The sequence below is a fragment of the Neobacillus paridis genome (assembly GCF_016765675.1).
GTDB lineage: Bacteria > Bacillota > Bacilli > Bacillales > Cytobacillaceae > Neobacillus > Neobacillus paridis.
The window spans coordinates 576715-777391 of sequence record NZ_JAESWB010000168.1 but is presented as its reverse complement, the minus strand read 5'-3'; the positions used below and the strand labels follow the sequence as shown (position 1 = coordinate 777391).

The 200677-nt window shown below is 41.0% G+C and carries 194 protein-coding genes, 7 pseudogenes, 2 riboswitches and 1 other annotated feature (1 of these 204 cut by a window edge); of the genes and pseudogenes, 40 read left to right on the top strand and 161 right to left on the bottom strand.

Annotated features, from left to right (window positions below):
• Positions 1 to 210: 210 nt before the first annotated feature.
• Positions 211 to 615, top strand: coding sequence for a hypothetical protein (locus JK635_RS12785; RefSeq protein ID WP_308078582.1), 405 nt, complete (start codon positions 211 to 213; stop codon positions 613 to 615).
• 143 nt (positions 616 to 758) lie between these two features.
• Here JK635_RS12785 and JK635_RS12780 read toward each other — a convergent pair whose 3' ends face one another.
• Together JK635_RS12780 and JK635_RS12775 are read right to left on the bottom strand one after the other, a co-directional pair.
• Positions 759 to 1214: a hypothetical protein gene (locus JK635_RS12780; protein ID WP_202654302.1), complete on the bottom strand. Its 456-nt coding sequence runs from the start codon at positions 1212 to 1214 to the stop codon at positions 759 to 761.
• 249 nt (positions 1215 to 1463) lie between these two features.
• The gene (locus JK635_RS12775; RefSeq protein ID WP_202654301.1) at positions 1464 to 1979 is read right to left on the bottom strand and encodes a YbaK/EbsC family protein; all 516 of its coding nucleotides are present in this window, start codon (positions 1977 to 1979) and stop codon (positions 1464 to 1466) included.
• 259 nt (positions 1980 to 2238) lie between these two features.
• On the opposite strand from JK635_RS12775, the gene JK635_RS12770 reads away from it, so the two are divergent.
• On the top strand, positions 2239 to 3150 hold the full coding sequence (locus tag JK635_RS12770) for a DMT family transporter (RefSeq protein ID WP_235888041.1): 912 nt from the start codon (positions 2239 to 2241) through the stop codon (positions 3148 to 3150).
• Between the two features lie 27 nt (positions 3151 to 3177).
• On the opposite strand, the gene JK635_RS12765 is transcribed toward JK635_RS12770, so the two are convergent.
• The 4 genes from JK635_RS12765 to JK635_RS12750 all read right to left on the bottom strand — a co-directional run bounded on the left by JK635_RS12765 (position 3178) and on the right by JK635_RS12750 (position 8739).
• Positions 3178 to 3897, bottom strand: a complete 720-nt coding sequence (locus JK635_RS12765; protein WP_202654300.1) for a YebC/PmpR family DNA-binding transcriptional regulator — start codon at positions 3895 to 3897, stop codon at positions 3178 to 3180.
• 336 nt (positions 3898 to 4233) lie between these two features.
• Positions 4234 to 5499 (bottom strand): threonine ammonia-lyase IlvA, encoded by a 1266-nt coding sequence (gene ilvA / locus JK635_RS12760; RefSeq protein WP_202654299.1) that lies wholly within the window; start codon positions 5497 to 5499, stop codon positions 4234 to 4236.
• 62 nt (positions 5500 to 5561) lie between these two features.
• Positions 5562 to 5811, bottom strand: a binding site (T-box leader).
• Positions 5812 to 6454: 643 nt separating this feature from the next.
• Entirely contained in the window at positions 6455 to 6931 is a 477-nt protein-coding gene (locus tag JK635_RS12755) for a GNAT family N-acetyltransferase (RefSeq protein WP_202654298.1), read from the bottom strand.
• Positions 6932 to 7419: 488 nt separating this feature from the next.
• Positions 7420 to 8739 (bottom strand): MDR family MFS transporter, encoded by a 1320-nt coding sequence (locus JK635_RS12750; protein ID WP_202654297.1) that lies wholly within the window; start codon positions 8737 to 8739, stop codon positions 7420 to 7422.
• 170 nt (positions 8740 to 8909) lie between these two features.
• Here JK635_RS12750 and JK635_RS12745 point away from each other — a divergent pair, with 170 nt between their 5' ends.
• The gene (locus JK635_RS12745; protein WP_202654296.1) at positions 8910 to 9053 is read left to right on the top strand and encodes a hypothetical protein; all 144 of its coding nucleotides are present in this window, start codon (positions 8910 to 8912) and stop codon (positions 9051 to 9053) included.
• A 94-nt stretch (positions 9054 to 9147) separates the two neighbouring features.
• Here the strand turns inward: JK635_RS12745 and JK635_RS12740 are convergent, their stop codons facing one another.
• Positions 9148 to 10023 (bottom strand): proline iminopeptidase-family hydrolase, encoded by an 876-nt coding sequence (locus tag JK635_RS12740; RefSeq protein ID WP_202654295.1) that lies wholly within the window; start codon positions 10021 to 10023, stop codon positions 9148 to 9150.
• A 146-nt stretch (positions 10024 to 10169) separates the two neighbouring features.
• Here JK635_RS12740 and JK635_RS12735 point away from each other — a divergent pair, with 146 nt between their 5' ends.
• Positions 10170 to 10562 (top strand): C40 family peptidase, encoded by a 393-nt coding sequence (locus JK635_RS12735; protein WP_202654294.1) that lies wholly within the window; start codon positions 10170 to 10172, stop codon positions 10560 to 10562.
• 114 nt (positions 10563 to 10676) lie between these two features.
• Here JK635_RS12735 and JK635_RS12730 read toward each other — a convergent pair whose 3' ends face one another.
• Positions 10677 to 10973: a HesB/YadR/YfhF family protein gene (locus JK635_RS12730; RefSeq protein ID WP_202654293.1), complete on the bottom strand. Its 297-nt coding sequence runs from the start codon at positions 10971 to 10973 to the stop codon at positions 10677 to 10679.
• Positions 10974 to 11216: 243 nt separating this feature from the next.
• Here JK635_RS12730 and JK635_RS12725 point away from each other — a divergent pair, with 243 nt between their 5' ends.
• On the top strand, positions 11217 to 11861 hold the full coding sequence (locus tag JK635_RS12725) for a GGDEF domain-containing protein (RefSeq protein WP_202654292.1): 645 nt from the start codon (positions 11217 to 11219) through the stop codon (positions 11859 to 11861).
• A gap of 83 nt (positions 11862 to 11944) precedes the next feature.
• Here JK635_RS12725 and JK635_RS12720 read toward each other — a convergent pair whose 3' ends face one another.
• Entirely contained in the window at positions 11945 to 12364 is a 420-nt protein-coding gene (locus JK635_RS12720; RefSeq protein WP_202654291.1) for a hypothetical protein, read from the bottom strand.
• A gap of 441 nt (positions 12365 to 12805) precedes the next feature.
• Between JK635_RS12720 and JK635_RS12715 the strand changes: the two genes are divergently transcribed.
• A complete protein-coding gene (locus JK635_RS12715; protein ID WP_202654290.1) occupies positions 12806 to 12982 on the top strand; it encodes a hypothetical protein in 177 nt (58 codons plus the stop codon).
• A gap of 52 nt (positions 12983 to 13034) precedes the next feature.
• Here JK635_RS12715 and sstT read toward each other — a convergent pair whose 3' ends face one another.
• From sstT to JK635_RS12685, 6 genes are all read right to left on the bottom strand, one after another.
• On the bottom strand, positions 13035 to 14273 hold the full coding sequence (gene sstT, locus JK635_RS12710) for a serine/threonine transporter SstT (RefSeq protein ID WP_202654289.1): 1239 nt from the start codon (positions 14271 to 14273) through the stop codon (positions 13035 to 13037).
• A gap of 241 nt (positions 14274 to 14514) precedes the next feature.
• Positions 14515 to 15243: a TerC family protein gene (locus JK635_RS12705; RefSeq protein ID WP_202654288.1), complete on the bottom strand. Its 729-nt coding sequence runs from the start codon at positions 15241 to 15243 to the stop codon at positions 14515 to 14517.
• 246 nt (positions 15244 to 15489) lie between these two features.
• On the bottom strand, positions 15490 to 15948 hold the full coding sequence (locus tag JK635_RS12700; RefSeq protein WP_202654359.1) for a hypothetical protein: 459 nt from the start codon (positions 15946 to 15948) through the stop codon (positions 15490 to 15492).
• A gap of 5 nt (positions 15949 to 15953) precedes the next feature.
• On the bottom strand, positions 15954 to 16742 hold the full coding sequence (locus JK635_RS12695; RefSeq protein WP_202654287.1) for a hypothetical protein: 789 nt from the start codon (positions 16740 to 16742) through the stop codon (positions 15954 to 15956).
• Between the two features lie 330 nt (positions 16743 to 17072).
• Complete coding sequence (locus tag JK635_RS12690) at positions 17073 to 17537, bottom strand: hypothetical protein (protein ID WP_202654286.1); 465 nt, start codon at positions 17535 to 17537, stop codon at positions 17073 to 17075.
• Between the two features lie 605 nt (positions 17538 to 18142).
• Positions 18143 to 18301 (bottom strand): YjcZ family sporulation protein, encoded by a 159-nt coding sequence (locus JK635_RS12685; RefSeq protein ID WP_202654285.1) that lies wholly within the window; start codon positions 18299 to 18301, stop codon positions 18143 to 18145.
• Between the two features lie 216 nt (positions 18302 to 18517).
• Here JK635_RS12685 and JK635_RS12680 point away from each other — a divergent pair, with 216 nt between their 5' ends.
• Together JK635_RS12680 and JK635_RS12675 are read left to right on the top strand one after the other, a co-directional pair.
• Complete coding sequence (locus tag JK635_RS12680; protein WP_202654284.1) at positions 18518 to 19513, top strand: NADPH:quinone oxidoreductase family protein; 996 nt, start codon at positions 18518 to 18520, stop codon at positions 19511 to 19513.
• 74 nt (positions 19514 to 19587) lie between these two features.
• The gene (locus JK635_RS12675; protein WP_202654283.1) at positions 19588 to 20415 is read left to right on the top strand and encodes a GNAT family N-acetyltransferase; all 828 of its coding nucleotides are present in this window, start codon (positions 19588 to 19590) and stop codon (positions 20413 to 20415) included.
• 90 nt (positions 20416 to 20505) lie between these two features.
• Here JK635_RS12675 and JK635_RS12670 read toward each other — a convergent pair whose 3' ends face one another.
• The 5 genes and pseudogenes from JK635_RS12670 to JK635_RS12650 all read right to left on the bottom strand — a co-directional run bounded on the left by JK635_RS12670 (position 20506) and on the right by JK635_RS12650 (position 22879).
• Positions 20506 to 21000, bottom strand: coding sequence for a DUF4871 domain-containing protein (locus JK635_RS12670; RefSeq protein WP_306792939.1), 495 nt, complete (start codon positions 20998 to 21000; stop codon positions 20506 to 20508).
• 234 nt (positions 21001 to 21234) lie between these two features.
• A pseudogene (locus JK635_RS12665) lies at positions 21235 to 21570 on the bottom strand (DNA alkylation repair protein); the annotation flags it as partial.
• A gap of 220 nt (positions 21571 to 21790) precedes the next feature.
• Positions 21791 to 22072, bottom strand: coding sequence for a hypothetical protein (locus JK635_RS12660; protein WP_202654282.1), 282 nt, complete (start codon positions 22070 to 22072; stop codon positions 21791 to 21793).
• Between the two features lie 9 nt (positions 22073 to 22081).
• The gene (locus JK635_RS12655) at positions 22082 to 22501 is read right to left on the bottom strand and encodes an SHOCT-like domain-containing protein (protein WP_202654281.1); all 420 of its coding nucleotides are present in this window, start codon (positions 22499 to 22501) and stop codon (positions 22082 to 22084) included.
• Positions 22502 to 22513: 12 nt separating this feature from the next.
• Positions 22514 to 22879 carry a DUF2089 domain-containing protein gene (locus tag JK635_RS12650; RefSeq protein ID WP_202654280.1) on the bottom strand — a complete coding sequence of 122 codons (366 nt, stop codon included), beginning with the start codon at positions 22877 to 22879 and terminating at the stop codon, positions 22514 to 22516.
• Positions 22880 to 23318: 439 nt separating this feature from the next.
• Here JK635_RS12650 and JK635_RS12645 point away from each other — a divergent pair, with 439 nt between their 5' ends.
• The 3 genes from JK635_RS12645 to JK635_RS12635 are packed head-to-tail and all read left to right on the top strand — an operon-like array spanning position 23319 to position 27130.
• A complete protein-coding gene (locus JK635_RS12645; RefSeq protein WP_202654279.1) occupies positions 23319 to 24407 on the top strand; it encodes a GerAB/ArcD/ProY family transporter in 1089 nt (362 codons plus the stop codon).
• Positions 24404 to 25960 carry a spore germination protein gene (locus tag JK635_RS12640; protein ID WP_202654278.1) on the top strand — a complete coding sequence of 519 codons (1557 nt, stop codon included), beginning with the start codon at positions 24404 to 24406 and terminating at the stop codon, positions 25958 to 25960. The genes JK635_RS12645 and JK635_RS12640 overlap by 4 nt, the downstream gene beginning before the upstream one ends.
• A complete protein-coding gene (locus JK635_RS12635; RefSeq protein ID WP_202654277.1) occupies positions 25961 to 27130 on the top strand; it encodes a Ger(x)C family spore germination protein in 1170 nt (389 codons plus the stop codon). It begins immediately after the preceding gene.
• A gap of 375 nt (positions 27131 to 27505) precedes the next feature.
• Here JK635_RS12635 and JK635_RS12630 read toward each other — a convergent pair whose 3' ends face one another.
• The gene (locus JK635_RS12630; protein ID WP_202654276.1) at positions 27506 to 29332 is read right to left on the bottom strand and encodes a potassium transporter KimA; all 1827 of its coding nucleotides are present in this window, start codon (positions 29330 to 29332) and stop codon (positions 27506 to 27508) included.
• 150 nt (positions 29333 to 29482) lie between these two features.
• A riboswitch (cyclic di-AMP (ydaO/yuaA leader) is annotated at positions 29483 to 29625 on the bottom strand.
• Positions 29626 to 29756: 131 nt separating this feature from the next.
• Here JK635_RS12630 and JK635_RS12625 point away from each other — a divergent pair.
• Positions 29757 to 29885, top strand: coding sequence for a hypothetical protein (locus tag JK635_RS12625; protein WP_202654275.1), 129 nt, complete (start codon positions 29757 to 29759; stop codon positions 29883 to 29885).
• Positions 29886 to 30010: 125 nt separating this feature from the next.
• Here the strand turns inward: JK635_RS12625 and JK635_RS12620 are convergent, their stop codons facing one another.
• The 5 genes from JK635_RS12620 to JK635_RS12600 all read right to left on the bottom strand — a co-directional run bounded on the left by JK635_RS12620 (position 30011) and on the right by JK635_RS12600 (position 35238).
• On the bottom strand, positions 30011 to 30211 hold the full coding sequence (locus tag JK635_RS12620) for a cold-shock protein (protein WP_202654274.1): 201 nt from the start codon (positions 30209 to 30211) through the stop codon (positions 30011 to 30013).
• Between the two features lie 219 nt (positions 30212 to 30430).
• Complete coding sequence (cshA, locus tag JK635_RS12615; protein ID WP_202654273.1) at positions 30431 to 31906, bottom strand: degradosome RNA helicase CshA; 1476 nt, start codon at positions 31904 to 31906, stop codon at positions 30431 to 30433.
• A 275-nt stretch (positions 31907 to 32181) separates the two neighbouring features.
• Positions 32182 to 32658 (bottom strand): CarD family transcriptional regulator, encoded by a 477-nt coding sequence (locus JK635_RS12610; protein ID WP_202654272.1) that lies wholly within the window; start codon positions 32656 to 32658, stop codon positions 32182 to 32184.
• Between the two features lie 295 nt (positions 32659 to 32953).
• Positions 32954 to 33709 carry an IclR family transcriptional regulator gene (locus tag JK635_RS12605; RefSeq protein ID WP_202654271.1) on the bottom strand — a complete coding sequence of 252 codons (756 nt, stop codon included), beginning with the start codon at positions 33707 to 33709 and terminating at the stop codon, positions 32954 to 32956.
• A gap of 95 nt (positions 33710 to 33804) precedes the next feature.
• A complete protein-coding gene (locus tag JK635_RS12600; RefSeq protein WP_202654270.1) occupies positions 33805 to 35238 on the bottom strand; it encodes an aspartate ammonia-lyase in 1434 nt (477 codons plus the stop codon).
• 490 nt (positions 35239 to 35728) lie between these two features.
• Between JK635_RS12600 and JK635_RS12595 the strand changes: the two are divergent.
• Positions 35729 to 36280 (top strand): annotated as a pseudogene (locus tag JK635_RS12595) (recombinase family protein); the annotation flags it as partial.
• A gap of 43 nt (positions 36281 to 36323) precedes the next feature.
• The gene (locus JK635_RS12590; RefSeq protein ID WP_202654268.1) at positions 36324 to 36695 is read left to right on the top strand and encodes a DUF4158 domain-containing protein; all 372 of its coding nucleotides are present in this window, start codon (positions 36324 to 36326) and stop codon (positions 36693 to 36695) included.
• Between the two features lie 416 nt (positions 36696 to 37111).
• Here the strand turns inward: JK635_RS12590 and JK635_RS12585 are convergent, their stop codons facing one another.
• The 16 genes and pseudogenes from JK635_RS12585 to JK635_RS12505 form a co-directional block, all read right to left on the bottom strand.
• Positions 37112 to 37456, bottom strand: coding sequence for a YolD-like family protein (locus JK635_RS12585; RefSeq protein ID WP_202654267.1), 345 nt, complete (start codon positions 37454 to 37456; stop codon positions 37112 to 37114).
• A gap of 12 nt (positions 37457 to 37468) precedes the next feature.
• Entirely contained in the window at positions 37469 to 38698 is a 1230-nt protein-coding gene (locus JK635_RS12580; RefSeq protein ID WP_202654266.1) for a DNA polymerase IV, read from the bottom strand.
• Between the two features lie 603 nt (positions 38699 to 39301).
• Positions 39302 to 39367 (bottom strand): annotated as a pseudogene (locus JK635_RS12575) (histidine phosphatase family protein); the annotation flags it as partial.
• Between the two features lie 172 nt (positions 39368 to 39539).
• Positions 39540 to 39866 carry a nucleoside triphosphate pyrophosphohydrolase gene (locus tag JK635_RS12570; RefSeq protein WP_202654265.1) on the bottom strand — a complete coding sequence of 109 codons (327 nt, stop codon included), beginning with the start codon at positions 39864 to 39866 and terminating at the stop codon, positions 39540 to 39542.
• Positions 39867 to 40033: 167 nt separating this feature from the next.
• On the bottom strand, positions 40034 to 40954 hold the full coding sequence (locus tag JK635_RS12565) for a restriction endonuclease (protein WP_202654264.1): 921 nt from the start codon (positions 40952 to 40954) through the stop codon (positions 40034 to 40036).
• A 362-nt stretch (positions 40955 to 41316) separates the two neighbouring features.
• Positions 41317 to 41532 (bottom strand): annotated as a pseudogene (locus tag JK635_RS24270) (YdbC family protein); the annotation flags it as partial.
• Positions 41533 to 41541: 9 nt separating this feature from the next.
• Entirely contained in the window at positions 41542 to 43209 is a 1668-nt protein-coding gene (locus JK635_RS12555; RefSeq protein ID WP_202654262.1) for a UvrD-helicase domain-containing protein, read from the bottom strand.
• Positions 43193 to 45697: a PD-(D/E)XK nuclease family protein gene (locus JK635_RS12550; protein WP_202654261.1), complete on the bottom strand. Its 2505-nt coding sequence runs from the start codon at positions 45695 to 45697 to the stop codon at positions 43193 to 43195. The genes JK635_RS12555 and JK635_RS12550 overlap by 17 nt, the downstream gene beginning before the upstream one ends.
• Positions 45690 to 48098 carry a UvrD-helicase domain-containing protein gene (locus tag JK635_RS12545; RefSeq protein WP_202654260.1) on the bottom strand — a complete coding sequence of 803 codons (2409 nt, stop codon included), beginning with the start codon at positions 48096 to 48098 and terminating at the stop codon, positions 45690 to 45692. The genes JK635_RS12550 and JK635_RS12545 overlap by 8 nt, the downstream gene beginning before the upstream one ends.
• A gap of 218 nt (positions 48099 to 48316) precedes the next feature.
• Positions 48317 to 48427, bottom strand: coding sequence for a hypothetical protein (locus JK635_RS25500; RefSeq protein WP_368857092.1), 111 nt, complete (start codon positions 48425 to 48427; stop codon positions 48317 to 48319).
• A 41-nt stretch (positions 48428 to 48468) separates the two neighbouring features.
• Complete coding sequence (locus JK635_RS12535) at positions 48469 to 49053, bottom strand: YgjP family zinc-dependent metalloprotease (RefSeq protein WP_368857091.1); 585 nt, start codon at positions 49051 to 49053, stop codon at positions 48469 to 48471.
• Positions 49054 to 49202: 149 nt separating this feature from the next.
• On the bottom strand, positions 49203 to 49505 hold the full coding sequence (locus tag JK635_RS12530) for a hypothetical protein (RefSeq protein ID WP_235888040.1): 303 nt from the start codon (positions 49503 to 49505) through the stop codon (positions 49203 to 49205).
• Complete coding sequence (locus tag JK635_RS12525; protein WP_235888039.1) at positions 49469 to 50131, bottom strand: type I restriction-modification system subunit M N-terminal domain-containing protein; 663 nt, start codon at positions 50129 to 50131, stop codon at positions 49469 to 49471. The genes JK635_RS12530 and JK635_RS12525 overlap by 37 nt, the downstream gene beginning before the upstream one ends.
• 426 nt (positions 50132 to 50557) lie before the next feature.
• On the bottom strand, positions 50558 to 51586 hold the full coding sequence (locus JK635_RS12515; protein ID WP_202654258.1) for a uroporphyrinogen decarboxylase family protein: 1029 nt from the start codon (positions 51584 to 51586) through the stop codon (positions 50558 to 50560).
• Entirely contained in the window at positions 51586 to 53106 is a 1521-nt protein-coding gene (locus JK635_RS12510; RefSeq protein ID WP_202654257.1) for a cobalamin-dependent protein, read from the bottom strand. Before JK635_RS12510 ends, JK635_RS12515 begins: the two co-directional genes overlap by 1 nt.
• 140 nt (positions 53107 to 53246) lie before the next feature.
• Positions 53247 to 53705 carry a hypothetical protein gene (locus JK635_RS12505; RefSeq protein ID WP_202654256.1) on the bottom strand — a complete coding sequence of 153 codons (459 nt, stop codon included), beginning with the start codon at positions 53703 to 53705 and terminating at the stop codon, positions 53247 to 53249.
• 333 nt (positions 53706 to 54038) lie between these two features.
• Here JK635_RS12505 and JK635_RS12500 point away from each other — a divergent pair, with 333 nt between their 5' ends.
• Positions 54039 to 55382 (top strand): RNA-guided endonuclease TnpB family protein, encoded by a 1344-nt coding sequence (locus JK635_RS12500; protein ID WP_202654255.1) that lies wholly within the window; start codon positions 54039 to 54041, stop codon positions 55380 to 55382.
• An 817-nt stretch (positions 55383 to 56199) separates the two neighbouring features.
• Positions 56200 to 56970, top strand: a complete 771-nt coding sequence (locus JK635_RS12495) for a sporulation protein (RefSeq protein ID WP_202654254.1) — start codon at positions 56200 to 56202, stop codon at positions 56968 to 56970.
• A 117-nt stretch (positions 56971 to 57087) separates the two neighbouring features.
• On the opposite strand, the gene JK635_RS12490 is transcribed toward JK635_RS12495, so the two are convergent.
• The 3 genes from JK635_RS12490 to JK635_RS12480 all read right to left on the bottom strand — a co-directional run bounded on the left by JK635_RS12490 (position 57088) and on the right by JK635_RS12480 (position 58817).
• Entirely contained in the window at positions 57088 to 57630 is a 543-nt protein-coding gene (locus JK635_RS12490; protein WP_202654253.1) for a transposase, read from the bottom strand.
• Positions 57631 to 57908: 278 nt separating this feature from the next.
• A complete protein-coding gene (locus tag JK635_RS12485; RefSeq protein ID WP_202654252.1) occupies positions 57909 to 58220 on the bottom strand; it encodes a hypothetical protein in 312 nt (103 codons plus the stop codon).
• 81 nt (positions 58221 to 58301) lie between these two features.
• Entirely contained in the window at positions 58302 to 58817 is a 516-nt protein-coding gene (locus JK635_RS12480; protein ID WP_202654251.1) for a DUF1572 family protein, read from the bottom strand.
• A gap of 210 nt (positions 58818 to 59027) precedes the next feature.
• Here JK635_RS12480 and JK635_RS12475 point away from each other — a divergent pair, with 210 nt between their 5' ends.
• Complete coding sequence (locus JK635_RS12475) at positions 59028 to 59573, top strand: phosphatase PAP2 family protein (protein WP_202654250.1); 546 nt, start codon at positions 59028 to 59030, stop codon at positions 59571 to 59573.
• Between the two features lie 77 nt (positions 59574 to 59650).
• Here JK635_RS12475 and JK635_RS12470 read toward each other — a convergent pair whose 3' ends face one another.
• The 14 genes from JK635_RS12470 to JK635_RS12405 form a co-directional block, all read right to left on the bottom strand.
• Positions 59651 to 60421 carry an alpha/beta fold hydrolase gene (locus JK635_RS12470; protein WP_202654249.1) on the bottom strand — a complete coding sequence of 257 codons (771 nt, stop codon included), beginning with the start codon at positions 60419 to 60421 and terminating at the stop codon, positions 59651 to 59653.
• A gap of 399 nt (positions 60422 to 60820) precedes the next feature.
• On the bottom strand, positions 60821 to 61276 hold the full coding sequence (locus tag JK635_RS12465) for a DNA phosphorothioation-associated 4-like protein (RefSeq protein WP_202654248.1): 456 nt from the start codon (positions 61274 to 61276) through the stop codon (positions 60821 to 60823).
• 3 nt (positions 61277 to 61279) lie between these two features.
• Positions 61280 to 63307, bottom strand: a complete 2028-nt coding sequence (locus tag JK635_RS12460) for an AAA family ATPase (RefSeq protein ID WP_202654247.1) — start codon at positions 63305 to 63307, stop codon at positions 61280 to 61282.
• Complete coding sequence (locus JK635_RS12455) at positions 63304 to 63477, bottom strand: hypothetical protein (protein WP_202654246.1); 174 nt, start codon at positions 63475 to 63477, stop codon at positions 63304 to 63306. Before JK635_RS12455 ends, JK635_RS12460 begins: the two co-directional genes overlap by 4 nt.
• Positions 63477 to 64838 (bottom strand): DEAD/DEAH box helicase family protein, encoded by a 1362-nt coding sequence (locus tag JK635_RS12450; RefSeq protein ID WP_202654245.1) that lies wholly within the window; start codon positions 64836 to 64838, stop codon positions 63477 to 63479. Before JK635_RS12450 ends, JK635_RS12455 begins: the two co-directional genes overlap by 1 nt.
• Complete coding sequence (locus JK635_RS12445; protein WP_202654244.1) at positions 64816 to 68526, bottom strand: sigma factor-like helix-turn-helix DNA-binding protein; 3711 nt, start codon at positions 68524 to 68526, stop codon at positions 64816 to 64818. Before JK635_RS12445 ends, JK635_RS12450 begins: the two co-directional genes overlap by 23 nt.
• A 177-nt stretch (positions 68527 to 68703) precedes the next feature.
• Positions 68704 to 68844, bottom strand: coding sequence for a YrzI family small protein (locus JK635_RS12440; protein WP_202654243.1), 141 nt, complete (start codon positions 68842 to 68844; stop codon positions 68704 to 68706).
• A 149-nt stretch (positions 68845 to 68993) separates the two neighbouring features.
• Complete coding sequence (locus JK635_RS12435) at positions 68994 to 69179, bottom strand: hypothetical protein (RefSeq protein ID WP_202654242.1); 186 nt, start codon at positions 69177 to 69179, stop codon at positions 68994 to 68996.
• Between the two features lie 35 nt (positions 69180 to 69214).
• A complete protein-coding gene (gene abc-f, locus JK635_RS12430) occupies positions 69215 to 70843 on the bottom strand; it encodes a ribosomal protection-like ABC-F family protein (RefSeq protein WP_202654241.1) in 1629 nt (542 codons plus the stop codon).
• A gap of 323 nt (positions 70844 to 71166) precedes the next feature.
• Positions 71167 to 71868 (bottom strand): ABC transporter ATP-binding protein, encoded by a 702-nt coding sequence (locus JK635_RS12425; RefSeq protein WP_202654240.1) that lies wholly within the window; start codon positions 71866 to 71868, stop codon positions 71167 to 71169.
• A gap of 106 nt (positions 71869 to 71974) precedes the next feature.
• Positions 71975 to 72751, bottom strand: coding sequence for an ABC transporter ATP-binding protein (locus JK635_RS12420; RefSeq protein ID WP_202654239.1), 777 nt, complete (start codon positions 72749 to 72751; stop codon positions 71975 to 71977).
• Between the two features lie 2 nt (positions 72752 to 72753).
• Positions 72754 to 74049, bottom strand: coding sequence for a branched-chain amino acid ABC transporter permease (locus JK635_RS12415; protein ID WP_202654238.1), 1296 nt, complete (start codon positions 74047 to 74049; stop codon positions 72754 to 72756).
• Between the two features lie 9 nt (positions 74050 to 74058).
• Positions 74059 to 75045, bottom strand: a complete 987-nt coding sequence (locus JK635_RS12410; RefSeq protein WP_202654237.1) for a branched-chain amino acid ABC transporter permease — start codon at positions 75043 to 75045, stop codon at positions 74059 to 74061.
• A 77-nt stretch (positions 75046 to 75122) separates the two neighbouring features.
• Positions 75123 to 76319, bottom strand: coding sequence for a branched-chain amino acid ABC transporter substrate-binding protein (locus tag JK635_RS12405; RefSeq protein ID WP_202654236.1), 1197 nt, complete (start codon positions 76317 to 76319; stop codon positions 75123 to 75125).
• Between the two features lie 241 nt (positions 76320 to 76560).
• On the opposite strand from JK635_RS12405, the gene JK635_RS12400 reads away from it, so the two are divergent.
• Complete coding sequence (locus tag JK635_RS12400) at positions 76561 to 77376, top strand: EcsC family protein (protein WP_202654235.1); 816 nt, start codon at positions 76561 to 76563, stop codon at positions 77374 to 77376.
• A gap of 106 nt (positions 77377 to 77482) precedes the next feature.
• Here JK635_RS12400 and cysI read toward each other — a convergent pair whose 3' ends face one another.
• From cysI to JK635_RS12350, 10 genes are all read right to left on the bottom strand, one after another.
• Entirely contained in the window at positions 77483 to 79204 is a 1722-nt protein-coding gene (gene cysI, locus JK635_RS12395) for an assimilatory sulfite reductase (NADPH) hemoprotein subunit (protein WP_202654234.1), read from the bottom strand.
• 50 nt (positions 79205 to 79254) lie between these two features.
• Entirely contained in the window at positions 79255 to 81075 is a 1821-nt protein-coding gene (locus tag JK635_RS12390; protein ID WP_235888038.1) for an assimilatory sulfite reductase (NADPH) flavoprotein subunit, read from the bottom strand.
• Positions 81076 to 81097: 22 nt separating this feature from the next.
• Complete coding sequence (locus JK635_RS12385; protein ID WP_202654233.1) at positions 81098 to 81859, bottom strand: sirohydrochlorin chelatase; 762 nt, start codon at positions 81857 to 81859, stop codon at positions 81098 to 81100.
• Between the two features lie 128 nt (positions 81860 to 81987).
• Entirely contained in the window at positions 81988 to 82758 is a 771-nt protein-coding gene (gene cobA, locus JK635_RS12380) for a uroporphyrinogen-III C-methyltransferase (protein ID WP_202654232.1), read from the bottom strand.
• 30 nt (positions 82759 to 82788) lie between these two features.
• The gene (gene cysC, locus JK635_RS12375) at positions 82789 to 83388 is read right to left on the bottom strand and encodes an adenylyl-sulfate kinase (RefSeq protein ID WP_202654231.1); all 600 of its coding nucleotides are present in this window, start codon (positions 83386 to 83388) and stop codon (positions 82789 to 82791) included.
• A 12-nt stretch (positions 83389 to 83400) separates the two neighbouring features.
• Positions 83401 to 84549 carry a sulfate adenylyltransferase gene (gene sat, locus JK635_RS12370; protein WP_202654230.1) on the bottom strand — a complete coding sequence of 383 codons (1149 nt, stop codon included), beginning with the start codon at positions 84547 to 84549 and terminating at the stop codon, positions 83401 to 83403.
• 115 nt (positions 84550 to 84664) lie between these two features.
• Positions 84665 to 85717, bottom strand: a complete 1053-nt coding sequence (gene cysP, locus JK635_RS12365; protein WP_202654229.1) for a sulfate permease — start codon at positions 85715 to 85717, stop codon at positions 84665 to 84667.
• A 13-nt stretch (positions 85718 to 85730) separates the two neighbouring features.
• Positions 85731 to 86447: a phosphoadenylyl-sulfate reductase gene (locus JK635_RS12360; protein ID WP_202654228.1), complete on the bottom strand. Its 717-nt coding sequence runs from the start codon at positions 86445 to 86447 to the stop codon at positions 85731 to 85733.
• Positions 86448 to 86546: 99 nt separating this feature from the next.
• The gene (locus JK635_RS12355) at positions 86547 to 86729 is read right to left on the bottom strand and encodes a YezD family protein (RefSeq protein ID WP_202654356.1); all 183 of its coding nucleotides are present in this window, start codon (positions 86727 to 86729) and stop codon (positions 86547 to 86549) included.
• Positions 86730 to 87062: 333 nt separating this feature from the next.
• Positions 87063 to 87680, bottom strand: coding sequence for a precorrin-2 dehydrogenase/sirohydrochlorin ferrochelatase family protein (locus JK635_RS12350; protein ID WP_202654227.1), 618 nt, complete (start codon positions 87678 to 87680; stop codon positions 87063 to 87065).
• Between the two features lie 173 nt (positions 87681 to 87853).
• On the opposite strand from JK635_RS12350, the gene JK635_RS12345 reads away from it, so the two are divergent.
• The 5 genes from JK635_RS12345 to JK635_RS12325 all read left to right on the top strand — a co-directional run bounded on the left by JK635_RS12345 (position 87854) and on the right by JK635_RS12325 (position 93461).
• A complete protein-coding gene (locus tag JK635_RS12345; protein WP_202654226.1) occupies positions 87854 to 88777 on the top strand; it encodes an MBL fold metallo-hydrolase in 924 nt (307 codons plus the stop codon).
• Between the two features lie 186 nt (positions 88778 to 88963).
• Complete coding sequence (locus JK635_RS12340) at positions 88964 to 89656, top strand: response regulator transcription factor (RefSeq protein WP_202654225.1); 693 nt, start codon at positions 88964 to 88966, stop codon at positions 89654 to 89656.
• Positions 89653 to 90657, top strand: coding sequence for a sensor histidine kinase (locus JK635_RS12335; RefSeq protein WP_202654224.1), 1005 nt, complete (start codon positions 89653 to 89655; stop codon positions 90655 to 90657). The genes JK635_RS12340 and JK635_RS12335 overlap by 4 nt, the downstream gene beginning before the upstream one ends.
• Positions 90658 to 90763: 106 nt before the next feature.
• Positions 90764 to 91525: an ABC transporter ATP-binding protein gene (locus tag JK635_RS12330; RefSeq protein ID WP_202654223.1), complete on the top strand. Its 762-nt coding sequence runs from the start codon at positions 90764 to 90766 to the stop codon at positions 91523 to 91525.
• On the top strand, positions 91515 to 93461 hold the full coding sequence (locus JK635_RS12325; RefSeq protein WP_202654222.1) for an FtsX-like permease family protein: 1947 nt from the start codon (positions 91515 to 91517) through the stop codon (positions 93459 to 93461). The genes JK635_RS12330 and JK635_RS12325 overlap by 11 nt, the downstream gene beginning before the upstream one ends.
• A 237-nt stretch (positions 93462 to 93698) precedes the next feature.
• Here JK635_RS12325 and JK635_RS12320 read toward each other — a convergent pair whose 3' ends face one another.
• The gene (locus tag JK635_RS12320) at positions 93699 to 95678 is read right to left on the bottom strand and encodes an acetoacetate--CoA ligase (RefSeq protein ID WP_202654221.1); all 1980 of its coding nucleotides are present in this window, start codon (positions 95676 to 95678) and stop codon (positions 93699 to 93701) included.
• A gap of 501 nt (positions 95679 to 96179) precedes the next feature.
• Between JK635_RS12320 and JK635_RS12315 the strand changes: the two genes are divergently transcribed.
• The 3 genes from JK635_RS12315 (at position 96180) to JK635_RS12305 (ending at position 97400) form a co-directional block, all read left to right on the top strand.
• On the top strand, positions 96180 to 96530 hold the full coding sequence (locus JK635_RS12315) for an alpha-helical endospore appendage domain-containing protein (protein WP_202654220.1): 351 nt from the start codon (positions 96180 to 96182) through the stop codon (positions 96528 to 96530).
• A gap of 24 nt (positions 96531 to 96554) precedes the next feature.
• Entirely contained in the window at positions 96555 to 97019 is a 465-nt protein-coding gene (locus JK635_RS12310) for a hypothetical protein (protein WP_202654219.1), read from the top strand.
• Between the two features lie 183 nt (positions 97020 to 97202).
• Positions 97203 to 97400 carry a hypothetical protein gene (locus tag JK635_RS12305; RefSeq protein WP_202654218.1) on the top strand — a complete coding sequence of 66 codons (198 nt, stop codon included), beginning with the start codon at positions 97203 to 97205 and terminating at the stop codon, positions 97398 to 97400.
• An 84-nt stretch (positions 97401 to 97484) separates the two neighbouring features.
• On the opposite strand, the gene JK635_RS12300 is transcribed toward JK635_RS12305, so the two are convergent.
• From JK635_RS12300 to JK635_RS12290, 3 genes are all read right to left on the bottom strand, one after another.
• A complete protein-coding gene (locus JK635_RS12300) occupies positions 97485 to 98846 on the bottom strand; it encodes an MATE family efflux transporter (RefSeq protein WP_202654217.1) in 1362 nt (453 codons plus the stop codon).
• 148 nt (positions 98847 to 98994) lie between these two features.
• Positions 98995 to 99312 carry a hypothetical protein gene (locus JK635_RS12295; protein WP_368857087.1) on the bottom strand — a complete coding sequence of 106 codons (318 nt, stop codon included), beginning with the start codon at positions 99310 to 99312 and terminating at the stop codon, positions 98995 to 98997.
• 130 nt (positions 99313 to 99442) lie between these two features.
• Entirely contained in the window at positions 99443 to 100237 is a 795-nt protein-coding gene (locus tag JK635_RS12290) for a hypothetical protein (protein ID WP_202654216.1), read from the bottom strand.
• Positions 100238 to 100440: 203 nt separating this feature from the next.
• Here JK635_RS12290 and tgl point away from each other — a divergent pair, with 203 nt between their 5' ends.
• The gene (tgl, locus tag JK635_RS12285) at positions 100441 to 101169 is read left to right on the top strand and encodes a spore coat transglutaminase TGL (protein WP_202654215.1); all 729 of its coding nucleotides are present in this window, start codon (positions 100441 to 100443) and stop codon (positions 101167 to 101169) included.
• Positions 101170 to 101193: 24 nt separating this feature from the next.
• On the opposite strand, the gene dcuS is transcribed toward tgl, so the two are convergent.
• Both dcuS and JK635_RS12275 read right to left on the bottom strand, forming a co-directional pair.
• Positions 101194 to 102816 carry a DcuS/MalK family sensor histidine kinase gene (gene dcuS / locus JK635_RS12280; protein WP_368857086.1) on the bottom strand — a complete coding sequence of 541 codons (1623 nt, stop codon included), beginning with the start codon at positions 102814 to 102816 and terminating at the stop codon, positions 101194 to 101196.
• Between the two features lie 27 nt (positions 102817 to 102843).
• Complete coding sequence (locus tag JK635_RS12275; RefSeq protein WP_368857085.1) at positions 102844 to 103524, bottom strand: response regulator; 681 nt, start codon at positions 103522 to 103524, stop codon at positions 102844 to 102846.
• Positions 103525 to 103755: 231 nt separating this feature from the next.
• Between JK635_RS12275 and JK635_RS12270 the strand changes: the two genes are divergently transcribed.
• A complete protein-coding gene (locus JK635_RS12270) occupies positions 103756 to 105021 on the top strand; it encodes a dicarboxylate/amino acid:cation symporter (RefSeq protein ID WP_202654213.1) in 1266 nt (421 codons plus the stop codon).
• On the opposite strand, the gene JK635_RS24265 is transcribed toward JK635_RS12270, so the two are convergent.
• The 11 genes from JK635_RS24265 to JK635_RS12215 all read right to left on the bottom strand — a co-directional run bounded on the left by JK635_RS24265 (position 105018) and on the right by JK635_RS12215 (position 117038).
• On the bottom strand, positions 105018 to 105179 hold the full coding sequence (locus JK635_RS24265) for a hypothetical protein (protein ID WP_235888037.1): 162 nt from the start codon (positions 105177 to 105179) through the stop codon (positions 105018 to 105020). The genes JK635_RS12270 and JK635_RS24265 overlap by 4 nt on opposite strands.
• On the bottom strand, positions 105163 to 105819 hold the full coding sequence (gene thiE, locus JK635_RS12260; RefSeq protein ID WP_202654212.1) for a thiamine phosphate synthase: 657 nt from the start codon (positions 105817 to 105819) through the stop codon (positions 105163 to 105165). Before thiE ends, JK635_RS24265 begins: the two co-directional genes overlap by 17 nt.
• Entirely contained in the window at positions 105816 to 106628 is an 813-nt protein-coding gene (gene thiD, locus JK635_RS12255) for a bifunctional hydroxymethylpyrimidine kinase/phosphomethylpyrimidine kinase (RefSeq protein WP_202654211.1), read from the bottom strand. The genes thiE and thiD overlap by 4 nt, the downstream gene beginning before the upstream one ends.
• A gap of 22 nt (positions 106629 to 106650) precedes the next feature.
• Positions 106651 to 107457, bottom strand: coding sequence for a hydroxyethylthiazole kinase (gene thiM, locus JK635_RS12250; protein ID WP_202654210.1), 807 nt, complete (start codon positions 107455 to 107457; stop codon positions 106651 to 106653).
• Positions 107458 to 107535: 78 nt separating this feature from the next.
• Positions 107536 to 107645, bottom strand: a riboswitch (TPP riboswitch).
• 302 nt (positions 107646 to 107947) lie between these two features.
• On the bottom strand, positions 107948 to 108739 hold the full coding sequence (locus JK635_RS12245) for a HipA family kinase (protein ID WP_202654209.1): 792 nt from the start codon (positions 108737 to 108739) through the stop codon (positions 107948 to 107950).
• On the bottom strand, positions 108736 to 109851 hold the full coding sequence (locus tag JK635_RS12240; RefSeq protein WP_202654353.1) for a glycosyltransferase family 4 protein: 1116 nt from the start codon (positions 109849 to 109851) through the stop codon (positions 108736 to 108738). Before JK635_RS12240 ends, JK635_RS12245 begins: the two co-directional genes overlap by 4 nt.
• 53 nt (positions 109852 to 109904) lie before the next feature.
• Positions 109905 to 111020, bottom strand: a complete 1116-nt coding sequence (locus JK635_RS12235; protein ID WP_202654208.1) for a serine/threonine-protein kinase — start codon at positions 111018 to 111020, stop codon at positions 109905 to 109907.
• A 326-nt stretch (positions 111021 to 111346) separates the two neighbouring features.
• On the bottom strand, positions 111347 to 112342 hold the full coding sequence (locus tag JK635_RS12230) for an agmatinase family protein (protein WP_235888036.1): 996 nt from the start codon (positions 112340 to 112342) through the stop codon (positions 111347 to 111349).
• Positions 112320 to 113621 carry an imidazolonepropionase gene (gene hutI / locus JK635_RS12225; RefSeq protein WP_202654206.1) on the bottom strand — a complete coding sequence of 434 codons (1302 nt, stop codon included), beginning with the start codon at positions 113619 to 113621 and terminating at the stop codon, positions 112320 to 112322. Before hutI ends, JK635_RS12230 begins: the two co-directional genes overlap by 23 nt.
• A gap of 43 nt (positions 113622 to 113664) precedes the next feature.
• A complete protein-coding gene (gene hutU, locus JK635_RS12220) occupies positions 113665 to 115338 on the bottom strand; it encodes a urocanate hydratase (RefSeq protein ID WP_202654205.1) in 1674 nt (557 codons plus the stop codon).
• A gap of 188 nt (positions 115339 to 115526) precedes the next feature.
• On the bottom strand, positions 115527 to 117038 hold the full coding sequence (locus JK635_RS12215) for a helix-turn-helix domain-containing protein (protein WP_202654204.1): 1512 nt from the start codon (positions 117036 to 117038) through the stop codon (positions 115527 to 115529).
• A 212-nt stretch (positions 117039 to 117250) separates the two neighbouring features.
• On the opposite strand from JK635_RS12215, the gene JK635_RS12210 reads away from it, so the two are divergent.
• Positions 117251 to 118321: a putative glycoside hydrolase gene (locus tag JK635_RS12210; protein ID WP_235888035.1), complete on the top strand. Its 1071-nt coding sequence runs from the start codon at positions 117251 to 117253 to the stop codon at positions 118319 to 118321.
• 233 nt (positions 118322 to 118554) lie between these two features.
• On the opposite strand, the gene JK635_RS12205 is transcribed toward JK635_RS12210, so the two are convergent.
• Together JK635_RS12205 and JK635_RS12200 are read right to left on the bottom strand one after the other, a co-directional pair.
• Positions 118555 to 119601 (bottom strand): ATP-grasp domain-containing protein, encoded by a 1047-nt coding sequence (locus JK635_RS12205; RefSeq protein WP_202654202.1) that lies wholly within the window; start codon positions 119599 to 119601, stop codon positions 118555 to 118557.
• 186 nt (positions 119602 to 119787) lie between these two features.
• Positions 119788 to 120285: a flavodoxin domain-containing protein gene (locus tag JK635_RS12200; protein ID WP_235888034.1), complete on the bottom strand. Its 498-nt coding sequence runs from the start codon at positions 120283 to 120285 to the stop codon at positions 119788 to 119790.
• A 264-nt stretch (positions 120286 to 120549) separates the two neighbouring features.
• Here JK635_RS12200 and JK635_RS12195 point away from each other — a divergent pair, with 264 nt between their 5' ends.
• From JK635_RS12195 to JK635_RS12185, 4 genes are all read left to right on the top strand, one after another.
• Positions 120550 to 121857: an alkaline phosphatase family protein gene (locus JK635_RS12195; RefSeq protein WP_202654201.1), complete on the top strand. Its 1308-nt coding sequence runs from the start codon at positions 120550 to 120552 to the stop codon at positions 121855 to 121857.
• 150 nt (positions 121858 to 122007) lie between these two features.
• Positions 122008 to 123273: an MFS transporter gene (locus tag JK635_RS12190; protein WP_438803833.1), complete on the top strand. Its 1266-nt coding sequence runs from the start codon at positions 122008 to 122010 to the stop codon at positions 123271 to 123273.
• Between the two features lie 291 nt (positions 123274 to 123564).
• Complete coding sequence (locus JK635_RS28370) at positions 123565 to 123717, top strand: YuzK family famiily protein (RefSeq protein ID WP_498043863.1); 153 nt, start codon at positions 123565 to 123567, stop codon at positions 123715 to 123717.
• A gap of 186 nt (positions 123718 to 123903) precedes the next feature.
• Positions 123904 to 124068, top strand: coding sequence for a hypothetical protein (locus JK635_RS12185; RefSeq protein WP_202654199.1), 165 nt, complete (start codon positions 123904 to 123906; stop codon positions 124066 to 124068).
• 57 nt (positions 124069 to 124125) lie between these two features.
• Here JK635_RS12185 and JK635_RS12180 read toward each other — a convergent pair whose 3' ends face one another.
• Together JK635_RS12180 and JK635_RS12175 are read right to left on the bottom strand one after the other, a co-directional pair.
• On the bottom strand, positions 124126 to 124869 hold the full coding sequence (locus JK635_RS12180) for a GTP pyrophosphokinase (protein WP_374049130.1): 744 nt from the start codon (positions 124867 to 124869) through the stop codon (positions 124126 to 124128).
• A 24-nt stretch (positions 124870 to 124893) separates the two neighbouring features.
• On the bottom strand, positions 124894 to 125538 hold the full coding sequence (locus tag JK635_RS12175; RefSeq protein WP_202654198.1) for a TetR/AcrR family transcriptional regulator: 645 nt from the start codon (positions 125536 to 125538) through the stop codon (positions 124894 to 124896).
• Positions 125539 to 125817: 279 nt separating this feature from the next.
• On the opposite strand from JK635_RS12175, the gene JK635_RS12170 reads away from it, so the two are divergent.
• Positions 125818 to 125973, top strand: coding sequence for a hypothetical protein (locus JK635_RS12170; RefSeq protein WP_202654197.1), 156 nt, complete (start codon positions 125818 to 125820; stop codon positions 125971 to 125973).
• A gap of 135 nt (positions 125974 to 126108) precedes the next feature.
• Here the strand turns inward: JK635_RS12170 and JK635_RS12165 are convergent, their stop codons facing one another.
• The 42 genes from JK635_RS12165 to flaG all read right to left on the bottom strand — a co-directional run bounded on the left by JK635_RS12165 (position 126109) and on the right by flaG (position 165118).
• Positions 126109 to 126930, bottom strand: a complete 822-nt coding sequence (locus JK635_RS12165) for a carbohydrate ABC transporter permease (RefSeq protein WP_202654196.1) — start codon at positions 126928 to 126930, stop codon at positions 126109 to 126111.
• Positions 126930 to 127904 carry a carbohydrate ABC transporter permease gene (locus JK635_RS12160; protein WP_202654195.1) on the bottom strand — a complete coding sequence of 325 codons (975 nt, stop codon included), beginning with the start codon at positions 127902 to 127904 and terminating at the stop codon, positions 126930 to 126932. Before JK635_RS12160 ends, JK635_RS12165 begins: the two co-directional genes overlap by 1 nt.
• Positions 127905 to 127980: 76 nt before the next feature.
• Entirely contained in the window at positions 127981 to 129279 is a 1299-nt protein-coding gene (locus JK635_RS12155) for an ABC transporter substrate-binding protein (RefSeq protein WP_202654194.1), read from the bottom strand.
• Positions 129280 to 129416: 137 nt separating this feature from the next.
• Positions 129417 to 130244, bottom strand: coding sequence for a response regulator transcription factor (locus tag JK635_RS25490; protein WP_202654193.1), 828 nt, complete (start codon positions 130242 to 130244; stop codon positions 129417 to 129419).
• Between the two features lie 11 nt (positions 130245 to 130255).
• On the bottom strand, positions 130256 to 131701 hold the full coding sequence (locus JK635_RS12145) for a sensor histidine kinase (protein ID WP_202654192.1): 1446 nt from the start codon (positions 131699 to 131701) through the stop codon (positions 130256 to 130258).
• Positions 131698 to 132693, bottom strand: coding sequence for a sugar-binding protein (locus JK635_RS12140; protein ID WP_202654191.1), 996 nt, complete (start codon positions 132691 to 132693; stop codon positions 131698 to 131700). The genes JK635_RS12145 and JK635_RS12140 overlap by 4 nt, the downstream gene beginning before the upstream one ends.
• Before the next feature lie 237 nt (positions 132694 to 132930).
• On the bottom strand, positions 132931 to 133635 hold the full coding sequence (locus tag JK635_RS12135; protein ID WP_202654190.1) for a pirin family protein: 705 nt from the start codon (positions 133633 to 133635) through the stop codon (positions 132931 to 132933).
• A 197-nt stretch (positions 133636 to 133832) separates the two neighbouring features.
• On the bottom strand, positions 133833 to 134771 hold the full coding sequence (locus JK635_RS12130) for a manganese-dependent inorganic pyrophosphatase (RefSeq protein ID WP_202654189.1): 939 nt from the start codon (positions 134769 to 134771) through the stop codon (positions 133833 to 133835).
• 129 nt (positions 134772 to 134900) lie between these two features.
• On the bottom strand, positions 134901 to 135215 hold the full coding sequence (locus tag JK635_RS12125; protein WP_202654188.1) for a hypothetical protein: 315 nt from the start codon (positions 135213 to 135215) through the stop codon (positions 134901 to 134903).
• 26 nt (positions 135216 to 135241) lie between these two features.
• On the bottom strand, positions 135242 to 136045 hold the full coding sequence (locus tag JK635_RS12120) for a sigma-70 family RNA polymerase sigma factor (protein ID WP_202654187.1): 804 nt from the start codon (positions 136043 to 136045) through the stop codon (positions 135242 to 135244).
• 47 nt (positions 136046 to 136092) lie between these two features.
• The gene (locus tag JK635_RS12115) at positions 136093 to 136482 is read right to left on the bottom strand and encodes a hypothetical protein (protein ID WP_202654186.1); all 390 of its coding nucleotides are present in this window, start codon (positions 136480 to 136482) and stop codon (positions 136093 to 136095) included.
• A 21-nt stretch (positions 136483 to 136503) separates the two neighbouring features.
• The gene (locus JK635_RS12110; protein WP_202654185.1) at positions 136504 to 137385 is read right to left on the bottom strand and encodes a MinD/ParA family protein; all 882 of its coding nucleotides are present in this window, start codon (positions 137383 to 137385) and stop codon (positions 136504 to 136506) included.
• A gap of 1 nt (position 137386) precedes the next feature.
• Positions 137387 to 138814: a flagellar biosynthesis GTPase FlhF gene (gene flhF / locus JK635_RS12105; protein WP_202654184.1), complete on the bottom strand. Its 1428-nt coding sequence runs from the start codon at positions 138812 to 138814 to the stop codon at positions 137387 to 137389.
• Complete coding sequence (flhA, locus tag JK635_RS12100; RefSeq protein ID WP_202654183.1) at positions 138811 to 140844, bottom strand: flagellar biosynthesis protein FlhA; 2034 nt, start codon at positions 140842 to 140844, stop codon at positions 138811 to 138813. The genes flhF and flhA overlap by 4 nt, the downstream gene beginning before the upstream one ends.
• The gene (gene flhB, locus JK635_RS12095) at positions 140841 to 141935 is read right to left on the bottom strand and encodes a flagellar biosynthesis protein FlhB (RefSeq protein WP_202654182.1); all 1095 of its coding nucleotides are present in this window, start codon (positions 141933 to 141935) and stop codon (positions 140841 to 140843) included. Before flhB ends, flhA begins: the two co-directional genes overlap by 4 nt.
• A 2-nt stretch (positions 141936 to 141937) precedes the next feature.
• Entirely contained in the window at positions 141938 to 142708 is a 771-nt protein-coding gene (fliR, locus tag JK635_RS12090; RefSeq protein WP_202654181.1) for a flagellar biosynthetic protein FliR, read from the bottom strand.
• 9 nt (positions 142709 to 142717) lie between these two features.
• The gene (gene fliQ / locus JK635_RS12085; protein WP_202654180.1) at positions 142718 to 142987 is read right to left on the bottom strand and encodes a flagellar biosynthesis protein FliQ; all 270 of its coding nucleotides are present in this window, start codon (positions 142985 to 142987) and stop codon (positions 142718 to 142720) included.
• 15 nt (positions 142988 to 143002) lie between these two features.
• Positions 143003 to 143749: a flagellar type III secretion system pore protein FliP gene (gene fliP, locus JK635_RS12080; RefSeq protein ID WP_202654179.1), complete on the bottom strand. Its 747-nt coding sequence runs from the start codon at positions 143747 to 143749 to the stop codon at positions 143003 to 143005.
• Positions 143750 to 143753: 4 nt separating this feature from the next.
• Complete coding sequence (locus JK635_RS12075) at positions 143754 to 144314, bottom strand: flagellar biosynthetic protein FliO (RefSeq protein WP_202654178.1); 561 nt, start codon at positions 144312 to 144314, stop codon at positions 143754 to 143756.
• Positions 144315 to 144340: 26 nt separating this feature from the next.
• Positions 144341 to 145204 (bottom strand): MotE family protein, encoded by an 864-nt coding sequence (locus tag JK635_RS12070; protein ID WP_202654177.1) that lies wholly within the window; start codon positions 145202 to 145204, stop codon positions 144341 to 144343.
• Positions 145205 to 145218: 14 nt separating this feature from the next.
• Positions 145219 to 145653, bottom strand: a complete 435-nt coding sequence (locus tag JK635_RS12065) for a flagellar export protein FliJ (protein ID WP_202654176.1) — start codon at positions 145651 to 145653, stop codon at positions 145219 to 145221.
• On the bottom strand, positions 145653 to 146972 hold the full coding sequence (fliI, locus tag JK635_RS12060; protein ID WP_202654175.1) for a flagellar protein export ATPase FliI: 1320 nt from the start codon (positions 146970 to 146972) through the stop codon (positions 145653 to 145655). The genes JK635_RS12065 and fliI overlap by 1 nt, the downstream gene beginning before the upstream one ends.
• Positions 146956 to 147783: a flagellar assembly protein FliH gene (gene fliH, locus JK635_RS12055; protein ID WP_202654174.1), complete on the bottom strand. Its 828-nt coding sequence runs from the start codon at positions 147781 to 147783 to the stop codon at positions 146956 to 146958. The genes fliI and fliH overlap by 17 nt, the downstream gene beginning before the upstream one ends.
• Positions 147764 to 148774 (bottom strand): flagellar motor switch protein FliG, encoded by a 1011-nt coding sequence (fliG, locus tag JK635_RS12050; RefSeq protein WP_202654173.1) that lies wholly within the window; start codon positions 148772 to 148774, stop codon positions 147764 to 147766. The genes fliH and fliG overlap by 20 nt, the downstream gene beginning before the upstream one ends.
• A 6-nt stretch (positions 148775 to 148780) precedes the next feature.
• Positions 148781 to 150364, bottom strand: a complete 1584-nt coding sequence (gene fliF / locus JK635_RS12045) for a flagellar basal-body MS-ring/collar protein FliF (RefSeq protein WP_202654172.1) — start codon at positions 150362 to 150364, stop codon at positions 148781 to 148783.
• Positions 150365 to 150554: 190 nt separating this feature from the next.
• Complete coding sequence (fliE, locus tag JK635_RS12040; protein WP_202654171.1) at positions 150555 to 150854, bottom strand: flagellar hook-basal body complex protein FliE; 300 nt, start codon at positions 150852 to 150854, stop codon at positions 150555 to 150557.
• Between the two features lie 11 nt (positions 150855 to 150865).
• Entirely contained in the window at positions 150866 to 151321 is a 456-nt protein-coding gene (flgC, locus tag JK635_RS12035; protein WP_202654170.1) for a flagellar basal body rod protein FlgC, read from the bottom strand.
• Positions 151322 to 151326: 5 nt separating this feature from the next.
• Positions 151327 to 151728: a flagellar basal body rod protein FlgB gene (gene flgB / locus JK635_RS12030; protein ID WP_202654169.1), complete on the bottom strand. Its 402-nt coding sequence runs from the start codon at positions 151726 to 151728 to the stop codon at positions 151327 to 151329.
• 158 nt (positions 151729 to 151886) lie between these two features.
• Positions 151887 to 152570: a glucosaminidase domain-containing protein gene (locus JK635_RS12025; RefSeq protein WP_202654168.1), complete on the bottom strand. Its 684-nt coding sequence runs from the start codon at positions 152568 to 152570 to the stop codon at positions 151887 to 151889.
• Positions 152571 to 152596: 26 nt separating this feature from the next.
• Entirely contained in the window at positions 152597 to 152932 is a 336-nt protein-coding gene (locus JK635_RS12020; protein ID WP_235888033.1) for a hypothetical protein, read from the bottom strand.
• 202 nt (positions 152933 to 153134) lie between these two features.
• Positions 153135 to 153485 carry a flagellar protein FliT gene (locus JK635_RS12015; RefSeq protein ID WP_202654166.1) on the bottom strand — a complete coding sequence of 117 codons (351 nt, stop codon included), beginning with the start codon at positions 153483 to 153485 and terminating at the stop codon, positions 153135 to 153137.
• A gap of 15 nt (positions 153486 to 153500) precedes the next feature.
• Positions 153501 to 153869 (bottom strand): flagellar export chaperone FliS, encoded by a 369-nt coding sequence (gene fliS, locus JK635_RS12010; protein ID WP_202654165.1) that lies wholly within the window; start codon positions 153867 to 153869, stop codon positions 153501 to 153503.
• A 285-nt stretch (positions 153870 to 154154) separates the two neighbouring features.
• Positions 154155 to 155054 carry a hypothetical protein gene (locus JK635_RS12005; protein ID WP_202654164.1) on the bottom strand — a complete coding sequence of 300 codons (900 nt, stop codon included), beginning with the start codon at positions 155052 to 155054 and terminating at the stop codon, positions 154155 to 154157.
• Between the two features lie 281 nt (positions 155055 to 155335).
• Positions 155336 to 155941, bottom strand: coding sequence for a flagellar brake protein (locus JK635_RS12000; protein ID WP_202654163.1), 606 nt, complete (start codon positions 155939 to 155941; stop codon positions 155336 to 155338).
• Between the two features lie 253 nt (positions 155942 to 156194).
• The gene (flgL, locus tag JK635_RS11995; protein ID WP_202654162.1) at positions 156195 to 157085 is read right to left on the bottom strand and encodes a flagellar hook-associated protein FlgL; all 891 of its coding nucleotides are present in this window, start codon (positions 157083 to 157085) and stop codon (positions 156195 to 156197) included.
• Between the two features lie 10 nt (positions 157086 to 157095).
• Positions 157096 to 158607 carry a flagellar hook-associated protein FlgK gene (gene flgK / locus JK635_RS11990; protein WP_202654161.1) on the bottom strand — a complete coding sequence of 504 codons (1512 nt, stop codon included), beginning with the start codon at positions 158605 to 158607 and terminating at the stop codon, positions 157096 to 157098.
• An 18-nt stretch (positions 158608 to 158625) separates the two neighbouring features.
• Entirely contained in the window at positions 158626 to 159111 is a 486-nt protein-coding gene (locus tag JK635_RS11985) for a flagellar protein FlgN (protein WP_202654160.1), read from the bottom strand.
• An 11-nt stretch (positions 159112 to 159122) separates the two neighbouring features.
• A complete protein-coding gene (gene flgM / locus JK635_RS11980; RefSeq protein WP_202654159.1) occupies positions 159123 to 159404 on the bottom strand; it encodes a flagellar biosynthesis anti-sigma factor FlgM in 282 nt (93 codons plus the stop codon).
• Between the two features lie 264 nt (positions 159405 to 159668).
• Positions 159669 to 161684 (bottom strand): methyl-accepting chemotaxis protein, encoded by a 2016-nt coding sequence (locus tag JK635_RS11975; protein WP_202654158.1) that lies wholly within the window; start codon positions 161682 to 161684, stop codon positions 159669 to 159671.
• A gap of 274 nt (positions 161685 to 161958) precedes the next feature.
• Positions 161959 to 163983 (bottom strand): methyl-accepting chemotaxis protein, encoded by a 2025-nt coding sequence (locus JK635_RS11970; RefSeq protein ID WP_202654157.1) that lies wholly within the window; start codon positions 163981 to 163983, stop codon positions 161959 to 161961.
• A gap of 182 nt (positions 163984 to 164165) precedes the next feature.
• Positions 164166 to 164741: a DUF6470 family protein gene (locus JK635_RS11965; RefSeq protein WP_202654156.1), complete on the bottom strand. Its 576-nt coding sequence runs from the start codon at positions 164739 to 164741 to the stop codon at positions 164166 to 164168.
• Between the two features lie 29 nt (positions 164742 to 164770).
• Positions 164771 to 165118, bottom strand: coding sequence for a flagellar protein FlaG (flaG, locus tag JK635_RS11960; RefSeq protein WP_202654155.1), 348 nt, complete (start codon positions 165116 to 165118; stop codon positions 164771 to 164773).
• A gap of 251 nt (positions 165119 to 165369) precedes the next feature.
• Here flaG and JK635_RS11955 point away from each other — a divergent pair, with 251 nt between their 5' ends.
• Complete coding sequence (locus JK635_RS11955; protein ID WP_235888032.1) at positions 165370 to 165819, top strand: V4R domain-containing protein; 450 nt, start codon at positions 165370 to 165372, stop codon at positions 165817 to 165819.
• 316 nt (positions 165820 to 166135) lie between these two features.
• On the opposite strand, the pseudogene JK635_RS26900 reads toward JK635_RS11955, so the two are convergent.
• The 22 genes and pseudogenes from JK635_RS26900 to JK635_RS11850 all read right to left on the bottom strand — a co-directional run.
• A pseudogene (locus JK635_RS26900) lies at positions 166136 to 166489 on the bottom strand (acyltransferase); the annotation flags it as partial.
• Positions 166490 to 166798: 309 nt separating this feature from the next.
• Positions 166799 to 169705: pseudogene (locus JK635_RS11950) on the bottom strand (polysaccharide pyruvyl transferase family protein); the annotation flags it as partial.
• Between the two features lie 132 nt (positions 169706 to 169837).
• Positions 169838 to 170665 carry a flagellin Hag gene (gene hag / locus JK635_RS11945; protein ID WP_202654153.1) on the bottom strand — a complete coding sequence of 276 codons (828 nt, stop codon included), beginning with the start codon at positions 170663 to 170665 and terminating at the stop codon, positions 169838 to 169840.
• A gap of 94 nt (positions 170666 to 170759) precedes the next feature.
• Positions 170760 to 171092 (bottom strand): carbon storage regulator, encoded by a 333-nt coding sequence (locus JK635_RS11940; protein WP_202654152.1) that lies wholly within the window; start codon positions 171090 to 171092, stop codon positions 170760 to 170762.
• Between the two features lie 274 nt (positions 171093 to 171366).
• Positions 171367 to 172935, bottom strand: coding sequence for a flagellar filament capping protein FliD (gene fliD / locus JK635_RS11935; protein ID WP_202654151.1), 1569 nt, complete (start codon positions 172933 to 172935; stop codon positions 171367 to 171369).
• 170 nt (positions 172936 to 173105) lie between these two features.
• Positions 173106 to 173939, bottom strand: coding sequence for a flagellar hook-basal body protein (locus JK635_RS25485; RefSeq protein WP_202654150.1), 834 nt, complete (start codon positions 173937 to 173939; stop codon positions 173106 to 173108).
• Positions 173940 to 173962: 23 nt separating this feature from the next.
• Positions 173963 to 174847, bottom strand: coding sequence for a flagellar hook-basal body protein (locus tag JK635_RS11925; RefSeq protein WP_202654149.1), 885 nt, complete (start codon positions 174845 to 174847; stop codon positions 173963 to 173965).
• Positions 174848 to 175032: 185 nt separating this feature from the next.
• Positions 175033 to 175476, bottom strand: a complete 444-nt coding sequence (locus JK635_RS11920) for a YaaR family protein (RefSeq protein ID WP_235888031.1) — start codon at positions 175474 to 175476, stop codon at positions 175033 to 175035.
• A 281-nt stretch (positions 175477 to 175757) separates the two neighbouring features.
• Positions 175758 to 177041 (bottom strand): diguanylate cyclase domain-containing protein, encoded by a 1284-nt coding sequence (locus JK635_RS11915; RefSeq protein WP_202654148.1) that lies wholly within the window; start codon positions 177039 to 177041, stop codon positions 175758 to 175760.
• Positions 177042 to 177103: 62 nt separating this feature from the next.
• Positions 177104 to 178144: a putative bifunctional diguanylate cyclase/phosphodiesterase gene (locus tag JK635_RS11910; RefSeq protein ID WP_202654147.1), complete on the bottom strand. Its 1041-nt coding sequence runs from the start codon at positions 178142 to 178144 to the stop codon at positions 177104 to 177106.
• A gap of 134 nt (positions 178145 to 178278) precedes the next feature.
• Positions 178279 to 180444, bottom strand: coding sequence for a methyl-accepting chemotaxis protein (locus JK635_RS11905; protein ID WP_202654146.1), 2166 nt, complete (start codon positions 180442 to 180444; stop codon positions 178279 to 178281).
• Between the two features lie 23 nt (positions 180445 to 180467).
• Entirely contained in the window at positions 180468 to 180932 is a 465-nt protein-coding gene (locus JK635_RS11900) for a chemotaxis protein CheW (RefSeq protein WP_202654145.1), read from the bottom strand.
• 56 nt (positions 180933 to 180988) lie between these two features.
• Positions 180989 to 181411 (bottom strand): chemotaxis protein CheW, encoded by a 423-nt coding sequence (locus tag JK635_RS11895; RefSeq protein ID WP_202654144.1) that lies wholly within the window; start codon positions 181409 to 181411, stop codon positions 180989 to 180991.
• A 21-nt stretch (positions 181412 to 181432) separates the two neighbouring features.
• Complete coding sequence (locus JK635_RS11890) at positions 181433 to 183442, bottom strand: chemotaxis protein CheA (protein ID WP_202654143.1); 2010 nt, start codon at positions 183440 to 183442, stop codon at positions 181433 to 181435.
• 350 nt (positions 183443 to 183792) lie between these two features.
• The gene (locus JK635_RS11885) at positions 183793 to 184152 is read right to left on the bottom strand and encodes a response regulator (RefSeq protein WP_202654142.1); all 360 of its coding nucleotides are present in this window, start codon (positions 184150 to 184152) and stop codon (positions 183793 to 183795) included.
• Between the two features lie 24 nt (positions 184153 to 184176).
• The gene (fliY, locus tag JK635_RS11880) at positions 184177 to 185343 is read right to left on the bottom strand and encodes a flagellar motor switch phosphatase FliY (RefSeq protein ID WP_202654141.1); all 1167 of its coding nucleotides are present in this window, start codon (positions 185341 to 185343) and stop codon (positions 184177 to 184179) included.
• Position 185344: 1 nt separating this feature from the next.
• Positions 185345 to 186325, bottom strand: a complete 981-nt coding sequence (fliM, locus tag JK635_RS11875) for a flagellar motor switch protein FliM (protein WP_202654140.1) — start codon at positions 186323 to 186325, stop codon at positions 185345 to 185347.
• Between the two features lie 151 nt (positions 186326 to 186476).
• Positions 186477 to 187373 (bottom strand): flagellar hook-basal body complex protein, encoded by an 897-nt coding sequence (locus tag JK635_RS11870; protein WP_202654139.1) that lies wholly within the window; start codon positions 187371 to 187373, stop codon positions 186477 to 186479.
• Between the two features lie 38 nt (positions 187374 to 187411).
• A complete protein-coding gene (flgD, locus tag JK635_RS11865; protein WP_202654138.1) occupies positions 187412 to 187849 on the bottom strand; it encodes a flagellar hook assembly protein FlgD in 438 nt (145 codons plus the stop codon).
• 16 nt (positions 187850 to 187865) lie between these two features.
• The gene (locus JK635_RS11860) at positions 187866 to 189422 is read right to left on the bottom strand and encodes a flagellar hook-length control protein FliK (protein WP_202654137.1); all 1557 of its coding nucleotides are present in this window, start codon (positions 189420 to 189422) and stop codon (positions 187866 to 187868) included.
• 177 nt (positions 189423 to 189599) lie between these two features.
• Positions 189600 to 190640 carry a protein-glutamate methylesterase/protein-glutamine glutaminase gene (locus JK635_RS11855; protein WP_202654136.1) on the bottom strand — a complete coding sequence of 347 codons (1041 nt, stop codon included), beginning with the start codon at positions 190638 to 190640 and terminating at the stop codon, positions 189600 to 189602.
• Positions 190612 to 191451, bottom strand: coding sequence for a CheR family methyltransferase (locus JK635_RS11850; RefSeq protein WP_202654135.1), 840 nt, complete (start codon positions 191449 to 191451; stop codon positions 190612 to 190614). Before JK635_RS11850 ends, JK635_RS11855 begins: the two co-directional genes overlap by 29 nt.
• A gap of 262 nt (positions 191452 to 191713) precedes the next feature.
• Here JK635_RS11850 and motA point away from each other — a divergent pair, with 262 nt between their 5' ends.
• Together motA and JK635_RS11840 are read left to right on the top strand one after the other, a co-directional pair.
• The gene (motA, locus tag JK635_RS11845) at positions 191714 to 192511 is read left to right on the top strand and encodes a flagellar motor stator protein MotA (RefSeq protein ID WP_202654134.1); all 798 of its coding nucleotides are present in this window, start codon (positions 191714 to 191716) and stop codon (positions 192509 to 192511) included.
• Positions 192495 to 193247, top strand: a complete 753-nt coding sequence (locus JK635_RS11840) for an OmpA family protein (RefSeq protein ID WP_202654133.1) — start codon at positions 192495 to 192497, stop codon at positions 193245 to 193247. The genes motA and JK635_RS11840 overlap by 17 nt, the downstream gene beginning before the upstream one ends.
• 47 nt (positions 193248 to 193294) lie before the next feature.
• Here JK635_RS11840 and JK635_RS24715 read toward each other — a convergent pair.
• Positions 193295 to 193487 (bottom strand): annotated as a pseudogene (locus tag JK635_RS24715) (hypothetical protein); the annotation flags it as partial.
• 162 nt (positions 193488 to 193649) lie between these two features.
• On the opposite strand from JK635_RS24715, the gene JK635_RS11835 reads away from it, so the two are divergent.
• Positions 193650 to 193802: a YpzG family protein gene (locus JK635_RS11835; RefSeq protein WP_202654132.1), complete on the top strand. Its 153-nt coding sequence runs from the start codon at positions 193650 to 193652 to the stop codon at positions 193800 to 193802.
• 133 nt (positions 193803 to 193935) lie between these two features.
• Positions 193936 to 194475, top strand: a complete 540-nt coding sequence (locus JK635_RS11830; RefSeq protein WP_235888030.1) for a GNAT family N-acetyltransferase — start codon at positions 193936 to 193938, stop codon at positions 194473 to 194475.
• Here the strand turns inward: JK635_RS11830 and JK635_RS11825 are convergent.
• From JK635_RS11825 to JK635_RS11815, 3 genes are read right to left on the bottom strand one after another with little or no spacing between them, the layout of a single operon-like run.
• On the bottom strand, positions 194472 to 195581 hold the full coding sequence (locus tag JK635_RS11825; protein WP_368857089.1) for a GerAB/ArcD/ProY family transporter: 1110 nt from the start codon (positions 195579 to 195581) through the stop codon (positions 194472 to 194474). The two genes, JK635_RS11830 and JK635_RS11825, sit on opposite strands and share 4 nt — an antisense overlap.
• A 31-nt stretch (positions 195582 to 195612) precedes the next feature.
• On the bottom strand, positions 195613 to 196830 hold the full coding sequence (locus JK635_RS11820; RefSeq protein WP_202654131.1) for a Ger(x)C family spore germination protein: 1218 nt from the start codon (positions 196828 to 196830) through the stop codon (positions 195613 to 195615).
• On the bottom strand, positions 196827 to 198443 hold the full coding sequence (locus JK635_RS11815; RefSeq protein ID WP_202654130.1) for a spore germination protein: 1617 nt from the start codon (positions 198441 to 198443) through the stop codon (positions 196827 to 196829). Before JK635_RS11815 ends, JK635_RS11820 begins: the two co-directional genes overlap by 4 nt.
• 149 nt (positions 198444 to 198592) lie before the next feature.
• Between JK635_RS11815 and JK635_RS11810 the strand changes: the two genes are divergently transcribed.
• A complete protein-coding gene (locus tag JK635_RS11810) occupies positions 198593 to 198814 on the top strand; it encodes a YczF family membrane protein (protein WP_202654129.1) in 222 nt (73 codons plus the stop codon).
• A gap of 10 nt (positions 198815 to 198824) precedes the next feature.
• On the opposite strand, the gene JK635_RS11805 is transcribed toward JK635_RS11810, so the two are convergent.
• The 3 genes from JK635_RS11805 to JK635_RS11795 all read right to left on the bottom strand — a co-directional run.
• Complete coding sequence (locus JK635_RS11805; RefSeq protein ID WP_202654128.1) at positions 198825 to 199040, bottom strand: hypothetical protein; 216 nt, start codon at positions 199038 to 199040, stop codon at positions 198825 to 198827.
• 139 nt (positions 199041 to 199179) lie between these two features.
• Positions 199180 to 200526, bottom strand: coding sequence for an ABC transporter permease (locus tag JK635_RS11800; protein WP_202654127.1), 1347 nt, complete (start codon positions 200524 to 200526; stop codon positions 199180 to 199182).
• Positions 200523 to 200677: the 3' end of an ABC transporter ATP-binding protein gene (locus JK635_RS11795; RefSeq protein WP_202654126.1), read on the bottom strand. Its footprint extends 538 nt past the window's final position; 155 of the gene's 693 nt are visible here — the last part of the coding sequence; its start codon lies off the right edge, out of view — the gene reads right to left on this strand; it ends in the stop codon at positions 200523 to 200525. The genes JK635_RS11800 and JK635_RS11795 overlap by 4 nt, the downstream gene beginning before the upstream one ends.

Below are 200677 nucleotides of genomic sequence, written 5' to 3'. Positions count from 1 at the left end.
TACTGAAAGTAGCAGGCATCCGCCAGCTACTTTCAGATAAAAGTCGAAAAAATACAAAAGCAAGTGGAGAAAAACGTGTCGTTTTTCTCCACTTGCTTTATTTTAGGGACTTATCGGACAGCCCCTTTTTTGTCCTTTGCTTCCAATAACAGTACTAAAATCCAAAAAGTTTCATAGAATGGAATATACGTTCGTAAGGAGGCGAGGACTGTGCTCAAAAGTAGTGATTCCCAGATCACTGGAGAAATGTTAGTCAAATATTATGAGTTGAATAAACAAAAAAAGGAAATTGAACTGGAAATGAGCGAATTAAAAGAAGTGTTTCAGCAATATTTTAACCAATTATTCGGTGCCGACCAAAAAGCTGAAATCACCATGAATGGCTACAAACTGCAACGGCAAGTAAGAAAAACGGAAAAATATAATGAGGAAGAAACCATCAGAAAACTGGAAGGCTTACAACTGCATGATCTGATTCAGGTCGTTAAAAAGCCGGATGACAAAAAAATTAAGGCAGCGATCAATTTAGGTTTATTAAACCCGGAACAATTAGAAGGCTGCCTGACAACGACCTGTTCTGCAGCGATCACAGTCAAACCGATAACACCAAGGTAAGTTTTAAATTTGCAATTCACCACTTTAATAACCACAAAGATTTTGCGAGGAAGCCACTGTTTCCTTCGAGCAGCCGAATATTAAATTCCTAATGATTCATTTCTTGAAAACACAAACGACTGCCGTTCTTCAAGCAGTCGTTTTTATCTGGCAATTCTTTTTTGCAGGACTTTCTGTATCAATAAACCGACTGCAACGCCAGGAATCACAAACAGTATCGGTAGCCAAACCGGACCTAACAAGATGCCAAAGATCTTTAGTTCCGTCGAATAAATCAAACCAACTGTCACAAAATAGGCTGCAAAGACAAACGGAAGAAAAGCATAAGGTTGTTTTTCCCCACCTACATCCTTAAACGCATCCCACATCGCAAAAAAATATAAACATGGATAAAACATTAGCCATTGAAAATCAGTCAGCTGAATTGCCAAATCAATGTTACCACGGAAACTGGCGATAATCGCCTCATTAAACTTGGCTTGAATATTGATTAAGTATTCCAATACAACAAACAAAATTCCTTTAACCCATTTTCCATTTAGTAATTGACCAAAGCCTGGAAGGGCAATACTCCAAAACAAGGCCTCTTTTTCATTCATAGATTTATCCATTGTTTGAGACAAAATGTTGATGATGGTTTTTCAACGGATACAAACGTTTCACTGCTTCCACCTTTAACACCAGAACCAAAAAATGACAATCACCCATGATTGTTCCTCCTGAGAATATTCCTTTATCGTTAATATCTCCGCTTTCTAAAAATTCTATCGTGCTTATATTCAGAAGCGGCAAAAAATATAAAAAAGCAATCGTCGTTGTGACAATTGCTTCATATGTATAAATGGAGGTTACTTACTGATATTTGTCAGTCCCTCTTCCTCACCAACATCTGCGTGTTCCCAGCCTTTGCAGACATCAACCCAGCCTTCAGCCCCCGAGTATTCCAAAATTTCCTCACAGGATAGCTCAATTGCCGAGTTCGTACTGCCGCATGCAGGAAAAAGGGTTGCAAATCTTTTCATCGATATATCAAGATAAATATCCAGCGTGTTTCTCAAGCCAAACGGACAAACACCGCCAATTGCATGCCCCGTTTGCTCTAGTACCTCTTCCGAAGAAAGCATCCGAGCCTTAAAGCCAAATGTGTGGCGGAATTTCTTGTTATCAATCTTGGCATCACCTGCTGCTACCACTAAGATGGCATTTTCTTCACCCCGAAAGGACAGTGTCTTAGCAATCCGAGCCGGCTCCACTCCAATCGCTTCAGCTGCAAGTTCTACCGTCGCGCTCGAGGTATTGAATTCCATAATATCATTTTCCCGATTCCATTGCTTAAAATGCGCTTTGACGCTTTCTAATGACATATTTTTCATCCTTTCCATACCGTATATGTTGTATAATAATACACAATTTCCCACAATTATACAACAATAATGCTTTAATACTTTTTAGAATTAAAGTATATTAGGTTGATATTACGTTTGTGCAGTGCCGATATTTCCCGATTTCTGGTAAAGGGCAATCATTATAATTTAGAAAATTATATATTTTACTACAATTACGATGAAAAAAATATTATAATCTTTGTTATATGTAATCATTGCTTCTTAGGGGGGATACAGATTGCAATCACAAGGGGCTGTTTTACCTTATCCACGAACAAAAGGGATTGTGTTAGTGTTAATTGCCGCAATCCTATGGGGCGTTTCCGGTACGGTTGCCCAATTTTTATTTCACCAGCAAGGCTTTAGCACAAGCTGGCTGGTGGTTATTCGCTTGCTTTTTTCCGGTTTAGGCTTACTGTTTTTCGCCCAAACCGTTGGAAAACAAAACATTTGGGCGGTTTGGAAAAATAAACAGGACGCCCTGCATTTGGTACTCTTCGGCATCATCGGGATGTTAGGGGTTCAATATACGTATTTTGCGGCAATTGAGGAAGGAAATGCGGCAACGGCAACCGTTCTCCAATACTTGGCACCGGTGATTATCGCTTGTTATCTATGTATGAGAGCGAACTCACTGCCGGTCAAGCACGAAACAATGGCGATCTTTTTAGCGTTAACCGGGACGTTTTTGCTGGTGACCAAAGGGAATATTCAGGCCCTTTCAATTTCGCTTCCGGCCTTTGTCTGGGGAATTTTATCAGCGTTTGCCCTTGCCTTCTATACCTTATACCCAAGCGGACTGCTGGCTAAATGGGGTTCACTAGTAACCGTTGGCTGGGGGATGTTGATTGGGGGAATCGGTTTTAGTTTTATTCAACCGCCGTGGAAGTTTCAAGGAACTTGGTCCTTCTCCGCTTTTATTGCTGTCGTTTTCGTCGTTATATTTGGGACCTTAATCGCCTTTTTCTGTTATATGGAGAGTATGAAATATATTCGGGCATCGGAAGCAAGCCTGCTTGCCTGTGCCGAGCCATTATCGGCCACGTTGTTAGCCGTTTCCTGGCTTCATGTTTCATTTGGTCTAGCTGAATGGATCGGAACGTTGGCGATTATTGCAACCATTTTCATCCTATCAGCGGTAAAAAAATAGGGTGTCCAAATGGGCACCCTTAAATCTTTATTCACCTAAATCCACGTTATGGTAGACATGTTGCACATCTTCCAAGTCTTCCAAAACATCAATCAGTTTTTCAAATTTAGGAACAACATCCTCTGGGAGCGTGACTTCATTTTGTGGAATCATCGACAGTTCAGCGACGGTAAATTCTGTGATTCCGGCATTTTTGAATGCTTCTTGAACGGCATGAAATTGATCAGGCTCAGCATAAACGATGACCTGATCATCTTCGGCGATGATATCGCGCACGTCAACATCCGCTTCCATCAAGAGCTCAAGTACTTCTTCCTCGTTCTTCCCTTCGACACCGATAACCGCTGTTTCGTCAAACATATAAGAAACAGAACCGCTGACTCCCATATTGCCACCATTCTTACCAAAGGCAGCGCGTACTTCTGAAGCCGTCCGATTAACGTTATTGGTTAAAGCATCGACAATAATCATCGAACCATTGGGACCAAAACCTTCATAACGAAGCTCATCATAGCTTTCATCGGAACCGCCTTTAGCTTTGTCAATGGCCCGGTCAATAATATGACGCGGAACATTATAGGTCTTTGCCCGCTCAAGAACAAATTTCAACCCTTGATTGGCGTCCGGATCCGGCACACCGCGTCTCGCGGCCACATAAATTTCGCGGCCAAATTTGGCATAAATTCGACTCGTGTTTGCGTCCTTTGCCGCCTTTTTATCCTTAATATTATTCCATTTACGTCCCATATTAACACTCGCTTTCTAAATTGAATCGCTACAAAAAACCCACCCTCGATTCGGTGGGATGAGACCATTTAATATTATACATGAAAACAACCATTTGTTAAGTCCCTATCGAAAAAATGAACATTCGTTCGACTTAACACACCTTATGACAAGCTAATTCCTACAGGGAATTTTTCAAACCAAAACCTCACCTGCCACCGCAAAAAAGTCAAAAGCGGACTTTTTGGAGAGAAGAACATTTGCTTGTTGGGGCTGATCACTAAAGAAAGCTACTGAGAGAATAAGCTTCGCAGGAACAAGCTGTGCTTGTTTCGAAGGCGCTTCCGCCTTTCAAGGTTATACAAGCATTTGAAACAAGGTGCTGTCCTTATTGACTTCCCGATATAAAAACCCTTTTGCTTTGATCCGGTCTACTAACGGGCCGTAATCAGCTTTATCTTTCAATTCAACCCCAACCAAGGCCGGGCCGGTTTCCCGATTATTCTTTTTCGTGTATTCAAAATGGCTGATATCATCATTTGGACCAAGAACGTCCATTAAAAATTCCCGCAATGCCCCGGGCCGCTGTGGAAATTGGACGATAAAATAATGCTGCAGCCCTTCATAAATCATCGAGCGCTCTTTAATTTCTTGCATCCGGCCGATGTCATTATTTCCGCCGCTGACGATACAAACGACCGTTTTGCCCTTTATTTCCTCGGCGTATGTATCGAGAGCGGCAATCGACAGGGCCCCGGTCGGCTCAACGACAATCGCATTTTCATTGTAAAGGGATAACAGTGTGGTGCAAACTTTTCCTTCCGGGACCACAATAATATCGTCAACAATCTGTTTACAAATTTCAAATGTCTTGGTTCCCACCGTTTTGACTGCGGCACCATCGACAAATGGGTCAATTTTTTCGAGACAAGTGACCTCGCCTTTTAACATCGATGTCTTCATCCCGGGAGCCCCTTCTGGCTCAACGCCGATTAACTTCGTTTCCGGTGAGAAATGCCGTAAATACGTTCCGGTTCCCGCCATCAGGCCGCCGCCGCCAATCGCCGCAAACAAATAATCGATTTTTTCCGGACAATCATTGAGCAATTCCACCCCGACCGTTCCTTGACCGGCAATCACCTCATAATCATCGAAGGGATGGATAAACGTTCGCTTTTCAGCCATACTGCATTCCATGGCTTTTTCGTACGCATCATCAAACGTGTCGCCGACCAGGACAATTTCGACATCCTCCCTGCCCCAAAATTTCACTTGGTTGACCTTTTGTTTTGGGGTTGTGTTCGGCATAAAGATTTTTCCATGAATCTTTAATAAATGGCAGGAATAGGCCACCCCTTGGGCATGATTTCCGGCGCTGGCACAAATAATCCCGTGCTTCATTTCTTCCACACTTAATTTTTTTATCCGGTTATAGGCACCGCGAATTTTAAAGGAGCGGACACTTTGCAGATCCTCTCGTTTTAAATAAACATGACAGTTGTAACGTTCTGATAATAAGTGATTGTATTGCAGCGGTGTTGGCGTAATCACATCCTTTATCGTGTGGCTGGCAATGATGATATCCTCCACATTAAACGTTTTGTTATCCACCTTTTGACTCATCGTCAGGGTACCTCCTTTATTTTACACTGTCTTTTAGAACAACAAAAAACCCGTCCCCTTTGTATAGGGACGAGTTAGCTCGCGTTACCACCCTACTTCCGCAATAAGTCTTTTGACCCGTGCGGCTCTCGATCGTCGTACATTTATTCAGTACGAGTTCCATTAACGGCGGACTCACCCGGCGCAGCTTACTGATTATGTTCAGCTGGGCATCTCAGAGATGATCTTCAGATAGTCCCGCCATCGACTCGCACCAACCGTCGACTCTCTTTTGACCAAAACCTATCCTACTCTTCTCATCATCGATTGATGATTAATTTTTAATTAGGGTACCACTGAAAAAAATCTCTGTCAATATTTTTTGAACATTTACTATATTTAAAAAATATGTGAAGCGCTTTCATTTTCACTTTAAAAAAGGTCGGGACACATAAGAATTTAGGAAAATGAGCAGTCTGACAGGATAGCTGTTTTTTTATGTTTCAATATTTGTTTTTAAAGTCTTTTATCTAGGGGAACGTCTATACACAAATCCCCATGGACACATACACTATCTTGTATTTGAATCATGAGGAGAGATGAACATGGAAAATAATCTGTACCCAAGTGCCAATGCCCTGTTAAATCAGCCGTATATGGGAGCCAATGTGATGCCAAACCAACCAATGATGCCAGCAAATTTGATACCGGACAACGTGATGCCGTCTAATGTGATGCCTTCAAACGTGATGCCCATGCCTATGCCTACTGCAGCCCCGCAGCCTTGTTATCCAATGTATGACCCTTGTTGTTACCCAATGTATGATCCATGTTGTTGCCCGCCAATGCACAATCCCTGCTGTTATCCAATGCAGAACCCCTGTTGTTTCCCAATGATGCACCCATGTTGTTAAAGCTCATTAAATGATCCATGTATCTATCTGGTAACGAATCCAAGCAGCCAAAAAAACCACCGTCATGGTGGTTTTCGCCTTATATTTTTCTCATATTCAATTAAAGTCAAACGATTATTAACTTTAAACTCTCCAGTTTGTTGATAGCCAAACTTTTCGTAGAAGCGGCGGTTGCGTGCATGATCCTTCGGTGTATCCAAGCTCCATTTAGTCACTTCTGGATACTGTTTTTCCAGCATTTTCAGGATTCTTGTGCCCAGGCCCTTGTTTTGAAACTCAGGGCTGAGAAAGACACGAAACAGACGAAAATGGTCATCCGATATCTTCACCAGACATATTCCTCCAGCCATTTTCCCATCTAGGTAAACAGTGTAATGAAGGGAATGGCCCATTCGATAGATGAAAAAATCTAAAGATTCTGCGGCAGGGCTTGAATCATAATCCCTATACTTTTTCAAATCCGCTTGAAATGCCTGCTTTTGGATTTTTAACAACGGTGCGGCTTCCTTCATTTTCGTTCTGGCAATCTTAATATCCATCCACTCACCTCGGAGAATGTTTGAAATAGTATATGAATGGAAATTGATGAATGCCCGCCCTTTTTAATCACTCTACGTCAATCACAATCGAACCATAAAAATGCTCCTGGACATAGCAATCCAATTTCCAAACTCCCTTTTTCGGCAAAATTAAATAACCTACCGACTCGGCATATTCAAAAGGTGGTTTCTCCTGTCCTGCCACTCATGCCCAGTTTCTAAATATAAATTTACCCAAAAAAACCATGCGGGACTTCCAACATTTTTTGCTACATTAATATTAATGACCAAGCCTTACCCCATTTTTGGGGTAATTTTAGGATATGGAGTAGTCACGAGCTTTTATAAATCTAAAGAATATTAAATGCAAAAAATCCCGGCTCCTAACAAAAAATGTCAGGCACTATGTGAAGTTTCACATGTTGCCTGACATTTTTTTGTTCACATAATAATGTTATGATCAATTGTAAATATAACAGCTGTGATGATTAGCTCACGGCTGTTGTTTTGGCTGGAATGAGAAAGCTTAAGAAGATCGCTACAAAACTAAAAATTAAAGCAAACAGGAATACGTTTTGCATCCCGACCACGATGTTGGCTGCATGGTTGATCAACACACCCATGATCGTAACCCCAATGGAAGCGCCAATATTTCTTAAAAACATTTGCAACGAAGTCGAGATTCCCTTAATTTCAGCCTCGGCAAACTCTTGCGAGGCGATCGTCGCAACCGCAAACAATAAACCAAAGGCAAAGCCTTGCACGGTCAGAACGAGAAACAAGGCAGCATAAGAAATATTCTCTACAAAAAGATAGAGAAGCAGACCCGAAAGTGCGGTAACGAAGCTGCCTAAAATAAATAAATTCTTGTAGCCAAAACGGATGATCCAGTTCCCCGCAGGTGTACTGCCAAACATCCAGCCAACCGCAATACTTAACAAAATCAATCCGCTCTTATAGATACTCATATGGTTGCCTTCTTGCAGGAATAAGGGAATAAAGTTCGATGTACCATAAAAAGAAAGGCAATACACTAACATAAAAAGATTCGTCCGAAAAATCCCCTTATTTTTAAACAGAGCAACAGGCAGAAATGGGTATGTTTCCTTCCTTTCAACCATGACAAAAATAAGGAACACAACGATTCCGGCGATCACATACCAAAGCGGATGACTTACATTGGTTGCCAACAGCAGCAGCGTAATGGCGATACCAAATAAGAAAAATCCTTTATAATCAATGTAACTCTTTTTAAAATCAACCTGTTCCTTATAAGGAATTAAACAAAGTACAGTAAGAATCCCGATAGGAATATTGATAAAAAAGATCCATCTCCAGGTTAATGTTTTAACAAAAAAAGAACCTAAAACCGGTCCAACAATCGATGATAAGGCCCAAATGGAGCTGAAGACTGCCTGAATTCGGCCGCGTTTTTCAATTGTAAATAAATCCCCAACAATAATCATCGACAGAGGGATCATCCCGCCAGCACCAAGCCCCTGGATTCCACGATAAATCACCAATGTAACCATCGAATTAGCAATCCCGCAAAGAATCGAACCAATCGTAAAAATACCGACAGCAATCATTAGCAGCTTTTTTCGGCCATATCGATCGGCCAATTTTCCGTACAACGGAACCGTCACCGTGCTAGCTAACATATAAACGACAAAGATCCAAGCAAACAGTTCCATTCCCCCAAGCTGCTTGACAATCGTCGGGCTTGCCGTTTGCATGATATTGGCGTCAAGTGCAGAAATCAGTGTGGTAATCACTAACCCCCAAAATACATATCTATTCTTCCCCATAAATTCCTCCTACGTATAGATCTTGATGTGAGGTTCCTTTTTTTAGAAGCCATCAAACTATCTTTCCTATTATAGCAAAGAATTTCCTAACAGCTAAAACATTTTATCCGCTTTTGGGTAATAAAAGATTCAAACTAAACAAACGCTAAGGACAAGCGGAGGTGAAATATATGGAAAGGGAACCAAACCAACAAAGCGGTGTCAATAACGAAGACATCATGAATCGAGTCAATCAAACCTTTGATAAAATTTCTCAAGATGTGAAAGAAATGATTCAACAAAATGATCAGCAAGACGATAACCAATTCTCCTAACGCCTTTATGGCGTTATTTTTTCATAAAAAGGATAAAGGCTGTCCATAAAGAAAGACCAGGTCAAAGCCAACAGGACAGCCTCTGTGCAAAAAATTATTGAATGGATGTTAAGAAGTCGCCAACTACTTGTAAGTATTCTTTTTCCTCTTCAATATAGGCCATATGGGCGCTGTTTTCATACACATGGAATTTTGCATTTGGGGTCAAGCTGCTGTAGTACTCGGTTGTTTCCGGAGTCGCCTCATCATAGCGTCCGCAAGTAAACAGTGTTGGACAGGATATTTCCTTTAACTGTGCGGTACAATCGAAGCTTTTCAAGTTCCCCTTTACAGTAAATTCCGAAGGTCCCCACATGATGTTGTATACCTCCGGATTACGGTAGTGTTTCGGTCTTTGTTCGATCCATTCCGGATTACACTCCAATCGGTTCACAAAATGTTTATCAAACACCTCGATTGCTGCGGCAAATTCAGGCGAATCCGTGGTCCCTTTTTTTTCACAGCGTTCGATCGTTTCCTGGACGTCTAACGGCAGCTTTTTCAAATTTCGTCTTTGATCCTGTTCCCACATCGGTGCGCTTAAGCACGGGCTGGAAAAAATCACGCTCTTCACGCCGTGCGGCTTTGGTTCCGTTAAGCAATAGGCTGCGGCCAGAGTGGTCCCCCAGGAATGACCAAGAATATGTACTTCATCAAGGTGTAGTGCTTCTCGAATCTGACCAAGTTCCTCCACAAATCGTTCAACTCGCCAAAGTGATGGATCCGTTGGCCGGTCTGAGCGCCCGCAGCCAAGTTGATCATATAAAATGACCGGCCGATCCTTTGCCAACGCCTTTAACACCTGCAACGAATAGCACGAGGATCCCGGGCCACCGTGTAAAACAATCAACGGGGTTCCGCCCGCTCCTTCATCAAACCGCTGGTACCAAACTCTTCCACCGGTTACCTCTACAAAACCCTCATCATACATTAAAATTTCTCCTTTCACCTTTGGTGCCAGGCACCAGTGTCTGTGATTCTCTCTAAAAATTGTACGCTCTCCGGTAAAGTTTGTACAAGCATTTCACACATAGAGTTCATATGCTAGAATATTATGAATGTATGGTGAGGAGAAAAATGTTAGCACATCATGTGATCCAAACCGGGTTACAACAGCTGGGAAAGCCCTATGTTTTTAATGCCTCTCCATTTCAAACCGATTCCTTTGATTGCAGCTCGTTTATCCAATATATCTTCAGAGTCAATGGCCGAATCCTTCCAAGGAATTCCCGGCAGCAATTTCTTATAGGCAAACCAATTCCGTTTCAAAAAATTAAAAAGGGGGATTTGTTGTTTTTTACGACAAAAAGCCGAAAACATAAGCGTGGAATAGCCCGAATTGGACATGTTGCCCTATACCTCGGGAACGGGAAAATGCTTCACACCTATCCTAAAGGAAGGAAAGTAACAATCTCGCCATTATCACCCTATTGGAGAAAAGTTTGGATGGGTGCTAAAAGAATTCATTAACAAATCCCCCCTTTAGCTATTTCCATATCGGGTTCGCCCAAGCTCCTTCCTTAAACTGTAACAAGGCCCAAATGCCTTCATAAAGATGACAAAAATAATTGACGGCAATACTTTTTAGGATTTTGTATAGCTATACTCCAATTCCTCTTTTTTTTCATTATAATCGACATGTAAATCATGACCATTGAAGAACCATAAATCAGAACTTTCTATGTAAAAGGTAACTCCATCGATTTCTGTTTTGACTGCCATATCGATCGGCTCATTATCAACCGTAAAAGCAAGTGCATAGTTTTTCTGCACCGGGCTTGTCCCATAAATTTGGGAGTAAAACTTAATTTTTCCCCCATCGTCTAAGCCAACTTCCTCCTTGAACCATTTTACTGCTGCCTCACTAATGCTTATTTTCATCACTTTTCTCACCTTTTTGGTAAAATAATAGTAGAGTTATACACTATATTATTTCCCATCAATCGGCAACAAATGAATGATTTTGGTTTCCATTTTTCTAAAAAATGGAATATTAAATAATAAGGCAATTTTGTCAACTTTTTGACGTTTTTATTGGAATTCGTCAGTTCACAAATCCTATAGTAGAATAATGATAATCAGTATTTTTAGATTGATTATTAGCTTCCAGTCGGAGGAATGAATATGAAGAGAACAGGCAGGTTTGTCACCTTCACTCTTGTTTTATGTATTAATTCAATTTATATGTATTTTTACTATTTGCGGGATGGTTTTTTGAGCAAGATGGAGATTTTTGGTTTACCCATTATGCTCCTGACTGCCTGGTATTTTGGCAAACAATATGATAAAGCCAAATACTATTCGGAAAAGGATCCTTTGACCGGAGTGTACAATCGAAGAATTATTGAGCCGTTTTTCTTAAGAATAACCTCGCTTGCGGAACGGAATAGGCAGACAGTGGGGTTTTTTCTCATCGATGTCGATAATTTTAAACAAATTAACGATAATTTTGGCCATCAAAAGGGAGATGAATTGTTAAAGCTCCTTGCCAATCTTTTAGTAAATTGCTTGCGAAAATCCGATATTGTGGCCCGCTGGGGCGGGGATGAGTTTATCCTGATTTGCCCTAATTTGAAAAACTACGAAGGGATTGATGAAATCATCAACAGAATTCACGCCAATCTTAAAACGATTTCTTTATCCGAGGTAGAAGTCAGCATTTCCATCGGTGCTGCGATTTATCCGACTGAAGGAAAAACCATTGATAAATTATTATCAATGGCTGATAAAAAAATGTATAACATGAAAATTCAACACTTGGCTGAATAAAAAAGATGGGACTGGCTTTTATTGAATAGCTTAAATTATCATGGAAGCAATGCAGAGGGTGCATTGCTTCATTTGTTAATATTCTATTTTTCCCTAATTACAAATTCTTCCTTTTTTCCTCCCCATTGAATTTGAATTGGAATACTGTCAGGAAGGTCATCGCATGCCCCGCTACAAGTTTCATCAATTTCAAATTTATTATCGTTTTTTAATTCACCATCTCCAGAATTAGGGTTAGATGAAAATGCCTTTATATTATATTTAAAATTTAATGGTTGATTTCCTTTTCCGATATAAGAGATAGTGTAATGCCTGTAACTATCCGTTTTGCTTTCAATTTTCACAGACCAATTATCACTTTTTCCTTCAAAATATTGTTTTTTAAATTCTGGCCCACTTGAGCTTTTTGCACCTGTACAAGCACCTAGTATCATCAATACTATTAGAAATCCATTCAGTAATAAAATATTCTTAATGTTATTTTTAAGAGGATAATGATTCATAATCGGCCTCCATTTATAAAATAAAAGATTTGAGTAAACATAAAGTTATCTGAATAATGTATTTTCATTCATAACAATATATTACCATAAAAATTACAAATGTTGGTTGATTTTTTCAAATATAGGTAAATTAGACCAATTTTATTAATGTAAATTACCAAAATACTAACTAGTAAGCATGTAATTATTGTTTTCCATCCTCTTGTACAAGTAATGAGTAAAAATACAAAATATAGTCTCGTTAATATAGTCTCATTGATGACCCATTAGTCCACCTTTTCGGGAGGATGGGCAAAACACCCGATTAGCGCCTGACTTTGTCTACTGCCGCCTCTTTCTTCTCATCAAGAAAAATTGGCCATGTTCGTTACTCAAATTGTAATTTTTATCACAGCAAAAACAATGCCAATTTTCTATAGTTAACAGTGGAGGTGTATTTCAATGAAAGTATTTTATCCGGTAAAAGAAAATGTTGATGTAAAAGAAATCAAAGAAGCTTTAAAACCATTTGGTGGGCGCTGTGCTAAAATTGTCGAGGGACAGCTGGAATATCAAATTAAAGAGGAAAAAGAAAGCGAAGCCCATGCTTGTTTAAAGGAAAAAGGTTACATTGATTAATGTTAAAAAGGCACAACCAGCGCCGTGTGAGCGATGGTTGTGCCTTTTTGCATTAAGCCGATTTTTTCACTGCGAAAGCTTTTCTTTCCTTTCGTCTTTGGCGGTATTCAGCTGTAGCAGTGAAAAGCACATCTGTTGATGAATTCAATGCGGTTTCACAGGAGTCCTGCAGCACTCCGACAATAAAGCCGACACCGACCACCTGCATTGCCACATCACTGGAAATTCCAAACAGACTGCATGCCAGCGGAATTAATAATAACGAACCGCCGGCGACCCCGGAAGCCCCACAGGCACAAACTGCAGACAAGACGCTAAGGATAATGGCTGTCGGGATATCCACGTGAATCCCGAGTGTATGAACCGCTGCCAGGGTCAAGACAGAAATCGTCACCGCGGCACCCGCCATATTGATCGTAGCACCTAACGGAATCGAGACAGAATAGGTATCCCGATTCAGGCCCAGTTTTTCACATAATTTCATATTCACCGGAATGTTGGCGGCTGAGCTGCGCGTAAAAAAGGCCGTAATCCCGCTTTCTCTTAAGCACTGGAAGACCAATGGGAATGGGTTTTTCCGGATTCCCGCATAGACAATGATTGGATTGATAACCAGTGCGACGAAAACCATGCAGCCAATCAACACAGTCAGTAATCTTCCATAGCCTAATAGTGCTTCAAGTCCGTTAGTCGTGATCGATTCAAAAACCAACCCCATGATGCCGAGCGGCGCAAATTTGATCACCCAGGTTACCACTTTGGAAATGGCATCGGAGAAATTGACAAGTACCGTTTTTGTCGTATCCGGCACATTTCTTAACGCGAAGCCAAGAACGACAGCCCATGCTAAAATACCGATATAGTTGGCATTATAAATTGCTTTTACCGGGTTATCGACAAGGTTCATCAGCAATGTTTTGAGAACCTCGGCAACTCCGCCCGGAGCGGTTACATCTCCAGCACCTGCCCCCAGTTTTAAGCTTACTGGGAAAATAAAGCTGGCAATAACGGCAAACAGTCCAGCTAAAAAAGTGCCTAATAAATAAAGAACAATGATCGATTTCATATTCGTTTGGTGACCGCTTTTATGCTGGGCGATCGCCGACATCACTAAAAACAGGACCAAAATTGGCGCCACAGCTTTCAATGCACCGACAAATAAAGAACCAAATATGACAATCGGTTGTGCTGTTTTCGGAATCGTTAAAGCCAAGGTAATTCCAATTATCAAACCGACGATAATCTGTTTCACAAGACTGATTTGATTCCATTTTTTCAAAAGATTTTTCACGAAGTTTCTCCCCCACTAGTAAAATATCACTGCCAATCATGATCTGATTCAAAACTAATAAATAGTATTATAATGAATATTTAGATATCTTACAATAATATTTTTTGAATTTCAAACGTTTGAATAGTTTCAAGATTCAGAATACAAGTGGGTATGATGATTATCTTTTTATCATGAGTTTCCAAATAATTATTATTCTAAAATAAAAATGACGGAAATACCTTTCCGCCACATTGATATTTTATGTCGGTTCATTCCCTGATTTTCCTCCAAGTGCATGAACAATGAATGTCCCCAAGAAAATCGCGATTAAAATACTAAAGAACAGCACTTGACTCATGTGGAACCCAAATGCCGCGACAATCATTTTTACGCCAATAATCGCAATCAAGATAAAGCCGGTGATTTCAAATTCTGGGACTTTTTCAATCAATTTCAAGAAAATCTGGGCGACGCCGCGCATCATTAAAATGCCCAGCACACCGCCAAGGAACAACACCCAAACCTGATTGGAAACTCCAAAAGCGGCAATCACGCTGTCAATACTAAAGGCAATATCCATCAGCTCGACCGTTAGAACCGTTCGCCAGAAGCCAATTTTCTTTTTGGCAATGACATCATCCTCATCACTTTTCAGGAACAGGTTTTGGAGGACAATCAGCAGCAAATAGTGGCCGCAGACAATTTTGATCCACGGGATATTGATCAGAGTAACCCCCAGCCCAATCGCGACGATGCGAAAGAAATAGGCACCGAAAATTCCATAGAAAAGGGCCTTCTTGCGCTGCTCGCGCGGCAGATGCTTGACCATCACAGCTAAAACGAGAGCATTATCTGCGGACAATAACCCTTCGAGGATAATCAGCGTCCCAATAACTCCCCAGCTGGCTGGATTGGTGACGACTTGTTCGAATGTTTCTAATGAAAAAAAAGTACTATACGTTCTGATCATTTCAGATAAGATTTCCATCCGCTCATCTTAAATCCCTTCATTTAGTTTTATCGTGACAGGAACAATTGGCGCAGCTTGTCCGCTTTCGTTTCGTTTTCATTTTCCATACTTATTCTAAATGTATGTAAAGCTTGTAAATATATGAATGGAAACAAGTACAAATACCACCAACCTATCAAACAAATACAATTAAACCTATATTTTTATAATTTTGTCATATTCAATACAATCTTTGTTATATACGCTTCAACTAATGTGGGTTCATCATTTTACTTTTGCTACTCCTAAGGCCAAATGACTCCAAAGTATATCCTCAATTAATCCAGCTTGTGATTCTTCGCACTCAACTATTAGAATGATTTCAGAAATTTTACCTTTAAACACTCTCTTGTTTTTCTTTACAACTAATTCGATAAAAAGGCGAATCGCAAAGCCAATCATAAACCCAACAAATGCCCCTATCAATCCCCAATAAATGGGACCCCAGGATAGTTTAAATCCGATACTTGCTCCAATAACCGATAAAGCCGTAGCAAGACCCATACCTATATCAATAAGGGATGTACCATCTGAGAGATGCAGCGTATCAAAAATTTTTCGGCCCTCTTTTCTGTTATCCAAAGGAACAGCAAATATACTTTCCTTTGGAATTCCTTGCTTTTCTATGGTTGAAATGGCCATTTCTAAAAGCTCGGTTGTTTCAAATGTTGAAAAAAGCTGCAAATGTATCACTTCACTTTTTGTCCTTTTAGGATTTGGAACCCTTTTGTTTGATAATTTTCCATCAAATAACTTCGTAATTCTTCCTCGAAAAGCTTGTTATTCTCGACCGTATTCATGTAAGAGTCATAAGTAGCAAAACCGTAATGTGAAGGGATAAAAAGGAGCCATTCCGGCTTTAAAACGGAGGTAGCCTCTTTGATTTTACCCAAAAACAGGAGTCCGATCGCCTCTTGAACATGTGAATAATAAAAAAATACAACTAACCAAATGATCACAAATATAGCTGTTAAAATCCTATGAATATACAGCTGCCCCAGCCCCGGGATAAACAATGACCACATAACTGAAAGGACGGGATTTCGCTTATCCAGGTAGTTAATCTCTAACGCTCCTAATGAAAATAAATTAAAACGGTGTGCCTCTCGATCGGCTAAAAGATAAACCTTATTCATATCAACAGTTGTCCGATAACTGTCCCAAATACCAAAAAGATAAACAGGAATATACATTAGAAGCCAATTTGTATCTAACACTTCCTTTGCCATGTCTATATTCCCTTGAAAGGAATAAATCATTGCAGAATTAACATGGGCATTCACATTAACGACCACTTCCCAAATAAACAATGCATACCCCCTAAGGTATTTAGATAGCAACATATGCCCAAATCCCGGAAACGCTGCTGACCACCAAGCAATAATATAGGGATTTCTCAAATGCAGTTGTGTTGTTCCAAAAATACTAACATGGGCCTTATATCTTCTGGAGGTGTTATCATTTGTGTAATTGTTCATTTCATCCACCTTCAGGAATTATTTATAGTATTTTTCCAAAGTTGGATATATTTATTCTTGGGATACCGTCAGGAAAATGCAGATTTACAACGTTAAGGAAATCTAAATACAAAAAACCTAATTTCTCGATGTTTTAAGTGAAAAATTAGGCTTGAGTTAGTTCATTAAAGCGCCAGATTGTGAAGAACGCCCTTGTAATATTTCACAATCTTGATTTTGAAAAATGAAATAGCACTCTTCATCTTGAAGAATGTTCTCGTAGTTGTTTTGTTTTTATTAGTTACGTTTAATACCATGATTACAAACAATAGTAAAATGGATTAAAAAGCTTTAAATATATAGCATACTTGTTTTCAGCTTCCTCTTAATAAATTCAAATGCATATAAAAGGAGTGTTCTCGAAAAGTGATAACCCAGATATTGAATTTTAGATAATTTAACATTTAGTATTCTATACCGCTTCATATATTTTAATCCTAAGAAAATGTACACTATATGAAGAAGAGCATTATAAATTAAAAAACGAGAAAACTTTCCATAAGACCATTTTAACATCCATAAACTGGTGATAAAATAAGGACCTAACATAAAAAAATCCATACTATTTAAAGGCGGTATTCCTTCATAAAGCCCCCACCATTTTTTTCTTTTACCAATTACAGACACAACTTTTGAAAAAATATACATAAATAATGAGGCTGGAAAAAATGTCCTGAAAGACCTTCGACCTAATAATGGTATGGTTAACCAAGGAATAACCGCTATAGCTATTAACAATAATTTCGAGTTTTTCATTCACACACCTCCAATACTTATAGAGTGTGTAATTTTTTTGCAAATTATCCAAATATGATCGTTATGCCGGAGCAAAGCGAGTATTAAAAGAATAGACTTTATAACCAAAAGGGCCCACAGGGGGCCCTTTTGACTTGTATGCACAAAAATATTACTCATATGCCCATACTTCAAAACAGAATATGTACGGGCTATTCCTTCATCATTTTACTAAACATGACCGAAGACGCGACCATGGCGGCTAAAAACAAACCTAAAAGAACGAAAAGTCCGTAATCCATTTCCTTCACTCCCTAAAGAATTCTACAACTTTGATTATATCATTATTTTATTATAATGTTCCATTAACATATTGGTAAACTTATTTTTATAGTCTTGTGAAAAAAATAAGTTTAGTACTAAAAACAAGCAAATCTGCAAAAAGCGGCTCCCTATATCCAATTTGAAATCGTTTTCTGTATTTAGGCGCGAAGTTACTATAAGGCCATTTTTCGCTAAAAATTTTATAGCTGGTTAACGTATGTATTGCTGGCGAACCCAAACAATGTCGGGCCACCACCAGAAACGAGTTTTTAAGAGATTGACATTTTTGTCTACCGATACGACTACCAAAAGAAGAACGGGAAGAATGGAAAGAAACCAATGAATACTGGATCTCCTCCTCCACCGCCTTGGTTTACATAGGCTGCCCCAACAATAATTAATAAGATGAACAGAACGACAATTAAAGCAAAGCTATTTCCTGTACCTTCTGTCTTGCTCATTCTGTTACCCCCCTTCAACCTGCCGTATATATAGACAAAATATGTCCATTTAATAATTTTGCTTGGACATGCACCTGTTAATGGTGGAAAAATTTCAAGTCATTAAATTGTCGCAGGTTTGACTATTTTTTCGTACCACCAATACGATATAATGAACAAAGGAAATTTTTTATCTAGAGGAGAGAACTTTCTTCTAGGATTCAAGGAGGAATAACCATGGCGCAGCCTTTTAAAGCATTGATCGTCAATAAACAGGACGATCTATTTTCAGTAGAGATCCAAAACCACCTTACATTGAATGACTTACCGGAAGGAGACGTTGTCATCCGTGTCCACTATTCCGGGGTGAATTATAAAGACAGTCTTGCAGCGATCCCTGATGGTAACATTGTCAGAACCTATCCGATGATTCCGGGAATTGACTTGGCCGGTGCTGTTGTTTCGTCAACCGACCCCCGTTTTAAGGAAGGCGACGAAGTCATTGCAACGAGCTATGAAATCGGGGTTTCCCATTTCGGCGGTTACAGTGAATATGCACGAATCCCGGCAGAATGGGTTGTCCCCCTTCCTAAGGAGCTATCCCTGAAAGAAGCGATGACGATCGGAACTGCCGGATTTACGGCCGCCTTATCCGTGCAGCGATTGATCGAAAATCATGTTTCGCCAGAAAAAGGACCGGTCCTCGTTACCGGAGCAACTGGCGGCGTCGGCAGTTTTGCCGTTTCGATACTTGCAAAACTCGGATACAAGGTCGTCGCCAGTACTGGCAAAAGCTCGCAGCATGACTTTTTGAAAAAACTAGGAGCCAACACGATCGTTCCTCGCGAAGATGTTTTTGATGGAAAAATAAGATCATTAGGGAAACAAAAATGGGCAGCTGCTGTCGACCCTGTTGGCGGTGAGCAGTTAGCAGCCATGTTAAGCCAAATCCAATATGGCGGGTCGGTAGCGGTAAGCGGCTTGACCGGGGGAACAAAGGTTCCGACGACTGTCTTTCCATTCATCCTAAGAGGCGTCAATTTACTTGGGATTGACTCCGTCTATTGTCCAATGGAGACGCGGCTAAAAATCTGGGAGCGCCTGGCAACTGATTTTAAACCAATCCATTTAGAAGCGCTGATCCAGCAGGAAATCAGATTGGAACAACTCCCAGAGGTCCTCCCTACTCTTCTAAAAGGCGAAGCAATTGGCAGAACCATCGTACAAGTTTAATTTTCGAAAAGACTGTCTTAGATTTTCCTGATTTAAGACAGTCCCGTGCTCTAATTGACAAAGGGGTGAAGTGATTGCTGACAAAGAAAGAGTTAGCAGATATTAAAGCACTGCAACAGGTTTGTGAACAGGACGGTGGATTTCAGTTAAAGCTGAATTTCGACATGCTCGAAAACCGAACCGGGAACCGCCAAGAGGATTTCTTCCATTTTGAAAACGGCCAGCTTGTCGGCTTTCTAGGAAGCTATGGTTTTGGTAAAAAAATTGAGCTTTGCGGCATGGTCCATCCGAACTACCGCCGAAGGGGCATCTTTTCACGTCTGCTGAAAATGGGAATTGACGAGGCGAAGAAACATCAGGCTGAAACCATTTTATTAAATGCTCCAAAAAGTTCATCTTCTGCCCAAGAGTTTTTAAAGACCATTCCCTGCTCTTTTTCGTTTGCCGAATATCAAATGAAATGGCATCCGACAAAGTTAGTCGAGGATGAGGGCATTACCGTAAGACCAGCGGTAACAAAGGAAGATGAGGAAGCCGAAATCCAACTCGATATCCACAGCTTTGGCTTTAGCGAGCAACAAGCTCGGGATTTTGCCGACATGATCAGGGAATACAGCAGTGACCAAAGGCTGATCATTGAAGCAAATGGAAAAACAGCCGGTAAAATGCGCGTCTCCGAATTGATTGGGGAAGCATGGATCTATGGATTTGCTGTTTATCCCGAACTCCAAGGAAAAGGTATCGGCAGAAAGGCCCTATCTAAAGTGGTAAAAATGGAACAGCAAAAAGGACTGTCAATTTTCCTCGAAGTCGAAGCCAAGAACGCCCACGCCCTAAGACTCTATGGTTCTTGCGGGTTTAAGAGCTACCAGGCCCAGGATTATTATCTATACACGAAATAGTTAACCTGGACCTTACTAAAGGCCAACCGTATTATCTTAATTAAAAAATTGTCCCCTAAACTATATAAGTCTAGGGGGTATTTTAGTCATTTATTCATTGATTTCGTAAACTAATATATCAAAAAGTTTTTTATCCGTATAAAGCAGGATCGCCCATTCTCCTGGCTTTGGAATCTTGACATTGGATGGTGCGTGGGCATCTGCTCCATTATTTGGACCGCCGAGTTCAATTGTCCAACCTGTTGTTAATATTTGATGGACGGTTTTTGTTTCTTTATGATATCCTACAACCGTTAAATTTTTAGGACTTTCAATGCCCCACAAATGCCACATCCATTTTTGAGGGCTTAAACTTGGCATATCCGCGCCAATGACACCTGATTTATTTTTATTCCCGATTATGTTGTTTTTTAAAGTGACGGCCTTTTTGTCCCAATCAATCCCCTTAACATCACTTTCTTGAACAAAATCAGGAATCCCTTCTGGTAACTTCATATCCTTTTCTGTTTCTTTTGATGTGCAGCCCATTAACAGTGAAATCCCAATCAGAAATAAAAATACTGAAAATCTTTTTATAACAATCAATTTGTAAATAACCTCCTTTTCATTTCTAGACGAAAAAAAAGAGGTTAGGTTTCGTAATATTCTGATTTACCTGAGAATAATCCAAATCAAACTCCTTTTATTTTGGTCATTTTATAGATGTGAGTTTGCGTCGTCTGTGGATTAGTGAGCAGATATGAATAGCTCCAAACCAAATCGATCGTCAGATTATGTTTATTGAACTCGCTGATGCCCAGCTGATTTTAACATCTAACATATTTCTTGTGCAATATCTGACTCCGATAACGTGACGGCCACTACATAATCAGACAACATATAAAAATACGCTCCATCCATCCAACGATCAAAATCCGACTCAGACATGGCTTTAGGGTCTGCAATAATGCCTGCAAAGTACATGGCATCATAGTTACCTGTGGCATAAAGCTCTTCCGCTAAAGGTTGATTTATTTTTATTTTCTTTGCGATTGGTTTCATAGCACCTGTAGCCACACCAAAAAGCGGCTCATGTACACCATTGGATATGTACATTCTTTTCGTTCGTTCCTTGCCGAGGGCTTTAAGCTCCTGCATCACTGTTTCGAAATCCATCGTTGTGTACTTCCTTCCTTCATATTAATAACTATTCATTTCCTTGGCTTCAAAGGATTTTTTTACCTTTTTACAGAAATCGCCAGAATCACTCATACTTCTTCCTCTCTCTATAAATATTGATTTACCAGCGTTTTGATCCGTTGGTTAGGTGCCAAAGGATTTTTCGACATGTTTGCTAAAAAATTTTAAATAATAGGACAAGTTTTGAAAATTAGAATTAAAGTCTGATCTTGACTTCAGTTCCATCCTTTGCTTTAATATCGACCAGCACAATCCCTTTATGATTTTTAAGTTCATCGACGATCCGTTTTAAAGCCGATTTATCGAGTGGGGGGATGACAAAAGGAATTTTACTTTTTTCGATATATGCCTTTGACCATTCGTTCACATGCTGCTGCAGCATTTTTGAACAAAGAATGGAAATGCCTAAATTCAAAATCATGGATGGAATGGGAACTGAGAAACTTACATCTTTTGATTTTACTCTAACATGAAGCATCTGCGTCCTCTACTCGATGATGACTGAAACGGTATCGCCATTTGCTGCTTTAATATCAACAATTTGACCATCCAGTTCGTTTTCAATCGCTTCAAGAATCATGTTAATATCAATATCCTTCAAATATTTCTCTGACTCGGGTATGCTTGAGGCAATGCTGTGTCCGGCCATGAGAACAACCTTGACAAGTTTGATTGGCAAATTGATCTTAACATTGTCATTTTCTGATGACTCAACACGGATCTTTAGCATTTTGTCCAAATATTTCGATGTCCGCGGCCCGTCATCCCTTGAAGAATTCGTTTTTTTTGTAAGTATATTGCTGCTTTCTTCCTTTTCCTTCAAGACTTCAATTAGCTCTGAGCCCTTTTCTGCATCGATTTTACCTTCTTGTACCATTGCCAAAACCTTTGCAATTTCTTCTTTCATGTCATTCTCCTCCTATTCGTCTTTTAGAAGCTTAATCGCTTCTTCCGGAGTGATCTCTCCATTTTCCAGCATAGCAACGATCTTTTTCTCATCCACTTCATTTTTCTTTTTTGGCTCATAGCCTAATGATGTGATAATATCTGTTAGCTTGCCACGAACCGTTGGATATGAGATCCCAAGTTCTTTTTCAACTTCTTTGATGTTTCCTCTGCATACTAAGAATACTTCGACAAAGTCCAGCTGTTCCTTGGACAGCGATGCTAATTTCGACATTTCAAACTCATTTTCAATTGTTGTGCTACAGTGTTCGCAGCGCAGCTTCGTAACCTTCAACTTATGACTGCATACCGGACAATTTGTAATCACTGGATAGGTCATAATCAAATCCTTTCTGTAGTTTAATTTAATTTGATTATAATTCAATAAAATTAATATGTAAATAAATAATTTTAATTTTATTTATTCTTACCTTAATATTTTTGATGGTTTTATTTATTTTTTTAATTTTAAGCAGGTGATATTGGTCTGTTCTCCGGTGGCATGATGGAATCATGTTCTCCGGCCCTGATTTAACGGATTGCATTCATTATTCAAACTAAACCGTCTTAAGTTAAGGTGTTCTTAAAAAGTAGAAAATGCCCATTTCCTCCCAGGTTAAACTTAACCGAAGGGTATTTTTGTTCATAATCAAGCGTTATCGGTAGTTAAAGCAAATATATCTGATTGATTCAGCATGAAAGGGAAAGTGTATAAAAAACAATATTTGGTAAAAAATACAAACACAAAAAATTTCCTGTTTTTTAAGGGAGTTCGTGGTATGAAAAAGACTGAAACGATTAGTATCCTTCAAGCCTCTATGATCATAATTACCGCCATAGGAATACTAGATCACGTAATCGTCATTCCAATATTGCTTCAAACAGCAGGACGGGATTCGTGGATTTCTGTGTTGTTCTCAGGGATTTTGTTGCTAGCTTGGATTCCACTCATTTTTTTCATCATGAAGGGAAGCGGACAGCAGCACCTTTTCCTTTGGCTAAAGCAACTTTTAGGGCCTATATTTGCCTATTTAATTATCCTGATTATCCTTATGGAAATGTTTCTCATGTGTGCCACGACTATTCGGGATGTTACCTACTGGACTAATATTACATACCTGCCGAACACACCAAATTTGGTCCTTGTTTTCTGTTTTTCACTGGTCTCCTTTTATATTGTTCATTCTGGATTGCGTTCCATTGCGATTGTGAATGGGATACTGCTTCCCCTTGTAATCGTGTTTGGCTTCATTGTTATGGCTTCAAATTTTCCCCATAAAGATTATTCCATGCTGTTTCCTCTTTTTGAGCACGGATCTGAATCTGTCCTAAAAGGAATGATGTACGCAGGATCAGGGTTTGTTGGAATATTCTATTTTGTTTTTATGCAGCATCGAATTCAGTCAAAAATAAGGTTTTTTCCCCTTCTAATAACAGGAATGATGTTGGTGGAATTGACACTTGGTCCTCTAACAGGGGCGATTGCGATTTTTGGGCCGTATGAAGCTGCAAGAATGCGTTTCCCAGCATTTGAACAATGGAGGTTGGTCACGTTCAAACATTTTATTGAACATGTCGACTTTTTATCTATTTATCAATGGATCGTCGGATCTTTTATAAGGGTATCGTTCGGAATGTTTTTAATCCCGGAACTTTTGAACATACCGAAGAGTAAAAAACGAACCGGTTACTTGATTGTGTTGTTTGTTCTTCTGATTGCGATATCCCAAGTCCCCATTAGCGATAAAACGTTCATGATATTGTTATCGAAGGTATACCTGCCTTATATACTGCTATTAATTTTACTCTTATCTGCTTTACTTACCTCAACAGCATGGATACAAACAAAAAAGAAGGTGGAGTCATGAAAACTTGGCAGTTTATCACTAACCTTTTTCAAAAGGAACAACAAGCAAAAAGTAATCAGGAATCGTCTGCCGGAGCGAAACCCCAATATGTGGATTCCTCTTTGGTGAAAAATGAGACATGGGCTAAGGAAACTTTCAAAGATTGCCAAGATGTTAAAGTTGAGAAAATAAGCTTTCACGAGGGACCGGTGGTTTGCGTCCTGATGGTCTATTGTGAAGGGTTATCCGATACGAAACGGGTTAATGAAACTATCATTCCAAGCTTAAGCAAATGTCTTGATGAGATTGGGTCCCAGTTTTTAAATGAAGATGTGCTGCTCTCTCAGTGGCCCATATCCTCGTTACAAAAGGAAGTGCTACTGAATAACCTTGAACAGAAAGTCTTTAACGGGGAAATGATCTTGTTTTTTGATGGGCTGGCATCCGCTTTTACCCTCAACATTTCAAACCCCCCCAACAGAAAACCTGAGGAGACTAATACGGAGGTTTCCATACGTGGGCCAAGAGACGGGTTTATTGAAGATCTTTCCGCAAACGTTGCGTTGGTTCGGAAAAGATTGCGGACCCATTCTATGTCTTATGAACAATATACATTAGGGAAGCGCAGCCAAACGAAGGCAGGGCTCCTATACATAAAGGATGTCGTTCGTTCAGAAGTAGTGGAAGAAGTTAAATATCGGCTTTCTGAAATTGACATGGATGCTATATATAGCTGCAATGAACTAGAGGAATGGCTGGCCGAATCAAAATGGAGTTTGTTTCCGCTTTTCGATTACACAGGCCGGCCGGATTATTTGGTCTCCACCTTACTGAGAGGTCGCTTTGCCATTCTTCTTGACGGTGTTCCAACAGCAATCATTGCTCCGGTCAATTTAACGCTCCTATTTAAGTCTGCTGAGGATCTTCATAATCCATATTCAGGTGTTGCATTCAGTAGATTTTTAAGAGCACTAGGCTTGTGCATCGCCTTATTCCTGCCGAGTTTTTTTATCGGTATCGCTACATATCATCAGGATCAACTTCCCTTGACACTGCTGGCCACCATTGTAATGTCAAGAAAAGGGGTGCCACTCCCCACTCCTATAGAAGGCATTTTCATGTTACTTGCCTTCGAACTGTTTAAGGAAGCGGGGGTTCGCCTTCCAAGTGTTATCGGGCAAACGCTTGCTGTAGTGGGCGGTTTGATCATTGGAGACGCCGCCATTCGCGCAGGGCTCACGAGCCCAACGTTATTGGTAGTAATTGCGACAACTGCAGTGGCCACAGATACTCTTGTGAATCAGTCTTTGATCGGAGCCGTAAGTATTCTCAGGATTTTAATCCTAATCGTCACTTCTTTTTTAGGGATATTCGGACTTCTCCTTGCCGTTATCGTAATTCTGATTAGCCTTGCCAATCTCCGTTCTTTCGGGGTTCCTTACCTTGCCCCCATTTCCCCCATTTCCTTTCGTGATATTGTTCAAGCAGTGTTTCGTGCTCCGGCTGTCTATATGAAAAAGCGTCCGAAAATGCTGAACACCGTCGATGCAACAAGGAGAAGGGATCAGAAATAAATGAAAAGAAATGATTGGAGAAAAGCAATATTTGCTATTTTGTTTCTTCCCCTTCTATCGGGTTGTTGGAATGCCAAGGAAGTGGAACATATGTTTTATGCACATGCAGTGGGAATCGACTATTTGGATGGAAAATATAATGTTTATGTGCAAATTTTGGATTTTTCTACATTGGGTAAACAGGAAAGCAGCGGAGGGAAAAGTGAGACCACAGAAGGAGCTTGGGTAGGAAAAGGGCAAGGAAATACGATCGAGACAGCTCTTCATAATTTGTACAAAACTTCACAACGAAGAATTTATTGGGGCCATCTTAATACCGTGATCCTAAGTGAATCAGTATTGAAGCTTGGCATCCATGAAGGCATAGACCTATTAACCCGCTTTAACGAATTCCGGTATACGCTGTGGATATTCGGAACTCGGGCACCGGTCAAAGATATACTTCTTGCCTCGCCCATTTTGGAAGCTTCGCCTGTCTATTCACAACTTGGTGACCCGGGTGACGCATATGAACAAAGTTCTTTTATACTCCCCAAACAGTTATACCGGCTCATTGCCGAGATGAAGGAACATGCTAAAACCCCGTTGCTACCCATAATCAACACAGTTAAGGGATATTGGGTTGACAAAAAGCAAGAGTATAGTGCTCTTGAAGTAGAAGGTTATGGACTCATTAAAAATGGAAAGTGGAACGGTTGGCTACCTAGAACAAAAGCGAAGGGGCTCCGCTGGATCGAACGGAGAACGGCCCGTGCCCCGCTTGTAATAGGTTCGGAAAAACAGCCTGTTGCCAGTATAATATTCGAGCATCCAAAACATGAGATTGTTCCGGTAGTTCGTAACGGTAAGATTTATTTCAACCTTACTATTAGAGTAAAAGGCAACATTATTGAAATAGGAAAGGGGGCCTCCGAGTCATTATTAAAAAGCAAATCTGAAAAGTTGATCCGTGAAGAGATTAGGCAGACATATAGGGAAGGGCTCAAGCAGAACACGGATGTTCTTAATCTGCTGGATTCCCTTTATCGAAAACAACTGCCGGAATGGCAAAGACTTAGACAATCTGGCAAGGTTCCTTTAGATGGTTCATCGCTTCAGAAAATCAATGTAAAGGTGAATATTACGAACAGTGGAAGGACGGTAGATAGGTTTTCCGATAACAGTAACTAATAAGGGTATCCTCAACAAAGTTATTTTCGCACGTTAAAATCCACGAGCGATGCTGCGTATGTAAGTTCAAAGAATTGGGGGAAGCCACTAATGTATCTTAAATTCTTTACACCATAATTCTCTTATCGAATAAAATAAAGCCGATGAATCCTTAGCGTAGGAAAAATCGGCTTTCTGCATGTCGAATTTTGCTTAGCGTATGTTTTCCGCGTTTTGTTGGTGGAACCCCAAATATGAATCATTACAACCGGTTATTTCTCCCATAGTTCAACCAGTCTGCCTTCTGGATCTTTAATCCATATAAAAACAAATTCCTTCTTCAATCAGCCTGCTCTTTTGTTAACATAATGCATAAACATATGCAGTCCTTGTTTCTTATTTTTTCAAGTGGTACGGGACCGTTGTAACGACTACATTTCTCCGATACAGTAGGAATGTTCGAATCAGTAAGCTTGATTGGTTATGAAGAATATTATGCCAGCCTTTTTTAGGGATAAATTGTGGGATGACCACCGTTACCCGGTAATTCCCTTCCCGAGCTTTATGCTCTACAATATCGACAAATTTCGTCAATGGGTTGATAATACTTCGGTAATACGAGTACAGTGTCACCAGTCTTACGTCAGGCTGCCATTTCTTCCATCTCTCTTCAAACTGTTTCTCATCGTCTCTGTCAAATGATACATAGACCGCAATAATTTGGTCAGGAGAAAGGGATTTAACATAATTTAAGGTATTCTCGACAACATGCGTCATCCCAGCAACAGGTACGATCATCACATTACCCTCAATAGGGAAAGATGGTTCGCACGTTTTAAGGCTAAGCTGGTCTCCAACCGCTTCATAATGCTTTCTAATTCGATGAAAGTGGTAAACAATGGCAGGTAAGAAAATTAAGATGGGCCATACCTGCGTGAATTTTGTTACCAAGAAAATAATCGTGACGGTAAAGCTAATCAAGGCACCAGTTGTGTTGATGAAAAATTTTGGAACCCACCCTTGCGGCTTTTCTCTCAACCATTTCACCATCATGCCGGACTGGGATAAAGTGAAAGGCAAAAAGACACCAATGGCATAAAGCGGGATCAGATGCTCTGTTTTTGCATGAAAAGCTATGATTAAAAGGATAGAGGAAATTCCTAGTATGATAATGCCGTTTGAATATCCTAATCGATCCCCTCTAATCAGAAACATTCTTGGGATAAACTTATCCTTCGCCAGATTAACAGCCAACAGCGGGAAAGCAGAAAATCCAGTGTTCGCAGCAAGAATTAAGATCAACGCGGTCGTTCCTTGAATAAAGAAATAGACAAAATTCCGCCCAAAGGTATCTTCCGCAATTTGCGAAACAACGGTCACCTTTTCACTTGGGGCAATTCCATAGTAATAGGCTAAAAACACAATTCCAGAAAACAGGATAGCTAGCAGCGCTCCCATTGCCATTAATGTTTTCGCAGCATTTTTTGGAGCAGGGGCTTTAAAGTTCGGGATGGCATTCGATATCGCTTCCACCCCTGTTAAGGCAGAACTTCCTGATGCAAACGCCCTTAAAAGGATAAACAAACTGATCCCTGCCACTGGTGTGCCAATGGGCGTGTGTAAATGCGGAGGAACCCCTCCCGATGCAATCTTATAAATCCCTACACCAATTAAGATAAACAAGGCAAAAACAAATAAGTAAACAGGATAGGCTAATACGGAAGCCGACTCCGTTACTCCTCTTAAGTTTAAAATAGTGATAAACAGGACAAATACAATGGCAATTTCCACATTATAGCCATGTAAAGCAGGAAAAGCAGATGTGATTGCATCCGTCCCGGAAGACACACTTACCGCAACAGTTAAGATATAGTCCACCAATAAGGAACCTCCAGCAACCAAACCTGCATTGATACCTAAATTGCTCTTTGAAACGACGTAAGCCCCACCGCCATGAGGATAAGCAAAGATAATTTGCCGATAAGACAATATCAGGGCTGTTAAAAGAATGAGTACACCCACTGCGATCGGAATGGAGTACCAAAATGCTGCTGAACTGATCGTAAATAAGACGATCAAAATTTGCTCAGGGCCATAGGCCACAGATGATAGGGCATCTGATGAAAGAATGGCTAAAGCCTTCGTTTTGTTTAGTTTCTGTTCCCCTAATTCATAGGATTTTAATGGCCGTCCAATTAAAAGCCTTTTTATAGATGTAAACATTCAATCCTCACCACCATAAAATGTGTATCAATAAGATATTTGCCCTTGTTAAGGATAGACTCTTAACAGGAGAGAAATAAAAAAGTGCCTACAAGTCAGATGAAATAGACCTGTAGACACATCAATTTACGATTGTCACAAGCTCCACCTTCCTTCTCAATATAACGCTTACGAGGTTAGCTGTCGGATTCGGACCTTTGAGTAGCCCTACCATGAAAGGATTCACCCCTAGGGTCAGTCACAACCCACAAAAATGGTTCCCCCGTACCTAATGGTTTCAGCGATTTAAGAAAATTGAAACTGTGATTATCTTACTCCCATGTTCAGAAAATGTAAATATTTTTTTAAAATGATTAAAACCGAGAATGAACGGAAAGGTTAGATACGTGGATAGATCATTTCACTCGTGCCAAAGGAGGATAGCATGTTCAAAGAAAAGAATCCCATTTTATCTGATGAATTTTTAGATCACTTAGTGAAAGAAATCAACCAGCTATATGGTGAGCCAACCAAAGAACAAATGACGGAACCCATAGACCATGATGAAGAGTAAGTTGACAAAAAGGTTTTCGCATTACTGACTTCAAACCGCATAATGCGGTTTTTTGTATTCCTCTTCATCTTTTAGCTCAATAAAAAAAAGACTCTAAAAGAGTCTTTTAATATTTGTTCTTATCATTAAGCTTTGTGAACGTTTGAAGCTTGGGGACCACGTTGGCCTTGCTCTACGTCAAAAGTCACTGCTTGACCTTCTTCAAGAGTTTTATACCCTTCGCCTTGGATCGCTGAGAAATGAACAAATACATCGTCTCCACCTTCACGTTCGATGAATCCGAAGCCTTTTTCGCTGTTGAACCATTTTACTTTACCTTTTTCCATTTGTGTTGCCTCCTAATGTGTAAATAAACACAATTTAATACTATCCTTGCTCTCAGTGATGATCAAGACGAAAAGCTTAACTGATACTATCCCTTACACCGAACAAAAATAATTCTTCTAAAGAATAGCATTTTTTGAATGTTTTTGCAAGGATGTTTACTATTAACTGTTGAATTTGGGGTACGAGTACAAAAAAAGAGCGATGAGATACAGAATATCCTACTTATTTTTTCCAGATAAAGGTATTCTTTCTTTTTTTCGTGAGGACTTGGAAGTTTTTTTACGTTTACCATTGCCTCCTTTTACGCCAAATTCCCTATTCCCCTTATAGTTTCTCCTTTGTTTTTCTTGTCCTTTTCCTTTAGACTTATTGGCATATCTCGGTGCCTCGGAAGTTAGCTCCACAGGAATATCCTTCTGTTCCTTCGACAACAATTTCAAGGCAATGGAAACTAACGCGATCGAGTCGTATTGTTCGAGCAATTCACTTGCTGCTTGTTTAAACTGTTTGTAATCCGCCTCTTCAACCAATTGAATCATCTTTTCGATTGCGGCTCTCTGTATTGACTCCCTTGCCTCTGCTATAGTCGGTATGGATTTGCGCTGGATATGCCCTTTTGACGCTTTTTCAATACTGTGAATCTGTCCGATTTCCCTCGGTGTAGCAAATGTAATGGCTAACCCTGTCTTACCTGCCCGCCCCGTTCTGCCAATTCGGTGAACATAACTTTCCGGGTCTTGGGGGATGTCAAAATTGTAAACGTGGGTAACCCCCGATACATCAATTCCTCTTGCAGCCACATCGGTTGCCACTAAAATATCAATGTTTCCCTCACGAAATTTATTCATCACCACATCTCGCTGTCGTTGATTTAAATCTCCGTGCAACCCATCGGCAAGATACCCTCTTTTATTCAATGCATCACTTAATTCATCCACGCGTCTTTTTGTTCTTCCAAAAATTACGGCTAATTCTGGATTATCCACGTCTAGTAGACGGCAAAGGACTTCAAATTTATCCCGTTCTTTAACCTCATAATAAATTTGCTTAACTGTTGGAGAGGTAACTTCCTTCGCTTTAATCTTTATTAACTCCGGATTGTTCATAAACCTTTCAGCAAGATTTTGAATCAGTTTGGGCATGGTTGCAGAGAATAGCAAAGTTTGTTTTTCATCAGGGGTCTCTTTGAGGATTCGTTCGATATCCTCCAGAAAACCCATATCTAACATTTCATCAGCTTCATCCAATACCACCGCTGAGATGCGATCTAACTTCAATGTTTTACGTTGAATGTGATCCAAAAGTCTCCCAGGTGTTCCCGTAATAATGTGTGGGACCTTTTTTAATGCTTTAATTTGGCGATCTATAGACTGTCCTCCATAAATAGGAAGTGAGGATATGCCCATGTATTTCGCAAGCCGATTGATCTCTTCTGAAACCTGAATCGCTAATTCTCTTGTCGGGGCGATGGCAATCGCTTGAACAAATTTTTTACTCGTATCCACTTTCTCCAAGATAGGTATGGCGAAGGCAGCTGTCTTACCTGTACCTGTTTGTGCCTGACCAATAATGTCCTTCCCTGCCAAAGCAATGGGGATGGCTTTTTCTTGAATAGGAGATGCTTCTTCAAACCCCATATCCGTAATCGCTCGTTGAATGGGTTCACTAATGCCCATTTCCTGAAATGTAGTCATACCTCAATCCCCTTTTATTTGTTTACTCTTTTTTATATTGGACTTAACCTCTTGTTAGAATGCACATATTTATTAATTTTTACAAGCTAATTAGGAAAGACCCTGTTTACACGATTATCATAAACAAAGTTCATAATATGATGATTTATTTTTAAATATGTTTCTCTCCTAATAAAAAAGCACCCATTTATTCGGATGCATACTGACATATTGATTGTTGATGTTACCAAAAATTTTTTAACAATAAAGCATTTTAGGATATTTTAAAAAGGCACTCATCCAACCTTTTTATTTAATAAATCTATTGCCTGATTTTCAGTGATCCCTCTAATGATGCTTAGTTCACTAATGAAAATCTTCCGTGCACTCTCAAGCATTTGCTTTTCGCTTGAATTGAGAGTTTTCTTTTTGTTTAAGCGCATTAAATCACGGACAACTTCCGCACCCTCCTGAATATTGCCTGTTCTCAACTTTTCTGTATTAATCTTGTATCTTTCTTTCATTGAGAGTGTTGTATCTGTTTGCCCGTATTGAAAAATGTCCAATACGTGTTCAAGTGTAGGTATATCGGCAACTAAGCGAATTCGTGATTTTTTTACTTTGTCAGTAGGAATCATTACTTGCATGTCCCTGATTGGCATTTTTATCAAATAATACCGATGTTTCTCACCTAGAATTTCTTTTTCTTCTATTGCTTCAATCACACCGGCCCCCTGCATTGGATAAACAATGGAATCACCAACATGAAACATTTGAACACCTCCAAATTTGAAACCTTATTAAGCATAACACATAGGACATTTTTAAGCAAATAAATTATTATACCACCATTTATCATTCTATATCAACACTTTTATTTTAGAATTTCTTTTTCGGCTAATGAAAAGTCAAAAAAATACAAAGGAATAAAGCAACCTTTGTATTTTTTAGTTCTTGAAATTCTTCATTTGACATTGCCATACCATCATCCCTAAGGAAAATATAATTACTGAATAACATTTCATTAATTTTAATTATATCAATAATTCAAAAGATATTTAAAGGGTATCAACTCCCGCCGATTAAAGCTCCAATCGATTTCGCCTTACATTTTAGCAATTCTGCGTACTCGGCAATTTTTTCATCGTTAAGCCGAACTTCCGGAGTGGCTATTCCGAGGGAGCCTTCTACACCCCGTGGCCCCAAAATAGGGACTGCCACGCCTGCTGTACCTAAGGTTGTTTCCCCAAAGCTAACGGCATAACCTCGCTCACGGATCAGACTTAACTCTTCAACCAAAGCCTCTTTGCTGTGTATCGTTTTGGGGGTTCTTAATTCAATTTTGAAGTGACTAAGATACGCTTCCTGCTCACCCGGCTCCATAAAAGCAAGAATCGCTCTCCTGGTGGCAGCGATATGAAGCGGAAGCCGCAGGCCAATGGGTTCATATACTCTCAACTGATGGTCGCTGTCAACAGAATCAATCAGCATAGCTTCGTATGAATGAACCAAAATATTCAAATAGACCGATTCCCCTGTCTTATTTTGTATCTCCTCCATGAAGGGGCGCGCCACATCTTTGATGGAATAAAGCGATTGGGCATGAAACCCCAATTCGATCAAAAAAGGGCCGAGAAAAAACTTTTTGTTTTCTTGATTTTGACTGACAAAACCATACTGCTGCAAGTCCTGCAAAATACGGTGGGTGGTTGCCGGATTAAAGCCTGCCAGACGGGCTAATTCCGCTGCTCCCCATTCTTTTTTTCCCTCACGCGGCTTTAATAGGGATAATAACGTAAAGGCCTTATTTAACAGTTCTGACATTACATTGGTCCTTTCCTTAAACACTATTTGGATTCAATTCATTGTATCGTTTACTGAGACCATGCTCCCCCCTCTTTCAAGGGGCAGGCGGAAGACTATTTTTCCATCCTATGCTCTACTAAATAATCGGTAAATAACGGGCTGCTTTTTTCCGGCTCCGTTAAGACGAACGGGTCAAGCAGCAAATGGGCCTCCTGCTCTGAAAGAATTCCTTTTTCTACAGCGATTTCTTTAATGGTGCTTCCTTTTATATAGGCTTCTTTTGCCAAACCAGATGCTTTTTCATAGCCGAATAGAGCGGCAATGACGGTTGATAGAGCTAATGATGAACGGGCATTTTCTTCACAAATTTTTTCATTGGCTTTAATGTCCTTGATACATTTTTCAATAAAGATGCGAATTCCGTTGGTTAACCATTCAAACGACTCGGAAAGATTCTTAATGATTAACGGTTCCCATACATTTAAATCTAATTCACCGCGGTCCGCAGCCAGCATGATAGCCGTATCATTTCCGTATACTTGGAAACAGATCTGCATCACCATCTCCGGGATGACGGGATTGATTTTTCCCGGCATGATCGATGAACCCGGCTGGACGGCCGGAAGAGAAATTTCGGAAAGACCCGCGCGCGGTCCCGATGATAGCAGACGAAGATCAGAGGCCATTTTTGATAATCCCGAGGCTAACCCTCTCAAGGCAGCTGACACTTTTAAGTAAAAATCACCATTTTGCATCCCGTCAAAAAGGTTTCTGTCTTGATGAAAAGGAACGCCCGTGATTGATGATAAATGCTCATAAACTGCTTCTACATAACCCGGATAAACGCCAATCCCCGTTCCAATGGCTGTTCCTCCCAGTGGCAGAGACAAACAATGTTTTTGAACCTCTCTTAACTCAAGGATATTCCTTTCAACAAATCCTTTATAACCGCTGAATTCCTGTCCTAATGTGATCGGTACAGCATCCTGCAAGCAGGTTCTGCCAATTTTGACCACATGCTCAAACTCTTTTATTTTCCTTTCCAATATTCGTTCTAACTGCTCCAAGATTGGAATTAAATCCTCTATATAATCATAACAAGCTATATGTATCGCACTTGGTATAACGTCATTTGTTGATTGAGCCATGTTTGCATGGGTATTCGGATGGACGCTGGTGTAGCCTTTTTCTCCGGTTAACCATTCATTGGCCCTGTTGGCGATGACTTCATTTACATTCATATTTAATGAAGTCCCGCCCCCTCCTTGAAAAATATCAACCGGAAATTGGTCATCCATTTTCCCTTCCAAAATTTCTTCTGCCGCTCTCCCAATTGCCTTGGCTGTTTCAGCGTCTAACCGTCCAATTTGATGATTAGCCATTGCAGCTGCCTTTTTAATGCAAGCAACGGCATGAATGACTTTTGGATAAGCACTTTCATTGATGCCCGAAACAGGAAAGTTGGTACGAGCCCTCTCCGTCTGGATTCCGTAATACCTTTCATCTTCCAGAACCATTTCGCCAAGAGAATCTTTTTCTTTTCTCATTTTCTGGCCCTCCATTTTTAACCGTCCAACACTGAGGTAGGAAAAATTAATTTTAGTATATCTCATATCATGAGATTAAATTATAAATAATGAGATCACTATCATTATATTCCTTGTCTAAATTGTTCTCAAGTTAATTTGGAAGGTTTTTTCAAGAAAATTTGGGAAAACCGAACCGTTTAATTGAAGTTTTTGTGGAATTTTATGTTAAACTAAACGTAATGGATTTGCGAAATTTTACATATAAAACTTACGGTTAAATGTTAGTGGATTAAATGTTTTAAGATAGCAGGGCCTATTAATTAATGGAAATTTAAATTTTAGATGTGACAATAATAAAATCTCAAAAACGATTGTTTTTGAGATTTTTTATTTTGAACAAATTTTGTTCGATTTAATAACCTTTCGATGTTTCAAAACATTACTTAAAATCTATATATCTATTACCACCGTTTATGATACTATTTTACATAGAGGTGAATGATTTTAAATGAGTTCATATGTTTATGGTTACGCTCGGGTAAGTACCCGGCAACAAGAATTAGCTCGACAACTTGATTTATTGGAAAAACATAATTGCAATGAAATATTGACTGAAAAAATGACAGGAACAAAGGCTGATCGCCCTGAACTAGGCCGGCTGAAGGATAAATTAAGACCGGGTGATATTGTAGTAGTTGAGAGTTTTTCACGTTTAGGTAGAAGTACGAAAGATTTAATTGATTTAGTCAATTATTTTGAGGAACACGATGTAAAATTAATCAGTTTAAAAGAAAACTTCGACACATCAACACCACAAGGAAGATTAATGATGACAGTGTTCCAAGCATTTAGTCAATTTGAACGTGACTTAATTGTTGAACGGACCAAAGAGGGATTAAAAAGTGCCAGAGCGCGTGGTAGGCAAGGAGGACGACCAAAAGTTAATTCAAGAGAGATTACAAAAGCAATCAAACTTTATAATACCGAGCAATATAGTGTGAAGGAAATTGTTGAAATGACTGGAATTAGTAGGGCCACTCTTTACCGATATTTACAAAAATAAACGTTCAAAATATCTTAGAAAAAATCAAGGGAGTTATGTTATGGCATCGATTGAGAGAACAGCGTATCCTCGATTTAAACGAAACCTAACGAAAAAAGAACTACATCAAATCTATACTCCAACAATAGAGGAAATCCAATTTGTTTATTCCTTTGCGCGGGGATCAGAATTTTTGCTGAAGGCTATGGTGCTGCTGAAAGCGTTTCAGAAATTGGGGTACTTCCCAAAGGGGAGCTCCATCCCGAAAGGGATCATTGAACATATTCGAGATTGCTTAAGCTTATCACAGGATACTCCACTTGATATCCAACCATCTCGAGTTACCCGTAAATATCAACAAAAGATCCGAAATCGGCGAAAATGCTGTTATTGGTATGGGAGCTGTTGTGTTAAAAAGTGTTGGGGATGGTGAGACAGTTGTGGGGAATCCAGCCAGACTTCTTACCTAAGAAATTCCCCTTTGATTCAATTAGAAAAAAGCAGCGGAGCAATACTTATTGTTTCAAGAAGAAACCTTAATGCTCTGTCTATTTAATATCTATCATTAAGTTCCACAAATTTGTTTTCTACCTTTTAATTTTTAATATGCTATATTGGGGTAATTCACTTTGGAGTAATGTGAGGTCAGACCCCTTAATAGACAGCCCCTTCCTCCGACAAATAACCGTATTTTACTCATGCATTAAATAAATCATAGGGTGAAGGAGCGCTATCAACAATTGTTCCTTCATAACCTTCGTATACTTCGAAAACTTCACCTTCATGGTATAGATATAGTTGATCTCAGCTTAGAAGGCACCGATTAGAAATTGGTGTCTTCTTACACTATTAGCAGATTTCAGCTTGTAAAATGCGCTCAAAGGAAAGCCTTAGAATATCTTTATCGTTGATAATTTTTAACCATCCTTCAATTATATTTACTTTTTGAATCCATCCCCAAAATTTTGCGGTTCCATATTTTTCTGCATAGGTTATCGTAACTGCTCGCTCTTGTTCAATTGATTTAGCAATCACACGGTTAATTTCTTGAAGCTGGTCATCGTCTAATATAGGCGGGTTAAATTTTTGTTCTTTACGCTTCTCCTCTAATAGTTGCTCTCTATGTTCAGGTAGCATCATCCGACTCGATTCCCACCGTAAATTATAACCTTTGCTTAACTTATTCACTACCATTTAGAATCACCTCTATTTATAATGTCCACCTATTTTTCTTGCACGTTCAGAAGCTTGACCTGCTTTAGTTAATGAAGAAGCCCTATATATTGCTGTACGTCCATATTTATCCCAAATAGCATCAAATACTGAATTTAGCTTTTCTTTTCGTAAATAATTTTCAAATAAATCAATTTGATAATTATCAGATGGTTGCAAATTAGATAATGAAACACCTAGACTCCTGATCGGCTGTTTATCCCAAAATTGTTTTAGTAATTGATAAGCAGCATTAAAAATATCTAAATCGTAATTAGAAGCCACTGGTAAAGTTGTTTGACGATGAAATCCTGTTGGGAAATCAAAACTAGCACCACGTACTCCACATGACACTGTAACACCCATGTATCCTTTTTTTCTACATCTCCTTGCTACTTCAGTACATAATTCAAGAAGAACTATTTTTATCTCATCCAAATTAGTGTAATCTCTGGGCAACGTCATATGGTGCCCTATTGCCTTTTGTTGATTATGTGTTTTAACTGTGACAGGTGAGTAATCAATACCGTTAGCAGTCTGCCATAGTACTTCTCCATTAATTCCCCAACGCTTTTTAAGTAAACCAACTGGAAATTTAGCTAACTGTCCGATCGTAAAGATGCCCATACCTTGCAAATGCTTCTCCATTTTTTGTCCAACGCCAAACATCTTTCCAATAGGCAGTTTCCAAAGTTGCTCCATATTTGTCTCATTCAGCTTAAATATTCCCGTCTCATTTTTTTTCGCAAAATTATCGCATGCCATTTTTGCAAGAATCTTATTTTTACCAATACCTACCCTTGCATATACCCCTGTATCATTCATTATCTTCTGTTGAACCTTTTTAGCAATTTCAAATTCATTCCCAAATAACTTTTGACTACCCGTGACATCCATAAACTGTTCATCAATTGAAAATGGTTCGACTAAATCAGTAAATTGCTCCATGATCTTGCTAATTGCTAACGAGACATTTATATAAGTTTGCATATGTGGTCTAACTACAACTAGATCTGGACATTTATTTTGAGCTTCCCATAATGTCTCTGCGGTTTTAATACCATACTTTTTCGCAAGTGGACATGCAGCAAGTATAATACCTGATCTGCGTTCAGGATCACCGGCTACAACTAGAGGTTTATCTTTGTATTCACTATTTCTAACTTTTTCAACTGATGCATAAAATGATTGGATATCTGCAAGGAAAATCACTTTATCACCCATCACATTATCTCCTTTCATAAAAAAGAACATACTTTCGTATTTATTATATGCGAAAGTATGTTCGTTTAATACTGGTAAATAGTTCAAACTTATAAAATATAAGAAATTACTAATTTATATAATAAAATCCTGATTTTAACAACTTCGTCCAAAATGCTTTTTTGAACATGGTCAAATTTCTTCTTAACAATTTGTTTCGAAAGAGTATAAAGTAAAATTCATTCAGTTTAAACCAAATCTGAATGGTCATGTTTGAATTGGAAAGAAAGCACATGCTAAAATTACTCTTTATCACAAAGCTCTCTTTGAATTGCTGTTTTTTTACCATGTGCTACATACAAATTCACAAATCAGTTTAATAAGAAAATGGCTTTACCCTATGTTGAAGAAATGCACTTTTTGAGGAGAACACACTAACTTTTATCTAAAACCAAATCGCTGATTTTGATCCTCCAAATCATATGATCGTGCCCTTTGCCCCAATAATCCTTTAACAAATAATTAGGGTCTCTTCCATCAAATTCAAGATTACTTAAAGATTCATATAGCCCATTGGGCCTGTAAGACCCCTAATTCCGTTAATGGGGAATCCTTATGTCCTTACATCCTCTTCTGGACATTCCATTCTGTTTGTCCATGCCTTACTATGTACAATGTAGTTTTTGACAATCTCAAATTCTTCCTTCAGCTAATATGTAAGCGTAAAATAATCCCCACCTGGTTCACAGGTGGGGATTATTTTACGCTTACAAACCTCTAAGGTTTCATTATTCAAATGGTGGATGCATTTTCGATTTTCTCGATTAATTGTTCTCCTAATTCCTTGGTAAATAGTTGGACATTAGTCATCTTCAACCTCAATTAAGAAAATTTTTTCTTTAAAGCCTCCCCGCTTTACAGCTTTTTGGCGGCGGACTTCCTCAACATTTTCAATTGATCCTCCGTGACATTCTGCCAGGGCATGGATGATCTCTAGTAGATCGGCCAGCTCTTCGATAGCATCTTTGTCATTATCAGCATTTACATATTCATCCAGTTCTTCGAAGCTTTTCTTTTTCAGTTCTTTTATATATTCTTGGTCATCTAATATTCTCGTAGAAAACTTTTTTCCTGTGTTTTCGATGATTTCCGGTATGCGGTCTCGGACAAGTTTATTGTGAATTGGCATGATTGATTCCTCCGAATATAATAATATGTCATTTTATCTACTCCAAAAATATGATTATTAGGAGAGTTAGGATAGGGTTGGTTTGTCATCTCATCCTCCGTTTTTAGTATTTTTAACGTAGATGTGAAAATTTACTTACAACAGCTAATTAAATAAAATAGGATTCATTACTCCTCAAAATAATCTAAGTCAATTCTTTTGATAGTATACTGAATGACATCGGAAACGCCAACATTGAATTTCATCATAAACTTTGCTAAATCAGAACCATTCATAAGGATAATCTTCTTTTCAATTTTCCCTACATACTCCCTTGCCTCTTTTGTAAAATCAGATGTAGTAATAAAAACTCCTTTTCGAGCACGCATGCCTTCTAAGCTACCAGCAAATTTTTGAATTTCCGGTCGACCAACTATATTTTCCCATCTTTTTGCTTGTACATAAATCATATCTAACCCAAGGACATCCTCTTTAATTATTCCATCTATACCTTCGTCTCCACTTCTTCCAATGGCTCTACCAGCATCTTCAATGGAACCTCCATATCCCATGGAGACTAAAAGTTCGACTACTAATCGCTCAAAAAAATCAGGTGAACAACTCTTCACCTTATCCAACAATTCCTCACTTACTTGTTTTTCTAGTACCTTAAAGCTTTCCTCCAATTTTTCTTGAGGGGTTAATTGTTCTTCTTGAATTCCATGTGTATTGAATTCAAGATTATCCTCGTCCAAAGAGTCATTTATTTTTTTAAACTTCCGAAACTCTTCATACTTTAGTAAATTTTGTTGCGTTAATTCATTGATTTCTGGGTTATTAAGAATTTCCAACCCTCGCTCGGTGATTATAAACGTACCTCTACGTACGTTTTTTAGCAATCCTGCATTTTTCAAATAAGTTCTCGCCCAACCTATCCTATTTTGGAACACTAATTGTTTGCCGCTAGGTAGTAACTCTGCTCGTTCTTCTTTGCTTAAATTAAAATAGTCAGCTAAGTATCTATAAGCTTCCTGTAATGTATGCTCTTCTTGATCACGTAATAATTCTAAAAAGGGGTACATAAATCTTTGATAATTAGGGATAGACATAAATGATAACTCCTTACCTTGGTATCGGTCATAATCTAATTTGCCAATAGAGCATATACTTGAGGTAAATGCTCTTCATCCAAATCCAATAGAAAACTACGAAATTCATCATAAAACACACGATAAATACTGCTTAAACTCTCAACCTCATTAATTAAAGCTAGTTCTGCTTCGGCAGGTGCTTGTCCAAGAAGAATATTCCTTTTTAGCTCTGAAGAGTGGCCTTTTTCTGTCATGTAAATTATTAAGTTCTTCACTTCCTGCATAAACAATGGTGCTTTATTTACAAAATTCGTAACCTCTTCTTCAACATTTCTTTTCTGAGTCGTGGATGTTGTTTGTCCATTTCTGTCATCCTCGAACATTCCCTTTAAAACGGCATAAAGCTCTTTTAATTCATTTTCTGTTAGCGTCACGCCTTTTCCCATTTTGATATGGGTACTGTCCCAGTCACGGATATCGTATTTAGGCTCAAAGCCATTCCAGCTTATCAAGTTCAATTCTTTCTTCCAGCCCTTTCCTGACTGGGAGGAAAGGACTCCAAGTTGTTTCTTAATTTCATACGTGATTTTTGCCATACTATCCCTCTATTGACAATAAATTGTGGGATCAAAACCGTATGCATCAAAAGCATCTCGGTTAAAATCGCGAATAGATTGTGATATCGTCCTAAAGTTTGCGCCTGTATACAGCAGCTGAACCTCTTTTCTGGCTCTTGTAATTGCTACATACAGTATCTTCTTTTCATCATTTAGTATGCTATCCAAATCATTCTGATAGTTAACGCTAAACTTATCTCCAGCCCGTTTGTTTAGTTCCTCGATACGTTTTATACTAGGGTAATGATCCTTATCGAAGTGAATAACAAACACATAATCGAATTCAAGTCCCTTGACACTAAAGGCATCTGTAAAGAATACAGGTTTCCGTTGGCGATCAAAATCGAAACGCTTAGCATACTCTGCTGTTGTAATGACATCGAAATTGCGACTTAACTCGAAAAATATCGTGGATTGCCTTGCATTTTGACTCTCTACATCAAAGCGATGAACAACGGCGATCGTTGCTTCCGGATCCTGTTTTTGAATACTATTTATCTCTTTAATAATATGATTAATAAGCGCTGTGTTTTGCTTAAAGTAATGAATGGACGGTTTATCCCCTTCGCGGACAAACTTCTGATCGTCCATCCTATCATTTTCTTCATCTAAAAATTTTATCGAACTAGCGAGCTCCATAATTTGCTTTGTGGAGCGGTAATTTGTTTTTAAGTTACGGTTTTTTCTTCCTTCAATATTTAAACCTAGTTCTTTATAAGAAAATGGGCTGCGCTTATAAATTCTTTGTTTAGGGTCACCTGATACAACGATTGATTTTTTTTGAAGGGCAACTAGAGCCTTTAATTGCATGGCTTGCAAGTCTTGAACCTCATCTACAAAAATATAATCATATTTTAATGATTCAGGGATCGCCTCTAAATACCTTAATAGAAGCAAGGCATAGTCTTCTAAATCTAAATGATCATGGAATTGTGTTTTTAGTATCTTTTGATATTCTTTATAAAGGTAAAAGATGGTTCGTCGCTGCTCCTTCGTTAACCGCGGATTGCTTCCCCTTCCGGCTCGCTCACATTGAAAATACTGCTCTTCTGTTATAAAGCCATTTGCTTTCATCCATAAGATTTCTTCCATTAAAAAAGTTCCATCATGCGTTTTATACAGCCGTTGTTCGCTAGGAAGCTGCTTATGCGCTTCACTATCTATAAAGTTTTTAGTTAAAACAATAGTCCGATACTTTATCCGATCCTCGTATTTATGTAAATTCTCAAGGGTAACCTTTAAGAATTGACTATTTTTAAAGCCAATCTCCTTCAAAATCCCAGCTGCCACATTATGAAACGTCATCATGTGCAGAGTATGTTTATCTTTGATTTGGTGGTATTTGTTCGACTGCCGGATCCGCTTTCTGGCATCCTCAATTAATGTGGTATTAAAAGAACAATACAAAATTCGCTTTGGCTCATTTTCCTGATCCATCACTTTCAACAGCTTGTATAATAATGTTAAGCTTTTACCACTGCCGGCAGATCCGTTAATCAGCATATGATCTTCTTCCTGCTGAACAACGGAGATTTGTTCAGGGCTTAACGTAATATTTGGCAGTAAACCATGAGCATCAAAATAGTTCTGCCATGCTCGGGCAGATTTTCTAGCAAAGCTCAAGCGAAGTTCATGAAGACTAGTTGTCATTTGCATCGATGACATACTCTCCTTCCTTACATACATGTAAATATGGACACATCCGGCAATGGTTTCCACTTCGAGCAGTTACCTTTTTATCATCAATATTATCCATTAATTCATTTACGTGGTCCCTTAATTTAAATGTATCATGATCATACTGATGTTTCGCCTTCCAATTCTTTGTGACTTCATAACGGCTATACAGACGTTGGAGGCGATTCATCGCCTTTGGATAATAGATATTCTCATATGATTTATAGGAACGTAATCCCCTAGTGAAAGCCGTATCTAGCAAGTTTTGCTTATGTGTATGGGTCCATTGAGGAAATAATGGGAACACAGCTTGACGAAACTCCTCCTCATCTCCCTGTTCCATCAGCAATTTTCCGATCGTTGCAAAAACTTGCTGCTGGTGGAAGTCTTTTTCATAAATCGGATGCTGCTCAATAAAGGCATTGAGGAAAAACTTTTTATGGCAAAAGTCACTGTCTAGCCAAAGCAAATCTGGAATCTTCTCGAAGCCATCGGAAGGGATATCCTGAAGCTCTTGCTGCTCCTCCTGATCCCACTCAAATTCTTCACTTATCTCTTCATTGTCGAATTCATAATCATCGTACAGCTCTTTTAAAACAGTATAGTAAATACTTGGTCCATCATGTTCTTGAAGTTCCTCAATAAAACTTAATGTAATCCGGCCTTTGGCATAGGCAATTAAATGGAATAAAGCATAAAGTGCTGTATATCTAGTAACCTGCCGTGAGTAGTAATCAACTAACAATGCATTGATCCTACTATCCCGATTAGCCGAGATATAAGAATGATAAACACAGTTTTTTAACCATGTGTGATTTAACAGATTCGGCAGCGATGGACTTTTCCACGGGAATGTTTTTAACGATAGTCCCGTCACATGGATATGCTCAGTGGACAATGTTTTTCCGACTAACTGGTCAAAATTCTGAATTTTGTTTTGATTTCGTTCTTCCTGTGATGCGAGATAATAGGTTAATAGTTGAAATAGCTCTGCCTGCTCAAATTCCCATGTTGCTGGAATATCAGTCCGAAAGAGATTCTCTAATTTCCCTGCAGCTTTCTCATTCCAGCTGTCTTTTACACTAGAGTAGATTCTCTGAATTTCGAGCAGGTAGGATTGCACATTGCGCTTCTCCTGGTCTTTTGGTAATAACCGATTTACCTTTCTCGCTAAATCTTTTGTACATTCGATTAATTGCTTTACAGTGAGATCGTATCGGGAATCATGTACATACGGAAAAGCACGAAACGGGTTACTTAAGTATCGTTTCAACCGGTTCCGTCCTGTTTGCTCTTTGGAAAGATCATCAAAGACACGTCCAAATTCCTGGAACTCCACAAGTGCTTGCAGTCGTTCCATGATATCCTGAAAGTTGCTAATGCCATCCATATAATCATGCAGGTCCACCAATAAGGTTAAAGCTTGTATCCCATTTATATCTCCAGCCCGAATCCAACCTGATGTAATCATATTTACATAATCATCATAGGAAAGGGTAATACCCGCCTCGGTCTTTTTACAGTTTTGTAAAGCGAGAAAGAATTGACCATAGGAAGAGGCATAAAAATGCTCCTTGTGCGAATAATCAGTAAATATATTCAAGTTTTCCTCGAATACAGCAATCACTTCGTGGACATTTTTTTGAATTGGATTTTGTTTTAAATAATCTTTAAAGCTAGTTGGGTGTTCAAAGGACAAGAACGTTATATCGTTCCTATCCGCTTCCTGGTGTTCCATATGTTGATCTAGATAATGAGCAAATTTTGCCCCGCTTGTCCACTTTGTAAACTCTACACACTCCCAATCTTGCCAATTAACACCACTAAGCGATTGATAAATTTCAAGCCAAGGCTTATACAGCTCAGGCAGCTCGGGCTGAAATGGGATATAAAATACAAGCTCATAGCCTACCTGTTTCAAAAGCTGAAACAACATCATTCTTGTGCCATCGATATAATCAAAATGATGCAAATAAATTGTTTGGATATCCGAATGAAGCCCTAGCTTATCACGAATTTTTTCCTTAGATAAACTTGCTCTTTCTGTGATATATTGTGAAACAAGTGGGTCTTGGTACATCTGCTTCATCAACTTAACCAGCAATTTTTGCTCGTCCCTTAAGCTGGGGCCTTCATAAAGCGTCAGTCCACCCATCTCCATTAAGAATCGTAAGCTTACATAGAAGTCTTGGACTCGCTTTTGGTAATAGGTTTGTTCACGTTCCGGTGCGTTCTCATGCAGGAATTGTCTGATAATCGAGTGCAAATACACTTCCGTATGCGGATGATTCCATTCCTGAAAAAGCTTCTTAACAAATGCTTTATATCCGTAGACGTGTGCATGAGGATTCTTATCTCGTAAGAAATCAGCAAAAGCCGCACTTTGTGTGATGTGAAGTTCCTCATCACGTAATCGAAAATTTTCGTAAAACTTTTTTGTGTGCTGGTAGTATTTAATGCTAAACATGTAAGTTCTCCCCACTTTCCAGCAAGTTACTCCAACATTGTATGGAATACGGATTCATGGTAGCGGTACTCTGCGCAATAATTCCTTTTTTTGCTCTTGTTAAGGCAACATAGAGCAGCCTAGCCTCCTCTGCAATCGTTTCCGCTTGTTCGTTTTTAACATGATCTCGATAAAAAGTGTTTTCGACAATTTGGTCTTGCCAATTAATATGATAGCCAATCTTCCAATTTCCAGCTTCCGGAATCAATAATATTTCCGTCATTCCATCCTTAATAAATGGACTATTCGTGTAAGGAAGTAAAACATAATTGAATTCCAATCCCTTAGCCTTGTGTACGGTCATAACCTTGATTCGATGGGAGACTTCATCATGAAGCTTCCATTCATTCTCGATAGTATCCGTGGCCATTTTAATGGTGAGAAATTGTTCTAAATCATACAATGAAGCTTCAAAATTTCCGAATTCTTTTTTTAACAGATAAATCAGTCGGTCTAAATTGACCTTGTATTCTTTCATTTTGGCGACGGCTTCTTGTTTCTGCATTCCCATATCCTCACCTGGAAATTGCTTTCGCAAATGTTGGTAAAACCTGCGGCGAAAAACTTCATGTGGTTTAACTTGCTCAATTACTTGTTGCAGTACAGGCAAAGCTGATTGCGATTTGAATGATTCACCACCAAATATCCAATTTTCCCGTTCTTCTAATAAATCTAGTACATATGGCTTCTCCTGTGTAAAAGACTGAAAGACCTCGGATATTGACAGCTCATTATTCCCATAAGAAGATTGATGGAACAAATAGCGATCTTTCGCGACTTTTGGATGGGTAAATCTTCTAAGCAGCAAATAAAATTCACGAACAGGCAAGCAGCGGTAAAAGGAACCTGAAATCTCGGCATCGCAGAAAAAACCTTGGCTTTCAATTTCTTCAACCATTTTAAGGACCTGACGATTAGAACGGACAAGTACAGCCACATCTTCTTTATATAAACGCTGGAGAACATGTCTTAAGTTGGTGGTTTCAAGTGGCAGTGTGACCAATCCTTCTTCTACCGTATCCTCCAAAACCGCTAGCAAATGGTCCGTTTCATCATAATGAAAGTGTTCAATGACCCCATCCCACTTTCGGAATAATTGATTAAACTGGTGAATTAACATTTCTTCTGAGCGATAGTTTTTGCGCAGAGAATATTCAAAATAGCGCTGATTGGCAGTTTCCAAGTAACCCTTAAGCTGATTAAACGCAGTATAGTCTGCCCCGCGAAAACGATAAATACTTTGTTTAATGTCCCCGACAGCAAACAACTGGCTTTGATACTGACTTACTAACCACGCTACAAAGGATACTTGTGCCTCATCGGTATCTTGAAATTCGTCGACAAACAGATATTGAATCTGGAGATGTAATTGTTCTTGTGGAATCGAACGCACGACTCCGAGGCGGCTGATCAAATCACTAATCTCTAAAGACTCTTCATCATTCTTCTTTTTCACTAAGTCTTTTGTCACGTTTTCAATTACATAGGCGGCCATCTGATGAAAACCTCGGTTATCATAACCATACTCAAGCATAAGCACAGATTCATAGGAAATTGATTTATTATTAATTCTCTCCATGATCCCCATAAACGCTTTAACGAGCTTATAATGCGGTAAATAACGGAAAGATTCGTAGATTATCGGATTTGCTGTGGCAAATTGGTCAATATAGTATTCAATCAGCTTTCTTTGCTCATGTTTAAAGCTTCGAATTTCCATTGATTTAGAAAAACCAAGCCGCTGACCTTCATTACTCAAGAACTCTTTGGCAAACGAGTGAAACGTCCCGATAAACATATTGCCGATCTCTTCCATCCATTCAAGATAGGTTTTGTCTTTAGTCAAATCGTAATAACCTTTTAACTTCTCCAATAATTTTTTCCGCATATTTGCGGCAGCTTCATTGGTAAATGTAATCATAACGACAGATCCCATGTTGAGCTGTGGGATCATATGCTTTAAAAATAAAATTCGGTTAATCATGGTCGTGGTTTTTCCGGTTCCAGCGCCTGCTTTAACGATATAATGTTGCTCTTCTTGCTGGTGCTCCAACAGATACTGTTCTTTATTGAAAGAACTGTTGGCATCGAGATAATCTAACAGCGCTGAATCTATTTGTTTACCATCAAAGCTACGGAATTCTCTATCATCCCATTCTTGGGCATAGCGAACCACACTTAGCATCAAAAGCCCGTTCTTATTAGCTTCTTTAAGAAAAGGATTCACTAAGATCAATTCACTATCATCAAATGATAAAAAGAATACCTTGATTCCGTTTTTTAAGTAGTTTTCTATTACCTTATATGTATTATCAGTAATTTCCGATCTAAACCATAGAACCGAATAGTTGGCGTCAATCATCTAAAAGCACCTCATAGACACAAATTCATATAGTTCTATTGTAGTATAAATCGATCCATTTGTTCTAGAATTTGTAAAGGAAATATATGCAAATAATAAAAAAGTGGCAGGTTATTATTACACCTGTCACTTTTGAAACTTTATAAGGAAATATTTATATCGATAAAGGTGCATCACCGAAATAGATAGCTTTTTTGTCACAAATATTTCTTCACCTGTTACCCCGGTATATATTTAAACATTAAGTCAGTAAATTGTTGATCGTCAATTAGTATAACTCGCTTGTCTATCGAACTGGCATAATCATAAGAATTTTTGGGAAAATTCATTGTAGTAAGGTAAATCCATTTAGAAGCTCTTTCTTCCTTCATTACAAGTCCTTTACAATTTCTTCATCCAAAATAGCCTTTCTCTTTTCCCAATCCGGCATTAATGAATAAAGCATTTGATAAAAGCTCTCGCTGTGATCGTTGTACTTAAAATGGATGAGTTCATGGAGAACCACATAGTCGATACAGTATTTTGGTGCCTTTATGAGTTCTGTATTCAACATAATTGTGTTTTTATCTGTTAAAGCGGACCCCCATCGAGCCTTCATTAACCGTACATCAACAATTGGCTTTTGCACTCCATACTTTTGTACCAATGGATACATTTTTTCAAGCGATTCTTTGTATGTCTTCTGAGCTTTCTCTCGATACCATTCGTCCAGCAGCTTTGCCTTTCTGATAGCATTATCAGTAACTTTCACATATAAATAGATGAATCCACGAAAGTATTTCACCGTTTCTTCTTCGGTTGTCTGCTCAACTCGTAAGCGATATTGTTTTCCTAAATATCTAAACGATTCTCCACTTACATATTCACGTTCGCTTTGTTTTAATGGTTGGACATCATTGAAATGCCCTATGTTCCTTAGAATCCACGAACCTTTTGATTTTACAAAATCTGAAATAAAGTCTAACGGAACTCGGTCATTTGCTGTAACCTCAATGGTCTGGTTTCACATTAAGATTGACATTTTTTACTTTTTTCCGTTTCACAATAAAATTAATGACTTTATTAGCGAACTCGATTTGATGTTTTTCCATGCTGCTCCCTGCCTTAGTAACGTCGTAGAGCAACCGTTTTGATTTGCTCAATGATCTTATCAATCGTATCAAAATCAATATCTATATTGTGCTTTTCTTTAAAATCAAAGAGAAGATCGTCCAGTTCCTGTGCAATCCGATTATGAATTTCTATATTGTCATGCCAATCGACTTTTTGATGTGTCTTTATAATTTCATCCATCTTTGCTGCTAGCTCACCTAGCGTATTCGTGTCATAACTTGCAGCAGGTTCTTTTGTTTCGCTCAAAATATCTTTTGTTACGCCATAAAAGGCTTGTGCATTGCGATTCTCCATGTTGGGTCATAGATACGGTCATTTTCTTGCGGTTTAACTAATCGTGCCAGTAATTCTGATACCTCAGCAGGCGTATAGAATTCCCCACCCTTTTTCCCTGCATCAGAAGCGAATAATCCAATCATATATTGATACGCATTACCAACAATATCTTCATTTCCTAATTGGGATGGTCTCAAAGATAGCTGGTTAAAATCCTCTAATAAAGATCGAAGCATGGCATTCCGTTCTTTTGCTTTTCCAAGAATGGCCTCACTATTAAAGTCTATGTTCCGGAATACCCCACGAAGTTTTCCAGTATTCTCGTTTTCAATTCGTTCCAATGCTTTGTTGATGATTTCGCCAATTTCCGGGTCATTTCTTTTACTATATAAATAGTCAAATGTAGATGCTTCATCTAACACAAACCGTTCTCGTGACAAAGCACGTTGGATTCGTTGCTCATCACCATTGTACCGTTTACTGTAATCCTCTAATTTCTCCTTATATGAATCACTGAGGTACTTCATAAATAACATGGTGAGGATGTAATCCTTATATGTAGATGAATCAATTTTCCCTCTAAATGTATCGGCTGCCTGCCATAACACACTGTTGACTTTTTCTTGTGATGTTTGTTCAATCATTCTTTTTTCCTCCTAGTAATTGCTGAGCAACCCCTTCAAAGAGCAACTCCTTTTCTTCTATTAATTTCTTGTAAAGCATTTTCTCTCTTTGATACGTATACATCCTTCTGCTGCCCTATCCAATATGCTCGGTCAGGTAACTGTTGATAGCATTATAATGGATGTCCAAGGAAAATAGAAGATGGCTTTATTAATTGTGAATGATTTCACTTAAACTAATTTACAGGAATGAAATGAAATTATTAAAACAACCGAGAGGAGCATCCCAGACAATAAATGCTTAGTACCTGCCCCCTAGTACGTGAGGTGAAAACACGGCATAATCTAAACGATGATGCTCCCCTACCCCAAACACATCATTTTTACAATCACTTTTTAAGTTGACTATTCATACAATTATTTCTCCGTGAAAACAATGTTTAAAAGCTATTTATATTTTCCAAACTCTTTCGTAGCGTTAACCATTGTTTCAATCACTTCAAATGGCACATTGTAAGGGATTTCGGGACCTTGAGATGAAACAACATATCCATATCCATTGGCAGCTTTATTGATTGCTTTTTTTACCTCTAATTGCGTTTTGATTGCATTCCAATTGAGCATCTCGATATTATTAAAATTCCCCATAATAGCAATTTTACCATTTGCTATCTTTTTGCATTCCTTTAAATCATCATTATAATCAAGAATCGTCACAACCGCACCTGTTATTGCAATTAAATCTATGATTCCTTGAGCACTTCCAACTGCTTCATAAACCACTGGCACCGGGATTTCTTTAATGGTTTCTTTGACTAATGAGAGTACATGATTCTCGAATAATCTCCTGCTAATAACCGTCTGAGACGCAATACCATCTGCCATGACAATAATGTCTGCCCCAGCCTCCACCATTTTTTTTGCCCATGAAATGACAAATTGTTTACATTTATGCAATAACAGCTTTAGATATTGATCTCCGTTTCTATCTTCCTCTAAGAGCAACCTCATAAACGCACCGGTTCCCATCAGCATACTCGGTAAACTAAAAGGAGCAATTAGTCCACCAATGACCGCTGTATGTTGACCCACTTTTTTGGCTAAGATGCTAATCGCTTTTAGTGTTTCTTTCGTTTCCATCGAATTAGTAGGATCCGGTACCTTTAAGTCTAGAATATCTTCAACATTTCTGATAATCATTTTTCCAACGGTAGGCGAGCCGTTTTGATGATAGGTTAACGGAACCCCCCAAGGAGTCAAATCCTCAACCACATGCGGCATACCAAAAACCGCATCAGGTTCTAGCAGTTCCAGTAATTTTAATTGTCCATTCGCTATGTATTCCCCATTTTTTTGATAGGTCGGTAAATCAAGGTTCAAAAGTTTCGCCCCTTGTGTTAAAGCAACAGGTACAACAGGAACCCTGTCTACTGCCTGAAACGTTACCGCTTTTACTAAACGCTCTTTTGAATTCATTATTTAACCACCCTCTTATGTAGTAAACCTAGCAATTCTTTTGCTGTTTTAATCGCTTCAATCCCGTTTTGAGCCATGGCATCTGCCTTTACACGTTGAACGAGACGAGGATCAAAGTTAAAAGGTGCACCCCCGACCAGTATTTTGACATGTCTTAATCCTTTTTTATCGAGAAGTTCTCTTAAATGTATGACTTCCTCTGCGGTATGCAGGATTAATGCCGAAACACAGATTAAGTTTGCTTTTTCTTTTCTTACAACTTCAACGAATGTTTCATTCGATACTGACAGTCCCAAATCGACTACATCGAATCCAGCCATCCTTAAAAACGTTGAGATAATTTGTCTTCCTAGTGCATGATAATCTCCGAAAGCATTCCCGATAATAATTTTTCCTAATTTTTTTCCCTTCTGGTCTTTCTCTAATAAAGGAAGTAACACATCTAAACAAGCTTCGATAATTCTCCCGTTCACATAAATCTCACTTAAAGGAACAAGTCGATCAATTTGTTCCCTTCCTATTGATTCAACGGTTCGTTCCAATATTTGCGTTGTAATAAATTCAGCATCTTCACCATTATCAAGGGCATGGTGAATAATGGTCAGGCAATGTTCCAAGTTTTCATTTTTAAAATTTTTATAGAATTCCTGGTACAAATCGATTGCACCTTTATAACTCGTAAAGTTTGCTGAAACCCCTAATTCTTGATTGATATCGTCTATCATTTCCTTCGTTAACTCTACTTGTTGCAGAAGGATTCTTTTCACATTGCCATAACTCATTTTGTTATACTCCACCATGGTATAAACCTTTTGAATTAGATCATAAATAGTTTTTAGCGTGTCATCCAAAACCATAGACTCCGTGACAATGTTTTCACTATCTGTATACATAGAAATAAAGCTTTCTTTTCCTTTTTCTAATTCCTGTACCACTTGAAATAAAGTTTGATTGTTCTCATTTAAGATTTGTGTCATTTCAGAGGTTTGCTTTGTTAATTTGCTTGTGGTGTTGGTCATATTCACGGAAGCATTACTAGTGATATCTGATAGTTTTCTTACTTCCGTTGCAATAATTTTAAAAACATCTCCTTTTGGGCCCAGGCGGTACGCCTCAATATTAGCATTTATGGCTAGAATATTCGTTTGTGCAGACACTTCTCGCAGTAATTTAAGGGTTTGTTCCATATTTTTGTCTACTTCTTCATTTTCTTTATTCAATTCAAGAACAGTAGAATTTATTTCACCATATTTTTCTCTTAGTTGAATCATTTTATTTAAGCCATCCAAAAACAAGTTCAACTGTTCATCAATATGTTGTTTTGTTTTTTCCGCCATCAGCGTTATGTAATGATCATTCCCTGTATATTCCGTATAAACCGCTTTCATTTTTATCAAATAATCTTCCAACGCTTCTGAGGAAGATTCTATATCTTCACAGTAATTGACTTGTGACCACAGGATCGTAAGCTGTTTTTCCAACTTCACTTTTTGCTTTTCTAAAAACGTTTGACTAGACAAATATACTCCTCCCTTATGAGTAGGATTAATCTATTGTTAAAACAATTATATATCATTTTCAAACCTATTTTTATAACAATCCATGAAAAAAAAGACCGAACATGCACGTACTATGTTCGGTCCTGCAATAGACGGCCCCTTTAAGGGGTCCAGCCTTTCTTATATTCGACCAATTCCACTGTGATTCCCTTAATTTTATCACTGGCAAATTGACTGTCCTCTCCCACAATGTATGGAGCATCAATTTTTAAGACGGCTCTGTCGATTTTGGGTTGTTTCTTTATATCACCAACAAGGATCAACACGTCTATTTGAAACCAAATGCCCCCTTCTCCATTGCTTTGGTCTGCCAACGGATGATAAACCATTCCTGCTTCCATTACCTTCAATGGCTTCACTTTGGAAAATTTCCTCTTATATTGGTCCTGAACAATTTTTTCTATCTTTGGCTCGATTAATGCCAAAAGAATATCTTCGGAAGTCATATACTTCGCATCTGATCCGGATATCGGTACATATGGTACAGATGTGGCCTGAGCAAAAGAGTTAGTTACGAGTAAAGATAAAGACAGAAAAACAAGCTGAATTAGTTTTTTCAATTTATCACCCAATTTATTTATTCATTTCCTATGTTATTATTTTCCAAATTAGAGAAAAATATAAATTTATCCTTTTCGGCAAGAAGACTCCATCTGATTTGTATTACGGGCGAAGCCCAACCATTCAGGTGGAGATGAATTTCCGTCAGCCGATAGGCTGAAATCTTTTGTTTGGTTTGCATCATGATCCTACTATATTAGAGAACAAACGTTTGCTTATTCTTTGTGCAAGTGATACAATTAGACATAGATGGAAAGTGTATGGATATCATTACAAAATTAGATAGTAATCATCATTCAGTGTTAACTCTCTCTAGAAAGGTGGTGAACAACATGACCAGGAAAAAGGCAGTTAAAGTATTGCGTAAACAAAAGAAAACCGAAAACATTCAACGGTTCACTCAAAAACAAAATATTGGACGAGCTAGTCTCACAGCAAAAGAATATCGTCTACTTCAACGCATGACTCATAGTTCAAAAGCACTGCGGAATGTTGGATTATATACCATAAAACAATGTTACTTACACAACAATAGGATGGCGACGGTGAAGGAAGTGGACGCTGCCATGCAAGCGGATGTGAACTATTGGGGCCTTCAATCCAACTCCGTTCAAGCGATTCGTAGAACGCTATTTTCGGAAGCAACGAGCTTTTTTAAAGCACTGGAACAATGGAAGAAAACTCCTGAAACATTCACGGGTCGTCCCAAGTTTCCGAAGTATTCTGGCTCCACTAAAAAACGGATGATTGAAATCTATCAAGTTCCGAAAGTAGATCAAGATGGATTTTGGACGATTCCCATGAACGTGGAATTCAGAAAGCGTTTTGGTTCAATCAAAATTCGAATGCCGAAGAACTTATTAAACCGGAAAATCTCCTATATTGAAATCAAACCTAAGCAAAAAGGTCGGTTCTTTGAGGTGCATTACACGTATGAAGTGTATGTGGCTCAAATGAAAAAACAACCTACGACCACGATGAACGCTTTGGGTTGTGATTTAGGTGTAGACCGATTATTGAGTTGTGCAACGAATCAAGGCGATACCTTCTTAATTGACGGCAAAAAACTCAAATCGATCAACCGATACTTTCATAAAGCCATCAGCCATCTCCAACAGAAAAACATGGAAAACGGCCTTTCTAAACGGATTGTAACCAATAAAATAGCAGAACTTTGGAACAATCGCGAAGCTCAAATGAACGGATATTTCTCACAAGCTGTCGGCTTATTGTTCAAAAAAGTGAAGGAATTTAACATTGATACGATTGTGATAGGTTATAACGCTGGTTGGAAACAAGAAGGCGGCATGGGAAAAAAGAATAATCAACAGTTTGTCCCAATTCCATTTCAGAAACTCCTATCTGCCATTGAAAATAAATGCTTAAAAAAAGGCATTCTTTTCAAAAGACAAGAAGAAAGCTATACCTCCAAAGCTAGTTTCCTGGATAGAGACAATATCCCTGTTTGGTCAAAAGACGATCAAACTCCCCACCACTTCAGTGGTAAACGAGTAACACGTGGTTTGTATCAAAGTCAAGCAGGGCGTTGTATTCATGCCGACATCAACGGCGCATTGAATACGCTACGGAAATCAGAGGTTGTAGAATTTGATGAAAATTTCAGAGTGAAAACGCCATTCTTATTGGCAGTACAAAAACGTAAGGCTGTTGCCTAGCGCATAGCTTAGTGGGTGTGTCAACCATCCATGTGTATTCGTCACTTTTGTGCCGGAGCTTGTAGTACATAGTTCGTAAGGCTATGACTTCACCGTATCCATTCGGAGAACCTTCACTCATGGTAGGGAGGGTGCAAGTGGGAAAACGATCGTACGTCGCCAGTACCAACCAAAAACATACTTGGGGTGTCGCCTGTAAGGTGGCATGAATTCTAGAGCGTCAAACAGTCTAGCAATAGACGAGAAGACCTAGAGTTCAAACTCAAGCCCCCACTGAAAAGATTCACCTCAGTGGGGGTAGTTGACTTCGTTCCTCCAGCTGTTTTTTGTGCTCTCCTGGTATTGCTCCCTCCAGTCTCGAAGACCTTCCGTCTCATCCAACAGGAATTCAATGTTGATCTCTTCCAATTCATTGTCTGTCAAATAATTCAACACGACGCCTAACATCCGTGCTAGCTTGGCGACTTCATTTTTCTAATCATCCTTCTGAGGAACATCTGCCTCCTTTTCAGTTTCCTCAACATGTTCGGCAGCTTTCCGTGGCCTCTTGATTCATTCTTACCAGTTTTAATCTATAGTATTTCCATTTAAATGGTATCTTTTTCAACATCGGATTTAATTGAAAAAAATTCAAAAAAACGAAACCAATCATTCATTTCAACGTATATTACGTCGAAGTCATTAAATGAAAACTGGCCGACTGGCGAGTCCATAAGGACGGTTCATCAGGCGTAGTTGGAATTGATGCAACATAGGAAAGCATAAAATTTGGAAAAAATTTATGCTTCCACTATTAGCTAAAAAAGGGGGAGTAGCCATGTCGTTTTTTAATAAAGTTTTTGCCAGTGTAGGCATCGGATCGGCAACCGTGGATACAAAGCTTGAAAAAGACACGTACATGCCCGGCGAGACTGTCAAGGGTATTGTGGAAATTAGAGGAGGAAAGGTGAACCAGCAGATTGATGAAATTTACCTGTCCCTAAAAACCAATTATTTAAGAGAATCCGATGACCGAAAATATAACGTTACAGCCACCATCGACCGCTTTAGAGTAACGGCGCCATTCAACATTGCAGCAAATGAAAGAAAAGAGATTCCTTTTTCTTTTCAACTCCCTTATGACACTCCCCTGTCGATCGGCAGGTCTAAGATTTGGGTCACCACCGGTCTGGATATAAAAGGCGCTGTGGACCCAAGTGATAAAGACTATCTGAAGATTATTCCGAACCGGTTAATGGCGGCCGTCTTTAATGCCATCGATAACCTTGGCTTTAAAATCCGAGAGGCTGACTGTGAGGAAGCACCAAGAAGATTGCGCAGCCGCTTGCCGTTTGTTCAGGAATTTGAGTTTGTGCCGGTTTCTGGTCCATTCCGCGGCAGATTGGATGAACTGGAGGTCGTGTTCCTGCCATCGGGGTACGGTGGACTTGATCTGTTGCTCCAGGTGGATCGCCGTGCGCGCGGATTGGCAAGTTTGTTCTCGGAAGCCTTGGGGACGGATGAAACGAATCTAAGGTTATCCGTCACCGCCTCGGATATTCCATACTTACAGCAAAAACTGCAAACAGTGATCCAGCGATATTCGTAAACACAAAAAAACAAGGGGCTGTCTGATAAGTCCCTAAAATGAAGCAAGAGGAGAAAAACTTTTCGTTTTTCTCCTCTTGCCTTTGTATTTTTTCTATTTTTCTCTGAAAATAGCTGGCTAATTGCCCGCTACTTTCAGTATGTTGTGGGCCAAAGCCACTATTCCAAACTCGACATGAACTTTATCGAGTCTCCGCAACGAAAATCTGCGGAACGACTGATTGCTCTTGATGTGACCGAACGCACTTTCTACCTCAATTTTTCGTCGAGCGTAGATAGCGGCCTTCTTATCACATTCAAGGGCTCCTTTGGCCTTTGCTTTCATTTCTTCAAAAATTGTGTTCCAGTGAACTGGGCGATTCCCTTTTGCCTTTGTGCATTGGGGCTTTAGTGGGCAATCTGTACAATCTTCACCTTCATATATTTTGAAGCTCTGCTCATAGCCAGACGGATTCTTTTTGTTTTGATTTTTTTCAAACGTCACTTTCCTTCCGTTCGGACAAATAAAACAGTCATCCGCTTCGATATAGGTCCAGTTCTTCGCATTTTTGATGTCCTTTTTATACTTGCGTGTTTGTTCTTGTAAATAGCTGCCATAAGGAATAAGAAACTCAAATCGTGGCTCTTTTTCATCTCCAGCTGTTGCATGGCAGCTAGCCACATGGTTGGAATATTTTCTTTTGTCAATTTTTCAATGCCGCGACAGGAATAGACCTCTTGTGTGTAGCCGTAAAGAATAATTTTAAGCTATTGTGATAATGAGTAAACATATCGCTCCTATTAAAGATAAATTTTTTTTTATTTTCTTAAGCATAATTAGTCCTCCTCTTTTTGAACTATGAATCTCACAAACTACTTCCAAAAATACAAATGCCTAAGTGGTAAGGCGGTGCGCAAACGATCAATTACTTTGAGCACTTTGCGCACCGGAATCTTTTTTTAATTTTCAAGACGAATCTCCTTTATCGTTTTATCCAGAGTTGATTGCTTTAGATGGAATCGAAAAAATAATGGGTCATGTTTTTTTAAATATTGATCCAGTAGTAGTTTTCCTTGACCAATAGTAAAAGTGTCAACCTCCGCGTCAGATAAATCCCCGCCTGACATTTTCGCCTTTTTAATAGCTGTTTTTTGTTGAGTAGTGAACGCAAAATGGCTTGCATTATTTTCTTCCTTGTTTTTATCAATCACTACGAAAATAACACCAATGATAACTATCGCACATAAAGCAATAACAAAATACTTTCTCATAAGTTTTCTCCTTAACATCCTTAATTCGCAATCTATAATGCCCGTAACATCAACATTCGTGGGTTTTTCTATTTTTAATTTTCAGGCTGAAAACCACTTTTCGGACTGTCCCCTCGGAATGCTGAGGCTCTCCCATTGATCATTTTTTAGCATTTTGCCAATATACACAATCTGGCCAACATGAGAGGCATAGTGGGTGACCTGTCGCTCAATGGCGTCAAGAACTGAGTGTCGTTCCCCGCGGATGTATACATTTTTTAGTAGATCCTCTTCTGTTAAACTGGTTAAGGTTTGTAGCAATGTTTGCCAGCCCTTTTCCCAAATGGCCATCAGCTCTGACATGGGAGTAATATTATCTACGAATTTATCATCACGATTGCGGTTTTCCTTTTCTCCATCCGTTGTTAAAAAGTCGGTCCATCTTGAGATCATGTTGCCGCTAAGATGCTTGACGATGATGGCAACACTGTTCGATTCCGGATTATATTGCCAGTGGATGTCCTCCTCTGATAATTGGCTGATCGTTTTATCTCCCAGGCTTTTTACGCTCTTTAATCTTGCAATAACAATTTTTAAGTATTCACTTCCAATATTCATCCACCCATACCCCCTCGAAAATTTTCTGTGAAGATACCATAATTTATGGTAATGTATGTGGGTAATTTTACCACAATTTCAAAGAAAAGAAAATTTCTAATTTCTAGAAAAGCCTTAGACGAGAAACATACTATAAGGACCCTTATGCATATTCCCAAATCTTGCGCTTATACTAGAAATGGCGGTTAAAAAGAACAAGGAGACTTTTGCATGAACGAGAGAATATTCAAGGCTATTAACCAATATGCAGGAACATCCAGCTTGTTAGATTCACTAATGATATTGATCTCAAAAAAAGCCCGATTTGTTTATCTTTTTGTCATTATCATCCTTTGGTTCCGGTGTACTGATGACAAAAGGATGACTGTAAATACGGGATTTACCTTAGGGGTTACCTATTTAGTTTGCTCACTCATTAAGTCGTTCTTTTTTCGACCACGCCCTTTTTTAACCCGTGAAGTGAATTTATTATCGCCAGTTCCATCGGAAAAGGATTCAACCTTTCCTAGCAAACATACTTCGCTTGCTTTTGCTATGGCAGCTTCGGTATTTTGTTTTCACAAGGTGGCAGGGGCCTTTTTATGGCTGCTCTCGGTCATGGTGGGAGTTTCCCGAATCTGGATGGGTCAGCATTATCCGTCTGATATCGCCGGAAGTGCTGTCATTGGAAAAATTGTGGCGTATATGGTTAAACGAACAGAATTGAGTTGGAAACCGTTGGTTAAACGTGCCCTTCAACCACTTAAGAACTTTTGATTTTTTGTCCTCTAAATAAACTTTAGGGATTATTCCTTGTTTTGGAATAATCCCTTTATTTTACAGACAATTTCTGTCTAATCTTGTATTTTCGCTACAAATTCATCAATCACTTGATTTAATTCTTTTGCTGATTTAGTGGGAATTTGATGTTTTTCATCGATGATCCTTAATTGATTATTTGGCAGTTTTTCATGCAGAATCTTGGCATATCGGTGAAAAAACTTATCTTTGTGCCCATAGACCAATAAAACCGGTAAATCAATGGTAGATAATTGCTGGGTACAATTATAATGCAAACTATATTGACAGTATTGGGCAATATTTCGTGCATTGCCCTTTAATGATTCTCGGTACATTTTTTTAAATATCTCTTTCGAATTCGAGTTTCCCAACGAAATCGCCAAGGCCAGCAGCCTTTTTGCCCTTACTTTTGAAAGAAAGGTTGCTATAGAGATCCTTTTTTCGTTATAAAAATCCCTTACCTCGGACATTCCACTAATAATAACTCCACCCAAAGCCCGTTCTCTCTGTGTCAGCAAACATTCCAATACGATAGACCCTCCCGTCGAATAGCCGCAAAAAATAGCTTTTTCTAGTTGAAGATGGTCTAAAAGCTGGATGATATCATTCACAATCATCCGATAAGTGATGGGTTCCTCAGAAAAGCCGCTCCGCCCATGACCTCGGACATCAAACGTAATGACCTTATATTTTTGCGACAAGCCTTCCACTTGGTATGTAAAATTGGAACTTGTGAGTAGCGGTGGATGGATAAACACAAGTGGCGTACCCTCGCCGTTAACCCTGTAGTATATTCCGTCCCCGACTCCATCTAATAGTGGCATCAAAATCCCCCATTCATAAGGCAACTATCATTCCTTGTCAGACATCATTATTTTCACACAACTTATCAGTATTATTCGATTGGTCTCGCTCCGCCATGCCCCATATTAATCCTTTATAAAAGAGGTCGGCTAAGTTGAAGCCCTGATCTATTCTCCATGAATCGCATTTTGGGATAAAATAAAATCAGTCTTTGGAATCAGGCCAATATTTTTACCAATCGGGCTCAAAATGGTGGATCTATTCTATGGGACAATACCACTTGGAAAAAGGGTCCAACTGTCTTTTATAGTCCGATGAGACAAAACCATTTGGAAGAAATAGGATAAAGCCATCCGGCAAATGGAGATTTATGTAAGATCAAATCATAACCACCCATTGAAAGATGGTTATGATTGTTTTTAAAATGGTACCTCACAAGAATCCGCATATACATAGCTTAATAAATCCACTTCATATTCCGTATAGGTTTCATCGAGCTTGTGGCCGTCCCAGCGGTGGCCGAATACTTCCTCGACGAGAATCTCCATACCGCCCTCAGCGTACTCTTCAAGACGCTTTCTTGCTTTCTTCGGAAACCCATCATCTTCATCAAATGCCTCAATATTTCTGCCCAGTTCTTCATCACTTAAAATGATCGAATAGACCGTGGCCTTTTGCCGAGTGTTCAGGTAGTTCGTCCTGAGCTCCCGGCCGCGCTCGCCGATGCTTGCTTTGCGGTTCTTTTTAAAGCCCAGAGTGGCACATAATAAAAATAAGTCCTGGTATTTGATTTCGTATTTTTGATTTAAGTGAAAATAGATTTCTTCGTATTTTTTGCTCGTGTAGAGCAAGGCTTGTCCAGCTAGAAAGTCCATGGTTTACCCCCTCGTTGCCATTGTTTCAGTGATTGCCAGCGGTACAATTTCCGAATGTCCTGGTTTGATTTGTTCCAGCTTGTACCATTTGCCGAGTTTACCGGTGCTCTTGAAGCGGATTTCTTCCGTTCTGGAGAGCTCGGTATCGGTTAACAGTAGGACCCACTGTGAAGTTAGATTTGGAATGTTGTCGATCAAATGATCGCGGTTGTTTCCGCTGATGCGGCCAAACGGAGTGTCCATGAATAATGGGAAATCAATATCGCTTGAGCCGCCCGCAGCCACTTTTGCCAGCGACGCAATAAACGATAAGGCGACCACTTGGCGCTGTCCTTGGGAAACATCCTGGGTGATGTGAATATTGTCCCAGTTTAAAATATCAATCTCATATTTTTCATTGATATTAACGTTTTTCACCAGTTCCTTGTCTTTGCGGTCAATCAGCACCTTAAAGATCTCGGTCGTTTCCTTTGTTAATTTCTGGCGCATTTCATCGCTGTATTCTTTAAAGACCCGTTCGAAATGGTCCTTAAGGGTTTCAATATATTGGAGGATTTTCGAATCGATTCGCAGGCTTTCATTCTCCCGCAGCATCCGGCTGAAATCTTTCTCCAATGCTTCCTTCTTCTTCTCGTTTTCGCCAATCCGGAATTGGAGGTCGCGAAGTTCATCCTCTAGCGCCTTCAGATAGGCCTTTTTCTCATTCAAAGTGGCTTCAAGCTGGCGTAAGTTCTCCTGTTCCTGGGCCTTCTGTTGAATTTCGCCGCTGTATTTATCAATCTCGCGGTTAATGCCTTCCATTTCATCTTTGATTTCTCTAAAATCACGCAACTTGCAGTCGATCGACTTCATGATTGTTTCTTCTTCGAGTGAAAAATCATGAATGCTCGAGGCAATTTGCGAAATTAATGGTGTTAATTCCGATCGTTTGAAATTGTTTTTCAATAATTCCAGCTGATGCAGGTTTTCCTTGTGCACATGCAAATCATTTCCACAGCAGGCACAGACCATGTCGTTCAATGATTTTTCAATCACCTCAATCGGCACCAGGTCCTTTTGGTCGACGAGGATTTGATCAAGATAATTTTTCGTCGAGACATACGTATCCTTCATCAGTAAATGAAAGGCGTTGTTAACAAGTTCGCCTTTTATTTCGTTCTTTTTATCCTTGGCCAGACGGACATGCAGGGCCTTCTTTTCTTTCTCGGCACGCAGTTTTTCTTGGATCCGTTTGACCCCTTCGTTTTCAGCCAGCTGGTTTTCGATCCGTTCAATCTCAATCGCGCAGGAAGTTTTATTATCCTCTTTTAGCTGAACGCGCTCCTGCATGCCGGTGATTTCATCGGTAAGAGCGTCGATCTCATTTTGTTTGTTCGTTAAATCAAGGTTTTGGGAAGAAGATAGAACGCGTCTTTTTTCAGATGTGTGTAGCTTTTTTAATAGATTAATCGCTGCTTCGAGTTTGTCAATTTGCAGCAGCTTGACAATTCCGTTTTTCACTTCCTCTTTCACCTTGGCGTCTGTTTTCGCGAGCGTTTCAATTTTTTCGGCATCGAACAGGAAGAAGTCCTTGATGCTTTCATCCAAAATGTTGTTGATGATCGTTTTGATCTCTGTCTCATCGGTAATCGGTTCAGCCGAATAGTTTCCGTTATCATCAATAACCGTTAATTCGGCACCAATGATTTTTTCGGTGATGACGTCACCAGTTTTGTAGCCCCGGGCCAATCGTTTAATCACGTATTTTTGGCCGCGGTGTTCGAACATCAGCTGTACCGAGGTATCAACCGGCATATTCGGGTTTTCTTCCAGCGCTAGGAAGTTGACGAGGTGAATCTTCTCCTTCGGGTTATCCTGCTGGATATGGGTGCTCCCATACAAGCCAAACATTAAGGCTCGAAAAATCCCGGTTTTCCCTTTGCCGTTTTCCCCAAAAATGATCGTGATATTTTCATTGCCGCTGGCAAACTCGATTTTCTGTACTCCATAAAATTGGCGGAAGTTTTGTAAGGTGATTTCGATCAGCTTCATTTATCTTCCTCCTCCAACACTAGCTCGCGGATTTCCTCTCGGATCATTTCTTCAATGGCCGCATTGGAACGCTTGCCAGCCTCCAGCTCTTTTAAAAGCAATCTAGCAATATAGGATAGATCTCCTGGAAACTCGTTGATTTTTTTCTCTAAATCCTTATGAATGTTCATTAAATAGCCCCCAAATTTTCTTTAAATTCGTAGTAGACTTCCCATGGAAGCTTATCCATTAGATACTCCAAGGAATAGGATCGCAGGTATTTGCCGACAATTTCCCTGGCGTTAAAGTTATTGATCGCAAACCGGGAAAACTCGGCAAATCGGGGAAGCTCCTTTGAAGCAATCGATTTATATAACTGATCTCCCGCCTCAGATGGCAGGACGATAAAATCATAGATTTCGGCGATATTTTTTCCTGGATAGGTTCGTAAAATCCGCCCGCGCCGCTGGACAAATTCCCTTGGGTTAGAGGTGCTGGCGAGAAAATAGGCGGTTTTCGTGCTCGGTACATCAACGCCTTCATCCAAACATTTAATCGCCACGAGAATTTGAATCGCGCCGTCAGCGAACGATTTTAAAAGCTGCATTCTGTCCGCCAGGTTAACCTTGGAATCAAAGCGATGAACCCGGTAGCCGAGGCTTGCGAGATTTTTCGTGATTTCGTCGACTTCCCCCGGCGCACAGTAGACAAGTGTATGGGACACGTCCTCACGTACCTGTTCGCGAAAAATCGAATAAAGCAGTGCTTTCTTATTTTCTGCTTTGCTTAAAATCAGGGCCCGTTTGCGGTTCAACTCCCTGATTTCCTCCGGGTCTGGGTGATCGGAACCGTAAAGATGGATCAGCCTTTTGGTCAATCGTTCATAGCGCTCCAGCTCATCATCGGTTAAGTTAATAATAAACGGATGATAGGTGTATTCTGTGAGCGCCCCCGTTTGAATCGCCGTTTTCATGTCATATTCATATACGGTCTCACCAAAGAATTCCGTGATGAACTCGGTCCCTTCTTCATCCCACCAGCGGTCCGGGGTCGCTGATAGGCCAAGCTTTGCTTCCATTCCGCCGAGCCGGTGGCCGCGCAGGCTGGAAATTCCAAAATAATGGCATTCATCGGCAATCAGGAAGCTTTTTCCTTTGATTTTTTCGATTAACAGGTTGAATTCTTCCGCAGCAGCCGAGCGATAGGTTGTAATCACCACATGCTTATAGATGATCCCAAGGTTAAAATCGCGTACATCGGTCTGTAGCTTTCCCGTCCATGACTGCTTGTTTCCGAAACAAAGCGTAAAGCTGGTAAAGCCTAATTTGCAGCAGCTCTCTTCCCATTGCTCGACGAGATGGGTAAACGGCACGATGATCGTCAGAAAGATCCGCCCCTTTTCCCGGTAAAACTCATTAGCGATCATTAGGCTTGTAATTGTTTTTCCGGTGCCAGTTGCCATTTCCAGGATGCCCGACCAATTGTTCTGTTTCACCGCAGCTATCGCCGCTTCCTGATAGGGCCGCGGTTTAATTTCTTGCTGTTGCGCCATTTGCCATCTCCTGCCTTAAAGAAACAAAGCCGATTTCATCAAACTGCAGTTTCTCACTTTGCTTAATTTCATACGGTAACACCTTTTTGTACATATGGTCCTGCTTCCGAACAATCCCTTTTTCCATCAGATAATCATAGATGGAAATTTCATGCATGTTGCCTTGATATTCGTTTTCCAAAACATAGACAATTAAATCTTCCAACGTTTCAATTGGACTGTCATCCCTGACAATAATGATCATGTCATAGCGATAATCAGTAAAGAGCTTTTTCACCTGGCGGTAGCCGCAGCGCTGCAGCACACTCTTTAGCAGATAAGGGTTCCAATGATGCCCGATATAAGGCAGTTTGCGCCGGTATCCTTTTAGAGTGCTGAGTGATAGGTAGGCTTGCGTACCGATTTCTTTGTCGACATACGCCTTAATTTCCGCAAGTGTTGCTTCATCGATTTCCAGCATCGCCGCCGGATACAGCTGGTCAAAATCGATTTCAAGGAAAACTCCCTGATCCAGGAGCCGTTTCAGAAAAGTAGAGACCATCATTTCTTTGTAGCCATATTCAAAGGCAAAATCGCGGATTTCCTGTCTGGATGTCTCGCCGGTAAAATGGGCGGCAATGACTTTTTCAAAGCTATCAAACTCGTAACCGTCAAGATACAAGAAATTGGAATGGCCTTTGACATTCGGTTTAAAAAATTTGATAATTGACGCGAGTTTATTCACTTCATCAATGCCTTTATCACGCAAAATCGCCGATAGTTTCTGGTCAAACATCATTTCCTTAAACATAAACCCTGCCGTCGAAAAGCCTTTCTTAAACGCTTGATCGAAATAATTGACCAATAACCGTTTTTCGTCCTTATGGAACTTTAATTTTTCAAATAAAATCGCTTGATTGTTGCCCCAAGCAAGAATTTGAAAAGAAGCGGAAATCGCCAGATCGACTTTATACTGTGGTTTGATGACCTCTAATAGCTCCTCCCTGGTACAAATGCCATTATGGCTTTTCATATAGGCAACGAGCCGGTCTTCGATACTCTGTTTCGATGCTTCATTCTTGAAAATGTTTAGCGTATTGCCTTGGCCAATCGTATACTTATCGTCCAGATAGTAGCGGATTAAGGAATACAGATGTAATTTTGTTCCAATTCCTAATTTTTCAAGCTTAGGCTGGAATGTTTCGTACACCTCCTGGACATTAATGACATCCTTAAGGCTGAATCCTTCATTTAAATATTCCTCGATCTCAGAAATCAATGATGTATCAAAATTTTTACTATCAAAATACTGGAAGGTAGAGCGGTCAACAAGCAGCACGTTCTCGGCATCGCGAATTCTCGCATCGATTGCCCGGACTGAGCTGCCAAATTCAAAATCAAGATGGCGCTTCGCCAGATTTTCGAGGATCTCGACCCCTTCTTCATCAATCCTTAGTGCTCCATGAATATAATGCTTGAATAGGTACGTGAACACTTCGTTCATCGATAACTTATGACGGGAATAGACTTCGCCGAATCTAACATATCCGCCAGCCTCTATCATCGCTTGAATGAGTTCAGAAGTTGGTTCTTCAATGCTAATCGACTCCAGCAATTCCTCGAAAGATGGCTGATGCTCGTAGAAATGGAATATTTCCGGTAATTCATTCATGAAATCATCCACAGCTTTAAAATCAATTTTTCCATTACCCTCGAAGAAAAAGACGTCGAGATTATTGTAAATCTGAAATTGCAGCTGTTCCTGTTTGATTAAATTGACCAAGTAACCATTTTCCGCGCCAATGATATCTAATAGTTCCTGCTTTGTTACAAATGATTTCGACTTGGAAACTAAGCCGATCACCGTTGAAAACTGGTTTCTGCCCAAATAGCCCGAGATTTTTCTCACTTGTTTTTTCAGGATCTGCCGTATTCTCTCGCGGGTGACACCAACATGAGTCCCGATTTCCTCAAGCGTTTCCAAGTTTTGATAACGGTGCAGGACTATATCAAAATCTCTTTCTGTCAGCATCGCTTTGATATTGGCGGCAACATCTTTCGGATGAACAATATTTTTCAGTCTAAGTGACATATCAAATAAAAGATGCGGCTCGACTTCATCCTTCAATTGAGCAATATCTTTTCCTTCGATTTCCTTCATGTTCAACCGGGGATTGGTATTGGATTGGTAACCAAAAAAGCTCAGTACTTCACTGACTGGCAGATCCATGATCAGTTCATATATAGCACCTGATTCGAAATATTTTGGCTGCGGGTCAGCTGAGTCGATATAATGACTGAGGGCGGTTTTCACCTCTTCATATCGTTTCTTTCCAACCCCTTCAAGAGATTTAAAAACTTCAAGATGGTGGGTCTGGATTTCACCAACGGTTTGGATCCCCTGCTCCGCGCAAAAATTGCGAAATGATTTATATTTATTCTCGATAAAAAAGGTGCTGATATCAATGGAGGCCGCAGCCGAATTAATTTTTAACGGCGCTGTGGGCAGGCCAATCACTTTATTTAAGCGTTGTTTTACCGCCTCTACCTTGGCAACGCCTACTCCTCGCATTTCACCATACTGCTCTAAGTCCTTTTCCGTCAGCGCGCAAACAGTTTCGATTTTTTTCATTTTGCAATATTTAAGAAACGAACGAAAAAGGTTTTCTGAAAAAACTTCCTCTACTAAAAGCAGCTTTTCGTTGTCATTGGCAGCAGCGTTCTGTGTTTTCAATTCGGGCAGATATTCTGCAACCCGCTTCTTCACCGCTTCGACTTTGCCGATGCCAACACCATTGGTTCTGCTATAGTTTAAATAATGTAAACTTGTCAACTCGTGAATCGAATTAATTTTATTTTTTTTGCAGAAATCGCGAAAAGTACGGAAGATTCCTTCTGGAAAAACCTCATGAATCGTGACTTTTCCTGATGCCGCAGTGTTTGGACTGACTTGAACGCCGATGTCAGAGCTTTTTTTGTTTTGGAAATACTTCACCCTGCTTTTCACAGCATCAAGTTTAGTACTTCCAACTCCCGGATAATACCAATATTCTTCGAAATGCTTATCGGTAATTTCGGCAATTGTCTGAATACTGTTCTTTTGGCAAAACTCCCGAAACGTCCAGTATTTGTGGTCAGCAAAAACGATTTCAATCAAGTGCTCTGCCTCGTTTTCGGAATGGGCTTCTGTTAATTCATTCATGCTGCCGGTGGGTTTGTTATTTTCTTCTGCCTTCTCCTCTGCCCAGTGAGCGATCGTAAATCCAGCCTGCTCAAGTTCCTCCCGAAGCAGTGAAATCTCAACACTATTGTTGATTCGTCTAAACCCAGCTAACGGGATTAGATGAAAAAAGGTATCTCCTTGAACATGAAAACGATGGAGGAATCCTGTCATTCCTAGTTTTTGTAAGTTCAAATTCCGATAACGGCCATGATCTTCCGGTGCAATGATATAGTTTTCAAACGAAACAGCACCGGAGGGAATGATATTATTCGGTTTTTCAGTAGAAAAATAAAAGCCCCTTAATGCCAATTCGTCAATGATGGTAAAAAAGGTGGGTTTATCCTTTACATATATAGATCTTAAGCTATCGAGGAAGAACTGAGAATCATTTAATTTTTCCAATCTCATTAAATAGTTCTTCAAGTCCCCTTTTCCCATATGATTCAATGACTTGATAACGGGAGGAAGTTGGAAATAGTCTGTCATAGTTGCCCTCCATTAACCTATTTACAAATTTACTATATTACTATAATACAATAATATATTTCGATGGTCGAGGTATAGAGGTAAAGGCTAAAATTTCATTTCGATATGCCTTACGAAAAAACGGCATGAAAGCTATTTTTCATGCCGTTTAAAATAATTCGCCGTCTAATATTTTTTTCACATGATCCGATACAGCGAAAATTGGCGGTTCTTGTGCTGCTCGTAAAGCTGTTCAATTGTTTCTTGGTGAAGCATCTCCTCCATTGTCCGCTTCCTCTTTTTAAACGTTATTGTTAGAAAAGCAATATTGATGGTCATCCAAAGCCCTCCTTAAATATTTCCGGCTATTCCGGGAAATTCTTTAACTGGCTTTAGCTTATAATAAGACAAAAGATTCCAAATCGTGAAAACGATGGAACCTCTCCTCGATAATTAGTTGAAGAAAAGCTCAGACTTTGGATGTACCTTCAATTCGTTTTGGGGTCTGTTTCTTTGTTCATTAGCTTGATGACATGCTCCTTCGGACTCCAGCAGTTAAATTGATAGTTCGTTTTGGTTTCATAACCGAGCCGGCCGCAAACATATTTCATTCCTTTTGGAGTTTTTTCGGGCTTAAAGTGACGGCAGGTTGCACAACAATGGAAATCTTTCATAAATAATTCTCCTTCGGTTCAACATCAGACAAATTTTAAGAATTCAATTCGCGGAGCTCTTGGATAATTTCATTAAACCGTTGATCCAGCTTGGCATAGGTTTCGTCTTTTGCTGTTAACAAGCTTAGTCTTCCCAAAATCTCCTGTTGTTCGTTTTCCAGCTGTATTCGGCGAATGGCAGCATCGTCAGCAGCAGCATTTTCGATAATAGGTGTCCTAACTAGTTTATTTTCAATGATCCATTTTTTGTCTGTTATTTTTTCCAAAAAATAGCGGTCATGGGATACGACCAGGACTGTACCGTCATACTCAGAAAGTGTTTGCTCCAGCTGCTCCCGTGATGGTAAATCCAAATGGTTAGTTGGCTCATCCAGGATTAATAGATCCTTGGCCTCGAGAATATATTGCATCAGCTTGCATTTGACCCGTTCGCCCATGCTCATGTTTTCGATCGGCTGCGTCCATTGGGTTGCGGTGAAACCCAGATGTTTCATGAAATTTTGCACTTTTCCCCGCCCGGCAAACGTTTCCTGATAGAAAAATTGTTCCGGTGTTTGCTCCAGCGGTAGGTCAAATACTTCTTGAGTTAAATAGCCAATTTTGGCAGCCGGGGACACCCAAATGTACCCTTCTGCCGGCTCTTTACCCATTAAAATATTCAGCAGCGTGGTTTTACCGCTGCCATTCGGTCCTGTTAAGGCAATCTTCTCCCCTGATTGAATCGTTAAATTTACCCGTTCAAACAGCAGCTCCGTACCAAAACCTTTTCGCAAATCCTTGACTTCGAGCAGGCGCTTTCCCTTTTTGGGATTGGGAGGCAATGAAAATTGAACCGTATATTCAGGGGTTAACTGCTCTACCTTGGCTTTCTCAAGTTCCTTTTCCAACCGTTTTCGCTTTGATTTCACTTGAGCATCCATCTTTTTTGCCTTTACGCGGAAGTATTCTTTAAACCCTTCTTGCTTCGTTGATTGCTGATGGGCCTTTTCGGACCAGGAGGAAAGGTTGTTGATCTGGTGCTCCACTTGTTTTATCCGCTTTTGCTGAAGGTCATAGGCATGCTGTTGCGCCTGACGCTGTTCATGACGGAACGCCTTATAGGCAGAATAATTCCCCTCAAACTCGATGATCTTTTGATCCTCAATGGACCAAATCTTTGTAACTGCTTGGTCTAAAAAGTAACGATCATGGGAAGCCATGATGACGGTTCCGTTATATTTCTCGATGAGATTAATTAATTGAGAAATCGCTGCCTCGTCTAAGTGGTTAGTTGGCTCATCCAGGAGCAAAATATCCGCATCTGCAGAAAAACCTTTGGCCAGTCGGGCCTTTAGCTTTTCACCACCGCTTAAAAATTTATATTCCGTATTTGGTACAAAAAGCTTAGCCAATAATTCTTTTTCATACTGGGTAATGTTTGTATTTATAAAGTCAACCTGCTCCTGCAAGACATACTCTACCTGCAAGTCTTGTTTCCACTCCAGAGAACCAGATTCAGAGACCAGCCCTCCTGCAATGATTTGTAAAAGGGTTGATTTCCCGGCGCCATTTTTCCCGATAACCCCAATTACTTCATTACTTTTGACGTGTAAAGCCGCAGCCTCAAAAAGGGTTGTGCTTTCAATGGTAAATTTCAAATTTTGTATATTGAGCCATTCTCTCATGCAAATCCCCGCTTTCCGGGAGGACATAAATATAAACGCCAAAAATCCTCCCAAATATTTGGAAGGATTAGTCTGTAAAAAATCGTGCATCAAAAAGCCTGCTGTAAACAGACCTTTGCAAAATATATAAAAATTGGGCAGACTAATCCTATTTTTTTAATCATCGTCCTATATGCCTGACGGAAAAAATAAGATTAGTTTCTCACTGTCCACCCACATTCCCTTCATGTTTATTACCATTATCTTAACATTTTAACCCAGCGAAAGCAAAGCATTATCATGTCAAATTTCGTTTTTAACCGCATATCCAGCTGTTGATCCCATTATGCAAGGTAGGCTTCGCGTACTTCTTCATTCGTCAAGAGATCATGGCCGTTTCCTTTGAGTTTGATTTCTCCTGTTTGAATGACATAGCCGCGGTTAGCGATTTGCAGAGCTTGGTAAGCGTTTTGTTCCACGAGCAGGATGGTAATCCCTCCCTGATTTAATTCCTTGATGATGTCAAAAATTTGCTCGACGACCATCGGTGCCAGACCCATGGAAGGCTCGTCTAACATCAATAAATCCGGTTTCATCATTAGCGCTCTGGCGATGGCGAGCATTTGCTGCTCCCCGCCGCTCATCGTGCCGCCCTTTTGGTCCAGCCGATCCTTTAGCTTCGGAAAATATTGGAATGCCTGCTCCATTCTTTCCTCGATAACTTGTTTACTTTTGACCGAGAACGCTCCCATTAATAGATTTTCCTTGACTGTTAACCGAGGAAAAATCCTTCTCCCTTCCGGAACATGGGCGATTCCCAACAAGGTTGTTTCGTGTGCTGGTTTATTGGTAATTTCCGTTCCATTATACATGATGTTTCCTGTTTTGACTTTCGTCAATCCGCTGATCGATTTTAAGGTCGTCGATTTTCCCGCGCCATTGCTGCCAATCAGGGTGACAATTTCGCCTTTTTCAACTGAAACATCAATTCCTTTTAATGCTTGAATCCCGCCATAAAAGGTTACAACCTTATTTAATTGGAGCATCGAATCCCCCCTGTCTATATAGAGTAGTCTCTAGTATTCAAAAAGCTGGTTGGTTACTGAAGCTTCTTTCCTTTAAAAAAAAGGGAACCAGCTAAACATTTTTACCTTATCCGGCATGAACAGCCCCGGTGCCGAGGTACGCCTCAATCACTTTTGGATTATTTCGGATGTATTCAGGCTTTCCTTCAGCAATTTTCACCCCATGATCGAGGACAAAAATCTGTTCGGAAATTTCCATGACGAGCCGCATATCATGCTCAATCAAAATGATCGTTAAATTGAACTCCTCCCGCATGTTTCGTATCAGCCGGGTAAGCTCGGTCGTTTCCTTAGGATTCATGCCTGCTGCCGGTTCATCCAATAATAAAACCTTTGGTTCGGCCGCCAGCGCCCTAGCGATCTCCAGTCTTCTTTGCGCCCCGTAGCTTAAATTGCAAGCCTTTTCATTTAGAAAATCCTCCAGGCCTACATATTCCAGCAATTGATACGCCTTGATTTCTGAATCCAGTTCTTCCTTGCGGGTCGTCGGGAGATTGAACAAAATTCCAAAAAGTCCTGCTTTTAAATGGGCATGCATCCCAACCATCACGTTTTCCAGCACGGTCATTTCATTAAACAAACGGATATTTTGAAACGTCCTGGCAATTCCCTTTCGACAAACGATATGCGGCTTTAAGCCGTTTAATTTTTCACTTTCCAACAAAATTTCCCCTGACGTCGGCTGGTAGACGCCGGTAATCATATTAAAAAAAGTAGTTTTTCCGGCACCATTTGGTCCGATGATCGCAGTAATCGAGTTTTTTTCCACGGTCATTGATATATCTTGAGTGGCCACCAGACCACCAAATTTCTTCGTTAAATTTTTCACTTCCAAAATGGACATCCCTACACCTCCTGAGCGTTCTCGATTGGAGATTGTTCGCGCAGCGAATCACCGTTGGCCTCCTTACTCCCTTTTTGTAATAATTTTTGGTCATATTTGCGGTTTTTGGCGGGTAAAAGACCTTGCGGGCGGTAAAGTGCGAATAAGATTAACAGCAGCCCGAAAATCATCCGTTGCATCTTCGATGGAGACAACGCATCCGGAATCGAAATCGCCCCTGACGTGCTAAGCTGATTCAACCAATTGGTAATCTCCGTTAATACTTGCAGGTTGAGAATCGTCATTACAGCAGCTCCAAGAATAACTCCGGGAACACTGCCCATCCCACCTAGGATGACCATGACCAGAATCGTAATCGACTCCAGTAAGGTAAAGCTTGTCGGGTCGACAAATGCTTGCTTGGCCGCAAAAACGACACCCATCATGCCCGAGAAGGAGGCACCAATTGCAAACGCCATTAATTTCGTCTTCACCAGGGGGACGCCCATTGCTTGAGCGGCTATTTCGTTTTCCCTCACCGCTTTCCATGACCGGCCTATTTTTGAATGTTCAAAGCGGCGAACCGTGAAAATAGTAAATACTAAGATAATCAGGACAATGTAATAGAATTGACTTGGATAAAGAAAGTCGATTCCAAACAGGCTTGGCGGGGTAACCGAAGGAAGGCCCATCGCTCCGTTTGTGATATTGACCGGCCGGTCCAGGTTATTAAAAATGATCCGAATAATTTCCCCGAATCCCAGGGTAACAATGGCCAAATAATCGCCTTTTACCCTTAAAACGGGGATTCCCAGAAGGATGCCGAACAGGGCGGCAACAAAACAGCCGATTAAAATAAAGATCCAAAAGCTTTCTCCTGAAAGCGGATAATGCCCAAAAGGCATGAAATGATTCGCTTGGGCGGTCGCAAATATCCCATAGGAGTAGGCCCCAACAGCAAAAAAGGCAATAAAGCCCAAATCAAGCAGGCCGGCCATTCCCACGACAACATTCAGTCCCAGCGCCATCGAAATGTAGATACCCACTAAAGTTGCCACTTCCATATAGGATTGATAGCCATCCCCATTACTTGCGGTAAATGGCAGTAAAATTACCAGCACCACTCCGGCAATGAGCCATTTGGTAACGTTTTTAAAGCTAGTAAAATATAATAGTAAAAGTGAGGCTAATAGCAGCAGGAACGCTGTCACTGATTTTTGCGCCAAGTATAAGCTGAGCGACGTGATTCCAATGTAAAGGAGAAGGAAGATTCCCTGCGCGAGCTTATTTTTTCGATAGTTTTGCCAAAGAGCTTTCATTCTCCTCACCTACACTTTCTCGGTTACCGGTTTGCCAAATAGGCCTTCCGGTTTAAATAACAACACAAGAATTAAGATAATAAACGCAAATACATCCTTATATTCAGCTCCGAACACACCATGCGATAACAGGGTTAAATTGGCCGAGGCGAACATTTCTAGCAGTCCCAGCAAGAGTCCGCCGAACATCGCACCGCGAATATTGCCAATCCCCCCTAAAACCGCTGCGGTAAATGCTTTTAAGCCAAGAATAAAACCAATATAGGGGTCGATAGTTCCGTATTGTACGGCGAACAGCACTCCTGTAGCACCGCCAAGCGCTGAACCAACAAAGAAAGTGATTGAAATAACCTTATTGACATTGATCGTCATCAATGCAGCGGTATCACGATCCTGAGCAACTGCGCGCATCGCCATTCCCCACTTCGTCCGATTAACGAAGAAATCAAGACCGATCATCATCAAAACGGCAGCGATCAGAACAATGACAAACGATTGCTTAATCGTCGCATCGGTAAAAATAGAACTAATTGATGAAGCTTTAATCGATAGCTGACTATTAAAAAGACTTGGACCGGTTACAATGTAATTTCCTTTTTTCAATTCGGCAATAAAGCGGACAATATCCTGTAATAAAAACGAAACTCCAATCGCCGTAATCAATGGAATTAATCGCGGCATGTTGCGCAAGGGCCGGTATGCTACCCTTTCAATCCCCATTCCTAACAGGCCTGTTAAAATAGCGGTAAATAATAGAACAACAATTAGCATGATAATTGTCGGTACCGAGGAGACCCAGCCAATTCCTGTCAAAACGATTAACATCGCTGTGCCAATAAAGGCACCCGTCATAAAAATTTCCCCGTGGGCAAAATTAATTAATTCCAAAATCCCATATACCATCGTGTATCCGATTGCGATAACGGCATAGACCGCTCCTAAGGTGAGACCGTCGATCAGTACCTGCGGGATATTTTGGATCATTTCAGTAAGCATGGCTAACCCCCTTGTCCTCATTATTTATAGAAGAAAAGGGTACCTCACACACAAGTGTGCGTCATACCCTTTCCACCTTATTTACTCACTTCGCCAACTAATTCCGCTGGATATTTGGCCTCTTTAAAGCTGTAAATAAATACCTTTGCGTAATTATTGTCGCCATTTTCATCAAAGCTTACCTTTGTTAAGACACCTTGATAATCTTTCACACCACGAACGGCATCCCTTACTTGGGCCCGCGTCGGCATTTTATTGTTATTGGCTTTAATAGCGTCCTCAATCCCCTTTAAGACGACGCCCATTGTATCATAGCCATAAACCGAATAGGATTCTGTATTTTTGTTGAATTTTGCCTTATAGCTTTCGATAAACTTCTTACCTTCCTCTGATTTCGATGAATCCCCTGCCAGTGAAGTAATATACGTATCCTTTACGGCCTCGCCAGCAATTTCAACCAGTGTCGAAGCATCCATTCCATCACCGCCGAGGATTGGAACCTTGATCCCTTTTTCTCGGGCCTGCTTAATAATCAGCCCACCCTCGGCATAAATACCGCCAAAATAGACTAAATCTGGCTTTTTCGAGGCAACCTGGTTCAGCACACCGTTGAAATCTTTTTCGCCGACGGTAATTCCTTCAAAACCGAGAATCTCCGCACCTTTTGATTCAGCCGCTTTCTTGAAAGCTTCCGCCAGACCGGTTCCATAGGCCGTTTTATCTTGGATAATGAAAATTTTCTTGGCCTTTAAGGTGTTTACAGCAAATTCAGCGCCTGCAGGACCTTGGAAGTCATCGCGGGCCACAATCCGGTTGACGGTTTTTAATCCTCTTGTCGTGACTTCGACCGCGGAGTTGGCCGGTGACACCATTGGAATCGCATATTTTTCATAAACTTCGGAGGATGGGATGGCAACTCCCGAGTTAAAGTGTCCCACTACCGCCAAAATCGCTTTATCGGCGCCGATTAACTGAGCATTGGCAACGCCTTTCTTCGGGTCGCTTTGGTCATCATACGGGACCAGCTGTAAATCAAATCCCAAATCCTTAAACTTTTGTTTTTCTTCGTCTAATTTCATTTGTGCACCAAGCTTAATGGCCTCCCCAATGGTGGCACTTCCACCAGATAGCGGGGTTTGTGTGGCAATCTTAATCACCTTTCCGCCTGATTTTCCCTCATTTCCATCAGACTTGGAACTTCCGCATCCGGCTAGAAAAATACTCGCCGCCAAGCCCCCTGATAACAATATCGCTAAAGATTTTTTCCACTTCAACTTGACCTCTCCCCTTTTCTCGTAAAATACTTGTCCCAATACATGTATATTTAATAGGTAATAAAATTAGGACAAAATATTCATTTCACGATTTTTTTGTATAAAAAAATGGTGCCTGACAGCAACCATTACAAATCTCTGATTGAATTGTTATGATCTTACCAACACTAATGCTAAATATGAAACCAGATGAAGGATTGTCCGTATAATAATGAAATAATGTTGAAGGAGTCGAATCGTTTTGCCAACAACAGAATCAGTGGAATTTTTAAATCAGGAATTAGAGAAAATTGAAAAATGGGAAAAGGACCAAAAAGGACTGTGGTTCTGGGAAAAAATTGGACGACTTCCCTTTGCCTTGCTCGATAAGCTGACACCAAAGTTTATTCAAGCCAAAATTGGAATGGCCATCGATGAACTTGGGAGTTATATCCAAACAGGTGGTCAATATTTAATCAGCGAGAAAGCAGTTTTTCAGAAATTCAACCTTAAAAACGAAATAATAAGCCTCGAACAGGTCGGTCAGCTGCCACTCAGCCAAATGGATGAAGTCGCAGAAGAACTAAAAAATTCACGAACAAAATTTGCCGCTGTTCAAGGGGCTACTACCGGATTTGGCGGGATTTTCACATTAGCCATCGATATTCCTGTTCTACTCAGCCTGTCCCTTAAAGTTTTACAGGAAATCGCTTTATCCTACGGTTATGATCCGAAGGAAAAAGCGGAACGCATCTTCATTGTCAAATGCCTGCAATTTGCTTCTTCGGATGTTGTCGGAAAAAAAGCCATACTAGAGGATTTAACTGATTTTGCTTCAGAGAAAAAGAATCAACGAATGATTTCACAGCTGCAGGGATGGCGCGAGGTTGTCATAACCTATCGCGATAATTTCGGCTGGAAAAAGTTATTTCAGCTTGTTCCGATTGCTGGGATGATTTTTGGTTCTATTATCAATAAATCGTCGATTGCCGATGTTGCTGAGACCGGGATGATGTTGTATCGAAAACGGAGGATATTGGAGCGGCTTCAGCAAATGAAAAAACCGGGTGAGGTGTAGGTTGTAGGTTAGCCGATACCTGACAGTTAAACTTCGGTATCCGCCCATGATCTATGGTACAGGCACCCCAACATCGATGATCTGGTGGTGCCCGTACCTACCTCCATTAATCGTGAAAATTCGTTCCATCCGTTACATTTTTAACAATTCCTGCACGGATGACAAAATCACCAAAGTGTTCCCCATTGAGACGTTCTTTTGCATAGCGGGACAACAATACCCGCAATTCCTTTAAAATTTCCTCTTCCCCGATATTTTCACGATACATTTTATTCAGGCGGCTGCCATCAAACGCACCACCGAGATACATATTATATTTTCCGACAGCCTTCCCCATAAAAGCAATCTCCGCAAGAGCTGGACGGGCACAGCCGTTTGGACAGCCGGTCATGCGAATCGTGATTTCTTCTTCGTGCAGACCATTTTCATCAAGAATTTCTTCAATCTTATCGATTAAACTCGGTAAATAGCGCTGGCTTTCCGCCATGGCCAAGCCACAGGTTGGCAATGCCACACAAGCCAGCGAATTGCGGCGCAATGCAGAATGATACCGACCATCGGTTAACCTGTATTCGTCCAGTAGCGCGCTAATCTGTTCTTTATTTTCACTTGGGACATTGGCAATGATCAAGTTTTGATTTGCCGTTAAGCGGAAGTCACCTGTATGAACCTTGGCAATTTCCCGCAGGCCGGTCTTTAGTTTGTAATGGGCAAAATCCTTCACGCGGCCATTTTCCACAAATAAAGTAAAATGCCAATTTCCATTAACCCCTTCCACCCAGCCATACCGGTCGCCATTGTGTTCAAAATGATATGGTTTCGCTTCGTCCAGCTTCCATCCGAGGCGGTTTTCCAATTCGGCTTTTACCACATCAAGCCCTAGGCGGTCAATCGTATATTTAAACCGTGCGTTTTTCCGAACCGAACGGTTGCCGTAATCACGCTGAATCGTAATCGTCTTTTCCGCCACCTCGACCATTTTTTCCGGCGGGCAAAAACCAATTACCTTCGCCACTTGAGGATAGGTCGTCTTGTCACCATGTGTGAAGCCCATGCCGCCGCCAATAGCAATGTTGAAGCCAGTCAACTTGCCATTTTCCACGATGGCAATGAAGCCAAGATCCTGGGAAAAAACATCAATATCATTTGATGGCGGCACGGCAATGCCAATCTTGAACTTGCGAGGTAAATAAAGCGGACCGTAAATCGGTTCAACCTCCTCCACATCAGGCGTGCCGGCGACTTTTTCCTCATCCAGCCAGATTTCATGATAGGCTCTGGTCTGCGGCAATAAATATTCACTTAATGTTTTGGCGTATCCATATACCGCGGAGTGGATTTCCGACTGGTATGGATTAGGATTGCACATGACGTTTCGATTGACATCGCCGCAGGCTGCCAGCGTGTTAAGCAACGTTTTATTTATTTCCTGGATCGTTGTCTTCGTATTCCATTTTAGAATTCCATGCATTTGGAAGGATTGCCGAGTGGTCAGTTTTAATGCTCCGTGGGCATATCTTTCGGCCAGATCCTCCAAAACCAGCCACTGTTCGGATGTAACGACACCGCCCGGAGCCCGGACACGCAGCATGAAGCCATAGGCAGGCTCAAGTTTTTGCTTTTGCCGCTCGTTTCGAAGATCGCGGTTATCTTGGAGATAACTGCCGTGGAACTTCATCAGGCGGTTATCATCTTCATTGATGCCGGCACTGAGACGATCCTGCATCGACTCTTTCAGTGTGCCGCGCAAATAAACGCTTTCTTCCTTGATGCGTTCCACATCGCTCGGCGGACCGTCCGGTGCTGCTAAAATTGGCTTTAAAACCATGTTGAAAAGACCCCTTTCAAAATTTTTGCGACTGTAAATCTTTTTTTCTATTAATATACATCCCGCTGATAGCGTTTCTGCTGCTGCAGATTGGCTACGTATTCCTCCGCCTGCTTACGTGTCAGACCTGCTTCTTGTTCAATAATCTCCAGCAATGTTAGATGAACGTCGTGAGCCATGTTTTTCTCAGCGCCGCAAACGTAAAAATAAGCGCCTTCTTCCAGCCATTGGAACAATTCTTTCCCATGTTCGAGCATGCGATGTTGTACGTACACCTTTTCTTCCTGATCTCTTGAAAAAGCAACATCCATCCTCGTCAGGACACCCTGTTTCAGCCATTTTTGCCACTCCGTCTGGTAAAGAAAGTCCGTCGTGAAATGCTGATCGCCGAAGAACAGCCAGGATTTTCCGTGTGCTCCGAGTTCTTCCCGCTCCTGCATAAAGGAACGGAATGGTGCGACGCCAGTTCCTGGACCAACCATGATAATCGGACTATCCGGATTTTGTGGCAGCTTAAAGTTTTCATTATGCTGGATGAAAACTGGAATCGTATCCCCTGCCTGCAGACGCTCGGCCGCAAAGATGGAACATACCCCGTTTCGCTTGCGCCCATTTGCTTTATAGCGCACGGCACCAATCGTGACATGCACTTCATCGGGGTTCGCTGTTAAACTGCTGGCAATGGAATAGAGCCGGGCCGGAATTTTTCGGAGCACGGAAACAAACTCTTGTGCTGAGGTACCCCATGGACCAAAATCGCGGATCAAGTCTAGTAAATCCCGGCCCTTTATATATTCTCTAACTTTTTCCGCCTGACCCGGTGCCAAAAGCCTTTGTAGTTTCTCATTGCTTGAAAGCTTGTTGATCTTTTCCAGCAGCGGTTTGGTTAAAATGGTAATTTCATAGAATGAAAGCAAGGCATTCTCCAATGGGCGGACATCCCCCGGCTTCACTGTCACGGGTTCTTCCGGTTTCCACGGCAGCTCATGGAGAAGCAGATCCACAAGTGCAGGATCATTTTCCGGATAAATGCCCAAGCTGTCGCCCGGTTCAAAGGTTAATCCAGAGCCCTCCAGCGATATTTCCAAGTGGCGGGTTTCCTTGTTGGAACCTCTTCCATTCAGATTGATATTTTCTAAAATTTCCGCTTTAAAAGGATTGGATCTTGAATAGACGGATTCCGCCTGCTGCTGTGAGGCAGCCGGCGATACGCTGGAAGATTGAGTTTGGGACGATTCAATTAAACTTCCCATTACCCCCTGTAGCCATTCAGCCGCTGGTTCATCATAATCAACATCACAATCAAAGCGCGGATACAGCCGGGTTCCCCCCAGTTCTTCTAACCGTTTGTCAAAATCCTTTCCCGTTTGACAGAAAAATTCATAAGAACTGTCGCCAAGTGCCAAAACAGAAAAGTGGAGTTCGTCAAGTTTGGGTGCTCGTTTACTATGGATCAATTCATGGAATGTCAGCGCATTATCCGGCGGATCTCCTTCCCCATGCGTGCTGACAATGATGAGCAGGTTTCGCACTTTTTTAAGTTGATTGAGTTTAAAATCACTCATCACTGATACAGCTGCTTGAAATCCGTTTGCCTCGAGTGCCTTTTCCACATTTTTTGCCAAGCCGCGCGCATTTCCCGACTGTGAACCGTACAAAATCGTGACTTCCTTTGACGCTGCTTGTTTGGCAAGCTGCGGTTGGACTGCTTCCTGTATCGAATTTCCCGGAATGAACGCCGGCTGAATGCCCGCCGCCAAATAACCGCTTAACCACATTTTTTGTGAATCGGTTAATGTTGGCAGCAAACAATTAAGGAGCTCTGCCTGCTCCGAAGAAAACGGACTGTTTAATACTTGCAGTTGCTGCAAAGAAATCCACCTCACATTTGATCTAATTTTTTCCTTCCCTTAAGACGGCTTGGGACACTCTAAAACCAGCAGCCCGTTCCACAACCACATCTTCAATTACTCGATGATGGCACAACGGTTCTGTGACAAGGATTTGTCTCCCTTGTTTTACCCGTTTTTGCACCTCAAGGTTTACCTCTGCACTTAGGAGACCGGGAAATAATAAATAAGGAACAACCATAACGGTGCCGGCAGCTTTTTCCAAAATGGTATCGAGGCCTTCCTGCAGACATGGCTGGGCGGCAGCTAAATAACAAACAGAAACAGCTTTCATTCCAAGCCGCTCTCTAAGGCCTTCACGTATTTTGGAAAAATCAGCCTGAATTCCCGGGTCGCTACTGCCCCTCCCGACCAGCAACAGGCGGTCTGTCGGCCTAACGTTTCCTGCGCTCGTCCGAACCAGCTCGGCCACAGCATCCATAATTCTCCCCTGGATGCCAAAAGGATTCATTACTGCGACGTGAACAAAAGGGTACCTTTCACATAATGATGCCAGGGCGAACGGAATATCTTGTTTAATATGACCTGCTGCCAATAAAAACAGCGGCACAACGGTTATTTCACTCGCACCCTTTTCCACACATCGTCTAAATCCCTCTTCTATCGACGGTTCCGTCAGTTCTAGGAAACTGATTTCCTGAATTGGCGCATCCAACCGCTTGATGACTCTTTCCAAAAAGGCTGTTATTTCCTGAACCCCTGTTTTCGAGCGAGTTCCATGGCCAATATAAAGAATTGCTTTCATTTAAAAAGTCCCTTTCCGTTCTTGACTGCGAAGATTCACTCACTGGAATCACTTTATCTGCCGTTTTTCATACTATATCTGCAATTTTGCGAGGAATATCTGCAGAAGTAGTCTTCAGATCTGCAAATTTAACCATATATCTGCAAAGCTTTATTTTCTTCCTCAAACCAGTTTAATTTTTCATTTAAAGTGACGACCTCGCCGATGACAATCATGCTCGGGTTTGTAATTTTTGCCTCCCGCACCAGCACCTCAATCGTTTCCAACGTTCCAACTACGGTGCGCTGGCCTCGTAATGTTCCCCAGTGAATCAAGGCAATCGGTGTTTGCGGTGCCTTTCCAGATTGGATCAATTTGTTTACAACTGTGGAAAGATGGGTAACCCCCATATAAACACAAATCGTATCAACTGCGTTGGCGAGGTGTGACCACTGGTGTTCCGCCGCTTCATCACCGGCCTGGTGTCCGGTAATAATAGCAAAGCTCTTGCTCAATGTCCGGTGTGTGACTGGTATCCCGGCATAGGCGGAAGCGGCAATTCCTGCGGTAATGCCCGGAACGATTTCAAACGGAACATCGTGCCGAAAGCATTCCTCCGCCTCCTCGCCGCCGCGCCCGAAGACAAAAGGATCTCCCCCTTTGAGCCGGACGACCTGATAACCCTTTTTCGCATACTTTACCAAAAAGCGGCTGATCGTCTCCTGCTTCATCGTATGGTAATGCGGCAGCTTGCCACAGTACACAAGCTGCGCCCCTTCCTTGGCATGCTTCAATAACTCCGGATTGACCAACCTGTCATAAAGGATGACATCGGACTGCTGGATACAGCGCAAGCCTTTTACGGTGATCAAGTCCGGATCCCCCGGACCCGCCCCTACTAAATAAACCTTTCCGGCCATCGCCAGATCTCCTCCTTTTCTATGAAAAAACTAAATAATGTTTTTCCGATAAAGATAGACAAATATTTGTTCCACCGCTTTTTCCACGGACAAAAGGTCGGTATGAATGGTAATTTCCGGCTGTACCGGTGGTTCGTAAGGGGAGTCAATTCCGGTAAAATCCTTAATTTCACCGCGCCGCGCCTTGGCATACAATTGCTTTGGATCACGGCGCTCGCATTCTGCCAGTGGACAATCAACGAAAACCTCGATAAAATCCCCTTCTTCGAACAATGCCCGCACCTGGTCACGGTCAGAGCGGAACGGAGATATGAAGGCAGTTGCTACAATCATACCGCTGTCAACAAACAGCTTTGCGACTTCGCCAATTCTCCTTATATTTTCCGTACGGTCGGCCTCAGAAAAGCCGAGGTCACGATTCAACCCATGGCGGATATTATCGCCATCGAGGACATATTCATTCATTCCCCTGCGGTATAACTCAGCTGAAACAGCGTTGGCCAATGTTGATTTCCCCGAACCGGAAAGGCCGGTAAACCAAAGCACGCAGCTCCCGTGGCCATTTTGCAGCTGCCGATCCTGTTTAGTAACGGCCGCTTTGTGCCAGACAATATTTGTTGCTTTGCCCATTGTTCTTCCCCCTTACACCGTTTGAGTCTGTTTCAAACCTTCAATCAGCACTTCCACGACCTCTTTGCGGCTAAACGTCGGCGGCGGCAGCTCACCTGCACGCAGCATTTCCCTCACCTTGGTTCCGGAAAGGATCACCCGGTTTTCCTTGCCGTGCGGGCACGTCTTGTCCGAGGCCATTCCCTCGCATTTTGTGCAATAAAAACTGTGTTCAAAGAACAATGGCTTGATGCCCAGTTCCTCTATGGAAAATTCATGGAAAATCAATTGGGCGTCATACGATCCATAATAATTGCCAACGCCGGCATGATCGCGGCCGACAATAAAATGGGTGCAGCCATAATTTTTCCGAGCGATGGCGTGAAAAATCGCTTCCCGCGGCCCGGCATAACGCATCGCGGCCGGATGCACCCCAAGCTGGACACGATCGGCAGGATAATAGTTTTCCAGTAACACTTTATAGCTTTTCAGCCGGACATCGGCCGGAATGTCATCGGACTTTGTTTCCCCGACAAGTGGATTGACGAACAAGCCGTCAACCGTTTCCAGCGCCGCCTTTTGAATGTATTCATGGGCCCGGTGGATCGGGTTGCGGGTTTGAAAACCGACGACGGTCCTCCAGCCTTTTTCTGCAAACAATGCCCGCGTTTCCTTCGGTTCGAACCAGACATCGCTAAATACTCCCTTTTCCGGTTTTTTGACGAGCGTGACATCCCCCGCGACGTAAACCGGGCCTCGTTCAAACAGGCGTTTGACTCCCGGGTGGGCCAGTTCCTTCGTTTTATAAACTTGCAGCGCTTCTTTTTCCAAATCCGGTTCATACCATTGTGATACTTTAATGACGCCATATACTTCGTTTTGAAAAATTAATTTGATTTCTTCGCCGATGTTCAAGGCGGCAGCCGTTTCATGGGAAACCGGCAAGGTGACCGGGATCGACCAGATGGTGTCATCGGTAAGCCTCATCCGGTCCACCACCGATTCATAATCGGTTTTTCCGAGAAATCCGGTAAGCGGACTGAACACGCCTACACCAATCAACTCCAAATCACTTAAAGCAATTGCATCAATTTCCAGTTCTTTTTCGATTTTGCTGTAATCAAAGTTCGGATTATACGCGTTAATAAGTTTCCCTCCATGTGGTTTTGGCAAAAAAGACATGATGATCAAACCTTTCTTAAAAAATTATTGAAGTTATCAGCGACTTATCGGCGGATTGGAGGCAGTTATCGGCGATTCGATGCCTTTTATCGGCGAACCGTGCCTTCGCTAGTTTTCAAAAAAGCTCTTCTTTCACATGTTTTGTCCGTTTTATCAAGGACAGCACACCGAAAACGGAAATCAGTACGCCGGTCATCGCCACAACCGGGTAACCATTGTGTTCTATCACCAGTTGAATGAAAAGGTATGACAGCACCATTGATAAAACTGGCGACACGAGCCAGACTGTCAGCAGCTGGATGACGATGTCTTTTTTCAACACGCTTTTACCGTGCTTGGCAAAGCCGATTCCGATAATCGATGATGTGGTGATTTGCGTCAGCGGGACGGGGATGCCAAAAATCGAGGCGATGGTCACGATGCTTGCGCCTGTTCCCGAGATCACACACCCTTCCTCAAGCTTAAGGGCGGTAATTTTTTTACCATTTGTCTCCAGGACGCGCTGCCCCAGCAGCATCACGCCGATGGCCACGAACAGTCCGCCCCAGAAAATACCATTATTTTTGGAGAGAATTCCTGCTCCAACTAATGGTCCGACGGCATTAGCGACATTGTTCATGCCCGCGGAAAATGCTTCAAACAGCCCCATCAGGACAACTAGTAATGTTAGGACTGGTACAGCTTTGGGAATGGAAACCAACCGGCGGACCAATCTGCTTTTTATCAGATAAGAAGCGGCAATCGCAATTAAAAACGCGGTCAATGGTGTCAGCAGCCAGAACAACATAATCCACAGCAGGTTCTCTACATAAACAGACTGGTAAACGATGCCGGCACCAACGACCGCACCGACGGCCACCTCACTCGTTGAGAGCGGGATGCCGAAAATATTGGCCAAAAATAACGCCAATGCCGCAGATGTCAGTACAATCAAGGCGATCGGAACCGTAAATGTGCTTGTTGGGACGATGCCGCTGCCGATTGTCTTGACCACCTCCCCGCCGCCAAACCAGGCGCCAAGGAAAACAGCGAGACTGCAAAGCAATAAAGCGAGACCTTTTTTGACGGCACCGGAGCCATAGGCAATTCCCATTGAAGCCGCTGCACCGCTTCCACCAATATTTGTCGCGAAAAATAATCCAATCATAACAGCGATAATGGAAAGCATTATCATGTCCCCCTTAGCGGCTGTGCAGGCCACACTCCGTTTTACCCATGCCGGCCCAGCGTCCTGCCCGTGAATTTCCATCCTCGAGAACTGGCCGGGTACAAGGAAAACAGCCAATGCTCGGATATTTTTCGTCATGCAGTTGGTTATAAGGGAGATCCCTGTTCCGGATATAGGACCAGACATCGTCCCATGTCCAATGAATTAACGGACAAATCTTGATATTTTTAAATTTTTCATCCTTGTTGATAAATTCTGTATTTGCTCTAGTCGGTGATTGTTCACGGCGCAGACCGGAAATCCATGCTTGTTTCGTTGTCAGTGTTTCCCTTAACGGAATCACCTTGCGAAGTTCACAGCATTTATTCGGGTTCCTTTTCCACAGTGCCGACCCGAATTGCGCCGCCTGTTCCTCAAGCGTTAAGGCGGGATGTTTTCGCTCGATTCTTAACAGCGGAAAGCGGGATTCGATTTTGTCGATGACTTCATATGTTTCAAGGAAATGCAAGCTGGTATCCAGAAACACGACCCGGGCATCAGGTCTTATTTGTTGGATCAAATCAATTAAGACCATTGCCTCTGCCCCGAAACTTGAGGCGTAAACAATTTCGGTTTCTGAATAGGTGCTGTAAGCCCATTGCAAAACGGAAAGCGCTCCTTTTGTTTCATTATCATAAGGAAAAGTACTCGAAATTTGCTGCCAATTGTCATACGTTACGGTCATTGTCATCGCGGTAAACCTCCTTCATTTTGGGATAACTGCCTTCTTCAATAAAAAAAGGCAGTCTCCCACGTTTATTCACATGGAGACCGCCTCTAGTCTGTCTAGTCAGCGATTTTTATTCGATTGAAGACGAACCTTTTCATTTTTTTCAATTTGTACAATCTTTCCATCCTGAACAACCAACGTGATAGACCCAAATTTTAAAGATTCCAGCAATTTCTCTAAATGTGCCAAAAGTTCTTCTTTATTTTCTAATGTCAGTGGATTCGCCCCCTTTTCATGAAACATTTTAATAGGATCGGTTTTTGATAACATTACCCCAGTTTGTGGATTCTCAAATGAGAAGGTATGGGATGAAATTAATCCTACCATACCTATAGGTTTTGTTCAATTATAAAATGAACAATTTTTCAAAAAAATGCAAATTAACTTAGAAAAGCGCAGGCGCCTTGGTCAGCGGCGTATGGCCTCCTCGAAAAAGCTATCGCTTTTCCTTCGTGCGATGCTGATGCTGACGAAGCCTTCCTTGTGGAGCTGGACAATTCTCAAAGTCGAAAATTTCTTTCTTATCCTATAAAGAAAATAGCCAGAAAGACAGTGCTCTACGCTGTCTTTTTCTGGCTACCCTTCCGATAATAGGACGTCCATTCGTTGCAGCATCTCCTTTTGAGCTTGCTGATTGGAGCGAAATTGGTCATCCAATATTTCGTTTAACCATTTATTTTTTTGTTCTGCCGAAACATTTGCCTTTTTAATCTTATTTCTACAGTGTGACAGGAATGCCAAATAGGTTTCCCATGACTCGTCAAACTGCAATTCTAACTCATGTTTCAATTTGCGGGCCAGCTTTGGGCTCGCACCGTTTGTGGTGATGGCAATTTGCAGCTGCCCCCGCTGAACGGCTGCTGGAAAGGTTACATTTCCTTCCTCCGCATTATCGACGACACAAACGAGTTGCTTTCGTGAAAGCACTGAGGCAAATTTTCGATTGGTTTCCCTGTCGCTTGTGGCCAAGATCACAAGAAAGGCTGTTTCAAAGTCGGCAAGATTTGCCTTGCGCTCAATGAGCTGATACCCTTTTTCCGCGGCCAGATCAAGCACTTCATCGCAAAAGCTAGGGGCGATAAACGTGATCTTCGGCATATCGGCCTTCAAAGCCTTTGCCTTGCGGGCGGCCATTTTCCCCCCGCCGGCGATGACCACTTTTTTCCCGGTTAAACTAATAAACAACGGCTGCACACCAACACCACCATTTAATCGACAAACTCTTATAGGTCATTGTCATGTAAATCCTCCTCACCCTTATGTTGAATCCATTTTATCATTTTTCCCCAAAATAGCGCTCTATTTTTGCGGACGGCAAGAAAAAGTTGCTATAATCAACCTAAATCATCAGGTTGCAAGGTGGGTATATGGGAAAAAGATATGAAAATTTAGAGGCAGTTAGGAGCAATAAGTCATTTAAGGATATGCTGCGCTGGAATAAAGAAAGACGCAGGAAAATGAAGGATTTAACCACGCAGATCGAACAATCCCCGGTAAAAAAAGTGGCAGAGCTGCAGCAAAACAGAACCCGGACATCCTATACGTGGATTGGTCATTCCACGTTCCTTATTCAAATGAACGGACTGAATATTTTAACCGACCCGGTATGGGCCAAACGGATGGGTCTTGATAAGCGCTCAACGGAACCGGGAATTGCTCTCGAGGATTTGCCGGAAATGGATGTGGTGGTAATTTCACACGGTCACTACGACCATTTGGATTTTCCGACGCTAAAACGGCTAAAAGGAAATCCGCACTATTTTGTTCCCGCCGGGTTAAAACGGCTATTTACGAGAAAGGGCTATCGACAGGTTACGGAAATGAACTGGTGGGACAGCGTTGACCATAAAGGCGTAACGATTCATTTTGTGCCAGCGCAGCATTGGACGCGGAGAAGTCTTACTGATATGAATACCTCTCATTGGGGCGGGTTTGTTTTTCAAATAGCTGAAAAAACCTATTATTTTGTCGGTGATACCGGTTATTTCTCGGGATTCAATCAAATTGCTGAGCGGTTCGCGATTGATACCGTGTTTATGCCGATTGGAGCGTACGAACCGGAATGGTTTATGGCGCCTGCGCACATCTCGCCGGAGGATAGCGTAAAAGCATTTCTGGAGTTGGGTGCAAAACAATTCGTACCCATGCATTACGGCGCCTACCGGCTGGCGGATGACACTGGACCCGAAGCCTTAGAACGGCTGCTCCATGCGTGGGAGCAGCAGCATCTGCCGCAGGAGCAGTTAAAGGTTCTGCTTATCGGAGAAACCATTTTTGAAGGCGGTGCCTGATACCACCCTAATTTTCCCTGATTACTGGCCATCGGCGCCATTTTGGGTCACTTTGCGAATATGGTTGTTATGAAAAGGATCCTCCCGTGCTGCTTCCCCATTACCTGCACTAACACTTTTTGTGTAGATGACGGTAAATGTTTCCGTTACAATAAGGTCAGGTAAGCGAAAAAAGTGGTGAAACCAATGTTCAAACTATTTTTAATTGAAGACGATTCAACCCTATTTCATGAGATTAAAGAGCGGTTAACCAGCTGGTCCTATGATGTTTACGGGGTCAATGATTTTAGTCAGGTTTTTCAAGAATTTACTGCCATCAAACCTGATTTGGTTATCATTGATATCCAGCTGCCGAAATTTGACGGGTTTCATTGGTGCCGGATGATTCGAACCCATTCCAATGTGCCGATTCTTTTCCTGTCATCGCGTGATCATCCGTCTGACATGGTGATGTCGATGCAGCTTGGCGCCGATGATTTCATTCAAAAGCCCTTTCACTTTGACGTCCTGATTGCGAAAATTCAAGCGATCCTCCGCCGTGTTTATAATTACAATACCGAACAAATTGAGCTTAAAACGTGGTGCGGCGCGGCGGTTGATTATCAAAAAAATACCATCAGCAATGAGATGGGCACCATTGAATTGACCAAGAATGAAATGTTTATTTTAAGACAACTGATTGAACAAAAAAATAAAATTGTCAGCCGTGATGCATTAATCAAAAGCTTATGGGATGATGAGCGGTTTGTCAGCGATAATACGCTTACCGTTAATGTAAACCGCTTGCGAAAGAAACTCGAGGAGCTGCAGCTAGGACGATTCATCGAAACTAAAGTTGGTCAAGGTTATATCGCTGTTGAAGAGGAACAGCCGTTATGATCAAAAAATTTTTGCTTGAGCGAAGAAGCTGGATCGTTTTGTTTATCCTGCTTCAGCTATTAACGATATTTATCAGTTATTTAGATGCCGCGATCCCGTTCACTCCCCTTCTCTATATCGTGTTTTTGGAGTCAATCATTTTTAGCCTATTTTTAGTCTACCGTTACCAGAAGGAAACGAAATTTTTTAAAAGTTTGACAGAGTGGGAGCATGATCTCGATCTCTCGATGATTGCCGAGGCCGGATCTCCGTTTGAAAAAATCATTGAGAACAGTGTCATCCGTCAAACCGAGCGGCTGCGCCAAGAGCTGGCGCAAAATCAACTGGCAGTAGAACAGGAAAAAGATGAGCTGATGTCCTGGATCCATGAAGTGAAAACACCGCTTTCCGCTCTTTCCTTGATGATTAACGATATTGAGGATGAACAGCTGAAGGCAAAATTAAACTTTGAGTGGCTGCGAATTCATCATTTGCTCGACCAGCAGCTGCATCAAAAACGAATTCCCTTTATGGAGAATGATTTATTCATTGATCCAGTCGACTTAAAGACGCTGATTTTTCGAGAAATTAAAGCGTTACAATCTTGGTGCATGCAAAAAGGCATCGGCTTTGAGATCGATTTAGCGGTGACGAAAGTACTTTCGGACGGCAAATGGCTAGCGTTTATTATCAGGCAGTTATTAACGAACGCTGTGAAATATAGTGAAAAAGCAGACATTTACATCAAAAGCTGCGAGCATAATGGCCAAGCGGTTCTGATCATTCAAGATTTTGGCCGCGGCATTGACCCGAAGGATCTGCCGCGAATATTTGCTAAAGGGTTCACTTCCACAACCGTACATCAGGACAATGCCGCCACCGGAATGGGCTTATACTTGGCGAAAAATGCCGCCAAACCGTTATTAATAGATATCCATGTCGATTCAAAACCAGGGGAAGGTTCAACATTCAGCCTGACATTTCCCAAACAAAATGATTTTATACATATTACTGGCATGTGACAAAAATGTCACATGCCTTTATGATTTGTTCGTCCAATCGAAGGCATTCAGGTTGCACCAGCTTTTATAATGAAGCTAGTCAAACAAAATAAGGAGTGTGTCGAAAATGACGATATTAGAAGCGGCAAAAATATATAAATATTATGGCAGTAAATTGAATAAGCAAGAGGTCATAAAAGGACTTGACCTCAGTATTGAAAAAGGAGAATTTGTCAGCATCATGGGAGCATCCGGTTCAGGCAAAACCACCTTACTCAATGTCCTCTCCTCCATCGATAAGGCCAGCCAGGGATCGATCAAGATTGAGGGAAACGAAATTACCCGGATGAAAGAAAAACAGCTGGCCGAATTTCGCAAACGTCACTTGGGGTTTATTTTTCAAGAATATAATCTCTTGGATACGTTAACGGTTAAAGAAAATATTCTTTTGCCCTTGACGGTCTCGAAAACGCCCAAAAAAGAGGCCGAGGAGAAATTCGCTGAAGTGGCTCAAGAATTAGGAATTTATGATGTCAAGGATAAATATCCCAATGAAATTTCCGGCGGACAAAAACAACGGACATCAGCCGCGCGGGCCTTTGTGCATGCACCAAGTATTATTTTTGCCGATGAGCCTACGGGCGCGCTCGATTCCAAATCGGCCTCCGATTTACTGAACAAATTAAGTCAATTAAATCGAAAGCTGCAAGCGACAATTGTGATGGTCACTCATGATCCTGTTGCTGCCAGTTACAGCAGCCGAGTCATTTTTATTAAGGATGGGCAGATCTATACCCAGTTAAATAAAGGGGAAGAGTCTCGCCAAGCATTCTTCAAAGATGTGATGAGAACCCAAGCAGTTTTAGGCGGTGTGCAATATGAGCATTAATAAACTGATTCTACGCAATTTAAAAAAGAATATAAAAAACTATTACCTTTATGTGTTTGCGCTCATCTTTAGTGTGTCGCTATATTTCGCCTTTGTCACTCTGCAATATGACCCTTCGTTTGACGATGTGGAAGGGTCGATCAAAGGGGCGGCGGCGATTCGGACGGGTTCGATTTTGCTAGTGGCGATTGTTTCCATCTTCCTACTCTATGCCAACACAATTTTTATTAAACGGCGCGGTAAGGAAATTGGCTTGTTTCAATTAGTGGGGATGACCAAAAATAAGATTTTCCGGATCCTAAGTGTGGAAAATTTTATTCTCTACTTTGGCTCCTTACTGATCGGAGTCTTCATCGGCTTTTCCGTTTCCAAGTTAATCATCATGGTTCTGTTTAAAGTCACCCATATTGAGGCCATTGCCAAACTGCATTTTTCCGCACAGGCGCTGATTCAAACACTGATTGTCTTTGCGGCGATTTATTTAATGATCATGTTGATGAACTATCTGTTTATCAAAAAGCAAAGCATTTTAGCGTTATTCCGGGTTATTTCTTCGACTGAATCCCGGGTAAAGAAAATGTCCATTTGGGAAATCATCATCGGGGCTCTCGGTTTGATCATGATTGCTTCCGGATACTATGTATCATCTAAATTGTTCAGTGGCGATTTCACGACGATTAATGAGTTGTTTATGGCAATGACCTTTATTCTTGCCTCGGTGATCATCGGCACCTATTTGTTTTATAAAGGCTCGGTCAGCTTTATTTTTAATCTCATTCGGAAAGAGAAAAACGGATATTTGAATATTAACGAAGTTTTATCGCTTTCCTCTATTATGTTCCGGATGAAATCAAATGCCCTGCTTTTAACGATTATTACAACGGTTTCGGCATTGGCCATCGGCTTATTATCACTCAGCTATATCTCCTACTATTCGGCGGATAAAGCTGCTGAAAATAACGTCGCCGGTGATTTTTCCTTCACCAGTGCCAAAGATGCCGCCAAATTCACAAAAGCATTAACGGCCGCTGACATATCGTTTCAGGAAAGAAAAATCGATGTGATTCAGATCGAGGCCAATCTCAAGAACATTTTAGGAAAAAATTTGCAGGAATTAAACTTTGATCCGGCGAAAACGGCGATCCCGGTGATAAGCGAACAGGCGATTAAAAATATCAATGTGGCACCAGAAGAAACCGTCTTTACCGGTTATAGTGACTTGCTACAAAAATTTATGAAATTTGAAGATAGCGGAAAGATGGAATTAAAAGGAAAAACAATGGTATTCCCACTTACCTATCTGGGATTAAGAAAGGAATTTGTCATTGACAGTTTCTTCACCAACGGTGGCATGCCAACTGCCATCGTCGACAAGTCCGTTTTCGAGCAGCTGCGGAAAGATATAGATCCGAAGATTCAAAAGGAATTCTCTTTATTTATTGGAATCGACTTAAAAAATGAGGACCAAATGGAAAAAGCCAATACTATTTTCAAAAAAATAAACTTTAATCGCAACGATTTGGCAGAATCCCGGCTGGAAATCAGCAACAATCAGAAGCAAACGATGGGACTGGTGATGTTTATTGTCGGCTTCTTGGGATTGACGTTCTTAGTTACTTCAGGTTGTATTCTTTATTTTAAACAAATGGGTGAAAGTGAAGAGGAAAAGCCGCATTACACGATCCTCCGCAAACTCGGCTTTACCAGGGCAGATTTGGCAAAAGGGATTCGTGGCAAGCAGCTGTTTAGTTTCGGCATTCCTTTGATCGTTGGGTTATCCCACAGCTATTTTGCCGTTCAATCTGGCTGGTTCTTGTTTGGAACCGAGGTTTGGACCCCGATGATTATCGTGATGGCCATTTATGCAGCTCTGTACTCGATCTTCGGCTTCCTTTCTGTTCAGTATTATAAAAAAGTAATCACAGAAGCACTATGACTTTGCTTATAATAAGGCCCTATTAGCAGAGCTTGAGCCGCTGATCGAGCCTTACTATGTTGAGATCCAGTTTATTCCAGTGTTTGTAAAATCAGAGTCCGTTTTTGAAAAATTAAGCACCAAATTTGTAAAAATGCGGCTTAACTTTGTAAAAAAACCTCATTTAAGGCTGAGTGATTTCCTTTTCACCTGCCTAAATGAGGTTTTTTCAATATTCATCGTAACAACCACTCACGGTTACCCTTGTATGTTAAAGTCAAGGAAATATTGAAGTGATTCGGGATTCTGTAATGATCCGATGTTGACGGCCTTTTCCACCGGGACCCCCATGAGGATTTTCTTAATAGGCACCTCCAGCTTTTTACCATTTAATGTTTTCGGTAGTTCAGCAACTGGAAAAATTCCATTGGGAACATGCCTTGGTGAACAGTTAAGCCGAATGGCTTCATGAATCCGTGCTTTCACCTCATCAGAAAGCTCTGCTCCTTCTTTGACAACGACAAATAACGACATATAGGATTGTTCACTTGAAATAGGAAGATCGACGACTAAGCCATCTAACACTTCCGGAATCCTTTCAAGGGCACTGTAAATTTCACTCGTTCCCATGCGGATGCCGCCGCGGTTAATCGTGGCATCGGATCTGCCGTAAATCACCGCACTGCCCCTGGAGGTAATCTTGATAAAATCGCCATGACGCCATATATCCGGAAAGACATCAAAATAACTCTCCCGGTAGCGTTCGCCATTTTCATCATTCCAGAAATAGATCGGCATTGATGGCATCGGCTCAGTAATAACCAGCTCCCCAATTTCATCGATTATTTCTTCGCCTTGGTCACTAAAGGCTTTCACGGCGGCGCCGAGCGCACGTGCCTGCAATTCCCCGGCATACACCGGGAGCAATGGCGAGCCGCCGACAAAGGCTGTACAAAGATCGGTCCCGCCGCTGGTAGAAAACAGCCAGACATCTTCCTTCACCTGATCATAGACCCACTCAAAACCACTTACTGGGAGCGGCGACCCGGTGGAACCGATGCTTTTCAAATGAGTCAGATTGTATTGCTCCTTTGGCTTCAGCCCTGCTTTCATGCAAGCCGTCAGGAAGCTGGCACTCGTTCCAAACACTGTCATTTTCGTCTCTTCAGCAAACTTCCACAACGTTCCATCATTCGGATAGCCCGGATTTCCATCATATAATAAAATCGTCGAACCCGCCAAGAGACCACTTACAACCACATTCCACATCATCCAGCCTGTCGTTGTATACCAGAAAAAGCGATCTTCCGCCTTTAAATCATTTTGCAGGCTGCCTAATTTTAAATGTTCAAGTAAAATTCCGCCATGACTTTGGACAATCGCTTTTGGCTTACCGGTTGTACCTGATGAATACAAAATCCACAACGGATGATCAAACGGCACTGCGGTAAAGGTAAGCTCTGCCCCGGTGTATTCTCTCAGCAGCTCGTTCCACAATACAACATTGGCTAAACCGCTTACATTCGGCTCTGCCTTCAAATAAGGAATGATTATCGTTTTTTCGAGCATCGGCAATTCTGCTTGAATCTTCTCTAGTAGATCCGTCCGGTCATAATCCTTGCCGCCATAACGGTAGCCATCGACGGCAACCAACACTTTCGGCTCGATTTGTTTAAACCGGTCAATCACGCTCATTATCCCAAATTCCGGGGCGCAACTTGACCAGACTGCGCCAATGCTGGCACAGGCCAAGAAAACGGTAATGGTTTCATGAATGTTGGAAACGTAAGCGGCAACGCGGTCTCCGGGCCCAACACCGATGGATTTTAAATAAGCGGCAACCGCTGCCGTGTTTTGTTTTAGCTCTGCCCAAGACAATTCTCCTTGTGGCCGGAATTCGGTTTGATAGATAATCGCTGCTCTTTCTGGAGTATCATGGCGAAAAATATGTTCTGCATAATTTAATTTGGCCCCTGGAAACCAATGGGCTCCCGGCATTTTTTTATCGGCCAACACCATATCATAAGGAGTTTGGGCCTGAACATCAAAGAAATGCCAAATCGCTGACCAGAAACCTTCAATGTCGGTCACCGACCAGTTCCAAAGTTCATCATACGTCTTAAACGAAACTCCCCTTGTTTCTGCAAGCCAATTTAAAAACCTGTTCATATTCGATTCCTCTTGAAATTGTTGGGAAGGTTTCCACAACAGTTTCCCTGTGATTTTTTCAACCGTCATCCTGTTTTCCCCCATCGTAAATTGTTGATTACATGGTATCAATTACCCTTACTACCATATACGAGTTTAAAATGATATTTTCCTGCTTCGTTTACCAAATTTTTAGTATTTTCATACAATCATTCCCCTTGTTTCAAACAATGAAACCATCTGGTAAGGCAGTCAACCTAGATGGTGGATCTTTCGCTTCTTAATGAAAAAGTATTTTACCTAAGTGACATTTATTCAGCAAAAGAGTTTGTCAAAAAACAAATTGGAGACTCTCACCGCTGATTGAAAAAGAAACCTTTGTTTCGTCACAAAATAATGAACTTGTCATAAAATAATTACGGAATTTTATCACGCTGTAACGAACCATTTGACTTCCGCTCAAGGCTGTGTGTTGGCAGAAAGTTTACGGTTGGTCTGCTGCCTGTAAAAGCCGATTGCTTCAGAAATGCAGCGGAGAAGAAAACACACTGAACAAAGTGCCACTCTAGTTCAAAGGAGGTATATTCCCCGATGATTCCCGAGGAACCCCTGCGCCCTGATACCGATGATGCTATGGTTGATTTATTGGGCTCGATCGCAATGGAGGAAATCGCCATTTCCCACCTTTTAAGCGCAGAAGCGAAAAAAATGCTGGCTTTTATCGGAAAAGATTTGGATTTCCCGACCAATCCCAGCAATGCGGAAATTTTTCAGTTTAACAAAGAAGCGGCAAGATTGATTGAATCACTCGTTATCAAGGAGTGGCTTTTGCTACGGAAGCTCCAAAATGCGGCTGACTTTTTTTCTAACAAAAAGGAAAATCATCAGCCTCTTCATGACTTTATCCCTCCATGTCCGGAACCACTAGAAGAAATGGAATAGTTGTTTAAAAAGGGGGAACGGAGGATGAATGTTGGTGACAAAATGATCCCCCCGCTCTGTTATTTGACTGCCGCTTTAGATCAATATATTTGTGCTGTCAGAGAAATGGTTTATGCCATCATAAATCGTCAGCGCGCTGGCAAGGACCCACAGCTGATCGATGCGATTCAAAACGGTATTGTCCCACTGCTTCAGGCAATGACCGATATTGAGCGTTTTCTCTTGCGGAAATGGCTTTACCTTCTCGAACATCTGCCGTTAGATGAATGCGAACTTGTTATTCAGGAAAATACCGCTAATCGAAAAAGAAAAATCATCGAACTCAACCGTATGCTGAATCAGCTTTGTCCTAATGACGAAGTGATTGACGAACTCGTTGAGGCGATGCTGCAAATGGAGCAGCAGAAAAAGATGATCATCCAGTCATTGTTACAAACCAAACGTAATAATGACCCAACTACAGTATGGCTTCCGGTAAGAAATGAATGATGGGGAAGCGATTTTTTGCCTAAAAAGCCCAGCCCGAGAGTTTAAGGTTTGAGAATCCCGCAGAAATGTTCCTGTCCCACTTAAAAATTTTGACGGATTTTGCATAAAAATAACGATGGACTATTTTAAAAACCCTGTTATAATCCAATATATGAGTATATTACAGGTATAAAGGTGGGCACTATGGGGAACACATGTAGATATGTTGTCAATGCTCTTGGTAAGGGCGGGGAAACATATTATACACAATGTAAAGACAAACAGGAATTAAGAAAATGGATCACAGATAATCAAGAAAAGCTAGTAATGAATGAATTAAACATTACCGATAAATATCAGCATCCATTCTTAAAATTTTTCAAAGCTAAAAAAATTTTTTAGCAAAAAGAGGCTGTTCCAAAAGTTATCAGGCACCACAAGTGTTAGTTATCTTATTGTGGGGCCTGATAAAACTAATGGGACAGCCTAATTTGTTTCCACAGCGATAAATTTTCGCTTTTGAATGAAGCGAAGTCGGATCGATAAGGCGATTCCAGCCGCCAGAAGACCGAATGTCAGGCCAATCCAGTAGCCGATTGCGCCGAGTTGGCTGTGATGAGCTAAACCGTAGCCGACCGGAAGGCAAATCGCCCAATAAGCGATTAACGTCATCATGAATGCTAGATTGACATCTTTATATCCTCTTAAGGCAGCCTGCGCCGTGACTTGAATCGCATCGGAAATTTGGAAAAACAACGCATAGATTAGGAAATAAGCGGTTAATTTAATAACTGCCGCTTCGTTGGAATAAAGCCCGGCCACTTGATAACGGAAAGTGACCACAAACAAGCCAGTCACGACGGCAATGATGATCGCCAGGACAATCCCCAGCCAACTGTAATCGCGCGCATCTTTATACCGCCGAGCCCCGACTTCATAGCCGACCAATACCGTAAGTGCCATGGAAATACTTGTCGGGATCATATACAAAAATGAAACGATATTAAGGGCTGATTGGTATGCGGCGACCGTTGTGACGCTGAACCTGCTGATCAAAATCGTCACGACCGCAAACATACTGGTTTCAAAAAAAGTGGAAAGTCCCATTGGAATCCCAATTTTTAAGATCTCCGTACATCTCTTGAGCGAGAATTCCTTCATATCGGAAAGGACTCTGTAGGCTGCAAACGGTTCCTCCGCTTTGACAATATAGACGGTAAACGCCAAAATCGCCCAATAGGTAATCGACGTGGCGTACCCTGCTCCAGCCCCGCCCATTTCCGGAAATCCCCATTTGCCAAAAATGAAGACATAGTTTAATAAAAAATTGACTGGCAACGAGGAAATCATGATCACCATGACGACACGGGTTCTTCCTAAAGCATAAATAAACGACCGCAAAACATTAAATACGAATAATGGCAGGATTCCAAAACTAAGTCCGATTAAATATCGCTTAGCAACATCTTGTACCCGGGCAGGCAAATCCATTTTGTTTACAAGCGGATCTAACAGAAGAAAGCCAAAACCGAAAATAATGAAGGTGAGGATAATTGACAGAAAAATGCCATGTTTTACGACAGATACTACTTCATTTATTCTTTTTTCCCCAAAGTATTGGGCTGCTATCGGCGAGACGGCGAGAAGAATCCCGGAAAGTCCGGTAAATATCGGATTCCATATTGATGAGCCGATCGCCACTCCGGCCAGCTCGGATGAATGATATTTACCCGACATGATCGTATTAAAAAACACCATTGAGAACATACCCAGCTGGGTAATGAGAATAGGAACTAGCAATACAAAAATTTGCTTTGCTTTTTCCGTAAATGAAAAAGTTTGCTTCATAATAAAATGCTCCTCAAAAAATATGTACCAAAATACCATTATAAAGCAATTGCCGTGATTTTTCTCTGAAATAATAATATTTTCAATATTAAAAAGACAGGATCAGATCCTGCCTTTTTTCATATCCGTTATTTTCGCAAATTTCATCTTACATTCCTTGACCATAGGTTCCATGTCCATGATGGTAGCCGTGTCCCGGATAATACCCGCCATGACCATGATGATAACCATAACCCGGATAGTATCCGCCGTGACCATGATGGTAGCCGTATCCTGGATAGTATCCACCATGACCGTGGTGATAACCGGTTCCCGGATAATATCCCCCGTGTCCATGGTGGTAGCCATATCCCGGATAGTATCCGCCATGATCGTGGTAGGCGGTTCCCGGCATCCCGGCGCCTCCGCCAACATTCATACCCATTCCAGGGGCTCCGCCTGGTGTTCCCATAAATTGTCTATCCACTTTGCATCTCCTCCTCATGTGGTTGCACCATAGTGTATGTTTCCAGGAGAAAAAAGGGATAGGTTTTTGCCTAAATCACCGCAGATTGTCGCTATATATGGTGAGTGGGAAGTTTAGGATGCTCCAGTTACTACTTGACAATTTTTGATGGATTATTAATTTTATACAATACCGGTTCCTTCACTAAAAATTGTTCTTCGACGTCTTTTCCTTTCGCCAATTTTTTGGCCACTACTTTTCCGTCAAACTCGAGTTGATCGCCTGGAGCAAGAGCAAACTTCTTCAACGTTTTACTATGGCTGCACCAGGCTAAACCGAGTTCAAGCGGCTGTTCCCCAACAACTTGAACCTGTTCAAGGACGACAACCTCGTCATTTTCTTCATTAAATGGGTTGTAGGTTAAGGCAAACTGTTTTACCGTTGCTGTAAAATGGACTTTATCAACCGGAAGCTGGAGCTTCGCTGGTTTAGGTTTTTTTACCTTCGTCTCCATTGTTGGCGCCGGTTGTTTTTCTGCTTTAGTTGAAACTGATTTTTCTTTCCCTTCAGATTCCTGTGATTTAGGATTCATTTCATTGCTGTCTGCCCGTTTCCTTTCCCCTGCCTCCATGGAGATCAGACTTTCTTTGCCAAAGCCCGATTGCTGCATTTCTTTTAAAAAAGCCGGGTGGATACTGCTTAAGTTTCCATCTGGAAATTCGATGATAATCGTATTAAACTCAGCGGCATTCCCGTACGTTTCATATCCTTTAATAGAAACCAACTGCTGAACACTTCGTTCCTTATACCAAAATTCTTTTTTAGCCGTGGGTAACCCCCACTCTTTAAGCTTCTCTTTGAAATGCTCTTCGTCCCGAAAGGTTTCATATTCACCCTTTGGCGGCAGATACTGAATTTGTTGCGTTTGCGATGAATCAACTGTCATTGTTTTTGCACGACCTTCCCCGATCTATTTTCCCCATTATATCATGTTCACAAAGCTTTAAAAAAAGGTACAGATTTTCTTTTTCATGCTCGGATCTCTTCCATTTCTTGCCACAAGTAAAAGCTTTTATTTTTATACAAATAAAAGCTTTCACAGATTCATATGGTGTAATATCGAGCAAATTTATGAACCGGAGGATTGCGATGATTAGAATCCATCAACAGGTTGTGAAGCCGGAGAACCTTTCTGAACACATCCCTAATAGCGAGCATAAAACAATTGTCAAGCAAATGGCTACCTACCATCAAGTCTACCAATATTACAATCTCCAGCATTTAAACTTTGAGCTCAATTTTCGCTCCAACACGATGAAAGCGGCGCAGCAGTTAAATGATAGCGGGGTGAAGTTTACCACCTTCCGCTATGCGTTCCCCAATAAAGCTTATTGGAACCGGCTGAGTAATGGCGGCTTCCTTCTCAAACATGATGCCCGTCCTTCAACAGCCATCCTTGATATTCTCAAAAACGGCAAGCTGTATGCCTTTGAATGTTCAACCGCGATTGCCATTGTCCTCTATATCGCTACTCTCTATTCGATTGGACATAGTAGATTTGATGGTCTATTTACAAGACTATACCTGATGGACTGGCAATTTGATGACGATCTCCCGATTCATCAGAAATATGGTGATGATTATTTACCGGGTGATGTTCTCCATTTCAATAATCCCGACTTTGATCCCAAGCAGCCGCATTGGCGGGCCGAAAATGTCGTTTACTTCGGCGATGACAAATACTATGGCCATGGAGTTGGGATCCGCAATGCCAGTACGATTATTAACTTCCTCAATAAAAAAAGAAAGCCGAATCCCAAGACTTCAGCTTATCTCATGAATATGATTACCAGACCGGAATATAGCGCGCTTTTATAGGTCTCAAATTTGTACGACGATGACCTAGACGCTTCCACTTTTCTTATATGGGATGGTCACGATAAAGGTCGTCCCGCTTCCTTGTTTTGAATGTACTTCAATATGACCATTTATTTTGTCCAAGCTTTGGCGAACTAAATATAGTCCGTGACCGCGATTCGGACCCTTGGTTGAAGTCCCTTTTAAAAATAATTGTGCTTCAATATCCTTGGAAATTCCGCCGCCTGTATCGTGAACTTCGATAACGAGGATCTCTTCATAATAATCAAACCTTAAGATCACTTTTTTGACCGGCCGACCCTGCACTGCATCCAAAGCATTATCGATTAAATTTCCCAGAATCGTAATCACCTCATGAGTGACTTCGGACTGCCCTGGTTTGGGAACGCTGCCTTCCCCTTCAATGATAAATTCACAGTCATTTTCTCTTGCGTAGCTGAACTTGCCTAAAATGAAGCCCGCGAGAACAGGATCTTTAAAGCGGCTGACAACAAATTCCACTTCGTTCTGCTGCTGATCGGCAACTTTTGAAATATAGCTGGCTACTGCTTCGTAATCCTTCATCTGGATTAATCCGGAAATCGCATGTAATTTATTCATAAACTCATGTGCCTGTGTCCGTAACGCCTCGGCGTATAACTTTACCCCGGTTAGCTGCTCTGCCAGCTCCTTGATTTCTGTCTTTTCGCGAAACGTTGTAACCGCCCCGACGATCCTATCTTTTACTTTAACGGGGACTTTATTGGCAATAATGGTGATTCCTTTCAGTTCATGCACCTGGTCTAATAAGGACTCACCTTGTTTCAAAACAGCATCCAGTTGGATATTAGGCATGTAGTCTTCGAGTTTTTTCCCTAATGGTGACGCCTGGAACCCAGCCTTTTGTAAAAGTCTGCTGCCTTCCGTATTGACGAGCGTGATGATTCCGTTCTGATCAACCGCCAAAATTCCTTCGCGTGTCGATTGCAGCATGGCGCTTCGTTCTTCTAATAGTTTCGCAATTTGACTCGGCTCTAAACCAAATAAGATTTGTTTAATTTTGCGGGCAAGAAACAGCGCCCCGAGAATCCCGACCACGAGGCCAACTGTGACGCCGATGTATATGTATTTTCGTCCTTGAGCGATGGCCTTATGGACTTGTTCCAGCGAAATCCCGACAGCGACAGCGCCAATTTGCTTATGATTGCTGTCATACACAGGAGTAAACGATCGCAAAGACATCCCTAAAGTTCCTTTCGCGATGGAAATGTGCTCCTTGCCTTGCAAAACTGGTCCTTCATCCCCACCAACAAAGTGTTTTCCGATTTCATTGCTGTTTGGATGGGATTTCCGAATTCCGTTCATATCCATTACGACAATAAATCTAACATGGGTTGCCTGTTTTATTTCGGTTGCAAAGGGTTGAATATCTTTTTCAGCCTGTGGATTTCGAAGTCCATTAACGACAATTGGAGACCGCGCAACCATCCGGGAAATATCGGTTGCTTTTTCAGCCTGTGTTTTTTCAATTCTATCCGAAATCCAGTTGCTGATTAACAAATCAGTAACGAGTAATGACAAGATCACCACCAAACATACGAGCAATGTGATCGTCGTTTGTAAGGTGATTCTATACCTTCTCAGTCTATTAAAAGTTAATGGTCCCACACTTCTTCCCCCTAAAGGAAGGAATTCTTAATTGATCGCATACCGATTGACAGGCCTTCCTACCCCGCCATATTGAACATAAAGCTTTACCTTTCCCTCCTTTTCCAAAAAGTCCAGATAGCGGCGGGCTGTGATTCTCGCAACTCCGATACTCTCTGCTACTTCTTCTGCCGATACCGGCCGCTCCACTTGCGACATAAACAGCGTCACTTTTGTCAGCGTATTCATATTTAACCCTTTTGGTAAACTTTCTCCACCATTATTTTCTCTTCCACTCTTAAAAATTATTTCATCTAACTCAGCCTGTCTTATTGTCTCCTTTTCGGTTAAGACCGTTTGATATAATTTATAGTTTTCCAGGGATTTTTTGATTCGATCAAAAGTAAACGGTTTAATTATGTAATCAATTGCCCCTTGTTGCAGGACCTGGTGAATCGTGTCGATATCATTAGCCGCTGTGATCGCAATCACATCAACAGATAATGAGTTCGAACGAATTTTTTTTAGCATTTCGACCCCGCCTAAATGCGGCATGTACAAATCGATGATAGCAAGATCTGGATGTAATTCACGTACTAATTTTTCTCCTTCCACTCCGTTAGCTGCTGTCCCGATGATAGTGAATCCATCTATTTTCTCAATAAATTGGCGGTGGACTTCTCTGACCATTGGATCATCCTCTACTAAAATCACTTTTACCGGACACACAATGCCTTCCCCCATCCTTCTAGCAATCAAGTTAATTTTATAAAATGCGGTTCATTCTCACAACTATTTTATCCGCTGTGTACCAGTACTGTTACATTAACGTATTTATTGTACTATAACAAAAAGAACAATAAGAACAATATGACCAAAATATAATCTTTTCTGAATTTTCCTATACCATGGTGCTAAGGGATTACTACCAATATTTATATTAAACAAAGGGGAAAAGGTATGAAGATTCATTTTAAAAATCTAACTGTGCAAGTCATTTGTGGGATTATTCTGGGGATTATCATCGGATTTTTATTTCCAACGTTCGGGGCACAATTGAAATTCTTAGCCGATATCTTTATTAAGCTTATTAAAATGGTCATTGCTCCGATTATATTCTTAACCGTTGTCATCGGAATTGGCAGCATGGGCGATTTAAAAAAGGTTGGCCGGATTGGCGGTAAAGCCTTGATCTATTTTGAAATCATTACAACCTTTGCCTTGGCCATCGGGCTAATCGTGGTCAATGTGATTAAACCGGGCTCTGGCTTCAATACTTCGGCCGCAAAAGGCGGAGACATTTCCCAATACACTACTGCTGCTAAAGAATCAAGTCATGGCGTGATCGACTTTATTCTTGGGATCATCCCGGATAATTTTTTCGCAGCCATGGCAAATGGTGACCTGCTCCCGATTCTCTTCTTCTCCGTTCTGTTTGGAATGGCGCTTGCATCCTTCGGGGAAAAAGGAAAACCACTTGTTCGTTTATTTGAACAAATAGCCGATGTCTTTTTCAAGATTGTTAATATGATCATGAAATTTTCGCCCATTGCCGCATCCGGTGCGATGGCCTTTACAATTGGAAACTTCGGTTTAGGGTCGCTCGTCTCGCTTGGAAAATTAATGGGCGGCGTCTATTTGACGATGTTCCTTTTTATCGTATTTGTCCTTGGAGCTGTAGCAAAATTTTACGGCTTTAATATCTTAAAATTTATTGCTTATATCAAGGAAGAAATTCTGTTAGTTCTCGGTACTTCTTCATCCGAATCCGCTTTACCAAAAATGATGGAGCGGCTCGAAAAATACGGCTGTTCCAAATCGGTTGTCGGACTTGTCGTACCAACAGGTTATTCGTTTAATTTGGATGGTACATCGATTTACCTTTCAATGGCGGCAATGTTCATCGCTCAAGCTTACAATGTCGATATTACGATTTGGCATCAGATCACCTTGATGGGGATTTTAATGCTGACATCAAAAGGTGCAGCCGGGGTAACAGGCTCTGGCTTCGTTACCCTTGCCGCTACCCTTTCAGCATTCCCGGTTATCCCGGTTGAAGGGATTGCCTTATTGCTTGGTGTCGACCGCTTCATGTCCGAGGCCCGGGCAATCACGAACTTAATTGGAAACGGCGTGGCAACAGTGGTTGTTTCAAAAATGGAAAATGAATTCCATCCTGCTGCTGAAGGTTCAGCCGACAAACAAGACGTGTCAATTAGTGCTTAAAGATCCCGGAACAGAGGTGCGAAAGAAAATTGCACCTCTGTTTTTTTATATTTTGGAATCCCCTTAGAAAAACCTATTGGAATGGCAACCAGGCTGCTTGAAACTGTACCGATCGCAATGAACATTGCAGTCAATGTCAGTTTATAAGTCTTCTTCACGTTGAAAAACCTCCCTCTTAAGGGCTTTCACTGCTTCCAGTGGTGAAGTTGCTTGAGCAATTGCACTAATAACTGAAACACCGTCAGCTCCCGCATTGATCACCGTGGCGGCATTCTCACTCGTAATTCCGCCAATCCCGACAATCGGAATCATGAACCCTTCCCTACGTAATTTTTCAATTAATTTTGTTCCTTGCGAAGGCTTGGCGTCCTTTTTCGTTGCCGTAGGAAAAATAGGCCCAATTCCGAAGTAATCCGCTCCATTTTGTTGAGCTGCAACGGCTTCTGCCAAAGTGTGCACGGAAACTCCCAGTATTTTTCCCGGGCCGATTTTTTTCCTTACAATATGGACCAGTTCATCATCCTGCCCAATATGTACTCCGTCTGCATCAAGCTTGAGGGCAAGCTCAATATCATCGTTCACGATAAAAGGAATGTGATGCTCCCGGCAAATATGCTGCAGTTCTTTGGCGAGATAGAATTTTGCCGTCCCTGTTAAGGCCCCGTCACCCTTTTCACGAAATTGAAAAAGAGTAATACCACCGGCGATGGCTTCCGTTAATACTTCAACAGGAGCCTTTTTACAGTTCGGACTGCCCATAATAAAATAAACTTTCAATAACTCCTGTAAGTTTTTCATAGGTACGCTTTTTCCTTTCTTTTTCGATAGGCCCCATGATTTGTCGGGCCATGCCCGTGACCAATTTCAAATTGATCTTCAATCGCTGCTTGAATAAAATCTTTCGCAGTCACTACGGCATCATAAACATTCGCTCCTTTTGCCAGTTCAGCCGTGATCGCAGCGGAAAAGGTACATCCGGTACCATGAGTATTTTTTGTTGTGATGCGCTTACTTGTGAACGTATAAAATTCTTTCCCATCGTAAAATAAATCAGTAGATTCAGTTGGTACTTCATCGTGACCGCCTTTGATGATGATATGACTGACCCCAAGTTCATATAAGCTTTTGGCCGCATTCTGTTTCTGTTCGCGGGTTCGAATCGTCATCCCAGTCAGCACCTCGGCTTCTGGAATATTTGGTGTTAACACTTTGGCAAGCGGCAATAAATATTTCTTTAGCGCAACAGTCGCCTCTGTTTGCAGTAATGAGGCACCACCTTTAGCAATCATAACCGGGTCGATGACGATGTTTTCCCATTGATATTTTTTAATCATTTCGGACACCGCCACAATAATTTCGGCGTTAAACAGCATTCCTGTTTTCAGTGCATCAGCACCGATATCATCACCGATGGCTTGAATTTGGCTGACGACTGCCTCAACGGTCATGGGATAGATGCCATGGACCCCAAGAGTATTTTGTGCTGTTACTGCGGTGAGAGCAGACATCCCGAAAACCTCCAATTCTTGGAATGTCTTTAGATCGGCTTGAATACCCGCCCCGCCGCCGGAATCAGAGCCGGCAATCGTTAATGCTTTTTTCAACATTATCCTCTCCTTTTTTGGTTACCTATAACTCTTTAAAAGAGCCTAGTTGGGCAATTTCCTTGGATGAAACGAGCGATAATTGATTTAAAAATTCGCTTTGGAAACTACCTGGTCCCTGATTGCCTGTTTTTTCGGCGGCTTTTTCGGCGGCTACACCGTAAAACGTTAACGCTGAAACGGATGCTGCCAGGTAATCTTTTGTCACCGCTGCAAACGCACCAATGACCGAGGTCAGTAAACAGCCTGCTCCCGTAACCTTCGTCATCAATGGATGCCCATTGGCAATCACAAATGTCGAGCTTCCATCTGTCGCGATATCTTCTTTCCCAGTAATGACCACAACGCAATTAAACCTTTTAGCAGCGGCAAGAGCGAGATTCACCACGTCTCCCTTCACACTCCCGGCATCAACGCCTTTTATTTCCCATTTCTCTCCGACAACATTGGCAATTTCGGAAGCATTCCCTCTAATCACCGAGATCTTCACTTCGTTGATGATTTTTTGGGCACTCTCCGTGCGAAAGCAGGTTGCACCAGCACCAACCGGATCGAAAATGACGGGAACATGATGTTTCTCAGCACTTTTTCCAGCTAGTATCATTGATTCTACGGTCGGCCCGTCTAACGTCCCGATATTTAAAACTAGTGAACTAGCAATCTTCACCATATCCGCAACCTCCTCAGGGGCATACGCCATAACCGGTGAGGCCCCCATCGCAAGCAGCCCATTGGCGGTAAAATTGGTTACCACAACATTGGTAATGTTATGAACAAGCGGATTTACCTCCCTTACCTTGCGCAACAATTCTGATACCGTGTGTTGGTCCAAGACGATCTCTCCTTTTTGAAAAATAAAATAGCCAGATCCGTTAATGGACCTGGCTCATAACCTAACCATGTAAAAAAATTCAGAAAAGAGCTACTTTCCTACGCTGGTATTACCCAGATCAGGTCCAAAGGGTTAAAAACGCAATCGTTTTCTCTCAGCCCACATGCCGGGCACCCCTAGTAGATAACTAGTATTTGATTGTATCCATCATAACCGGTGTAAATCGGGATGTAAAGGAAAATGCTTCTGAAAATGCTAACCTTCCTTTTCCTGTTCAGCTAAAAAAATTTTTAGCTCCTACATTTATACTTACTATACCACCCAAACACATTTCGCACGATTCCGACAGCAGCACTCGAGAAATGTCTTATCCTGCGCTTTCCCGAGGAATAATTTCCCCATGCTCCGGTTTACGACAGCGGCCTATCTAACCGTCTATACTTGTCGCGAAAAAAGCCTGTCCCAACCGTCATCAAAAAAACTCCACACCCTAGTGGTTTCGGGAGTTTTTTAAGCTGTCGTGGAGTGGACGATAGACCTTCTTAATAAACTTTTGAGTTATTTCCGGAAGTGCTTTATTGCGCCGGTTCACTAAAGTAGTTACAATTGCCTTTTTTTCATCCTTTGAAACTGCCCATTCATCAGGAATTAAAGCGACGATCTCCTCCATTAATAAAATCGGAATCGTTTGAATAAGCTCCAATTGCTGATAAAATTCCTGCTCCTCCTCTACAAAAAGAGCCATCAATTGATGTGTCGCACTTTTGATTAAGTCTGTCGGCAGAGCTTCAAGATCTTGCTCGACCCAATCATAACCGCCAAAAACTTCAGCCTGATCAATGATCCAAAGCCTAAAGGAATGCGGCATTTCCTCACGGAGAAGTATATTCTTCCGTGTCCGGTCCCGGTTGGACAGCCAATAATCAAATAAAATGATGCCGGCTAATGACTGATTATTATGGATATGGCAAATATTAGCTGCCTGGTGACCGTCCAAACAGTCAGGAATATATAAAGAAGCAAATTGGAAACGGACATCGCACATTTCAGCCAGTTCGGGTACTTGACTGGTGAATGGTTGCGGCATTTCGATGATTTTTCCAAAGGGTACGGGCAGACCTAGGTATCTTCCAAGACAATATCCCACCCATTCATTCGGTAACGATCTTTCAAATCCGGGTTGGAAATACTTCACCACATAATCTTTGCCATCACTAAATGTGATTAAGTGGGCATTGGATTTCCCCTCCAATTTCCGTTTGTAAACAAGAGGTTTCGTCATCGTGTTTCCCCCTCTGCAACACCGTTTTCCTTGAATGGGACTTTGCTTTTTAAAAGCTTAATATATTGCTCGGCAACCACCTGAATAGCAAACTGCTCTTCGACCCGCTTGATGGCTGCACGCGACATTTGTTGATGCAGCTCCGGTTGATCGATAATGTTGTAGAGTTGCTTTACCGCATCGTCAACATTTTGCCCACGATATAACAAGCCTGTTTTACCATGATCAACGATTTCATTAATCGGCCTGATATTAGAGGCAACCACCGGTACCCCGCAAATCATCGATTCAATAAACGTATTACCAAACGACTCCGCCTTCGTCGTCGCTAAAGTACAGCCACCGGACTGACGGATTTTGGCATAAACATGCGGCATTTGTTGATAGGGAATGACTGGAAACCATTTGATGATATCGTCTAGCTGCTCTTCCTTCCAAACCACGGCAAATTCGTCCCGTTGTACGCTTTGAGCACCTCCGATTAACCAAAGTTCAATATCCGTCCGTTCGCTTTTAATCTTTTTCGCCACCTCGATCAGCATCGGCCAATTTTTACGTTTGTCAACCCGACCAATCCAACCGACAATTTTCTTATCCTTTGGGAGAATCGGCGTATTAGCGTAATCAATTTCCTCCGGTAACAAGGCACGGAAAAAAGAGGTATCAACACCATTATAAATGACATGGATGGGGATATCCTCAACCAGGATCGAAACTAGCCTTTTTTGATAGTTCGAAGGGACAATGATTAGCTGTGGTTCAATCCCTTTAAATGATGCTAAATGGGGAGATAGCTTGATCAATTCTGGTGTACGGGCCTCGATGAAAACAGGACCTTTATATTTGGCTCTTCGAATCCACTTGTAAGCAGCTTTCGTATCGACTACAATGATCGCATCATAGGCATTATTCTTGATAATTTTGACAATTTCTTCGTCATCTTTCGTTAAATATACTTTGGCAACATCCCGCATAATGTGCAGGCCGCCATGGTCTGTTGTGTAGAGAAATTCTGTTTCAATACCGTGTTTTTTAAAATAAATCGAACGATTTCGCCAGCCGGCATTTACTCCTCCAACAGTGAGTAAGCGCCAGATGACAAGCACCTTCATTCCATTATCACCTCTCATGATTGGACTCCTCCTCAGTCAGTCAACTGTCTTTACTAAGCTGGTCTTTTGGCACCGATATATTGTTTGCGGCCGCTGCCAGCCTTTTTCCCTATATTCTGTCCGCTCTTAGAACTTTTTGTGGACTTCGACTTTGAATTAGATTTCGAATCGGACTTTGTTTTTGTTCCTGAACGGCTCTTTCTTTCAGGGAACCCTTCAAATTTTGCTTTTTTATGCTTCTTGTTTTCCGTTTTGGACGATTTTTCTATCACACGTATACTTGCTAATTCTCGTTCATCCCAATACTTGTCAATTTCCTCGATCACTTTTTCAGGATCTTCTCCACGTGCCAGCATGGTCTTTACCCATTCTTCCTTAAACACTTTATGCATTAATCCTTCCAATAAAACAACATAGTTTTTTTCATCACCGAGCGTTAACAGCTTATTACTTTCCTCTTTCAATGCTTGCTTTTTTTCTTCCTTCGTCTGCTCATCCGGCACTTCATTTAGGATTACTTGATAGATTTCGCGAGATAATTCTTCCATGTGGATGTAATGCAGCCATTCCTCATATAACTCTGGCGATAATGCTTGTACATGCGACAGAAAAATACCCTTATTGTCATTTCCCAAAGAATTTAATAGTTTCCTTGGGTAAGGGTATACCCGGTCACGCCAAACAGTCCTAGCGACATCAATGACTTTTAAACTCCCATCTTCCTGCAAATATATTTGCCGCTTATGGTGGTCTATTCGCTCATAACCAATTTCTTTAAACACGATTAACATCTGGATTAGTTTTGCTGATAGCTCCTCTGTTAAAGGTTGGGATTGCAAGTATTCTCTTAGGTCCACTCCCTTGACAAAATCCATGGCAATATAGAGTTTTCCTTTTGCATGAACTTTAGGAAATAGGTTCGTATGTTGGCCGAGTGAAAGAGCATAATATTCCCGATCACAATCCTCCTGGTTGCCAAAGACCTTTACACAAATATCATCGGTATATTGAAAGACAGCTCCCTGGCGGCCTTTCCCAATCATCTGTAAAGGTGAATTATTTGTCACTTCAACATCGGCATTGAATACATTTTTAACTTTTATTTTTTTTACCAATTTATCCATCATTTTTGGATCGATAATATTTTTCTCCAAATTTATGGTACCCATTTTTTTCCTCCTTTCTGCATGATATGTTGGAATACGGATTATGGTCTTTGCTTCAACATTTGCAGTCATACAGCTACACTATGATTCTGCGTATTTATCAACAATGCTGTTGCCTACTATAGTTAATTCAATTGCTCGGAAAATTGTTAAGGCAGATATCCAGATTTTACTTTGAAAAAATAATCGTTGCTGCCAATGATGTATTCAAAATGAGTAAAATTTGTTAAAAAATCTCAATAAGCAAGAACAAAATGCCGGCAGTTTCCCTTTTTAAAGCATAAAAAAGGAACTCTCCAAAATATGGAAAGCTCCTAAAAAATCAATCATTATCGCAGCATGACCCCAGTTGCAAACGTTAAAAACACGTGGGTACCCAGTTTGACGGTTGGCTGAACAAGGGTGTCTTTTAGTGGGTCAAGGCAGACAATGTCCATCGCGCCGACTTTTGAGTGCTTTGCCGCAGCCATAACCCCTTCGAGCAGCTCGGCTGTTGTCATGCCTCCTGGTGTTGAGGCTGGAACCCCTGGGGCGTAGGCGATGTCGAGGACATCCATGTCGACCGTTAAATAAATGGTATCCACCCTTGTGGCCAAATTCCCAAGACAATCTTCAACGGTTTCCTTAATGCCTTTTTTTCTCGCTTTTCCCAGCGTAATATAATGAACACCCTGTTCTTCAGCGTATTGCTTTAAATCCATCGTATTAAAAAAACCGTGTAATCCGATGTTGTACATGTCCGACCCTTTAACCACCCCACTTTCAATTAAATTACGCATCGGTGTTCCGTTGGAGGGACCGTTATCCGAAAGATCGCGCAGGTCAAAATGGGTATCAAACTGGATGATCCCAATCCTTTCCTGAGCTCTCGCCTGCTGCAAGCCTTTTACCATCATCGCTGTAATCGAGTGGTCGCCGCCAATCGCGCAGATTTTAGAATTAGGGAAATGATCAAAAAGTACGGCGGATGCGGTGACAATATTCTCATGACAGCGGCGAATGTCGGTGACATGCATCGGAACATCCCCGGCATCAATGGCCGTCCTTTCTGCCAAATCGATATCCTCATCAAGATTATAAGTAGTAAAGCTTTTCCAAGCACGGCGGAAGGCATCAGGAAATTCTGATGCCCCCGAGGCGCTGATCGAGGAACGGGACAGCGGAACGCCAACGATCACAAAGTCGGCAGCCTTGCTCTTTTCCGGAGCCGATTCACTAGACAGCGGCTCAATCCATTCATGCACCTTTGTAACCGGGGCACCGTTCTCCGGCCGTGTCCAAGTGAAGCTTGCTGGAACCAATTTAGGATAAAGAAAACTCAGCAACCAAATGCCCCCCTCTGACAACCACTTGGCCATTTTTTACAACCGTATCGGTATGATTTACCCCATATAGATATTGCAATTTCATATAATTTTCAACGTTAAAAATCGTCACGTCAGCCTTTTTGCCGACCTCCAGGCTGCCAATTTCGTGACCGCGATTGATCGCATGAGCGGCATTGATGGTGGCTGCAGTGATGACCTCTGCGGGCGTCATCCCCATTTTTAAACAGCCGAGGTTCATGATAAACGGCAATGAAACAGTTGGAGAAGAGCCCGGGTTACAGTCAGTTGATAAGGCTACCGGTACGCCTAAATCGATCATCTTGCGACCATTGGCCGATTCTGCCATTAAAAAGTAAGCCGTCCCCGGTAGCAGCACTCCGACCACTCCTTTTTCCGCCATCGCCTTCATCCCTTGTTCAGAAGCCTTCAGAAGATGGTCCGCAGAAATCGCCCCTACTTCCGCAGCCAGTTCTGCCCCTTCATAAGGTTCAATTTCATCGGCATGGATTTTTGGGATCAACCCATGGCGCTTACCAGCTTCTAAAATGACGCGCGATTGCTCCGGAGTAAACACCCCTTTTTCGCAAAAAACATCATTAAACTCGGCAAGGCCAAGCTCTGCCACCTTAGGAATCATCTCCTCGACGAGCAGCTTGACAAATTCATCCGGCCGCCTTTTATAGTCTTCCGGAATCGCATGCGCCCCCATAAACGTCGGTACGACATCGATGACATGCTGTTCATTCAGCTGTTTCGCCACCTCCAGCTGCTTAAGCTCCGTTTCCCAATCCATACCATAACCGCTTTTGGCCTCCACCGTTGTGACCCCATGACGCAAAAATTGATTCAAGCGCTGATAGCTTTGGTGAAAAAGTTCCTCGCGAGCAGCAGCCTTTGTTGCTCTTGTCGTGGCATGAATCCCGCCACCAGCATTCATAATTTCCATGTAGGTTGCCCCCTGGAGCCGCATATTAAATTCATTTTCGCGGCTGCCGGCAAAAACAAGATGAGTATGCGGATCAACAAGTCCCGGAGTCACTAATTTACCGCTCGCGTCAATGACTTCAGCTTCAGCAAGACGCGGCTTATACTTTGCGGCCAGCTCTACATCTGTACCAACGGCCTGGATCGTTCTGTCTTCAATCCAAATACTGCCATTTTCTATCATTCCAAGTTCAGACATTTCAGCCCTCACGCGGGGAATATCGGAGCTTCCCTTTAAGGTGACAAGCTGCGCGGCATTTCTTATAAATACAGCTTTACTCACTTCCAACATCCTCTCATTAGATTGGCAAATTTTAAAAAAATCCCTAAATCCATTAGTCTTGCTTCAACATTGGCATGTGAATTCCTTTTTCCTTGGCTGTTTTAATCGCAAGCTCATAACCGGCATCGGCATGGCGGACCACTCCCATTCCAGGGTCTGTTGTAAGCACGCGCTCAAGGCGCACTTCCGCATCCTTCGTTCCGTCCGCCACAATGACCATACCAGCGTGCTGCGAATACCCCATACCGACACCGCCGCCATGGTGTACCGAAACCCAGCTGGCGCCGCCGACGGCATTGATCAAGGCATTTAAAATCGGCCAGTCAGAAACCGCATCACTGCCATCTTTCATTGCCTCTGTTTCCCTGTTTGGGGAAGCCACGGAGCCGGCATCCAAGTGATCGCGGCCGATCACAATTGGAGCAGATACTTCTCCAGAAGCCACCATATCATTGATTAATTTACCGAAACGGGCCCGGTCCCCATAGCCTAACCAGCAAATCCGGGCCGGAAGTCCTTGAAAAGCAATTTTTTCCTGAGCCATTCTAATCCATTTGCACAGGTGCTCATCGTCTTTAAATTCACGCAATAAAGCTTCGTCAATTTTACGGATATCCTCCGGATCACCGGATAATGCCGCCCAGCGGAACGGGCCTTTTCCTTCACAAAATAGCGGTCGAATATAGGCCGGGACAAAGCCAGGGAAATCAAAGGCATTTTCAACGCCTTCATCCTTCGCTACTTGGCGGATGTTGTTGCCATAATCGAAGGTAACCGCGCCTTTTTGCTGCATTTCAAGCATGGCCTTCACATGCGTGGCCATGCTTTGTTTGGCAAGCCTAATATATTTTTCCGGGTCAGCCTTGCGCAGTTCCGCTGCTTGGTCGAGGCTGAATCCAACCGGTATATAGCCATTTAACGGATCGTGGGCCGATGTTTGGTCCGTAAGTACATCCGGAATAAAGCCCTGTTCAATCATCTGCGGCAATATTTCTGCTGCGTTTCCTAGCAAACCGATCGATAATGCCTTGCCAGCAGTCTTTGCCTCCTGTGCCATTTTCAATGCTTCATCCAAACTCTTCGTTTTCACATCGAGATATCTCGTTTCGATTCGGCGGTCGATTCTCCATTCATCAACCTCAACAGCAATACAAACTCCGTCGTTCATCGTGACTGCAAGCGGCTGTGCCCCGCCCATACCGCCAAGGCCGGCAGTTACTGTAATGGTATGTTTTAATGAACCGCCGTATTCCTGACGGGCAAGCTCGGCAAAAGTCTCATAGGTTCCTTGTACAATCCCTTGGCTGCCGATATAGATCCAGCTACCTGCAGTCATTTGGCCATACATAATCAGCCCTTTTCGGTCAAGCTCATGAAAATGCTCCCAATTTGCCCAGGCCGGTACCAAGTTGGAATTGGCCAGCAACACCCTTGGTGCATCTTTATGGGATTTCCAAACTGCTACCGGCTTACCGGATTGAATTAGCAGTGTCTCATCATCCTCCAAATGTAAAAGCGTTTTCACGATTGCATCAAAAGCTGCCCAGTTGCGGGCTGCCTTCCCGATTCCGCCGTACACAACGAGATCCTCCGGTCTTTCAGCAACCTCCGGGTCCAGGTTGTTCAAAAGCATCCTTAAAGCTGCTTCTTGAAGCCAGCCTTTTGCGTGTAATTCAGTCCCTTTAAAATTTTTAATCGTCCTTGGTTGTGAAGTTTTGGTCTCCATTTTTTCCACTCCTTTTCAGATTTAACTTACCTTTATTATAGAGTTCTAATTTTCTGAAAAATATGGATAAAAAAACAGAAAATAAATACTTTTTTTATATTAAGAAGGATATTTTTGCTAGATTCTTTTCATAAAATAGCAATTTCTTTAGAAAACTTTGATTCTTTTAGAAAAAAATAAAACTCCGTTTACACGGAGTGAATTTCTTTCCTCATCCTATCCACTTTTTTATTGCGAAACTCTCGTGGCGACATCCCGACAGTTTCCTTAAATATTCTGCTAAAATAATTCGCATTTTGATAACCTGTCAGCAAGGAGATTTCTTTAATTGGCTTACTTGACTCCAGTAACAGCCGTTTGGCTTCCTTCATGCGGATTCCGGTCAGCAGATCTGAAAAGCTCGAACCAGTTTTTGTCAGCAAAAGATGGCTAAAGTAAGAAGGATTACGGTCGACGTAATGGGCCACATCCTCCAGTCTGAGCTGGCTATTGGAAAAATTAGCCTCGATATAAGCGATTCCCCGTTCCACTGGATCTTGTTGATAATGGCGAATACTGGATTCAGCCCCATGGAAGATTTTTTGGATAAATAAAATCAGATTTTGCACCGTACGATACAGCACAGCATCATATAAAATCGAATTGAAAATATAACGGTACTCCCGCTCATAATCAGGGGCTTCATCGAGGTGATAGGTCTTCATAAATCTTCTCACCTGCGCGAGAATACTTGTTAATCTGATTCTGACCAGTCCGGGATCCGGATAAGGTTCTTTTAAATAAAGGAATTCATCATAAAGCCAATTTTTCACCTTTTCCAAGGCAAAGTTTGTCAGCATGTCTACCCATTCCCGCTGTTCCGGCGGGGTTAAAAAAGGATCGATATGAACCCACCCGTTTATCGAGTCCGACTCCATCACTTGGCGGTAGCCCTTATAATAGGTCAGTTCAAGCATTTTTCTCGTTTGCAAATATTTTTGATGCAATGAAAGGGTTGCGGACCGTTCCGTGTAAAGGACGATGGCAAGTGGTTCCGAAAATTCTTCCTCCCAACGTCTCATTACCTTTTGGCACTGCTCCTTCGCAGTTGCACAATGTTCCGTAAATAGGAGTATAACCATATCACTCAAAGGAAAGACACCGTGGAGGTCTTTAAAGGGAAATTCAGATAAAAATACTTGTAAAGTGGGCAAAGTTTCGCTGCCTTCCGTTTGAAAAGCGGCAATTTGGTAATCCTCCGCAGCTGCAGACTGCTCCATAAATAAAGCTTCATAGGAAACGTCTTTATAAGAAATGACACTGTTTATACCTGATGAGCTGATTTTTTTCTGCAGCTCCCGTGCGGCTTTCTGGTAAGCGGATTTCAGCTTCGCAGTGGAAAATGGTTTTATCATCAGGTCCAATGCCTGCAGATCAATGGCCAGACGCGCTTTTTCAAAGGTCGCTTCGGCGCTCGTCAACAACAAAACCGGAGTGAAAATTTGCATCAAATCACGGAAGGAAGACCATTCATCTTTACTCACCATATCAAGCTCCAACAGCACCACATCCGGAGATTCCCGTTCAAACAACACAACAAACTCCTGATAATCCCCCGCCAAAAAAATATTCGCCACCGAAATCGAAGACGACTTCAACAGCCACTTCAACCCCTCCCGCTCATTCAAATCCCGATCCGCAATCAACCACTTACCATCCATCCCAACTTCCCTCTTCCTTTTCTTATCTAAATTTCTAAATTTACTTTACCATAGATTTTGGTGCCTGACACCATCCGTGGACATTTGTCTTTCTGGGGTGGACATTTTCCCTTTTAATACCATTTTAATATAGCTTGTTCCATCTAATGGCAGACAGAATGTTTTTTCGTCAGTTGTATACGCTAAGGAAAATGGTAAAGGAGGGAGTTAACATGCGGAAGGTAATCTTTCTGCTGATGTTTCTATTTGTTTTTTCAGTGAATCAGCCATTTTTTGCGGGCAGTCATGAATCTAAGCTCCAGATTAGAGGGATTTATGTTCAAGCAGCCAATACGCAAGGGCAAAAGTTCAATCAGCTACTTCATCTGGTAAAGCAATCGGATTTAAATGCAATGGTTATTGATATTAAAAACGATCATGGCACACTCACCTTTCAACCGGACAAAAGTTCGCCCTACTATCGAATTAGCCGGCCCTACATAAAAAATCCGACAAAGCTAATCGAGACCCTGAACCAGCACAATATCTATCCAATAGCGAGAGTTGTTGTCTTTAAAGATAATGTCTTGGCAAAGTCCCATCCGGAGTGGTCTTTTAAAACAGCTAATGGAACGATCTGGAGAAATGGACGAGGCGATGCTTTTACCAATCCCTTTGTGAAGCAGGTTTGGGATTATAATATCGGTATTGCCAAAGAAGCCGCCAAAATAGGCTTTAAGGAAATCCAGTTCGATTATGTCCGATTTCCGGAAAAATTTGAAACATTTGAAGCATCCCTAACCTATTCGAGGCAATCCAAAGATCAAAGCCGTGTATCAGCAGTTAGCAAATTTGTAAAAACAGCCCATGAAAAGCTAAAGCCTTACGGTGTCAAAATGTCGGTTGATGTATTTGGTAATGCCACCGTCATTCCAGAAGCCCCGGGGATTGGGCAAAATTTTTCGCAAATAGCACAGCATGTGGACGTCATTTCAGCGATGATTTATCCTAGTCACTGGGGCAGCATTTTTGGGATGAAAAAGCCTGACTTGGAGCCTTACCGCCTTGTGTCAGAATATGCCAAGGTTGAAAAAGCGAGGCTAACCAAATTAGCTGACCCTCCGATATCCAGGCCGTGGCTCCAGGATTTCACCGCAACCTGGCTTGGCAAGGGGAATTACAAGGTATATGGAAAAAACGAAATTGAGGAACAAATCCGCGCCTTACATTCACAGGGAATTCATGAATTTTTATTATGGAACGCTAAAAACAACTATACCCCGAATGTCCAGTACGTAAAATAAAGTGGACCAACAGGCAATGGTGTCAGGCACCAATATCTAAGCAGCAAAAGTGTAAGCTGTCCATCTCATGTGGACACTTCACGATAATGTCCGGCATCAGCTCCTGGGAGGAACTCCTGGTCATTAGTCAATCCGTGCCAAAAGATTATAGGCAGGATTGACACTGGTCTCGACCACTAAGAAAAGAACCAACAATCCATCTCTACCGGAACAGGTTCCGCTTGTTCCGGTGTTCACCCATGTTTCGTGGTGCCTGACTCCAATATGATTTCCTTTTCGATGTGGCTGGCACGAATGCCAAATTTAGGTTTTAGCTGGGCAGTGTCGATTGGTTCACCCAGCAGGATTTTGATGGCAAGGTATGGAAAATTAATACCGGAAAGGCAGCTAATGTGCATGCCACCGCTCATACGCGGGTTGATTTCCAGTAGTTTAGGTACACCGTTACTGTATTTCACCTGAATATTGAACACGTAGGGGATTCGATAGATACGATGAAAGTCGTAAGCAAGCTGAATCAGCTCCCGATGGTCCACTAACTCTCGCACCCTGCCCTCCCCTTTCATTCTCGGAATGGCTGCAATTAAGTTGTTGCGGGAGGCAACACAATCAATACTATATTCCCGGCCTTCCAAATACTCCAACACCATTAAATCTGGGAAACTCTTCTGTTGCCCTAATATTTCGCACGCATACTTGAAAGGAATTCGGAAACTTGTACCATGACGAAACAGCTGCTCGATGGAATCTACATCATCCTGAATGACGCGAAAGCCGTTTGCCCCTTCACCAATCACCGGTTTAAAACAAATCTTATGCCCTCGTTCTCTTAACATCTGATAGGCTTTTTGAAAATCAGCGACGTTATTGACCACTTCGAAATCAGGTATTGAGAAAACAGGACCTTGCTCATTCTGCAATAGTTCCTGATAGGTGAGCGCTTTATTATCCATCATTTGCATCAGCTCAGCATCAGGGCAAACCAGTACCTTCACCCCGATAGCTGCAAAATCAGCTAATCGTTTAGAAATCAGGACATTTTCCTTGCGCGGAATCATGATCTCAATTCCATGAGTTTTACATACCTCCAGACAAAAGTCTACATATGCCTCGCCGTTAAGCTCAGGTTCTACAAAGGCAACATCACAATATTGTAAATACAACGCATTCTGATTTGGATGACTGCCATAAATCATAAATTTTCGTTGATCCTCATTGTTCCGAATCATTTCAATATAGTGCAAAACAGTCGTAAACCATTGATTAAACCATATCTTCATAAAAATGCCTCTTTCATGTAGTAATCACCAATATTTGCTAGTATATTCCAACTGTTAAAATATTATATAGCAAAAATAAGTAAAATTAATTTAACATAATATTTATTATGTTAACTATTTTTTAAAAACAAAAAAAATCGCCTCTGCTTCTGCAGAAACGGCTTAAAACGGAAATTAGACTCGGCTCTATACCAAAACCCTTCTGGAATTCAGTTTTATGATAAATTCCATAATTGCGGAAACATCTAGATTTGACCGATCCGTGACGACACCATCCACTTTTTTAACAACCTGTCTTTCGAAGAAATTCATTTTAGAAACAAGGAATTCTCCGCCAAATAGACCAAGTGCCACGGCATTCTTCCGTAATTCCTGCGGATAGGCGTTATTAAATTGTTCAATTGCCAATTCACCCTCACGCATACAACACAAAAATAAAGCTATCTCTTTTTCTAAAAGATTATCATGATACTTATGAATAAACTGTTTGATCTTCCGCTGAATTTCACCGGCGTGGATGGAGCCTCCGATAATTACGGTATCAAAATCTTTCAAGTCAAAAAAGATTTTATCCCGTTTTAAATCAACCGATAATACCTCTCCTTCCAAGTTTTCGCTTATTAAACTAACAGCTTTTTCAGTTGTTCCATGAGATGAGCAATATACAATTAAGGTTTTCATCATCCTGCCCTCCTAATGATTGAATAGGTATAGCAAAGAATGTCTTCCTTCGATATCATTATATCGCGAAATCAATCCGATTCTTCAAGCAAGGATTGGCAAGATTATGACAATTCATCCACGCTTGTTTGTTATCCTAAAAAATTTCATGACAGTTTTTATTATTCTCTTTTTCAAAACAATCGGAAAATTATTTATTACCTTATTCCAATTTTTGCTTCATATAGTACAATAAAATAAACTGGACACCATTTTTCGGAGGTTTACATGAAGCGCCTTACCGAGCATCTGATTATCATTTCATTTGATTGTCTTTCAGCTTTAGATCTTCCTATTTTAAAAGACTTACCGCACTTCCAAGAGTTTCTCTCCAACGGGGCCCTTGTTGAACAAGTTGAAACGGTTTACCCATCGGTAACGTATGCATGCCACTCCACAATTGTCACCGGTAATTATCCGAAACGGCACGGAGTGGTGAGCAATACATTATTACAGCCGGGCTGGAGCTCACCGGACTGGAATTGGTACCGGGATTGTATCCGCGGAACAACGCTTTATGATGAAGCTAAAAAAGCCGGGATGACCACTGCCGCGCTTTTGTGGCCAGTTACTGCCAAAGCAAATATTGATTTCAACATGCCGGAAATTTTCGCCAACCGGCCGTGGCAAAATCAAATTATCGTCTCTCTCATGAATGGTACTCCCCGTTTTCAATGGGAATTGAATCAGCTTTATGGATCGATTCGCAAAGGTTTGCAGCAGCCGCACTTGGATGACTTCGTTCTGGCTTCAACAGTTCATACAATCAAAACAAGAAGACCGAATTTATTAATGGTTCATTTTACCGACCTTGATACACAGCGCCATGATCATGGATTTTCCTCCAATGAAGCGCTTGCCGCACTTCAACGCCATGATACCCGGCTTGGCCAAATGATTGAGGCGTTAAAGGAGAGCGGAATTTACGAAGACTCGACGGTGATTCTATTAGGTGACCATAGTGCGCTTGATGAGCATACAGCTATTAGGCCGAATGTTCTCCTCCGCCAGCAAAACTTGGTCAACACAGGCACAAACGGAAAAGTGAAAAATTGGAAGGCCTTCTGTAAAAGCTGTGACGGCAGCGCATATATTTATCTTAAAGACCAGGCTGATACGGGAACTCTATCTAAAGTCAAACAGCTGCTTGATTCCTTGCTTGATAACCCGGACTCTGGAATTGAAAGCATTTTAACTGGCGCCCAGGCAGCTGCAAAAGGTGCAGATGGCACCTGTGCTTTTATGTTAGAAGCACGAAGCGGCTATTACTTTTTGGAGGACCTTGAGGGTGAATACAGCAAAACGATAACGGCAAAGGACGTGAAAGCAGATCATAAATATACGTTGGCTACTCACGGCTATTCACCGGAAAAAGAAAACTATCGAACTATCTTTATGGCGGCAGGTAAAGGAATTAATCCCATTACCATCCCCTTTTGCCGGCTCGTGGATGAAGGACCGACATTTGCGAGACTTCTGGGAGTCAGCTTGGGTGAAACCGATGGACGTGTGGTGGAGGAATTATTAACTTATTAAGCTACCAGTTTGAACAATGACGGATTTTTACAAACAGCAGCCGGATGCGATCCGACAGGTAAACCAACCTATCCAACAGTTACGCCAGCTTATCTGACAGTAACCAATCAAAAGCAAAAAAGATAAAAAGGGGGAATCAAGTTGAGCCGGATGACGAAGCAAGAAAATAGCTGGGTTTTTTATGATTGGGCCAACTCTGCCTACTCAATCCTGATTACCACAGCCGTATTTCCATTGTATTTCAAAGCAGCCGCAACCGAAGCCGGGCTTGCAGCTACAACCTCAACCGCCTATTGGGGCTATGCCAATTCATTTGCCACCTTGCTCATCTCCATTTGTGCACCGGTTTTAGGAAGCATTGCTGATTTTAAAGGCTTTAAGAAGCGGTTTTTCACGTTTTTCTTTGCCTTGGGGGTTATTTTTACGCTTATGCTGGCTGTCGTCCCCAGCAATCAGTGGCTGATTCTGTTAATATGCTATATGCTTACCGTCATCGGCTTTGGCGGAACGAATATTTTTTATGATGCTTTTCTTGTCGACGTGACGACGGAGGAACGAATGAACCGGATCTCCTCAAACGGTTTCGCCATGGGGTACATCGGCAGCACCATCCCCTTTATTTTAGGAATTGCGCTGATCATTTTAGCGCAGCAGCAAATCCTGCCAATTTCCGTTTCCATTGCCAGCCAGCTGGCATTTGCGATTACAGCCTTATGGTGGGGCTTATTCACGATTCCAATGTTAAAAAATGTAAACCAAATCTATTACAAAGAACGAGTCCCCCATCCGATTACCAATGGCTTTAAACAGCTGTTTGAAACGGTGAAAAAAATCAAGCTGTACCGCTCATTATTTCTTTTCTTACTGGCCTATTTCTTTTACATCGACGGTGTCAATACGATCATCACGATGTCAACGGCATATGGATCCGATCTAGGGATTGACTCCACCAGCCTATTAATCATCCTGTTTGTCACCCAGGTAGTTGCGGCTCCATTTGCTTTTCTGTACGGCAGGCTGGCCGATAAATTTCAAGCCAAAAGAATGCTCTTGGTCGGTATTTTTATCTATATCGCCATTTGTATGTATGCCTATTTCTTGAAGACGGTGCTGGATTTCTGGATTCTGGCAATGCTTGTCGCCTCCTCCCAAGGGGGTATCCAGGCTTTGAGCCGCTCCTATTTTGCCAAACTGGTACCGAAAGAAAATGCTAACGAATTTTTCGGCTTTTATAGTATTTTTTATAAATTTGCCGCGATATTGGGGCCCTTCTTAGTCGGTTTTATGGCACAAATGACCGGTAATACAAACAGCGGCGTCTTCAGCCTAATCGTCTTATTCCTCATTGGCGCAGTGATATTAATACGAGTGCCGAAAGCGACAGATATCCCCCAATCAAGTTCAATTTCTCGATAAAAAACTCACCCAACCGGTGAGTTTTTTTCATTAATTTTTGGATAATAACATGATCTTCCGCTCCCCAGCTCGCACACCAATAAGGCGAAATCTTAAATTATTTTAAGCAATAGGGAGATATTTTTCCGTTTTTCCTAATTTTCCTCCTTTATCCCTTAAAAATCCTGTTTTTTCGACTTTGTTCGTATAAACACAAAGTGTTAAGATTCCTCTATATGTTAATGGAAACTGTTAAATGACAAAAGCGGAGGGATTCCTATCAATCAGTTAAAGCTGCATTACACGAACGATATGGAAAAAGCGATGTTAAGCTCCCACGGAGTCACTTTTGCTGATTATAGCAGAAAGCTAGACGTCAGAATGAAAGTAGAAAGACGTCGGGAACAGGAATATTTGGACAGCCAACGCATCGTTACCACTATCGAGAAAAAGCTTCACTATTAATGTCTGTAAAAAAAGCTGGTCCATTTTGTGGATGAGCTTTTTTCATCCTGCTTTGTATAAAATCAGTTCCTTTTGGGAATAGCTGATTAGCAAAAAATCACTTTTTTTCGGAACATTTTATTCGCAATCCCTGCGCTAAATCCGCTATAATATCTTCATATATTATTTGAAAGGTGTTGGTTTAATATGGCGAACCAAGCTGAGTCTAAGAAAAATCTCACTGTTAATTCCACCATTTCGTTAAAGGGAATCGTAAAAGCCATTTTTAACGATACCGTTCATGTCCAAATTGGTGGAAAGATTATTACGATTCCAACATCTGAATTCTTAGTGGAAAAACCAGTTCAATAAAAAGCTTTATAGCATATGGATGGCCCATCACAACATATATGATGGGCCTTAATTTTTTTAGCTCTCTTTTTTGGGCATGATACTCTCCAACAAAGGAATATTCCAGTTCCCATTTTGGATATCAATGAGCAACTGCGAAGTTTCCGTTTCGTCGGCCTGTCTAATTTCGGTAATTTCATTGTGGAGACGTTCCATTTTTTTGTCCAGCTGCGATGCGATGACGGCTGCCTCTTTTAACTCTTCAATCATATGACCAGGCACTGCTTTATTATATTTATAATAGATTTTATGCTCCAAACTGGCCCAAAAGTCCATCGCAATTGTGCGGATTTGCACCTCCACGTATGTTAACTCTTCCCGGTCGGACATAAAAATGGGGATTTGCAAAATAAGGTGCAGGCTTTGATAACCGTTCGGCTTCGGATGTTTAATATAATCTTTAAATTCAACCACCTTGATATCCTTTTGCTTCGAAATCATTTCCGCTATTTTGTAAGTATCGGAAAGAAACGAACAAGTGATCCGGATGCCGGCAATATCCCTTATATTTTCTTTAATCGAGGCCAAGGTAAATTCATAACCTTTCCGGGATATCTTTTTCAAGATGCTTTCAGGTGATTTTAAGCGTGATTTCACATGTTCAATCGGATTGTAATCATGAATATAATTAAATTCTTCGGAAAGAATATTGATCTTCGTATCCATTTCATCGATGGCAAATTGATAGGCCATCATAAACCGGGTCAGTTCAACCCTTAATTCTTTCAATTCTTTTAAATCTAAAACCTGTTCAATATTCACAGATAGACGTCCTTTCGTAATGTACTATTTCAATTCGTCTGGAAAATTGTCTAGAATGTGAGGTGGAAAAATCATACGGCAAATTACCTTGGCCATCTCCCGGTAGTTTACCTTTTCTCCCGTTTGTTCCGCTTTTTTATGACTGTTCTCAAACAGCATCATAATCGACCAAGCAACAGTATCCAAATCCAAATCCCTCCAAGTTAAGTTTTTTTCATGGATTTGTTTTAAACTGGAAAGAATTTTAGCATGTATTCTCTTTCTTGCTGCTTGAATCACTTCCGCCAGGTCCAGGTCTTTTGAGAGGATTTCTGGTAATACACGGTGAAGCCCGGAATGATTCAACCGAAGCACATGAGCCTCCAAAAGCGAAGCCAATAGTGACACAGGGTCATGGCAAAACCAATGGGGTTCGGGTGCAAGAAATTGATCAATTTTATCTTCCAAAAGCGCCATTAAAAGCTGCCGCTTATCTGAAAAATATCGATAAAAGGTCCCTGTAGCCACTCCTGCATGGGCGGCAATTTCCTTGGCGGTTGTGTGCTCATACCCTTTTGTCGTGAATAGGATCCTGCCGCTTTCAAGCAAGGCCTTTCTCTTTTGCTGGGCCCGTTCCTGCCTAGGAATAAACGGAAACTCACCGACTAATTGATCTTCTCGATCTGACATATTACCACCTCAAAGATATCATAGCATAAAACGATAACCTGAACTATAGTTCAACTTCATTATTGACAAGATGTTCATAAAATGCAATACTTGAACTACGGTTCATGTTATGAAAATCCCTTTTGAACACCCCTTTTAAATACAAGAACCCATAACATGACCGATTTTTTATTTTTTTCGTAAAATCATAAGGCCTTTGAAGGATATCAACCAGTTTTTGCGAATACAATAGGGTAACTCCCGCTCGTATATTGACTAATTTGAAAGGTGTTGATTTTTATGGCCAACCAATCTGAAGAAAAAAAGATTTCAGTTAATTCGACGATTTCCTTAAAGGGAATTGTAAAAGCCATTTTTAACGATACCGTTCATGTTCAAATCGGGGGAAAAGTGATTCCAATCCCGGCCTCGGAATTTGCCATTGATAAAAATTAACATAAAAACGATGTCTGAGAAAGGACATCGTTTTTTACGCTATTTTTGAAAAAGGTAAGGTAAATATTTCCACAAATCAAATAGAAAGCCAGGCACCATTTTTCCCCTAGTGCCTGCCTCTCTGATAAATATTCCCTACCCTTTTACTGACCCCGCCAACAGCCCTCTGACAAAATATTTGCCTAGGAAAATATAGACTAACAGAGTGGGCAAGGCGGCAATGAGCGCGCCGGCCATTTGGACGTTCCACTGAACGATTTGGCTTCCAGACAGATTTTGCAGAGCCACCATTACTGGCTGCTGGTCCGAGGTGGTAATCGTTACCGCAAATAAAAATTCATTCCAAATATTTGTAAACTGCCAGATAGCCACCACAACAAACCCGGTAACCGATAAAGGGATCATAATATAGTAAAAGATTCTCAAGAACCCGGCCCCATCCATTTGTGCCGATTCAATCATCGACTCCGGAATGCTGGCATAGAAGTTCCGAAACATCAATGTGGTAATCGGCAAGCCATAGACAACATGGACGAGAATAAGGCCGGGGATCGAATTATAGAGACCAATTTCCCGTAAAAATTGAATCAACGGAATGAGAATGCTTTGGTACGGAATAAACATGCCAAACAGAATCGCTGTAAAAATCACTTCTGATCCTTTAAATCTCCATTTCGAGAGGACATATCCGTTCAGTGCCCCCAGTAATGCGGAAATCAAGGTTGCCGGAACAACAAGGTAAATCGAATTCAAGAAATTAGGAGCCAGCTTTGTAAATGCCTTGACATAGCTGCTAAAATCGATTTGAGTCGGCAGCTTCCACATGTCAGCCAAGGTAACCTGATCGAGCGGCTTTAAACTTGTAATAAACATGACATAGATCGGCATTAAATAAAATAAACTCAATCCTATCAGTACAAGGTAAAGTATGGGTTTCACTAGCGATTTTGCAGCCATTATTTTTCACCTCTTCTACTGATGATCAGATACGGGATGATAAAAATGGCCACCGACAGTAGCATGATAATGGCAATCGCGGCACCATTTGCATAATAATTGCCACGGAATGTCGTTTCGAACATGTAAACGCCGGGAACATCGGTAACAAAATTGGCACCAGGGCCCGTCATCGCATAAATCAAGTCAAATATTTTCAAAGAAATGTGGGCCATAATGATGACAACACTGACTGTGATAGGGGCCAGCATTGGGATGACTACTTTTCGGTATACTTGAAATTCGCTGGCACCGTCAATTCTGGCAGCTTCCTTCAATTCCTCCGGGATTCCCCGTAACCCCGCCAAATACATTGCGACGGAAAAACCGGTCATTTGCCATACGGCTGCAATGATAACCGCAAGTAACGCAACGGGAATACCAAATTCTATTTTTCCAAGATGAAATCCGCCAATTATCGTAATATCTGTGTACCACTTGGAGTCGAGGCCAAATTTTTTCAAAAACAGGTTCACTCCTGTTGAAGGATTCAACAGCCATTGCCAGGCAACTCCCGTTACGACAAATGAGATGGCCATTGGAAAAAAGAAAATATTGCGGAACAATGATTCCCCGCGAAGTTTTTGATCAAGGAGTATGGCCAGGAAAAGACCGACGATTAAAACAAAACCAATAAACAGCACCGTAAACACGATGGTATTTCGGATGTCGGCCTGAAAACGGTAATCCTGGAAAAGAAATAGATAGTTTTTTAGACCGGCGAACGAAAAATCCGGTACGAGCGAATTCCACTTACTTAGCGAAACATAACCTGTCCAGCCGATAAATCCATAAATAAAAATCGCAGCTAAAATAATGGACGGAGTCAGAAATGCTATAGCCAGTAATCGATCGCCGTTTAATTTTTTTTTCTTTTTTGGTAGATTCACGGATACTTGAGTACCACTTTGTTTGGAAACTTTTACAGGCTCCATTGTGTTAACCCCCATCACTGAAGTCCTTTGATGAGAAAAAGAGGAAGAGATTGTCTCATCCTCTTTTCCTCCAAGATTACTTCAATTCTTCAGCTGCTTGAGCTAATGAATCGGTTAATTGTTTTACATCTTTCTGGGAAACAAAGATGTTAACTGCTTGGTTTGCCTTTGTTAGGAACCCTTCTGGAGCGGCAGAACCGTGAGCCAAACTTGGTGAGAGCTCTGCAGTTTTGAAATCTTCAATTGTATCCTTTCCATATTGATCATATTTGGATACATCTGCATCAACACGGGCCGGAATCGAACCTTTTAACGGGTTGAAGGCATCCTGTCCTTCAACAGAACCAAGCACTGAAAGGAATTGCTTCGTTTCTTCGACATTCTTGATTCCTTTTGGCAGTCCAAATGTATCGGTAATAACCATAAACTTGCCAGCCGTTCCTGGTGTCGTAATATAGCCGAAGTCTTTATTGACCGCTAATTTTAAGTCGTTGACGAAGTAGCCTTTTGCCCAGTCACCCATAATGTTCATCGCTGCCTCACCTTTTGCTACCAGCTGCGAGGCGTCCTGCCAGTTGCGTGATGCATGGTCGTCATTAATATAGGACAGCATTTTTTTGAAGGTCTCCGTTGCTTTGACAACTTTTTCATCCTTGAAAGATTGATCTCCGGTCCAAAGCTTGCCATAAGCTTCTGTTCCCAGTTCAGCTAAAAGAATGTTTTCATAAATTTGCACAGCAGTCCAAGGCTCTTTGTCACCTAAAGCCAGCGGAGTAATCCCTTTGGCTTTTAATTTGTCTGCCACAGCAAAAAATTCTTCAAAAGTAGTTGGGGCTTTCAAACCATTTTCATCAAAAACGTGCTTGTTATACCATAAAACATTACCGCGATGGATGTTTACCGGAACGGAATAAATGTTCCCATCCTTACTAACCATTTCAATCAGCGATTTTGGGAATTTGTCATTCCATCCTTCTTTTTCATAAAGGTCATTCAGCGGCTCCATTTTACCGGCTGCCACCCAGCCTTCATTCAGCTCTGCGCCACCGTGTACCTGGAATGTCGAAGGAGGGTCATTTCCCTGCATACGGCTTGCTAAAACGGCTTTTGCATTCGTACCAGCACCGCCGGCAACTGCAGCATTTTCGATCTGAATATCAGGGTGTTTATCCTGAAATAACGCGATTAAAGCTTTTAAGCCATCTTCCTCTCCAGCACCAGTCCACCAGCTGAAGATTTCCACCTTTTTCTCTGACTTTTTCGAGTCAGTGCCAGACTTTTCTTTTTCGCCGCCGCTTGATTCTTTGGAATTACAAGCAGAAAGTGCGAACAGAAGAACCAGGACCAACCCAAATACAAAGCCTTTTTTCCTCAACGTCAATTCCCCCTTTTTTGTAAGCGCTGCCAACTACATTTTAACTTTAGCATAGAAAATATCCGCCGAAAGGGAGAATTAGCTTCACTTTTTTGTTATTTCCTTCATTTTTTTGTTGTTGTATAAAGATTTCTATTTCAGTTAATATGTTTATGGCGATATTCTGTCGGAGTATCTCCGGTAATTTTTTTAAAAACACGACAAAAATAATTGGGGTCTTTATAACCAGCATCAAAGCAAATTTCCTTTAGACTTTTCTCCGGGGATTTCATTTCCTCCTTAGCATAGTTAATCCGTAATTCAGTTAAATAATCGATAAAGGTGACACCCATTCTTTCTTTAAAAATTTTACTGAAATAAAACGGAGTTAAATTAACGTATTCAGCTGTTTTTTCAAGCGTGATCGCTTCTTTGAAATTTTGCTCAATATAATCAACCGCTTTTTCCATCATGATTTTTATATGTGAGTAGTCACTCGAGCGGTTTCGGTCCAGCAATTCGCGATTCTTTTCCGGCCATTCCGAATTGATTAACGACAAAGCTTTCTGATATTTTTTCCTTAACCTCAACTGTTCCATTTGCTCTGCCCGCTCCTCTTGAACCTCGGCCTGGACACGCCGTAAAGCGGCTATCACGTCCTCTTTTCTGCTGGGCTTCAGAATATATTCCTTTACCCCTTGCTGCATCACTTCTTTGGCGTATTCAAAGGTATTGAACGCGGATACCATAATGAATTTTATCTTTTTATGCTTTTTGCGAATTTCCTTGACGGCCTGAACCCCGTCAATTCCAGGCATTTTGATATCCATCATCATCACATCAGGAGCTAATTGATCTGCCAGTTCCATCGCCACCCGGCCATTTCGGGCATCCCCGACAATTGAAATCTCGGGCATTTCTTCCAGGATCATTTTGGATAAACCTTTACGTTCTAATGCTTCATCATCGACAATGATGATTCGCACATCGGCACCTCCTAATCCACCTTTGGCAATTTAATCCGAAACAGAGTTCCTTTTCCTAATTTCGACTCAATTTCAACCATTTCCTTTTCTCTAAAGAAAATTTCCAAGCGCTTAATCACATTTTTTACCCCAATCCCGCTGGAATAGCTCCCTGAAGAATGGACTGATTTTTCGTTATTCTCAGGTCTACTTTCGGAAAGATGCAATAACCTTTGCCGGGTATCTTCGTCCATTCCCGCACCATTATCGATCACGTCTATATACACTTGATTCTCCTTTTTATAGATTGAAATCGCTAATCGGGCTCCCTCCTCATGGTTTTCAATTCCATGAATAAACGCATTTTCAATAATGGGCTGGAGTGTCATCCTTGGGATGGGCTGCTTGAGACAGCTCTCATCAATATTCATTTCAAACACAATCCGATCGCTGAACCTGGTTCTTTGAATCGTGAAATATTCTTTGACAAAAGAGATTTCATCCTCTAACGTAGTCGGTTGCTCTAAATGGACAAAGTTATAACGTAATAGAACAGACACTGACTCAATGAGCTTTGTAGTTTCATGGGCATTCTCCAGATAGGCCATTTTTGCAATCGTATTCAAGGTGTTAAATAGAAAATGCGGGTTAATTTGGTTCTGCAGACTTTTTAATTCTAACTCTTTTAAAAGCTTATCCAACTCCGACTTATCCTTGATTTCCTTCACAAGACGGCGGATATTTTTACGCATTTCGTTGAATGTTTCCGTTAACAGCTTCAATTCATCATTTGTGCTGACCTTGATATCAGCTCCTGAAAATTGGCCTGCGGAAATTTCTTGAGCGGCCAGAGAAAGCCGTTGAATCGGTTTGGTGATTCCCCCGGATATGATGATGGCTAGAAGCGTACATAAAATCAGTAAGGAAACAACCAGAAAAATGGTCATGAATTTGAAATTGGTATTTTGATGTAATAATTGATCATAAAAGTTTTGATAGGATGTCAGTTCGCTATTGATAAGTGATAAAGTGGTTTCTACGATGAAATTGGAAATCTTAACAGCCTGATTATAATGGCTTGGATATTGCTCCATTTCCCCATCGGAAAACGTGCTAATGGTTAAATCACATTCCGTTATAAAGCTCTCAATCATATTTTGATAATTTTGCAGTAATAGATGGTTTTTGGGATTTTCAACTTCCTTCTCAAGCCGACCGTTATTTTTTAACAGTTCAGCCCGTAATTTTGTATACTTTTGCATAAACAGCTTATCTTTCTCCACGATAAAGGCATTCACCGCTTCAGTTGTTTGATTCGTTTGCTGAGAGATTTCATTGAGTAACAGGAAGCGTTGAAAACTTTGATTATATTCATTCATAATATTCTTACTGCTATCGTAAAGATAGAAAACAACACCAGTGGACAACATCACAATGACAGCAAAAAAGAGCAATAACTTGATTCGTATTGGCATCATTTGACGGTATCCTCTTTCATGTCTGCTGTGATATCTTCTTTGTGGATCACGGCGGTATTGGTATAATTGGTCGTTGGCACTTTTTTACCCTCGATGATCTTAATCATCAGCTCGACAGAACGATGCCCCATTTCATAAGGCTCCTGAGTCACCGTGGCATCGATAATCCCTTTTTTCATGGCCGCTAGCGTTTCATCCAGTGTATCAAAGCCGATAATATACATTCCCTCGACGCGATTTAACAGAGTAACAGAGTTCGCAATACCGATCCCGTCCAAAGCACTGGTTCCAAAAATAGCGTTGACTTGGGGATATTTTTCAAGAATCTGGTACGTTTTTTCGGCAGCCCGAATTTGGGAAATTTTTGATTCCTCGATGGCGATAATCCGGACTCTTTCCTCCCCTTTTACGGCAGCTTTAAAGCCATTCACTCTCATTTTTTGGTTAATGGAGTGAAAGCTTCCGGTAATAATTGCCACATTCACGATCCCAGAAGTATCCTTTAATAAAGCCTGACCTGCTATAAAACCTGCGTAATAATTATTCGTTCCGACATAAGAATTCCTGTTGCTATTTTCAGCATCTGTATCAATTGTAATGATTGGCGTTCCATTTTTAACCAATTTATTAATAAGAGGGGTAAATTGCTTTTCCGTCAGCCCTTGCGAGATAATCCCATCTACTTTCGCAGCAGCGGCCATTTCCAAAGTTTTTAAGTGCTCATCAATATTTCCCTGCTTTGGTCCTACATATTCAAGCTCGATCCCGAATTGGTTGGCAGCATCACGGGCACCCTTTTCTATCAATCTCCAATAATTATTATCAACTTCCTCCGGCACTAACACGAAATGATATTTGTAGCTGGGAACTTTTTCTTTGGCAGCCGAAACGCGAAAATCATTCATTTTTTCCGCAAAGTAAATAGCGAAGGAAAAGGTGGCAAAAAACAATAGGAAACCGATTAGATAAAATAGCTTTAAAAGATAGTTCATTTCCAGCTGGCACCTCAATTAGTATGTCATAATTTAAAATATTTCGCTAAATTAGTTCGACTATTCATAAATGTGCTATACCAATAGTAGCATAAAACTTGCAAATCGAGAGCAGCCTCAGATAAAAAATACCGACCATTTCAATGACATTTATGTGACAGAATTATATGCTGATCGTTAAAAAAACAGACCCCGTTGTCATGAACGAGGTCTGCCTGCGACACGTGGCCTGTCTACTTATTCGGCTATTTTTTTCATTTCTAGGATGACGACATGGGTTGTTTCGCTTGCTTTTATCTGGATATCTTCTTCGACAATTTCCAGGGCATCCCTTGTACCTAATTCAACTCCATTTACGGCTGATCTTCCCTCCACTTGCACCATGTAAGCCTGCCTGCCTGCTGCAACTAGAAAACTGATCTCCTTGTCTTTTTCAAGTTCCAGGGCATAAACATTCATGTCCTGGTTGATTTTTATTGGGGCATCTCCTGCTTTGCTTGAGACCATATGAAGCCATTGATTATGGCGGTCATTCCATTCAAATCGGTAATCCCCATAACTTGGTGTATAGCCTGTTTTATCAGGAATAATCCATATTTGTAAAAATCTAAGTGGTTGATCTGCCAAGTTTTGTTCGGAGTGGTAAACCCCAGTCCCGGCGCTCATATATTGAACATGGCCACGGGTGATCGTGCTCTTATTTCCCATGCTGTCACCATGGGTGAGTTCCCCACCCACTACATAAGAGATAATCTCCATATTTTGGTGCGGATGAAGATCAAATCCCGTCCCGGGTGCAACCAGATCATCATTAATTACCCGTAGCATCCCGAAATTGATATTATTCGGATTGTAGTACTCAGCGAATGAAAAGTGAAAAATGCTTCTTAACCAGCCTAAATTACTCCTACCCATGTTTTCGTGGTTTATTTTTCTGAGCATAATATGTTTAGTCTCCTTTTTATAAATATCTCAAATGTTACTATCTTGATTTCGAGATAATAGTAATACATTTTTCTATGTTTGTCAAAAATGTGACACATCTATTGATACATATTTATTGAAAGGTTATTTCTATTTTCGTAAGTCATTAAAAAACTGTCCAATGCATAAGGCATGGACAGTTTTCTTTATGTTTCCTAGATTTCCACCTTATTAAAGATATCCGTTAACACCGGTACAATTTGTTTCTTACGGGAGACAACGCCTTTTAATGTGGCTGTGTTGTCAGTTAAGGTTACATGATAAGCTCTTTCAACTGCAGCAGCTTTATTGCCCAGTGCCAGGGCAACTGAATCATTTGTTAAGATATCGGTGATGACAAATAAGAACATATCCAAGTTCTTTTCAGCAATAGTTTTTTTAATGGCTGCTTCCAGTTCAGTCTTGCGGGCAAGTACATCAGCCGGATCAACGGTGTTCACTTGTGCAATGACGACCTTGCTGGAGCCCATTTCAAAACCTTTTGCGTCAAGGGATAATAATTCCCCAACGGTTTTACTGCTGACATCTGCTCCTGCCTTCAGCATTTCCAAGCCGTAAACATTTGCATCTACTCCGGCAATCTCCGCTAACTCATGGGCAGCGATCACATCTTCATGTGTGCAAGTCGGTGATTTAAATAGTAATGAGTCCGAGATAATCGCCGACAGCATTAAGCCGGCAATTTCCTTCGGGATGGTCTTGCCATTTTCTTTATACATTTTGTTTAAAATCGTAGCGGTACAGCCAACTGGTTCACAGCGGTAATAAAGCGGACCACTTGTTTCAAAATTAGCAATCCGGTGATGGTCGATGACCTCAAGGATGCGTACATCGGCAATATCGTTGGCACTTTGCTGGCGCTCGTTATGATCAACTAAAATAACCGTCTCCACTTCGTTGGCAACTGTCTCAACCAAACGCGGTGCTTCTACGTTGAATGTTTTAAGGGCATATTGTGTTTCGCTGTTAATCGCGCCAAGGCGAACCGGTTCAACATTTAGTCCCAATTGTTTTTTTAAGTCTGCATAAGCAAGTGCAGAGCAAATGGAATCTGTGTCTGGATTCTTATGTCCGAAAATAAGTACTTTTTCCATGCTACTACTCCCAATCGTTTAAAGTATAAAGATCAATAAAGAAATTGACCCTAATCGAAATTATATATGATAATACACCAGGATTCAAAAAAAATTGCAAAAAATTTCATTTACTGGCAGTTTCATTGCTTAGTTTGAGTGATAATCAAAGTCAAATTTAACCGAGTATTCACAGAGGTTGTTCGATAACTTCTTTTTTCTAATAATTTTTCCAAAAAGAAGTAGCTCACTGTTCTCCAATGTCATTTGGATTTGATACATGTCAATAAAATTTACCCCAAACTCAAAATCACTGACATATTTAAGGCCGCCAGCACTCATATCGACAATCCAAATGTTTTTTTTTGTTTTACCATTGTATGGGATTGTCGGCTCAATGAAACCATGAATCGGATTTCTAAAAACAAATCGTTTAAATTCCCGGTTTTCAATGCTAAATCGCATAGGGATACCACCTCACTTGTTGCTGGCTAAACAAACGATTGAAAAGAATAGCCCATCGTTTCAAATTTTCTGCGCAGACGGACAATCGCCTTGGAATGGATTTGTGAAATCCGCCCCTTCGTCAAGTTTAGCACATCGGCGATTTCCACTTGGGTTAGACCTTCGTAATATAATAAAGTTAGAACCAACCGTTCATTCTCCGGCATTTCATCAATACATTCGGCCATTATTTTCCGGAATTCAGCCATTTGGATTTGCTGTTCCTGAGGATTAGGCTGATCATCATGCAGAAAATCCAACCGGCTCTGCTGCTTTCCTTCCTCTTCATGGTCATTCATCGGTTCATCAAGCGAGAGCAGTGTGGAAAAGGATAAGGCCGACATCGTTACATCGACATCCTCAACGGAAAGATTCAAATAGTCTGCCAGTTCCTCTTCGGTTGGTGTTCTTAACAAGGTTTGTTCCAATTCCCGAATAGCTTTGTTCACAGCTTTTGTTTTTTCCCTTAAGCTGCGCGGAATCCAATCCATTTTACGGATGCCATCCAACATTGCCCCCTTAATCCGCCATAAACCATAGGTTTCAAATTGGTATCCTTTCGTGTAATCAAAATTTCTGATTGCTTCAATTAATCCAATAAAGCCTAACCCGAGTAGATCCTCCTTCGGGATAATACGTTGCGGAATCGTAAGACTCAGTTTATTGGCCATTCGTTCAACTAAATGGGAATATTGCTTTACCAGTTTTTCCTGGACAGTTGAATCTTGGTTTTCCTGGAATTTTCTCCATAAAAGGTTATTGGAATTGATGTCATTTATAGCCGATTTCAACGTTTATCCCTCCTTGCTTAAAGGTTCAAAGTGAAGTGAAAGGAAATTTATTTAGACTCATTTGACCCCTTCTTGGTATGTAAAGCCTCCAAAGAAATAGCTTGAAAGTGGGCATTCTCTTTGGAAACCTCTGGGGCCTTGGATTTTCCCTTTCCATTCACAGCTTCTTGCCACTGTGAATGGGACTGTTTGGCAGCGTTCGCTTTGGCACTATATGGCTGGTTCATTGTTTGTGGCGGAAGTTTATCACCGCTTTTCCTAGAGGTCATTTGCTGGAAAATCATCCGCAGCAAATAACCGAAGATAAAGAACAGAACAAAGCCGATGACCGCCCGAAATAAGGACGTCTGCCATGTATTATTAACAAATGACAAAACAAAACTCAAAATAAATGCGGTCAGCCCCAAAATCGCGTTAATTCTCCAACTTCCGCTCATTTTTTCGCCCACCCTTTAAAACTATTTTCTTAGAGACAACATTTTTTCAAAAAATCCGCGGACACCTTTTATCGGGACAGGTGAATTGACTTCCATGTCAGGTAAAAAGGTATACATAATTTGTTTCATGTTTTTCGAAGCTTCGCAGTTAGGGTATGAAAGATAAAAAGGTGATTGTGACCGGACGGCCTTCTGAACATGAGCATCTTCCATCAAAAATCCTAACGTATTCAAGCCCATTTTTAGAAAAACGGAACAGGCATTTTTTAATGCTCTTGAGGTATCAATTGCTTCACGATAGGATCGCGCCCGATTTACCACCAAGCGAAATTTCGGGGCTTGGCTGGTGTATTGGAGGACGGTTTTCATGACCGAATAGGAATCTGCAATGGAAGTCGGTTCCGGTGTCGTCACCAAAATGGTTTCATCAGAAGCGATAATAAAATCAACGAGAATCTTGGAAATTCCTGCACCGGTATCAAGTAAAATAAAATCGGCATAGGAATTTAGCTCTTGAATTTGGTTCATGAAAAACACCTGATTCTCATGATCTAACAGTAACAGGTCTTGAAGTTCCAATCCTCCGGTAATATAATCAATTCCCCCGGTACCTTTTTCAATACAATCAAATAAATATTTACGTTTGTGGAGCACGTCGGCCAGGCTGTTTCCTGACGAGGAGGCCCCCATTAGAATATCAATATTGGCAGTGGATAAATCCAAATCAAGGATAACAACCTTTTTCCCGATTGATTTTAATGCCAGGGCAAAGTTTAACGTGAAATTCGACTTACCTACCCCGCCCTTTCCGCTTGCAATCGTAATCATCCGTGAATTGTGTTTCTTTTCTTGCTGCACTTGATGGCGGTGCATATATTCTCTTAGACTTTCAGCCTGATCCATATTAACGTTCATCTCCTACCAACGAGTTCGCAAGCATTGCTGGATCGATTGTGGTAATATCTTCCGGCACACTTTGTCCATTTGTAAGATACGTAATTTCATATGGATAGTGGTAGGCAATATTCAGGATTGAACCATAACTGGAGGTCTCATCAAGTTTTGTTAAAATCAATTTATTAACGGGACTTTCCAAAAACTCATTCAATAAATATTGTAAGTCCTCATACTTTGTGGTCAGGCTCAAGGCCAAATAATTATCACTTATTAATGGATGATGTAAAAATTCATTGATGGACTCGCGATTTTTTTCATCCTTAAAATTTCGTCCGGTCGTATCCATATAAATAAGGTCGAAATGCTTTAATTTCATCAGTACCTGATCCAATTCTTCGCGTGACCGGGCCACTTCTATCGGTACATTCAAAATACCAGCATATGTTTTCAGCTGTTCGACCGCGGCGATACGGTAGACGTCTGTCGTAATCATGGCAACCTGGCGCTTTTGTTTGAGGATTTGTTCCGTCGCTAATTTGGCAATTGTCGTTGTTTTGCCAACACCGGTTGGACCAATAATGTTAATCAGCCGGACATCTTCTGGAAGGACGTTGGACTTTGGGGTTCGTCTTTCAATCATTCCCTGAACAATGGAAATCATTTCTTGTTCAATAGCCTCATCCGTTGCTGCATTCAGAGAGCCAAACTTTTCGATCATGGCATTAACCGTTTGGATCACAATAGCTTCCAGAACCGATTCAGTCACACCTTGTTGTTTCAGCCGGTTTATCCATTTGGCAAAGCGGGCCGTCGGACCATTACCCTGCTTTTCCCCCGTCATAAAGACCATCATCATATTCTTGAGACTCTTTAATTCATCAAGAAGATGGTCAGGTTCTGCTGGTTTCGCTTTGGGAGGAGCGACAGTTTTTTCTTTCTCGCTGTCTGCATTCTGGGAATAATATTGGTACAACATTTGCGGCTTCTTATGAAAGCCAGAGCCTGTTGCTTCACTGCTTTGGCTTTGATTTGCTGCCGGTAACCCGTTATTATCGGATTCATTGATCCCCTTTGAATTTACACCCTCGAGATTGGTATGGTGAATACTTCTTTTGACAAGCACATCGTTTATTATTTTGCGCTTTTGCTCATCTGAAAAATTCGTCTCTTCTATCGGCTTAACTGCTGTTTTCGAGGTACTCTCGATAAGCGGTTTTTCATTTTCCATGTCCATCGAAACATTTCGTGCCGCCTGTGGAGGGTCTTGGTCCATGGAATAAGCAGTTACCTCGAATTTTTGTTTGGCAAAAAAGCCAAATAGGCCGCCGGATTTTATCGCCCGGGTATTGACAATAATGGCATTATCGCCCAATTGTTGGCGGACCATTTTTAAAGCAAGAGGGATGGAATCTGCGACGATTTTTTTTGTTTTCATATGTTCACCACTCCAATACTTTGAATCTCAATGTCAGGCTCCAGTTCCGTATAGGATAGAACAGGTACTGTCGGCATTATTTTATCAACAAATTGCTTTAAATACATTCGAATCGATGGTGAGGTAAGAAAAATCGGCTGACCGCCGGATTTCATCACCCGTTCAATTTGAACCTGCAGTTCTTCAGTAATCCTGCGCGATAATTGCGGATCCACCGATAGGTAGTAAGCCCCCGTTTCGGTTTGCTGGATACTATCGGAAATTCCCTTTTCTAATGAGGCACCGGCTGTTAAAACATGAATGACGCCTTGATCGGCGTATTGCTCGGTTATCTGCCGGGTTAATGACTGCCGAACATATTCGGTTAACACCTTTGAATCCTTGGTGTAAACTGCGTAATCGGCCAATGTTTCAAAAATTGCCGCCAAGTCGCGAATCGAGATTTGTTCACGCAGCAGACTTTGCAGCACTTTCTGAATATCGCCGACCGACAATAGAGCTGGGACAAGTTCATTGACAAGATTCGGATGTGTTTCTTTCAGATTATCAATTAATTCCTGAGTTTCTTCACGATGCAGCAGCTCGTGAGCGTACTGCTTCAGCACCTCTGTTAAATGGGTGGCAATCACCGACGGCGGATCGACAATCATATAGCCCATCAATTCGGCTCGCTGTTTTTCTTCTGCGGTAACCCACACTGCCGGAAGTCCAAACGCCGGCTCAACGACGCGAATGCCTTCTATTGTCTCAGCATCCTCTCCTTGGATCATCGCGAGAAAGTGATCAAGATACACTTCCCCAGAAGCAATCTTACTCCCTCGGAATTTTAACACATATTGATTGGCCGGTAATTGCAAATTATCACGGATCCGGATCGTTGGAATGATCAATCCTAACTCAATTGCAAACTGCCGCCGAATCATCACAATCCGGTCTAGAATATCGCCGCCTTGCTTTTGATCTGCCAAGGGGATTAGCCCATAGCCAATTTCGAGTTCCAAAGGATCCAGCTGGAGCAAATTGACAACCTTCTCAGGACTGCGGATATCTTCTTCCATTTCCGCCTTTTCCAATTCCTCGCTCATCAGCTCATCCTGTTTCGCAGTCCTCTGAATCGATAACCCGCCCAAGATCAGCAGCAAACCAACGGGTATTGTCAAAAGCAGGCCAATCGGTGTCAGCAGGCCCAAGAGCATAATCGTCCCTGCAACGATATAGAGCAGTTTTGGATAACTAAACACCTGTTTAATAATATCTGATCCTAAATTTCCTTCCGAGGCAGCGCGGGTAACGGTTATACCGGTTGCCGTGGAAATCAACAAGGCTGGAACCTGACTGACGAGTCCATCACCGACAGACAACAGTGTGAAGGTACTGGCAGATTCCGCGAACCCCATCCCGTGGATGACCATTCCAATGATAAAACCGCCGATGACGTTGATTAACAGAATGACAATCCCGGCGATCGCATCCCCTTTGACAAATTTACTGGCACCATCCATCGCCCCGTAAAAATCGGCCTCCTGCTCAATCTTACGGCGGCGCATTCTCGCCTCTTGCTCACTGATTAACCCGGCATTCATATCGGCATCGATACTCATTTGTTTACCAGGCATGGCATCGAGGGTGAACCGAGCCGCTACTTCAGCAACCCTTTCCGAGCCCTTGGTAATGACGATAAACTGGATGACGACAAGAATTAGGAAGACAACGAAACCAACAACCGGGCTTCCCCCGATAACAAAGGAACCAAAGGTCTCGATGACCCGGCCCCCATCTGCCTTGGACAGGATGGAACGGGTTGTCGAAACATTCAATGCCAGCCGAAATAACGTCGTCAATAGCAAGGCGGTTGGAAAAATAGAAAACTCCAAGGCCTCTTTTGTATTCATCGCGACTAGTAAAATCATTAATGAAATCGAAATATTACAGATTAACAAAAAATCCAGCAAAATGGTCGGCAGCGGGATGATCATCATGGCGACAATCAAAATTACTACCACTAATACTGATAAATCTTTTGTCTTCATGTCATCATCCCCTTATAACGGCCATCTTGATAGTATACATAAGCCAAAATTTCACCAACTGCGTTGAACAGCTCCTCGGGGATCGTCTCGCCGATCTCCACCGCGGCAAACAACGCCCGTGCCAAAGGGCGGTTTTCGACAATCGTGACCTTATGTTCCTTGGCAACCTCTTTAATCTTTAAGGCAATATAGTCCCGGCCTTTGGCGATTACTTGCGGTGCATCCATCGTCTTGATATCGTAGCGGATGGCGACCGCAAAGTGGGTCGGGTTGGTAATGACAACATCAGCCTTTGGCACTTCGCGAATCATTTGATTCATTGCCATTTGCCGCTGAATCGCCCGCCTTTTCCCTTTGATCACCGGATCCCCTTCCATCTTTTTAAACTCATCTTTAATTTCTTGCTTGGACATCCGGATTTTCTTCTCAAAACTATATTTTTGATAGATAAAGTCGCCTACCGCCAGAACAAGTAAAGCAGCCGATGCGGCCAAGCCGATTTGCAGAATCAACGAAGCTATAAAACTGGAAACATCCCAAATATTTTTTTCTCCAAGAACGAGAAAGTCGTTCTTTTTTTGCCAAATCACCACAAAAACAACGACACCGACAATCGTAATCTTCAAAATTGATTTTATCAATTCGACCAGTGATCTTAGCGAGAACAATCGTTTCAAGCCTTGCAGCGGGTCCAGCTTTTTAAAGTCCACTTTGATCAGTGAAAAATTAAACATGAACCCTACCTGCATCAAGTTGGTGGCAATTCCGACAATCAGCACAACGAGCAGGATAGGAGCAATTATTTTTACGGCATCCAGCAGTAATTGGTTGAATAATAGCTTAGTGCTGGAAATGGAAAGATCCCAGAGCAGATATTCACGATAAGTATGCCGGTAGATATCTAAGCAGCCTTCGATGAAACTTTTTCCCCAAACCATTAAACAGGCGAAGGAAAATAACAGTGTAAAGGCCGAAGAGATTTCGATGCTTTTGGCAATCTGCCCTTTCTTGCGAACCTCGCGGCGTTTCGTGGGCGTTGCCTTTTCTGTTTTTTCACCTGAAAAAAGCTGTAAATCCAAATGAAGCAGCATGCCTACGCCCCCATTATTTTCAAGATCGAAGACATTGAGTCAAACATATTTTCAAACAGGATATTCACCAGATAAAAGAAACCAGGTAAAAGAAAAATATAAAGTAAAAAGTGCAATAAAATTTTTACCGGCGGAGCCACGGTGAAAATGTTCATCTGTGGAACCGTCTTAGCGAGAATTCCAAAAGCTACATCCGCCAAAAACATCGCCCCTAAGATCGGAGCGGCCATCATGAAGCCAATCATAAACATTTGTTTGACACAATCGAGAATAAACAACGACAAACGCCCATCCGACCAGGCAGGAATGGTACTTTTTATCGCTATCCAATCAAAGCTCGATAAAATTCCTTGAATCAGCAGGTGATGTCCATTCGTCGATAATAAGAATAAAATCGCTAAAATATATTTTAAACGGCCGGTAAGCTGAGTAGTTGTCCCGAAGCTGGGGTCAAACAGACTGGCCATTGAAAAACCAATTTGCATATCTAAAATATTTCCGGCTACATGCACAGCGGAAATCCAAATGGTTGCGGTAAACCCCAAAACAATACCGACAAAAAATTCCTTCAGAATTAACAGCATCAGCACCGACAGCGGCAATGAAGCGAGCGGTTCCTTAAGCAATCCGACACAAAGAATTCCGAGTATCGCACTGAGACCAATTTTATAAGCATTGGGGATCTGCCGTCCCGAAAATAACGGGGCCGTCACCATAAATGAAGCAATGCGAACAAAGATTAGCAGCAGACTCCACCAATAGGAAGCATCCATTATTTTCACCTACCCTATAAATTGAGAAAGATTTCCCAACAAATGCTCGGTGAAATCAACGACATACCGCAACATCCACGCCCCACAGACAAGAATCGTCAAAAAAACAGCAATAATTTTTGGGATAAAGGCCAGCGTCTGCTCCTGAATCTGGGTAGCTGCTTGAAAAATACTGACTAATAGGCCGACTGCCAAGGCAACACCTGCAACGGGCGCAATCACGATGAGAATCGTGTAAATTGCCTCCTGGGCAATCCGCAAGATTAATTCAGTGGACATCACAAATCACTTCCTTTAAAAACTCTTGAGCAGGGATTCAACAATCAAATACCATCCATCTACAAGAACGAATAATAAGATCTTAAATGGCAGTGAGATCATAACTGGCGGCAGCATCATCATCCCCATTGACATCAAGACACTGGAAACGATCATATCAATTACCAGGAATGGTACAAAAATCATAAATCCCATTTGGAAAGCTGATTTTAATTCACTGATTGCATACGCTGGCACAAGTGCTCTTAAGGGAATATCTTCCACTGTTTTTGGTTTCTTGATCTTGGCATAATCCAAGAACAGAGCCAGGTCCTTTTCTCGTGTGCTCTTGGTCATAAATTCTTTTAATGGGTCACTGGCGGCTTTAAAGGCCTGCTCCTGGCTGATTTTTCCGGCCATAAACGGCTGGAACGCATGATTATTAATCTGCGAAAATGTCGGTCCCATAATAAAAAACGTCATAAAAAGAGCCAGGCCAATCAATACTTGGTTTGGCGGTATCTGCTGTGTTCCAAGGGCGTTGCGGACAAAGCTGAGCACGACCACAATTCGGGTAAAACAAGTCATTAACACCAGCATGGCCGGTGCAATCGACAATACCGTGATTAAGAGAATAATTCGCACCGTATTGGAGACTTTATCGGGATCATTCGAACCTAAATCAAGTCCCGGTAGAATCGTACTTGCTGGTCCCGCTGCATGGGCGGCAGTGATAAAGCCAATGGTTAACAGAGGAACGAGAAAAGCTAACTTACGCCACATTTTCTTACTCCCCTCCACGGTGTTTCTTGATATTTTGCAGCTGCTTTTGAAAAACGTTATTCCAAATTTTCTTAGTATCTTCAGGCAGCCACTTCGACGGAACCTCTTCCACTACATCTTCGAGGTTTTCCAGCAAATGCTGATACTCCTCTCCCTGGGAGATGGTTCGCAGCAGGGTAACCGTTTCTCCAACCCCAACCACATAGATGGTCTGTCCAATTAGCAAAATTTGTAAGGATCGATTATTGCCCAATGGATAGTCCCCTAAAGGGATAATCGGGCCGTTTGCCGGCAATTGACGGTTGCGTTTGGCTAAGTAACGTAATAAAACAAACAGTAAAAAGATAACAAACACGAACGATATGAAAAATTTGATAAATAAGGAGAAAATAGAAGATCCACTATCTTTGACAGTACTAGATGAAGGCTTAGATGACTGATCCCCCTTCTGGATAGTGTCATAGACGGAAGGTTCGCCTGCGGCGCTGTACTCCGCTGCGAGTATGTAAGGTTGATAGGATACGAAATTAACAACAAAAGCTAATAATAACATGATGCGTTTCATGATTTTCTCCTTCCTTGGAGTCCATTCTATTTCTCTAAATTCACGGAAATTTGTGCTGCCAGTCCAGCGTCTTTTTTAGATATTTCCGTTAGAACTTGTGAACGACTGTTCGTGTTCATTTTTTTCATCAGTGCCATGGCCGTTTGCGCGTTTGATTTCATCATCGATTGAATCAGCATGGCAGCTTGGGCAGGAGGCATCGCTGCAATGGTATCGGCCAATGATGCAGCCGGATCATCCTGGCTTTGGAGCACGTCTTGCAGCTGCTGCTTTAATAAGTTTGGATCGGCTGTATTTAAATTGCCAATCTCTTTCAGCAGCATCGTGATTTGGGCTGCCCGTTTCGTGTCTTTCATACCCGCAAGAATGCTGCTTTGCTGGTCAGAGTCAAGGGACGAAATTGTGATCGCGCCATCCTCCACAGACATCGCTTCAATGATAGAAGCAGCCTTTGAAGGGGACATATTTTCATAGATAGCCGCGATCTTTTTTTGCTGGGCGGCAATGTTTTGTTTAGCTTGATCTTTCAGTTGAAATTCTAATTGTTTGTTCGTCTTTTTCATATTGTCAAGCTGCTGCAGCATTGAATCTACTTCGTTATTTAAACTGTCGATTTCCTTGGTTGCCTTTTTCAAATCAGCATGACTGAGGTTATATTTTTCTTTCCATAATTTCGTTTGACGATCATCGTTCGCCACTGAAGAAGTAGAAGCAGTGTCAGGTATTAGATAGTTTAAAACCGGAACCTGATTTCCCCATTTTTGTGCTGTTTCCCAGACAGGAAATCCTAGCCAGTTAAATAAAAATAATCCTAAAATAAACATAATAAGTATTGGAAATAGTCCAAAGAAAATAAATGACTTTAGTTTTCTATGCTTCTTTTCTTCCATCAGCATTTCGCTCCTCATACCTTTTGGGAATAGCGCAGGACAGCCATTTCATCGAGAAAAGCTTGTTCCTTTTGATCCAGTTGTTTTTGAAAAGCAGCCTGTGATTTTTCCCTCCACTGATTCCACATTTTTACTTCCTGAAGCCTGTCAATCAGCACTTGGTGTTTTTGCTCGACTTCTAAATGGATTTCCTCCGACTTTGCCTGCAGTTGTTTCATTTTTTTGTTTACATGTTCCATCTCCAGCTGGATGGTTTGGAGGTCAGACACTTTTTTGCGGTCAACATCATTGTATTGATTAAATACCTGGTCTTTTTCCACAGCCAACCCTTCAAGCTGCTCTTCCAGCTCCAGCTGGCGGAGTTTCACTGACCCATATTCCTGCTTGGCAAATTCCTTTTCTCTTTCTTTGAAATCCAGTACCTTTTGATATGAAAATTTAAAAGCCATCACTTCATCGCTCCAAATTGTGAAATTAGGAATGACCTTGCATCCTCCAACTGCGAAGCTTCAAAAATTCCCTGGCGTAAAAAGTTATCCATGATCGGCTTTAACCGCATTGCCTGATCAATGTCGCGGTTTGAGCCCTTTTTATAGGCCCCGATATTGATTAAATCCTCGGCTTCATTATAGGCGGCGAGGAATTTTTTAAACTGATTAGCGGCTTGCAAATGTTCATCAGAAGTGATTTCTGTCATCACCCGGCTGGCGCTGTTTAATACATCGATTGCCGGATAAATTCCTTTTGCAGCAATCGCCCGATTTAACACAATATGACCATCTAAGATGCTTCTTGCGGCATCAGCAATCGGTTCATTCATATCGTCCCCGTCAACCAGAACGGTATAAATCGCTGATATTGAGCCTCTTGGTCCCGTACCGGCCCGTTCCAATAATTGCGGCAGCATCGCGAATACGGATGGCGTGTACCCTTTTGTCGTCGGTGGTTCGCCGATTGCTAAGCCGACTTCCCGCTGGGCCATGGCGAAACGGGTAACAGAGTCCATGACAAGGAGGACGTTTTTCCCTTGATCACGAAAATACTCGGCAATCGAGGTTGCCGTTAAGGCCCCTTTAATCCGGATCAGCGCCGGCTGATCAGATGTCGCCACGACAACCACTGATTTTTTCAACCCTTCCTGACCTAAGTTTTGCTCTAAAAAGTCGAGGACCTCGCGTCCCCTTTCACCGATTAGGGCAATTACATTCACATCCGCAGACGTATTTCGGGAAACCATCCCAAGCAGTGTACTTTTCCCCACACCGCTGCCGGCAAAAATCCCGATTCTTTGTCCTTTTCCCATTGTCAATAAGCCATCAATCGTCCTTACGCCCACCTCTAAAGGGACGCAAATTCGCGGACGACTGAGCGGATTAGGCGGTTTGGCATTGATGGGGACATCTTCCAAGCCCAGTGGCAATGGTTTGCCATCCATCGGCTGGCCCAAACCGTCGAGAATCCTGCCGAGCAATTGGTGACCCGCTTTCACCGTCATCGGCTTGCCGCTGGCAACGACATCACAGCCGGGACCGATCGCTTGAACCTCCCCTAAAGGCATCAGTAATACTTTATTTCCTCGAATACCAACGACTTCAGCCTGGATTGGCGGTCCGGACTGGGTCGGATAGATGGAGCACAGTTCACCAATCCTGACATCAGGACCTTGTGATTCAATCGTCAGTCCGATGATTTGCGTGATTTTTCCATTTACCCGAACCGGATCAATGCCGCGAACAACCTTTACATAGTCTTCAGCTGACAGTGTCATGCTGCATCACCTTCCTTGCCTCAAGGAGGGCCCTTTTGATCTCTTCCATTTGTGTGTCAATCCGAGCATCAATGCTGCCATATTCCGTTCGAATGACACACCCTTTAGCAGCAACGGAATAATCGGGGATGATCTTGATTTCGGTTTCCCCGTTCACGACAGAGATAAGATGTGAGCGCTGCGATTGAATATAAGGATAGTCATCTGGGTTCACACAAATGGTAATATGCTCTTTCTCCTTAAAACGAAGAATATGCTGCTTAATGAGTTCAATAAATTTATCGGGATATTCCTCTAACTCTTGTTTAATAATTTGACTGGCAATGACAGTACTCAGCTCCAGTAGAAAAGGCTCCGCTTCAGAAATTATCGCTTTTTTTTGCTCGTAGGCCTGCTGTAAAATATCGCCTGCTTGAGTCAATTTTTCACGATAGGCTTGCTCAACTTTGGCAGTTGCTTCCTGCTGTCCGCTAATATAGCCTGCCTGAAACCCTTCCTCCTTGGCAGCCAAGGACATTTCCTCAAGCTTCTGGTTATTTTCCGTCCACCACTGGTTTATTCGTTCTTCTGCTGCTGTTTCGATCGCCTGAGCCTTATTTCTTGCCTCCTGAATGATAGCTTGGGCCTTTTCCTCAGCCTCCTGAATGAAGAGATTCGCGTCGGAATTTGAGAGGCTATTCGCCTTTTCAGCCTCATCTGCATCGGTTGAAATAGATGAGTTAGCTGGGATATAAACAGGAGTAATCACCTTAACTTCATCCGTGATCGAAACGTTCGCAGCTTTGAATATTTTAGAGTATGATGCCATCATTAGCACCCCGTGCAATAATTATTTCACCGGCATCCTCTAAGTGGCGAATGACAGAAACAATTCTGCCTTGTGCTTCTTCAACATCCTTTACCCTGACAGGTCCAAGATATTGCATTTCTTCTTCGAAACTTTCGACCATCCGTTGTGACATATTTTCGTAAATGACTTTTTTGACTTCGGGACTGGATGCTTTCAACGCTAGCATTAAATCTTGATTATCAACTTCCTGAATAACCCGCTGTATCGCACGGCGGTCTAAATTGATAATATCCTCAAAGACAAACATCCGCTTCTTGATTTCTTCAACTAAATCATTGTGTTTTCTGCCCAAGTTTTCGAGAATACTCTTCTCGGTTCCGCGATCAACCCCATTTAAAATGCCAACAATCGACTCAATACCACCGACCACACTAAAGTCTTTACGTATCGTTGCCGATAATTTCTGTTCAAGAATTTGTTCCACTTCTTTAATGACATCCGGCGATGTTTGTTCAAACTGTGCGATTCTCCTGGCCACATCTGCCTGCAGTTCTTCCGGAAGTGACGAAAGAATGGTTGATGCCTGCTGCGGCTCTAAATGCGCCAAGACAAGGGCAATCGTTTGTGGATGTTCATTTTGCAGAAAGTGATAAAGCTGCATTGGATCCACCCGGCGGGCAAAATCAAACGGTTTCACCTCAAGCTGAACCGTTAATTTCTGAATAATTTGTTTTGCCCGTTCCCTGCCCAGAGCAGTTTCAAGCACATCCTGAGCAAAGGTAATCCCGCCCATCGCCAGATAGTCATTGGCAATGCACATTTCATGAAATTCTTTTAAAACTTCCTCTTTTTCTTTGGAGTCAACCTTTTTAACATTGGCGATTGCCAGCGTAAGCTGTTCAATTTCTTCCTCTGACATATGATTAAACACTTTTGAGGAAGCTTCTTTTCCCATCGAAATCAGCAAAATAGCTGCCTTTTGTTTTCCGGTTAATTTTATTCCAGTTGCCATCGGATCTTAAGCCTCCTCTTCATGCAGCCACGTCTTGATCACTTTGGTAAAATCCTCAGGCCTTTGGTCAAGCAATTTTTTCAACTGGCTTTCAACGCTCATATCTTCCTCAAAATACGTTATTTCTTCCAATGGTTTGCTAATCATGATGTCTTCTTCTTCCGGTTCCAATGAATTTTGTTTTCGCCGCCGCAAGAAGAACCATACCAGCCCGCCAATCACCAGGACGCCTGCGATGGCTGCAATCAGATAAAGCCAGTTAAACGGCTGCTTTTGGCTGGCCAAAGTATTTTTTTGAAACGTATGCGGAAAAATTGTGATCCGCTGATCAATTTGCTGCTGCGTCAAATTGGGATGACCAAGCGCTGTTTGCACAGTATTCGAGACAATATTTCGAATACTATCCTGTGTTGCTTGTGACAGTGTCTTCGTATTGGGATTATCCGGTTCCACCCCGACATTAATCGTAATATCTTCAATTGCATATGGACTTTGGATAATCTCTTTATTGATCCGGTTAATTTCATAATTAACCTTTTCATTTGATTCCTCGTAATTGCTGTCACCGCTGGAATTAGAGGCAGCATATCCAGGAACATCCGTTTCTCCCGTGCCAACCACTCCGCCGTCACTGCCGCCTTTTCCGGTGTATGTTTTATAATCCTTCTCCGAACTGATAACAATTCCTTTGTTACTGTCTTTTGCCGGCTCGACTAATTTTTCATCCGTTTTCACCTTATCAAAATTCATTTTAACAAAGGTTTGGACATAGACTTTATCGGTACCAAGGATCGTACCCAGCAAATTTTGCAGGTCCTGTTGAATATCACCTTGAATATTTTTTTGTATTTTTCGTTGTTCATCATATTTTGTTAGTGACTGATCATCACTTTCATTATTAAGGTCATAGGTTTCGCTGTACTGGTTCATAATCGTGATGTTTTCAATAGGAAGATTGGGTACACTGCGTGACACTAATGTGTAGAGTGCCCGTATTTGTCCGGAGTTGAGTTTTACTCCAGGTTCAACCTCGACCATGACCGATGCACTTGCTTTCTGTTCAACATCCTGGCGGACAAAAACGGAATTCTTGGGCAACGTCAAAATAACTTCCGCATTTTTGATTCCATCGACATTTTCCAGTACATTTGCCACTTGATTTTGCATCGCTTCCCGCTCAAGGATTTCATATTGTTTGTCGGTCGCTCCAAAAGAAAGATTTTGACCGAAAATATCATAATTAATTTTATTATCTTTTGGATACCCCGCTGAGGCGAGACTGACAATCAAATCTGGTGCATCCTTTTTGGGAACTTGAATCATCGTCCCATTTGACGAGATTTGATACTTTGTATATCCTTCCTTGTCCAGTTCAGCTTTGATATCCCCGATTTCCCGCTGTGTCAATTGTCCCGTATATAAAGGAACATATTTCGGGCGAGAAGCCACAAAAATAAAGGTGGATAAGGCAATAAAAAGAACTAAAAAGGTTCCAATAATGAACCACTTTTGTTTGGAGCTTCTTGCCTTCCAATATTGGTTAATATTCTCTTTAGTTTTTTTGATTTGATCTATCCATGATCGATTCATTTCTCACCCTGCCCAGCTTTCCATTTTTCCGGCTTAGTTCGCTATCCCCCATAAGTTAAAAACCACTTCGGAATGAAAGCACAGAACGCCTTCGTTTCCGAAGTGTTCTATGCTTGTCAGGTTAAAAGCATGCGAACTCCGCTTTTCTTTTTATTAGCTCCGGCGCTTATCGCCAAGCTTCTATCATTCTTTAGATTTGCATCCGCATCATTTCTTGGTAAGCTTCGACAGCCTTATCTCTTACCGTCACCGTCAGTTCCAAGGCTAATTTCGCTTTTTGAGAGGCAATCATCACATCGTGTACATTATCAATCTCTCCTGCAGCTGCTTTGGCAGCTAGGTCAGACGACTGCTTCACGGCCGCATCAACATTATCTAAATAACCCTTGAGGACGTTTGCAAAAGAAGTGGAGGGTTGATTGTTATCCACCTTTTGGAATGGATTTTGATTCATTTTGATTGCACCCGTACTAATTTGTGAAACATTCATTTAAATTCCCCCTAACGCCCGATTTCCAAGGCCTTTAACATGATCGATTTCCCTGTATTAAACGAGGTGACATTGGCCTCATAGGCACGTGACGCCGCTAGCATATCGACCATTTCCTTTGACAGATCAACATTTGGCATATTAACATAACCATCTGCATTGGCATCCGGGTTAGTGGGGTCATAGACCATTTTGAAAGGTGTTTGATCTTCAACAATCCCAGTAACCTTAACCCCTTGCAGGTTTGTTTGCGGTTGTGTTTGTTTCTCCAATTGCCCCTGCAAAACTTGATTAAAAGAGTTGACTCTTGGTTCCATGACAACCATTTTTCGGCGATAGGGCTCCCATTGACCGTTCACCAATTTCCCCCGGGTTGTCGAGGCATTGGCTATATTGGAGGAGGTGACATCCATTCTTAAACGCTGTGCTGTTAACGCCGATGCACTAATATTTAAGGAATCAAACATTATTTTTATACCCTCCCTTTAATGGCAATGGATAACTGCTGAAACTCACTATTGACCTGTTCCACTAAAGTGTTATACCAGATGGCGTTTTTGCCCATATTTGTCATTTCTTCATCAACATCGACATTATTTCCGTTATTCTGCATCGTTGTGCTTGAATTTTCAACAATTTTCGCAACCGGTACCCCAGAAGGCTGACCAATCACAAAATGACGGGAATCTGTGCGATTACCGACAAAATTGGTTGAATTTGATTGATTGGATAAATGTTGTTTTAATACGTCCTCAAAAACTACTTTTTTCTCTTTATAACCAGGGGTCTCAGCATTTGCTATATTATTAGAAATGGCCTGTTGACGCATAGTTGCTGCACTTAAGGCAGACTGAAGGAGATTAATATTACTCATAAAGATTACCCCGCTTCACAATCTTACTTGTTTGATAAACTTTGATTTTCCATCAAATTAATCTATATACTCCACCATAATACTATATTAAGGTTGTAAAATCGACAACTTTTTTTATCGACGAAATCCGACAACTGGGATTGGTTTCCTTGTTTCCATTACACAGTCAGTTTATTAAAATACTTGGTTACACCGGTCACCCAATAATTGTTTAACCCGGTAGGATCATTGGCAGCACCAACCGGAGCGTACTTTGCACCCATTTTGGCAATCGTCGTTAATCCTTCGCCAATGTAATTTTTACTGATGTTCCGCGCCATGTCCATTATGCTCTCTTCTACGGAAGCGTATGATTTTAGGCCATTAATTCCCATCATGCCGGCAATATTGTTTTTTTCCATTGCTGCCCGGGATGTTCCATTTCCGGTTTCATGCTGGGCGATAGCCGCCAATAATGCCGGGTTGACATTATAGTAATTTCCAGCGCGGATAAAAACTTCTCCCATCCCTTTCAGTTTTCCATCCAGCTCTTGATTCAGCTTCTCTGCACTGATATTGCTAAACCGAAAAGAGTCATTTTGAATGGGAATATCGGTTAGCAAATTAGAAGTATTTTGATCAACAGAAGGAATGCCCAGATCTACGGTATCAGGAGATGCAGGATAGATTTGTGCTGCAATAGTTGATGGTGCCTGGGACTGCATTAATAAATTATTTAATACGGTCATGAACAGGTTGGCAAAATCCGAGCTTGGATTCTCGGTCTGAGTTGTTATATTTTGATTTCGGTATAAAGTATCAATCAACAATGATTTCGTATACCAATCATCACCAATTTTCATTGACAAGCACCCTTTCTAATTGAATATCAAATCAACTCTTCCAACAAGGAACATAAATCCTTCATAATCATTTCCGGAAGCATTGAAAGATAGAGCAGCTGGCCGTCTTCAATGATCGCCTCTACCAGAACAATCGTGCTAGGATCTTCCTCTGTTTTCAACACCAGAATTTGCTTATCCCGATAAACAAGATTTTTTATCATAAAATAGGATTTTATCACCGGGTCATCAATAAAAATCCTTATGGGCTGTTGAAAAAACGGCTGCTTCTTTTTGTAATCAATAAAATGATAAAGCTTGCCCTGTATTGGTTTGTCTTTCATCCATTGCTGCCGGGTCATGGGAATCTTCCTTTTTTTCATATTATTAATATCTTTGAGTTTTAGCAACCCAATTTCATACATCGTTTATTTTTAACTATAAACATATTATGCAATTTTATTTCGCGATTGTATATGAAAAAATTGTAACAATACTGAAAAAAATGATAGAAAATGATAAATAATGATAAAAAATGCACATTCTTGTCAAAAATTGTTCAGAATGCGCATTTTTATTTCCATATTAATTTTTCGAATCAATAAAAGCTCCATTTGTTTGTTTATAATAAGGACGGTATTTGGAGGTGATCTGCCGTTTCAATTCCATTTGTTTAATTTCTTTTTGAATAGCATTCAAATCGTTATTCATAAGGGAACTCATTTCCTGATCGAGTTTGAGTGTTTTCTCAAGGTATTGTTTAGCTTTAGAGGAATATTGAAACCCCGGTTCAGCGGCCTTCAGGGCATCCACTGTTTCCATCAGCTTGTTTCGCTCATCTAATAGCTTGGTATACTCTTCGTCATTTCCTGTACTTACCATCTTCATCATCGCTTCAGTGATGGAATAAATTTTTTCGATTACCTCATTTATCATAGTATCAGACCTTAACTATTTTTTTGCTTGCTTCATGGCTTCCTGCCATGTTTCTGTCAATTCTACCGCATATCCTTCGACTTCTTCGAGAATGGCAGGGTCTTTTTTTAAATTGGCTTCAATTAGGCGGGATTTCATATAATCATACATCGACTGCAGTGACGCGGATATGGGAAATTCCATCTTCAGTGTCACCATTAACTCACTTAATATATCCTGTGCCCTTAAATTGTATGTATGACAATCTTCCAAGTGATTATTTTGAAGTGCCATTTTTGATAGACGGATAAATTTAACCATTCCCTGATACAACATGAGCGTCAAATCTTCCGGTTTAGAGGTTGTGACCGCTTGTTTTTGATAGGTTTGATATGGATTTGCCATTGTCTTGAACACTACTCCCTTCAAAATCCATTCTTATCTTCTTATATTATAGTATATCGGATAAATCTTTTAAAAGGTTAATAGGCTAAAGAAAACTCGCCGATTGGCGAGCCCAAAAGGACGATTCATGAGGCGTAGTTCGCCCAAAAGATTAACTTTTGGGCTGCGATGCCAATACTAGCGAAGCTTTCCTTAGTGCCCTTATGCATAATAGGAAAGTTTTTATACTTTCCTATCTGCCAAAAAAGGTTATCCCGCCTGGAATAACCTTTTAATCGACTGGTCTTATCCTCCTACCTGGAGAACGACACCGAAGCCGTCAATTATATAATTAAGTCTTTGATTATAAGATTTCAAATTTTGAATTTTGGCAGCGTCACCTAGCTGGTTAAAAGCCAAGATTTCCTTTGCCAATTTGGAAACTTCCAATTGTAACGAGTCATTCCGCTGTTTCTCCTGAAATAATTGCTGCTCCAGCTTCTTCACCTTTTCGCGCGAAGTTTCTTTCTCCATTGTGATCGCTGACTTTAATTCATCCATTTTTTCAACAGCTTCCTGATTTTGAAGCGCCATATTGGTTAACAGATATAAACTTTTTAATAGTTCATTCAAATTAATCCCTGGAAGTTTTTGAACGTTCGTGATTAATCCTGATAAAATATCAAGTAAATCATCATTTGGTAAAGGACTGGTTTGCTTTTCCGGGGACTTTGGCGGAAGGTCACAAATGACTTCTGTCGAAAGGACAGGAATCCGTTCTTGGAAAATTGTCGTAATCCGATGGGCGTTTACTTCAGAGGCTTGTTCTCTATCTTTTGATTTCATTGCAGAGTAATATTTATAGTTTACAGACTGATAGCCCCGATCCAAAAGCTGTGCCACCTCATCCAACAATTCCGTAATATTTAGACCGCCTTCCTCCTGGCGTTCCTTAATATAATGAAACATAAATTCAATCTCATGCTTCGTCCATTTACGATTTATTTTCTTCTGCTCCCCAGATGAATGATTAGTAATTTCATCATTCAACTGTACCATCATCAAAAAATTAAAATAGTATGGTAGTGTGCCGCCTCTTAATTTGTGCTCCGTCTCCAGTTGTTTGATGAAATCCTCCTCTGATGGACCGACCTTTTGATGGATAATTGCTTCTTTCAGCTGAAATATGGCAGATTTCAAACTCATTCTTAAGCCCCCTTTGTTAAATATTTACTTGGATATGATAAAAACGTCTGTCTTTTGAATTCTCTCTTCGTCCTACTAGCAAACAATTCGTATCAAATCTGACGTTCTTGGGTGTAATCGAAATAAATTCTGAATCGAAAAATCCTTCCTATCACTAATTATATCTCTTCTGTAAGATTTTTCAATTCATTTAAACGAAAAAAATGTTCTTTAAAAAGAAAATTGTTTATTTATAAAAATCCCTCTTAAATTAAGGGATTTTAGGTTAATAGTACAGAAATCTATCTCTTCATTCGCATTTGTCGTTGTTTTTGAAAACAAAATTGCACAATCTTTGATTCATCTTTACGGTCTAATACTGTAAACTGCATGGCGACATGCTTCACATTATTTTCTAAGACACGGATTCGCTTAATGACACCTTTAAAGGATATCGGGCTTGAATCGGGAATGAAAATGGTTCCAGAGAGCTCTTCCCCTTCTTTTAGATCCATTTCAAAGGTGCAGGAAAATAACAAGCCACCAGCACTAATATTGATCGTATGTAATTCCATTTCATCAATTTTTAAACGGATGGTCGTTTCGACACGGAAATTTTCCCGTAATTGAATTTTTTGAATTTGATTTTCCTGTGGTTTTGTGATTCGAAATAAAGAGATTCTTTCTCTCTTTCTTCCTAAAATCTTCGTCTTAAATTGGTATTTATTATCATCCACCGTGAAAGAGACTGCAATGCTTGTTCCCTCAGGAAACAATCCAACCGGATCTTGATCCATCGGCTGGCTAATAAGAATTTCATCATCACTCACCTCAGCAACCATGGAGTGGCAAATTAAGTCTTTATCAGGTATTTCTATAACAATTTTCTGATTAACTTTAGGATACATAAAACATCACCAACTTCATAGATTTTATGCAAGTCCATTTTATGGATAACGGTTCTGAGCTAGATCCGCAAATGTTCAGAAAGCATTTTTCTTTTAGATTAACATATTTTCTCCAGATCCGTCCCTTATCCGGCAAAAAAAATGAACTGCACAATAAATGCAGTTCCCGATCAAGCGAATAGTAAACTATTAAAAATTTGCCCGTTATTTGGTGATCAAAAATTTCGGTAGCTGCGTATAGATTTTTCCCTCATTAACGCAAGAAGTCGACTAATGATGGCTGAATAATTCGGGCACCAACTGCCAAGGCGGCACGCTGTACATTTTCCTGTGATTTCAAATCAATAATGACCTTTGATAAATCGGCATCTTCCGTATTGGATAATAACGTAGTCGTTGATAACTCCAGATCATCGATTCGCGACACGCTTAATTCCATCCGGTTCATCCGTGCCCCTAATTCCGCACGCTGCTCTAAAACATTATCTATTTGCGCATCCAATTGACTTAAATAATCGTCTGAACCTGATCCATCGGCGCCACTAAGACCGTCGGCGATGTTTGTTAAAACGGAAAAGATACTTCCAATTTTTGGATTATTAAAAATATCCTGACCTGATACGTTTATTTGAACGGAATTGGTTTGTCCAAGTGAAACTTCGAGGCTTTCGGAATTCCCCTTAAAATCCCCCGTGTCCTTCTGATAAGGGGGATTTTTGACATCGGTGCCGGCGAAGATATATCTTCCGGCCATTTGGGTATTAGCGATTTCTCCTAAGTGCTCCTTCAATTGATTAATCTCAGCAGTAATCGCATCCAGGGCACTTTTATCATTTGTTCCGTTTAATCCTTCAACGGTAAGTTCGCGAACCCGCTGCAAAACCGAGTTGACTTCACCCAAGGCATCATCAGAGGCGTTCAACCATGAAAGACCGTCATCGGCATTTTTCTTATATTGCCCAATGTCATTTAAGCTTGAGCGGTAATACATGCTGCGAACGGCTAAAACAGGATCATCCGATGGTTTATTAATCAGTTTTCCCGTGGCGAACTGGTTTTGGTATTTCTCCATCGATTGATTGGTTTTATTTAAATTAAATAAAAAATTTTGATTTAGCATATTTTGTGTAACGCGGTTACTCATATCAGATCACCTACAATCCTACCCGGCCCATGCCATTGATGACTTTATCGAGGCATTGGTCCATGGTTGTAATCATTCGGGCAGCGGCATTATAAGCCTGCTGAAATTTAATCATATTGGCCATTTCCTCATCGAGAGAGACACCGGATACAGACTGACGGCGATTTTCCACCTGTTGGACAATCACATCTGAGTTATCCTTCATCCGCTGTGCTTCCTGCGAATCAATTCCGATTTGACCAATGATATTCCGATAAAAATCACTAAATGTAGCTGTTGTTCCGTCAATCGTGATCGTTCCATTATTTTTGAGTTTGGCAATGGCCTGGGCATTGTTGCCATTACCTGAAGAGGAAGTCCCGGTTCCTGAACCTTCCTCTTGCGCAGCGGCAATTTTATCGAGGGAGCTTTTAATATCAGCACTTATATCCAAGCTATTGTCGGCATTCCAGGAAAAGAAATCAATTCCTGTTGCAGGTTCCATGCTAATCGATCCATCAGCTTTTTTTTCCATGTAATAACCTTGTTGATGAAGAGTATTTACTTGGTTAACAAACTCTGTTGCAAACTGATTCAAACTTTTTTTAATATCAGGAATTACTCCTCCAGCTGTCGTTCCGTACGATTCAATCCGAGCAAGTAGTTCTCCCGATGACAGGTCTAGGGCATTTTCTAAAGCCGTTTTTATCTCATCCGGGCTTAATTGAACACCAGGCTCTTTTATAATAACACCTTGAACATATGATGGGTTCGTATCACTATCGTATACAACTTCTATTTCTTTATAGTTAGTTCCTGAGACCAACTCTTGCCCGGCTACTGTAATGTTGACCATGCCACTATCCAATTTGGTTACATTCGTAATATCGACCATTTTAGACAATTGGTCGATCAGCACATCCCGTTGATCATATAAGTCATTCGGCTCATAATTATTGGCTTCAAGGCGGGCAATTTGATCATTTAAATTGGCAATTTGTTTCGTAATTGAATTCAAGTCTGATTGTTTCGTGGAAATAACCAGCTTTAAGTCCTTCTTAATATCATCCAACGAATTAGACAAATAATTAAAGGTCTCCGCTACAGCAACTCCGCGCTGGCGGACAACCGAACGGGCCGAGGCACTGTCGGGATTTTTGGCGAGCTCTTCCCAGCTGGACCAAAACTGATCCATGACATAGGCCAGGCCATTATCTGACGGTTCGTTTAACAGTCCCTCAATTTTGCTTAAGGTATCGCTCTTGGCTTCCCAATAGCCTACGTTCTTGTTCTCGGTACGATATTGAATATCCAAATAATCTTCTCTCAGCCGTTCAATTTTGTTCACATCAACGCCAGTACCTAATTGATAAGACGACATGCCCGGAACAGAAATCGGATTTGTCGCCTGCATATTCACGCGCTGCCGAGTATAACCGACAGTTCCGGCATTGGCAATATTGTGGCCGGTGGTCGATAGAGCCGCTTGCTGCGCAAACAGCCCTCGTTTTCCAACCTCTATTCCATGAAAAGTTGACGTCATAGTATCCCCTGCTTTAAATCATATTTTGGCATCTAACAGATTAGCATATTGTTTGGTCGCTTTTGGACCATAACCGATCGCCGGTTCATTTTTCACCAGCAGTCCAACAGAATATTGAATAAAAGAAAGCGATGTTTGAATTAACTGCTGATTACTCTCATTCAATTCCGCAATGGTTTTAATTTTACATCGCAGCTCTTGGGCAATCGATTGTAACTGTATCTTCCTATCGGCATCATCCACTGCATTTATTAATTCTTCCAATGTATAAGAATCTCCTGTCAGTCCTGATTGAGTCATAAAAGCCTGAACTTCACTTTGTCTTTGCAGTTCAAGCCGCTCGATTTCATCCGCACACTTAGATTCAAGCTGAATCAAATTTTGGAGCCCCTGAATATTGCCATCCACAAGTAAATTTCGCTTTTCGTTTGCCAGTTCCAGCAGCTGTCCATGTGCAGTATTCATGGCCTCCAATGTTTGAATCACATGATTAAAAGAATCCATCCTGTTGTCACCTACCTGGAAGTTCCCTTCCAAAAATCAATCATTTTATCGGCTACTTTACCGCTGTCAATCTGATATGTTCCCGCGGCAATTTGTTGTTTTAATTCTTGAACCCGCTGCTGCCGCTGTGCTTGGTCCGACATCATCGCTTGTGATATCTCCCGTCCCTGTGATGAAATCTCAACATTTGCCGATGACGAGGTCTTTTTGGATGAATTGGTTTGTATATGATTAACACGATTTTGTTGTTTTTGGTATGAATATAAACCATAACTTGTTTCATTAATTCGCATATATAAGTCCCTCCCTCTTACTTATTTATCTTTATCGGCTATTTTTTAACAAAGTTTAGGAACCCTGAAAAAATAATTCCATTTCCGATTCAATGATGAACTTCTTCTATTTTATCAAAATGTCAATTGATTTTCACCATAATGATGATGAGATAATCAAATTTTATCGAAAACACATAAAGAGGCTGCTCCAAATAGCCAGGCACCCATATATTGTAATGCTGATGCCATTCTTTTGGAGCATCCTCCGCTGTTGCACCCACGCTATTCGATTTTGAATTTCTTGATTTCCTGATTCAGCCGCTCAGCCAAGTCTCTTAAGTCATTAGCATACTGGGCAAACGTACTCATCGTTGCCGAAATCTCTTCGGTAGAAGCGGAAACCTCTTCCGTCGCTGCAGCGGTTTGTTCAGAAACGGCAGTTATGCTATCCATTTCTTGATTGACCGTTTCCTTGTTTGCTTGACTATCTTGAACAGACAATTCCACATCTTGAACCTTCTGCGTCAACTCCTGTACGGAAGATAATATATCGTTAAAAATTGCTTTCGTTTGATTTACCGCTTCGTCCTGTTCGGTTACGGCCTGGTTCGTCCGTTCCATTGCTTCCACGGCATTTTTTACAACCGCCTTTATGCTGTTGACAATGCGCTTAATCTCGTCAGCTGAGGCTTTTGATTGTTCCGCCAATTTACGGACCTCATTCGCAACGACAGCAAACCCTTTTCCATGTTCACCAGCCCTTGCCGATTCAATTGAAGCATTTAAGGATAGAAGATTAGTTTGATCGGTAATTTTGGTAATCGCTTCAATAATGGTATTGATCGCTTCCATTTGGGTATCGACCTCTTTAATAATGGAAGTTACCTCGGTTGTTGATGATTTAGTTACCGACGTTTTATCTGTCAGGAAGCCAATATTTTCTAACCCTTGACTGCTTAATTCCATCGAACGTTTTGAAACTTGATTCATATTTTCGGATGCTCTGGCGATTTCATCCAGTTTTTTTGATAATTCCTTCATTTGATCATAACCGTTTTGAACATTTTTCGCCTGCATTCCCGCTCCTTGAGCAATTTCTCCTATTGCCTGGGTCACTTCTGATAAGGCTGCATTGGTTTCTGTTGTGATCACCGATAGATGAGCGGAAGTATCAAGAACCGTTTTCGAAGAATCTTTGATTTGTTTCAGGGAACTGGAGAATTGATCCATCGTATGATTAAAGCTTTGTTCCAATTCTTTAAACTCATCTTTTGTTTTGATCGAAACTCTTTCGGTAAAGTCCCCATTTGATGCGACTTCCAAGGCATCTTTGACAGTATGAATATTTTTCGAAATAATTCGGCTGATTAAGTATGCTGCGGCCGCAGATAAGACTCCAAACAGCGCCGTTAAGAACCAGCCGATGTTCCTAATTTGAATTGCGCCCTTAATTAACTCGGCATTGTCCTCGGTGGCAACGAACTTCCAGCCTGTCTTTTCGTTGGTCGTAAAGGAAGAGAACAGTTGTTTTCCTTTAAGACTATATTCAGTGCTACCCTTTTGCTGGTCCTTCATCTCTTGCCAGAACGGAAGTGATTTTACGGAGACAGATTTCTTCGGGTCTACATCTGGATGATAAATATAGCTGCCGTCAGCTCCGATAATGCTGATATAACCGTTTTTACCAACCTTTATATTCTTCATCGATTTCGCGAAGCTGCCCATGTCCAAATCAATTGCCACTACTCCGACAAGCTTGCCGGATCGGTCCTTAACGGCTTGTCCCAACGACAGGACCATTTTTCCTGTGCCTTCATCCGCATATGGTTTGCTGAAGAATGTTTCGCCATTTTTGGCAACAGTTTCTTGGTACCAATCCTGTTGTCTCGGATCATAATTCGGAGGCAGCGGATCATTTGGAGCACTTAACATATCTTTTTTCTCTGTTCCGAAGTATACGTACGCATACTCTTTATTGGTATTCAAGGTTTCATTCAGTAATTGATTGGCGATTTTTTTACGATCCCGATTTTGATAAATATCAGTAAAGTTAATGTTGTGTGATAGTTGGTTAAGCTGATGTTCCACACCTTCCAGTTTATATGTGAGGCTTGTGCTGGTTTGATCTGTCAATTGAAGGGTAGAATCAGCAAGCTGTTCTTTCATGATGTTCTTCGTAAAGGTGTTGGAAATTAATGCAATCGAAATCGTTGGAATGATCGCAACAGCTGCCATTCCGACAATCAGCTTCGGCTTCGTATTGCTCCACTTAAACTTCGCCCTGTTCTTCTCATTCATATTAATTCCCCCAAAATATGTAAAAATAATTTTTGTAAAATAAATTACTACTATACTCTATATTAATATTAATTGTATTTTCATAGCAAGTTTATGAAGGATTTAACAGTTTTCGTAAGAACTTGTTTCAATATTGTGGACAAAATGCGAAAGTTTTGTGTTGATAAAGAAAACTCGCCGATTGGCTAGCCTCAAAGAGCCCAAAAAAGGGAAAGAGAACAATGTTCTCTTCCCCGGAAAATCATTATTTAAAATTGATCATCAGCTCTCCATTTCAATTCTTGGCAATTTTAAATTTCTTAATTTCCTGATCCAACTGCTCAGAGAGGTCCCTTAAGCCGTTGGCATGCTGGGCGAAAGTACTCATCGTAGCCGCTATTTCTTCCGTGGAAGCAGAGACTTCTTCCGTAGCAGCTGCGGTTTGTTCGGATACAGCTGTAATACTATCCATTTCTTGGTTGACAGTCTCTTTGTTCGTTTGACTGTCCTGAACAGACACTTCGACATCTTGTACTTTTTGTGCCAATTCCTGAACCGAGGTGAGGATATCGTTAAAAATCGCTTTCGTTTCATTAACGGCCTCGTCCTGTTCTGTTACTGCCTGATTGGTCCGCTCCATAGCTTCCACCGCATGTTTCACAACCGCTTTTATGCTGTTGACAATCTGTTTGATTTCATCGGCCGATGCTTTCGATTGTTCTGCTAATTTGCGCACTTCATTGGCGACAACCGCAAATCCTCTGCCATGTTCTCCAGCTCTCGCTGATTCAATTGAAGCATTCAAAGATAATAGATTGGTTTGATCGGTAATTTTCGTAATCGCTTCAATAATCGTATTGATTTCTTCCATCCGCTCATCGACGTCCTTGATAATCGAAGAAACTTCGGTAGTGGATGATTTTGTTAAGGCGGTTTTATCCGTTAGGAATACGACTTTTTCCAAACCTTCACTGCTTAGTTCCATCGACTTCTTGGAAACATGGTTCATTTTTTCTGATGCAAGTGAAATTTCATCTAATTGCTTAGTCAACTCCTTCATTTGATCGTAGCCTGTTTGAACATTTTTGGCTTGCATTCCAGATCCTTGGGCGATTTCACCGATCGCCTGAGTTACTTCCGAGAGAGCTGCGTTAGTCTCGGTCGTGATCACAGAAAGATGTGAGGAGGTATCCAATACGGATTTCGACGATACCTCGATTTTCTTTAAGGAATCGGAAATTTGCTCCATGGTATTGTTAAAGCTGTCGGCTAAATCATGAAATTCATCATGTGTGTTGATCGACACCCGTTCGGAAAAGTCTCCTTGTGAAGCAGTTTCCAAGGCATTTTTTACAACATTAATATTTTTCGCCATTCTCCGGCCAAACACGTAGGCACAGGCGGCAGATAAAACCCCAAAAATCGCTGTCAATATCCAACCAATATTACGAATTTGCCTAGCACTAGCATTTAATTCGGAGTTATCGATGGTTGATACGAATTTCCAACCTGTCTTATTATTGGTTGTAAAAGTAGAAAATTTTTCTGTGCCCTTTAAGGTGAATTCACTGCTTCCCTGCCGGCTGTTTTGCAGATCCTGCCAGAGGGCTAGACCATTAATTGATTTTGCGGTATTTTTGTCAGCTTTATTTTTATAAATATAGGTACCATCTGGTGCAATTATGGACATATAGCCTTTTTCACCAATTTTAATTTGATCGACGGATTTGGAGAAATTATCCATATCAAGGTCAATCGCAACTACGCCAACTATATTTCCCTTTTTATCTTGGACTATTTTTGAGAGTGTTAAAACCATCCTGCCAGTACCGGCATCTTTATATGGTTTGCTGTAGTAGACATCACCATTTTTTTCAACTGCTTTTATATACCATTCTCTTTTTCTTGGGTCGTAATCATCATTTAAAGTATCATTTTTGGGTGAAACGATCATATCCTTTTTGGCTGAACCAAAATAAACAAATGCATACTCTTGATCAGTCTGTTTTGCCCCATCTAATAATATTTGGGCATTTTTCAGGCTTTCTTTCTTTTGGGAAAATTCAGTGAAAATCATATCGTGGGCTAATTGGTCTAACTGGTGGTCCGCTCCTTCCAATTTGTAATTTAGCCCTGTACTTACCTGTTCCGTCAACTGCGTCGTTGATTTTGATACTTGATCTTTCGTGATACTTTGCGTGATGGTATTAGAGATGAGTGCGATAGAAATCGTTGGAATAATCGAAACCGCTGTCATCCCCGCTATCAACTTCGTTTTTGTACCTCTCCAGCGAAATTTTGATCGTTTTTTAGTCTGCATGATGCCCCTCCACTGTTAGCATTTTTTTATACTTATATCGCTATAAAGTTATTATCGAAATAAAAAATAGATAGTTTATATGAATTTGCAAATTTTGTCGAAAATTGTTGCATATTTGTGTCTGCACGAATTGGAGGCAAAAAAAAACAGGGTCAAGTGCCCCTGCTCTAATCTATATTGAATCATGATTTTTCGTTAATATTGATACCGACAAAGTCAATTTCCAATGACTGTCTTTGCCGGAGGTACACTGCGGTTTTACCCGGTTGATAGTGGTGGATTGGTTTGTTTTGTTTCGCCTCGATCTCCGCTCCTCCCAGTTTCCAATGGATATATACTTCGGTGGGAGTGTAATGAATCTTAACCGAGCCATAACTGGGAATGAAAGTGATATTAAAATCAGCCGGTGGCGGGTTCCCCTTTTCCGCCGAAATGGCGGCAATGGCATCCGTCTTATTTTCAATCGCTGCCAGCTGGTCCCCTTCCGCTGCGATTTCAGCAATCGCCTCTAAACCGACTTGTCTGGAATAATCGGCCATTTCCGCACTTAATTCAGGGAGGCTTTTAAACCCAAGCTGAGACCAGGCCTCGTCCTGATCAATTTCCAGTTGTGAAGGTTTCCGTTCAATAACCATCTCCGCCGGATGCTGCTGAATTGATAAGTCAGCAGGCTGTTGGTGAATCTCTTGAACTGGCTGCGTGATTTGCAGTCCAATTTGTGCATAGGTTTGATGTAAGCGAATTTGCGGAAGCTGCATGGTTCTACCACCTTATCATTGTTTATCGCTCAGGCTTTCTTATCTACCAACAAGCCAAGAAAATCGGTCATCGCCGCATACATATCAAGCATTTTTTTCGGGGGAATTTCTTTGATGACTTCGTTGGTCTCATCATCAACAATCGTTACATAGTATTCCTTCAGTTTCTCATGAAACTGAAACTTCAAATGTGAATTGGACTCTTTTAAAAAGTCATTCATGCTTTTAATAACTTTTTCGGTTTTCTCTTTTGTTAATACATCCTGCTGCGGCTGTTCCTGCTTTTCCGCGGTAACCACTTTCACCTTTGGCACTTGATCAATTTGCTTTACTTGTAAATCCGTAGATGGTGTTTGATTCGAAATCTTATCCAGCATAGCCATCACTCCTTAATTGCCCTCATATAGTGAATTATCGGAGAATTGGAGGAAATGTTTAGGAGTTGGAGTTTATATTTGGTAAAAACTTTGTGTGGCTGGGGATTACTGGTAGATGTACTCGCTTTACAGTCAGACAGATTTTTTAAAAATTTTTTCCCAACTTTCCAAAATCGTGAACTTAATCAAGGTTTTTTCGGATTTCATTTGAGAGAATTAGCAAGTACATAAATAGATGGAGGGGAAAAGTTTTGGATTTATTTACATTCGAGGATATGAAAAAAATCAATCGCAAAAAGTTGGGCAATCAAATCCCGTTGGAGCTGTTCAGGTCGATTCGTTTGATTGGAATGTATCAAGGTTTGCCATTGAACGGTAAAAACACCACCGCTACTGTAGGAAGAAAGATTGGCCAAAGTTTATCGGTGAACACCATTGAAGATGCCCTATCCCATTTTGAGGAATTAAAAATTGGCATACCAACTATTCTTGAATCAAACGAAAAAGCATACCTGGTAAGAATTGACGATTGTTTCTGTAAAGGTCTGCCAGTTCACCCTGGCAACAAAGTCTGCGATTTGGAAGGGGCCATTCTGGAAGGAGCGATTTCCCGCTTCTACAGAGGCGTCGAAACCGTCCGCGAAGAAAAATGCAATGTCAACGGCGACAGCCATTGTGAGTATCGGATTAAATTACTTTAATAGCTAAAAAGGCTGGTTTATCTTTTTTAAACACTTTATTATCAAAATATTAGAAAAGGAGACCCTACTGAAAATAGAGTCTCCATCATATAAATTAATATTAACAAAAAGTATTGGAACTCCTTGTGGTTGTGGGTTGACCTGTTTTGTGTCTTCGAAAACGATATACCCAATTTTATTTACACTTGTTATCTCGGCACTTCATTAATAAAAATAAACTTTATTCTTGCGTAAAATAAATCGGAATATCGTTATTCTCCTTCATTTTCAAATATATTTTACCCTCCTTCTTTAATTGATTATATCTTTCTTTATCTCTATATTTAATAATTTTAGCAGGGTTTCCTCCGACAACTGCAAAAGGAGGAACATCCTTGGTAACAACCGCTCCCATTGCAATAACAGCCCCCTCACCAATTTTTACCCCGGGAACTATAGATACATTTGCTCCCATCCAAACATTCTCACAGAGTGTAACTTTTTTTAAAATATTTTTACCATCGTAAGGGATGCTTTTTAAATCAGGACTATCGAAGTTATGATTATTGGTTAAAATTGTTACTCTTGGTCCAATTATAGTCCCATCTCCAATCACTAAACCACCTTGAGCAAAAATATATGCTTCGGGTCCTATATATACATTATCCCCTATTTCTATATTTTGGCTCATAAAAAATGTTCCTTTATGAATTTGAACATTTTCTCCTATTCTTTTGAATGTTAACTGGGCCTTATTATTACTGTTTTTAGGGCCATCTTCACCTAACTTATTAAAAATAACTTTAATTGAATTTATTATTTTTGGATAATATTTTTCTTTTGCATTTTTATAACGGCTTACAACACTTTGGTAATTATCTTCAATACTCTCAACTATCTGCATAATTTGTTTTGACGTAACCTGATCCGTTGGCAACGTATATTCTAAACAATCAACTGTTTTTGCAAAATCAAAACATTTACCACGGTAAGCTAAGGAGATAAACGGAACATTTGCTGAAGCAGATAAAATATTAGCATGGAGCTTTAAGTTAATTGTCATATAGCTTTGACTAATTAACTTTTGCAATGTCTTGGCATCATACACCTCTGAAATAATTTGGCATTTTTTATTATTTATTTTTTGACCTAGACGTTTTACTGGTTCAATATCTTCTGTCCATATTGGATAGATTGTTATCGAGTATCCGTTTGAAATTAATAAATTTGCAACACTTGCTAGTTCTTGTTCAACTTTTTCCTCATTTTGACCAAAAATATTATTATAAGAAGTTCCCCAATTTATTAATATATTTTTATTATTCTTTACTAGATCCTGTTGTTCTCCCAAAAATTCAATTGCATATATAAGTGCTGGATCTCCTATTTCATCGATTTCACTTTTTACACCAATATTTAACAAAGCATTTTTTGTAAATGATCCTCTAACACTAATATATTTAAACTGTTCATATTCATCTTTGAATTGATTTGCCAATTGGGTAGAAATAGCAATTGAATTAAGATGCTCACTTTTATAGAATCCATCAATTCCTGTTCCCCAAGATACAACAGGAATATTTTGTTTTCTTGCCTCTGAACATATATTAATCCAATAAGGTAAATGGATTAAAGAGCCTCCACCTAAAACAACTAAATCATACGAGGAAATACTTACCTTGTTACTAGAATCAGTTGAGAAGGCATCTATATAAACATTTTCAGAATGCTGATTATATTTATAAAACATATGTTCAAATAATTCATACAAGACTTCATCGCCTATATTATTTTGACCTAACCAACCAAGGTAGAGAATTTTCTTTTTATCCCTTTTTTCTAGTTTTGAATTTTTTGACCTATCTTCTAGTTGCTCAATTTTGCTAATCACTTCTAATCGAAGTTCTTCCTCATTTGTTAAAATTAATATTTTTCTATATAAATCGAACGCCAAGTCCATTTGATCAATCTGTTCATAAATAAAAGCCAAATTATAAAGACAATCTACATGATTGGGGTCAATTTCTAATCCTTTTTCTAACTCTTCTTTAGCCTTATCAATTTGTTGCAAACTTATTAAAACAACAGCTTTAATAGAATATAAATCAACATTAGATGGTTCTATTTTTAATGCCTCATCAATAATAGTCAATGCTTCATTATAATGTTGCTTTGCTAATAAGCCTTCTATTTGTACTTTTAATTCTCCAATTCCACAGTTTATATCGTTCCCAATCTGATCTTGATTACTTTCATATTCTTGGTCATCGGTTTCACTGTTTCTAGTAAATTTGCTTTTCATTTTCTTAATCTTGACTTTTGCATCTACACTTAAATATTTAATTTTATGGTTTAACTGATTTATAACTGTTTCCCAACCTAATACATTTGCTTGTTTTAGTATGGATATAAATAACTCTTCTTCAAATTCACCGAGCTTCTTATGTTTTTTATTAAATAATAAATTCAATAAATTACCGATGTTCTGGTCAAATTTTATTTCGTATAGAAATTTTTGATATCCTTGATTTTCTGTTTCAATGGTAAAAATAATAAAATCAATCAAACTGAAAATACCTTTTGTAAGTAAAGAATATATCTGAGATGGTGATTTTTCACCCAATTTTTTACTAACTTCATTTATATTGCCGTCTAAACATAAATTTTTTATGAACAAGGCCTCTTTCTCACCTGTTGATAGCTCCGGCTCATCTAAAATTGATCTTGTTAATTTTTGAACATTCAAATCAGGAACATCGAGTAAAATCTTTATTACTTCTTGTGGTGTGATATTATGTCTTGTTAATAATTTATTATTCATAAACTCTGTAAGTTCTTCAAGTGAAGAATGTTTTGCTAACAGGTTTATTAACTTCGACCATTCATAATCATCAGCATCATTTATAGATAAAGCACGTGAATAATGATGAACTGCCAGATGTAATTCATTTGCACTTTCATATATTTCTCCGAGAAATTTATGAGGTAAATATTCTAAAAAGTCGTTACTTGTATCGGCTTTTAATTCATTTTTCTTTCTTAAAATATCTTCAAATACTCTTTTTGAGTGAATAAAATCTCCATTATCAAAAAAGATTTTCCCTCTATAAAACTTAAAATCTACAATATAAGGATATATTTCTTCACAAGAATCAATAATTTCTATTGCTTCATTATCTCTATCAGCTCTATGAAGGGTATCAACTAATCTTAATAATAATTTTTTTACCCAATCCCTATTATGATCCTCCTTTAATTGAAACCCTTTCTTATAATTCTTAATCGCCTTATCCAAATCTCCTAATTGATCATATTCACTCCCAAGATAATAGTAATCAATAGGTTCTTTGTCCTTCTTATTTTTTAATAGGGTTAGGTTTCTTTTTGATTTTTCTTTTTCCTTTACAATATTCCCCATATAACCAGAATGAAATATTTGGAGGCCAGAGAATCCTCTACTTTCTTTAGACTCCTTGTGTTTCAATAATTCATGAATACTTCTAAAATAGCTAATGAAGCCATCATTTTTGTAAACTCTTTCATGGTAATTTAATTCCGTATTATTACCATTAACCCCAACAAAGTTCACTATTTGTACAGCTAATATATTATAATTTTGGGGATTATTCTTCAATTCCTCCTTAAACGCAAAAAAACTATTACGATCCACGTATTCATCCGCATCAATAGCAAAAATCCATTCACCCTTTGCTTTAGAGGCAGCAAAATTACGTGCTTTTGAAAAGTCATCTTCCCACTTATAATCATAGACTTTATCTGTGTATGTAACAGCTATATTTTTTGTGCTATCACTTGAACCGGTATCGGCAATAATTATTTCATCTGCTATACCAACAATCGATTCTAAGCATCTTTTAATTACCTTTTCTTCATCTTTAACGATCATACAAACGGATAAAAATGGTTTCATATATTTAGCACTCCTAAGTAACAGTTATTAAAAAAAGTCGTATATTGTGTGTATACGACTTTTTTTAATAACCTATCTCTATAAAAGAGATAGGTTAGGATACTGATTTTATCGAAGCAATTGTAAAACCCCTTGTGGTTGTTGGTTAGCTTGAGCCAACATTGCTTGTGCTGCCTGTGCAAGAATAGCATTCTTGGTTTGTTCCATCATTTCTTTCGCCATGTCAACATCACGAATACGAGATTCTGCAGCAGAAAGGTTTTCAGAAGCATTATCTAAATTATTAATTGTATGTTCTAAACGGTTTTGGTTTGCACCTAAATTTGAACGTGCTGCTGACACTTTTGCAATTGCAGCATCTACCAATGCAACATCAGCATCAAAAGAAGTTCCATTCGCTGCTATACCACTTACAGTAAGTTCTGATGCTGTAAATCCTGCTGAAGTTGCACCTGAATTAATAGTCAAAGTTAGCTGTTGCCCAGAATTAGCTCCAATTTGGAATTTAGCACTATAACTACCATCTAAAAGTTTTTTACCATTGAATTCAGTACGGTCGGTAATGCCATCTAATTCGTCATTTAATTGTGTAATTTCATCTTGAATGGCTTTTGCATCATCCGATTCAAGGGTACCATCATTTCCAGCTTGTACGACAAGCTCACGTTGCCGTTGAAGGATTGAATGAACCTCATTAAGTGCACCTTCAGCCGTTTGTATTAAAGAAATACCATCTTGAGCATTTTTAGATGCTTGGTCTAAACCACGAATTTGTCCACGCATTTTTTCTGAGATTGAAAGTCCGGCAGCGTCATCCCCAGCTCGGTTAATCCGTAAACCAGAAGACAATTTCTCCATTGAACTTTGTTGTGCTTTGTTAGCATTACCCAATTGACGATACGTGTTAAGAGCTGCAATGTTGTGATTAATTCTCATTAAAAAAACCTCCTATGTAAAATATAATTTTCAATTTATAATAATTCCCCAATGGGGCTTATTACCGCAAATTCAAGAACAAAATCCATTTTTTTCAGCTGATTAGTTCCTTAGTTTGTTTTTTGTAAATTTCCTCACGAAAGATACTGATTTCTTTTGGAGCGTCGATGGCAAATCTTAACAGACCAGATTGTGTCTGGAGCATTGCTATTTTGACGTTGTCCCCGATTAACATGGTTTCACCAATTTTTCGTTCCGTTTTTTTAAGGTTTATTGGTTTTATCGGATCTTGTTTAATTGGAGAAATCCGAATATTTTTTGGAGCGACGATCGTAAGCTTGAGATTGGAACCACATTGCCTGACGGTAACTTTGATATCATCATTGATAATCACGGATTGCCCAACTTCTCTGCCAACAATCAACATTCCGGCCATCCTCCATAAGAGTTCGTTTCAAGAAATTTGTTCTTCTATTGACTGCCTATTTTTATTATCGGCTGATCAAAATAAAAATTTAGCAGTTTATCAAATTTTTTATAGAAGTTTTGTAATTTCTTGATATTATTTATATCGGCAAATCAGAATGCGAGTTTAGTGATTTATATAAAAATTAATTCATTTTCATTGCAAACCTAGTATTTAGACAAAAACCGCAGCATGAATCTTAACGATCAAACTGCGGTTTAAGTTACTAATTAGTTTATTGTCCTAACTGCTGGTACAGCCATGAACTTTGTGAATTCAATTTTTGTAACGCCTGTTCCATTGCGTTAAATTTAGCCCAAAGATTTTGCTCCGTTCTACTTAAACGATCTTGTAAACTTGCAATTCTTTTATCATACTCTGCCGCTTCTTTTACCAAGCTGCTATCAGTTGAATAACCAGCAATAACCTTTAAGCTGTTCAAGGCATCACCAATTCGATCATATACCCTGACAGCAATACCACTATTTTTATATTTAGTTTGATTGTTCAAGGTGTTATCTTTATAATTCCCTGTATCATACTTACCAGCAAATAATTTTTGGATATCGGTCAAGTTAGTAGTCAGCATGGATTTAAGTTTATCTTCATCCAGGACTAACTTTCCATTTTCTTTATAGTCAGTACTCGTCGTAATGCCGATATCCTTCAGCGAGATACCGACCCCATTGACCATTTCCGTTATACTGGTGCGCATCTGTGTTAGAAATTGGCTGATGGTTGAATCGTTTGCCAACAGGCCGCTTTTTGCTTTATCTTCCCACAGCTTGATATCATTGTCTTTCATATCTTTCTTCTGATCATCCGTTAGTGGCAGATAGTCACGGTATTTCTTTTCGGATATTTTATCGTTCAAATCTTTAATCAGCTCATTATACTTATCAACAAACGTTTTGATTTTGTCAAAAACCTTGTCGGTGTCAGGAGTAACTTGTATGTTGGCATGTCCACCAGAGAAATCCTGCTTCAAATTGATTTGAATATTGTCATATGTAAACGAGTTACTCGTTACATTTATTGTTGTTCCATTAATGACAACATAGCCTGATTTGAGATCTTCTCCATCAGTAAATGATATCCCTTCACCGAATCCGGAGCTGGTCGTTCCATTACTTATTCCTAATTTAGTTAGGACATTAACATTAATAGGGTTACTGTCTGCATCAGTAGTTTGCACATTTGAATCAGCGCCAGAAATCGTAATCGAATTTCCCTTACCTGTGCCTAACGTTGTAAACACTAATGAGCCGCCTACATTAGATAACTTGATGTTTTTTTCCGCAAGCTGCGTATTTATTTCGGCAATCGCTTTATCAAAGGTAGTACTTTCTTTTGATATTTTAATCTCTTTACCATTAACGGTAAACGTCATATCAACCGGTTCTACCCCATCTGAAAAAATCGTTGCCGAGCCGCTACTAATCTGTGAATTAAAGCTAACCATAGCCGCTTTAGCTGGTACAGCCATTTTTGCTTCTGTAATCGTAAAATTCGTTTGTGATGTTTTTCCTGAAAGTGAAACATCAACACGCGTATCACTTGACGATATCTTTTGTGCCGAGCTAAATGTCCCTTCAAGCCTCAAATCTTGCATGGCATCACGGAAGCTGGCGATTTTTGTGTTGATTTCCCTGTAAGCATCGGTCTTCCAGCTGTTGATCGTTTTTGCCTGCAGTATTTTATCGAGCGGAATGCGATTAACTTTCATCATGTTATTGACAATAGTTTCAGTATCCATTCCTGATGCTAGGCCGGATACGTGTGTTGTTAAATTTACACTAGCCATATATGGCACCTCCTTTATCTTCTTAACCCAAAAAAAGTTCTTATTAACGTGTATCGGACAATATAATAAAAAGTTAAATGGAAGATTCGTATAGGAACTTTAAATTTTTCACCTATTAACCTAAATGAAAAGCCGCCAAAAAAAAGCGGCTTTTGCATTTTAACTAATAATCACTTCAAAATATTATTCGCAATCCCTGTCATTTGATCAGCATAGGAAACAGCTCTGGCGTTCATTTGGTAGCTTCGTTGCGTGGTCATTATATCAGTCATTTCTTTCGATAAATCAACGTTAGATCCCTCTAAATAGCCAGTGGAAATCACTGACTCTCCTTCAGGCATTGTTCTCACATAATTACCAACCGCTTGCCCATTCGGCAGTACCGCTGTGTCAATCATAAATTCATTCCCGCCGGCATTTTTTAAGATGCTGGGATTTTGAATATCAACAAGCGCGATCCGCTGTGGGGCGGTAATCTGCTTCCCTAGATCATCCGTATAGATGATTTGGCCATTCCCACCAAAGCTTACCTTGGAAGGGGAATCCAATTCAATCGGCGCGCCATCTTGATCCAGCAAGTAACCCCCATTGGCGTTTGCTAATAAATAGGTTCCCGATCCGTTTGGATTGGGTGATAAATGAAAGCTTCCGTCCCTTGTGTAGCGTATATCCCCATTCGGATAGCCAATTTGAAAGAAGCCTTTTCCTTGAATCATGAAATCAAGCGGGTTGCCGGTTTGCCGGGCCACACCTTGTGAGTTATCCAACTGTGTCATCCCTGGGCGTGCCCCATAGCCGACGCGAATCCCCTTTGGCGTCAGTCGGCCGACTTCGGCGCCTGTTCGTCCCTGATTGTAAATTTGATTCGCCAAAATTTCCGAAAAACTTTGGTCCCGCCGTTTATACCCGGTGGTATCGACATTGGCGACGTTATTGGCGGCAGTATCCAGTTTTTGCTGGAAGGCCTGTAACGCCCCCGAAGATATATAAAGGGAAGTATTCACTTCATGTCACCTCTTTCATGAATTTAGCCGTTCAATTTACCGACAGAATAGAGCTGCTGAAGGGATTGGTTGTAGACATCGATGACTTTTTGATTAGCTTCATAGCCGCGAACCGTTTGCATCATATCCGCCATCGTCTGCCCGGCATCTACGTTGGATTGTTCAATGAAACCCTGCTGTAAAGAAACGCCCGAACCCGCTGCACCAGGATTCTGCATCAATGGCAGCGGTGCCGCCGCTTGATAAACATTGCCGCCAAGCCGCCGTAAATCGAACGGATTTTGTGCCAGCGCGATGCCAATCCGACCGACTGTTGTCGTCTGGTTTCCTGCTTGGACGAGAATTTGCCCATCCGGCATGATTTTTAAATCTTCTTTTCGGATTCCGTTAGCCAGCTGAATTGGCTGCCCGTTCACGCCCAACACCCGATACCCATCGGCTGTTACTAAATTTCCATTGGCATCAACGTCCCATTTCCCGTTCCGGGTGTAGCCAACGGTGCCATCTGGCAGTTGTACCGTAAATAAGGCTGCCGGTTTCACTTGGCGACCATTGATCGTTTGCATCGGGATTTCCTGGTCGTTAATCGCCACATCAAGCGGCAGATCTGTTTGCATGAGCGCTCCTTGTTGAAAGCTGGGAATCCGCTCCTGGGCATAGACACCATTATACAGTCCGCCGATTGTCATCGGTTGTCCCGGTATTTGCGGTGCGCCGGCAACAGGAACATTGGCCGCCCCGTCAAAGTCACGAATCCGCTTGATTAACATTTCCGGGAAAGCTTTCAATACCGTATCATCCTTTTTATAACCTGGTGTTTGCACATTGGCCAAGTTATCGGCCAGTGCTTCCTGGCGCCGTTCCAACGAGTACATTCCGGATGCGGCATTATATAATCCTCTTAACATGATAAAAACTCCTTTATAAGGTTAGTTTTCAGTTAAATTGCAGATATATTTGTAAAATTGCAGATATGTCATCCAAAAATACAGACATATATCATAAAATTGCACATATCCAATCAAAAACTGCAGATATCCTTTTGAAAACTTTAGATCGAGCCACTTGCAAAGATATTTAAAGACACGCAACCCTATGTATATAAATTAATCAGCATCCCTTTAATTTCGCCGATCCGCTCCAAAATCGACATGCTGTCTGATTGCTGGTTGAGGACATGGTCAGTTAGTTCCACCAGTTTGCGGTCAAGCACTTGAACTGTTTTTAGGGTTCGGCTGCCGCCATACATGTCCCAGCTTTCCGATAGCTTTAAGCTTAGGCCGTTTTTGGTGACTTCACCGATAAATTGCTTTACCAGATCCTTGTATTTGCGCAGTTCTCGAAAGGTCGGAGTTTCGCATAACTGCTGTCCTTGCTTATCAATGTTCTCTAACAGCTTGTTTAGATAGTCCTTGGTTAAATCCTGTGAATACGAACTGATGATTTTTTGAAAAGAGGTGGTTGTGCTGCTGGAACGCTCGGTTCCCGCAAGTCGGACATCACCGATATTTACCCGCATCGGGTCTTGGATTTTCAAGGTAATCACCCCTATCAAACATAATCAAAATCATGAATCTATTATACTTTATCTGAGAGAAAATTTCCTTAAAATTTATCGAAAACTCGCCGACTGGAAAGCCATAAGGGCGATGCCAGCAGCGTAGTTCGGTAAAACAAAAGCTGCTCTTGGGCTGCGATGCCGAACCACAGGAAGCTTTCCATTGGGCATCTATGTGGTTAGAGACGGATAAAGCCTTCAATTGAAAGTATCTTGTAGCCAAAGCTAACAAAAAGCTCCCGGCCTGAGGTGCGTGGAGCTTATTGGATACATAGCGACGAGTAGGTTTGAAAATTATTTCGGCCGTTCTCTTTTACCGTGTACAGGGTGGAATCCGCATGTTTTAATAAATCCTCACAGGTGGTTCCGTCCTGTGGATAAAAGGCGATGCCAATGCTGGAAGTTGTGAGAATGCTTTCATCACCAAGCTGCCAGGGTTCCTGCACGGCCGCAAGAATGCGGGTCGCAATTTGGACCGCATCGCTCTCTGAGCAGCGAATTTCCGGCAAAATAATCGTGAATTCATCACCGCCGAGGCGTGCCAATGTATCACTACCACGGAGGCAGCTTTTTATCCGGTTTGAAAATTGCTTCAGGAGAATATCACCCTTGTCATGCCCAAATTGATCATTGATTTGTTTAAAACGATCCAGATCGAGGAACATGACGGCAAACTTGCGCTGATAGCGGATTGCCTCTTTGAGCGTTTGTTCAAGCAGTTCTTTAAACAGACGGCGATTAGGCACACCTGTTAACGGGTCATGGAAGCTTAAGAATTCCAGCTCTTTTTGATATTCTTTCTGTTCGGTAATTTCCCGGCCTACCAGCATCATATGCTCAATATTGCCGTCCTCATCAAACATTGGTGTCCCTTTCAGCTCCAGCCAGACCTCTTTGCCTGATTTATGGCGGCGGCGAATTTCGCATGTGATGGACTTTTGTGTTAAAACCATATGGACAAATATCTTTTTAAAATCTTCATCAATTTGGCCATCAGGCTGATAAAGCACCCATTTCCCGACATATTCTTCGGCATCATAGCCCAGCACCGCTTTATGTGATGGAGAAGCATAGGTGACAATGGCATCAAGATTAACGAGCTGGATTAAATCCAGCGAATTATCGGCTAACAGGCGGTAACGCTTTTCGCTTTCCTGCAAGGAAAGTTTTGCCAGTGTCAGTTCTGTTAAATCCTTGACGACACAAAAAATCCCGATGATTTGCTGGTGCTGGATGAGCGGGATGCTTTTCACTTGGAGATGCATCAGCTTAGCATTTTTATCATAGGCATCAAATTCCACTTCAAACGATTTTCCTAGCAATATTTCTCTGACATGATGATGGAGTTTCCTTGCATGTTTATGGACAATAAGGCGGCGGTAATGCATCCCTTTGGCTTCTTCTAACGTGTAACCAAATATCGATGACGACGCTTCGTTTATTTGAACAATTTTTCCTTCCATGGAAAAGATAAAAACCGCATCAGGATTATGTTCAATAATCGATTGGAAGATATCACCTGATATTTCATTAAACAATGGCATGTCTGAAATTTCCTCCTGACGACTTTCTCTCTTGTCTTTCAATTATTTTTTTTACAAACCTTTCAGAGTTTCGCAGAATTGACAACATCAAGTAAAATATCTTCCAATTGTTCAATTTCGACTAATAGATTGCTAACCGAAGGGTCTCCATTTTGCCTGAGTTGTTGGGCAATTTCTTTGATCGTAAGAAGCGAGCTGTTAATATTTTTTGCACCGTTTAAGACTTTCTTAGCAAATTGTCGGTATCTAACATTTAAGAGCATTTCCTCCATGAGCTTTTTCGTCTTTACTTCTTTTGGAACGCCTACTTGACTGACGATTTCTTCAATATCGCCAAAGTAACCAACCAGCTCATCCGGCAGAAGCGGCTTGCTGAATAGATACCCTTGTCCATGGTTACAAAAGTTTTCTTGTAAAAATTTCAACTGGTCTGTTGACTCAATTCCTTCAGCAATGACTCCCATTTGTAACTGGTGGGCCATGGCAATAATCGTCTTAACTATCGTTGTATCATTTGTATTTGAGGTACAATTGCGAATAAATGATTGATCAATTTTGATTTTATTAATTGGAAATTCCTTTAAATAAAACAGTGCACTAAAACCTGTTCCAAAGTCATCCAAACTAATTTGGACACCAAGCTCTTTAAGGCCGTTTATCGTCGGCAGGGCATGATTGGTGTCTGCCATCATACTTTCCGTTATCTCAAGCTCTAAATAATCCGGTTTCAAATCGGTTTCAGTTAATATTTCCTCGACAAGCTGAACAAATCGCGGCTGGTAAAGCTGACGGACAGACAGGTTGACCGACATGACCATTGGCAGATAGCCTTCTGTTTGCCAAGCCTTATTTTGTAAACAGGCTGTCCGCAGTACCCATTCACCAATGGGAATAATTAATCCAGTCTGTTCGGCAACCGGAATAAAATCTAACGGCGGGATTAACCCTTTTTCAGGATGAAACCAACGAATTAATGCCTCCACTCCAATAATCTTTCTTGATAATAAATTCACCTTTGGCTGATAGTATAGGCGGAATTCATTCCTGTCAATTGCTTTTTTTAGATCGGTTTCAATATTCCATTCCCTAGAAGTATGTACCATGACCCCAATTCACCACCAAGTTCTAATTGTTACAATTGAAATCGTTCCACCTATACAGTACCCCCCTTTATCCAATCGACCTCCATTTAATCGAGTAGATAAAGGGAAAACAGGTGAAAGCTACTGCCTTACATTTAACTTAATCTTTGTACTTGTGTCTTCACATTCGTGACGGCTGAGACTACTTCATTCGCCTCCATCGTTTGTGTTTCGATTGCGGTATATAGCCCTGAAGCCTGCTGAAGGACATTTCGAACACCGGCAGCAATTTCTTCACCATATTTTGCCTGATCCTGTGTGGCAATCGAAATTTGATCAACCATTTCTTTAATACTATTAATATTTCTAACAATCTCTTCTGACGTCAATGCTTGTTCCTTCGTTGCATTGGTCACGGCATTGGATTGACCTGTTACATTTTCCACAGCCTTGACAATCGCCCGGGCACCATCTGCCTCTTCCTCTGTGGCAACAATAATTTGCTGCACTTGCTCTTTAATGTCAAGGATCCCTCTGACGATTTCTTCAGCTGTAATGGATTGTTCTTTGGTGGAATGGGCCATTTCGGTTGTCCGCTTTGCAGCATTTTCAATCGCCTTTGCAAAAAATTCGCTGCTCTTTGACTGCTCTTCGGTAGCCTTGGTAATTTGATTCATTTCTTCGGTTACCTCGGCTATGCCTTGAGATATTTTTTGAATCGCCAGGTTTGTTTTTTCCGCCAATTCATTTCCCAGTCTTACTTTATCAGCACCGTCCTTAATCGATGAAACGGCGACTTCAGTTTCCTGTTGAATTCCCTTAATCAGGACGGCAATTTCTTTTGTCGCTTTTGCAGAACGTTCTGCCAATTTCCGAACTTCTTCGGCAACGACGGCAAAGCCTTTTCCATGTTCTCCAGCACGGGCTGCCTCAATGGCGGCATTGAGTGCCAAAAGATTAGTTTGTTCGGCGATATCATCGATGACCTCAATGATGCTGCCAATCTCCTCGGAGCTTTTCCCTAGATCCTCAATTACCTTGCTGGCATGGTTGATAACATTAGATATTTCTTTCATGCCATTAAGCGTTTCATTCAATGAGGCCGTACCCTCTAAGGCATCGCTCTTAACCGTATTACTCAACTGGTTCACGGTTTGCACACTTTCGGCAACCTTTTTAATTGCTACCACCATATTGCTGACTGCCTGAGAGGTTTCCTCCGAAGAACTATTGATCTGCTGGGCATTTTCACTGACACCTTTAATGGACTTGCTCATTTGCTCAATCGCTGCTGAAATTTGTTCAACCCCTGCACCGGCGTTCCCGGCATTTCCGGCGACCTGTTCAATCGAGGCCATCATTTGTTGAATGGCTGAAGACGTTTCTTCAGCTGATGCCTCTAATTGATTGGCGTTTCCAGCAACGATATTAATCGATGCGCTCATTTCTTCAATTGCCGCCGAGATTTCATCAACGCTTGTGGAAGTCATATTGGTATTCCCGGCGACCTGTTGGATTGAAGCAACCAGCTCATTAACAGAATCATTAGCCTTCTTCATTGATGCATCTAATTCTTGTGCACTGCTGGCAGTCTGGTCAATCGATTTTTTTATTTCGGAAACGGAATGATTTGTCGCCTCGACATTGTCCTTGACACTTAAAACGGAGCGCCTAATGAGCCGGGTGATTAAGAAAGATACAAGGATACTGAAAAGAACGGCAATCGCTGAAACCAGCAGGATTTTTCTTTGTGAATCAACCGCCATTTGGTCGGTATTTTTCATGATTTTCACATTATCGTTTTCAAGAATTTTAATCAATTCATTCATTGAGCTGACTGCATTTTCACCGATTGGCGCTAATGTCTCCGTCGTTGCCTTTAAGACAGCTGGATTAACATTACCGTCTTGATGGTTATTCATAAAGTTTTGCAGCATGGTAACATATTGACTGTAGGTTTTATTAAATTCTTCCAGCTTGACTTTATTACTTTTATAAATAATCAGTTTATCTAATTCTTTTATGTTGTTCATTACCGCATTATTGTCTTTGTTTAATTCTGCTTCTAAAACAGTTCGATCATCGGCTGAATATAATATCTTAGATGCATCCAGCCGGACACGGGTCATCCCCTCTTTTAAATCCCCAATTAATTGTATCTTCGGCACTTGGGTTTCTGAAATATTATGTACACCCTCATTTAGTTTGCTAATATCGCTGTATGACACAAAAGTTAGCGTCAGAAAAAACAACATTATGATAATATGACTTCCCCATTGTTTGGTGTTCATCGACAACTTGTCCATTATTCTCCTATACATCTTCCCAATCCCCTTTATTCAAATTAAAGAACGTTTTTTATCTCTTTTAATTCATCCAAATTTGTAGTCGATTCTAATAACTTTTCTATGTCTAAAAGAATGATTAACCGATCATCTAATTTGGATACCCCCTTGAGATATGAAATGTCTTTTTCAGCCATCAGCTTTGGAAACTGAACAGTGTCAGCGGGAATATCTAACACATCCGTTGCAGCATCGACAACCAGACCAATTTCCTGATTATTAACTTGGACAATGATAATCCTCGATGTATCTGTTTGAATGAAAGCATCCTCTGCTAAAGCGGCCCGCATATCGACCACAGGGATGATGACATCTCTGACGGTCATTACCCCCAGCACGTGTGCCGGGCGGTTGGGATAGGTGTTAATCTCCAGCATTCTTTCAATCGAAACAACCTGACTAATTTCAATGCCATATTCTTCATTTCCAAGTTGAAAAACTAATACCTTAACGTCTTGTAACATGAACGGCGCCTCCTTAAATCTGATGTTCTTCACAAGTTACTGCCATTTTGAGAGAATTAGCTTTCCGGTGTCTTGATCAATTCCTCTATCTTTAAGAGAATAATTAATCTTCCTCCTGTTTTGGCGATTCCGGCAAAATATTCTGAGGTTAAACCACTCGAAGATGCAGCTTCAATTTCCCCGTCTTTTATATCAGTAACATCGTTAATTTGGTCCACAATGATACCAAACTCGATTTCATCGTACTTCGTTATGATTACGCGCGTATCATCGGAATGAGTGAGGTGCTCAAGTTTAAGTCTTTTTCGAAGATCGATCACCGGGGTCACATTCCCGCGCAAATTCATCACCCCTTCGACATAATCCGGGGCATTTGGAACTCTGGTAATATGTTGAATCCTTTCGATCGATTGAACATTGTTGATATCCAATCCATATTCTTCTTCCCCTATTTGAAAGGCAACAATTTTTCTATTCATGCCAAAGGTACACCCTTTCTATTAAAAGAACTCGTTAGTATCAAGAATTAAAGCAACTTCTCCATTTCCTAGTATAGTCGCTCCGGAAATGGCATATAAATTTGTTAATAAGCCCCCCAAATTCTTCAATACAACCTCTTGTTGACCTAAGACAGCGTCAACGACCAATCCCATGATTTTATCGCCTTTGCGGACAATAACAACAAACAATTCGTCCTGCTCCTTGGTTTCCGTAACAGGTATTTTGAATACTTCCTTTAAAAATATTAATTTAACAACTTGTTCGCGGAATTGAATAACCCGATGACCATAAAGTGTCGAGACTTGATCTTTGGCAATCTTGGTAATCTCGACAATGGAACTGAACGGAATCGCATATGTTTCCTCGCCCGTCTTAATCAGCATGGCAAAAATAATCGACAGCGTTAACGGCAGTTGAATGCGAAAGATCGAGCCTTTTCCCGGTTCCGATTCAATACTAATCGAACCGCCTAAAGATTCAATTTTGGTTTTAACCACATCAAGGCCAACCCCGCGCCCGGAAATATCCGAAACCTTTTCTGCCGTACTAAAACCGGAAGCAAGAATTAAGGAAAAGATTTGATTATCGGTTAGTGTTTCTGCCTCATTTTGGGTTACCAGACCGCGTTCGATCCCTTTGTTTAACACCTTTTCGCGGTTAATTCCTTTTCCGTCATCGGCAACCTCAATAAAGACCTGATTACCGCTATGGTAGGCTTTTAATAATACTTTTCCTTCCTCCGGTTTCCCCAAGGCTACCCTTTCTTCGGTCTCCTCAAGCCCATGATCCAGTGCATTTCTGAGCAAGTGGACTAATGGATCGCCAATTTCATCAATTACGGTCCGATCTAGCTCGGTTTCTTCCCCTTCCACAACCAATTGGACCTTCTTTTTCAATTCCTTGGCTAAATCGCGGACCATTCGTGGAAAGCGGCTAAAGACTTGCTCGACTTGGACCATCCGCATATTTAAGATAAGTCCTTGCAAATCTGTGGAGATACGAGTCATATGTTCAACCGTTTCGGCCAGTTCAGTCATTTCAGACTTCCTGGAGATTTGTTCCAGTCTACCACGGTCGATAATTAACTCGCTAAATAAATTCATTAAATGATCCAATTTTTCGATATCAACACGAATCGATTTTGACCGGTGCTTCTTTTTGCCGCCGGTAGCATCTTCTTTATGTTGCTGCTGCTTTTGTACGCTGGTGCTCTTTGACGTGACTGTCGGTTCGTTGGCTGGCACCAATTCCTCGTCCGTCCGCTCAGTCACGATAACCTCGGTGATTTCGGAAATATGATAGAACTGCGCCTGAATTTCTCTTGGGTCCAATTCTGATAAAAGCAGAATCGTAAACGAGAAATCAAAATTTTCTTCTTCAATTTGTTCAACTGGCGGGTGGCTTTGAATAATCTCGCCGATTTCTTCAGCAGCTTGAAATACCATATAAGCTCTGACCGACTTCATTACACATTTTTCGTCAAGCTGAACGGTAATTTGAAACAGTCGATTCCCCGTTTTCTTTGCTTCATTGATGACCGATAATTGATATTGATCGATCTCCAGTTCCTCCACCGCCGTTGCAGCGCTTTCTTGAAAATCCGGGTTTGTTTCCGGTGCAATTGATTTTGATGGGCTATGGATCATCGTAAGCTGCCGGACGACATCCGTGACATCCTCTTTTCCATCGCCGCCTTGTTCAATACTGTCAATCATTTTCTCGATCAAATCGACACAAGAAAATATGACATCAAGAATTTCTGATGTGATCGTCAGTTTAGCATTGCGGACGAGATCCAGCACATTTTCCATTTCATGTGTCAACGAAGCCAAGTCTTCAAAACCCATTGAAGCTGCCATCCCTTTAAGCGTGTGCGCCGAACGGAAAATTTCATTGACAATCGCCGGATTTTCCGGGTCTTCTTCCAATTTTAGCAATTCCTCGTTAATTGACTGTAAATGTTCCTTAGACTCTTCAATAAATAATTCTAAAAAATCATTTAAATCCATACTCTATTCTCCTCGTAAAAAGGCTGGTTGATTTTCTTCCATTTCTATTGTGAATTAACACTATTTAGCAAATATATACCTATCTTAGCATAATCATCAAAATCCATTCCGATATTTTCTTGATAGTTTTTGACTATTTTATGTCCTTCCACTTGGTATATGGCTAGAAGTGCAAGTTGTTTTGAACGATCCTCCTTCAATAACAGCTTGTTAACACTTTTATTACGTCTACTAAACTTTTTTTGACGCTCCAGTTAACAATTCTCGAATCATTTTTTCATTTTAAGAACAGAAAGCGAGAGTGATTTGGAAATATATATGCTCCAAACATCTCCCGCTTGAAATTGCCATTACCCGACTACTTTGGAAATTGATTCAATTACCCGATCCGCTTGGAAAGGCTTTACAATAAAATCTTTTGCACCTGACTGAATAGCTTCTAGTACCATTGGCTGTTGCCCCATTGCAGAGCACATAATGATTTTTGCCTGAGGATTGATCGCCCGTATTTTTTTAACTGCCGTAATCCCATCCATTTCAGGCATGGTAATGTCCATGGTCACAATATCCGGCTGAACTTCAGTAAATTTTTCGATTGCATCGAGACCATTTACTGCCTCGCCAACCACTTCAAAACCATTCTTCGTTAGTATATCTTTTAACATCATTCGCATAAATGCGGCATCATCAACAATTAATACCCTTGCCATTGTATTACCCTCCAAAAAATTTATTTATACAGTCATTTTTGAAAGTCGATCAATTGGACTGATAATATCTGTGATACGAACCCCAAAGTTTTCTTCAATGACTACCACTTCACCTTTGGCAATCAATTTATGATTCGCCAATATATCAACAGGTTCGCCTGCTAATTTATCTAATTCAATGACAGCGCCAGGTCCTAACTCGAGGATCTGCCGAATGGGCATTTCCGTTCTTCCCAGCTCGACTGTAATTGTTAACGGAATATCATATAATAAGTCAATATTGCGTGGTCCCGTATTCGCTTGCGAATTATTTGCAAACGTGGTATATTCCACTTTTTGAACATTTGTATTAACCGGATTCTCCACAACCTTTTGAGAAGCTGCTGGTTCAGGATGCGGAGCGGAAACTGTTTGCCGGACCTGTTCGTAAACTGGGGCAGCTTGGACCTCTTCGTAAACCGGAGATGCCTTCACCTCAGCTTGGACCGGCGGCTCCACAACCGGAGCAGCGGCGGCAGCCGTTTCAACAGGACTGAGAATCCTATGGATCATTTCCTTACCAAAGGATAATGGAATAAATTGGATCATATTGGAATCAATCAGATTTCCGACCTTTAAGCAAAAGGAAACTTGAATAATAATATCATCCTGGAGGTCTTCTAGTTTCTTGGGCGGAAATCCCAATATATCAATGGACGGAGGTGAAATATCAACCTTTTGATTGAAAATGGTCGACATCGATGTGGCAGCCGAGCCCATCATCTGATTCATCGCCTCTTGCACCGCACTTAAATGCAATTCAGTAAGTTCCTCATCGACGCCCGTACCATCACCGCCCATCATTAAATTGGCAATGATTTTAGCATCCTTTTCTTTAATCATTAACAGGTTTTTACCGCGAATACCGGTCGTATAATCAACATGGACCGCAACATGTTTTTCCTTGATCATTTCTTCCATGCGGCCTTGTTCGATAACAGACAGTTTAGGTGCAGTAATTTCGACCCGCTGATTTAATAAGGTGGATAACGCAGTTGTTGAACTCCCTAAAGAGATATTTCCAATCTCTCCTAGTGCATCCTGCTCCATGGAGCTCAAAAAGTCATCGATTGATAAACTATTGCTGTCGTTAGATTCCATTTGCTTAAATAATGCATTGATTTCTTCTTGAGAAAGTGAACCGTCGTTCATCTTATTCATCATCTCCTTCAGAGTAGGCTACTTGATCTATCTGAACCGCATAATGACCGTTTAGGAGGCCTGGATTCCCCAGGAATCTTGTCAAATGGTCCACTTTAACATGGAGCTTTCCAGTGTCAATTCCAATCACATCACCAATTTGCAGGTTCAATAAATCAGAAACCGGCAGTTTGGCTCTTCCTATTTCGGTAATAATCGGAACCTTTATGCTTTCTAAGCTTTTCTTGATTTTTTCAGGCTGTTTGGGGACGTTCGTTTTTGCCATGGAAGAAAACCATTGATGCGCAGTCAATTTAGGAAGCATCGGTTCCACAATTAAGTGTGGGATACATAATGTCATCCTTCCCTCAATTTCTCCAATTGTCGTTCGGAGAGCAATAACGATTACCGTTTCATTTGGCGAAGCAATTTGCATAAATTGGGGATTGGATTCAATTGCTTCCCAGCGCACCTTTATATCCTCAATATTTTCCCAAACATTTTGATACATATCAAACGCCTTGGAAAAGACCTTCTGAATCAATATCGTTTCAATTTCTGTCAATCCGCCGTCGCGTGCAGTCGGATCTCCTTGACCGCCACCCAGCAATCGTTCCAATACTGCATAGGCGACCTGTGGATTGATTTCAATCACCATTTTCCCATTCATCGGCTGAACATCAAAAATGTTCAAAATGGTTTTTGATGGGATTGAAGCAATAAATTCTTGATAGTTTACTTGTTCTACCAAGTCAATGTCAATTTGAATAAAAGTTCTTAATTGCGCTGAAAGATATGATGTTAAAAGCCGCGTAAAGTTCTCATGGATTCTTGTAATACTGCGCAATTGTTCCTTTGAGTACCTCATCGCATGTTTGAAATCATATACTTTTACTTTTTGATTTTTTTCGCTAACATCAGATGCCTCCAATTCGCCGCTATTTAAGGCAGATAAAAGGGCATCGATTTCTTGTTGCGATAATACATCTGCCAAAGGGCATCCCCCTAACTCTTCCCTGAGTTATGGACTGAAAATCCATATATCAGCCATTGCCTAGAAAGAGGGAAAGAGTCATATGCAAAATGACTCTTTTGCCTCCTTCTGCTTTTTTAGGAAAAATAGTTTCGTCCAGCTAACGATGATCTTATCGTTTTAAGTTCACAATTTCTTCTAAAATAGAATCTGATGTCGTAATCGTTCTGGCATTCGCTTGGAAGCCCCGCTGTGCGATGATCATTTCGGTAAATTCTTCTGTTAAATCGACGTTGGACATTTCGAGCACACCAGAATAAATTTCACCACCGGCATTATCCTTAATACGTCCAAAATCATTTGTTCCGGCGTTTCCGGTTACCTCGAACAAGGAATTACCCACCTTTTTTAAACCAGCAGGATTTTGGACGACACTGGTGGCGATTGAAAGATTTTTCGTTTCATCATAACCTGCTTGATTCGGATTATTCAAAAAATACTTACTACCATCATAAGCCAATTTACCAATTTTCCCATCCTCATCCACTACATTGATATAACCGTCAGAATCAATAGAATAGGATGTGAATTTTTTGCCAGCCACTTCGTCTGTTGCGATTTTAATTGGCATTGCGACACCGTTTGCAACTACTCCCAAAACAAAGTTACCATTGGAATCTACTAATCTTCCTTGTCCATCAAGGGTGAAATTTCCGGCCTTTGTAAGAAATGTATTTGTATCATCTCCATCCGGTGAAACGACGAAAAACGCATCCCCATCAATCGCTAAATCTGTACCGACATTGGTGGTCATCGGGCTTCCGGGGGTATGGATCGTGTCGATTGTAGCGATCTTTGAACCTAGTCCGACCTGCTGCGGATTGATCCCGCCACGCTGGTTATTAGCTGTCGTACCGCCAGACAAGGTTTGGTTCAGCAAGTCTTGAAACACGACGCGTCCTTTTTTGAATCCAACTGTATTAACGTTCGCGACGTTATTTCCAATAACATCAAGCTTGGTTTGAAACCCTTTCATACCAGATACACCAGAGTATAACGATTTTAACATTTTTGTTCCTCCTCATTCTTTAGGATTTTGGTTGAGTTTTATTTGGAATCCGTTGGTATTTGCTTGATTTCAATGACCTTGTCCATGGGGATTTTTTCATTTCCCACCTTATAGTAATAGCTGCTATTTTCTGCAGAAACGCCTTCTACAACACCGTTCTTCGTCGTACCGGAAGCTTGGTCCGTCCAGCTGATTTCCTTACCGATGACCGAAGCATACTGGCTCAGCTGGCGCGAAGAAAACTGTTCAAACGCTTTATTTAGATTGGTCATTTGTTCAAGTGAACTGAAGGTAGCCATTTGGGCAATAAAATCCTTATCCTGCAACGGATTAGTCGGATCCTGGTTTGACAACTGCGTTACAAGAATTTTGAGAAAGTCATCCTTGCCTAACGAACTTTGTTGTTCATAAGGCTTCACGTTATTAAAAACTGAGTTAGTCTTTGTTTGACTTGTGATATCCACCCAATTACTCATTCACACCGTCTCCTTCCTAGGCAGTGAAATCAATGTTGGAACTGGTTCTCTGAACAGCTCCTTGATATGTCGTCAAAGGTGTGTCCATGTCGATTTCCATTTGTCCGTTTTCCTTAGGCTTTTTAGCGTCATTTTTGGCTGATTGCCCGGAACGATGCTCCGGAGACGAGTGAAAGCCGCCTTGTGAAAATGATTGGTTAAGTTGTGCTTGATTTGGTATTCCAGCCGGCTGCTGAATGACTTCCAGTTTTTGCAGCATCAATCCCTGCTGCTGTAATGCCTGTTTCAAAGTATGAAGTTGACCGCTCAAGATTTCTTTGGCCTGTATCGTGTCTGTTATGATTTGGGCTGAAACCTGGCCACCCGTGGTGGTAAGTTTGACCTCCATCTGGCCCAAATGCTCAGGAGATAATAGGAATTTAACTTCTTTAGCTGTATTTTGTCCTTGAGAACTTCCAATATTTTTAGCAATCCAGCTGCTTACCTCCGGAGTAAAATCATGAATCGATAAAACAGGACGAGGCTGCCCGCTCATCGACTTATGATTTAAGCCCAGGGTCTGTGAATGCAGTGTACCTTGATTAACCGGTCCGTTCATTTCAGCAGTATTATCTGCCTGATTACTGCTTAATGTTGGTTCTAAAAACGGGGCTGACGGATGGTCAACAATTTCGATTTTTTTCACTACTAAGCCGCTTTGCTGAACGGCTTGTTCCAGACGTTGCAGCTGACTTTGCAGCATTTCCTTTGCTGAGGCTGGATCCGCTGTAAGTTCCAGTGCAGCCGGTCCTGGCAGTGAACTGATTTCAATGTTGATCTTTCCGATACTTTTCAAATCAGCCAAAACAGTTAAGCTGTTCTTCTCATTTGCCCCATTGACCGATCTTAAATTTTGACTTATCAAATCACTGAGTTGTGCAACAAATTCAGGAAAAGAATCAACAGCCAGTTGAACCCGATTCTGATCAAAATCTCCCTTGCCCGCTTCCTGAATGTTTTGAGTTACATTTTTGTTCAGAAGTTCTGCAAAAATATCTTCTTTGTTGGTATTTTCGATACCTGCTTGAGGCTTATCCAGACCATCACCGGTTTTATTCTCTGCTGCTAAATCGGTGATTGAAAGCGATGTCTTTGAGAGGTCGGCAGCTTCTCCTTGAGTATGTACCACTTGCAACCAATCATTGCTGTTTTCCATCGTACCTTGGCCAAGCATTCCCTCTTCCGGTACCGCAGGTTCTGCTTTATTTGAATCACCGACGATCATTGGCGCCAAAGGCTGGCCTTGATAAAATGGGACCGCCAAGACGGTTAAATCAGAATTGGTTTGATCGTCTCCATCCGAACTAAGTTTTAGTAAATCCAGTGGGTTTTCATTGGATTTCCTTAATGACTTGTTTGCTGCTTCTCCTGCCTGCTGGACTTCTGTTCCGGATGTTTGACTAGGATTATTAAACATCGCTAGTATCTGATTAAAAGGAATTGTTGGTGCCTCAGTTAGTATGTTTGACTTTTGTTTTCCACCATCAGATTGCTTTGTTTGATTTATTTTGATTGAGATTTGAACGGCGTCCAAACAATTTACCTCCTTATTCTTGGGAAAACTAGCTTAATTCCATTACATTATAAACGAAATACCATTTACAGTCATTATATTTTTTATAATTCGACATAATTCGGTTTCCGTTTTTAGCAAAAATTCGACTTTTTGATTATACTAAAAAGAGGTAATGTATAAAACACTACCCCTTACTTATAAAAATGTAATGATTTTGTGGTACATTTTTGTAATCTCATATTGACCGTCTGCATAGCCGGCTTCAAAAACCGCTTTTGGCATGCCGTAAACAACACATGATTCTTCAGCCTCAACTAGCACCGTTCCGTGGTGCTTTTTTACTAAGCCGCATCCCTGCATCCCATCCGCGCCCATTCCCGTTAAAATCACCGCCAATAAACGATCGCCGTAAATCGGGGCAGCAGAACTCAGCGAAATGTCGATCGAAGGCTTATATAGTGCCTGCTCATCTGATTGGTTGTCTATATCCAGCTTGATCGAACCATTATCACTCTTTTTAAAGCGGGTTTGATAGCCCGATGGTGCAATATAGATGGTCCCGGGCTTTATTTCTATCCCGTTTTCGGCCTCTCTCACATTCAAATTGCATAAGGTGTTAAACCGATCAGCCAATGGTTTGGTAAAACTTGGCGGCATATGCTGAGCGACTACAATCGGAATTGGAAAATCCGCCGGAAAACATGGCAGGATTTTTTGTAATGCTCCAGGACCACCAGTAGAGCATCCGATAAAAACAAGTTCTATTTTACGAGGTTTGAGTTTTCGTTCTTTTTTCTCCCGTGGCTGTTGAGTCACTGTAACATTTGGCAGTCTGCCTTTTACGATCCCTTTTAAGCGCTGAATAAAATCATGATGGGCATGCTCATGTTCGTCCGGGTTCTTTAATAAATGATCCTTTAAAAAGAAATCAACCGCCCCCAGCTCAAGAGCCTGTAATGTTACTTCGGCCCCTTCACCAGTATGAGAACTAATCATGACAACCGGAACGGGTGATTTTTTCATTATTTCCTTTAACGCTGCTAATCCATCCATTTCCGGCATTTCAACATCCATTGTTACTAGGTCAGGCTTTAACCGTTGCACTTTCTCGATTGCTTCCATTCCATTGCGTGCAATGCCGACAACAGTAAATTGGGGATCTTCCTCCAGCAATTGGCTAACAGCCCTTCTCATAAAGGCGGAGTCATCAACTACTAATACACCGTACTGTTTCATCCTGATCTGGTTCCTTTCGATAATAAAAAGTTCTAGCTGCATCCACTTTTTGAAACCCTAAATTCAAGTCAGTTATGGATTCGGCATGGCCCAGAAACAAATAACCGCCCTTTGCTAAATTGCGATGAAGGCCGCGAATCACTTTCTTGATTGTTTCTTGATCAAAATAAATCAAAACATTTCGGCAGAAGATAATATCTACTTCGCCCAGTTGACCCATTTTATTGTCGTTTAACAGATTAAGCTCCTGAAAACGGACCATTTTTTTAATAAATGACTTTACTTGATAACCTCCGTTTTCAATATCAAAATATTTTTTTAAGAGATTTTCCGGGATTCTTCGAAATGCAAATGAGGTTAATGGATACCAACCTTGTTCGGCTTTTTGAATAACTTTTTTATTGATATCCGTTCCTATTATCTCAATTGTCCCGAGAGGAAACAAGCCTGTTTCGTAAATCAGCATGGCCAGTGTATAAGGTTCTTCCCCGGTGGAACAAGCTGCGCTCCAAATTCTCAGCGGCCGGTTTCTGATTATTTTTTTCAATTCTGGCAGGATGGTCGTGCAGCATTCCACTAATTGATTTTCTTCCCGGTAAAAATAGGTTTCATTAATCGTTAAGATCTCTACAACAACATCCCATTCCGTAGGATTTCTTTGGATGTACAGGCAATAGTTGTCATAGGTAAGTCCCAGTTCTGAAACCCGTTTGGAAATTTTTTCTTTCAGTGAGGGAAGCCGATCCTTGTAATTCAGTCCGCAATAGTCATAAATCATTTGGCTTAATCTCACTAGTCCATAATCTAACATATTATCACCTTTATACTTCCCCTTCGCGTTTTTCTAGACTTCTAAATTACTAGATTTTGACTAAAGATTTTCGATAATGTTTTTCTTCTGATTCTATCAGCCTATATTATACTGTATCACTTGCTTCTTTTCATTTATATTTTTGAAAAAATTTTATATTTCCGTAAAAGACAATCGAAAATTTTTTCAAAAAAGCTTATTGTCGAATCATGCCTATTTGACGTACAATATCTATATATCTATTGTCTAGAAGGAGAAAGAAATGTCGAGTATTTTAGGGATTATAGTGGCATTACTGGCAATTGGAATTGGGATGGTCATGAAGGGCGCCTCCCTTACGGCACTGGTAAATCCTGCTGCTTTTTTGATTATTTTTGGCGGTACAGCTGCTTCAATTATGATTGCATTCCCGTTTAGTGAATTAAAAAAGTTTCCGGTTCTTTTAAAAATTGTGTTTTTTGAACCGAAACTGCCTTCCAAGGCCGAGCAGATTTCTTCCTTCATTGAATGTGCAGGCATTGCCAAACGGGAAGGAATCCTGGCTCTTGAAGAAATGACGAATAATATTAAGGATCCATTTTTAAAAAAGGGATATGAAATGATTATCGATGGCTATGAATATGACTTTATTGAAGAAGTTTTAATGGATGAAGTTGACGCAATTGATAAACGTCATAAAACCGGTGCCTTAATCTTTACCCAAGCAGGGACTTATGCCCCGACGCTGGGGGTTTTGGGAGCGGTTATCGGTCTTGTCGCCTCCCTAGGGAATTTAAATGATGTCGATAAATTGGGACATTCCATTTCCGCTGCCTTTATCGCTACCTTGTTAGGGATTTTTTCCGGATATGTTCTCTGGCACCCGATTGCCAACAAACTAAAACGGATTTCCAAAAAGGAACAGGAATTAAAATTATTAATGATTGAAGGATTATTGGCCATTTCTCAAGGGCTATCGCCTAGTGCGATTGAAAAGAAATTAACTGCCCACCTGTCACCGAAAGAACGAATCAAATATGAAAAGAAAAACGAGGAAAAGACCTATGGGAAAACGGCGTAGACAGTTTGAAGAAGAAGATGAGCGTATCAGTGAATCTTGGCTGATCCCTTATGCCGATATCCTTACATTATTGTTAGCTTTATTTATTGTCTTATTTGCATCCAGCGTTATCGATAATCGAAAGTTCATGTCCATTATGGAAGCCTTCAAATCAGAACTGACGGGCACAAGAATTGATGATACTAACGTCGGGCTCACGGTTAACATCCCAAAGAATCCAATTTCAGAGAAAAATTTGAATCAGCAAAAAGCAAAGCCGGCACCTGCTTTGACGAAAGAAGATCGTGAGCTTTTGGATCTGAAGAATAGACTGCAAAACTTCATCGATCGTAATCATTTACAGGCAAATGTCACCATTCAAGACACAAAACGGGGTGTCGAGATCACCTTTAAAGAGGTCGTCTTGTTTGACCCTGGGAAAGCGGATTTAAAAAAGAGTTCTTATAACACATTAAATTCCTTTGTCAAACTGATTAAAACCATGTCGAATCCAATCAGTATCGAAGGACATACAGATAATGTTCCGATCCAGAATCCGAAATATCCATCTAACTGGGAGCTTTCTTCGGCAAGAGCAGTCAGTGTGCTTCATTATTTCGAATCACATAAAATCGCTAAAAGCCGGCTGCAGTTTGTCGGTTATGGAGAATACAAACCAATCTATAAGAATGACACACCAGCACATAGAAAAGCGAACCGCAGAGTAAATGTCGTTATTTTAAGAAGTAATCAATAAACCTGAAAAAGGCCTGCTTATCAAATTAACGAGCAGGCCTTTTTATATCAGATGAAGGGTCTCTGCCGTAGGACACCTTTCCTCGAAAACCTGTTAAATAATTTCTCATTAGCGAAAAAAGCGACGGCATTGGCTATATCGATCGGCCGGCTTACCGCTCCTTCCAGCGGGAAATACGGCAACTTTTGCCTGAACCAATTGCTTTAATGAAATTCCAGTTCTTTCAGCCGTTGCCTTTGTCGTCTTTATTTATCATATTTGCAAATTTCAGAAATTACAAGTCCTTTGTTAATAAAAGGTACTGTTTTCTATTTGACTAATATTTATTGTTATGACAAAAGATAAGAATGATATTCAACTTGAATATCATCGTTTCACAAAATCTACACTTGAGGTGATTTGATGAGCTACAGAGAGCGTTTAGATTCCCAATCGGAGCTATTTCACCACACATGGACAAGGCCAAAACGGCAGAAGTCACAGGTAAATGGCCAAACGCAATTGACGCAAAATACAATCATCTTAAGGAGTAATGCCAAGGCCCATCGCTGGTAAAGGGCGGTAGCGAAACGATTGATAGAAGAAGGCTTCGCTTGCTTCTAATTAGAAGAAAAAACCTTTTCCCATCTACCAGGGAGAAGGTTTTTTCCGTTTTTCGATATTGATTTTATTCAACTCGGAGTTTATCATGAAAGCTAGTAAAAAGACTTGTTTAGGGAATGAGGATGGAAAAATGTACACAGTTAGAGATGCTAAGCTAAATGATCTAGCGGAGATCGTCGCGATATACAATACAACGATCGCCGGCAGAATGGTGACGGCCGATCTGGAACCTGTCAGTGTGGAAAGCAGAATCCCTTGGTTTCATGAGCATTCCCCTTCCTTTCGCCCATTATGGGTCATGGAAGATCATGGAGTGATATGCGGCTGGCTCAGCTTTCAATCGTTTTATGGAAGACCAGCCTACAATGGCACTGCTGAAATCAGCATATACCTTCACGAAGACTATCGCGGTAAAGGATTGGGCCGTACCTTCATGGAAAAAGCGATTGACACCTGTCCTCAGCTGCAAATCAAAACATTGCTAGGGTTTATTTTTTCCCATAACCAGCCAAGTCTAAAGCTTTTTTCGAGCTTTGGTTTTGAAAAATGGGCCCATCTCCCTAAGGTTGCAGAACTAGATGGAATTGAGCGTGACCTGCTTATTCTCGGGAAACGAGTCTCCTAAGAATTAGTTTGGGCGGGGGGCTTTTTTGTTTGTTTACTATGCTTTCGGATCAGACCGATCACTAAAAGCAAACTGGGAATAATAATTTGCATCGGCCAATGGAGATAGATTGGAACAATTTTCAGGCCCTCTTTTATATGTTCAGTATAGTTGACAGCAATCATCATCGAGGATACCAAGACGATAACGCCAATCGGAAAGGTTATTTTTCGGTAATCTTTAAAATTGAATATATCCGCTGTTCCAATCACCGCAGCATAATAAAAAATGGTCGTTTTCATAAACCCGCTAATCATTAAATAAACCATGAACAAGACATCGAGACGCTCAATAAAATTGGCCAGCTTAATTTTACTAATCGTTGATAGCAGCGGATAAGGTGAGCGGATAAATAAATCAATCCCCAGAGTTGCGATATTAATGACGGCAGCTATCGCCAAGTTTATCCCGCTGAGGACGATGCCCCAGATGCAAACTTGTTTCACCTTTTTCTGCTGATTTAAATAGGGTAGAAGCACAGTAAAGACAACCATTTCTCCAAATGGAAAGGTAATGCTGCCTTTAAGAACAGTTTTAATGATCGGAATCCAGCCATTTGCCAGCATCGGGCGTAAATATTCCATATGAATAAGCTTGGAAATAATAATAAGCGTAAATCCAACTACAGCCAGTATGTATACGACCACAAAAAACAATTCCCCAACCCTGGCGATTACTTCAAAACCCTTTTGAATCGCATAGGCACAAATGATCATTGATAAGGTCAACAAAACAAACAGAGGCGTATTCGTATAGATGGTCGAGGTTAATAATTCTCCAAAGTCTCTTAAAACTCTTGCAGCCAGATAGGTAAAATAAAGGATATATAAATATCCAAGTATCCGGCCTATCCATTTACCGACAATTTCTTGGAGATAACTTGTTAAAGGGAGATCCGGATACATTTTATACAAATGATAGTAAATGAAGAAGAGTAATACCCCTAATGCAGTCGCCATTAATAATCCGATCCATGCATCCTGCTTCAGAGAAAGTGGAAAGCCAACCAGCATCGCACTGCCCATCTCAAATAACACGACTAACACAAATAGTTGTTTCGCGTTAATTCTTGCCCTTTCGATTGCACCTCCCTCCTTTTTATTTTTCAGTGTCGTTCCAAAATGGATTTCCCTTTAAACCTGATTCACGATAATAAGCGTTTACGTTGACGTGAAAATCCATCACGGCAAACATACTGTTCCAATCCGTTTTGAAATTCTTCCACTGTTGCGGATTACTGCGGTACATTTGTTCGCCAAACCCAAATATATCGGATTTATATTTTTGGGCAGTGCGAATCGATGATACTACTTCTTTCTTGATTTGTGCCGCTGCTTTTTTCTCCAGTTTCTCGATTTGACCTGGATCATTGATATTGTATTTAGTATTTATTTCACTAAGTCTGAAAATAGACATTATGTTAATGTTGGCAACCGGCTGTCCATTTTTTACGGTTATCGCGGTTTTGACCTTTGATTTAAAGGGGATGATACTGACTGCGTTATTTTCCCCTTTAATTCCAAAGTTTATATATGTTTCCTTCATTTTGTTAAAAAGCCAAACCGCGCCTCGGGCGCTTTCCCCTTCAAGATACCCCACTAATTTTCCTTCTTTAAAAACGGCAATTCCATCCGCTTTCAGCACCGCGGGAGGGCGCGTATATTTAATGTTGTCCTGCGAGATTCCTTTTTTGGGATTACCTTTCATCGTATACACACTAGCCACAGCCTCTTTTCCTGGATTGGTTATATTTAACATGATATCATCAACCGTCACTTGAATACTTTCGCCTAATACTGATTCCGCCACTTCTAGAGTCTTGATTATTTTATTCATTGGGATCTTATCAAGATTGGCAAGTGTAGAAATGAGATCAATCGCTTTATAATCCTTGGCAACGGTGACAAGTGTCGTGGTACGAAATTGTACATCCCTGTCTAATGGGTCCAATAACCTCATGATTCCCTTCCGTGCTACATCCTCATCGATGACAATAATCCCGGTATGAGCAAAATAAAGCCTTCTGGGTATCTGCTTTTTCATTTCTCTGGTAGCTTCGGTTAACGTATTTCCCGAACTATTGTAAACCACAATAGTTGGTCCCTGACCGCCGCCACCACCGGCCATTGTCCCAGAGGCGACATTTGCCGGAATGACCACTTGATAGGAAATATTATAAGCAGCACCACCTGTTCCTTTATCTATACCCATTGCTGTGACAAAGGCTAAATCCGTTAATTCCTTCTGATCCCAGCAGCCACCAAGCAATGGGATCATTGCAAAATACAACCAAAAAACAGCATGCCTTTTGATCATTCCTGATTTCCTTTCCCACTGCCTGGTTTATCGGCTGAACTTTGATTTGGCGGTTCCGGTTTTTGATTCTCTCCTATTCTGATCCTATTGCCTTTGCTAATATATTTCGGTCGATTTTTAAGTGCCCAAAGCGGATAACGAATGAATACATCCTGCTGATCTTCTCCATTAAACGGTGCCAGTGGAGACATATAAGGAACCCCAAAAGACCGCAAGGAACATAAATGGATGGACATTAGCATTAAGCCGACCATGATTCCAAAAAGGCCAATAAATGCGGCCATGATCATCAAGGCAAAACGAAGCAGTCTCGTCGAAATCGCCATGGCAAATACTGGTGTCGAGAAATTAGCGATTGCCGTAATCGATACAACGATGACCATCAGCGGTGAGACGATGCTCGCCTGAACGGCTGCTTGGCCAATAACAAGGGCACCAACGATCGAAACTGCTTGGCCAACGGCCCTAGGCAGACGTAAACCAGCCTCCCGCAAAATCTCAAATGTTATCTCCATAATCAACGCCTCGAAAAAAGCGGGAAACGGCACATTTTCCCTTTGCGCCGCAATTGCTATCACCAGCGTTGTCGGGATCATCTCTTGATGATAGGTTGTGGCAGCGATATATAATGATGGCCCAATCAAAGATATAAAAAAAGCTATAATCCTTAAAAACCGTATACTCGTTGACAAATCGAACCGAGAATAGTAATCATCAGGGGCTTGAAAAAATTGCACAAAAATAGCCGGCACTGTCAGCACATATGGACTTCCGTCTGATACGATGGCGATTCTGCCTTCTAGCAGCTGTGAAGACACGACATCAGGTCTTTCGGTATGGTAGGTAGTTGGAAAGGAAGTAAAGGTTTCATCCTCAATCAACTGTTCGATATAACCGGAGTCAATGACAGCATCAATGTCAATTCGATTTAATCTTGTTTTCACTTCCTGAACAATCTTGTCATCGGCAATTCCCTTAATATACATAATCGCAACATCCGTTTGCGCAACCCTGCCAATTTTCATCGAGTCTATCCAAAGATTGGGGCTTTTGATTCGCCTCCTGATTAAAGCGGTATTCACCCTCAGTGTTTCTGTAAAAGAATCCTTCGGACCACGGATCGATAATTGTTGAGAAGGTTCATCAATCGAACGCTTTTCAAAGCCTTTTGTTTCTCCGCAAATGGCTTTATTGTAGCCGTTGAGGAAAATAATCGTACAACCCGATAATAATAAATCATACAGCTCGTTCCAGTTGGTAATCGTTTTAACTGATCCCAAGGCGATCGTTTTGTTGAGAGCATATTGAAATATGTCAAAATTTTCGTTAGGAATGTTTTTGTCCATCATGGTTTCAACGACAAATTCACTGATCGTCTTCGCATCAACAAGTCCATCAATAAAAACAAGCGCACCTTGATTTTGGCCGATTTTAATTTCCCTTACCACCAGATCTGTACTATTGCCCAGCTCCCGTTTCATCCGTGCGAGATTATCCTGATATTCTCTCTGAATCAACAGTTCAGCAGGAGAGGCAGGATCCTGTTTTTGCCGGTAATTATCATTTTTTTTCCTTGAATGTTTCTTTTTCAACAGTTTGGATAAAATGGACATACAAACCGCCCCACTTTTTAAACAAGCCTTGTTTTGGTTATGTTATCCAAAAGGGCTTCTTTTATCCAAACATCATTTAAATAAGAGGGAATCATGAACAACAGCCTTATTGATTGAAACGATATAGTAAATTTTTCAAAGGAGAGAAGATGGTGAAAAATTTTTTAGTGCTATCTCTTTTAGCTTCCTCCATGTTCGTCCTGATCATCTTATTGGATTTAGCATTAGGGTACAGTCCAAGGGTGATAGTACAGAAACAATTACAGCCCTTTAAAGTAAATGAAATAACAGCAATCGTGATATTGAGCATTTTTGCGGTTGTTTATCTTGTGAAAACCGTTGTTCAGTTTGTAAAAAAGAAACAAAAATGAAAACTCGCCGTTATGGCGAGTCTGTTTCATTGGTTATCGTTTCCTTTGTTTCCTCTAGGCGACTCTTTTCTAATTTTGAGAGCCGAGTTAAGCTTCTTAGAATCCAACCTATCTTTCCTGTTTGCTTTTTTCCGTAAAGGTATCGATTCCAAAAATAGTAGACTAGTTCTTCCAATACTGCTAATAGGATCATTGCCAAAGCGATCATTGAGATCCAATACCACATTTGAGGAACTCTCCTTTTTACAAGGTTATTTCATCCTATTCCAAAGTCCTCAAATGCATGACCATTATTCCCTGCTAAGTTGGTTTTAATCGTTCATCACCCGGACACTGTCTCTGTCCTTGGAACCTGATTTTGCTCTTTACACTTCTCTACGCATTGCTTTTAACACATCGACTCTTGTTGCCCGCTGTGCCGGCCGGTATCCAGAAAGAAGAGTCACCGCAAAGCAAATGACAATACAAATAATTGGCAGGATCAACGGAATGTCACTAAAGGTCAGCCCTGCCGGCAGTTCCTTGCCAAAAGCCTGTTTAATAATCAATGGGATGATAAAATTAACCGCATAACTAATCCCATAGGAGACGGCGGTACCGATACAAGCACCAATTAGACCAATATAGCTGCTCTCAAGCAGGAAGATCTGCTTGATCGTTTTTGGATTTGCCCCAATCGCTTTCATGATGCCGATATCAGGAGATCTCTCGGTCACGGCCATCGTCATCGTATTATAGATTCCAATGGAAGCAATTAATATCGCAATCGTACCGATAAAAATGAGTCCAGCTTTGGCGATCGTAAACATCATATTGACTTCCTTTAATTCATTGACAACAGAATAGGTTGGATAATTTTTATCTTTTAATTGGTCGACAATCTTTTGAACAGCTTCCATATTTTTTGCATAAATTTTTACCTCATCATAATTGTCCTCTTTGACGTTAAGCTTTTCCGGCGGCGAATCATTGGGTCCCAAGAGCATTCCCCGCGGTGTCTTGGTAAAACTCTCAATCTCATTTAGGACTTTTTTGGAAATGAAAACACTTCGGTCCTGCATCCAATCCTTTGTTGGCTTCTTGCCAATTCCGACAACGGTAAGCTTCAGCTTTTTCTCTTCTTCCTTGCCCTTTTTCAATTGTTTCACAGTGAGGGATAATTCTTTACCAAGCAAATTTTCCGGATAACGATACTTTTTCTTTACATGACCCTTGTTATCATACAAATCTTCGACTTCTTCCTTTGTCCCCAGAACGAAAGGAAAATCATAACCTACGACTATTTCATTATCAGCTTTTGGTAAATGTCCGGCTGACAGTTCAAAGCCGGCTTTCACTTCGGAAGGGAAATCGGTCACGTACGTTTCTGTCCCTGCTTGATAACGTCCAATTGAATAAATCCCGTCCTGTTGCAGCATATTCCTTCTGGTTACCGCTTTGACATCTTTTATCTTTTCAAACGTGGCAATATCTTTATCAGTAATTGGGCGAAAGCCGCCATCTTTTAGTTCCTTACCGTGGACGTCAATTTGTGTGACAATCCGCTGTTCAGTTATCTCTTTCACGACCGATTTCTGCAAGCCAAATCCTACTGAGGCAAGAACAATCAGGAAAGCACAGCCCATCGCTGTAGCCAAGATCGTCATGAAGACCCGAGTTTTATTTTTCTTCATATTTTGCCGGACAAAGCGAAATTGATCTCCTAATTTCACGCTAACACTATCCCTTCCACAACCTGGCCATCTCTTAATTCAATTGTCCGATTGCCAATTTCGGCCACCTTCTCATCATGGGTGATAATTAGAAACGTAATCCCCAGATCCCGGTTTAAATCCTTAATAAATTCCAATAATTCCGCTTCCG

Bases quoted from the DNA above. Each gene is read 5' to 3' on its own strand.
- JK635_RS12680 (WP_202654284.1), top strand. From the start codon at position 18,518: ATGGCGCAGCCTTTTAAAGCATTGATCGTCAATAAACAGGACGATCTA.
- JK635_RS12125 (WP_202654188.1), bottom strand. From the start codon at position 135,215: ATGCGATTTAGCATTGAAAACCGGGAATTTAAACGATTTGTTTTTAGA.
- motA (WP_202654134.1), top strand. From the start codon at position 191,714: ATGTCGAGTATTTTAGGGATTATAGTGGCATTACTGGCAATTGGAATT.
- fliQ (WP_202654180.1), bottom strand. From the start codon at position 142,987: ATGTCCACTGAATTAATCTTGCGGATTGCCCAGGAGGCAATTTACACG.
- JK635_RS11855 (WP_202654136.1), bottom strand. From the start codon at position 190,640: ATGAAACAGTACGGTGTATTAGTAGTTGATGACTCCGCCTTTATGAGA.
- ilvA (WP_202654299.1), bottom strand. From the start codon at position 5,499: ATGAGTCAAAAGGTGGATAACAAAACGTTTAATGTGGAGGATATCATC.
- JK635_RS12195 (WP_202654201.1), top strand. From the start codon at position 120,550: ATGAAGCGCCTTACCGAGCATCTGATTATCATTTCATTTGATTGTCTT.
- JK635_RS11815 (WP_202654130.1), bottom strand. From the start codon at position 198,443: ATGTCCATTTTATCCAAACTGTTGAAAAAGAAACATTCAAGGAAAAAA.
- JK635_RS12650 (WP_202654280.1), bottom strand. From the start codon at position 22,879: ATGACCTATCCAGTGATTACAAATTGTCCGGTATGCAGTCATAAGTTG.
- JK635_RS12720 (WP_202654291.1), bottom strand. From the start codon at position 12,364: ATGAATCATTATCCTCTTAAAAATAACATTAAGAATATTTTATTACTG.
- JK635_RS11830 (WP_235888030.1), top strand. From the start codon at position 193,936: ATGAAAGCTAGTAAAAAGACTTGTTTAGGGAATGAGGATGGAAAAATG.
- JK635_RS12780 (WP_202654302.1), bottom strand. From the start codon at position 1,214: ATGAATGAAAAAGAGGCCTTGTTTTGGAGTATTGCCCTTCCAGGCTTT.
- JK635_RS12075 (WP_202654178.1), bottom strand. From the start codon at position 144,314: ATGAAACGCATCATGTTATTATTAGCTTTTGTTGTTAATTTCGTATCC.
- JK635_RS12590 (WP_202654268.1), top strand. From the start codon at position 36,324: ATGGCATCGATTGAGAGAACAGCGTATCCTCGATTTAAACGAAACCTA.
- JK635_RS12340 (WP_202654225.1), top strand. From the start codon at position 88,964: ATGTTCAAACTATTTTTAATTGAAGACGATTCAACCCTATTTCATGAG.
- JK635_RS12550 (WP_202654261.1), bottom strand. From the start codon at position 45,697: ATGTTTAGCATTAAATACTACCAGCACACAAAAAAGTTTTACGAAAAT.
- JK635_RS11905 (WP_202654146.1), bottom strand. From the start codon at position 180,444: ATGTATAGGAGAATAATGGACAAGTTGTCGATGAACACCAAACAATGG.
- JK635_RS12530 (WP_235888040.1), bottom strand. From the start codon at position 49,505: ATGGAGAATCGCAATGCACAAGCCTTTTATGGCGTAACAAAAGATATT.
- JK635_RS12000 (WP_202654163.1), bottom strand. From the start codon at position 155,941: ATGTATCCTAAAGTTAATCAGAAAATTGTTATAGAAATACCTGATAAA.
- JK635_RS25500 (WP_368857092.1), bottom strand. From the start codon at position 48,427: ATGAATTTTCCCAAAAATTCTTATGATTATGCCAGTTCGATAGACAAG.
- fliS (WP_202654165.1), bottom strand. From the start codon at position 153,869: ATGGCAAATCCATATCAAACCTATCAAAAACAAGCGGTCACAACCTCT.
- JK635_RS12480 (WP_202654251.1), bottom strand. From the start codon at position 58,817: ATGAATATTGGAAGTGAATACTTAAAAATTGTTATTGCAAGATTAAAG.
- JK635_RS12705 (WP_202654288.1), bottom strand. From the start codon at position 15,243: ATGGAAATCTTATCTGAAATGATCAGAACGTATAGTACTTTTTTTTCA.
- JK635_RS11885 (WP_202654142.1), bottom strand. From the start codon at position 184,152: ATGGCAAGGGTATTAATTGTTGATGATGCCGCATTTATGCGAATGATG.
- JK635_RS12565 (WP_202654264.1), bottom strand. From the start codon at position 40,954: ATGTCTATCCCTAATTATCAAAGATTTATGTACCCCTTTTTAGAATTA.
- JK635_RS12270 (WP_202654213.1), top strand. From the start codon at position 103,756: ATGAAGATTCATTTTAAAAATCTAACTGTGCAAGTCATTTGTGGGATT.
- fliP (WP_202654179.1), bottom strand. From the start codon at position 143,749: ATGTGGCGTAAGTTAGCTTTTCTCGTTCCTCTGTTAACCATTGGCTTT.
- JK635_RS12005 (WP_202654164.1), bottom strand. From the start codon at position 155,054: ATGAGTTTGAAATCTGCCATATTTCAGCTGAAAGAAGCAATTATCCAT.
- JK635_RS12775 (WP_202654301.1), bottom strand. From the start codon at position 1,979: ATGTCATTAGAAAGCGTCAAAGCGCATTTTAAGCAATGGAATCGGGAA.
- JK635_RS12200 (WP_235888034.1), bottom strand. From the start codon at position 120,285: ATGATGAAAACCTTAATTGTATATTGCTCATCTCATGGAACAACTGAA.
- JK635_RS12205 (WP_202654202.1), bottom strand. From the start codon at position 119,601: ATGAAGATATGGTTTAATCAATGGTTTACGACTGTTTTGCACTATATT.
- fliE (WP_202654171.1), bottom strand. From the start codon at position 150,854: ATGAATGTTTCACAAATTAGTACGGGTGCAATCAAAATGAATCAAAAT.
- JK635_RS12500 (WP_202654255.1), top strand. From the start codon at position 54,039: ATGACCAGGAAAAAGGCAGTTAAAGTATTGCGTAAACAAAAGAAAACC.
- JK635_RS12685 (WP_202654285.1), bottom strand. From the start codon at position 18,301: ATGAGCAAGACAGAAGGTACAGGAAATAGCTTTGCTTTAATTGTCGTT.
- fliY (WP_202654141.1), bottom strand. From the start codon at position 185,343: ATGAACGACGGTTCACTTTCTCAAGAAGAAATCAATGCATTATTTAAG.
- hutI (WP_202654206.1), bottom strand. From the start codon at position 113,621: ATGTTGGAAGTGAGTAAAGCTGTATTTATAAGAAATGCCGCGCAGCTT.
- JK635_RS11810 (WP_202654129.1), top strand. From the start codon at position 198,593: ATGGTGAAAAATTTTTTAGTGCTATCTCTTTTAGCTTCCTCCATGTTC.
- JK635_RS12330 (WP_202654223.1), top strand. From the start codon at position 90,764: ATGACGATATTAGAAGCGGCAAAAATATATAAATATTATGGCAGTAAA.
- JK635_RS12640 (WP_202654278.1), top strand. From the start codon at position 24,404: ATGAAAACTTGGCAGTTTATCACTAACCTTTTTCAAAAGGAACAACAA.
- JK635_RS12355 (WP_202654356.1), bottom strand. From the start codon at position 86,729: ATGTTTCATGAAAAGGGGGCGAATCCACTGACATTAGAAAATAAAGAA.
- JK635_RS11910 (WP_202654147.1), bottom strand. From the start codon at position 178,144: ATGGTACATACTTCTAGGGAATGGAATATTGAAACCGATCTAAAAAAA.
- cobA (WP_202654232.1), bottom strand. From the start codon at position 82,758: ATGGCCGGAAAGGTTTATTTAGTAGGGGCGGGTCCGGGGGATCCGGAC.
- JK635_RS12555 (WP_202654262.1), bottom strand. From the start codon at position 43,209: ATGCAAATGACAACTAGTCTTCATGAACTTCGCTTGAGCTTTGCTAGA.
- JK635_RS11965 (WP_202654156.1), bottom strand. From the start codon at position 164,741: ATGCAGCTTCCGCAAATTCGCTTACATCAAACCTATGCACAAATTGGA.
- JK635_RS12475 (WP_202654250.1), top strand. From the start codon at position 59,028: ATGAACGAGAGAATATTCAAGGCTATTAACCAATATGCAGGAACATCC.
- JK635_RS11915 (WP_202654148.1), bottom strand. From the start codon at position 177,041: ATGCCATTGTTTAATGAAATATCAGGTGATATCTTCCAATCGATTATT.
- JK635_RS12190 (WP_438803833.1), top strand. From the start codon at position 122,008: ATGACGAAGCAAGAAAATAGCTGGGTTTTTTATGATTGGGCCAACTCT.
- JK635_RS12015 (WP_202654166.1), bottom strand. From the start codon at position 153,485: ATGATAAATGAGGTAATCGAAAAAATTTATTCCATCACTGAAGCGATG.
- fliD (WP_202654151.1), bottom strand. From the start codon at position 172,935: ATGGCTAGTGTAAATTTAACAACACACGTATCCGGCCTAGCATCAGGA.
- flgD (WP_202654138.1), bottom strand. From the start codon at position 187,849: ATGAGTAATTGGGTGGATATCACAAGTCAAACAAAGACTAACTCAGTT.
- JK635_RS12310 (WP_202654219.1), top strand. From the start codon at position 96,555: ATGAATGTTGGTGACAAAATGATCCCCCCGCTCTGTTATTTGACTGCC.
- sat (WP_202654230.1), bottom strand. From the start codon at position 84,549: ATGTCTTTTTTGCCAAAACCACATGGAGGGAAACTTATTAACGCGTAT.
- JK635_RS12645 (WP_202654279.1), top strand. From the start codon at position 23,319: ATGAAAAAGACTGAAACGATTAGTATCCTTCAAGCCTCTATGATCATA.
- JK635_RS12410 (WP_202654237.1), bottom strand. From the start codon at position 75,045: ATGCTTACTGAAATGATCCAAAATATCCCGCAGGTACTGATCGACGGT.
- JK635_RS12115 (WP_202654186.1), bottom strand. From the start codon at position 136,482: ATGAGCGGAAGTTGGAGAATTAACGCGATTTTGGGGCTGACCGCATTT.
- JK635_RS12585 (WP_202654267.1), bottom strand. From the start codon at position 37,456: ATGGTAGTGAATAAGTTAAGCAAAGGTTATAATTTACGGTGGGAATCG.
- JK635_RS12470 (WP_202654249.1), bottom strand. From the start codon at position 60,421: ATGCCACTATTAGATGGAGTCGGGGACGGAATATACTACAGGGTTAAC.
- JK635_RS12305 (WP_202654218.1), top strand. From the start codon at position 97,203: ATGGGGAACACATGTAGATATGTTGTCAATGCTCTTGGTAAGGGCGGG.
- JK635_RS11890 (WP_202654143.1), bottom strand. From the start codon at position 183,442: ATGGATTTAAATGATTTTTTAGAATTATTTATTGAAGAGTCTAAGGAA.
- JK635_RS12290 (WP_202654216.1), bottom strand. From the start codon at position 100,237: ATGACAGTTGATTCATCGCAAACGCAACAAATTCAGTATCTGCCGCCA.
- JK635_RS12630 (WP_202654276.1), bottom strand. From the start codon at position 29,332: ATGTTTACATCTATAAAAAGGCTTTTAATTGGACGGCCATTAAAATCC.
- flhB (WP_202654182.1), bottom strand. From the start codon at position 141,935: ATGCTGCTTCATTTGGATTTACAGCTTTTTTCAGGTGAAAAAACAGAA.
- flgK (WP_202654161.1), bottom strand. From the start codon at position 158,607: ATGACGTCAACTTTTCATGGAATAGAGGTTGGAAAACGAGGGCTGTTT.
- JK635_RS11835 (WP_202654132.1), top strand. From the start codon at position 193,650: ATGAGCTACAGAGAGCGTTTAGATTCCCAATCGGAGCTATTTCACCAC.
- abc-f (WP_202654241.1), bottom strand. From the start codon at position 70,843: ATGAGAGAATGGCTCAATATACAAAATTTGAAATTTACCATTGAAAGC.
- JK635_RS12765 (WP_202654300.1), bottom strand. From the start codon at position 3,897: ATGGGACGTAAATGGAATAATATTAAGGATAAAAAGGCGGCAAAGGAC.
- JK635_RS11970 (WP_202654157.1), bottom strand. From the start codon at position 163,983: ATGCAGACTAAAAAACGATCAAAATTTCGCTGGAGAGGTACAAAAACG.
- JK635_RS11900 (WP_202654145.1), bottom strand. From the start codon at position 180,932: ATGTTACAAGACGTTAAGGTATTAGTTTTTCAACTTGGAAATGAAGAA.
- JK635_RS12425 (WP_202654240.1), bottom strand. From the start codon at position 71,868: ATGCTCCAATTAAATAAGGTTGTAACCTTTTATGGCGGGATTCAAGCA.
- JK635_RS11925 (WP_202654149.1), bottom strand. From the start codon at position 174,847: ATGTTAAGAGGATTATATAATGCCGCATCCGGAATGTACTCGTTGGAA.
- JK635_RS12175 (WP_202654198.1), bottom strand. From the start codon at position 125,538: ATGTCAGATCGAGAAGATCAATTAGTCGGTGAGTTTCCGTTTATTCCT.
- cysP (WP_202654229.1), bottom strand. From the start codon at position 85,717: ATGCTTTCCATTATCGCTGTTATGATTGGATTATTTTTCGCGACAAAT.
- thiE (WP_202654212.1), bottom strand. From the start codon at position 105,819: ATGAAAAACTTACAGGAGTTATTGAAAGTTTATTTTATTATGGGCAGT.
- JK635_RS12635 (WP_202654277.1), top strand. From the start codon at position 25,961: ATGAAAAGAAATGATTGGAGAAAAGCAATATTTGCTATTTTGTTTCTT.
- JK635_RS12245 (WP_202654209.1), bottom strand. From the start codon at position 108,739: ATGACGAAACCTCTTGTTTACAAACGGAAATTGGAGGGGAAATCCAAT.
- flgL (WP_202654162.1), bottom strand. From the start codon at position 157,085: ATGAGTAACCGCGTTACACAAAATATGCTAAATCAAAATTTTTTATTT.
- JK635_RS12715 (WP_202654290.1), top strand. From the start codon at position 12,806: ATGAAAGTATTTTATCCGGTAAAAGAAAATGTTGATGTAAAAGAAATC.
- JK635_RS11940 (WP_202654152.1), bottom strand. From the start codon at position 171,092: ATGTTGATTGTTGGCAGAGAAGTTGGGCAATCCGTGATTATCAATGAT.
- hag (WP_202654153.1), bottom strand. From the start codon at position 170,665: ATGAGAATTAATCACAACATTGCAGCTCTTAACACGTATCGTCAATTG.
- JK635_RS12750 (WP_202654297.1), bottom strand. From the start codon at position 8,739: ATGGGGAAGAATAGATATGTATTTTGGGGGTTAGTGATTACCACACTG.
- JK635_RS12210 (WP_235888035.1), top strand. From the start codon at position 117,251: ATGCGGAAGGTAATCTTTCTGCTGATGTTTCTATTTGTTTTTTCAGTG.
- JK635_RS12335 (WP_202654224.1), top strand. From the start codon at position 89,653: ATGATCAAAAAATTTTTGCTTGAGCGAAGAAGCTGGATCGTTTTGTTT.
- flaG (WP_202654155.1), bottom strand. From the start codon at position 165,118: ATGCTGGATAAGATTTCGAATCAAACACCATCTACGGATTTACAAGTA.
- JK635_RS12385 (WP_202654233.1), bottom strand. From the start codon at position 81,859: ATGAAAGCAATTCTTTATATTGGCCATGGAACTCGCTCGAAAACAGGG.
- JK635_RS12065 (WP_202654176.1), bottom strand. From the start codon at position 145,653: ATGGCTTTTAAATTTTCATATCAAAAGGTACTGGATTTCAAAGAAAGA.
- JK635_RS12415 (WP_202654238.1), bottom strand. From the start codon at position 74,049: ATGAAAGCTCTTTGGCAAAACTATCGAAAAAATAAGCTCGCGCAGGGA.
- JK635_RS12345 (WP_202654226.1), top strand. From the start codon at position 87,854: ATGGGAAAAAGATATGAAAATTTAGAGGCAGTTAGGAGCAATAAGTCA.
- JK635_RS12450 (WP_202654245.1), bottom strand. From the start codon at position 64,838: ATGGCGCAACAGCAAGAAATTAAACCGCGGCCCTATCAGGAAGCGGCG.
- JK635_RS12455 (WP_202654246.1), bottom strand. From the start codon at position 63,477: ATGAACATTCATAAGGATTTAGAGAAAAAAATCAACGAGTTTCCAGGA.
- JK635_RS12695 (WP_202654287.1), bottom strand. From the start codon at position 16,742: ATGAACAATTACACAAATGATAACACCTCCAGAAGATATAAGGCCCAT.
- flgB (WP_202654169.1), bottom strand. From the start codon at position 151,728: ATGAGTAATATTAATCTCCTTCAGTCTGCCTTAAGTGCAGCAACTATG.
- fliF (WP_202654172.1), bottom strand. From the start codon at position 150,364: ATGAATCGATCATGGATAGATCAAATCAAAAAAACTAAAGAGAATATT.
- JK635_RS12315 (WP_202654220.1), top strand. From the start codon at position 96,180: ATGATTCCCGAGGAACCCCTGCGCCCTGATACCGATGATGCTATGGTT.
- cysI (WP_202654234.1), bottom strand. From the start codon at position 79,204: ATGGTTTTAAAGCCAATTTTAGCAGCACCGGACGGTCCGCCGAGCGAT.
- JK635_RS12610 (WP_202654272.1), bottom strand. From the start codon at position 32,658: ATGTTTCATGTTGGTGATTCCATTGTTTATCCAATGCAGGGGGCCGGT.
- JK635_RS12020 (WP_235888033.1), bottom strand. From the start codon at position 152,932: ATGAAAAAAAGGAAGATTCCCATGACCCGGCAGCAATGGATGAAAGAC.
- JK635_RS12070 (WP_202654177.1), bottom strand. From the start codon at position 145,204: ATGGAAGAAAAGAAGCATAGAAAACTAAAGTCATTTATTTTCTTTGGA.
- thiD (WP_202654211.1), bottom strand. From the start codon at position 106,628: ATGTTGAAAAAAGCATTAACGATTGCCGGCTCTGATTCCGGCGGCGGG.
- JK635_RS12240 (WP_202654353.1), bottom strand. From the start codon at position 109,851: ATGAAGGTGCTTGTCATCTGGCGCTTACTCACTGTTGGAGGAGTAAAT.
- JK635_RS12735 (WP_202654294.1), top strand. From the start codon at position 10,170: ATGTTAGCACATCATGTGATCCAAACCGGGTTACAACAGCTGGGAAAG.
- JK635_RS11820 (WP_202654131.1), bottom strand. From the start codon at position 196,830: ATGATCAAAAGGCATGCTGTTTTTTGGTTGTATTTTGCAATGATCCCA.
- cysC (WP_202654231.1), bottom strand. From the start codon at position 83,388: ATGGGCAAAGCAACAAATATTGTCTGGCACAAAGCGGCCGTTACTAAA.
- JK635_RS12745 (WP_202654296.1), top strand. From the start codon at position 8,910: ATGGAAAGGGAACCAAACCAACAAAGCGGTGTCAATAACGAAGACATC.
- JK635_RS12515 (WP_202654258.1), bottom strand. From the start codon at position 51,586: ATGAATTCAAAAGAGCGTTTAGTAAAAGCGGTAACGTTTCAGGCAGTA.
- JK635_RS12435 (WP_202654242.1), bottom strand. From the start codon at position 69,179: ATGAAAGATTTCCATTGTTGTGCAACCTGCCGTCACTTTAAGCCCGAA.
- JK635_RS12445 (WP_202654244.1), bottom strand. From the start codon at position 68,526: ATGACAGACTATTTCCAACTTCCTCCCGTTATCAAGTCATTGAATCAT.
- JK635_RS12625 (WP_202654275.1), top strand. From the start codon at position 29,757: ATGTTCAAAGAAAAGAATCCCATTTTATCTGATGAATTTTTAGATCAC.
- JK635_RS12440 (WP_202654243.1), bottom strand. From the start codon at position 68,844: ATGACCATCAATATTGCTTTTCTAACAATAACGTTTAAAAAGAGGAAG.
- JK635_RS12215 (WP_202654204.1), bottom strand. From the start codon at position 117,038: ATGGATGGTAAGTGGTTGATTGCGGATCGGGATTTGAATGAGCGGGAG.
- JK635_RS12145 (WP_202654192.1), bottom strand. From the start codon at position 131,701: ATGATGCCAATACGAATCAAGTTATTGCTCTTTTTTGCTGTCATTGTG.
- JK635_RS12660 (WP_202654282.1), bottom strand. From the start codon at position 22,072: ATGCTTCATGTTAGAGTAAAATCAAAAGATGTAAGTTTCTCAGTTCCC.
- flhF (WP_202654184.1), bottom strand. From the start codon at position 138,814: ATGAAAACAAAAAAAATCGTCGCAGATTCCATCCCTCTTGCTTTAAAA.
- JK635_RS12495 (WP_202654254.1), top strand. From the start codon at position 56,200: ATGTCGTTTTTTAATAAAGTTTTTGCCAGTGTAGGCATCGGATCGGCA.
- JK635_RS12525 (WP_235888039.1), bottom strand. From the start codon at position 50,131: ATGATTGAACAAACATCACAAGAAAAAGTCAACAGTGTGTTATGGCAG.
- JK635_RS12360 (WP_202654228.1), bottom strand. From the start codon at position 86,447: ATGACAATGACCGTAACGTATGACAATTGGCAGCAAATTTCGAGTACT.
- JK635_RS28370 (WP_498043863.1), top strand. From the start codon at position 123,565: ATGGAAAAAGCGATGTTAAGCTCCCACGGAGTCACTTTTGCTGATTAT.
- flhA (WP_202654183.1), bottom strand. From the start codon at position 140,844: ATGAAGACAAAAGATTTATCAGTATTAGTGGTAGTAATTTTGATTGTC.
- fliG (WP_202654173.1), bottom strand. From the start codon at position 148,774: ATGGCAACTGGAATAAAATTAACCGGAAAACAAAAGGCAGCTATTTTG.
- JK635_RS11870 (WP_202654139.1), bottom strand. From the start codon at position 187,373: ATGTTAAAATCGTTATACTCTGGTGTATCTGGTATGAAAGGGTTTCAA.
- JK635_RS12165 (WP_202654196.1), bottom strand. From the start codon at position 126,930: ATGGCTGCAAAATCGCTAGTGAAACCCATACTTTACCTTGTACTGATA.
- JK635_RS12460 (WP_202654247.1), bottom strand. From the start codon at position 63,307: ATGAAGCTGATCGAAATCACCTTACAAAACTTCCGCCAATTTTATGGA.
- JK635_RS12185 (WP_202654199.1), top strand. From the start codon at position 123,904: ATGGCGAACCAAGCTGAGTCTAAGAAAAATCTCACTGTTAATTCCACC.
- JK635_RS12170 (WP_202654197.1), top strand. From the start codon at position 125,818: ATGGCCAACCAATCTGAAGAAAAAAAGATTTCAGTTAATTCGACGATT.
- JK635_RS12605 (WP_202654271.1), bottom strand. From the start codon at position 33,709: ATGTCAGAACTGTTAAATAAGGCCTTTACGTTATTATCCCTATTAAAG.
- JK635_RS11985 (WP_202654160.1), bottom strand. From the start codon at position 159,111: ATGGATTCTTTTAATCATGTGATTCAAACATTGGAGGCCATGAATACT.
- JK635_RS12730 (WP_202654293.1), bottom strand. From the start codon at position 10,973: ATGAAAATAAGCATTAGTGAGGCAGCAGTAAAATGGTTCAAGGAGGAA.
- JK635_RS12620 (WP_202654274.1), bottom strand. From the start codon at position 30,211: ATGGAAAAAGGTAAAGTAAAATGGTTCAACAGCGAAAAAGGCTTCGGA.
- JK635_RS12135 (WP_202654190.1), bottom strand. From the start codon at position 133,635: ATGCTCAGAAAAATAAACCACGAAAACATGGGTAGGAGTAATTTAGGC.
- JK635_RS12235 (WP_202654208.1), bottom strand. From the start codon at position 111,020: ATGGGTACCATAAATTTGGAGAAAAATATTATCGATCCAAAAATGATG.
- JK635_RS12690 (WP_202654286.1), bottom strand. From the start codon at position 17,537: ATGAAAAACTCGAAATTATTGTTAATAGCTATAGCGGTTATTCCTTGG.
- JK635_RS12580 (WP_202654266.1), bottom strand. From the start codon at position 38,698: ATGGGTGATAAAGTGATTTTCCTTGCAGATATCCAATCATTTTATGCA.
- JK635_RS12130 (WP_202654189.1), bottom strand. From the start codon at position 134,771: ATGGAAAAAGTACTTATTTTCGGACATAAGAATCCAGACACAGATTCC.
- JK635_RS12300 (WP_202654217.1), bottom strand. From the start codon at position 98,846: ATGAAGCAAACTTTTTCATTTACGGAAAAAGCAAAGCAAATTTTTGTA.
- JK635_RS11840 (WP_202654133.1), top strand. From the start codon at position 192,495: ATGGGAAAACGGCGTAGACAGTTTGAAGAAGAAGATGAGCGTATCAGT.
- hutU (WP_202654205.1), bottom strand. From the start codon at position 115,338: ATGGAGACCAAAACTTCACAACCAAGGACGATTAAAAATTTTAAAGGG.
- JK635_RS11975 (WP_202654158.1), bottom strand. From the start codon at position 161,684: ATGAATGAGAAGAACAGGGCGAAGTTTAAGTGGAGCAATACGAAGCCG.
- JK635_RS12485 (WP_202654252.1), bottom strand. From the start codon at position 58,220: ATGAGAAAGTATTTTGTTATTGCTTTATGTGCGATAGTTATCATTGGT.
- fliR (WP_202654181.1), bottom strand. From the start codon at position 142,708: ATGGATGCTTCCTATTGGTGGAGTCTGCTGCTAATCTTTGTTCGCATT.
- JK635_RS12160 (WP_202654195.1), bottom strand. From the start codon at position 127,904: ATGGAGCCTGTAAAAGTTTCCAAACAAAGTGGTACTCAAGTATCCGTG.
- JK635_RS12725 (WP_202654292.1), top strand. From the start codon at position 11,217: ATGAAGAGAACAGGCAGGTTTGTCACCTTCACTCTTGTTTTATGTATT.
- JK635_RS12570 (WP_202654265.1), bottom strand. From the start codon at position 39,866: ATGCCAATTCACAATAAACTTGTCCGAGACCGCATACCGGAAATCATC.
- tgl (WP_202654215.1), top strand. From the start codon at position 100,441: ATGATTAGAATCCATCAACAGGTTGTGAAGCCGGAGAACCTTTCTGAA.
- fliH (WP_202654174.1), bottom strand. From the start codon at position 147,783: ATGATGGCATCATACTCTAAAATATTCAAAGCTGCGAACGTTTCGATC.
- JK635_RS12025 (WP_202654168.1), bottom strand. From the start codon at position 152,570: ATGAAAATTGGTGATGATTGGTATACGAAATCATTGTTGATTGATACT.
- cshA (WP_202654273.1), bottom strand. From the start codon at position 31,906: ATGACTACATTTCAGGAAATGGGCATTAGTGAACCCATTCAACGAGCG.
- JK635_RS12110 (WP_202654185.1), bottom strand. From the start codon at position 137,385: ATGGATCAGGCTGAAAGTCTAAGAGAATATATGCACCGCCATCAAGTG.
- JK635_RS12755 (WP_202654298.1), bottom strand. From the start codon at position 6,931: ATGGATATTAAGATTGCCAGAACGAAAATGAAGGAAGCCGCACCGTTG.
- JK635_RS12140 (WP_202654191.1), bottom strand. From the start codon at position 132,693: ATGAACTATCTTTTAAAGCTATTTTATCTAATCGGTTTCCTATTGTTT.
- JK635_RS11805 (WP_202654128.1), bottom strand. From the start codon at position 199,040: ATGTGGTATTGGATCTCAATGATCGCTTTGGCAATGATCCTATTAGCA.
- JK635_RS11850 (WP_202654135.1), bottom strand. From the start codon at position 191,451: ATGTTAGATTATGGACTAGTGAGATTAAGCCAAATGATTTATGACTAT.
- JK635_RS12320 (WP_202654221.1), bottom strand. From the start codon at position 95,678: ATGACGGTTGAAAAAATCACAGGGAAACTGTTGTGGAAACCTTCCCAA.
- JK635_RS12325 (WP_202654222.1), top strand. From the start codon at position 91,515: ATGAGCATTAATAAACTGATTCTACGCAATTTAAAAAAGAATATAAAA.
- flgM (WP_202654159.1), bottom strand. From the start codon at position 159,404: ATGCGAATTAATGAAACAAGTTATGGTTTATATTCATACCAAAAACAA.
- JK635_RS12655 (WP_202654281.1), bottom strand. From the start codon at position 22,501: ATGAAAGAAGAAATTGCAAAGGTTTTGGCAATGGTACAAGAAGGTAAA.
- JK635_RS12740 (WP_202654295.1), bottom strand. From the start codon at position 10,023: ATGTATGATGAGGGTTTTGTAGAGGTAACCGGTGGAAGAGTTTGGTAC.
- JK635_RS12465 (WP_202654248.1), bottom strand. From the start codon at position 61,276: ATGGACTTTCTAGCTGGACAAGCCTTGCTCTACACGAGCAAAAAATAC.
- flgC (WP_202654170.1), bottom strand. From the start codon at position 151,321: ATGTTTGATTCCTTAAATATTAGTGCATCGGCGTTAACAGCACAGCGT.
- JK635_RS12600 (WP_202654270.1), bottom strand. From the start codon at position 35,238: ATGAGAAAAGAAAAAGATTCTCTTGGCGAAATGGTTCTGGAAGATGAA.
- JK635_RS11895 (WP_202654144.1), bottom strand. From the start codon at position 181,411: ATGAATAGAAAAATTGTTGCCTTTCAAATAGGGGAAGAAGAATATGGA.
- JK635_RS12420 (WP_202654239.1), bottom strand. From the start codon at position 72,751: ATGTCCATTTTGGAAGTGAAAAATTTAACGAAGAAATTTGGTGGTCTG.
- JK635_RS12545 (WP_202654260.1), bottom strand. From the start codon at position 48,098: ATGATTGACGCCAACTATTCGGTTCTATGGTTTAGATCGGAAATTACT.
- fliI (WP_202654175.1), bottom strand. From the start codon at position 146,972: ATGACACTGTCAGCTGAAGACTATGTAAAGGTTGTTCGCGGCATTGAT.